The following is a 230,686-nucleotide window of genomic DNA, read 5'->3' as shown; positions in this document are numbered from 1 at the left end:
TCTTCCGCGCTCCAAAAAAGTGTTGGTAATCCCCGTCCATTCTTCTATGATGAAATTACTTTCAATCGACGAAGAGATAAGGATTCGCTTAGGGGGATGCCTATGGGAAGAAAAGCGTGGTTTTACCGTCAGCTTTTGTCGTATATGCCGGTCTTCTTTATCGTAATTTCCTTTGTGTTTTTTGTCTTTTTTCAAATGCTCGGCGAACAGTCGCGGCAGGGTGCGATTCAGGCGAATGAGACGATGATTCAGCAGGCGATGCGGTCGGTGGATAATTCGCTGAAGGCCATCGATCAGATGCTGGTACAGGAGTTGCTGTTCAACCCCGATATGTCGGGATTTTTCAATCAAGAGGATCAGGACAATGTCTATTTGAACATGCAGGCGGTGAAGGCCATGAAGCAGTTCAAGGTGACCAATCCGCTGGTGGATTCCATGGTGCTCGTGCGGACCCAGGATGAGTTCGTCCTGAGTACTTCGTCCTCATCGAACTTGCAGGATTATGCGGATTATGACTTTCTCAAGCCTTACTTGGCCCAGGTCAATAGTGAGGCTAAGTGGAGTACCGTGCGGAATTTCCGGGAATTCAGCTTCAACAGCATGCAGCATGTGGTAACCCTGGTACGAGATGCGCCCTTCGTTACTCATGGTAAAGGTCTTATTGCCGTTAATATCAAGGTGGACGCCATACATAACATGGTTCAGGGCATGGTTAATCCCGATGTGAGTTTCATTCATATGAAGGATACACAGGGGCGATCCATGCTCCCCGGCACCTCAATGGCCGAGAGTGGGGAGCTTGTCTCTCAGGTGGTGTCGCCATATACCGGGTGGGTATATGAGGGAGGCCTTACCCAAGGCAGAGTGGTTGGTATCGTCAGCCAGCTGTACAATGTCTGGTTTATGGTCGGCCTTCTCATGTGCGTTGCCGGAATCGTCTGGATCGTATGGGTTACGCGCCGAAACTATAAACCGATTGAAGCCATCGTGTCCCGGATTCATAACTATTCGCAGACCAAAGCGAGCTCGCTGATCCAAAACAGTAAACAGGATGAGTTCGCATTTATCGAATCGGCCCTGGAGAGTATGCTGGAACAGGCGAGCAGCTTTCAACAGCAGCATCGGGAGGATTTGCTGCTGCGCAAAGCGCATCTGTTTCAACAGCTGATGGAGGGGCAGTACCCGTCCCATATGGAGCAGTGGAACGAGCAGCGCGATGCCATAGGACTGCCGGACTTGTCCCAATCACAGATCGTCAACGTCATCGAAATCGATAAATATCCATTGTTCTGCGAGCAGTACCCGCAGCAGGACCAGTATTTGATCAAATTTGCCCTCAAAAGTGTCGTTCAAGAAATTACAGCCGGGCAGATAACGAGTGTTTGGACGGAATGGATATCTGCTTCGAAGCTGGGAGTGATGACGATGGCAGATGAACAGGACGCAGCACAGCATGTGGTCACGCTGCTTGAGCAGGCCCGCCAATGGGTGGAGCAGCATCTGAAGCTGACCATAACCGTTGGAATGGGAGAGAAAGCGGAGCGATATACGGATATCCCGGAATCCTATAAGCAGGCCCTCACCGCATTGAAATACAAAATGATCCTCGGCGAGAACCGAATCATTCATTACGCCCAAGTATCCGGGGAGGAGAGGGGCCATGCCTTTGATTTCTTGAACCTCATCCGTTCAATGGCTCAATCCTTCCGGCTCGTCAACAGGGATTGGCAGGTGAAATACAATGCCCTCATCCATAACATTGGTCAAAACATGCTGGACCGGGACGGCGTGGTGAACCTGGCGGATTATATGATGTACTCGCTGGGACGCGAAATGTCGTGCATGGCAAAAGAATTTCAGGATTTGTGGATGACAGAGGGACAGCCTGCTTTACGGAATGCGCTCCAATCGTCCGATACGCTGGAGCAGCTGGAACAGGAGTTCGGGGAGGCTTTGTCCGCTCTGTATGACAGCATGCTCGCTCTCAAGGAGGGCCGAAATCATGCGGACACGATTCAGAAGGTGCGCTTGTTTATGGAGCAGAACTCGAGCAACCCGGATCTGTCCCTCAATTATTTAAGCGAACGCTTCAATATGAACTGGAAGACGCTGAGCAAGCTGTTCCGGGAGGAGACCGGCCAGAAATTCGTGGATTATTTAATTGAGCTGCGGATGAACCATGCCCGGAAATTGCTGGAAGAGACCCTGCTGCCCGTACAGGATATCGCGACCGAAGTCGGGTATTCCAATGTCATCTCGTTTGGCCGGATGTTTAAAAAGCTGATGGGAATGTCGCCAGGGGATTACCGTGAGCACGCAACTTATAAGCAGCAGAATTACGGGAACTAACGGATTCTTCTGACAGCTTCATGCACACTGAAACAAGTAGAGAGTCCTTCTGGCTGCTTCATGCACACTGAATCAAGTAGGAGAGTCTTTCTGACGGCTTCATGCATACTTGAAACAAGCAGATAGTCCTGCGGATGCCTTCCCGTGGGCTTTTTTGCTGTGAACGGAGATAGGTTTAGCGGCGGAAAAAGGTTTATCGGCCCTCACGGCCTGCCGGCTCTGAAGTTTCCTCTGCTCGAGGAAATACGTTGATTCGGAGAATCTTGTTTATTGATCGGATGGAGTCGTCCGCACTAGACTTGGGATCAACACAAAGCGAAGGAGGGTGACCCCATTGGCTCGTATGAGCAGCGCAATTACAGTACCTGCAGATGCACAGGCACCAACGAATCTACCGCCGAACAAGTCCATGAACCGAACCAGGAAGAAGCTGATGAAGCACTGGCAGTTCTATCTGCTCGTGTTCTTCCCGTTAGTCTACATCATCCTCTTCAAATACGTTCCCATGTTCGGCGTCTTGATTGCATTCAAGGAATACAACGTCGTACAGGGGATATTCGGCAGTCCTTGGGTAGGGTTCGATTATTTCAAGCAATTGTTCGACGCTCCGTTCTTCTGGCAGTATGTCCGCAACACGCTCGAGATTTCCCTGTACGGCCTGCTGGTCGGTTTCCCTGCACCTATTCTGTTGGCGCTGGCACTGAATGAAATCAGGAACGGCCGCTTCAAGAAAACCGTCCAGATGGTGACATACGCGCCGTACTTCATATCAACGGTGGTCATCGTTTCGATTCTAATCGTGAACCTCTCGCCCAACACGGGGCTGATGAGCAATCTGTTTCGGGCGCTTGGGCTTGAGACCGTTGATTTTCTCGGCGTGCCGGAACTGTTCAAGTCAATCTATGTCTGGTCCGACGTGTGGCAGTTCACCGGTTACGGAGCGATCATCTATATTGCGGCTTTGGCGGGAGTCAATCCCGATCTGTACGAAGCGGCAAGAGTGGACGGAGCAACCCGGCTTCAAAAAATCATCTATATCGATATCCCCAGCTTGTTTCCGGTCATCGTCATTTTGCTCATATTGAATCTGGGCAACCTGATGAGCCTGGGCTTTGAAAAAATTTATCTCATGCAAAACCCGCTCAATCAGAACACGTCCGAAGTCATCTCCACCTATGTGTACAAGGTCGGCCTGCTCGGAGCCAATTTCAGCTTCTCCGCCGCCATAGGCCTGTTCAATTCCATTATCAATTTCATTCTGTTGGTCATCGTCAATTACGTATCCCGAAAAGTCTCATCCACAAGTCTATGGTAGGAGGAATCGCATGAGCAGATCAACCGTACGGGAGTCCACTGCAGACCGGATTTTCCTTGGTATCGTGTATTTGTTTTTATCCGTCGTACTGATCGTCATTCTGTTTCCGCTGCTGCATATTGTAAGCGCATCCTTTAGCTCCCCGGGCGCGGTCTCGTCGGGCAAAGTGTGGCTGTGGCCGGTGGATGTAACGCTGATCGGCTACAAAGCGGTATTCCAGAATTCCAACATTCTGATCGGGTTTGGCAACTCATTGTTTTATGCTGTGGTCGGCACGATCGTGAATGTCGCATTCACCGTGATGCTTGCCTATCCGCTGGCCCGCAAAACATTTTACGTTCGCAACATCATCATGATGCTGCTGGTGTTCACGATGTTTTTTGACGGCGGGCTCATTCCGAACTATTTGCTCGTGAAGTCGCTTGGCATGCTCGACACGCGCTGGGCCATGATCATACCGGGTGCGTTAGCCGTGTTTCAGGTCATTATCGCCAGAACCTTTTTTCAGACGACGATCCCGGAGGAACTGGCCGAAGCGGCGGAGATGGACGGCAGCAGCGACATTACCTTTTTCCTTAAAATCGTCCTTCCGCTATCGAAGCCGATCCTGGCCGTGCTCGCGCTCATGTATGCCGTCGGCCATTGGAATTCCTATTTCAACGCCCTGATTTATTTGAAGGACAGCAGCCTGCTTCCGCTTCAGATCTTCCTGAGGGATATTCTGATCCTGAATTCCGTGAGCGCCGAGATGGTGACAAACGTGAATGAACTGCTTGTCCGTGAAGGGCTGAAGGATTTGCTGAAGTATTCGTTGATCGTGGTGGCAAGCGCCCCGGTATTGATCATTTACCCGTTTGTGCAGAAGTATTTTGTGAAAGGCGTAATGATCGGGTCCTTGAAAGGGTGAATCAAATTCCGTGAAGGAGGTGAGGCCGACACTATAGAATAGGGTAATTCCGATGTTCGGACATATAGGGGGTTTATGCAAACATACGGTTTCGCTTACGAAGTACGGGCAGGTATTCCATATTAGGGAGGAATTGATTTGAAAAGGTTCACTGGATTAGGTTTAAGTCTGGTTCTCGTGGCAGTGCTGGCTCTATCCGCTTGCGGCAAGACGAGTGAAACAGGAACTGATGGTGCGGCAAGTCCTTCGGGGTCAGGGGCACCCGTTGAGCTATCGGTATTCGCTCCTCAGTCCGCCGGCATCGAGAGTCTCGACGTCAATCCGTTCTCCAAGCATATCGAAGAGAAGCTGGGGCTAACATTTAAGTGGAATACGACGCCTGACGCGGTATTCAACGACAAGAAACTGCTGATGTTGGCCAGCGGGGACTACCCGGCGCTTATTATGAATGCCGGCATATCCAAGGCCGATCAGATCAAGTACGGAATGCAGGGGGCCTTTATTCCCTTGAATGATTTAATCGAACAGCATGCACCGAACATTAAAAAGGCATTGGAGGAAGTTTCCTATTTGAAATCCGCCACGACGGCACCGGACGGCAATATATATGCGCTTCCGAAGGTGAACCAGTGCCTGCACTGCACGTATGGCCAGCGGATGTGGATCAATACCACTTGGCTTGAGAAGTTAGGCCTAGAGATGCCAACCACAACCGATGAGTTCTATGAGGTGCTTAAAGCCTTTAAAGAGAAGGACCCGAACGGCAATGGCAAGGCCGACGAGATCCCGATGACCACTTCGCTCGATGTGTGGGGAGGAGGAGTTGACGCCTTTTTGATGAATGCTTTTATATATAACAATGGTACGACCTATTTAAGCGTGAAGGATGGCAAGGTGATATTGTCCGCGGCTGAGCCCGAGTGGAAGGAAGGTTTAAAATATCTCAACAAACTGTACAGTGAAGGACTGATCGACAAAGGAGCGTTTACCCAAAACGGCGATGCCGTCAAGCAGCTCGGGAACAAAGCGGACAATGTGGTCGGCGCCGTGGGTTATGCGCTGATCAGCAGCGTGCTGGAACCAACCGACGCTAAGCCCCGCCATAAGGAATACGACGTCGTTCCCCCGCTGAAAGGACCGAACGGGGTACAGCTTGCAGGTTATAGCGTCGGAGCAGGCGACGGATCGTTTGTCATTACGAACAAAGCGACGGAGGAGCAGCGGATCGCGGCGATCAAACTGGCGGACTACCTATTCTCCGAAGAAGGCACCGTGATGACCTCCTGGGGCTTTGAAGGAGATGGATGGCGGAAGGCGGAGTCCGGGGCGCTTGATTATAATGGCGAACCGGCCGAATACGAAGCGTTGAAACGGGATGTACCGGAGGGATCGCTTGACGTAACCTGGTGGCAGCTCGGCACCATGCTGATGGTGAACTCCCTTCGCGAATCGTTTGTCGCTCCGAAAGATCCGCTCGGCAACGGAGCTTACGAGTATCGCTTGTGGCTGGCTGCAAAGAAATACGAGCCTTTTGCCAAACCGGAGTTGGTGTACCCGACGGATGTATTTATCGATCCGAAAGACGCCACCTTCATCGCGCAGATTCAGAAGACGATTCAGGATTACGTGAAATCGAATCTGGCCCAATTCGTAACCGGCAGCAAGGATATCGAGAAGGACTGGGATGCCTATGTCAGCGGATTTAAGGGACTGCAGTTGGATAAGTATCTGGAGATTCATCAGAAAGCATTAGACAACCAAGGATAGAGGGATGGGAGGTTTATCGCTTGCACAATTTCATTGAATACGCTGCCAATATTAAGCCCTCGGAACGTCAATTAGCCGTCCAGGAGATGGAGTTCTACGCTTTCTTTCATTTTACCATCAATACGTTCACGGATATGGAATGGGGTACGGGAAAAGAAGACCCTGCGCTGTTCAATCCGGAGGAGCTGGACGCGGATCAGTGGGTGAGCGCTTGTGTCAGCGCCGGCATGCGCGGCTTGATTCTCACCTGCAAGCATCATGACGGTTTCTGTTTATGGCCGAGTCAATATACGGAGCATTCCGTGAAGAGCAGCCCTTGGCGAAACGGACTCGGGGATGTGGTGAAGGAGGTTGCCGATGCCTGCAGGAGAGGGGGGATCAAGTTTGGAATCTATTTATCCCCTTGGGACCGGCATGAACCGTCGTACGGCGACTCGCCGAGGTATAATCAATTTTTCCTGAACCAATTAAGAGAATTGCTGACCGGCTACGGCGAGATATTCTGCGTCTGGTTCGATGGTGCCTGCGGCGAAGGCCCGAACGGCAAGCGCCAGGAATACGATTGGGAAGCGTACTATGCTCTGATTCGGGAGCTGCAGCCGAATGCCGCCATCTCGGTATGCGGACCGGATATTCGCTGGTGCGGGAATGAAGCGGGGCATTGCAGGGAGTCGGAGTGGAGCGTCGTTCCCGCTTCGCTGCGCCAGAATGAAGCAATCCAGGAAAAGTCGCAGCAAACGGATGATCGGGCATTTGCACGCCGCTATGAATCGAGCGAAGAGGATCTCGGCAGCCGAAGCGTCATTCAGGGCGAGAAAGAGTTAGTATGGTATCCGGCCGAAGTCAACACGTCGATCCGTCCCGGATGGTTCTACCATGCGTCTGAAGACGATAAGGTCCGATCACTGGAGGAATTGCTGCATATTTACTACGGCTCGGTTGGCGGCAATGCCACATTTCTGCTCAATATTCCTCCGGATACCCGTGGACTCGTTCATGAGGTTGATTTGCAGCGGCTGCAGGAACTGGGTGACGCCATTCGAAATACATTCGAATCCAACCTGGCTGCTGATGCGGATGTTACGGCATCCGAGACGAAGGCAGGGCGGGACGCTCGTAATATGGTGGATGGCAGCAAGGATACGTATTGGAGCCCAGAGGACGGTACGGAATACGCGGTGATTGAGTTGGACTTCGGGCGAGCGATTGATTTCGATCATATCGTATTGGCTGAATACCGGTACGGGCAGCGGATCGAGCGCTTCGAGCTTGAATATATGGAAAATGGGAACTGGCATGCGATCCAATCTGGGACGGTGATCGGGCGCAAACGCATTTGCCGCTTTCCCGCTGTACGGGCTCAATATATCAGGCTTACCATTTTGGAATCGAGACGGTGTCCGCGTCTGTCCGGCTTTGAAGTATACCGTAGCTCGCAGGATTGATGGGAGAATTCTAGCATCTTCGCGGAATTCCTGTATAGAGCCATAATAAGGCGGCCACCGCAAAGGAGCGGTGGCTCCTTTTTTTCGGAAACGCAAAATTCACCTTCCGTTTCATCCAGATTAGTGTAAGATGTACGTGAAAGTATCCCATTTCATTGTAGAGAGGTGTAACCTGCATGAGTCATTCCGTATCATTTGAGACCCGGCTGTTGAGCTCTTTGTCCAAAGTATTTGCCGATGAAGAACTATCCCAAGCCTCGTATGACAGAGGGTCGTCGTTTGGCAATGAGACGTACTCGTTTCAAGTTGCTTACCGTTCCAATCGCTTGTTGAAAAACATCCGCGTTCATCTGCAATCTGAGTTGAGCGAGCGGATTACCGTCCGTTCTGTAGGCCTGGTTCCATCGGAGATGCCTACGTATCATGATCATGACGAGTTTATCTTAAGAGCTGCGCCCGGGCTGTATCCGGACCCTTTGCTGCCTCTGGCATCAGAGCCTGTTATAACCGGATGCCCGAACCAGTGGAGAAGTCTATGGATTACGGTACAGCCTGAGGGTGAGATCAAGGGCGGTACATATGAAATCTGGATCCGTTTTGAAGCGGAGTCAGGGGAGTCGCTTGGAGAAGAGGTGTTCACGCTGGAAGTGATTCCGACAACCTTGCCGGACCAGACGCTGATTCATACGGAATGGTTCCATGCCGATTGCCTGGCGAACTACTACGAGGTGGGGATATTTAGTGAACGGCATTGGACGTTGATTGGTCAATTTATGCGGACCGCCGCTCAGCATGGCATCAATATGATCCTGACCCCATTGTTTACGCCTCCGCTGGATACGGAAGTGGGCGGAGAACGGCCAACGGTGCAGCTGGTTGATGTCGCTGTAACCCAGGCTGGAGCGTATGCGTTTGGGTTTGATAAACTGGACCGCTGGGCAGACCTGTGTGATTCTAATGGAATTCAGTATCTGGAATTCTCGCATCTTTTCACCCAGTGGGGAGCCGGGCATGCGCCGAAGATTATGGCTAACGTGAACGGAAAGCCTGAGAAGCTGTTCGGATGGGAGACGGATGCGACCGGAGAAGAGTATCATGCCTTCATCAGACAATTCATACCGGCGCTGACCGGTTGGATTGAAAGCCGGGGACTTGAACAGCGATGCTATTTTCATGTATCCGATGAGCCGTCCGAGTCCCATCTGGAGGCATACGGTCATGCAAGCCGGTTGATGAACGAGCTGCTGCCGGATTACCCGATCATTGACGCGCTCTCCGATATTTCGTTCTATGAGCAGGGGCTGGTGAAGCGTCCGATTCCGGCCAGCAATCACATTGAGCCTTTTCTGGATCAACAGGTAGCGTCACTGTGGACCTATTATTGCTGTTCCCAGTACAAGGAAGTGTCCAACCGTTTCTTCAATTTGCCTTCGGCAAGAAACCGGATCATCGGGATTCAGCTGTATAAGTTTAACATCGAGGGATTTCTCCACTGGGGATACAATTTTTGGAATTCGCAATACTCAAAACGCGCCATTGATCCGTTCAAGGTGACGGATGCGGATTGCGGCTTTCCTTCCGGGGATGCTTTTGTGGTATACCCTGGTGAAGATGGTCCGATCGAATCCATTCGGCTGAAGGTATTCCTGGAAGCGCTTCAAGATTTGAGAGCGCTTCAGTTGCTGGAGACGCAGATCGGCAGAGAGGCCGTGCTGCAGGCGCTGGAGGAAGGGCTTGCCGAGCCAATCACCTTTAAGACGTATCCGAGGGAGCAGGAATGGCTGCTGTCGAAGCGGCAGTGGATCAACGATAAGATCAAGGAAAGTTTGGTTGTGAAGTAAGCGGGCTGGTGAGTACAAACTAAATCTTGGCGGCATAGAACTCTGTATAAGAAGGTCTCGCATTCCCGTTATAGGAATGTGAGACCTTTATTTTATTTACATAATACGCGCTTGAAGAAACGAATGGTTTCTTTCCATGATTCTACGCTTGCTTGTGCAAGAGCCTGTTGGTTTCCCTGATCGGAGGTGGTCGTTTATCATGGAATTAAGATTGCTGATTACAATTCTTGGAAGGTTCACCATCATAATCTCCTTTGCATTCGTGTCAAGATGGTATAGTTCTGTTAATGGACACTTAAATCCTGTTAAATCCAAAGAATTGGCCAAGGTTGTTTGATATAAAAAGTCGGCCTGTCACCGGCAAACCACGCCCGAGGCGAAAGAGGCCTGCTGTGGTTCTAGTGGTACCGCCGAATTTATGCCATCATAAGAGCAAGGGGGTAAGAACGATGTATTTGGATTTCAAGTTGGCGGATGATCGTCCGGCGTACATTCAAGTTAAAGATTACATGAAGCGCTTGATGACGACCGGGGCGCTGCAAGCCGATCAGAAGCTCCCCTCCACGCGCGAGCTAAGCGCGCTGTTTCGGGTAGGCCGTAATACGGTCCTGAGTGCTTACTCGGATTTGGAGGATGAAGGTTATATCTACGCGGTTAAAGGGCAAGGGCATTTTGTTGTCCCTTCGATCAGCGGGGCATCCATGCAGCCCGAAGGTAAACGGCTGGACTGGGGTCCTCGTCTGAACGAATACGCCAGGCTTGCGGAAGAGAATGATCTGATGAAACACGGCATCCGCGCTGAGAAGGGCTCCATATCTTTTACAAGCATCGCTCCCGACGAGAAGCTGTTCGATCTGCAAAATGTTAAACGGGCATTCCTGGACCGGATGTCGCTTGAAGGTGATGTACTTCTAAACTACGGTTACGCCAAGGGCTATAAACCGCTTATTGATTACCTCCTCCGTTATATGGAGAACAAGGGCGTGAACATTCAGGGTAAGGATATGCTGATCACCAGCGGTTTTACGGAAGGATTAAGTCTGGTGCTATCCGCCTTGAACAAAGGGCATGGCCGCATTCTGTGCGAGAATCCTACCCATCATACAGCTATTAAAAATTTTAAAATGCACGGGTACGCCATTACCGGCGTCGAGATGGAGCAAGACGGCATTAGCCTGACGGGGCTTGCACGCGAGCTGTCGGAGCGGACGTACGACATGGCGTACCTTGTGCCTTCCTATCATAATCCTACAGGAATCGTAATGTCTCACCAGAAGAGGCTGGAAGCGCTCCGGCTGCTGAATGAGTACGAAATTCCCGTTATCGAAGATGGTTTCAACGAAGAGCTGCGCTATTCGGGCTCGCACATCGCGCCTCTCGTTGCATGTGCAGGCGGCGAGAACAACAGCGTGATCTATTTGGGCAGCTTCTCCAAAATCCTATTTCCCGGCTTGCGAGTCGGATGGGTGTTAGCTGACAAGACTCTGATTCATTATCTGGAGAGCGTGAAACGCGCCCGCAGCATTCATACGTCGACCCTGGATCAATCCCTGCTCTTTCAATATCTGTACAACGGCAACTTCGAGAAATATTTAAAGAGGGCGAAGGCCGAGTACAAGCGAAAATATGAGCTGGCGATCCGCTGCTGCGAGGAGTGGATTCCGATGGAGCGGTTGTCCGGCGACGGCGGGCTTCACCTGTTCGTTGAATTCGGTCCCGACTTCCGGACCCGGGAACTGCTAGAAGCCTGCTCGACTCAGGGTGTGGTGTTCACGCCGGGCGACATTTTCTATACCGATGGCGGCGGCCATCACACCATGCGCCTCGGATTCTCCCGCGTCTCCGACGAGAACATCGAGAAGGGAATCCGCATCATCGGCGAGGCGGCCAGAAAGCTGGTGTAATAAAGCTACAACGGAGAAGGCGGAATTATTGTGTAGAAGCGCAGCGTTCTCCTTTGTCGTCGGATTTCAACAAATGAATATTCAATCAGCGGAAATCTGAGGGCAACAGAGATCGGAAGAATAATCCGCATGCGTAGTGGTGATCAGCTTGCAAGGAAGTTGGTCTGAGAAAAAGAACTTTTGACTTCAACGGAGAAGGCGGAATGATTCTGTAGAAGCGCAGCGTTCTCCTTTGCCGTCGGATTTCAACAAAAGAATATTCAATCAGTGGAAATCTGAGGGCAACAGAGATCGGAAGAATAATCCGCATGCGTAGTGATGATCAGCTTGCAAGGAAGTCGGACCTCTGACTGCAACGGTGAAGGCGGAGCATGCGGAGAGGTGTCACAAAACTTTTAGGAGGTCTACATCATGAAGGTTGGCGTCATCATGGGAGGCGTATCATCCGAGCGTGAAGTTTCGCTAATGACTGGCAAAGAGATGATCGCTCATCTGGATAAAAGCCGCTACGAGGTTTATCCGATCGAGATTAACGATAAACGCGAGCTGATCAGCAAAACGAAAGGCATCGATATTGCTTTGCTCGCCCTGCACGGGCAATACGGGGAAGACGGGACGGTGCAAGGCACACTCGACTCCCTGGGCATTCCGTATACAGGCAGCGGCGTTCTCTCCAGCAGCGTCTGCATGGATAAAGACCTGAGCAAGAAGCTACTGCGGTACGAGGGATTGATTACAGCCGATTGGATCATGGTCAGCAGTACGGAGGAGTTGGCCGCCGCTGACGTGGAGGGACTCGGATTTCCTGTCGTGGTGAAGCCGAATGCAGGCGGGTCCAGTGTTGGCACTCGGATCGTGCGTGATACGGCAGCCCTTGCCTCTGCCGTCGAAGAGGCATTGCGGTGGGACCGCTCCGTGATGATCGAGCAAATGATCGAGGGAGAAGAGATTACCTGCCCGGTCTTGAACGGTGAGATGCTCCCGATTGTGTCCATCAAGCCGAACGCCGAGTTTTTCGATTATATCTCCAAATACGAAGAAGGCGAGGCGGATGAGCAAGTGATTGAGCTTCCTGCCGAACTTCAGCAGCGGGTGCGCGCAGCAGCGCTTCAATGCTATAAGGCGCTGAAGTGCAGTGTGTATGCCCGAATCGATATCATCCTGAAGGAAGAGACTCCTTATATTTTGGAGGTCAATACGCTTCCGGGTTTAACCAAGAACAGTCTGCTGCCAAGAAGCGCGGAAGCGGCGGGTTATTCGTTCAGCGGGCTTCTGGATGCCATCATTGAAACTTCATTATCGGAACGAAAAAGCGAAGGCAAGGAGTAGAGGGATATGAATACAACGAGCAGCTTTCTAACATCAACGGTGCAAGTCATGCCGCCTTCCGGCATCCGGCAATTTTTTAATGCGGCGGAAGCGGACGATGATGTCATTTCTCTCGGCGTGGGGGAACCGGATTTTGTGACGCCTTCATGTGCGATTGAGGCCTGTAAACGAGCTCTGGAACATGGCCGCACGATGTATACGCCGAATGAAGGGCTAATGGAGCTAAGGGAAGGGATTGCGGAATATCTGGATACCGGATTCCAGCTGCAATACGAGCCGTCCAGAGAGATACTGGTCACGGTTGGCGGCAGCGAAGCGATTGATCTTACGCTGCGAGCGCTCATTTCGCCGGGAGATGAAATTATTATTCCCGTGCCGGGATATGTCGCTTATGCCCCTCTTGTGCAATTGAACGGAGGAACTGTCGTCGAACTGGAGCTTTCCGCAGAACATAACTTCAAATTGACTGCGGATGCGCTGCAGAAGGCGATTACCCCTCGGACGAAAGCGATCGTTGTTAACTTTCCAAGCAATCCGACAGGCGCCGTGATGACCTATGAGGATTGGCTGCCGATTGCGCACCTTGCGGTTACGCACAATTTGGTGGTGATTTCAGACGAGATGTATGCCGAGCTTACCTATGGCCGCACGCATACCAGTATTGCTTCGCTGCCTCGGATGCGGGAGCGCACCATCGTCATCGGTGGATTTTCCAAAGCCTTTGCCATGACGGGCTGGCGGGTCGGTTACCTCTGCGGCGATTCCCACTTGGTGAGCGCTATGGTCAAGATTCATCAGTATACTGCGCTCTGTGCACCCATCATGGGGCAGATTGCGGCTCTCGAATGTTTAAGGAATGGACTCGGGGATCGGGACGTGATGAAGCAGGCTTATGATGAACGCAGAAGGATGTTTGTGCAAGGTCTGACCGATATCGGCCTAAGCTGCCGCGATCCTCAGGGTGCTTTCTATGCATTCCCCAGCATAAGCGGCACCGGCCTGGGCTCGCAGCAGTTTGCGGAACGATTGCTTCGGGAGGCAAAAGTCGCTGTTGTACCCGGTTATGTGTTCGGTGCCGGGGGCGAAGGCTTTATTCGCTGCTCGTATGCCGCTTCGTCCGATCAATTGAGCGAAGCGCTCGATCGAATGGAGCGCTGGCTTCGAACGCATGCAAGTACTGACCGTGGTCTGCCCACCTTACAGAATTCTTGAGAGTTTACGGTAATCGGTAGCGGTAATTCCCTCCAGTCTGCGGAAGATTCGGCTAAAATAATGAATATCCGGGTATCCGACCCCTTCGCCAACCGCCTCGATCGAGATGTCGGATTCCCGGAGAAGCCGACGTGCTTCTCGGTGACGAACGGATTGCACGAATTCACTTGGCGGCATCCCCGCAAAGCGTTTGAACAATTTGGCGGTATGATCCGGGCTTAACATCAAATGCTCCGCAATCACTTTGTTGCTCCAGTCTTTGGCTGGAGTTTTTTCGATTTGAGACATCAGTTCAATCAGTTTGGCATCGTGCGGTGACGTTTCCGTCAAGGCTTGGGAAGGATGCGTCCGAAGCAATTGAACCAGCGCATCCAGCATCAGCCCTTTGCAGGCAAGCTCATAGCCGGCGGGACGCAGGGTGAATTCCTCCACGATTCGTTCCATCATCTGCACGCAAGGCAATGGTGGCGTGTAGATGACGCGGGAAGATAGCGGGGGAAAAGCGGAGGACACCGCTTCATGCGCGAATTTATCCGTATCCAGCACGGCCTCATTTACGATCATATCCGCTTCGGTCTGTATGTCCAGCTCATCAAAGAAATCAAAATGAATCCCCAGAAACCGCGCGTCAGGATGGGAAACTACCTCATTCTGGTGGTAAATACCGGACGGCAGAAAGATCAGCTGACCCGCTTCGATGTGATAGCGGTTCCCGTACATCGTGGTAGCAGCTTCCCCTTGGTATACATAGAGCAGCTCAAAATCGTATAATCTGCGCTGCGGGAGTGATCCCGTCGCCATGCGTTGAAACTGCGCATAGTGAATGCAGGGTGACCATTCCCTAAAAGGCGCTTCGCGTTTTATCGGAAAATCGAGGTCCATATCGGCCATCGTAAACTCACTCCAAAATGTTATTAAGAGATGATGAATAGAACGGAATTGTCCAAATAATCACTTTTCTATCTAAAGCATTTGGCGGAATATTTATTTATTATATAAGTATTATTACATCCGAATGGTTTATTTACAACTTGACGGAAAAAGTCAAATGATGCGTTTCAGAAAACGAGTGTTACAACATCAACCTATTGATTTTAGGAGGGATTCACGATGAAGAAAGGGATTAATATCTGGTCGTTCCCGGGGGATGCTTCCATCTCCGACTGCATCCAATTGGCAAAAGAAGCTGGGTTTGAAGGAATCGAATTGTCATTAAACGAAACAGGGGAGCTCGGACTTCAGGCTGGTGACAAGGAAGTACAGGCCATAGCGGCACAGCTGAAAGAAGCGGACCTGGATATCGCGGGTTTGGCGACAGGTTTGTATTGGGAATACCCGATGACAAGTGATGACCCGGCTGTCCGTGAGAAGGCCATGGATATTTGCAAGAAGCAGCTGGAACTCGCGTCTGCATTTGGAGTGGATGCCATACTTGTGATCCCAGGGGCGGTCGGGGTCGATTTCGTTCCCGGTTCAGCAGTCATTGACTACGAATATGCCTACGAGCGGGCTCAAGAATCCATTCGTAAGCTGGTTCCTTACGCGGAAAGCGCCGGCGTTGCCATCGCGCTCGAGAATGTATGGAATAAATTCCTGCTGTCACCGCTGGAATTGCGGACCTTCATTGATGAGATCGGTTCCGAATATGTCGGCTCCTATTTCGACGTAGGTAATGTTGTGCATAACGGTTATCCGGAGCACTGGATTCGGATTTTGGGTGAGCGGATCAAAAAAGTCCATTTCAAAGATTACCGCAGACAGGCAGGCGGATTGCACGGTTTTGTCGACCTGTTGGCAGGGGACGTTAATTATCCGGCCGTTGTTGAAGCGCTGCGCTTGATTGGCTATGACAACTATGTCACGGCAGAGATGATCCCGGCGTATACCCACTATTCGGAGCAGATCATATTTAATACATCCAATGCAATGGATGCGATTCTTGGACGTACGCCATCTTTGCGCAAGCCGGATGCACGCCAGCATCAAGGCCAATCATAATAAGGGATACGGAGGGAATGAGAATGCTGAAAATCGGAATATTGGGATTTGGTTTTATGGGCCGCATGCATTTCGACAATTATGTTCGACTAGCCGAAGAGGGTGCGGACATCCAGCTGGTGGCGATTTGCGATCTGCGTATTGATGAGCTTAAGGACAGCAAAGCCAACGGCAATATGGCAACCGAGCGGGATGTATACGACCTGGAGCCTTATCATCTTTATGACCATGTGGACAAAATGCTGGAGAATGAAGAGCTGGATATAGTGGATGTATGCCTGCCGACATATTTGCACGCGGACATGTCCTGCATGCTGCTGGAGAAGGGCATTCACGTCATGTGCGAGAAACCTGTCGCAGGCAGCTCGGAGGAAGCCTGGCGCATGGTGAAAACAGCGGAGCGCACAGGAAAAACGCTCATGATCGGACAATGCCTGCGTTTCTGGCCAGCCTATGAATATTTGAAAGAATGTGTGGAGGACGGCCGTTATGGAAGCATCGTTGCAGGCGAATTCTTCCGGGGATCGGAGCCGCCGCAAGGTTGGTTCCTGGAAGGAGACAAGAGCGGTGGCTGTATCACGGACATGCACGTGCATGACGTGGATATGATCCACTATCTCATGGGCAAGCCGGAGCGGGTATCGACATTTGCTAAAACGATTATTAAAGGAAGCTCGTACGATATCGTATCCACCCACTACAGTTTCCCGGATGGCAAAGTAATTAACGCACATGCGGATTGGACATTGCACGGCGAGCACGGTTTTTATATGGGGTATCGGGTGAATCTGGAAGAGGCTACGCTGGTGTTCGAGAATAATGAACTGACGGTGTACCCTGAAGACGCTCCAGGCTTTACGGCTGAGCTGTCCGAGGATTCCGGCTATTACCGTGAACTCCGGTATTTCATTGGCCATGTTGCGCAAGGAAAGCCGGTAACGGTATGTACGCCAGAAAGCGCTGCCGGATCGCTGGAAATTATTGAAGCCGAGATTCGTTCCGCGAGAGCGAACGGCGCTTTGGAGACGGTATCTGGGAAACAGGTAGTATCCTAATTTACTTACTATATAGATTGAATTAATGAAAAGAGGAACCTCAACGGAGAAGGCGGAATTATTCTGGAGAAGCGGTAGCGGTCGCCTTTGCACCCGGATTTCAACCATTTTTAATGGATTGATAGAAATCTGGGGGCAACAGCGATCGGAAGAATAATCCGTATTCGTAGTGATGCTCGGGCTGAGAATCTTTAGTTCAACTTATATAGGTAGAATAATATAAACAAGGCCAACCAGGGAGTAACCTGATTGGCCTTGTTCAGTTCATAAGTTCATAAGTTCACTGCATCTATCAAAGCAATAAGCATTGACATGCTACAGCAAAAACTCTAAATGAGTGTGTAAATGTTAAGCTCTGAATGTTTTCAAGAAGTCCACGGCGAGCTTGATATCCGCTTCCGGATTGGCTTTCACTTCACGTTCGATTGTCAGATACCCCGTATAGCCAATATCTTTGAGAGCTTGCAAGTAAGCGTTCCAGTTAACGCCGCCTTCACCAAGCGGTACCTCACGGAACTTCTCGCCGGATTCCGCCATATCGGCAATTTTGTCATGGTCAAGCGCAGGTGCTTCGTATCCGAAATCACCGTATACATCACGAGGATCGATATAGTCAGCAAGCTTGATTCCGTCCTTCGCGTGCGTATGAACGATATAATCCTTCAGATTGTACACACCCTGTACCGGATCGTCTCCAGTGACCATGACCATATTGGCTGGATCAAAGTTAACGGACACACCGTTGGAACCGAGACCGTCCAGGAATGATTTCAAATGAGCCGAAGGCTCCGGACCTGTCTCGATGGCAAAGAAGGCGTTCATCGACTTCGCGAATGTGCTAAGCTCCAGACAAGCTTTATGCATCGTTTCATATACGCGGCTGTTATGATCTTGCGGCACGATACCGATATGCGTGGTGATGATATTGGTTCCCAGCTCCAAGCCGAGCTCCATGATTCGTTTGGATTTCTCGATTTTAGCCGCATTTTCGGCAGGGTCCTGGAAGCCGTGTCCGCCAAGGTCACCAACGAGAGCGGAGATTTCAAGTCCCAGTGAATCGATGTAATCCTTCAATTCTTTACGTGCCGAAGCAGAGAGGTTGGCTGGATCCATTTCGCCATGAATGGCATAGATCTGAACGCCGTCTGCACCGACTTCCCGGGCTTTAAGAAGGCCATCTCTTACTCCTACTCGAAAGCTGTCAACAATAACGCCAATTTTGTTAGGCATGATAGGTTTCGACATCCTAATATCCCCCTTGTATCATCCTTGTGTTATCCATCGTCCGTCTGACTTAAACTTCATTCCAGGCTTTACGGACATATTCCAATCCAAACTTGGCACCCGTGCGGCAATCTTCCAGCCCCTCGAATTCAATCGAGATGTAGCCGTCATAACCGGATTCCTTCACGATGCGAACGACTTCCGGCATATCGATATCGCCTTGGCCGACAATCGCGCCACGCAGCCAGTTGCCGCTGGAGGTGTTAAACCAACCGGATCCAGGTGCGCGGTGAGCCGGGCGATAATAGAAGTCCTTGAAGTGAACCATCGAAGCCAAGCCGATGTTGTTCGCGACAGCCACAGTGGATACCTCATCTGCACAGAGGAAGTTTCCGATATCCAGGGTTGTTTTGAAGTTAGGGTGATTTACGGTCTGAACCAGCGCTTTTACACGGTCGCTATGTTGAATGAAATAGCCATGGTTCTCCACGCTTGTGGTAATGCCGCGTTCAGCCGCGTAATCGGCAATGATCCGACATGCATTGGCTAGACGGGGAAGTTCCTCCAGGAAATGCTTGATGGACAAGTCTTTGGAAGAGGCTACGTCATGACGCATCAGCTTAACGCCAAGCGCAGCCGCAATGTCCACTTCACTTTTAACTCGTTCAATCTCCGCTTCATATGCAGCGTCATCCAATTCCGCAAAATTGGCGCCGATGGCATAGTTGGAGATTTCAAGCCCTTTGGAAGCGGCATGGGATTTAATCGTATCGATCAACTCCGGCGTTTCCTTCAGGTTAAAGCCGAGCGGAACGATCTCGATATGCTCTCCGCCGATTTCTGCAACGTAGTCGATGACATCGGTAATGGTCATTTCGCCTTTGTTCATGGCCTGGTACAGGCTGTACGAGCTTATTCCAAGTTTCATAGGAGAACTTCAACTCCTTTTTCGGCGGATTCATAGATCCCGCACAGAATCTTCATGATCTCAACGCCGTCTTCTACTGGGCTGAGAGGTGATGTGCCGTTCTCGATGCTGGAAATGAAATGATCGACTTCGCTTTGGAAAGCCGCGTCGAAAGCGAATCCTGTACTGTCTGTCTGAGGCTGAATGTTGATGATGGTATCGTGTTTCTCCGTGACGATGACCACTTCAGGATCAATCTCAAAGCCGCCCTTGTCTCCATATAATTTAACGGATTGCAGATTTTCCTTAGCGTGCAGCGTGAAGCTGACGTCCACCAGTATAGAGGCGCCGTTTTCAAAACGGATCATCGCATTCGCCATATCCTCAACCGTGTTCTTCTCCGCGTCATAGTCAGCCGCTTTGTAGAAGGAGAGGTTGCGAACGTTAGAGCGATTGCCCAGCTTCCGGTATGTATTGGCGCTGACAGAAACTGGTTTAGGGCGACCCATCATGTACCAGCACAGATCAATGACATGCACGCCGATATCGATGAGAGGTCCGCCGCCGGAACGCTCAATATCAGAGAACCAGCCGCCTGGATTGCCGAGACGACGAACGGAGGAAGCCTTCGCGAAATAGATTTCTCCGAATTCACCCTTGTCTGCAAACTCGCGGAGCATTTGAGCGTTAGGGTCATAACGTCTTACGAAACCGACCTGAAGCAGCTTGCCGGAGGATTTAACGGCTTCCTGTACTTGAAGCGCTTCCTCAACGGTACGGCAGAGAGGTTTCTCAACCAGAACGTGTTTGCCTGCATTCAGTGCCGCAATACTGATTTCGGCATGTGTATTGTTCCAGGTACAGATGCTTACTGCATCAATGTCCGGATCAGCCAGAAGTTCGTTATAATCGGTGTAGACTTTGGTAGCACCGTATTGTTCAGCTGCACGCTGTGCTCTTTCTTCATTTAAATCGCAGACGGCGAGCAAATTCGCGTTCGCATGTTTTTGATAGGATTGCAAATGCATAGCAGAGATCGATCCCGTGCCAATGACGCCAACATTAATAGATTTCATGAGTTCACTCCTCTGAATTTACTGCATTACACTTTCGTATTATAATGCTTTTAGAGGAAGACACCATGATAAACCGTGCTGTTTGTTTGTACAATTGTGCTGTCTTACTGGGAGGAGATCAGAACATTGGACAAAACACTTCAAGAACCGATGACCATGCCGGATCCTCAGTTTCCGATTAAGGTCCATCGTTGCGTGTTTGATGGCCGGGGACAGGTTTTGTTTAACCATCATTGGCATGAACATCTTGAAATTCTATATATTGTATCTGGGGAAGCGAGTCTGGAGTGCGGCTCGTCCACCTTCACGGTCAAGGAAGGCGATATGATCGTCATTAACCGGAATGAGCTGCATTATGGCGTCAGCCTATCGGATCATTTGTTTTATTATGCGTTAATCGCGGACTTTTCGCTGCTTCAGAGCCATTCGCTGGATGCAACCGAGATGAAATTCATCACACCCATCACCCAGAACCGGCTAATCTTCGAGAATCGAATTAGCGGGGATGATGCGCTAGCCTCCATGTTGTCCATCATTCATGAGCTGCAGCAGCGGGAATTCGGTTATGAGTTGGCTGTTAAATCAGAGCTGTATCGGCTGCTTACGCTGCTTGTACGAGGTTATGTAGCGACGGTTCTTACCCTGGATGAATACGTCGAGCGGATGAAGAATGTGGAGCGCTTTGCCCCGATATTCAAGTATATCGAGGAGCATTACCGGGAGGATTTATCAGTGGAGCTCCTATCCGGGATGGCTGGTCTCAGCCGCTTTCATTTCAGCCGCTTGTTCAAGGAGATCAGCGGCCGGACCGTGACGGAGTATGTGAATGAGACGAGGCTCAACCGGGCGGATTATCTCCTTCGTGAAAGTCCGCTTACCGTATCCGAAATCGCGGCTGCAACCGGATTTAATGATATTTATTATTTCAGCCGAACCTTCAAAAAATATAAAAGTATGGCTCCATCGGCTTTACGGAAAAAGTGAGAATGGGCTTTAACGGTTCTGAATAGGCTCCATGTAGACATAAGTATAAAAGCAACCTATAATGAATAATCATATTTATTGCATAAAGTGGCGGAGATAACGGAGAACCCTTTTGCTTAAATGCGTACTGTATTCGGTATGTATTCTAAGCATAAGCGGTTCTTTTTTTGAAGATAAGAAAGTATAAACATCCGAGGCTTAGCATCCTTATCTCGCAAGAAGAACTTCCGCTAAATGCGGTCTGTCTTCAGATAAAGTACGTCGATAGACGTTTTTCTTATTATGGAATAGGTTCTTCATTATATATTTAGAGAGGAGAATGTCAGGTGGACACAAGCTTATCCGCCAAGATGCGGACCCAATATTTGCAGGACATGTCGGCCAAAAAGCTGGATGTGCTGGTGATTGGCGGCGGTATCACGGGTGCGGGAATTGCTTGGGACGCCAGCTGTAGAGGGATGAGCGTCGGATTGGTGGAAATGAATGATTTTGCTTCGGGAACGAGTTGCAGATCAACGAAGCTGATTCATGGCGGTCTTCGGTATTTGAAGCAAGGAGAGATCGGCTTGGTACGCGAGGTGGGTTCTGAACAGGCACTGCTTCACCGGAGCGCTCCGCATCTGGTGGAGCCGATTCCCATGCTGCTCCCTATTTATAAAAAAGGCACTTATGGTTATCTTGCCAGCGCGATCGGGTTGTATCTGTACGACTGGTTGGCGGGGGTCAAACGCAATGAACGGCGGAAGATGTTCCGGCGCGAGAGCACCCTAACCCTTGAACCGCTCTTTCGAAAGGAGGGATTGAAAGGTTCCGGTTATTATTATGAATACCGAACCGATGATGCGCGATTAACGGTTGAAGTGATGAAGTCTGCAAGGGCCAAGGGAGCGCTCATCGCGAATTATGCCAAAGTCCAGGAATTCATGTATCGAGGAGGAAAAGTAGTAGGAGCTCACGTAGAAGACCAAGTAAGTGGTAAGACCTATACGGTATGCGCCAAAAAAATCATCAATGCCGCCGGGCCATGGGTGGATCAGGTCAGGCTCAAGGATAATTCGCTCAAGGGAAAGCGGCTGCTCTTAACGAAAGGCGTTCACCTGGTGGTGGATCACACCAAGCTTCCCATTCAGCAGGCTGCTTACTTCGATGTGCCGGGTGGCAGAATGGTTTTTGTCATTCCAAGAGCGGGCAAGACCTACATCGGAACGACCGATACCGTTTATGAGGGTGCGATTGAGACGCCCGGTATTACCGAGGAGGATCGGCGATATCTTATCGATGCGGTGAATCATGCTTTCCCGGAATCAAGGCTGAGGCCGGAGGATATCGAATCCGGATGGTCGGGGTTACGGCCACTCGTCCGCGAGGAAGGAAAGGGCCCTTCGGAAATATCGAGAAAAGATGAAATGTTTATATCCGATTCCGGATTGATCACCATTGCAGGCGGAAAGCTGACCGGATTTCGGAAAATGGCTGAAAAGGTCGTGAATCTTGCAGCCAGACAGCTTCAAGACGCCGATGGCACTATCTATCCTCCGTGTACGACGGATCGGGTTCCCATTAGCGGAGGCGACCTGAACGGCCTCACCTATGAGGAGGTTCAGAACAAGTTAATCAAGCAGGGTGAATCCCTCGACATCAGGCCCGAAGACATCGTGAGCCTCATGAACAGGTACGGCTCCAATACGGTGGAAATTATGAACCGGATCGGTGCCTCTTCGCAGGAAGCAGACTCGATCGAACTTCGATTATTACTCGCGGAAATCGAGTATTCCATCGAATATGAGATGACGATGACCGCCGTGGATTTTCTGTTAAGAAGAACAGGCTGGATATTATTCGACCGGCAAAAAACCGAGCGGACCCTTGCTTTCGTGATGAGAATCATGCGTGAATATTTAGAATGGAATCATGAAGAAGTCAACAGGCAATGGGAGCTGCTGCAGGATCAATTGCAATTGGCATGGGGAGTGGCGGAAGGCAGCAGGATGGAACGGTTTACGGATCTGCCGGATCGGGAAGCCCTCACAGGACCGCGCTCCGACGAAGAAGCCGAGCATTCCTCCGCCGTGTCGGCGATGAATCGATAGGAATCGTATTTATCAGGAGCATCTTGTCAAATGTAAAATGTGGATGTAGTATAACCATATAAAGTTATAGAGCTGGGCAGAGATGATGAGAAGCCCTTTGCATAACGAGAATCTTTCATTTGTCATGAATGAAGGCTTTTTCAATGCAAAGTGCTTCTCATTTTTTTGTATCCGCGTGGAACCGCTTGTCCAAGGACTAAAGGGCATGACGTTGTCATATGTATACTTTACGGATGGGGACTGTGGGTCCATAACAGAACTGATCTGGCCAGAACATGTCCAATTTACGTTTACGGGCGAAATTACAGATTGAACATGCAGAGGAGAACGAAATTATGGATCATTATTCAGGGTATATTTTTGATTTGGACGGCACGATTTATCTTGGGGCTGAGGCGATTGATGGTGCGGTGGAGACCATTCATTATTTGCAGGGACTGGGTAAGAAGCTATTGTTCTTGACCAACAAAACGATAGATTCCAGGGAAAACTATTTGAAGAAATTAAGGAAGCTTGGCATTCAAGTGGAAATGAATCATATATTGAATCCTGCACTCGTTACGATTCATTATCTTCAAAAACATCATCCGGGCGCAAACGTGTATGTCATTGGCGAAGATATATTGAAGAATGAGCTGCTGGACAATGGAATACGATTCGCCTCATCGCCGGAGGAAACCGATGTTGTGGTTGTATCTTGGGATCGGGATTTTCACTACCGTCATCTGGATTTTGCATATCAGGCGATTAAACGGGGCGCTGAAGTGATTGCCACCCACCCGGATCGAACATGTCCGATGCCTGGCGGCGATGTGCCGGATTGCGGCGGTATGATCGGTGCCATCGAAGGCACTGCCGGTATAACAATCACGACCGTCATGGGCAAACCCTCCGTCTTGACGGCATTGACGGCTCTTGATATTTTGGGAGTGCAGGCTGAAGATTGTCTGATGTCAGGGGATCGGCTGGAGACGGATATCAAGATGGGAAATCAGGCAGGGATGAATACGGCAATGGTGCTGACAGGCGTATCAACCAGGGACGATCTGATGAACAGCAGCGTGAAGCCCACCTATGTACTGAATTCGGTCTACGATATTTATCTCAGCGGTACTGCCGTGAAGCAGGCAGACGAAGCCAAGTCATGAGTATTTACAAAAATAAGCCGGGGCAACGGGAGAATTGGAGATGCTGCTGCGGCAACGAGGTGAAGACATGAAAACCAGTGTTGAAGGTGCACAACGAATTTCGTATTGCTTGAAGCGTAAGCCCATTATTACTTCATTAATGAATGCCGATGAACTCCCCAATGTACTAGCAACTGAGTCGAATATCGTGTTTATTCTTAAGACCGATATTTTTATCATCGAATCGATTGTTGAGCAGATTCGGGAGGCGGGCAAGCTCTCGTTTGTGCATTTTGATCTGATTGAAGGGATCGGCAAAGACAAGACGGGGGTTAAGTATTTAGCAGAAAAGGTTGGCATTGATGGTATTGTCACGACAAAAAACACCGCGATTGTTGAAGCGAAGAAACTGGGCTTGTTAACGGTTCAGCGACTGTTTGTATTCGATTCTGTTTCCCTGGACAACGGGATCAAGATGATTAAGGCCTCCAATCCGGATGCCATTGAAGTGCTGCCGGGCATGGTGTGTCAGCGGATTATGGAACGGATTCGTGCAGAGGTGGACGTGCCCGTCATCGCAGGAGGGCTCATGATCGATTTGGAGGATTTTGATACAGCTTTGAAGAGCGGTGTAATTGGCATATCCACCTCCAGCAAAGAGCTATGGCGCTGGCAGGATGAACATATGGTATAGCGAAGAGCCTCCGTAAATGACAAAGATGGGTGGAGATTAGGGAATGGATGTGTTTCAACTGGATACGGAGACCATGCTGATGCGGCTGCTATTGGCTGCATTGCTTGGCGGTTTAATCGGTTGGGAGCGGGAACGCAGAAACAAGCAGGCCGGTTTAAAAACCCATCTCTTGGTGGCTGTCGGATCAACACTGATTATGCTGACTTCCATTTACGGTTTTGATTCTGCACTGATCAATCATCCGAATGCGAGGTTTGATCCTGCCCGGCTGGCGGCACAAGTTGTAAGCGGTATCGGTTTCCTTGGTGCCGGGGCAATATTGCGGCGTTCCAATCATATCATTTCAGGTCTTACCACGGCGGCAACCCTATGGGTAGCAGCGGCTATCGGTTTAAGTGTCGGCTCCGGATTTTACTGGCCCGCGATCATAACGACGGCGATCGTTCTGGTCAGCACACTGGTGTTGAATAAATTGGAATCAAAATTTCTCTTTATTAAAAAGTCAGGCAGTTTGAAGATCATCATTGAGGCTGGAGATCGTCCAGTTCATGTAAGTACCATTACGGAATTGCTGCAAAAGGCAAATATGACGGTGGAAGGCATGATCGTGAATAATGACACGACGGAAGACGATTCGACCAAGGTGACGATGGAATTCCGGGTGTATTCTTTTAACAGCAAGGGAATTAACGGATTGTTCGAGCAATTGTGGCAGGTAGAGGGGATTAAGCAGGTTCGCATGAACTGGCGGGATTAAGCGTTTATCGGATTTGCTTGATGCCCGAATGGTTATAAGGCCACATCCTATGATTGGACTAAATATGCTGTACAGGGCTGAGCCCGGGTGGATCCCTGGCTCAGCTTTTTTGTCTTCTATGGAGCGGCAGATGTTTTCAAGGACGAGCTTCCTAGAGCCTGTACTCGAGGTCTATCAAAAGCCGAGATACTTCTGGCTATCAGGAATTGGGCCGCGTAATAAGTGGTCATGATCCATATGTCCGAATAGCGGATATCGGCAACAAACATGTTCCAGGACAAGATCGAGTCAGAGATGACAAAGAGGAGGCTTCCAAGCATCGCATATCGATTCCCGGTCATGATGGCTGTCCAGAGCATGAACGAAATGACTGCGATATAGGCGATGACAGGAATAATCAAAGCCTGTTCTCCGTTCGACTTGAGAGAAGACACCAATTGGATGCCCATCCATACCGAATAGGCTGCAATCGGAACGATGCTGAGAAGGCGGGGAGCTGAATAGCGCCACTGCCCCAAGAAGCCGGACGTGTAGAACAGATGCCCGATCAGAAAGGCAGAAAGACCGACAACAAACCAGATGAGCGTCCCGTCACCGATCATACAGAAGAACAGTCCTGTTAACAGCAAATAGTGAATTCTGGATCTATGGGGCGGGAATTGCCGATAGGCAAACAGGATGATGAGCCACATCGGAATGAGCTTGAACAGCAGCTTGACAGCCAAGGGTTCGGATGGAATGAAGAACATATAAAGCAGACTCATGATCAGGATGATCAATGGCAACATGTATCGTTTCAAATACAGTCCTCCTATGCGCATGTAATCTTAATGTAAGAGTATTCTTCTTATAGCATCCCTATCCCTCTTTCCTGTCTTCGCATGAAATAGATGGAAGTGTAAGAATAGATAAAATAACGTTTCGCGCTTGGAATTAAGGGTATAGACCATTTATCAGCGAAAATGGACAGAGAACATAAGAAGGGGTGACAGCTGTTGATGAAGAAGCGCAAAGGGGTTCGAGTGCTGCTGGCAGGGATTACTGCGGCGGTTATAGCCTTAACCGGAAACTTACAGTATGGAGGGGGAGTAGTGGCAGCGGAGGCATCCTCGAACAAACAGATTGAGATTAGAGTGAATGGAGGGAAGCTGATGCTCGATTCTCCGGCAATTATTCAGCATGGCCTAGTCATGGTTCCTTTTCGCGATATTTCGACTGCGATGGGGGCGGAGGTTCACTGGAATCAAGCCAAGCAGACCGCGGTTGTGAGCAACGGTAAACATACGACAAGTTATACAGTGGGAAAGCCCAATGCGATACAAGACGGTAAATGGGTGACGCTGGATGCTTCGCCTAAGCTTAAGGAAGGACGGGTCTATATTCCACTGCGGTTCTCGGCTGAAGGTCTCGGAGGCAAGGTAACCTGGAATAACGCTTCAAAACAAGCCATGATCTTTCCTGTGCTCACACCTAAAGAGGCTGAAACTGCCTTGTCCAAGAGTGCGGATCAAGTGATGACGCTATTGAAAAACAAAGATTTTGAGAAGCTTGCAGAATTCGCTCATTCAAAAGGAGTCACCTTCTCCCCATACGCTTATGTGGACCGTCAGAAGGATATCACGTTAAGCAAACAACAGCTGCGCGATGGGTTTAAAGATGATACCTTATACCGTTGGGGCGAGTTTGATGGCAGCGGTAAACCGATTTCCATGAATTTCGAAAAGTATTATAAGACGTTTATTTATACAAGCGATTTTGCCGCTGCGCCTTGGGTGGGTTACAACCAATCCAAAAGCGAAGGAAATACGTTGAACAATGCGACCAGCCAGTATAAAGGGGCAGTCATCGTTGAGTATTACTTCGATGGGGTTCATCCTGATTATGCTGGCATGGACTGGGAAAGCCTGCGTCTTGTGTTTCAGCAGGAAGGGAATACATGGGTCTTATCCGGAATTATTCATGATCAGTGGACGATCTGATGTTGCCATGAATGGTCGAAATCACGCGGAATATATGGTTTCGACCATTTTTTTAAAAAAATGCTTGCTTTTTAACTATGGGCGTAATATACTCTTAATTACGGTGATCAACACGATACCGACTTTACATAATATGCGGTCGTGGCGGAATTGGCAGACGCGCACGGTTCAGGTCCGTGTGGGCTAACCCCCGTGGAGGTTCGAGTCCTCTCGACCGCACCACTTCAATTATAATAGGTTTCTGATCTGCTGTTTTTGGCAGAGCAGGAACTTTTTTTATTTAAAATATTGAGGCTAGTGCTCATTACTTTCAGTAATTTGTAAGCTGTTTTTTGGTGCTGATGCCGCCAAGCATTTCACACATTTGCTCCACCGTAACGACATCTGGGTAATTCAGAAGCAGAAGGGTATAAGGGTCAGGAATAATAGTCGGCTCTGAGCCGGCTTCTGACATGTTTTATCTCCTCGTAGCCTGGAAGAAACGAAAAAACCCGCGAAAAACCTTGATTTTACAAGGCTTTTCCGGGTTTTATGTTCCTCTTCTTGGACAATAACATGTACGACTCAAAATCGAGTGGGAAACCGTGGAGGTTCGAGTCCTCTCGCCGGTATTACTTTACTAAGAGCAGTTCATTAGATTAAAAATCTAGTGGACTGTTTTTATTTTTATTACTTCATTCATTCGGTTTGCGGAAGTGACCTTGGAACTGAATTCCAAGTGAGTATAGATGTTGGCTGTGGTGGAATAGACACTGTGACCCAGCCATTCTTGTACTTCTTTCATGCTAACGCCAATTGCTATGGCACGAACCCTACTGGTCATAGCCTATAGCATGCTGAAAAACAAAGAAGCTTACCTAGAAGGCCGACCCCAAAAACGAGCAAGTTAATTAGTGCTACCAACCCATAGATCGTCTAGCGCTTCCATTGCTAATTCATCTTCAATGGAATGAAGAACAGGATGGCTGTCTACCAGCACCAAGTCTACAACCTCCAGTCCCTGGCTCCAACAAACGACCAACTGTTTCAACCGCGATCAGTCCTCCCATGTTGCTGCCAGTATTCAGTTGGGGCAGGACTTCGCTCAACGTTCCCCCCATCTCTGTTTCATGCTTCATAGAATCGCCCTTGAAACCGTCAGTTTGGCTAATTGTATTATTTTTTACGTATGAGGCAACAAAATCAGTGAGCTCTGCTACTGTTGGATCGTTCAACATTTGCCGCAGAAAGGCATCAAACGGAATGGACTGACCGTCACAAGCATAATTACTCAATCGCGCAGCTTCCCGTCAACCTGAGCCATGATTAGTGAATTCGCACCATGTTATGCGGAGGGCCCCCTGCCTATTGATAATAAGGGACGGAATCCGCTAAATAATCATGCCCTGTCTTGACGCCGGGCCGGAGCAGCCGTATGGTACAAGTGACAAGAACTGACAATCGTAGGGAGATACATGCTCAAGAAGGGGGAACTATGAATACATTCACAGCCTATGGCCGGCAGCTCCGGCGGCAGATCGCCGGCAGGTATTACCGGATATCCATCAAACAGAGGATTCTGTTCTCGTTCATCGTGCTGATTACGCTGTCCATCAGTGCAATGGGCACCTTCTCGTATTGGATTGCCGCGCAGGAGATCGAGGATAATGCCTACGCCGGCAGCCGGGAGACCGTAAGCAAAACTGCCCAGCTTCTGGATTCCCGCCTGAATGATGTGGCGCTGTCCGTGCAGTCCCTGATGCTGAGCGATGCGTACCGCAAGATGATGCTCGATGTGTTCAGCCATGATGTGTCGAATTACTACGTACATCTGTCCGATCTGCAGTATGTCCTCTCGCAGGCAATGTTCAATCAGCCGATCATTGAGAATGTGCTGATCGTTACCCCGATTGGCGATTTCTATCCCACTACGCAGATCCGGGCGCAGGACAATTCGTTCTACGGCTCGGAATTATATGATCTGAGCAAGGAGCAGCCGGGCGGCTACTGGGCCAAAGGACATTATGACCGGTTGTTCACAGGCAGCCAGCGGGTGGTCTCCTTCGTAGTCCGGGGAATTTATGAATACCCTTACACGCCGATCAGCAATGTATTTATTGTGGTCAATATCAGGGAGAGCCGGATAGATGAGCTGTTGAATACAGGCGGAGAACAAGCAGGGAGAAATTATTATCTGGTGAACGGGGAAGGAGAGGCGGTGGTGGAGTCCCGCTGGCCGTTCCGGGGCAGGTTCCCCTGGAAGCCGGTGCTTGCTGAAGCCGGAAAAGCAGCCGATCCGCAGGTTCACAACTACAGCTATGGCGGCAAGGAGTATCTGGTAAATTATACAAGCTCAGCAGCATCACCCGACTGGATTATCTCCGGGATGCAGTCGCGGGACCAGTTGCTGGGTAAGCTGCAGCGGGTGCAGCGCATTACCCTCTATGTCATCGTTGTCTTCCTGCTGGCGACCTGGCTGATCTCCAATCAGCTGACATCTGTGCTGCTGAAGCCCCTGTTCAAGCTGCGGCGGCTGATGCGCAGAGTCGAAGAGAACCAGCTCAGTGTGGTGTATGAGAGCCGTTATGAGGACGAGGTTGCCCAGGTTGGCTTTCAGTTCAACCGGATGATGTCGGAGATTAAGACGTTGATCGAGGATGTGAAGACCAAGGAGGAGGGCAAGCGTCATGCAGAGATCCGTGCCCTTACGGCGCAGATGGAGCCGCACTTTCTGTACAATACGTTGAACACCATTTATTGCAAATCGGTAATGGGCGAGAATGACGATGTGAATGAGATGATCCTGTCTTTGTCGCAGATGTTCCAGATCGGGCTCAGCGGCGGCAAGGATCTGATTACCCTTGCGGATGAGCTGTCCCACATGCGGCAGTATTTCGCCATTCAGCAGAAATGCTATGAAGGATTGTTTGAATACACGGTGACGGTAGAGGACGAGGCCCTGCTGTCCTGCCTGCTGCCGAAGATTATCCTGCAGCCGGTGGTGGAGAACAGCATTCAGCATGGATTCAGCGACCGGACAATAGGAGGCAGGATAGACATCACGGTCAGCCGGGAGCAGGGGCTCCTGCATATTTGCATTACCGACAACGGACGGGGGCTTGATGCTGAACGGGTCAAGCAGGGGATGGTCAGGGCTCCGCAGTCGAGGAAAGGTTATGCCCTGTTCAACATCAGGCACCGGCTGGCCCTGTATTACGGGGACGAAGCCCGTATGGACGTTGGCGGCGAACCATGTAAGGGATCGCGGACGGATCTGTGGATTCCCGCAGAGGAGGAGAGTTGAAGGATGGACCAAAAGCTGGAGCCGGAAAGGTTCAAATTATGTGTAATCGACGATATCAAAAGTGTGGTGGAGATGGTCTCGCGCAAGCCGCCGTGGCAGGAGCACGGTATTGAGGTCACAGGTACGGCGCTTAACGGCGAAGCGGGCCTGCAGATCATCCGCGAGACCCGGCCGGACATTGTGCTGACGGATATCCGAATGCCAAGAATGGATGGCCTGCAGATGACCCGGGCGATACTGGAGGTGCTGCCGGACTGTAAGATTATTATCCTCAGCGCTTACTCGGAGTTCTCTTATGCCCAGGAAGCCATCCGGCTGGGGGCGCTTGATTTCGTGAAGAAGCCCTTTTCCCTGGAGGAGATTGTGAATGCAGTGCTGAAGGCCAGGGAGCTGTGCCGGGAGGAGCGTCAGGAGACCGCCAGACTTGCTGTAATGGAGGCGAGAATCAGGGAAAGTCTGCCTATTCTCCGCCAGGAATATCTCACCTTCCTGCTGCACCACCAGACGACAGAAGCGGATGCCCGTTCCCGCTGGGCCTATCTCGATATCCCGCTGGACCAGCATGATTTCTTCGTGTTTGTCGCCGAGATCGATCATTTCGCGGAGAAGCTGAGCGGCCAGCCTGTGCAGGAGGTCGAACTGCTGCGGTTCAGCCTGCACAATATTCTCGAAGAGACGATTTCCGCCTGGACCCGCGGCGTTATTATCCGGGAGGCGACAGACCGGTACGTCTGTATCATGAACGGCTCAGACCCGGAGACCGCCGCGCTGATTACGGAGGCCTGCTGCATGAATGTAAGCCGCTTCTCGCGTCATACCATTTCTATTGGCGTGGGCCTAGGCACAGCGGCGATTCAGGAGCTGGGCACGGCGTACAGGCAGGCGCTTAGCGCGCTGGGGTATCATTTCTATACCGGGGGCAACGGGGTATATCATTATAGCAATATCGAGAATAAACCTCTCTCGCTCCACAGCTATTCCGCCGCCGCCGAGCAGGAGCTGCTGTTCGCCCTGCGTTCCGGCAATTCCGCCAAAAGCCTGCAGGTGCTGGACCAGCTGTTCGCGGAGCTGCTGGACAGCGGGCTTTTGCCTGAGCCGCGTTATGTTGAAAGTGTCGGCTATGAGCTGAGCTCCAGGATCTGCCGGGTCCTGCTGGAGCAGTTCCCTTATGGGCAGGTGGAGCCGCTGGAACTCAGAATTGCCGCCATGAAGAACCAGGTGCATCCTTCCCTGCAGGATATCCGCGACCTGCTGTCCTGGCTGTGTCGGGAGGCCTGTGCGCTGGTGGAGCAAGCCCGTTCTTTGGAGTCCACGCGGATAATCCGCCAAGCCGTCGAATATATCCATAGTCATCTGGATACGGGGCTGTCGCTGGAGCAGATGGCGAAACAGATTAACCTTAGCCAGGGGTATTTCTCCAATCTGTTCAAGAAGGTGCAGGGGATTTCGTTTCAGCAGTATGTGATGCATGAGAAGATGGAGAAGGCGAAGGCGATGCTGATCAGCGGCCGGCAGGTTCAGGAGATCGCCCAGGATCTCGGGTATGAGCACAGGCGCTATTTCAGCGAGGTGTTCAAGAAATATACCGGCATGACCCCGTCCGAGTTCAAATTGTATTATATTGGAAAAGAATAGGAATCAGCAGGGGAGGGATTTCCGCAGGGCGGAGATTACCTCCCTTATCTGTATCCAACTCCTGCAGAAATCTGCCCTTAATGTGGGCTTACCCGCCTTATCTGGATGCGCCTATCGAACTATAATCAGGTTGTAAGCGAATACAGCAGGGATACATAAGGGGGCACTACCAATGATGAAGCGTATGCTAATGACATCTCTTAGCCTGGTCCTGGCACTTGGCTTGGCAGCCTGCGGCAACGGTAACAGTGGCGGCGGCAATGCAGTTGAAGGCACGGGAGACGGGGCGAAAGCTGGTTCAGGGGAAAAAACTAAAATCAGCTACTGGACAGGCGACCGCCACGATGCGGATTTCGTGAAGGAGAAGGTAGCCGAGTTCAACTCAACCAATACTGACGGGATTGAAGTGGAGCTGGTCGTTAAGGGCGATGACTTCGATACCGCGCTCGATCTGTCCTTCCAGACCTCCGATGCACCGGATGTGATCCGGGTGAAGGAGAATACCGTCCAGACCTTCTACAAAAAAGGCTTTCTCGCTCCGATTGACGAGTTCCTGAACGATGAGCTGAAGGCGAAATTCCCGGCCATGCCGGATCTGAATGAATTCGACGGCAAGCGTTACAGTCTGCCGAACTATGGAACGACCATGCGTCTGGTGTACAACAAGGATCTGTTCGCCAAAGCGGGCATTGAACATCCGCCGACTACCCTGCAGGAGCTGGTGGATACAGCCAAGAAATTGACAGAAGCCGGCAAAGCGGACGGCGCTTACGGCTTCGCCCTTAACTTCAAGAGCCCCGGCAGTGCGTTCGCACGTTCGGCACGGGTGGTTGCGGAGATGAGCGGCTATGGCGGCTTCGGGTATGATTTCAAGACAGCCCGCTACGACTTCAGCGGCTTCGAGCCGATCATCAATGCCTTTAAGCAGATCAGGGACGACGGCAGCATGCTGCCGGGTGTAGAATCGCTGGATATTGATCCGCTGCGGGCGCAGTTTGCGGAAGGCAAGATCGGAATGTATATGTCCTACTCCTCAGAGCCTGGCGTCTACAAGAATCAGTTCCCGGCCAAGATTGACTGGGCGGCCGCTCCGGTTCCTACCATCGACGGCACCGTGAAGGGGGCTTCCGGCTTCCTCGGGGGCCAATGGCTGGCGCTGAGCTCGAAATCAGAGCATAAAGAAGCAGCCTGGAAGTTCATGGAGTTCATGTACGGCGATCAGGTGCTGACGGATTATCAGGAAAAAGGCTTCGGCATCTCCATGGTTCCATCCATTAGCGCAGCAGCCAAGACACCGGATGTGAACGGCATTGAAGGCTTCCTGCCGAACAAGCACGATGGGGTGTGGCCGGTCTATCCGTCTGTAGCACCGGAAGGAATGAAATCGGATGACGCCTTCTTCAAATATATGCTGAACGGCGGCGACCTGAAGGCGGTTATCGCAGATCTGAACAAACGCTATAATGCTGCACTGGACAGTGTGATTGCGAATGACGGCGTAAAGGCCGAGCCGGATGCCGGCTTCGATCCCGCCGCTCTGGGCGGCAAGTTCGCCAAATAGACAGAAGGTTAGGGATATAGGCCGGGATAGCGGGGGATGAGGGAGCAGCTTCCTCATCCCTCTGCTCTGGCCGCAAGGGAGAGGAGCCGGAAGAAACCAGATGAACAAAACAAAACATGCCTTATTTTCATACAGCTTTATCTTTCCAAGTGCCTTGCTCACGTTGGTCCTCGGGATTTACCCGATTGCCTGGGCGTTCCGCTATATGTTCTATGATTACAAAGGGTTCGGAACGGCCCGGTTTACCGGTCTGGCCAATTTCAGCCGCATCCTGAAGGACACCCAGTTCTGGGATTCGGTGGTGAATACGTTTGTATATGCAGGCGGCAAGCTGCTGATCACCATTCCGCTGGCCCTGCTGCTGGCAGCCATATTGAACCGGGGGCTACGGGGCAGACAGTTGCTGCGGGGGATTTTCTTCATGCCGACCGTCATCAGTACCGCCGTAATGGCCGTAGTCTTCTTCACGATTTTCAACTCGTATAACGGAATTCTCAACCAGTTCCTGATCCGCTCGGGCCTCTCCGATTCCGGTGTGGATTGGCTGGGGCCGAAATATGCCATGCTCACCGTCATCCTGGTTGCGGCCTGGGGAGCGGTCGGCAATTATATGCTGCTCTTCCTTGCCGGTCTGCAGAATATTCCCGAGGATGTGTATGAAGCCTCTTCCCTGGATGGGGCAGGGAAAATTCAGCAGTTCCGCTATGTCACCCTGCCGATGCTCGGGCCTGTCATGCAGATGGTTATTATGCTGGCGATCATTACAGCCCTGAAGGGCTACGAGAGCATCATGGTACTGACTGAAGGCGGTCCTGTAGGCAAGACGGAGGTCATGTTCCTGTATTTGTACAAATTATTTTTCCCTGTCGGCGGGGGCAGCGCGGCGGTTCAGGTCCAGGAGTTCGGATACGGCAGTGCGGTCGCCTTTGTGTCTGCGGTCATTGTAGGGATGATATCACTCATTTATTTCTACGCATCCAGACGCATGAATCAGACCGATTGAGGAGAGAGGCTATTATGAGACTAAGAACCATACTGGGCAATATCATCCTGTGGATTTTTTTGCTGGCTGTTGCTTTTATTACGCTGATTCCGGTCGTTATCACCATCCTGGGCTCCTTCAAGACTAATGCTGAGCTTACTGCGGGAGCGACCTTCCTGCCGGCGAGCTGGCACTTCTCGAACTATGCCGAAGCCTGGGCGCAGGCCAATTTCTCCAGGTATACCCTGAACAGCCTGATTGTCTCCCTGGCGGCTGTGGTCGGCACGCTGCTGGTATCATCCATGGCGGCTTATGTGGTGGACCGGATGGATTTTGCCGGCAAAAAATTGTATATCGGACTGCAATCCTTCACCATGTTCGTGGCTGTAGGGGCGGTCGTGCTGCGTCCGCAGTTCGATCTGATGGTTAAGCTTCATCTGCACAGCAGCCTGTGGGGCGTTATATTGATTCTGATCTCCGCCCATGCTTCGATCTTCTTCATTCTCTCCAGCTTCATGAAGGGGATTCCCCGCGAGCTGGACGAGGCGGCGCTGATGGACGGCAGCTCTCCCGGCCGGACCTTCTGGCGGATAATTCTGCCGCTGCTCGGACCCGGACTTGGCGTAGGTGCCCTGTTCACCTTCCGCGGCGCGTGGAATGAATATCTGCTGCCGCTCGTGTTCACGATGACGAAGCCGGAGCTGCAGACGCTGACCGTCGGGCTGGCGAACCTGAAATACGGGATTTCGGCCGCTTCTCAGACCCACTATATGATGGCAGGCGCCTGCTTGTCCATTCTGCCGATTCTCGTGGCCTATCTGTTCGCCAACAAATCCTTCATGCAGATGACGGCCGGTTCCCTCAAAGGGTAGCGGTCCGGCCCTGCGCAACCCATATTCCATATTTAACATTCAAGGAGGTACACCCCATGACTCAACACGCTCCGGCAATTCTGCAATCTGCCCCGTTCATCCGGCGGTATCCGGGCAATCCGGTGCTGGATGCAACGAAGGTTCCTTACCCCACCGCACTGGTATTCAATGCCGGTGTAACGAAATTTAAAGGCAAGTATGTGATGATCTTCCGTAATGATTACGGCTCACTGGTCGATCAGACGCTTGAGCCGCACCACACCACGGATCTCGGCATTGCTTACAGTGACGACGGGCTGAGCTGGACCGCCGGCCCGAAGCCAGTGTTCAAAATGCATGACGAGGAAATTATCCGCGCCTACGACCCGCGCCTGACCGTGATCGGCGGCCGTTGTTATATGTGTTTTGCCGTGGATACGCACCATGGCATCCGCGGCGGAATTGCCGTTACCGATGATCTGGAACACTTCGAGGTGCTCAGCCTGTCTACACCGGACCTGCGCAATATGGTACTGTTTCCCGAGTTGATCGGCGGCAAGTATGTCCGGCTGGAGCGTCCCTTCACGGTATACAGCCGCGGCGGCCGGGACCGCTTCGATGCCTGGATCTCCGAGTCGCCGGACCTGAAGCATTGGGGCAACTCCAGCCTACTGCTCGCCGTTGAGCAGGTGCCGTTTGCCAATGACAAGGTCGGCCCGGCCGCACCTCCGGTCCGGACGGATAAGGGCTGGCTGACCACCTTCCATGCGGTGGATGTGGACCCGGCCAGAGGCAAGCACGGTTGGGAGGACACCTGGAAGAAGCGTTATACCGCCGGAATTATGCTGCTGGATCTGGAGGACCCCCGCAAGGTGATCGGCATGAGCAGGCAGCCGCTGCTGGCACCGGAGACAGACTATGAGATTGGCGGGGGCTTCCGCAATCATGTGATTTTTCCGGGAGGGATGATTCTGGAGGATGACGGCGAGGTCAAGATCTATTACGGCTCTGCAGATACGGTGGAATGTCTGGCAACGGCCCATGTGGACGATCTGCTCCGGCTCTGTCTGGAGCCGGAGCATAGATAAGATTGGAAGCAGGCTGAGGGCGGAAATGCGGAGTAACAGTGGGGCCATGTGCCATGATTGGAGCGGCTTGCGCGGAGATTGTGCATGAAGTGTAACAATGCTAGATCAATAGCAGCGACCGTGGGGAGATTGTGCATAAAATGCAACAATACAGCTCAGTAGTAGCGACCAACGCAGAAATCCTGCACAAGGTGCAACAAAACCGGGGCTGTACTTTAAAAGGAAACTTTGCTGATGCAGAAAAGGTTAGTATTACTCTGCCACTTCCGAAGCTGAACAGGAATATGTCGACTTTATGAAAAGAGTAATAGAGCATCACTGGTGAAATCATTATTCACTGATGACAGAGTATTTTCTGAAAATATGAAAGGGGTGTTTATTTATGTTAAAAAAGTTAAAATTATTAAGTTTAATTGTTTGTATGCTCGCCAGTCTGTTAGCTGTCGTTCCTTCGACAGCAAGAGCGGCGGCTACAATTGTAAGCTATCCATTACCGCCGATCTATACCACGACCAGTCAATACACGGTAACAGCAGACTCTACCAATATACCGGTAATCGACACTTCGGCGGTATTTGTAAACTATAATTATTGTAATTTCTCTTTTTCAGGTACTACTACAATCACAATAACAGCAAGCGAGCCAATCAATACCTATAATATTTCTCCCAAAGCTTTGGGAATCACTGCAACAAAGAGCGGAAATACACTTACATTTACACTTTCATCACCAACCTATCTTATCGTTAAAATCAATAACCTGAAAGATCTGGTTATTGCGGCAGATGCTCTTGAAACCAATGTTCCGGCTTCATCCGGTACAGGTATATACAATGTTAAAACTCAATACGGTGCCGACAGTACCGGTGCCGCTATGGCTACAACTGCAATACAAAACGCCATAAATGCGGCTAACGCAGCAGGTGGCGGTATCGTATACGTTCCAGCCGGAGTTTACAAGAGCGGAAACCTTGTTTTAAAAAGCAATGTTTCGGTTTATCTGGAGGGTGGTTCTGTTATAAGGGGTTCAGGAAATCCAAGCGATTACACCACCCATTTCCATAAGAATTCTCTGAATAAGGATGGAACATGGTTTATTTATACCGAAACCAATGCAAACAATATTAAGATATACGGCAGAGGGACTATTGACGGCAATGGCCATTACATGAGAAATACAAACAATTATTTGAACAATATTCTTGTACCCTTGCAGTGCAGCAACTTCACAGTTGACGGCATAACCATAAGAGACAGCGGTGGCTGGGCTACAATCGTTACAAGATCTAATAACGTAACATTCCAGAATACAAAGCACTTCAACAACAATGAACTTGATTATGAAAATGATGCAATAGACATTCAAGAGAGCCAGAATGTACTCATAAAGCACACGGTAGCAGTATCGGAGGATGACACATACTCATTTAAGACATGGGATGTAGCAACTACGGATATAGCTGCAAACTGGCCGGGAAGTCCTGAAAACCAGTCAAATGTAGTTGTGGATGATGCTTTGGCTTGGAGCAGATGTGGAGCATTCAAGGTTGGAGATGGAGTGAAACAGCTTCAGGATGGCATAGTTGTTAAAAACTCTTATGTATACAGATGCTGGCGCGCTTTAGCGGTAGGTCATCTTTATGGGACTCCAGCAGCACAAAACATCATATTTGACAATATAGATGTAGAAGGCTTCTGGCCAAGATCCGGTGTTCACTCCAGGTGGTTTGATCTTTCTGCAAAAAGCGGTCCGATAAAAAATGTGGTCTATAATAATATCAATTTACGCGCTTTAGGTGAAGTTTCAATAATGAAGGGTTGGAGTGACACATCTACTGTCTCCGGAGTTACATTAAACAATGTTCGCGTCGGTGGAGTTGCGGCAACTACACTCGCAGAATTGAAAATAACAGATACTAACAGCTATGCTGCAGCTCCCAAATTCAACACATTGAAATTTGAAGCGGAAGGTTATAACCTTAGTTCAGGTGTTATATCCTATGAGGCAAGCACTGATGGTGGGCTGGATGTTGGTGGAGGGAGTAATGGCGACTATATAGCATTTAAAAATGTAGACTTTGGTAGTACAGCTAAAACAAGTATTGATTTGAAGGTTGCATCCGCTAATTCCGGCGGAAGGATAGAATTCCACTTGGACAGTCCTACAGGCACTATGCTGGGTTATTGGACGGCAGAAAGCACAGGCGGATGGCAGACATGGTCAGTAAAGAATATCCCGCTTAATGCCGGGACAGCTGTAGGAACCCATACGGTATATGTTACTTTTGTTAAGTCAGATTCAACCACAGTTGCAAATTTAACTTGGTTCCAGTTCAAATAGAATGGAAACGGTTTGATTTAATTGCAATAAGATGGATAAAGGGGTATATCAAATGATATGCCTCTTCATTCAGCTAAAGTTTTTTTCTACGACTGACCAACTAACACAAAAAAACAGCGAACCATAACGTTCTTCCGGCAAGTCTCGCCATGCCTCACCACTTCGGGCAATCCAAAGAAAGGCGTTAAACATCGTACGATTGCTTAATTTCGACGGTCTTCCTGTTTGATAGGGCGGGAACATGTCCTTTATTTGTTCCCACTGTTCATCGGTTATTTCGTACCGTCTTGGAATCATGCTTGTTTCTCCATTCGTTTTTCTCATATCATACCATAGGATTCTTTAGTTTTCAGACACGACCTAGATAAAGCGTAAGCAAGATTGTATGCAGTGGTCGTTTTGGACATTTCAATTACCCTCCCTGAAGCAGATGCTTCATTATTTTGTCAATGGTAGGGAGCGGGCCGTTCTGTTGTTGTTCTTTCTGAGTTCTTCCCGAGTTCTTCCCGAGTTCTCTCCAACATCCCCAAAAGGCTTCATTTTGCCCAGATGCCGGGAACCCTTACGGGGCTTGGAAAAGACCAGAAAAACCGCTGAAAACCTTGATTCTACAAGGCTTTTAGCGGTTTTTAAATTCCTCTTCTTGGACTTAACTTCTGCTATCTTCTCAATAGCAGTGCGACTCAAAATCGTGAGGGAAACCGTGGAGGTTCGAGTCCCCTCACCGGCACCAAATGCATTTATCAGTAGTTCATTAGATCAATAGATCATGTGTCTAATTCGGCGTTTTTAGCGTTTGAGTGAGCTACCAGGTAATATGTTCGATACTGTAATTACATCCTACACTTTCCGTCCTAAGGTTTTGTAAAATAGATCTAGCCAATGGCTCTTGGGAACAGCAATCTCCTGAGAACTATCATGCATCCTTAAAGTAAGAGGCAGCAGCCGGGTGGCATTCAGGTTTTTATTCCTGATTCCTCCAGGCTTTTTGTTTTACATTAACAATGCGCAATTCCAAACAAATTGCGTAAACGTTTTAACAAAGAATTGGTTAAAAAAGGAGGTTTTAAATAAGGGAAACAACGGGTTAACGTTTCTAGTTTTTTTGAGGAGTGGCTGATAGTTAGATTCTAATAAAAGTCGTGTGATTTTTCCTGAGGCTTACTCGGTAACAATGAAGAGCTTGATTTTATGTGATAATATATGACATATAAACAAGGTTGTATTAAGATTTTAGTTGAATACCGAACAAAGACCTAACATAGATAGGGTAGATATCGTAAATGTAAACGTTTTATTTTTTGGTTTTTATAAAAAAACCTATTGTAATCTGATTGATCATGAACTACAATAAAATCAGAAATTGCGTAAACGTTTACATTTTTAGAGTGGGAAATGAACTCATATCGTTTATTATCAAAGGGAAATATTGAGAAAACGTTATGACTTTAAACTAAAGGAAGGGGGGTGGCTAAAACGAACAAGGAAATTACAATTAAGGACGTAGCCAAGCAAGCAAATGTATCTGTAGCTACGGTATCCCGAGTGATGAATGGACGGGATCGCGTAAGTGAAGCCACTCGCAAGAAAATACTCAAAATAGTCGAAGAGATGAACTTTGTGCCAAATACGATGGCTGCATCGATGGTCAATAAAAAAACCAACATGCTATCCGTCGTAGTGCCGGAGATTCAGAATCCCTTCTACACCGCAGTCATTGGCGGTATGGTAGAGGTAGCCAAGAAGGAGGGCTTCACCACTCTAGTCGTTGCCACGAATAGCGATGAGGCGGAGGAGGAAGAATTTTTTGAAAGCTTCCTAGGGAAAAATGTGGATGGAATCATCTTAATCGGCACGCATAAGGATGCAGAGTTTTACCGGAACATTCGCAAGCCTACCATCCTTGTCGACCGTTATATCAACGATTGCGGCCACGATGGTGTCTTAATCGACAACTTCCGCGGCGCGTACGAAGCGACCAAGCATTTCGTGGACTATGGTCATGAACGCATTGCCATTATAGATGGGGCGCATGATTTTAACGATGGCAAGGACCGTTATTGGGGATATCGTCAAGCTATGCATGAGAGCGGCCTGACACCCGATCCTGCCTATCACAAGCAGGGGAATTGGCTGGAAGAGGACGGCTACCGATTTACGACGGAGCTTATGCAATCCGAGCAACCACCGACAGCTATATTTGCGGCTAACAACGTCATCTGTACGGGTGCGATTAAAGCGATACGCGATTTGAATCTCCGAATCGGAGAGGATATTTCTTTAATTGGCTTTGATGATAACGAGCTTGCCCAGTTCGTGCAGCCAAGAGTGACCGTGGTCAGCAGACCGACAAGAGAGATGGGAATTCAAGCGGCGGAAATGCTCATTCAAAAAATCAAAGGACAGCCTAAAGAACGGACGAAGCTGAAAAAAATGATATTGGATGTTGAATTGAAGAAATTCGGCTCAGTCAAAAGACTGAAGGAGTAATACTGGGGGGGAGAGCTATGGCGAAAATCTTGGTAGTGGGCAGCATGAATATGGACATTGTCACACAGGTTGAGCGTCACCCGGTTCCCGGCGAAACAATACAGGGCAACGAGACCCGTTTCTTTATTGGGGGCAAGGGGGCTAACCAGGCGGTTGCCGCGTCTCGCTCCGGAGCTTCGGTCGCTATGGCGGGTGCACTGGGCTCGGATTCCTTTGGGATCGACATACGCAGGGAATTGGCGGAGGCTAGGATTGATCTTGATCATGTTATCGAGAAGCCGTGTATGACGGGGCTTGCTTTGATTACAATCGATGGAGCAGGCGAGAACAACATTATTTTATCCTCAGGCGCTAATGGAAGGTATGGTGCAGACGAGGTAGATCAATTGGACCTCTCTGGTTTCGACGTCATTTTGCTGCAAAATGAAATATCATCGGCAGCCAATCAAAGGGTGCTGGATAAAGCGGCAGAGCAGCGTATTCCGGTATTTATGAATCCAGCTCCAATTGACGGGTTTGACCAGAGCCAACTGAGCAAGGTCACTTTCCTCATTCTGAATGAGGTCGAGGCGGAGGAGCTGAGCGGCATCCGTATTGAAGGAAGCAGCCAGGCGCTGGAGGCCGGAAAGAAACTGCTAAATGACGGCATTCCTCATCTCATTATTACTTTGGGAAGCAAAGGCTCTATCTATATGGACCAAGCTGGAAGGCAAATCACATATCCCGCATTTTCGGTTGATGTAGTGGATACGACAGCTGCTGGAGATACCTTCATCGGAGCATTCGCAGCTAAATATGTAACGGGAGCGGAGCTGCCCGATTGCCTGCGCTACGCGACAGCGGCATCGGCGCTGGCTGTATCTGAACCAGGCGCCCAGAGCTCGATTCCGGCAGATGATCAGGTACAATCGTTTCTTACAGCGGGAAACAATAGGACGATAAGACTGTTATAAAAAAGGCAATATACGGGGTTTCTTTCCTGGAAAGAGACACCTGTATTCTCAGACTTTGACGATTTAACGCTTAGTCTTGTTAAAGTTATCCAAAAGCAGCCCAGTAAGGTGAATAGGAGGTCGAACGATGAGGCATCCGGTTTTGAAAATGGAAGGCATCAGCAAGGAGTTCCCAGGGGTCAAAGCGTTATCTGATGTTGGCTTTGAACTGTATCCGGGCGAAGTTCATGCGCTTATGGGGGAGAACGGAGCAGGAAAATCCACGCTGATGAAAATTTTGTCCGGCGTATATTCACCGACGCAAGGAACGATCAGACTGAAGGGCAAAGAAGTGACATTCGGCAACCCGCTTGACGCCCAGCGGCAAGGTGTGTCCATTATCCATCAGGAATTCAATTTGTTTTCTAATTTGACGGCCGCGGAAAATATATTTATCGACCGTCCGGAAATGGTGGGCAGATTCGGACGGATACAGTGGTCCAAAATGTATGACGAGGCGCAGCGTTTGGTTGATTCCATAGGAGGAGGTGAAATTGATGTCCGCCAGGAGGTCCGGCATCTGGGAGTCCACAGCCAGCAAGTAATCGAAATTGCGAAAGCGCTATCTTTTCAAGCGGATGTGCTCATTATGGATGAACCGTCAGCGGCGCTTCCGGAAAACGAAGTGAAAAAAATGTTTGATGTGGTGAAGCGGCTTCGAGCGCAAGGCGTAGCCATCGTGTATGTCTCCCACCGCATGAAGGAAATATTTGAAATTGCGGATAAGGTAACGGTGCTGCGGGATGGAGCCAAGATTGACACCCGTGGGATCGATGAGGTGACCGAACAGAGTTTGATTCAAATGATGGTGGGCAAAGAGGTAGGCCAGCTATATCCCGTTAGGGAGCAGAAGCACGGTCAAGAGGTTGTGCTGAAGGTCGAGCAGCTGTCGCTCGATTCTGAACACAGTGTATCTTTTGAGCTGCGAAAGGGAGAGATATTAGGGCTGTTCGGCGTTCCGGGTTCGGGCACGCATACGATTGCCGAGCGTTTATTCGGTCTAAAGCGGGGAACGGGTGAAATCACCATTCGTGGCGCAGCGGTGAAAATCAATAGCCCGAGCCAGGCCAAAGCGAAGAAAATTGCTTATGTTCCGCCGGATCGTCACCGACAAGGCATCATTAAACCGATGTCAATCCGGCAAAATCTGTCGATCCCAATACTGCCCCAGCTTTCAAAGTACACAGTGCTGGACGAGGCGCGGATTAAAGAGATGAGCGGGGAGTATATGGAGAAGCTTCGGATTAAAGCGCCCAGCGACGGACAAAGCGTAGACTTTCTTAGCGGCGGCAATCAGCAAAAGGTCGTGATTGGCAAATGGCTTGCAGCGAATCCGGATATTCTTATTCTGGAAGAGCCAACTCGGGGAGTTGACGTTGGAGCGAAGGCGGAGATCTACAATATTATTCATCAACTGGCCCAGGAAGGTTTGAGCATCCTGCTGATTTCGTCCGAAATGCCGGAGGTGATTGGACTCAGTGATCGAATCCTGGTGCTATACAAAGGCACGATCGTGCATGAATTTGCACATGGCGAGGCTGATCAGGAACAATTGCTGCAGCGTGCTTCACATCCGCTCTCAGAAGGAGGCCGCATATGAAACGCCTACTCAATGTGCATGAAGCGCCTATTATCTTATTTACCATTCTCGTTACGCTGTTGTTTTCCATCCTTTCACCGGACTTCTTGCAATTCGAAAATATAAGGCTGATTCTGGATCAGAACATCTCCATGTTTATCGTGGCGATCGGGATGACGATGGTCATTCTGTTGGGGGGCATGGATTTATCAGTCGGCTCCGTGCTGGCGGTGACAGCTACTTCTGTCGGGTTGTTTCTCAGCCATGGCATTCATCCGTGGATTGCAGCCGCTATGGGGATGTGCATCGGGGTTCTATGCGGCATGGTCAATGGCTATTTCATCGCAGTTAGGAAAATACCGGACATCATCGTCACCTTGGCGACCATGTATATCTTCCGTGGCATTGCGGTAGGGATCAGCGGAGGAACCTGGATGACGAACTTTCCGCAAGGATTTCGCTTCTTCGGACAAGGATATTTGCTCGGTATTTCCTTTCCGCTGCTGATAGCCGTCATTCTCATCGCAATCTTCATCTATTTAATGAAATTCACCCGCGTGGGCCGAAGGATCTACTCCATTGGAGGGAACGGTCCGGCAGCCAAGCTTGCGGGAATCAGCGTAGCCCGAACGAAGTTTAAGGTCTATGTATTAACCGGCTTGCTGGTCGGGATCGCCTCGGTTATTTTTGCAGCAAAGGTAGGCAGTGTGCAAGCCTCGACAGCGGGCAGCGGTTTAGCGTTTGAAGTCATGGCAGCCGTTCTAATCGGCGGGGGAAGCATATTTGGGGGCGTCGGCACCATAGCCGGAACGATGCTGGGCGTGCTCTTTATGGGCATTGTTAAAAACGGGCTCATTATATCCAAGGTTTCTCCGTTCTGGGTTGATGCCGCAACTGGTTTTCTGATTATTCTGGCAATTGTTATTAACACGCTGCAGCGCATACGGCAAAACAAAGGAAAAGAGGGGGATTTGGTATGAGTACATGGACAAGCCGGTTCCCGCTTAAGGGAAATAAGCTGATCGTTCAAATGCTGCTGTTGCTCGTCATTATCGTGCTGTTCAGCTTCTTGTCTCCCTATTTCCTGACCGTCACCAACTTTATGAATGTGCTGAACCAGATGGTTGAAGTAGGGCTGATCGCCATACCGATGACCATGATCATCATATCCGGTGCCATGGATCTTTCGGTAGGCTCAATTCTCGCTTTCTCCGCTGTAAGTATGGGAGTTGCCTTTGAGCGGGGCCTCGATATATGGATCAGCGTGATCATTGGGCTGCTGGCTGGCTTGCTGTGCGGGGCGGTTAACGGCTATCTGATCGCAAGGCACCGAATGCAGGCGATCGTCGTCACCATTGGCATGCTCGTGATGCTGCGGGGTCTGGTCTACGTAATCAATCAGGGCAGACCCATTAGCGGCTTTCCGGATGCATTCTACTTTATGGGCCAGCAGTATGTCGGCGGCATTCCGGTTAATGCGATTTTCCTAGTGGTGATGTTCCTTCTGGCCAGCTTTGTCATGAAGAAAACAAGATTCAGCACTTATGTGTACGGCATTGGCAACAATGAAGAGGTTGTCCGCTACTCAGGTATCTCGGTCGTACGCATCCGGTTTATCCTCTTTATGCTTAGCGGATTGTTTTCGGCCTTGGCGGGTATATTTCTGGTGTCGCGTCTGGCAAGCGCAGAGGCGACATCGGGTACCAATATAGAGCTCGATGTCATTACAGCGACTCTGATAGGGGGCACACATATTTTTGGAGGAAGGGGGAGTCTTTCAGGCACATTTGTCGGGCTGCTAATCATCGTGTTTTTGCGTAATGGATTGAATCTGTTAGGTGTATCCGTGCTTTACCAGGCAGTCATATTAGGGGCATTGCTTCTGCTTGCTGTAGGAAACAAAAAATTCAATGGAGAGTGAAACCTATGAAAAAGCTGGCATTGACGTTACTGACGGGCGTATTGGCTTTGAATTTGGCAGCATGCGGAAGTACAAGCGGGAATCAAACGGATAACGGAGGCAAAACGAACCAGGGAGCTTCGGGATCCAGAACTTACTTTATGAATCCAAAGTCCATCGGTCCTGCTTATTGGGCGGCGGCTGAGAAGGGCGCGAAGAAGGCGGAAGCCGATTTGAAGGTAAAGGTTCTGTTCAATGCGCCGACAGAGGCGGATTCCTCCAAGCAAATTAATATGATTCAGGATATGCTGACCCGCAAAGTAAGCGGAATCGGTGTATCGCCCAATGATGCTAAAGCGGTAGGCCCTGTGTTCAAGAAGGCGGCAGGGCAAGGCGTCAATATTGTGACCTGGGACAGTGACGCGCCGGACACAGACCGCCAATATTATGTAGCTCCAGCTACAGACCAAGAAATTGGGGAGCTTCTGGCCAAAACGATCGGGGAGGAAATCGGCGGCAAAGGACAGGTAGCGTTCATGGTAGCCGGTCTGGGCTCACAAAACCAGATTGCCAAATCCAATGCGGCTAAAGCTTATTTTGCAGCCAACTATCCGGGTATTGAAGTCGTAACGACTGTCGCGAGCGACGACGATCAACAGAAGGCGTATGCCAATGCGCAAAACCTGCTTCAAACTTATCCTGATCTGAAAGGCATTATCGGATTTGCAGGCGGCGAACCACCGGCCGCTGCAGAGGTAGTGGAGCAAGCTGTAAAGGCAGGTACTTTGGAGAAAAACCAAGTAGCCATTACAGGCATTGCCGTGCCGAGCCTCGTGAAAAATTATATCAAAAACGGCACGATCAAAACGGATATTATTTGGGATCCGGGCAAGCTGGCTTACGTAACGGTCTATATTCTGGATCAACTGGCACAAGGCAAGGAAATCAAGGACGGCATGGATGTTCCGACGATAGGGACTGTGAAGGTAGACGGACAAAGTGTCTTTATTGGTACGCTTGAAGTCACGAACGATAATGTGGACAGCTTTGATTTCTAATAACACCCTTAGGAGGCGGCCTTAATGGAGTATAAGGTGCAGATAGAAGATTTAACGGAGGAGGCTTTTGCGCCCTATGGCAAAGTAGTGGATATACCGGCGACTGATCCTTCCAAATCCGGCGACGGGTGGGATTGCTGGAGCTATGTTCAAATGCTGGATGTTTGGGAGCCCATCGGATTTGGCCTTGTGATCACCAAGCGACGTGAATTTGTCGTCACGGCTATGGAGAGGCATGTCAGTCGTGAAGAGATGCTGCTTACCTTTGATCGTGAGATTGTGCAGCCTGTAGCATTGTGCATGGATATTGACAATCCGGATGAAAGCCCTGATGCTTCCACCGTCAAGTGCTTCCGAATCAAGCCCGGACAAGCTATCGTCATCCATCGGGGGGTCTGGCATAGCCCGGCCTACCCGGCTGCGGACGACGCCCGTTATATGTTCGGCATCGAGAAGAAAAAGGATAAATTCGGGGATGAAATGATCAATCCGTGGGTTGATTTTATGAACGGAAGCACTGTTCGATTCGAATAAGGGAGCAGGCACGGCTCCTGATACTCTTGCTTACGGCAGCTGCGGATTCATGCGGTGTCAGGAGAGTGCTGCCACAAAGGAGAGAGAGAGATGAACCAAGAACAAAGAGTGATGGATTGGATCGAGAATCATCAAGATGAAATTATTCATTTTTTACAACAGCTTATTCAAATTCCGAGCGTGAACCCCTGGTTCTTCGAGGAGCCAGGGCCATCGAAAGAGAAGGACCTGCAACAATTTATTGCCGGCAAGCTGGAGAAACTGGGTGCGGACATCGAGATTTGGGAGCCCGTCGCTGATGAACTGAAGCAATATGAAGGCATGGCGGGCTATTATCCGGGAAGAGATTTTACGGGCAGACCCAATCTGGCGGCTACGTTTGGCAAAGGAACGGAAGGCAAGTCCCTGCTCTTATTTGGCCATATCGACGTCGTCATGGCAGGCTCCAAATGGACAGTCGATCCGTTCGAGGGCAAAGTGATCGACGGGAAGATGTACGGTCGCGGCACCGTTGATATGAAGGGCGGAGTTGCAGCCATGATTATGGCCGTCGAAGCGATTCTTCGCAGCGGGTTTAAGCTTAAAGGTCCGGTTGTTGTCGGCACGGTCGTCGATGAAGAAGCGGGAGGCATGGGGGCGCTTGATTTCATCCACCATGGCTATCGGGCGGATGCTTGTATTTTAACAGAACCGACCTCGCTTACGATCGCTCCGCTTTGCCGGGGAATTTTATGGGGCAAAATCAAGATTCAAGGCCGCAGCGGCCATATTGAGATGCCGCAAGCGGATTGGCAGGACGGCGGCGCGGTGGATGCGATTAAGAAAGCGAGATATATTCTGGAGCATTTGGACCGCTTGAATGAGCAATGGGCTGTCAGCAAGACTCATCCCTACTTGGCGATCCCTTGTCAGGTGCATGTCGCGCAATTAAACGCTGGGGAATATCCGACCTCCTTCGCGAATGAGGCGGAAATCGTATTCAACGCGCAATACTTGCCTTCGGAGCGAGACGAGAAGCTTGTAGGCGGCAACGTAAAGAAGGAATTGACGGACTTTCTGCGCGAGGTATCGGAATCAGATCCTTGGCTGCGTGAGCATCTGCCGGAAATCGAATGGCTGGTGGATGCCGATTGTGCGGAAACAGATGTGTCTCATCCCTTTGTTCAGACCTGTGTGCAATCCTTGAAGGCCATCGGAGAGGAAGGGAAGATCGAAGGACTGGGCTTCCATACCGATATGGGCTGGCCGGTGAACGTCGGCATTCCGACTGTTAACTTTGGACCTGGCGACCCAAGCCTTGCCCATCATAGCGATGAATTTACTCCTGTCGACGAAGTGATTCAGGCGGTCAAGATGATTGCCAAAACGATTGTGGACTGGTGTGAAATCGAGGAAGCGTAAAAACGGGATCAAGACGGCTTGTAAGGCCTGGTGATCTAAAATACGGAGGTGCTTGAACTTATGAAAATCTTATTTATTGGTGAATCCTGGGTTGTGCATATGATCCATACGAAAGGTTATGACAGCTTTACCTCGACCAAGTACGAGGAGGGAGCAACCTACTTGCTGTCCTGTCTGCGTCAGGAGGGAATTGACGTCAACTATATGCCTGCGCATGAAGTACAGGTGCGCTTTCCTCAATCGCTAGAAGAGCTAAAGGCCTATGATGCGATTGTGATTAGTGACGTGGGGGCCAATACATTCCTGCTCCAAAATCCAACCTTCTATCAAATGCAAATCATTCCGGACGCCCTTGAGCTAATCAAGCAATATGTCGCTGAAGGAGGCGGCCTGCTGATGGTTGGCGGTTACCTGACCTTCATGGGGATCGAAGGAAAAGCCAATTACAGAAATACGATATTGGCCGATGTGCTGCCGGTTGTCATGATGGACAAAGATGATCGGGTAGAGATGCCGAGCGGTTTCTCGCCTGTCGTATCGCAGCCGCATCCGCTGGTCAATGATTTGGGAGAATGGCCTAGGCTGCTAGGTTATAATAAGTTATCCACCAAGCCGGGGGCAGAGGAACTGCTAAGCCATGAAGGCGATGCCATTCTGACGGTTGGAACTTACGGAGCGGGCAAGACGGCAGCGTTTGCAAGCGATTGTTCGCCGCACTGGGGATCGTTGGAGTTTATGAACTGGGAGCACTATTCGGCCTTTTGGTCCAAGCTAATTAAGTATCTGAAATAATGGAACATTAAACATTCACATACGCCATAACAGGCGCCTGCTGGTCGCGGGTTCTAAATACCTCATCTTTGACTTGATTTCCGATGGGTTCCCAATCACGCGTACGGTTCAGGTCCGTGTGGGCTAACCCCCGTGGAGGTTCGAGTCCTCTCGACCGCATCTATGAAGCAAAGCTGTTTTTCAAGTGGAAATTCAACTTGGAGAACGGCTTTTTTTTCGTTCCTCTTCATGCGGAACTCGCGTTATACTAAACAGGAGGAGCCGTTCAGCTTTAAGGTGAATTCAATGGAATTGGATTTATAATATAAGACCTGTTAGCGGAAGTTACGGGCTGGTTATTTTGAATACAAGGGGTGTGATCCTGTGATGAAACCTCGAATAGGGTTTGGCTTTTTGTTGTTGATGCTCGTTGTCGTGAGTTTGTCTGTTGGATGTCAACCAACGGATGAGGGGGATGTGGCTGAGCTTCCGGTACCTGAGCAATCGGTGATTTCTTCGAATAAGGATACCCCGGAGACAGAGCCCCCTTCCGGCTCAGCTTCAGGTGGAGGTGACATCGCAGGAAGCAGTACTGTTGCAGAACAGGATGATACAGACGTAGCGCCCGATCATCAGGCCGCTGAACCCGATGTGGATTTAGCGGATGTGACGGCGGTCCGGCTCATTAATCATAGCTCGGGCTGGATTGGCGGAGAAGGCTGGATTGCTTTTAGTGATAACGGCGGTACGGAATGGGAGGTCCAGGCTCAGCCGAAAGGCACCGTACGCCAAATCTTTGCGCTCAATGGCAAGCAGGCCTGGACCGTGATGGAGAATAACGATCTGTATCGCACCACGGATGGCGGGGAGACGTGGATTCGGATTGGAAGCACGCCGAATGCCGGATTTCTCCATTTCATCTCGCCTGAAACGGGATTTAGCGGTCAAGCCAAAACCGAGGACGGAGGTAAAACCTGGAGCGACCATTAAGGGAGCTCTTTGAATATCATTCGGGAGCCTAGCCAAAGACCAGCCGCAACTCCGAATAAACCGAAGAGGGCCACCAGGACGATCAAATTAAAGGAGTGCCAGCCGAGCAGGAATCCAATACCGCTTCCCATGGTTGTTCCGGTGAGCAATCCCAGTGCAGCGCCAATTTGTTTATGACGTAACGTCATATGTCTGTCACCTCAAAGTTAAATATTGCGGTCTGAATGTTACTTGTATTCCCTGATCGTCTCGAAATATGCCATGACAGAAAATAAGCCCGGCTTAGCCGGAGCGATCCGACTAGCTGAGCATGGGTTGAAATATAAGTATGGTTATGGTGCAACGGTAACTTCGATTAGGAATTTTGCTTTAATGCGCAATCTGCGAATAGAACAGATTTAGGGATACGGAAGAACTGTTCCGCTTTTTCCTGGAACGCTGGGGATGGTACGGTGCCCTGGTGCAGCCATTTACGGAATGTGCCAGGATGCACGCCGATCCAGCGGCTTACATCGCTTACCGACAAATCATGAACCATGCACAGGCCTGTCAGAATCCGGTTGCTCACCGGTGAGCGTGTCAGGGTGCGTTTCATGAAGCGGGAAGGTGCCGGCTGACAGATTAAAGGTGACTTGTCCAGAAGTTCCTCTCTGAATAGTATGTGGCGGGGATAACCCAAGTAGTCACAGGCCTTCTCCAGGTTGTTTTTTCCGGGAACGCGTCCCTCATATACCCAGGCGCTGACACTACGGGAGGATACTCCCAGTTCCTCGGCCAATTGCGACAATTTGATATCGTTGGCCATAAGTACGGCTAGTAGGACGCGGTTGCGAATTTGGCAGCGGGTCGGCCGGCGAAAGCGCTTGACTCGCACACCTTTCCCCAAATATTTACGATTGATCAGGGACCACGCCTCAATGGAGTGTTTTTCTTGCTGCAGTTGTGTAGGCATAATTCCTCCGATTTTTTTAACACAATACTACAATATTCGACACTCACTTTTCAATAGCCAAGCATAAAACAATTGTTTCCATTTCGTTGTTACATGATTTATAAGTCCGATGTAATGGTCCGATAGACCTAATCATTTATATGATTATTTTAATGTATTGTTCGCCTTTTGGTGATTTGAGTCGGGTGTATCGCGTTGGTTACCAAAATATAAGGGGGTAAATACGAACGATTAATATTATTTATCTTGACTCATCCGTGAATTCGTTTTATATTAACTATGGTTGATAAAGAAAAAAGATGCTTATTCGTATATCCCTGAAAATAAGGTTCAGGGGTTTCTACAAGGGACCTTAAATTCCTGACTACGAATAGGATGCGCAAGCATACCTATTCGGAGCAGGATTTTTTTGTGCCCGGAAGCGGTGTGCGCAAAGTGACAGTCAACACACAGGGGGATATGATGAGCAAATATGATGTTATCGTTGTTGGTGCCGGTCCGGCCGGCATTTTCGCTTGTTATGAACTGACATTGAAGTCACCAGGAAGCAAGGTGCTATTGGTTGACAAGGGACATGATATTTACCGAAGAAGCTGTCCGATCCTGGAGGAGAAGATTAAGCTCTGTCCACCGGCCGTAGGACGTAAGGAATTTGCCGGTTGTTTGCCGGCTTGCTCGATTACAGCCGGGTTTGGTGGGGCGGGAGCATACAGCGACGGCAAATTCAATATCACCACGGAGTTTGGCGGCTGGATGACCGATTATTTGCCTGGCTCCAAAGTCATGGAGCTTATCCAATATGTTGATGCCATCAATCTAGAGCATGGAGCGACATCTGCCATTACGGACCCGACAACCAATGCGATTCGGGAGATTGAACACCGTGGATACGCAGCTGGCCTGAAGCTGCTTCGCGCTCAGGTAAGACATCTTGGAACTGAGCAGAATTTGGAGATTCTGAAGTCGATATATGAATATTTGAAGACAAGAATTGATATGGCTTTCCGGGCGGAAGTCGAGGACATTGTCACCGTCAAAGAAGACGGAACCCACCGTATTACCGGTATCACAATGAAAGGCGGGGAGGTCCATGAGGCGAATTTAGTGATGGTTGCCCCTGGGCGTGACGGCTCTGCCTGGTTGACAGGTATATTAAAAAAACGCAGATTGAAAATGCATAATAACCAAGTGGACGTGGGCGTTCGGGTGGAAACCTCGGATGTGGTCATGCGCGAGATCAACGAGCATTTATATGAAGGCAAATTCATCTTTAACACCTCGGTTGGAACCCGGGTGCGTACGTTCTGCAGCAATCCTTCCGGTCATGTTGTGGTTGAGAACCATAGCGGAGTTATGGCGGCCAATGGCCATTCCTACAAAGATCCGGCACTGGGATCAGCCAATACGAACTTTGCGCTGCTCGTATCCCATAAGTTTACGGAGCCGTTTGACAAGCCTAACGAATATGCGCGTGAAATATGCAAGCGAGCTAACGATCTATCCAGCGGCGGGGTCATTGTACAGAAGTATGGTGACGTGCTCCGCGGCCGGAGATCCACCGAGGGCCGAATTCGCGAAGGGTTTCTCGAGCCGACGCTGAAGGAAGCAGTCCCTGGAGATCTTGGCTTGGTGCTCCCGTACAACACCATGAAAAGCCTGATCGAGATGGTCGAAGCGCTGGATAAAGTCACGCCGGGGATTGCGTCGGAGCACACGCTGTTCTATGGGGTGGAGGCCAAGTTCTACTCCGCAAGACCGAAGCAGTCGGAGTCCTTCGAGACGGAAATCAAGGGTCTTTATTGTGGCGGGGATGGTGCAGGAATTACCAGGGGGCTTGCTCAGGCAGGTGCCGCCGGCGTCTGGATTGCCCAGAACATGCTGAACCAATTAAGTTCTTGATTTTAGCGGTTGTTCCCTTAAATAGAATGTCGATTTCAGGAGCACGTTCTGGCGTAAGTCAGACGGTGCTCCTATTTGGCCAGATCTGGCGCAGCTGATATGTCCGATATGTTGGTGGTAGCGATTTCTTTTTCCGGATGAACGGGGTATGATAGATACGAAAGATTTACATAAATGCTAGAGATGGAGGAACGGACGATGATTAAACATATTGTTTTTTTCAAATTGAAGGATTCATCCGCCGAGAATATTGAGAAAACGGTGCAGGTGCTGCGTGATATGGATGGCAAGATTCCGATGCTAAGATCCCTTGAGGCAGGTGCCGATGTTATTCGCTCCGAGCGCTCTTATGATTTGGCTTTGATCGTTGAAGTAGACAATCTTGAAGATTTACAAGCATATGCCGTTCATCCTGTTCACCAGGAAGTGATCCAATACATCAATACGGTGAAAGATCATACGCTTAGCGTTGATTTTGAAGTGTAGGCAATGATATAGACTTTACAACAACAGGCTGGAGGAGATTTGCGGTGTATTATGTAAATCAAGAACAAATTGAACGGCGTCTGAGCGCGATTCCCGAAATTGCGGAAGGGTTGCGTGCTGCGGCACAATCATGGGACGGAGGCCTGGTGCTGGGCTTGGTTCAGGAGCGTGCGCTTCATCTGGCGATCGAAGTCGTAACGGATGTCGGCAGCTACTTGATTGACGGATTTATTATGCGGGATGCCAGCAGTTATGAAGATATCATGGATATTAATCATGAGGAAAAGGTGTTCCCCGAAGAGGTTCATAAGGTGCTGCTGGAGCTGGTTCGATTGCGTAAACCGCTCGTGCAGGACTACTATGATTGGGACAGGCATACGCTTCATTCTTTAACCCCGATTCTGCCTGATGTACTGGAGCAGTTTGCGGGAAATGTCCGTGAGTATTTAAAGAACGAGATGTACTGAGGCTTGTTAGTTTTAAAAAAGAGATACCATGATGCCATGGGCTCTTCCATACAATTCATCCATAACAGACCGTTCAGGGAATCCCTGAACGGTCTGTTTTTTTGTTGACTTTATCTCAAGCGGCTAGGATGTTCCGAAGTTGTGGGGGATACTCGAGGTTTTTCTCTGCTGGAATAAAAAAATCGCCGATGTTGTGTCAAGACAAGCCCATGCTGCTTATAATGCATCAAGCGACTAGGCATTCGCCCGGTCGGACGAAAGGAGGAGTTCCCGATGACAGAATGGAGTGCGCTGGCCGCTGCTATCGGCATCGTTCTGATCGCGATTGCGGCGGTGATCATGATGGTGTCGGTTAAAAAGCTGATCGGGCGGGCCAAGACCATGCTGGGCCGGCTTGAGGAAGACAGTAGCCGATTGAGTCAAGAAGCCTCGCAGGTGCTGGAGCAGGCATCGGTCTCGTTAGAGATGATTCAGCGTCAGCTGGCAGCGAGCGAAGCTATTGCCGCTTCCATGTCCGATGCTGCGTCAGCGGTAGCCAAGACGGCCGATGCGATTCATGCTGTAGGGAAAAAAGCTTCCATAACCGCCGTTGAGCATCTGGAACGTGCTCGCCTCGATAATGAACGGCAGATCGGGGAGATGTTCCGGTGGGTTGATGCCGGAATGACGCTTTGGCATTCATGGAACAAATACAACTCCAAGTCCGGCGAAGGGCAAGCCAAATAGAAGGAGAGATGGAATATGAAAGAGAAGAGCAAAGGACTCCTCTGGGGAGTATTGATCGGCAGTGTTGCAGGTTCTGTTACCGCACTTCTTCTGGCTCCAAAATCCGGCAAAGAGCTTCGGAATGACATTGCCGACGGCGCCCGCGGCATCGGCACCAAGGTGCAGGAGGCAGCAGAGAAGGTAGGAGAGCAGGGAGTTAACCTGATCGGCATTATGACGGATCGGGCAGAGAGTGTGATCTCCGACATTCAGTCCTGGCGCAACCGGCAAGAAAGCTGGCTGGCAGATGAGGAAATTGCACAGGTCTCCGCGTTTGACGAGGATTTTGAAGAAGAGGCTTATGTGTCCACTGCTGCCGAAGTGAAGGTCAGCGATTAATCCAGGATCAGATGACCGCTTCAGTTCTCATTTACGAGGATAAGGATCACGCCAAAATACATGAAGGCCGGGGCGGCACAGAGCCCCGGCTTTGTTGTGTATAAACGATTCGAATTAAAGCCCTGATTACTGCCCTTTGCTCCTGTAATGGAAATTCGGCGAACGGATGTCGTTATGATAAGAGGTGTGGAAAATATGGGTTGTAGCCGGCGAGACCGGAGGAATCAACCAACTCCAATCCCCTGTGAGCTCCCGCCCGGCTTGCTGTTCGCGCTGTTCAAACAAACCGAATTGGGCTGCTGCCGAATGATGGTCCACAATGCTGACGCCTGCTTTTTTGTAGGAATAAAGCACGGCAGCATTGAGTTCAACCAATGCGCGGTCCCTCCATAAGGTAGTTTCGCTGGAAGTATCCTGCCCCATCAGCTTGGCAATAAGCGGAAGCTTGTTGTAGCGCCCTTCGTCTGCAAGGTTACGTGCTCCGATTTCGGTTCCCATATACCAGCCGTTGAACGGTGCGGCCGTATACATAATGCCGCCGATTTCAAGCAGCATGTCTGATATGAGAGGCACCCCATACCATTTTATTCCTTCCTCTTTAAGAGCGGGAAGTTCGGGATGCTCCAAAGGGACCTCCAGCACGTAGGATTTCGGTATCGCGAGCCATTCCGGCGGCTCATTTCCCTGCTGCACAACCAGCGGAAGCACATCATAATCGGTCAAGTCTCCCCGCCATCCCAGCTCCATGCATTCCTTCGTGAAGGATAGGGAAGCCGGGTCGCCAATCGTCCCGTCCGGCGTATCGTAACCGGCATACCGAATCAATTGGTGGTTTTTGATCATAAGTGGGGCCTCCCCTGGACGAGCAGCCTTGAAAATCGTAATCGTAGGCATGATTTTTCCGCCATTGGTGGCACTCTCGATATGGTGGAGGAGTGCTGAGAAAATGTCAGAGGTCTCCGTTAAGTGCCTGGCATCGAATACCTTGAGGCGATCCCAAAACAGTCTGCCGATACAGCGGTTGCTGTTTCGCCAAGCCATTTTGGCCCCGTGCGTCAGTTCCTCAAGCGTATGCTCATATGTACCTGTCAGCTCGATCTGTGAGCGGATGTTCATCAGCCGGTCTTCGGCTTCTTCCGGAGTGCGGTTTAATTCTGCATAACAAAGCTCGATAAACGGCTTCGCAGCCTCCATAAGGTCGGTATGATGTATGTTGTCTTTCACGTAGAATTCTCCTTTACTATACGCGTGCTTTCTATAGTATAAACTACCTACGGTCAGCGTCCGGCGCAAGAGTCCTACAATTACTTGAACAATTAACCAACGGTCTTTTGGGAGCGGCGCCCTTGTTGAAGATAGGGGGGAATTGGGGTAAGATTTAAGGTACATTTCGATCCGAAATGACATATGGTATCACTGTAAACCATGAATTTGACAAAGAAGGAAGCGGTGGGTTCGTGCAGCAAGCAATCGCAATACTAGACTCGGGTGTCGGCGGGCTGACTGTCGCTAAAGAAGTGATGAGACAGCTCCCGAGAGAGAAAATTATTTACTTCGGAGATACAGCCCGCGCACCCTACGGACCCCGTACGCCGGAAGAAGTCCGTTTATTTACGGAGCAAATTGTAGATTATTTAATTCAGTATGATCCTAAAATGATTGTGATCGCCTGTAATACGGCTACGGCGGCGGCGCTTGATTATATTTCGTCCAAAGTGCCTGTCCCGGTCATCGGTGTCATTCACCCAGGGGCGCGTGCCGCCATAAGCGCAACAAAGACCGGTAACGTCGGCGTGATCGGTACGGTCGGAACCATTGGCAGCGGAGCATATACAGCGGCTCTGAAACAGCTCTCGCCTTACGTCGAGGTGGAAAGTCAAGCCTGTCCCGAACTGGTGCCGCTCGTCGAACACGGATTGTTCCGATCCAAGGATGCCTTGCAGGTGGTGCAAGAATCCTTGAGAGGCATCAAGGATACCTCCATTGATTGTCTGATCCTTGGATGTACTCACTATCCGTTCCTGATGAATACGATCCAAACGGTCATGGGGCCGTCCGTGAAACTGATCAGCTCTGCTGATGAGACGGCTCGCGAGGTCAGCACGATTCTGTACGATAAAGGTCAGCTTGCGAGCAGCATGGAGAGCCCGGTGCATCAATTTTTCTGTACAGGAGATCCGGTCATTTTTCAGAGCATTGCGACCGAATGGCTCGGAGATCATATCAAGCGGACACCTGTTGTCTGGCAAATTACGAAGCTATAATTCACGTTCTTACCTTAGAGATGATCTGGAATGAATATGAGCATGAAAACGCAGGCAGGACAAGGGATAAGACCTTGTTCTGCCTTCATTATTTCCAGTGCCAAGTTTCCGAAAGGGTAGGGATATCGGCGCCTTTTTCGATCTTTTGCATCATACATGTTGGACAATCATATACATGGAATGGACGCTAATTGAAGCGGCTTTGCCGCGGAAAGGAATCCATTATGCAGCAATATGTCGTACAGAAGGGCGACACGCTAAGACGCGTGGCTGCCAGATATAGTCTGGCGTATGAACAGCTGATTACGGCGAATCCATGGGCGGCACAGCAGCCGTATCTCCAGCAGGGGCAAATGCTCTATCTTCCTGCATCGTTGCGCCGAAGGTATGTCATTCAGGAACATGATACCTTTGATAGTATTGCCAGTACGTTCCGGTTTCGGAAGGAAGCCTTGGAAGAACTGAATCCCGGGTTATCGGCTCATCATCTGCCACAGGGAAAAACGATCGTTCTGCCGGGTACCACGCATAAACACATGGTACGATTAACCGGCGAATACGGGCCGGGGGATCTGGAACGCGATATACAAGAGATGCAGCTTCGCTACCCTATTATCGAGTGGAGTGTCATCGGCCGAAGTGTGCTCGGCAAACCGCTATATGCGGCCAAGATCGGTAAAGGCCCTAAGAACCTTCACATTAATGCAGCACTGCATGCCAATGAATGGATCACAACCCCTTGTCTGATGCGATTCATGGAGGAATACGGCAGGGCATTATTGCAAGAGTCACCGGTTTATTTTCAGGAGCCAAATGCCTGGTACAGGAACTATACGTTATGGGTTGTGCCGATGGCAAACCCGGATGGGGTAGAGCTTGTACAGGAAGGCGTTACTCCTTCTCATCCATATTATGAACGTCTGCTCGAGTGGAATGGCGGACGCGAGGATTTCCGGCGCTGGAAGGCGAATATGAACGGCGTGGATTTGGGTGACCAGTTCCCTGCGCATTGGCATGAGGAAGTCGCGCGGAGGGGGAAAATCCGTCCATCCCCTCAGGATTATGCGGGGACTAAGCCGCTGTGCGAGCCGGAAGCCGAAGCCGTCTATCAGCATACGTTATCGATATCTCCGGAACGGGCCATTTCCCTGCACAGTCAAGGCAGGGAAATCTATTGGAATTATAGGGACTACGAACCTCCGGAGAGTGAGGACATGGCCCGAAGATTAGGTCAGGCCGGCGGTTACAGGCCGGTGAAGCTGCAGGGCAGCGATGCAGGATACAAGGATTGGTTCATTCAGCATTACCGGAGGCCGGGCTTTACCGTGGAGATTGGTTATGGGATGAATCCGCTGCCGCTTGAGGATTTCGAGGATCTGTGCGTCGAGGTGGGTTCTATTCTAGCTGCGTTTATGTCTTTGGAATAAGATCGTTTGAAACGAATAGATTTATTCAACGTATAAAATATAGAAGAATACGGCCGCTGCTTTAATGGATCACAAGGCAGTGGCTTCTTTTCGCGCTTTTATTGCTGCAGCCCCGGAATACGATGTTGCCGGGATTTCTTAGAGATTTGCTAATTGGGTAATGATATAGACATGCTGCCTGGAATGGAGGGAACAATATGAAGTGGAGAAGATTATGGTCGCTTCGGCGCTGGTCGCACGTGTTCCAGCGGATATTCGGTTATTTAATCTCTTCCCGGGTTGCACTCGGGGACAAGCTGTTATTCCTAGCTCCGGCTGTGCTGTACTGGGTGCTGCCGGACTTTATGCCTTTGCTGCCGATCGATGACATCGGAGTCACGATGCTGCTGATGAACTGGTTCGTATCTCGGGTTGAACGGAAATATCCAGGTCTGATCGGTGAGGACCCGGGCCCCGCCAAGCGCGTACGGTAAATGAGCTTCGGGCGGTAACAATACGGACAGGACCCTTGCGAAAAAGTCGGCAGGGGTCTACAATAACATATTGAATGAAACATCCGTGAGGAGATGAATATACGTGAAATGTAAAATTACCCGTAATGCCGCCAAGGTGTTAAAGCGAGAGCTGGACAAGGAAGAGAACAAGGATAAGAAACTTCGCGTGCTGGTTACCCATGCGCATGGCGATCATGCCCACTACGGCCTGGACCTGGACATGCCTAAGGAAAATGATGTCATCGTATCCACAGATAAAGAGATCGACGTTATTTTGGAGGCGGGACAACCTTTCCTGGACGGCGTCAAGATCGACTATCTTTATTTTCCTGAGGAAGGCTTTGTGATTACGAATCCGTCCCAGGGCAATCACGGCGACCACTAGGTTACTTCAGATAAAGAAGGTAATGTACAATGGCTAATGATATTCGCGTCTGCGAGAAGTGCAGACATACGAAGTTGAAGACAATGATCCCGAAAATTAAGAAAATGGTACCGGATGCCGACATTAAGATCGGCTGTAAATCCTACTGCGGTCCTTGCGGCAAACGAGCCTTTATTTATATCAATGGCCGTTATGTCAGCGCGCCTACAGAGGATGAAGTGCTGGCAAAGGCGCTGCCGTTTGTGAAGTAATAAACAACAGACTGTTTGATACACCTGCATCGAAGTTTCGTGGAATTCCCATTCTACGGGTATAGTTCCTGGCTCAGCCATCCATGCTAAGAGGGCAACGGGAACAACAACTTTAGAAGGGAGCATTCCGTCATGAACAGTCACGATTCCAGTCTTCACTCCAACAGCCCCAGCAACAGCGCGCTAGATTCCGTGGAGAAGCTGCACCGTGCCGTATCCTCGGCAATGTCCCATCCGACGGAACAGCTGATTCAGCAAGCGGAGAATTCGTTATCCCATACCGAGCAAGCGGTTTCCCAGGTGATTGAGCAGGGAAACCGAAACGCGGTGGAATTGGCGGAAGAGTTGTTAGGCGATGAGAAGGAACGTCTGTCCAAGCTTCGTTCAGCTAAAAAGTAGTTTATGATCCTGTGCAGTCCGTTCAATAGCTTTCGAGCTAATGAACGGGCTTTTTTTGTTAAATTGTTGGCATGGATAGAACAAGTTTAATTAAAGGGCATTTGGAAATGTGCGTTATTGGCCATTCTGAGCCATGGCAAGAGTTATGGTTACGAGATTCTGCTCTTCACGCGTCTGACAAGCTCCCCTTGGAATTCCATACGACTCTTTGCACCTGACATCGCCTATATGACGCTGGGGATTGTAGCTAGCCTGTCATTGATGGGGCTTGTGCTGATGTACGGAACGCTTGTCAATCGGAGAAAACATCTTGAGTCGGTTACCCGCCAGGCTTGATATAAGAAAGGTTACCAGTAAAAAGATGATCCCTTCATAAATGCAGCTTGGCGTGCTTCTTCGGACACGGCCTAGTCCAAAAAAACAAACCAGGCTGATGGATAAGATCAGCCTGGTTTGTTTGGTTTTAAGCAGCCTCAGTCAACAGCGATTAGAGGCTGAATAAAATTTGGAATTTGCTAAGTTAGGCTCGGTTATCGGGCATTCGCTTCGCCCTGTGATTTAAATTGCTTCAGCAGGTCATACATGATCACTTGATCGGAAATCCGCAGCTGCTCCTGTGTCTCATCATAACCTTCGCGGCAGGCCTGAATATCGGTCGGCTGACGCGTCGCAAGATCGTAGCAGGTTCCCCCTTCAAGTCCGGCCGTTTCGGTTGGCAGGTAGAACACCTTCTCATCGGAGAATGCGCCGCTGCGCAGCGGAATCAGACGCGGCTTGTCATCCAACAGATGGTCTCCGATCCAGTAATACGGTTCCTTTGGCACGCCGAGAAGATGAAGAATACTCGGTGTCACGTTCATCATGCCGGCGGCTTCCGGATATACTCCGGCTTGCTTCCCATCAGGCAGGCGGATGAGCAGGGGAACCTGATTCATGATTTGCTCCATGTCGAGTGCATTCAGTTCTCGTCCCAGAAATTTCTCATAGTCCGCTTTTTCTTTGATGGAATTGTCGTGATCCCCATAGATGATCAATATGGTGTTATCCCACAGTCCTTGCTGTTTCATCTGCTCGGCGAACTGGCCGAAAGCTTCATCAACATAGTGGATCGACTGTAAATAGTTCCCGAATATTGAGCCTTCAAAAGCCCCTGTATCCAGCTTAACAACATCCTTAGGGACATAATACGGATGATGGCTCGTTAACGTAATCAGGAAGGAATAGAAGGGCTGCTTGATGCCTTTCATCGCATCCAGCGATTGCGCGAAGAACGCTTTGTCGCTCAATGACCATCCCTGCACATCGCTCATTTCAAAATCCTTCTTGCTGTAAAACCGGTCATAATTCATTTCCCGGTACATCGTGGTACGGTTCCAGAAGCTGCTGTCATAGGCATGGAACACGTTTGCGCCATAGCCCTGTTCTTTCAGAATCTCCGGAAGGGTATCATACTCGCGATCAGCATATCGCGTAAATACGGAACCTGTGGGCAGCGAAAGCAAGGAGCTGTGCGTGACAAAGTCCGCATCGGATGTTCGCCCTTGACCGGTTTGATGATAGAAATTGCTGAAATACATACTGTCCTTCATCAACCGGTTGAAGTTAGGGGTGATTTCCTGCCCCCCGATCGACTGGCCGATGACAAAATTCATAAAGGCCTCCGTCTGGATCATAATGACATTGCTGCCTTTATACTTGCCGAACAAGGCGTCCGTATCGGACGGCTCCATACGTTTAGCATCAAACCATGCTTTGATCTGATTGATTTCCTCTTCCGGCAGCTTGGGCTGCCCCACGAGATGATCTCGTCCATAACGGTAGATATCGTAACCGTGAAAGCCGATCAGTCCCGTCACATTATACAGCGTAATATTCCACCAATTGCCTTCAAAGAGGCCAACGGCCCATGTATTGGACGCTTTCTTGATCGGAATGAAAGTCATGACCATGCCGAGGATGAATACAAGCGTACCAGTTACCAAACGGCGAATGACCCGGTTCCGCCGTTGCTGGCGGTATTCACCCGGGAGAGTGTAGGTTGCAAAGGTGGATCTCCGTTTGCGGAACACCATCACGGCAGTAAATGGGACAATCATAAGCCAATCGATAAAAAAGAACAGATCGGACGCATGAATCAGGGAACGAATGCTATCCCCGAGGGAACCGACTTGTCCGGCCTGCATAAGCACCGGCACTGTAATGAAATCATCGAAGTAGCGATAATAGATCAAATCGGCGTACAGAATCCCCGTCCATAAGAGATTTAATAAAGTTAAGGCCGCAAGCCGGCCTCTTGCCGGAAGCCACAAGGTCCAGAAGGAGACCAGCAGGAGCGAGCCGACAGCGATCACATAGTCTGCCTGATCCAGCTTCATGTTGGTAATATGGAGATGATGATCAAGCATGATCAGCTTGTACATCATAAGGATAAGGAATAATAAATATGCGGTGTATCGGTAATGCAGCCCTTTGGAGACCCGGCTTCGGATATCGCTCCATGATGGGGATGAGAGCACGTGGGTATCCTCCTTTTTTTCAAAAACATCCTTTTATTATAGCTTGGCCTGGATGACCGAGCAAAAAAGCCGCCCAAGGGCGGCGATTGCAGGAAGCCTCATTTCGTTATTCCGCCGATTTGTTACGCGGCGGCAAGGGGCCCAAGTATTGATAATACTGGCATTCGATCCGGCCATTGAACAGCTTGCGGCGCTTGTCCGCCTTGCGGCCGAAGTAATGCTCAAATTGCTTGGTCGGGCTAAGTGCGAAGAAGGACCAGGTCGGAAGTGAATGCGTTACGGATCCGAGCTGGCGAATGAGACGTTCAACCTCCTCTTTCTCGCTTAACCGCTCGCCATAGGGTGGATTGGTGATAATACAACCATATTCACCTTCAGGTATCGCCTTGGCTGCAGGGAGGACTCTAAAGTCGATTTCGCCGGCAAGTCCCGCACTTTTGGCGGCGGCTTTGGCCACTTCAATCGCTTTCGGGTCGATATCGCTTCCGGCGATATGCAGCGGAATATCGTCCTTCACAGCGTCAAAAGCCTCCTCGCGTGCATCTTCCCAGAGGCTGTCTCCGATGATATCCCAATGCTCGGACGGGAACGAGCGGCGCAGGCCGGGCGCAATATTCCAGGCCATCATCGCGGCTTCGATCAGAATGGTGCCTGAACCGCAGCACGGGTCATACAGCGGACGATGTGGGCCCCAGCGGCTTAATTGCAGCAGAGCGGAAGCCATGGTTTCCTTCAGTGGAGCTTCTGTAACCAGCTTGCGGTAGCCGCGTTTATGAAGGGCTGGCCCTGTAGTATCAAGGGTCAGTATGGCTCGATCCTTCAAGAGAGAAACCTCGACCACGTAACGAGGGCCGTCCTCGGGAAACCATTCCGTACGGTGCGAAAGCTTCAGCTTCTCCACGATTGCTTTTTTCACGATGCCCTGACAGGCGGGAACGCTGCTAAGCTGCGATTTATGGGAACGCCCTTCCACAGGAAATTCGCCATCCGCCGGAATCCACTCTTCCCATGGGAGAGCTTTGGTTCCTTCAAAGAGTTCGTCAAAGGTAAAGGCTTTAAACTCACCCATCTTGACGAGAATACGGTCCGACGTCCGGAGCCACAGATTGCAGCGGCAAATATCAATCAGGTCACCTGAAAAGGTAACTCTACCATTCTCTACTTCCATGTCGGTGTACCCGAGCTCTTTCAACTCGCGGGCAACGACGGCTTCCAGCCCCATCGGGGCTGTCGCGATCAATTGTAATCGAGGCATTAACGATGTCAACTCCATTTAACATGTGTACGGCGATAGTCGCCGCCGGTTCAATCTATATAGTATAGGCGATTGCATTGACTAAGACAATTATCATATGATAGTTCTCGTTAGGTTTAACGGGAAACAACGCATCTTATTCAGACAAAGGAGGCGGCTTCATTGCTTACGACCCCTGATGATTATGTTAACCAATTATACCCTGAAGATGAAGAGCTTCAGTTCGTCATAGAGGCCATCCGCGAGTATGGGATGCCGGAGGTTTCGGTGGCACCGGCATATGGCCGACTGCTGACTATGCTGGTACAGACAGCCGGCGCTAGAAATATTCTCGAAATCGGCGCCCTTGGCGGCTATAGCGGCATCTGTCTATGCCGAGGGCTTCCTGAGGACGGCAAACTCACTTCACTCGAGCTGAAGGAAGAATACGCGCAGCTTGCAGGCAGACATCTGGAGAAGGCTGGATTCAAGGATCGGGTGGAGTACCGGATCGGTCCGGCTGCGGACAGTTTGGCAGCGTTGAAGCAGGAAGGACGGACCTTCGATTTTTTCTTTATTGATGCGGATAAGGAGAACTATCCTCTCTACTTGGAATATGCCTTGGAGCTTGCGAATCCGGGTGCGCTTATAGCTGGGGATAACTGCTTTCTGCGCGGCAGAACGCTGAACTCGGAGAAGAACGGTCCTTCGGTTCAAGCGGTACGCCGGTTTAATGAAGTCATCGCGACGGACAAGAGGCTGGTCAGCACCCTGCTGCCGGCTTATGACGGGCTGATCCTTGCACGCGTTAGAGGATGAAACAATCCATAGTGAGATGTGCTGGACGATAAGATAACCATGGGAAGGAGTGCACCCGGGTCATTTCGTAGCTTGCCACCTGATGTAATCCGGCGCATGGCCGCAGGGATGTAGGTGATTTGACGGGCACATGAATATAACAAAGGGCTGTCCTCGGGTCGATGTAGACCACGGGACAGCCCTTTGTTCTTTGGTTTGGGAGATTAGCTCCATCTTAGATGACAGACTCCGGGGATCAACGATATTTGGGCGAAGGCTTTTGCGAGAACAGCTTTCGCCTCACCCACATCATATTGATGATCAACAGGCAGCCGGAAGTAATAAACAATCCTTCAATTCCGATGAAACCGGATAAGAATCCGCCGATCACCGCGCCCAGCATGTTGCCAAGCGCAAGCGAGCTTGTATTGAAACCAAAGGAGCGGCTTTCCATGCCGTCCGGCGTGTAAGAGCGAATCAGCGCGTTGACACTCGGCAGCAGCCCGCCCATGAAGACGCCCATCATGAACCGTACAATAATCAACTGCCACACCGATTGAACGAAGGCTTGCGGGATTAGCGTAAGTCCCGTACCGATCAAGGCGTAGGTCAAGATGCGGTGCGCACCGACCTTGTCGCTGAGCTTGCCGAGAATCGGGGAGGCGATCATGTTCGACAGCCCCGTTACGGCTACAACGAACCCAGCCCATATCGCAATATCCACCGCGGTTCCATGCAGCTTCTGAACGTACAGCGGGAGCAGTGCCATGGGACTAATCATGGCGAATTGCAGCAGGAACGTGACAGCGAATAACGCCGGCAGCTGCGGAATGTGGCTCAGCTCTTTAAGCCCGGCAATAACCGAAGGCTGCGGCGCCTTGGCTGCCTGCTCGCGGTTGAAGTTTTCTTTAACCAGGAACAAGGCAAGCATCGAAGCGGCAAAGATCAGTCCGCCGGTGATATAGAAGATTGGACGGAATCCGACCCAACTGGCCAAGAGTCCGCCGATCAACGGACCGAGAATGGTGCCTGCTACTTGTCCGGACTGCATGATGCCCATCGCAAATCCCATTCGATTCTTGGGCGTCGTGCCCGATACGAGCGATATCGCCGCAGGGTTAAATCCCGATATGGTACCGTTCAGCAAACGCAGAACCAGCAGATGCCATGGATGGGTAGCAAAGCCCATGCAGGCAATAACCAGCGCCATGCCGAAGCCGGAGCGCAGCAGCATGATTTTGCGTCCGTATTTATCTGCGACTTTTCCCCAGATCGGTTGAAAAATGAATGATGTCAGGAAGTTGGCGGCGAATATCAAACCTGCCCATAGTCCTATTTCCCGGTCTCCAACAACATTCAGGTCTTGCGCCAAATATAATGTCAGGAACGGGGTGATCATGGTCATCCCGGAGTTGACCAAAAACTGTCCGAACCAAAGCACAATGAGATTGATTTTCCAATTGGTCAATGTGCCCTTCACTTCCTTTCTAAGCTGTCGAGCCCGGAATGACCGGGCGAATTGTGGGACTACCCTAAAAATGCCGTTCTTTCAGTATAACATATTTAAAAAGTGCCAAAAGCTAACAATGTCATAAGATTGTCATGTGATTTTCATAGGATGTCCATGCAAGACGGTTGTTACTTACTTTTAAAAAGGGCATAATGAAATTTAGGAAACTTTATACACATTGATGGGGGCCTAATCATGACCTATAACGATCAATTCATTCGCGCTTGCCGTAAGCAGGAAGTGAATCACGTTCCTGTATGGTACATGCGTCAAGCGGGACGCTACGACCCGGAGTATCGAAAGATCAAAGAAAAGTACTCCTTACTGGAAATATGCAGTCAACCGGAGCTGGCGGCAGAGGTAACCTTGATGCCCGTACGGAAGCTTGGTGTAGACGCGGCTATTTTATATTCCGATATTATGAATCCCGTTGCCTCAATCGGGGTAGACTTCGATATCGTGAAAAATATCGGCCCGGTGATTGATAATCCGATCCGATCTGCGGCGGATGTAGAGAAACTTCGCCCGATTAATGTCGAGGGGGATCTTGGACATGTCCTGGAGACGATCCGTATCCTGGACAAGGAGCTGGAAGTGCCGCTTATCACGTTTGCCGGCGCTCCGTTCACGATTGCCAGCTATCTGATCGAAGGCAGACCATCCAAAAATTATCTTCGCACGAAAGAGCTCATGTACAGTGAGCCGAAGGTATGGTTCTCGCTGATGGACAAACTTGGGGATATGGTGATCGCTTATTTGCGTGCCCACGTCGCTAACGGAGGGAAAGCGTTTCAATTGTTCGACAGTTGGGTGGGGGCATTGTCTCCACAGGATTTCCAAACGTTTGTCCTACCAACCATTACGCGTATTTTTGCAGAGCTTCGGGATCTGAGTGTTCCGAAAATTTATTTTCCAGGCGTGAGCTCAGGCGAGCTGCTGCCTACGCTTACGGATCTCAGCACGGATGTCATCGGTCTCGACTGGCGAGTGTCCATTGCAGAAGGACGCCGCCGCTTAGAGCATAAATATGCTGTTCAGGGCAATCTGGACCCGACCGTTCTGACCGGACCGATGCCGGTCATCCAGCAGTATGCGAAGGAGATTATCGATCAGGGGATTCAGGAGCCCGGCTTTGTGTTTAATCTAGGGCACGGTTTATTCCCGGAGGCTTCGCTAGAGAAACTGCGTGAGTTGACATCGTATATTCATGAATACTCCGCTCAGGCACTGCAGGCAGGTGCACAACGCTCTTAAATGTTGAATATTTTATTAGTCAGAGGTGAGATGGTATGAAGAACAAGATTGGCGTGTTGGTTATGTCCTACGGTACTCCGGAGAACATGGAAGGAATCGAGAGTTATTATACCCACATCCGCCGCGGGAATAAGCCGTCGGAGGAGCAACTCAAGGAGCTTACTGACCGCTATGAGGCGATTGTTGGGGGTGTCTTTCCACTCCGGGAGAATACGGACCGACAGGTACGTACGCTGCAGGATACATTAAATGCCGATCCTCGCGCGATCGATCTTGAGTTTGTATGCTATCAGGGACTGAAGCACGCAGCTCCGTACATTGAAGATGGTGTCGAGCAAATGGTGCGGGACGGCATTAAGGAAGCTGTCGGCATTGTGCTTGCTCCTCATTACTCCACGATGAGCATCGGATCCTACGTGAAGCGCGCTCAAGCCAAAGCGGATGAGTTGGGACTTGAGATCTCGTTTGTGGAGAGCTATCACATGCATCCGAAGCTGATCGAGGCCTTTGCAGACCGGGTGTCCGCCAAGCTGAACCAGTTCGAGGAAGCCGGGGCTGACCGTGACAGCGTGAGAGTGCTGTTCAGTGCTCACAGCCTCCCGGAACGCATTCTGTCCATCGGAGATCCCTATCAGGAGCAGCTGCTTGAGACATCCAAAGCCGTAGCCGAACAGGCCGGCGTCAAGAAGTGGCAGTTCACATGGCAAAGTGCTGGCCGGACGGCGGAGCCTTGGCTCGGTCCTGACATTCTGGATACGCTGCAAACGCTGAATAAAGAAGAGCAGGTCGAGGATGTGCTGGTTGCGCCGGTCGGTTTCGTCTCGGATCATCTTGAGGTCCTGTACGATCTGGATATTGAAGCCAAAAGCATTGCCAAGGAAATGGATATGCGGCTTGAGCGCATCGACTCCTTGAACAGTGACCCGCTTTACATGGAAGCGCTCAGCGATTCCGTGATCACCTTGATAGGTCTGTAAATCCGTTATTACCGGAAAATCGAATAGAATGCTTAGATATGGAACTCCCCGGTGACGGGGGGTTCTATTCTTTATATGGAAGCTGGTATAATGGGGGAAGCGACTTATAACGCGAGCTCATAAGTGAATAAAGGAGTGACCTATGCATCTGTCACGATCAGAGAAAAGCAAGGCCGAGAAGAAGGCCCGTAAGCAGCGAACCGGACGGGTTTGGATCATGCTTAACTTAGGTTTGATTTTTATGATCGCTGCTTTGCTTGTCTATCATTTTAAATTTAAGGAAGATCCTGTTCAGCAAACGGCTTATCCGCCTGGAATGCCGGACTTTGGCATGGAAGGGGATCAGGCGGATAGCCCCGGCTCGGGACAACAAGCTGACGGGGAGGGGGCGAATTCGAAGCCTCCGAAGACGACGGAGGCTGGTGAACCCCCAGGTTCCGATATAACCGAGCCAGAAGGCAGCGCAACCGATGATCCTTCCGATTCCGCGATGGCAAAGCGGGTGGTTATGCATTTTGCAGGGGATACCTTGTTCTCGGGCAAGGTGGAGGCTGAACTGAAGAAGCACGGATATGATTATCCCTACAAGCATCTGGGCACCGCATTCCTGGAGGACGATCTAACCGTGCTTAATCTGGAAACGCCGGTTACGACCGGAGGCGTTGGCGCTGCCAATAAGAAATTCGTATTCAAGTCCTCACCGGACGTATTGCGGGCTCTCCGAGATGCGGGAGTTGAGGCCGTTAATCTGGCTAACAATCACATCCTGGACCAAGGCCAAGAAGGACTTTTGGATACCTTGAAGCATTTGAAGGACCAGGACATCCGTTATGTGGGAGCAGGACGGAATGAGGAAGAAGCCTTCGCGGCCCAGTATTTCGAGCTTCAGGGCATGAAGGTTGCATTGCTTGGATTCAGCCGTGTGCTCCCGGAAACGACCTGGTATGCGCTGGAGAACAGGCCGGGGGTGGCCGGGGCGTATGATCATGTGCTGCCCAAGGCGGTTGAAGCGATCCAGGCGGCGCGTTCCAAGGCCGATCTGGTGGTCGTGATTGCCCATTGGGGCGAGGAGCTCCATAAGACGCCGAATGTTCATCAGATCAATCTGTCACGCGCGTTCATTGACGGTGGGGCTGACTTGATTATCGGCGGACACCCCCATGTGCTGCAGGGATTGGAGCAGTACAAAGGCAAGTGGATTGCCTATAGTACCGGCAATTTTATATTTACTAAATCATCGAATGAAGATACGTGGAAAACAGCCGTATTCCAGGCGTCATGCAGCAAGCAAGGAGACTGTGACTTGAAGCTGACGCCTTACCGAACGGAGATCGGACAGGTCATCCCGCTTGAAGGCAAGGAAGCTGAAGCCTTGCTGAAAGAGGTGGAGAAGCGATCTGTCGGCGGTGTCAAAATAGCGCTGGATGGTGAAGTTATAGCAGGCAAGGCTGTGGAATAATTCGTTAAACGTTACATCAAGGAGGTCCCACCATGAACAATTTATGTGTCGCTCACCGGGGGTTTTCCGGTAAAGCACCCGAAAATACGCGCGCAGCCATTCAGATGGCGATGGATGAGCCCTTCGTGCATTGGATGGAAATTGATGTGCAATTGACTCAGGACGGGGTCCCTGTAGTGATACATGACTTCAGCGTGGATCGTACGACGACCGGGAAGGGCAAGGTGAAGGATCTGACCTGGCAGCAAATCCGGAGGATGGACGCCGGAGAATGGAAGGGACGCCAATTCAGGGGGGAGCAGGTTCCATCGCTCGATGAAGTCCTGCAGCTTGTCAAGGGCCGATTGAAACTTAATATCGAACTCAAAACGAGCGGAGATATGTATCCCGGCCTTGAGAAGACCGTTCTGGAACGGATTCATGCCCACCGGATGCTTTCGGATGTGGTGCTAACTTCCTTTGAGCCGAAAGCCTTGATGAAAGCGAAGGAATTGGAACCTGATGTAAGAACCGGACTTATTATTGATGCGCATCCTCGTAATTTGGTAGCACGCTTGAAGCAAATGAAATGCTCCTTTTTATCCATCGGCTACTCCCATCTGGATGCGGCCTTCGCCTCGGATTTGGTGAAGAATGACATTACGCCGATGGCCTGGACGGTGGATGATGCGAAGAGCATGAGGTCGCTGGCCAGAATGAATCCTGCCATCATGATCTGTACGAACCGCCCCGATACATGGGGGCAGATTTTTATCCATAAAATTGCGCCCAAAGTTCCATTCTGGCGAAGAAAATGGAGGTTTTAATGTATGTGTGCCCTAGTGAATAACGTTTACTGTGTAGGTCGTAATTATCAATTGCATGCGGCGGAGCTCGGCAATGCCGTACCGGAAGAGCCGATGATTTTTCTTAAACCCTCGCATGCCGTCGTTCCGCTGGACGGCAGCGTGCTGAAGCTGCCGATGGACCGCGGCAGTCTTCATTTTGAAGGTGAGCTTGTTATACAGCTCGCGGAGGATTATGCGCCAGGCAAACGTGTTGACGAGCTTGTAAAAACGATGGCACTTGGCATCGACTTCACGCTGCGTGACGTACAGTCGGTCATTAAGGAGAAGGGACATCCTTGGACGGCGGCAAAAGCGTTTAAATCTTCCGCACCGCTTACGCCATCCATTGCGTTTCCCGGAACCGCGAAGCTGGCGGATATTGATTTTATCGTAAGGAAGAACGGCGAAGAGGTACAGCGTGGGAATGTGAAGGATATGATCTTCTCCCTTCAGCGTATCATCGATTACATCGGCGAACACTATGGCCTTGGCCAAGGCGATTTAATCTTCACAGGTACACCGGCTGGCGTAGGACCGACGGAATCCGGTGACGTATTCGAGTTGTCCTGGGGAGATGTCCGTCTGGGCTCCTGCGAAATCGGGTAATCTGATATGCTTTATCATGGGAGGGGTCACAGATGGATTGGCTAATCGGGGCGGCAGGTGCCCTTATCGTGGCTGGAGCCGCATACAGGAAACGATCGCTATCGGAATCCGGAGCCGCGGCCGCTATTCTGATGGGTACCATATATTACGGAGCAGGGAACGTGTTTTGGTTCGGAACCCTGCTTCTTTTTTTCATAACGTCTACACTGCTCTCCCGGTACGGGAAACAGCGGAAGGCCGACCTGGAGAAATCCTATGCCAAGACAGGCCGGCGGGATGCAGGTCAGGTATTCGCCAATGGCGGCATCGGTATGGTGCTGTGTCTGTTAAACGCATGGTTCCCATCCGATCTGTGGGTATTCCTGTTTATAGGTGTTATGGCTACGGTAACGGCGGATACCTGGGCCACGGAGTTAGGCAGCCTTAGTCGGAAGCCTCCGCGCTCCGTGCTGAACGGCAAGGTGTTGACCGCCGGCGAATCCGGCGGCGTCTCCTGGGTCGGCTCCACGGCTGCAGCGGTAGGGAGCATACTGATTGGGACAGGAGGATGGTTGCTTGCTGGATGGAGCGGCATGGATGCAGAGATATGGCCGTATGTCCTGGCAGCCCTTGCGGGCGGGTTGGTTGGAGCTTTTGCCGATTCGTACCTCGGAGCGACTTTACAAGTGATGTACCGCTGCCGTGCGTGCGGCAAATCAGTGGAAGTATCTCAACACTGCAGTCAAGATACGGTGCGCATGCGCGGATATGCTTGGATGTCCAATGATGCGGTTAATCTGGTCAGTTCACTTCTAGGCGGCGCGGCGGCTTATGGGATTGCCGTGCTGATTGCGTTATAATGTATCCATCTTACCGATGAAACAACGATCAACGAAATCTATAGATGTAAGTAGGGATCATAACAATGAATATTTTGACCGTCGAACAGGTAACAAAAAGCTATGGAGACAAAATTCTGTTTCAAGATGCGTCCTTCGGAATGGAGGATCAGGATAAAGTCGGCATTATCGGTGTAAACGGTACGGGGAAATCCACGTTTATGCGAGTCATCGCAGGGCTCGAGCCGCCCGACTCTGGTAAAATATCGATGGGCAATCGCATCCGGGTGCGTTACCTGGCACAGAACCCGGAGTTTGATCCGGACAAAACCGTCCTGCAGCAGGTGTTTGAGGGCGATCTTCCGGAGATGAAGGCGGTGCGGGAGTACACCGAAACGATGGAGCTGCTGGAGCTGCATCCGAGTCATGAGGAGCTGCAGCAGAAACTACTGAAGCTCAATCAGACGCTGGATACGCTGCAGGCGTGGCAGCTTGAAAGCGATGCGAAAACCATCCTGTCCAAGCTGGGGATTCGGAATTATGAAGCGAAGATGGGTACGCTGTCGGGCGGCCAGCGTAAGCGAGTGGCATTAGCCGCCGCTTTGATTCAGCCTTCCGATTTGCTCATTTTGGACGAGCCGACAAACCATATTGATAATGAATCCGTCGCCTGGCTGGAGCAGTATTTGCAGAAGCGTCGCGGTGCGCTGCTCATGATTACGCATGACCGGTATTTTCTGGACCGGGTGGCGAATGTCATGCTGGAGTTGGATCACGGACGATTGTTCCGATATGAGGCGAATTACAGCCGTTTTCTGGAGCTGAAGGCAGAACGCGAGGAGCGTGAGGCTGCTTCCGAGCAAAAGCGTCAGAATTTGCTGCGGAGCGAGCTTGCCTGGATTCGCAGAGGTGCCAAGGCCCGTACGACCAAGCAGAAGGCGAGAATTGAGCGCTTCGAGAAACTCAAGGATCAGGAAATGATGCACAGCTCTGGTGAACTTGATGTCTCAGTCGCCTCCACCCGCTTAGGACGCAAAATTCTGGAGATCGAAGGACTCCGGAAGAAGATCGACGACAAAACGTTAATTCAGGACCTTTCCTACATCGCTGTTCCCGAAGATCGAATTGGCATCGTAGGCCCCAACGGCAGCGGCAAATCCACGCTGCTGAATCTGATTGCCGGGCGGATTCAGCCAGATGGCGGGGAAGTCGTGCTGGGACCGACGGTTAAGCTCGGTTATTTCACGCAGGAGCATCAGGAAATGGACGGCAGTCAGCGCGTGATTGAGTATATCAAGGATGAGGCAGAGGTTGTCCGCACGGCGGACGGCTCGGCGATTACCGCGGCCCAGATGCTGGAGCGATTCCTGTTCCCGCCCGCGCTGCAGTGGACGCCGATTGCGAAGCTGTCCGGAGGCGAGAAGCGCCGGTTGTATCTGCTGCGGGTACTGATGAGCGCACCGAATGTGCTGCTGCTGGATGAACCGACGAATGATTTGGACATTCAGACATTGTCCGTCTTGGAGCAGTATTTGGATGAGTTTCCGGGCGTCTGTATCGTGGTATCCCATGATCGCTTTTTCCTGGATCGAACCGTGGACAAGATTATGGCGTTTGAGGGGAACGGAGAGATTCGTGTCCATGTCGGCTCTTACAGCGAATATGCGGAATGGATGCAGCGCCATGGTGGTGAAGCTGCCGGGAGTAAGGCGGAAGCATCCAGTTCCAAGTCTGCTTCGGGGAACAATGATGGCACGGATAGCGATTCAGCTAAAGAAGCACCGCGAGAGCGCTTGAAATTCAGTTACAAAGAACAGCGGGAGTATGAGTTGATTGACGGTCTCATTGAAGCAGCAGAGAGCAAGCTGGCATCCATTCAATCGGAGATGGAGACCGCTGGCAGCGATGCAGCCAGACTTCAGGAGCTGATGAAGGCTCAAGAGGAAACGGAGCGTGAGCTGGAGCATCTGATGGAACGTTGGACCTATTTGAACGAGCTCGCGGAGAAGATTGAACAGAGCAAGAAATCGTAATGATTCTAAGCGATCCATATCAATAACAAAGGGGCGTCCCCAGGCATAATGCCTTGGCGGGACGCCCCTTTGTTAGATTAAGGTTTCAGCGATGCTGAGACGGTCCTCTATGAAAGTACGTTAATAGATGTTGTTTATGAATGATTTACCTTACGTAGGCTGCCAACAGCTTAACGGTATTAAGAACGGCTTGTTTATGCGTTCTTTCCATGGCATGGGATGCATGAACGCCGGGACCGATCAGCGCGGCCTTGATGTTGCTGCCCGCGGAAAGCGCCGCAGAAGCGTCAGAGCCGTAATGAGGGTAGACATCCACCGCATAAGCAATGCCTTCACTTTCGGCCAGCTGGATCAAACGGCTGGTCATGTCATAGTCATAGGGACCGGATGAATCCTTCGGGCAGATGGATACATCGGTTTCCTTGCAGCTTAGGTCATCGCCGATGCAGCCCATATCAACCGCAATCATTTCATTGATGTCGGCAGGAATGTAGGCTGCGCCATGTCCCACTTCTTCATAGTTCGAGATGAGAAGCTTCACATTGTGTTTAGGTTTCCAGTTATCCCGCTTCATACTTTCGAGCAAGCCGAAGAGGGCGGCAACGCTGGCTTTGTCATCCAGATGGCGCGATTTGATGTACCCGCTTGGCGTAATGACCGGACGAGCATCAAAGGATACAAAATCTCCAACCCCAATGCCGAGTTTCTTCACATCATCGGCCGACTCCACCAGCTCGTCGATCCGGACCTCCATATGGGCTTCCTGGCGCTTGAAATCACGTGCATCGCTGTACACATGAACGGAAGGATGCGTGGACAGGATGGTGCCTGTATATTTTTTACCGTTGCGAGTGTGGATGATACAGTATTCATTCTCAATGCTGTTCATCATGTATCCGCCAACGGAGGTAAGCCGGAGTGTGCCCTCTGATTTCACGGCACGAACCATCGCGCCAAGCGTGTCCACATGAGCGCTCAGTCCAACTGTACGGCTGCCGTCTTGTCCAGGAACGGACAGGATGGCACCGCCTTTTTCATTCCATTCCAGCGAGACATTCAGCGAAGCGGCTTCCTGTTCGATCCGCTTCATAATGTCTTGGGTATATCCGGTAGGGCTCGGTGTATCGAGCAGTTCTTTTAGCAGGTCCAGCACATAAGTTTCATTCGGTTGTATCGACATGAATTGTTAAGCCTCCTTGTTTCAAACAAACAGCCCTCCCTATTGAGCGGGGGCGTCCTTCTCTTCTTTCTTGCTGTCCTCTTCGGCAGCTTGTACTTCAGGGGTGTATCCCGTTACTTCACGGATATGTATAAGTTGCTCCGCTAACGAACGGATTTCCTTCTGCATTTGATATTGACGGTAAATGCCGAACGTGCCGACAATCAGTCCCCCGATCAGTGAGCACCCGATAATCAGCAGAATCAGCGGTACATTGACTGTGCCGAATAACAGATTCACTTCGACCGGATTGACGTTGATGACGGCGAATACAGCCGTAATCAGGGCAAACAATAAGGCTGCGATTAGCGACCATTGAATTTTCATGGGGAACACCTCCTTCCTCCAAACAGTATAAAATCCCTTGCCTGTAAAGGGCAAGGGATTTTATTCCACTGGTCAATTTAAGAATCGCTCATCCTGCGATAGAGGCTGTTTATTTCGTCAATTGCTCCATTTGGCTGATGATGTCTTCAAACACGCTCATCGCCTCACGAATCGGCTCTGGTGAGGACATATCCACGCCGGCCTTCTTGAGAATGTTAATGGAGTAATCGCTGCCGCCGCTCTTCAGGAAGCCGAGGTAGCGGTCAACGGCAGGCTGGCCTTCTTCAAGGATTTGCTTGGAGAAGCTGGTCGCAGCCGAGAAGCCAGTCGCGTATTTGTACACATAGAAGCTGTTGTAGAAATGAGGAATCCGTGCCCATTCCATGCCGATCTCCTTATCCACCTGCATGCCTTTGCCGTGATATTTCACGTTCAGCTCATAATAGATGTCGGATAGATCTTGAGGAGTCAGGGATTCGCCGCTCTCCGCGCGTTCGTGCACAATCTTCTCGAACTCGGCAAACATCGTTTGACGGAATACCGTGGTCCGGAATTGATCGGCATAGTAGGTGAGCAGGTACATTTTTTGCTTCGGATCCTTGGCGTTTTTCAGCAAGTAATCCATCAACAACGCTTCGTTCGTGGTGGATGCCACCTCAGCCAGGAAGATGGTGTACTGGGCATCACGGTATTTCAGGGCGTTGTCGGAATAGTAAGAGTGAAGCGCATGACCCATCTCATGAGCAAGGGTAAACATGCTGTTCAGGTTATCTTTATGATTCAGCAGCACATAAGGATGGGTGCCGTAAGCGCCCCAGCTGTATGCGCCAGTCCGTTTGTTCTCGTTCTCGTATACATCGATCCAGCCGTTGTCATATCCGGCTTGCAGGCTGCTGAGATAATCTTCACCAAGCGGCGTAAGGCCTTCCTTGGTCATTTGCTTTGCTTCTTCGTAAGTGATGTCCCACTTGTACTCTTCTACGAGCGGTGCGAACAAATCGTACATGTGAAGCTCATCCACGCCCAGCAGCTTCTTGCGGAGCTCCATGTACCGGTGGAGGAGCGGCAGGCTCTCGTGAATGGTGTCGATCAGGTTGGTGTAGACTTCCTTCTGAATGTTATCGCCATAGAGCGCCATCTCCAGAACGGAAGGGTACTTGCGTACGCGGGAATAGAACATATTTTTGTTTACATTGGCATTCAGCGTAGCCGCAATCGTGTTTTTCTGCTTGCCATAGGTTTCGTACACCGCTTTGAAAGCACGCTCGCGAACTTCGCGGTTCGGGCTTTCCAGGAATTGAATATAGTTGCCGTGCGTGAGCTCGACTTCCTTGCCGTCTTCGTTTTTGATTTTCGGGAATTTCATATCCGCATTGTTCAGCATGCCGAAAATGGTCTGTGGCGCAGAGGAGAGGTTGCCGACTTGAGCCAGCAGCGCTTCTTCGGTCTTGGACAGAACATGCGCTTTCTCCCGTTTCATTTCGGACAGCGTAAATTTGAATTCCTTGAGCGAAGGGTCTTCAATCAGTTTGTCAAGCTCCGCTTCGGACAAGGACAGAATTTCCGGCGTGATGAAGGAGAGGGCTTCTCCGGCTTCGACATTCAATTTTTTGGCTTTGGCAGATAGTGCCTGATATGTAGGGTTCGCTGTATCCTCATCATGATGCATATGAGCATATACGTATAAACGTTCGGCGTGATATGAGATTTCATCTTCGAGCTCGAAGCATTCCTTGATGGAAGCCGCGTTGGTTAACTTGCCTTGATAATCAGCTGTGCGTTTCAGAAGATTCTTCAGCTCTGCAAAGCTCGCATCCCATGCCTTCTGGTCAGCGAATAAATCTTCAAGCTTCCATTGATGCTCTTTAGGGACATCAGCGCGTTTTAACAATTGTTCCATGGAAATCCTCCTTGAATGATATGTATTAGTTGGAGTCCGGGTTCCTTCAGATAAGACTTCGTTGCGGGTAGTGGATAGAGCGATCAGGCAGATTGCAATTGTCATGCTGAGCACCTTGGCGCCTCTCATGGCATAATACCTCCTCGAATTGAAGCATCCGAGCGATAGTATGCCGCGTACCCGCCAATTTCATCCTATAAATTTACGAGGAACCCGGATTCAAGAAACTGTATACAATAAGGTAAAAGGCAAACAAGATGAAGGCGACGGCAATCAGGGCCATCCCCTTCCTCAGTCTTGGCGGTATCTTATCCCGGTACATGATCATGACGGCACCGAGACTGAACGCGAGAATAATGAAGATGACAATATTCGTATAATCCATGCGCTACACCTGCTTAAAAGCAGCCATCATTTCTCTCCACTCATCTTCCCGGCCTTCAAAATCTGCTTTGGGGAAACGGTTTTGAGCCCAGTGCATCAAGGCTGGCCGACTCATAAAGGTATGGGTCTCTTCGCCCCACTGGTCAGAAATTTCGCGTAGAACGATGTACCGGCCCTGAACTTCAACCGTCATCATGTTCCACTTGTCTTTTTTGTATATTTCATGTTTTTTGATCATATGCATTCTCCGTTTGCTACTTAGGCTTTTGGGTAAATGATAACGCACTAGCGGGCGTAAAAGCAAATAATCTTCTGTTAAATAGTGGTTCAAAAAAAGCCTCTTAGGGCGAATTGACGGATTGCATTGTCAGAAAACATGGGATATAATATGGATATTCGCCATAGATGGCGGTATTTTTAGGAGGTTGTTCATTTGAAAGGTACAGTTAAATGGTTTAACGCAGAAAAAGGTTACGGCTTCATTTCCGTTGAAGGTGGCGAGGATGTATTCGTACACTTCTCCGCAATTCAAGAAGAAGGCTTCAAGAGTTTGGAAGAAGGTCAAGCGGTTGAGTTCGACATCACTGAAGGTAACCGTGGTCCTCAAGCAGCCAACGTAACAAAACTGTAAGTTAGCTCCCAATACGGAGATCTTATAGAATTACCAAGGCATGAAGCACAGTTCTCGGTTTTGAGAACTGTGCTTTTTTGTATTCTGATGGGTCAAGCTATTGCATCAGCAACAAAGGCAAGTACGGATGGATTTTTGATCCGTACTTGCCTTTGTTGTTTTTTTGGAGCAAGCGAGGAAAGTCCAAGCGGATCCTCTAAGCGCTGATTCCGCCGACATTCATATCCTCCGGCTTGGCAAAGAGGTGCCGGTAAAGAAACCCGAGACCAGCGATAAAGGCCAGGAGGGCTGCAAGCTGGTAGAAGGCCGGTCTTCCTGCCGTTTCGAACAGCAGACCACCGAAGGCTCCGCTGAGAAGTCCTGAAACGCTTGACCAGAAGATAATGAACAGAGCCATACCGGTCGCGCGGTACTGCCAAGGAATGATCCTTGTAATATAACGTACGGCGGTTACATAGAACACGCCGAAGGTAATGCTGTGAAGTGACTGAACCGCTAGCACAGACAACGGATCATCTGCCAGGGCCATGAGCAGGAAACGGAGCGCAAACATCAAGCTTGCAAAGGTCAGCAGCGGCAGCTCCTTCATCTTGTCGCCATACTTGCTCAGCAGGAAGAAAATCGGGATCTCGCTGCCAGCTGAGACCATTAAGGACCAGCCAATGAGTCCTTCGCCCGCACCGAGCTCGGATAAGGTAAGCGTAAGAAAGGCTTCGTTCATACGGTGGGCGACGGCAAGGCAGAACGTGCAGCCGAAGAACCACAATATTTCTTTGGAACGCAATATTTTGAGGAGGGCTCCCAGCTCGACAGGCTCTGACTTGGCAGCAACTCCGTCGCGGAGAAGAAACGAGCAGAGCAGCGTGAACACGCCGATTCCGATGCCGATCGCCAGTGTGGCCGACGCGCCTGCAGCACCGATGGCATATCCAATGGCAAGCGCGAAGAACGCATAGCCAAGTGAGCCGAATACGCGAATGACGGTAAAGCTGCGTCCGTACCTCTGTGCCGTTTGAATGGCCATCGTATCTGCCAGGGGATAGACCGGATAGTAGAAAAAGTAAAACAGACTGATCGTAAACAATACAACGCCGAAGCTGGAAACCTGCCACAACACAAGCATCGTGACAAGCTGTCCGATAATCAGAATGTTCATGATCCGTTTGATAGTCCGGTATTTGTCGCTGGTGTAACTCCAAATCATATTGGAGAACATGGATATAAGCGGGCCGATGGCATACAGATAACCGATCTGCGCACTGCTGAAGCCGATTTCTTTGAAATATAGCGGGAAATAGGAAATGACGAGGGCTGTCGTGCCAAAAATCGTAAACATAAAGGCGCGCAGCCAATTCTGATCCGGTCTGGGCGTAGCGGGAAGTTTCATGCTGGGGATCTCCGTTCTTTTCATGAGCCCATATATTTAACTCTATTTGTGAGGTTCATGGTCTGTTATTTAGCTCCGACTAGTATATAACATATCGCAGGATGGAGATAGATGGATTATAGGACGCGCTCAATTACCATACGCCGTCAATGATTTGTGTTATTTGTGCAAAATGAACGATCATATTATAATAGGTTTGATTTGGATAGGTATAAAAAGACAACCATGTGGAGGCAGAGTTCATTGAATAATCAAGAGCTAAGCCGTAAAGTTCCGCGCAGTCCGGTCGGGCTGATGAGCCGGGTGTATAAATTCATACTTCCGGAAGTGCGGATCGAATTGGAGAAGTGGCGCCGGGAGGCTGAGCAAATTCCGGATGAGGAGCTACGAAAGCAGGCACTGGCCAGTATAGATAATAAAAGATTTCACTGCCAGGGCGGTGCGGTGTATGCCGCAGCTAATTTGCCGGAGAAGCATATTCTCATTCCATTGATTGTAGCTTACCAGACAATTAGCGATTATCTCGATAATTTATGTGACCGCAGTACTTCGCTGGATCCAGCAGATTTCAGACAGCTCCATCAGTCGATGCTGGATGCCGTTACGCCTGAGACTGAGCCGGCCGATTATTACGCTCTCCGGACCGAAAGGGAGGATGGAGGTTACCTTCTCCGTCTTGTGCAGAAATGCCGGGATTGCATCGGTCAATTATCAGGATATGAAGCGGCAAAGCCCTACATAAGGGATTTGGCTGGGCTATATACCGATTTGCAGGTACACAAGCACATCCATCCGGATAAGAGAGAAGCGGCATTGCTTGAATGGTGGTCCCAGCATGCACACCGGACACCGCATCTGCGGTGGAACGAGTTTGCGGCTGCAACGGGATCAACCTTGGGTGTGTTCATGCTATTCTTGGCTGCAACCGATCCGTTTCTGGATGACGAGGATGCATCGTCCATTCATGCGTCTTATTTTCCGAATGTATGCAGTCTCCACATTATGCTGGATTATCTTATTGATCAAGACGAAGACAGGCTGGGTGGCGATCTGAACTTTTGTAATTATTACGAAGATGCCGATACGATGCTGAACCGTATAGCTTCCATAGTTGAGTGGGCCCGGAAGGATGTCAGAACAATTCCCTCGACCCCTTTTCATCGTATGATCATTGAGGGGTTACTGGCGTTATATTTATCCGATCCAAAAGTCAGCGAGCAGCAACTGGTTCGCTCCGTATCCAAACGTTTGATGAAGAAGAGTCCGATGACCCGGATCTTTTTCTACGTCAACAGCCGATGGATTCGTAAGCATAAAGCATGAGTGACATTGAAGGAGGAAACGAAACATGGCAGAGGTTAAAAAAATTGCAGTTCTTACAAGTGGTGGTGATTCCCAAGGGATGAACGCAGCGCTTCGCGCCGTTGTACGCAGCGGTATGTATTATGGTCTTGAAGTATATGGGATTCAGCGCGGTTACCAAGGACTTCTCGAGAACGATATTATTAAAATGGATCTTCGCAGCGTAGGGGATATCATCCAGCGCGGAGGCACAATCCTTCGTTCCGCCCGCTGTGAAGAATTCAAGACGGCGGAAGGGCAGCAGAAGGGTGCCGACATTCTGAATCAGCATGGCATCGACGGATTGGTCGTTATCGGAGGAGATGGCTCTTACCATGGGGCGAACAAGCTCAGTAAACTCGGCATCAAAACGATGGGCCTTCCAGGAACGATTGATAACGATATTTCCTATACGGATTATACGATCGGATTTGATACAGCTGTTAGCGTCGTTGTAGACGCCGTTAATAAACTGCGCGACACCATGTCTTCCCATGCACGCTCATCCGTTGTAGAGGTTATGGGACGCCACTGCGGCGACATTGCGCTCCATGCGGGTCTTGCATCAGGCGCAGAGACCATACTGGTGCCGGAAGTAGAGTATAACCTTGATGAAGTGGCAGCCCGCTTGCGTGAGAATTTTGCAAAAGGCAAACGTCACAGTATCATCATCGTAGCGGAAGGCGTCGGACGCGGCGAGGACATCGTATGTGATCTTAAAGAGTGCCATGCCTCAATCGATGCACGGGTAACGGTGCTTGGACATATCCAGCGCGGTGGTGCTCCGACTCCGTTTGACCGCAACCTGGCCAGCCGTCTTGGCGATTTTGCGGTTCGCTCTCTGATTGACGGACATTCCGATAAAGGATGCGGTATCATCAAGGGCGAGCTGGTCCTCACGGATATTGACAAGGTTGTTAACACGAAGAAAGAATTTAACCGTGAGCTTTACGATTTGGCATTGCGCTTGTCCCAATAAATTAGGCTGCTGCCTCATTTTTGATGAAAAGCAAAAAGACCGTCTCTCATTGCAGAACGCATTTCTGCATGGAGACGGTCTTTTTTTAACGATAAGATTCAGAGGCTTACCACCCATAACACGTAAGAAAAACTCCACGCTAAATGCGGTCTGTCCCTCTGTGAAGGATACTTAGGATGCGGAACGGGATGGAGTTTGCATCTGGCGTGCGTACTTGCGTTGAACTTTGACCAGACGCATAAGCATCAGGGCAGCGCCGACGGCAAGGCCTGTGATTAACCCGATCCAGTAGCCGAAGGCTTGCCAATCGGTGTAGTTGGCGAGCACATATCCTACAGGCAGGCCAATCACCCAGAACGACAGAAAAGCGAGCATGAAAGCGACATTCACGTCTTTATAGCCTCGCAGCGCCCCTTGAGTCGGCGTGGCGATAGCGTCCGAGATCTGGAAGAAAATCGCGAACAGCAGGAACTGCTGGATCAGCGCCACGACCGCAGGCTCGTTAGAATATAATCCGGCGACCTGGCTGCCGGCCATAAACAGGACGACCGCCGTGATCAGCGATAGGATAACGGCTGTGCTGATGCCAAGTTTAGCGTACTTCCAGGCATCCTTCATGCGTCCAGAGCCGGCCTCGAAGCCTACCAGGATCGTCAGACTCATGCATATGCTTAACGGCAGCATGTACAGTGTCGTAGCGAAATTCAGGGCCGCTTGGTGTGCGGCAATGGTCGCCGTATCAAAGCTGCTCATAAGCAGCGTCACCGCTGCGAAGACGGCGGTCTCGAGGAAGATGGAGAACCCGATTGGCACGCCGATTTTTAACAGGCTTTTCCATGCGCTCAAGGAAACACCTTGAAGCTGCCTGAAGATGCCGAATGAAGAGAAGGGCTGATTTTTATGGATGATCACGATCGCGATGATGAGAACGGTCCAGTATGTAATGGCGGAAGCGATGCCGGCACCTACGCCTCCCATTCTTGGAAAGCCCCAGAATCCATAAATGAAGAGAGCGTTCAAGCCTACGTTCACCGGCAGGGTAATCAGCGTGATCAACATGGAAATTTTAGTTTGCCCAAGGGCATCGATAAAGCTGCGAAGCACGGTGTAGGCGAACAACGGGATGATGCCGATCGATATGGCGGCGAGAAACTGGGAAGCAATCCGCCGAACTTCCGGCTCCAAGCTCATGGCTCCAAGAATGCCCGGTACAACCGCATACCCGATCGCAAGTACGACGATGGCGAGTAAGATGGACAGCCAGAGCGCCTGGTTCACTTGGTAAGCGACTTTATTTTCCTGTCGCCCGCCAACGAGCTGCGAAACGATGGGCGTTATCCCCATCAGAATTCCGCTAAGGCCGGTTTGGACCGGGATCCAAATGCTTGTAGCGATAGCTACGCCTGCCAAGTCGGCCGAGCTGAATTTTCCGGACATGTTGGTGTCAAAAAAAGTAATGGCCGATAAGGCGAGCTGTGTAATCAGAATGGGGATTAGAATGATCGCGAATTGCTTCAGCTTTCCCCGTGTTGTTGTGGTCGGTTGCATGTGCGTTTGTGCCTTTCTTATTGTGATTTTTATGAAGGGGTGAAAGCAGCCCTATTCATCATCATAGCATCTGCTGTCAAGAGAATTCACCGAACGGTTTGAAAGCAAAAAGGGCCGGCCCTGTTGTTGGCCGACCCTTTGTGACTGATAATTGAATTATTTATGAGTGACGCCTTCCGTATAACGGTTGGAAGCATTCCAGAGTAAATACTCATCGACATTTGTGTCTTTGAGGGCGCGAATCTGCTCCTCGATTTCCTTTTTACCGTACTTGGCATAATTTCCGCTTCCGAGCCAACTCGCGGTAAAGTCCTGAATCCAAGGTCGAATGATCGGTTTTTGATCTCCCAGCTCATCCAGCTTTTTGTGGGTAGCTTCCATGGAGCCTTTGATGGTCTGGTAAGGAGCCTTATCCGGTACAGGGGAGCCGAACCAGCCTGCCGTGTAATGGCTAGGGTATACCATCGGACTGATGATGTCGACGTTCTTGGAAATTTTGACGAAGTCTTGGCCGATCCCTTCTGCCGCGGGTACCGAAGCAGCATACCCGAAGATGTCAACGGATACGCGTATGCCGAGCGGCGCTAGTTCTTCCCGGGCATATTGTACAAAGTCGGATACCACGTCCACACGCGATTGATCCGTCTTGGTATATTTCAGGGAATCAGCGCGTTTCTCGAAGCCCTCCGGAAAACGGACATAATCAAACTGGATTTCCTTGAATCCAAGTTTTGCAGCTTCCTTGGCGATTTCGATGTTGTAATCCCAAACCTCTTTGTTGTACGGGTTCACGAAGCTGTCGCCCCCGCCATTGGTCCAGACGCTGCCGTCTCCTTTACGGAAGGAAAGCTCCGGGTTTTTCTTGGCAAGAATCGTATCCTTGAACACGACAATTCTGGCGATCGGATAAATATCGTGTTTCTCCAGCCGCTTCATCAATTGCTTGATGTCTTTGATAAAAGGCTGAGATTTACCGAGTTCCTTCAGTTTCGGATTCTCGGTTTTGTACGTTATGTATCCTTCATCGTCCTTGATGTCAATGACCATGGCATTGAGATCGGTCTTGTCCATAAGATCTACGAGTTGATTCATTCTGGAGCCACCTGCGCTATAAGCCGTTACATAAATGCCTTTGACTTTAGGCGCTTCAATCTGCGGATCAATCTCTGTTGTGTTTGGCTTGATGCCGCTGTGGCCCTGACCTTGGTTGTTGTTTTGGTGCATGCCCTGAATCATAGCGGTATTTAATGAAGCCTGAAGTTTGGCGGTAAGGCTGTTATCTTGCGGACTGGAACCGCCGAAGCCCGCGGACGCTAAGATGAATAAAGCCAAGATGATATTCATAATTACTCTCTCCCTTGTGTACATTCACATCATGATTATAAAGGAACGGATGCCTTCAAAAAGAACAGGATTGTTACAATCGACAATAAATTGGAAACGGCGGGTGAGCGTACCTAGTTCATTAAACGGGTCAAGGGTGTTTTAAACGCTAAATAGCGACATTTTTCGGTGTTGGCTGTTAACAACTTGTAAACATGGGGAGTGACTGGCATCCGGAAATATGAACATAAGAAGGTGGATCGCGTTGACTTGCTGCTTTATCTGCATGGTGGGGAATGACGTGCTTATAGAATTTACATTTCTCCATAAAAAAATGCCGTTACTCACCGGTGAATTTTACCGGAGAATAACGGCACTTGTCGTGCGATATTCACGTGTTGCATTAAAATTAATGAAGCAGCGTTTGATTCTGATGCTCGCAAATGCTGAACTGAATGATTTCAAGAGCGTCCTCCTGCTCCAGAATACTCAGCCCGTCCCTTAGAACGATCATGGAATTTAGTTCCTTCTGTCTAAAGAACGGTATCATTTCCGGGAACCACTTCATGACGATTTGTGACAATTTTACCGTTTCCATTTCCATAAAAATCACCCTTTCCTTCCAAATTGGTTAGGCAGGACGTTCTTTTGTAAAACGGAAAAACAATTAAAATTGGGCCAAAGCGATGCCCGGGAAACAGATCTCATGAATATTGTAGGAACCGCGCACAAATATTATACCACAAATTTACCATCCCCTCACAGATGGTAAATATTTAGTTCTTGCGGAATTGACCCATGACAGCCGTGGTTTCCACGATATTAACAAAGGCCAGGGGGTCTGTTTCTGTAATAATTTGTTTTAGCTCGGCCAGCTCATATCGCGTCGTGACGGTCATAAGCATATCCTTTTCTTTATGACTGAAGGCTCCCTCGGTTTTGATCTTGGTTATGCCTCGGGGGCGCTTGAGCAGCTTCTCCAGCAGAGCCTCCGTCTGGTTCGTGACAATAAAGACGGTAACCTTGATATGACTGACGTGGAGCATATCCACCATTTTTCCGGCAACATAGATGGAAGCCATCGAGGCGAGGGCCAGGTTCCAGTCGTCTCCCAAATAAGCAACCGCCATAATGACGATGGCGTTCAGCGTCACGAGTACACTTCCAACGGGGAAGTCCCGATATTTCGTAACGAGAGAGCCGATGATATCAAAGCCCCCGGTGGAACCGCCAACCCGAAAGGAGAGGCCGGTGCCGAATCCGACAAGCACGCCGCCGAAAACGGAGGAGAGCAGCATATCGGTTGCAACCGGAGCAACCGGAATGAGCTCAAGGAACAGGGTAGTAACGATAACCGAGAGCACGCTGAGACCAACAAACCTTTTGCCGAGCTTGAACCAACCGGTTATAAGAATCGGGATATTAAGCACAAAATACATGATGCTGATATTTAGCGGCGTGAAATAGCCGATAATCAGAGCCACGCCGGAAACGCCACCGCTAAGCAGATGATGGGGAATCAGAAACAAATTAAATCCGGCGGCAATAATGATGCCGCCGAACACGATCGCGAAATAGGTCCATAGACGCTTCAACATAGGAATCACCTCCCGGTTATTATGACTTCTTTAAGCTTGCTGGTATTCCAGAAATGTTTTGTGATATAATGTATTGGATATTCTTGAGTAGTCCGTTACATTGATAACTTTGCAAGCTTATCAGGATGATTATACATTAACCAGTCAACATGCTGGTGATAAGAGAAATATACCGGTTCACCTCGTGCAGAAAATCCTGCTGGCCGGGAAAGCCTATAAACGTTACCACTACTTAAGAATACAGAGAAGAAAGTGGAAGTCCACAGATAGAAGGAGTATGAACCTATTGAAAAATTTCGCAGATTTTGGCTTGGAGCCGCGCGTGCTGCAAGCAATTACTGAACTTGGCTTTGAGGAAGCCACACCGATCCAATCCCAATCGATTCCGATTGCTCTTACCGGCAAGGACATGATTGGACAAGCACAGACGGGTACGGGTAAGACAGCAGCATTCGGTCTTCCTCTTATACACAAAATCGCCAAGGAAGAGGAGCGTATCGTCGCTCTCATTATGACACCGACCCGTGAACTTGCCATCCAGGTTGCTGAAGAAATCGGTAAACTGTCCCGCTTTAAAGGAATCCGTTCCTTGGCTATTTATGGTGGACAAGATATCGGGCGTCAGATCCGCGCTTTGAAAAAGAAGCCTCAAATTATTATCGGCACACCAGGTCGACTACTTGACCACATCAACAGAAAAACCATCCGACTTGATGATGTCCAAACCGTTGTATTGGATGAAGCGGATGAAATGCTGGACATGGGCTTTATGGAAGACATCCAGTCGATCCTTAAGCTTGTTCCTGAAGAGCGTCAAACCTTGCTGTTCTCCGCAACTATGCCGGCTAACATTCAGAAGCTGGCATCCCAGTTCCTTAAAGAACCTGAGCATGTATCCGTTATTCCTAAGCACGTTAGTGCACCTCTGATCGATCAAGCATATATCGAAGTTCCTGAGCGTCAAAAATTCGAAGCCCTGAGCCGCCTTCTGGATATGGAGTCGCCTGAGCTTGCGATTGTCTTCGGACGTACCAAGCGCCGTGTTGACGAATTGGCAGAAGCATTGCAAAAACGCGGATACTCGGCAGATGGCCTTCATGGTGACCTGTCCCAGCACCAACGGGATACCGTTATGCGTAAATTCCGTGACGGAAGCATCGATGTCCTCGTGGCAACCGATGTGGCAGCACGCGGTCTCGACGTTTCGGGCGTTACCCATGTTGTAAACTTTGACTTGCCGCAAGATCCGGAAAGTTATGTACACCGTATCGGACGTACAGGCCGTGCCGGTAAGGAAGGTACGGCTTGGTCCTTCGTGACGCCGCGTGAAATGGATCATCTGTATTTCATCGAGCGTGTGACTCGTCACCGTATTCCACGCAAGCCGTTGCCAACGATTGCCGAAGCGATTGAAGGCAAACAACGTATCATCGCTGAGCGTGTGCTTGAAATCATTGATCAAGGTGAATTGACCGAATACAAAGGTCTCGCGATTCAATTGCTGGAGCAGTACGATTCCGTACAGTTGCTGGCAGCTGCAATGAAAATCCTAACAGGCGACAAGAAGGAAGCATCCGATATTCATCTGACGCCTGAAGATCCGATCCGTGCAAAACGCCGGAAGCCGGACATCCGTAATGGCCGCAAGCCAAGCGGCGGCTATGGTGGCCGCAGCAGCGGCGGCGGATATCGCCGTGATGGTGGAAGCGGAAGTGGCAGCGGTGGTAACCGTGGCGGCTACTCCAAAGGCGGATACAACCGTGATGGCGGCGGCAGCAGTTATGGCAACCGCGATGGCGGTGGCTACAACCGTGACCGCAACAATAGCGGTGACCGTAAACCTCGTTCTTACAGCGGCGGCGAACGTCGTCCTAACCGGAGCGGAGACGAATAGTATTGACGGTTAACTTTATCTGACTGAAGTAACCGAACACAAAAGACGAAGCAGCTGCCCACGCTAAGTGGAGCCGCGCTTCGTCTTTTGTTTATGTTTAAAGGGGATGCACCCAGGGTGCATCCCCTTTAAACTTGCAGTTTTAGATCAATAACAGCTGATCTGTTTCACTGAATGATTCAAGGAGTCATTAGATATAGAATGTGCCGAGAATGATTACAAGGAGAATGAACAGAACCAGGACAATTCCAACATTTGATCCGTAGCCGTACCCGCCGCCTTCACAAGACATACATAATCCCTCCTCTTTAAATTTGGAAATTCAAGCTTGTTGAATGGATTACGTGATATCGTATGGAGAAACGGGGGCAATGGATTGGATAAACACCTAGGGGCATATAAATTAGGCTCTGGCAATGCATGTACAAAATAAGGTATATTAATAGATACATGCATGATTTGAGTGAGGAGGAAACGGATTTGGAAATGAAAGGAGCCATGGGTGGCTTATACAAGCTCACCGAGTGGATTACCCGTATTGCTTTTTCGAACATCTTGTGGGTTATTTGTACATCGCCTTTCCTGTTTATTGTTCTAACCAAATTCCTGATGGCCGTTCAGACACCGGATGCGCATAATGAGCAGTTGCTGTCTAACTGGGTTCTCGGAATATTATCACCGTTTGTTCTGTTTCCGGCTACGGCAGCTTTATTTACTGTTGTACGTAAATGGGTCATGGGCAATCCGGACGTGTCCGTATTCAAAACGTTCTTCAAGGGTTATAAGGAAAATTACAAGCAGAGCATGATCGGCGGCATATTTTATACGCTGTTGTTCGTGATTATGTATGTGGATTACACGGTTTATATGACGCAGCTTGAAGGTTTCCAGCTTGTCGGCATTGTGATGCTCGTACTGCTTATCGTGCTGTTTGTCTCCCTGTTTAATTTCTTCTCCATGACTGTTCATTATGAGATGAAAACGTTGCAGCTGTTGAAAAATGCGGTGCTGCTGACATTGATTCGCCCGTTCCGGGTATTTTCGACATTGATCGGAAGCGCTGTCTTGGCATATATCGGCACCCAGATGCCAGTGCTGTTCGTATTCTTCCTGTTCTGCCTGATGGCATTGTTCGCGTTCTTTAACTTCTATGCTACCTTCACCAAAATGCAGGAACAGCAGGAGAAGATGAAGAAAGCCGAGGAAGAGGAGTCTGAAACCGAACAAGCTCTTCTGGAAAGCATGGATGCTGCCCAAAAGGGAAAGAATGGATCGAAACCTTAATATTACGAGGTTTACTTTTCCGGCAAAACCCCCTATAATAAGACTACATCCTGCGATGTTCGTTTCGGTTTTCCGTTGTTTTGAACCAATGACGATGTCTAGGGAGATCTATACGTAATCGTGGCTGAAATGCCCTGTCTATATGACAAGGGGAATTCATAAGCGGTTCTGCGGTCACCCACCTGCTAATGCAGGTTCGAAGACAATGTTTACCGGACGGCATAGGCGGGTTTCGTTAAACCAATGAATGGGCACCTCTTTCATTTCGAATTCGAAGTGAAAGAGGTGCCTTTTTGCTATATATAAAGGTTTGCTGAAAGCATAAACAATGTTAAACTAGAGTATGGATGGAACGGTCATTTATAAAGGAGGAACGGTCTTTGTCATTAAAACGAGTTCTAATTGGTATCGTGCGCAGCTATGACGGCACAAGCGACCGTGCTAAAGATCCCAAGCTGAAGACGCGTTATTACAATCTTTCAAAAGAAAAGTGTTTTGAAGAGGTTTCCTCGACACTAAAAAAAATTCCGGGTTACAAAGTTCTGCATGAGGTTAAATCCGTGGGAGAAATCACACTCGAGAAAAGAACCTCGTTTGGACGTACACTGGACATTACCGTATCCGTGCTTGGCATCAGTCCGGTTCGCAGCGCCGTTGATATGTATTCGGCGTCCCGCGGTTCCCTAGGGGATCTGGGAGCGAACTATCGGGTTATCTTGAACCTGTACGCTGTTCTGGATAAGAAACTGAGCAAGTATAAAGTGGATGCTTAGTAGAATAAGAAAAAGCGGGAGAGCTGCTCTCCCGCTTTTTAAAAGTGTGCAGTGTATGTAGCCTTTGGCGTGTTACCGCAAAGATTTTACTGCATCGATCGCGGCTTCGTAATTCGGGTGCTCCGTCATCTCACCAAGGTATTCTACATAGGTGATGGTATCGTTAGTATCCACGACGAAGATCGAACGCATGTCGAGCTGGAATTCCTTGATGAGCACGCCATACGCTTCACCGAAAGAACGCGATTTATAGTCGGACAGCGTAATGACCCGGTCAACGCCTGCAGCTCCGCACCAGCGAGCTTGGGCGAACGGAAGGTCGGCACTGATCGTAAGGATCACCACATCATCGCCTAGACCGGCGGCTTCTTCATTGAAACGGCGCGTCTGTGCGTCGCATACCCCGGTGTCGAGGGAAGGAACGACACTGATTAGCTTGATTTTACCGGCATAATCCTTAAGAGAAACGTCTTCGAGCAGGTTTTTGCTCACTGTAAAATCCGGCGCGGCATCACCAGCCTTGAGCTGTGGTCCGATGAGTGTAATAGGATTGCCTTTGAAAGTGGCAGCTCCTGAACGTTCTTGAGCCATGAGAAATCTCCTCCTTGGATATCAAAGTTTGGTGATCAGGTTCATGGTACATTATAATCTTTTTAAAAAGGGAATGTCCACTAAGGGGCATCCCTGGCCTGATTTAGGATGAGGAGGATGCTATGATATTCGTACGTTATGAAAATTGGAAAAGTTATTTGCGTTATTATCCCGTTACATCGCTGCTGCTCGTGATCAACCTGGTGATGTTCGCGATCACTTCCTTTGACGGCGGTTCCAGAAATCCGGTTACGCTGCTGAAATATGGAGCTTTATCGGATTTGCCGCAATTCGTTGACCAGGCATGGAGATACTTTACGGCGATGTTCCTGCATAACGGATTTGATCATTTATTGTTCAACAGCTTCGCACTGCTGGTATTTGTTCCCCCGTTGGAGAGAATCATGGGGAGCTGGAAGTTTGCCATCCTGTATCTGCTCAGCGGTGTTCTCGGTAATGTAATCGGATTGGCTTATTATGAGCGCATGGAACACTACACATTCCTTGTAGGCGCATCAGGAGCCATCTACGGAGCTTATGGCGCTTATCTGTACATCGCCCTGTTCCAGCGGCATGTCATTGATGAGTCGTCCCGCAAGACGCTGTTCACCCTGCTTATTTTGGGGATTCTGTTCTCGTTTACCCCAGGGGTCAGCCTTGTGGCACATGTCGGCGGATTGGTAGGCGGATTTTTCCTCTACGGTCTCATGATTCGATTGTTTAAACGTCGAACATAATCGGACCTAAGAGGGGTCTGTTATAATAGAATTGGATGATTTGATAAAGTCTTCAAGTCTTCTAGGGAATAAGAATGGAGCGATAAAAGGCGTGGAATTACGACAGTTGCAATACTTTGTAAAGGTTGCGCAAAAGGAACACGTTACCCAAGCGGCAGAAGAACTTCATGTGGCTCAGTCAGCCGTCAGCCGTCAAATACATCAGTTGGAAGAAGAGCTTGGTGTTAATTTGTTCATGCAAAAAGGACGGAATCTGCAGTTAACCCCGGTAGGTCAGCTTTTTTGCAAACGGGTGGAGAGCATTATGAAGGACTTGGACCGTGCGGTCGTCGAGATACATGAATTTCTGGACCCAGAGCAGGGGGAGATCCGCATCGGATTCCCACACAGCCTGGGTATCCATTTGATTCCGTCCATTGTGGCTGAATTCCGGAAGAAATACCCGAACGTGAAGTTCCGGTTCAAGCAGGGCATGTTCCCGACATTGATCCGAGACGTGGTTGGGGCTGAAGTGGATTTGGCATTTGTGTCGCCGTTTCCGGATCGTCATGATCAAGTGGATGGAGATATCGTCTTGACAGAGGAGCTGTTTGCGATCCTGCCGCCGAATCACCCGCTTGCGGGGGAGCAGTCCATCAAGCTGGAGCAGTTGAAAGAGGAGCGCTTTGTGCTGTTCAGCAAAGGTTACTCCTTGCGTCCGATTGTGTGGCATGCCTGTCTGGAAGCCGGGTTCACGCCGAAAATTGCTTTTGAAGGCGAGGAAACGGATACGATCCGCGGGCTGGTTGCGGCCGGTATGGGGGTTAGCCTGCTTCCTGAAATGGCGCTATTCCAGACGAATCCGCTGCAGCCGGCACGCGTCCGGATCTCGGAGCCGAAGGTAACGCGTTCCATCGGTCTGATTCACCGCGCGGACGAGAAGCTGCCACCGGTTGCGCAAGCCTTCCGTGCGTTTCTGCTTCAATATTTTGGTATTGACCCGTCGCCGAAAAAGGAAGGGAAAGCAGACTCCGCACCAACTCCCTAACCTGGCTTCATTCATCAAGAATAACCAATATAAAAAGAGGGCTTTCCTTCTCCACCAAACCATGGTAGAGAGGAAAGCCCTTTGTTGTTACGGTTGATTGAATTATTCCCGGTTGCTTGTAAAGATCATGATATAACGGATCAGCTCAAGCAGAGAGATCAAGGCGGCAGCGACATAGGTCAGGGCTGCAGCGTTCAATACTTTAGCGACTCCTCGCTCTTCGTCATTGGCGATATAACCTTCTTGAACCATCAACTGACGAGCACGGTTACTAGCGTTAAACTCGACCGGCAAGGTGACGAGCTGGAAGGCAACGGCGCAAGAGAAGAAGAGAATGCCGAGACCGACCAGGTTCATGGCTTGGAACAGGAATCCGGCAATCAAGAGAAATGGAGCGATACCCGATGCGAAGTTTACGACCGGGAACATCTTGTGACGGGCGACAAGCATCGGATAGTGCTCCGCATGCTGGATCGCATGGCCGACCTCGTGACAAGCGACGGAGACAGCTGAGATGCTACGTTCATAATAAACGGGCTCTGACAAACGCACAACGCGTTTGGTCGGATCATAGTGGTCGGAGAGCGTGCCTGGCACCGGTTCAATTGGCACATCGTGGAGTCCGTTGGCATCCAGCATATGCCGGGCTGCATCGTATCCGGTCATGCCGGTGCTGTTCTCAACCTTGGCCCATTTGTTAAAGGTGCCTTTGACTCGGAACTGAGCCCAGAGCGAGAATATAAAAGCGATAATAATGAGAATAAACATCCAGTCAGAATACATATATCATACCCCCATACAAAGTTGTCTTTTGGTTCTTCACCATTACATCGAAGTGAACTGGTTCAACAAAATTTGAATCGACTCGATACAGGCAGCTCCTTTAGGAAGGATGTTAGCAAGTACCTCCCGGGCTTGACTTGGTTTTAATTCACTCAAAAGCGGGTTGATTTCCTTCACATCCCGTTCCAACTGCTTCAACTGTATTTCGAGCTTGGTTAGCTTCTCCGTCATTTCGGAATCATCGGGTACCGACTTCCAGCGATCCAGTCTCTCCTTAATCTCATCGAGAGTATATTTCTCCTGCTTTAACTGATTAATACGTTCGAGAGTGCTTAAGGTTTCAGAACTGTACAACCGGTAGTTTTTTAACGTCCGTTTCTCAGGGGAGATTAAACCCAGCTTCGTATAATAGTCAATGGTTCTTTCGCTGATTCCGGCAACCTTGGCCAGCTCACCGATCCGGAAAAGGTTTCCTCTCGTGATCCCCATCATTCATCACCTCACAAGCTTTCATTGAATTGGACATTAATGAATGCATTTATATTTTCATTTTAATAGAAATATGATACATGATCATGAACCATACAGTCAAACGTCATAGTTGTGACAAAAAAATATGGATGTTTAGTCGTCCTTTTTAACTCTACATGATAGTAGACGATTTGCACTGAATGCACTTAATGTTAGATTATATTACATAAATGGTGTTTCCCATTCGTTTTTTTTGAAAAAAACCGTTGCGGATATTCATTCACCCCCCTATAATGACAATATGAATTCAAGTTGATGTTAGATTAGTTTACATTAAGGGGAGTGTAAAACATGAACAAAAGATGGCTAGGTTTAATGGCGGGAGCAATCGCATTGCTTGCATTCCCGGCGAGCGCGTTCGCCGCTGATGGGGGAGCCACGAACGTTGAATTAACCGCTGGTTTGAACTCCGTGTTCGTATTCTTGGCAGCATTGCTCGTATTTTTCATGCAAGCAGGGTTCGCGCTGCTGGAAGCCGGATCGGTTCGTATGAAGAATGCAGGCCACGTTGCCGGTAAAACATTCCTGACCTTCGGCATTTCGATCGTCGCCTTCTGGGCGCTAGGATTTGGCCTGGCATTCGGTAACGGAAACAGCTTTTTCGGATTTGAAGGTTTTTTCTTAAGCGGTGACAATGCATCAGGCTCATTTGATTCCTTGTCCGCTTACGATGTGCCTACGACCATTATGTTTCTGTTCCATTTATCCTTTGCAGCCGTCTCCTTGGCTATCGCTTGCGGCGGTATGGCCGAACGTGCGAAGCTTAGCGTTTATATCGTGTTCGGATTGCTGTTCACCATCGTGATTTACCCGATTGTTGCTCACTGGGTGTGGGGAGGCGGCTGGCTCGGGGCTCTGGGTATGCAGGACTTTGCTGGATCGACGGTCGTTCACTTGACAGGTGCTACAGCGGCGCTGGTGGCCACCGTTCTTCTGAAACCCCGGCTTGGCAAATATAATAAGGACGGGAAGCCTAACAGCATCCCGGGTCATAACCAAGTTTTATCGGTACTTGGCGTGTTCATCATATGGATCGGTTGGTTTGGATTTAATCCGGGGAGCACCATCTCTGCACTCACGGACGGCTTCTTCGGGTTTGTGGCTTTAAATACGAATATCGCAGCGGCGGCTGGCGCGCTTGCGGCGTTGCTGATCTCTTGGGCGGTTCTGGGCAAAGCGGATATACCCAGCATGCTGAACGGTATTCTCGCTGCATTCGTTGCCATCACAGGGGCTTGTGCATTCGTGGAACCTTGGGCGGCTGTCGTTATCGGTGCAGTAGCCGGTACGATTACCTTCTTTACAGCTCAGTGGTTTGACCGCAAAGGCATTGATGATCCTGTATATGCATTCTCCGTACATGGTATTGCCGGTATGTGGGGTGCCGTATCCACCGGTTTGTTCGCAGCGCCGAGACTTGTTGAAATTACAGGCGTAGGCAAAGAAGGTTTGTTCTACGGCGGAGGTTTCGGTCAGCTTGGCGTTCAGCTTCTGGGTCTGGTCGGAACGTTTGCATTTGTTCTCGTGATCTCATTCATCATTCTGTATATCATGAAAGTCACGATGGGTATTCGCGTAACGGAGGAAGAAGAATTGATGGGCCTTGATATTAGTGAACACGGAACTTACGGATATCCGGAGCAAATGAAACTTCTGGCGGAAGCGGAAGGGAAGTCCTCTGAGTTTCGTTCCGGAGGCAAAGCGGTACCTGGAAGCGACACCGCATTATAAATACTAGACTCGAAATGGTTAGTGAATATGTAATAAGGAGGCCGCGGCATGAAACCTCTGAAATCTGTCAATCTGCTTCCGGTATTCTCGGAAATTCAGACAGCAGCAACAGCCCAGCAGTTACGAGATGAACGGATCGCTTGTCATAACCATCTGATCGAGATGCGTCAAGACATGGAGCTGAGAGAGTGGATCGCATCCGTCAATACGATGCACGATCTGATTGGACAGCGTGCCGCGGCAATCTGTGAGCAGGACATGTGGGAGGCTGGCTTGGGCCGGCCTCCTGCGCGTTATGCGTTTGTTGCTTTTGGCAGCAGCGGAAGGCAGGAAGCTACGCTGTGGAGCGATCAGGACAATGGTCTGATCATTGGTGATGAGCTGGAGGAGGATCAGCTCCCTTTTTTTCGGGAATTTGGCCTTCGGCTGGCGAATCTGCTGGAGGAAGCAGGGTATCCCAAATGTTCGGGAAAGGTAATGTGTTCGGAACCCTTATGGAGCAAAAAGCTTGGCGATTGGAAAAATCAGATTAGCGAGTGGTGTGGAGACCAGCAGTGGGAGCCGATTCGCAATTTCATTATCGCTTCGGATCTCCGTCATGTTGCGGGAGATGGCAAACTATCGGAGGCATGGGTTGACCATTTCCGAAGCTCGGTCGAGCTGCACCCGAGCATCGGCAATGCCGTGCTGCGAAACACGGTCAAGCACAAGGCAACGCTGAATGTTATGGGGCGAATTGTGACGGAGCGGTTTGGTGAGCATGCCGGTGAATTTGACGTAAAGTATGGCGTCTATATTCCGCTTGTGAACAGCATTCGCACGTTGGCGCTGCAAAGAGGCATCATCGAAACCTCAACGCAAAAGCGCATGGAGAAGGTGATGCTGCTTGAGGGCGGCAACTTGCTGCTGGAAAGCGTGCAGCGTGCTTTCTTGACGGCGCTTCGGCTGAGAAATAACACGCCCCATAGGCTGGAGAACGGGCTGATCACGAGCAGCGGGTATATCCCGCAGGAGCAGCTCAAGAACAAAACCATGCAGTACGAGCTTCGCGATACGCTGGGTGTTGTCAGACGGATACACCGGTCATTGCAGCGAGAGCACCGTTTTGCGGAGAGGAGGAACCCATGACGGAACCGGGACAATCAAACGGGGGCTTCTGGAGATCACTCCGCTTGGGTAACTTTAATTCCGCCATCGCTTCCATGCGCGGGGCGCAGACGGCGCAGCAGTTGGCCTTCATCCGATCCCAGATGAAGGATAACCGGAGGCCGGAGGTTCTGGGTACCCCGCTGGACGAGCTGGAGGTTGTCGTATTTGATCTGGAGTCGACGGGGTTCAACCACCAGCACGGTGATGAAATTTTGTCATTCGGTGCAATCAAGGTCATCGGGGAGCAAGTGATCGAGAACGAAACTTTTCATATGATCGTTAACAGCGGTGCCCCTGTTCCTCCATTCATTGCGGAGCTTACAGGAATTACGCAGCTTATGGTTGATGCAGCCCCGCCTTTAATGGAGGGGCTGCATGATTTCATGGCTTTTATAGGCGGCAGGGTGCTTGTTGCCCATGCCGCTGCCCATGACCGCGGATTCCTGAACGCAGCCTTGTGGAAGACATCGAAGGTCCGATTAACCCATCGGCTCCTCGATACAATGATGCTCGCACAGCGATTATATCCTGAGCAGAAGGACTACAGTTTGGATGAGCTGCTGCGGAGCAGCGGTATTCCGGTGGAGGGCCGGCATCATGCTCTATCCGATGCGTGCATGACCGCCCGGCTGTGGGCGGACTATATGAAAGAAATTCAGGCGCGCGGCCATGCAACCACACTGGGAGATTTGTATGTCTATCTAAGCGAGGGATAACCTCGAACATGATGGATGCAGCGATAGTTATGACCCTATTTGATCCGGCAAGGAATCGGGGCTAGGGAATAGAACTCCGCTCCTGGACGAACCCAGGAATTTGACGGTAGATCGCAGTCTAATTCGGAGGTTCCTTTTCCCCGAATAATTTTGTAGGCATGAAGCTGCAAGGGTCTCAAGCCGGGAGCGTTTGGAGCTGCGGGAGATCCGATGGCATATACCTGAAGCAATCCGCCGAAGGATGGAAGCTGCAGCAGATCCTCGCCGGACGGCTCAGGGGATGTGTGCGGGTGACTGTGAAACAAACCGACGATTCCTTTTTCAGTTAACACCAAGCGGGTCCATTGAGTAGGGTCGAGATGAAAAGAATGCAGCGGAAACTCCGCTGTATTGGTTACGGGGATAAATTGCGTAACGGTTATCGATCGGCTTGTTGCGCTAGAGTGCCCGGTAAGGACGCCACAGGCTTCCTCAGGCAGACAATCATACGTATAGTCCGATATATGCTGTTGTACTGCCGCGTGCAGCAGAAGCTGCTCCAGGGCCATGTCAGACGGGTTCATCTTTTTCCCTCCGGGCTATAATTGAAGTTGATCGCGTGTTTGAAAGATCAGGGTTTCAGGGTACAATAGGGACTATAACTAAGTTTAGCAAAGGAACCTATACCTATGAAACGAAATATCTTCATTCTCGTCCTGCTTGTTGTTGCGGCAGGCGCTGTAATCTATAACCAAGCCGGCGACAATATCCAAGCCGTCTTCACGCAGGAGAAGCCGCTCCCGACGGAGACTGGCGCCAAGGCCGGACTCCTTGCCCCCACCTTCACATTGAAGGGGATGGACGACAAGACCTATGCCGGCGGTGGTGCTCGCGATAAAGCGATGGTCGTCAATTTCTGGGCATCATGGTGTGAACCGTGCAAGCAAGAAGCCCCGGAGCTCGATAAGTTGGCAGCGGAATATGCAGATGAGCTGGAAATCTACGGCGTGAACGTGTCCAAGTATGACAATGAGAAGAAAGCGCGTCAATTCGTTAAGGATTTTGAACTCCGGTATCCGATCCTTCTCGATCCCAAAGGAGAAGTGTTCGAGGAGTTGTATAAAGGCCAGGTCTTCCCGACGAATGTGCTGATTGATCGAAACGGCGTGATCCAGGAAATCATTCTTGGCGCTCCGGATCCCAAGGATCTTCGTAAAAAGGTAACCAAGCTGTTGAATTAGTTGTGAAGCGAAAAGCGGCGGAAATACCAAAAAAAGCGCGGCCACCATGTTCATGACATGGCGGATACGCGCTTTTTATATTTGGATACAGTCTTAGTGATTAACCAACCCTTGTCTAGTCGCGGACTCATGCACCTGTTCCGGTGAGATTTGGCCGAGCAGCGCATAGCGCATACTGTCCACCAGCGCTTCCCAGCTCGCCTCAATGACGTTGCTGGAGACCCCGACGGTGTTCCAGGAATTCTCAAAGTTCTTGGACTCGATCAGCACCCGTACTTTGGCTGCCGTCGCATCCTTGTCATCGAGCACCCGTACCTTATAGTCAGCGAGATGCATTTCCTTGAGTGTCGGGAAGTATTGGACCAGCGCTTTACGCAGCGCGTTGTCAAGCGCATTGACCGGACCGTTGCCTTCTGCCGCAGTGTAGATGCTCTCACCGGCAACGTTGACTTTAACGAAGGCTTCGGAGACAACCGGTTGCCCGGCTGATTTCTCTACCAGCATTTTGAAGGATTCGAAGGTAAACAGCTCCTTAAGCTCTCCGTTCGCTTCCCGAAGAAGCAGCTCCAGGGAGGCGTCCGCGCCTTCGAATTGATATCCTTCATGTTCAAGATCCTTGATTTTTCCGATAATATGCTTGGATTGTTCACTAGCCGGATCAAAGTCAAGACCCATGTCTTGCGCCTTCGATACGATGTTGCTCTGTCCTGCAAGCTCGGAAACAAGCACGCGCTGCTTGTTTCCGACTTTCTCCGGTTCGATATGCTCGTACGTTCTGGAATCGCGCAGGATCGCCGAAACATGGATGCCTCCCTTATGGGCAAAGGCAGCGTTACCCACATACGGCTGGTTAACCGGCATATTGACGTTGGCGATTTCACTGATATACCGTGCGGTATTTGTCAGCGTGCGTAGGTTATCGTCTCCGATGCACTCATAGCCCAGCTTCAACTGCAGATTCGGGATGATGGAGCACAGGTTGGCATTCCCGCAACGTTCCCCATAACCGTTCATCGTTCCCTGCACATGCTGGACACCAGCCTGTACGGCACTCAGGGTGTTGGCAACGGCAAGCTCGCAATCGTTGTGGGTGTGAATGCCGAGTGGAGCGCCGGGCAATGGACCCGCTAAAGATGTCACAATGTCCGAGATCTCGTGCGGGAGACTGCCGCCGTTCGTATCGCACATGACAAGCCAATCAGCGCCTGCCTCTCGTGCTTTGGACAATACGGCAACAGCATATTCGGGATTGTTCTTATAGCCGTCAAAAAAGTGCTCGGCATCAAAAATCACTTCGAGGCCTTTTTGCTTCAGGAAAGCGATGGAATCATAGATCATCGCCAGATTCTCTTCGAGTGTCGTCTGAAGCGCGGTATGGACGTGGAAATCCCATGACTTCCCGACCAAAGTGGCCGCAGAAACGCCGGATTCCAAAATCCGAAGCAGATTGGCATCCTGGTCGGCGATGGAGCCTTTGCGGCGAGTGCTGCCAAACGCGGTTACTTTTGAGGTTAAGCCGAGATCCTGGACTCTTTTGAAAAATTCGATGTCCTTGCTGTTGCTTCCCGGGATACCGCCTTCAATATAATGAACACCAAGAGCATCGAGTTTCTTGGCGATTTTGACCTTGTCGTCCGCCGACAAGCTGATTCCTTCGCCTTGGGTTCCGTCGCGAAGTGTCGTATCAAAGATGGAAATGGACTTAGACATGATGTCCTCCTTTGGGTGTCCGGGATTGGACCGTATTGTTTATAATTTTGTATTATAGCATTTCTTTGCGGGAAAGTAACAGAGTAAAACAAACTTTTCCCCAAGGGGCCATTCTTGACCATCGTCGGGCCCGAACGTTATGCTGAAGGCGTTGGTCCAGCTTCGTGATTCCTCATGGATAATGAGATGATGACACTGCATTGACTAAAGAATATATAATGGAATGGAGTTTATGACATGATTCAATATTCTAATGATCAGGTGACGATTTTTCAAAGTGCGTTATTTCAGACCACTTCAACGGTCATCCAGCTGGATGAGAGTATTATTATCATCGATCCGAATTGGCTTCCACACGAAATCGATGAGATTCGAGAACATGTTAACGCGGTTCGGGGAAACAGGGAATGTTATCTCATCTTCACGCATGGGGACTACGACCACATTATCGGATATAAGGCTTTCCCGGACGCCAAGACGATTGGGAGTGCCGGACTTAGAGATGACCCGGAAAAAGAGCGCAAACTGAAATCAATTCGTGATTTTGATGCTTCCCACTATATTACTCGCGATTATCCCATAGAATTCCCGGTACTTGATATCGTTATCGAGGAAGATGGACAACAGCTCGCAATGGGCTCCACAACGCTTACGTTCTATAGAGCACCGGGACATACGGCCGACGGCTTGTTTACCGTAATTGACTCTGTGGGCGTATTTGCAGCCGGTGACTACTTATCCGATTTTGAGCTTCCATTTATCTTCCAAAGTGCGAGGGACTATGAAGGAACGATTCGCCAAGCTGCAAGGATTCTGAAGGAGCATCCGGTTGCTTTGCTCATCCCTGGGCATGGCCGGCATACGACAAGCCGACCTGAGATGAATCGAAGAGTGGAGGCAGCCCGGAGCTATCTGGAACGACTGCGTCAGGCTGTTATAGATGGCGATGATACGGCCCTTGACCAGCTGCGGCAGGAGCACGGATTTGTCTCCGAATTCACGGCGAAGTGCCATAAGGAAAACGTGAGAATCATTCAAAATGAACTTCAAGAAGAGGGCAGCAATAAGACTTAAGTAGAACCGTACCATAAGAAAGAAGGAATTCTGCGTGGGACATATCGACGATTATTATCCGGCCAGCGGCCGCGTTATTCTACATGTGGATATGAATGCTTTTTACTGTTCCGTGCATGAGGCGGAGGAGCCGGAGCTCTATCGGGGCAAGCCCACGGCTGTCGCAGGCAGCATCGAGCTGCGAAAAGGCGTTATCGTTACCTGCTCCTACGCAGCGCGGTCACTGGGGATCCGTACTGGAATGAACGTGAGACAGGCGCTGCGGATCTACCCTGACCTGATGATCATACAGCCGGATTTTCATCTGTACCGCAAGTATTCCAATGCATTCATGAATATAGCTTATGCCTATACGCCGCAGTTGGAAGCGACTTCGATCGATGAATGTTACCTGGATATAACGGGATCAAAGCAGTTTGGTACCCCCCTGGATATCGCCCGGGAGATCCAGGAGCGCATTCGCGAGGAATTGTCGCTGCCTTGCTCCGTCGGCATTGCTCCGAATAAATTGCTGGCCAAGATGGCCTCGGACATGAAAAAGCCAAACGGTTTATCCGTGCTGCGGATACGGGATGTCCCGCAGGTACTCTGGAACAGACCCTGTGCAGAGCTGTTCGGCATCGGGAGCAAGACGGCCGACAAGCTGCGTAAGCTGAACATCCAGACCATCGGACAGCTGGCCGCTGCCGATGAAGGCCTGCTGACCTCGACTTTTGGCGTAATGGGGTCATGGATGAAACGGGCAGCCAGCGGCATCGACCATGCTCCTGTCGTTGCGGAGCGGGAACAGAGCAAATCGATCGGACACACAACCACGCTCCCGCAGGATGTTACTTCGGCGGAGGAGGCGCGAAGGGTGCTGCTGAATCTGAGCGATCAGGTAGCGCGCCGGCTTCGCAGGCAGGGTCTAATGACCAGCGGCATTCAGATCACGCTGCGTACACCGGATATGAAGACCATCACTCGGTCGAGGCATCTGGCCATTCCGACGGAAAATACCGAGGATATCTACCGGGAAGCGTGCGAGCTGTATCACCGGCACTGGAAGCAGGACAAGCCGCTCCGTCTGCTTGGCGTTACGCTACAGCAGCTTATCGCGAAGGAGGAATCCGCCATTCAGCTGGATTTGTTCGATTACGAGAAACAGCCGAAGAAGGAATCGCTGACCCGGGTCATGGACGAGCTGCGCAATAAATTCGGCGAGAGTGCGGTGCTGACCGCAGGCATGCTGGGAGATGATCCGTCGTCCTTAATCCGCAATCATAAGCGGAGAGGTACATCTTTACAGATGGATTTTGTAAGGGATCTGGGGAACGATAATAAAAATGCCGTTCAGCCGCCCGCAAAGGACCCGGACCGCGAGTAGCCGTTTTTTTGATAGTTGAAGTTCCTTCATTTCCTTTGAAAGTAACAAATTATTGTCGGAAAATGTTAGGAAATATATTTGTATTCCTAAAAAAATTGTATTAATATATGTAGATGGTGGCGGGAGACCGTCAGCTTATACTATGTTTATAGAGATGTTTATAGATATACAGGAGGAAGAGAGACTATGGCGAAGTTTACTTGGGTAGATAAAGATACCTGCATCGCATGTGGCGCATGCGGAGCAACGGCACCCGATATTTACGATTACGACGACGAAGGCCTGGCAGAAGTTATTTTTGACGGAGACAACAACCGCGGGGTGACCGAAATTCCGGAAGATATGCATGATGATATGCTGGATGCCTGCGATGGCTGCCCAACAGATTCAATTCGGATTGCAGACGAGCCGTTTAACGCAGAATAACCAATACCGCTTTAAGCCCTGATATTCTATCTTGAACTTATACCGACGTCCTCTGCCCGACAAAGGCAGGGGGCGTTTTTTCGTACCCGACAATTCATACATAATTGGAGCGTTTATACCGATATACAGGATAATAGAGGTAAAAATGTCATAAAAGGAGGCTCCCGAATGAACAATTCGCTGTACCTCAAAAGGTATGTGGAGACGCATCCTGATAATAAAATGGCCTGGTACCTGCTGGGGAAGGAATATGAGCAGGCCGGCGAACAGGGCAAGGCAAATTACTGCTACAACAAGGCAGAAGGGGTCTATGAAGCCTTCGAGCTGAGTCAGGTCCCGTCCGATATATGGAAAAATTACGAACAGCGTTTATTGGAGATGGAGAGGGACAAGGACCGCAGGCGAAAAAGAACCCGGCGTTTGCTTGCTGCGCTGGTGTTATTGCTGCTGGTATTCCTTCCTCCAGCCCAGGCGCCGGGCTCCGTTCCGGGGGATTTTGCATCAGATGTATTTCCGCCGAATGAGCCGGTATCCGCCTCGGCCGTTAACAAAGAGAAGCGGGATTCGCGTAAAGAACCGCTGTACACCGCCATTGCTTCCGGTCAGGGGAAGGATTCCGCCGGAGCTCTGTCCTCATTGCTGCGGCATCCGCAGGCATTGCCGAATTGGTCGGTTGCGCTGGGGATGAAGCAATCGGGCAAGTGGCAGTTATGGAGCAAGGACATGGAACGTTTATACGGATTGCATCGGGATGCTAAAGGCGCCATTGCGATCCAGCCATATGAAGGAGCTGCATTGGAGTGTGATTGCGAGCCTGCGGATAGTTCGCGGCTTAAGCGGAGCGCGGTGCAATGGGCGGATCTGCAAGTCGAGACGGCCGTGCTGCAGGAAGCGCTCAACCAGTATAAGGCTCGGCATGGACGCCTGCCTAAAGGCTTGAATGAACTGGCGCAGCCGTATCCGAACAATTGGCTGTCCGGCCGTTCGAAAGCAATGGAGGCGATGTTCGGAGCATTAATGAAACATAAGTCCCAAGGAACTGGCGGCTACGAGGACCAGCCGGGGCAGCAGCCTGGGAAGGACCCGGAGGAGATTGGATATTGGGGGACTTCGCCGAACGGGGATCCTTTTTTTGAGCAGCCGCTTCAGGTCATCATTGACCGGAAACATCATCGGCTTGCCGTTGTCAGCGGCACCGTCATGCTGCGCAATTATGCGGTCGGGCTCGGAGGTGTGAAAACGCCGCTGGGTGATTTTCATATTAATGACAAGGTTGTTAATCCGAACGGGACCACGAAGGGCCCCTATGGGACGCGGGGAATGCAGCTATCCGATACGCAATACGCGATACACGGTACGCTAGAGGTGGACAGTATCGGAGCGAATGAATCTGAGGGCTGCATCCGTATGCTTAAGGAGGATGTGGAGGAGCTATTTGATCTGGTTCCGATGGGAACCGTCGTGAAAATTAGGGAAGGGGTTCTGCCCGAGGACCTGTGGACGCCGAAAGAACGTTTTAAGCTCAAGCTTGCCCAGGGGCAGACCAACCCCAACAAGGTGTATCACTGGCTGGATTAAGGCTGGGCAATCACAATTAGAACGATAATCAGGATAATAAGAAGAGCGATGCCGGAGCTGATCCATAGTATGGCCTTCTTATTAACCTCTTCTTTTTTCTGCTGCAAGGTCGGAGGCTTACGTTTGGCTGACATGTCTTTCCCCTCTTTCTCTCATGATCATGAAAATGATTGGTACAATCCTCCTTTATTGTAAGGGGTTTGTCCCGAAATTGCCATATCGCTTTCTAGTCAGGACGATCGCCCGGTTTATGCTGAAGAACTTTCTTTTTGAGGCAGAAACGGATAAACTGAAGGATAGAGAAATAACTGGATGAGAGGAAGAGTGGATGTGCTGTACCGCAACATAGGCAAACCTATATTTTTTAGACTCGATCCCGAGAAAGCTCACCACCTTGTGGTTGGCGGCCTTGGACGTGCCTCCGGCGTGGTTGGCGCAGACGCTGTCATGCGAGGGATGTACGGTGTTAGCGAAACACCGGATTTGGCAGTGGACCTGTTCGGGCTTCATTTCCCGACACCGGTCGGACTTGCCGCCGGGTTAGATAAAAATGCTCAGGCCGTCAAAGGTTTCTCCTCCATCGGCTTCGGATTTATGGAAGTAGGCACGGTGACCCCGAAGGGACAACCGGGCAACGAACAGCCGCGATTGTTCCGGCTTCCTCCGGATGAGGCACTTATCAACCGGATGGGCTTCAACAACGAAGGGGCCGAGGCGATGGCAAAAAGGCTGTCCGCACTCAAGGAACGCCGTATTCCGGTTGCCGTCAACATCGGAAAGAACAAGGCGACTCCGAACGAGAAAGCCAACGGTGATTACGAAGCTTGCATTCAAGCTTTGTTTCCGTATGGCGACTTTTTTGTTGTCAACATCAGTTCCCCGAACACGCCGGACTTGCGCAGCCTTCAGCATGGGAGCGAATTGTCATCCTTGCTGGAAGCCGTGAAGAACGAAATGTCCCGCCAAGCGAAGATCCATGGGGGCGAGAAGGCTGTCCTGGTGAAGATTGCGCCGGATGTGAGTGATGAGGAACTGGAATTCATGGTGGATACGATTCGTGCAAGCGGCGTTTCCGGCATTATCGCTACGAACACGACGCTTTCCCGGGATGGCCTGACACATGGTAACGCCAAAGAAACCGGCGGCCTTAGCGGGAAACCGCTGCGTAACCGATCAACGGAGATCGTATCCCGGATTTACAAGCAGACCGGCGGTGCGCTACCGATTATCGGGTCTGGCGGAATTTTTACGGCAAGTGATGCTTATGACAAAATACGCGCGGGCGCAAGCCTGGTGGAAATTTATACAGCACTTATCTATGAAGGGCCTGAGGTGAACCGCAAGCTTCATTCCGGTCTCCGGGAGCTGCTTGCACGGGATGGCTTCAGCCATATTTCCGAAGCCGTCGGGGCTAATCATCGGTAAAGGGTAAAGACAGGAGGCAAGGCGATGGACGTTAGAGACTGGGGGACATTTTTGCTTCCGTATGAGCAGACCGTTGAGGAATTGAAGGTTAAATTCAAGACGATGCGTTCCGAACTGAAAAAACGGGAGGAATACGCACCTATCGAATTCGTAACGGGTCGGGTCAAACGGATCTCGAGCATACTGGACAAGGCGAAACGCCTCGATGTGCCGATGGACGAGTTGGAAACCGGGATTGAGGATATCGCAGGCATTCGGATTATGTGTCAGTTCGTGGAGGATATCCGGCGGGTAGCCGAATATATCCGGGCACGGAAAGACCTGACTGTATTATACGAGAAGGATTACATTACCAATTTCAAAGAGAGCGGCTATCGGAGCTTTCATATGATTATCGAATATCCGGTGCAAACGGCTTTGGGGCAAAAGAAGGTGCTTGCCGAAATTCAGATCCGCACGCTGGCCATGAATTTCTGGGCTACGATTGAGCATTCCCTTAGCTACAAGTACCGGGAAAGCCTCCCGGATGACATTCGGGCACGGCTGAAGAAGGCTGGAGAAGCGGCGAATACGCTGGATACGGAAATGTCGAGCATCCGGGAGGATATATTGGAGGCGCAGCGGCAGTTCGAGGACGATTCCAATATTACGACACAGGTGCTGAACGCGATTCACAAGCTGTATTTTTTCCATCTGGTCAATGAGGCGATTGCTTTTCAGAGCCGGTTTAACGCGATATTCCAAGATCATGACATGGATGCGATGAAGGTGCTTCTGGACGAGGTGAAGGAGCTGCTGGCCGCAGCTAAGAAGAAAGTTAACGAGCATGAGTTATGAACCGCTGTATGTCGCTTACCTCGTTTACTTTAACCGTGATCGGGACTACTTCGAATGTCATGAAGTGTTAGAGGAACTGTGGCTCGCGCGGGATCGTGATCCAAGGTATAAAGGACTTCTGCAAGTGGCTGTCGGGCTTTTTCATTTCCGGAACAACAACGTAAGAGGAGCATATAAAATGTTCACAAGCGCTGTATCCCGACTCGGGAGTTATCCCGGCGATGAACTGGGGATCTCGATGGGGAAGCTGGTAAGCGAAGTACGTGAATATGCCAAGCAGCTGGCGTCGTACGACGATTGTCCATTTCCCTATAGGGATTTGACGATCGAAATTGGGGATACTGAGCTTAAGCAGGCAGTTCAGTTGGCATCGGAGCGCATCATGCCGAACATTCCGCAGCGGCGAAAGCCGGAGCGGGCACATTCCAAGCAACCCTAGAAACAAGTGAAAAAAGAGCTGCCCGTCCGTAGAGGGATCTACTTTTGGGCAGCTCTTTTTTAGATTATAGAATGAATAAGATTTCAGCGAAGCGTAAGCCATTCTGTATTAGCATTTATATGTTTTGGGGTCCCCGCCAAGTATTTGGAAAAAGCATCGAAGCATAGGCTCCACTTTGTGGGGCTATTTTAATCAGGATTCGGTACCTTTGTATTTATCATCGATGAACTGTTTGATTTCCTCGACGGATTTTCCTTCGTCATGAAGCCGTTTGGCATCCTGCAGCTCGGTCAGGCAGATGCCGCATTGAGCGCCATGGTCCGTCCATTTAACTTCGCCGTCCTTGTTCTCGGCAATGAAGCAGCGATGAAGGGAATCGTGATAGCCGTTCTCCTCGTCCATGCAGCCGCAATAACATTTGATTTCCTTTATGATGTCCTCTAATTCTCCGACCGTTGCATAGGTTGCTTGCGTATTGTCGGTATAGCTCGACAAGAACTTCGGCATAACCGTCATGCTGGCTGTTGTCTCATATCGTTCGGAATCGGCGCCGTGCTGATGCCCGGCAGCGGATTCTTTACCGCCGCATGCGGTCAGCAGCATGCCCGAAATGACGAAGGTAAAGAGGATGGCGCGAGTGCGGTTCATTTCGTCACGCTCCCTTTATATTTATCCAGGATTTGCTTGAAGTCATCGATGGAGTAGCCTTCACTGGAACCTTCCGGTTTCAATCCGCCGACCATGCGTTCTTTCTCTACCCCGTTCTCGAAGTAGACCAGCGTCGGGGTGAACTCAATGTTGTACTCTCTCCAGCCTTCCTGATACTCGCGAAGGTTGTACTGGTGCATGGTAATTCCAGCATCATCCGCCAAAGGCATCAGTTCCGGGGTCGTCGCACGGCAGTGCGGACAGTCGGATGCAAAGAAGTACACGAAGAAGTTCTCTTTGTTATCGACCTTGCTCTTCAGCTGATCCGGCAAAATGATTTGCTGGTAGTTCGGATCATTAAGGAGTTCTTGCGTAGCCGGGTTCAGGCTGGAGACCTTCTTGCCCCCGTACAATTCGCTTGCTTCTCCTTGACCGTTCAAGAAAATGAGTGCAGCAATCAATAAGACGAAGACTCCGCCGAAGGCGTATAATGCGGTGTATTTATTCTTTTTTTTGCGGTTCATGGATCCACCCCCTAATGATTAATAATAAATAAGGACTTGTCCTTTTTAATGTAGTTTATTATACAATATTAAAAGTCGGAGCGGAACATGCGAATGTTTGCTTCAGCACGGTGAAAATATACTTTAAACGATACGATACAGAACAGGTAGGTACCATGTGTGGCATTACGACTGCCCTCGCCGTTTCTGGCGAAGATGAAATCGCTGCTTGGCGAAAACTATGACAATTTTATGAAGTCTTATGAACAAACCCCGAATGCTGGCATTCGGGTGAATACGCTGAAGATCAGCAGAGAGGAATTCATGAAGTTGTCCCCCTTTGTACTGGAACCCATCCCCTGGTGTTCCACTCGTTATTATACTCAGGCTGGAGAGCGTCCGGGACGGCATCCTTACTATCATGCGGGGTTATATTATATCCAGGAGCCAAGCGCGATGGCTCCGGTCGAACTGCTCGGCGTAACGCCGGGGGATCTGGTGCTGGACCTGTGCGCGGCTCCCGGCGGCAAATCTACGCAGATTGCAGCGAAGCTGAATGGGCAGGGGGTGTTGGTCAGCAATGATCTTCATCCGGACCGCACCAAAGCGCTTGCCAAAAACTTGGAGATGTACGGCGTGCGGAACGCCGTGGTGCTCAATGAGGATCCGGAGCGGATCGCGGGTGCTTTCCCCGGATTTTTCTCCAAAATATTGATCGATGCCCCCTGCTCCGGCGAAGGGATGTTCCGCAAAGACGAATCCATGCTCAAGTACTGGGAAGTGTCGTCTCCGCTGAAGTTTGCGGAGATGCAGCGGGATATTTTGAAATCGGCAGCAGCCATGCTCCGTCCGGGAGGCCGGCTGGTGTATTCTACCTGTACCTTCTCTCCGGAGGAGAACGAAGGGATGATTGCGGAATTTTTGAATGAGCATCCGGATTTTTACGTGGTTCCGGTGGATCATTCGGAATCTTTTTCGCCGGGGGAAACGGCCTGGACGTCGGGACAGGAAAAGGTGAAGGACGATGTGCTGAAGCAGCTTTCCGGGACCGCCAGACTGTGGCCGCATAGGGTCAGAGGCGAAGGACATTTCATGGCCGTGCTTCAGCGGGAGGGCGAGCTGGACATGCGTGAGGCTGAACGGGAACATGCTCCATTATTCAAGCCAGGCGGCTTGGTCAACGAGCCGCTTGCTATATCCTCCCGGAAAGAGCAACTCCGTGAACGTAAAGGTAAAACTGCTCTTCGGGAGGAGCGATCGGGTAAACCAGGGAAATACGGTAACGGTGCAACGCGCCAACAGGCATCCCGCCGGAGCGTTGCAGATTCTCAATCGGGTTCGATTTCGATCCATCTGTTCCATGCCTTTATTCGCGAGCAGTTGGATATGAAGCTGACGGGATATCCCGTAATCTACGGGAACCATGTGTATGTATCGCTCCTGCCAGAAGAGCGGCTGAAGCAGCTCAAAGTGATTCGTCCCGGCTGGTATATGGGACAGTTGAAGAATGAACGGTTTATACCTGGACATCCCTTGGCTACAGCTCTTCGAGCGGATGAGGCTGTTAGATATGTCAGCTTGTCCTCCGAGGACGGGGAAGCGGTCCGGTATTTGAAAGGGGAAACCTTATCGATTCCGGAAGAGCGCGTGATCTGTCGATCGGGTGCTGAAGCGAAGGGTTATGTGTTAGTGTGTATAGACGGATACTCAGCTGGTTGGGGCAAATGGCAGGCAGGAATATTGAAGAACGAGTATCCGGCAGGGTGGAGGTGGACATCGATATGAGTGCTAAAGGAAGAGCAACGCAAAGATTGGACAAGGTGTTATCCAATCTGGGATTCGGCTCGCGGGCCGAATTGAAGAAAAAGGCCAAACAAGGGAGCATCGTGGTCAACGGAACGGTGATGAAGGACTCAGGTAAACATGTTGATCCTTATACGGATATCATTGAGTTTGAGGGGGAGACCGTTCAATACCGGGAATTTGTGTATCTCATGCTGCACAAACCTCCGGGCGTCATTTCGGCGACCGAGGATCATCGTGACCGTACGGTGCTGGATCTCCTGGATGAGGAATATCTCATCTTCGAGCCGTTTCCGGTGGGCCGATTAGATAAGGACACGGAAGGACTGCTGCTGCTTACAAATGACGGTAAATTGGCCCATGAGCTGCTGTCGCCCCGGAAGCATATCCCGAAAACCTATGAAGCGATTGTAGAGGGCATGGTGGACGATGAGGATGTACGGTTGTTTGGTGCAGGAGTTACCTTGGATGACGGGTACGTAACCTTACCCGGAGAGCTGGTGATCCATTCCCATGAGGAACGAGGTGACGGAGCCCACCTGTCCCGCATTTCGCTGACGATCCATGAAGGTAAATTTCATCAGGTCAAGCGGATGTTTGAGGCGGTAGGCAAAAAAGTCATTTATCTCAAAAGAGTCAGCATGGGCGAACTTCGATTGGATGAAAATCTCGAGATCGGGGCGTACCGGGAACTGACGAAGCAAGAATTGTCTTTGATCGGAAGGGCATAATCACGATAGAGAAATAGAGACTAAAGGATGGATGGAGAATGGCATACAAATTGGTAGCACTTGATGTTGATGGAACGCTGCTGAATGATCATCATGAAATCACGGAGAAAACGAGGAACACCGTGATGGAAGCCGCAAAACAAGGGGTGGAAATTGTACTGTGCACAGGCAGAGGACCGCTAAATTCGATTCCTTTTATGAAAAGCATGGGGCTTGGCGGATATGTCATCAGTCATAACGGTGCGGCAACGGTAGAAGTGGAGACTCATAACATCGTGCATCAGTTCGGCATGGACCCGCTTCAGCTTGAACCTTTCATGAAATACTGCCGTGAGCACGGGGTGCATTTTGACGTGAACACCGCCTTTGAGATGTATGTGGACCAAGTGGAGGAGCTTGCCGGTCCGGTGCGTTCGATGTACGAGAACTATTTGATGCTGCCAAGCAACTTGCCGTCATGGGAGGAGCTGTCAGAACCGCTCGTCAAATTCACAACCTTTGGCGAATCCGCCGATATCGACCGCGTCTACGCAGATTGGAGCCAGTGGACCCTTCCTTTTAACATGCTGCGAAGCGGAGAGTACTTCATCGATCTTATGCATAGTGAAGCATCCAAGGGAAGTGCGCTTCAGCAGCTGGCAGCAAGAAGAGGTTATGAACCGGGCGAGGTGCTGGCCATCGGCAATTATTTCAACGATATTACGATGCTGACCTATGCAGGGATGGGGATTGCGATGGATAACTCTCCGGTCGAGGTCAAGGCTGCAGCCAATGCGGTGACAACTTCGAATAATGAGGACGGCGTACACGAGGCATTGGTGAAATACTGTTTGTCGTAAATCGACTATTTTATAAAAGAGAACCCGCCACAGGACACTTGGTAAAAGTGCCTGATGACGGGTTTTTTGCGTAGTTTGAAACCTGTTAACAGGTTCATACAGAGCCTGGGGATAAGCATTTTCTTCCAAATTTGGATTGACACGTTGTTAATGGCATGATATTTTTATCAATGAAAATGATAATCATTATCAATTGTTAAGGCTGATAAACATGCCTGCATAGCCTGCATCTCGTTTTATTCTGAAAAAGGAGGCAACTCATGCGTACGGAAGAAGAACTGAAAATAGATAGCCTATCGGATTCGGATCGTAGCGGGAGAACCAGTCTGGTTGAGATTAAGGAGTTTATCGATTGCCATTATAAAGAGGCGTTATCCATTGGCCAATTGGCCAGAATGGCTAATATTTGCCCTAAGTATTTTGTGGACTTGTTCAAAAAGACATTCGGTCAGACTACGATTGACTACCTGACTCATGTTCGTCTGAATCACGCGAAGCGTTATTTGACCGAATCGGACGATCGACTTCGAGACATCGCACAGCGAGTCGGCTATAAGGATGAGTTCTACTTCAGCCGCATCTTTAAAAAGAAGGTGGGCATGTCTCCGTCTGAATATGCCCGAAATTCAAGGCAGCTTATTGCGGCCTGCTCTTCTTCTATTATCGGACAGCTGGTGGCATTGAATGTCATCCCTGCCGCTGCGCCTCTTGACGCGAAGTGGACCCCGTATTACTACAATGCCTATCACTCGGAGATCAAGTCGCGTTTGAAACTGACGTCTCCTTATCCGGACAGCCGCTTCGAGGAGAATATCGAGCAGCTGTTCCGCGCCAAACCTGACGTTATTATCGGCATGGACCATCTCGGTCCAGAGGAAGTCACCAAGCTGGAGCATATTGCCCCTACCTTGATTGTTCCATCCCATGCAGGGTGGAGGAAGCAGTTGGAGAGTATCGCAACGTTTTTGAATAAAGAAGAGCAGGCACAATTCTGGATAGAACAGTATGAACGAAGAGTGCAGTACGCGCGCTTACGAATGCGACAAGTAGTGGGAAGCGAGAGCGTTATTGCACTGCGAATATATGGACAGAGCCTATATGCATACGGTAACCGGGGGCTAGAGGAGGTGCTATATCAGGATTTACAGCTCAAGGAAGCTTGCAGTCTGGATACCACGCGTAATCAACAGATCACGCTGGATGATTTGCAACGGATTAATCCGGACCGGATCCTGATCGCGGTATGCCCTGAAGCCACATCTCGCCGCTATTGGCTTGCACTTCAGCATTCTGCGAATTGGCAGACACTCCGAGCTGTCGCTCGCGGCAGCGTCTATATGATCTCGTCCGATCCGTGGTTCGAATATTCCGCTCTTGCCGTGACGAGAATGCTGGACGAAGCATTGCTGCTGTTTACAGGAGATAGTCCAAACGGAGTTCTGGATAAAAGCCATGGTGAATCGTTTGCTACGTAATATATACTCGACTTAATTGAGAATCATTATCACAGGAGGAGATATATTGTGGCAGAATGTTTTAACCGTGGAAAAAGAAGTTGGAGGATCAAAATATCAGCACTTGTGTGCTGTGTTATCGTCATAGGCTTGTTGTCAGGCTGTGGAGACAAGGCGGATTCCGAAGCAGCGGGCGGCAATCAGCAGGCAGCGAAGAACGTAGCAGTCGAGACGACCGGCACCGTGGAGGACGGTCAAGAATCAACGGAGGAAACAGGGACGAACCGTGGAGGGACATCGACGAAGGAGGAGCGAACGGTAACGGATGAGCTTGGGCATGAAGTGAAGATTCCGGCTGACGTAAAAAACGTGTTCGCACCGAACATGGAGGATTCTTTGCTGAAGCTAGGCGTGAAGCCTGTTGCACAATGGGCCAACGGCAAGATGGGACACACCTATTTGCAGCAGGAGCTGGACGGCATCCCCCTGATTGATTTTTCAGGAGGCTTACCTTCACCAGAAGCCCTGATGTCCTATGAACCAGATCTCATCGTGCTCCATACCGAAACCTATGCCGCGGACGGTACATATGAAAAATACGCCAAAATCGCGCCAACATACGTGTTCAAAAATGCTTCCGGTAGTGTTGAGAAATCGCTGACCACCCTGGGGGATCTGCTTGGGAAAGCGCCCGTGGCCGAGGCCGCTCTGAAGGATTACGAGCAAAAAGCAAGCGAAGCGAAGGCTAAGCTGAGTTCCATGGTGGGAGACAAGAACGTTGCCATCATTCGTTTTGCACCTAGAGGTGTCAGTTTGATGGGCGGAAATTATCTCTGTGGCTTTGTTCTCCATCAAGACCTAGGACTGGGCAAGTCCAAGCTGGTCGAGAACGAGAATGCAGCTAACATCTCGCTGGAGATACTACCGCAGCTGGATGCGGACTATATTTTTGTCATTAACGCCTATGATCAGGGAACCGAGCGTTTGAAGGAAATCACGGAAAGCCCAATTTGGAAGGGCATGCCGGCTGTCAAGAACGGGCAGGTCTATGAAGCGAATAACGAATACTGGCTGGGAAGCGGCCTGATCGCCTACGAGAAAATCGTGGATGATGTCGTTCGCTCCATTACGGGTCAATAGGGAGGCACGACATGAGTAATCATACGCCTCCCGTTGATATGATACGGCGCAGCGTGGAGCTGCCCCATGCGGAGCATTGGGTGATGCGCTCGAGGGCAGGGCAGCGCCGCTACCGAATCATTGCCGCACAGCCGACGGGGCAGGCTCCGCCGTCAGGATATCCGGTCATCTATCTGTTAGACGGCAACAGCGTATTTCATACGATGGTCGAAACGCTGCGCCTGCAGTGCCATAGGCCGGATAAAACAGGGATATTGCCGGCGGTCATAGTCGGTATCGGTTACGAGACGGAGGGGTTATATGCCCCGGATCGGTTTTATGATTATACGCCCTACCCCAATACGAACTTCAAGAACAAGTGGGATAGCACCTTCGTCCCGGAACAGGGGGGAGCGAGTGAATTCCTACAATTCATCGAGGAGGAACTGAAACCGCAGATCGAGAGCGAATTTAACATCGACCGCCGTCGTCAGACGATCTTCGGTCATTCCCTTGGCGGACTGTTCACGCTCTATGCCATGTTCAGCAAACCGCAGGCATTCTCGTGTTATATCGCGGGCAGCCCATCTATTCACTGGAATCAGGAATATTTACATGAGCTGGAGCAGCGCTTTGTCGAACGCATCAAGGAAGAGCCTTGCCATGTTCGGCTGCTGCTTGGTGCAGGAGAGCACGAGAGGTCCCATGTTACCGGCAATTGCATCAGCGCATCCCAACTCGCCGAGCGTCTGGCTGCTGTGTCTAAGTATGGCATCTCAGCCGAATTCAAAGAGTTTGAGGACGAGGGGCATCTTTCCGTGCTGCCTGTCCTCATCAGCAGAGCATTACGTTATGCACTTTATCCTCAAGACTTAGGAGGTTAATCGCCTTGGAGATTACAGGTATTAGCGGGAAAGTAGCCCTCGTGACCGGTGCCGCCCAAGGGATAGGCGAAGCGGTGGCACGAGCCCTCGCCCGGGAAGGAGCTGTCGTCGCGGCTTGCGATCAGAAGGAGGCTGAGCTGATCAGCCTTACAGCCGATCTATGCAGCTCAGGTGTACAGGCTGCGGCTTACAGGACGGATGTCAGCAGCAGTGACGAGGTTGAAGCGATGATTGAGCGGATTGAGGAGGAACTCGGTCCGATCGAGATTCTCGTTAACGTTGCCGGAGTGCTGCGCATCGGAGGGGTTGAGTCGCTTCGCGACGAGGATTGGCAGGCTCATTTCAACGTCAACACCAACGGGGTATTCTACACGTCACGCTCCGTCGTCCGAAGGATGGCGAGCCGTAATTCCGGAGCCATCGTGACGGTGAGCTCGAATGCATCCAAAGTTCCGCGGGCCCAGATGTCGGCTTATGCTGCTTCCAAGGCAGCGTCTACGATGTTCACGAAGTGTTTGGGGCTGGAATACGCCCGTCATCACATTCGCTGCAATGTAGTTTCCCCCGGTTCGACGGATACCGGGATGCAGCGCTTGCTATGGAAGGATGATCAAGGCCCAGGGCCCATCATCGAAGGGGCGCTGGACTCTTACCGTGTCGGCATACCGCTTGGTCGAATCGCGCATCCTTCCGATATTGCGGATGCGGTCATTTTTCTCGTATCCGATCGGGCCCGGCATATGACCATGCAGGATGTATGCGTGGATGGCGGTGCGACGTTGGGCTGCTGAGGATTCGCTTGTTTTACTCTTTTTACAATTTCGATAAATGGTAGGCTCATAAGCAGAGAGGAGACTGAAATGTTACAGTATGATGCTCCAACCGCAGCCGAGGCTGCGCAACTTATGGAACAATACCGGGTCGGTTCGTCCTTCTTCTTCTCATCCCCGCGCAAGACATTGTTAACGCATGGAGAGTATTCGAGACTTTCGATTCCCTCAGGGAACGAACATAGATCACTGCCGGAACGCGCCTGGGAACTGCTGGACCTCGCCAAGCAAGCGGGACGGCCGGACACCGTTGTTGTAGGCGCCATCCCTTTTGACATATTGAAACCGGCGAGTCTGTTTATTCCGCTTACGGCTCAATGGTATGATTCCCTTTTATTCTCTTCAGGTGAAGCCCCGGAAAGGTCCCGGATTTCCAGTTACAACGTGCTGTCCGTTCCCGAACCGGCGGCGTTCAAGGAAGGCGTGAACCGGCTGCTGGATCTGATTCGTCAAAAGAAACTCCATAAAGCGGTGCTATCCCGAACACTGGATATCACGCTTCCTCATGCCTTGTCCATTCCTCATATATTGAATCACTTAGCTTACCATCACTCCCATGGCTATACATTTGCCGTTCCGTTGGCACCCGAGTTATCCCACGCTTCCAGTCCGGATGCCGTTGCATCCACAAGGACTTTGTTTGGCGCAAGCCCAGAGCTGCTCGTAACGAAGAAGGGGCTTCGGATCAAGGGGAATCCTTTGGCTGGTTCTGCCGCGCGGAGTGCTGATCCCATTGAAGATAAGCGGCGGGCGGCAGCGCTGCTGTCATCCGCCAAGGACCGATATGAGCATGCCATCGTGATTGATGCTGTGGCGTCGGCCTTGCAGCCTTATTGCAGCAAGCTGGAGGTTCCCGCCGAACCTTCCCTCATCCACACGAATGCCATGTGGCATCTGTCTACCGAAATCAACGGCGTCCTGAAGGATGATTCCGTAACATCGTTGGATCTTGCTCTGGCGATGCACCCGACACCGGCGATCTGCGGTACGCCGACCGATACGGCCAGGGATGCCATACGAGCGATCGAGCCGTTTGATCGAGGCTTCTATTCGGGGGCTGTTGGTTGGTCGGATGCTAACGGAGACGGCGAGTGGGCCGTAACGATTCGCTGCGCGGAAACGGAAGGAACCTTACTGCGGGTGTTTGCGGGAGCCGGAATCGTATCAGGCTCCAATGCGGAAGCCGAGCTGGCCGAGACGTCGGCCAAATTCCGTACCATTCTGGCAGCCATGGGCTTGAATGAACAACAGACAACGCTTTTGGAGGAGGAATGAGGGATGTTGAAATTGGCAGGTTGTAAGGCTTGGCCGGAGGCGTTTGCTGCCCGTTATCGGGAGGAAGGATGCTGGCAGGGCGAAACGTTTGGAGCGCTGCTGCGAAAACGTGCGGCGGCGCATGGGGAGCGGATTGCGATCGTGTACGGCGATCAGCGTACAAGCTATGCCGAGCTGGACAACCGGGTGGACCGCTTGGCAGCGGGATTTCTTAAGCTCGGGATTAAAGCGCAGGAACGGGTAATCGTTCAGCTGCCGAATATCGCGGCATTCTTCGATACGATATTTGCGCTGTTCCGCATCGGGGCAATTCCTGTCTTCGCCCTGCCCGTTCACCGCCGGAGCGAAATCGTATATCTATGCGGATTCAGCGAAGCTGCCGCTTATATTATTCCGGATCAGGATTCGGGATATGATTACCGGGACTTGGCAGCTCAAGTTCAGGCATCGGTTCCTTCGCTGCGCCATGTCATCGTTGCAGGCGTCCCGGGCTCGGGTTCATTTCTATCCCTGGATGACCTGTATCTCGATGATTCGGGGAGTCCTTCAAGCGAATTAGGCGAGGATGGCCCCGATCCCGGCGATGTTGCGTTCCTGCAGCTGTCCGGCGGGACAACCGGACTGCCAAAGCTCATTCCGCGCACGCATGACGACTATATTTACAGCTTGCGCATGAGCGCCGAAATCTGCTCGCTGGATAAGGATAGCGTTTATTTGGCGGTACTTCCCGCTGCCCATAACTTCCCGCTTAGCTCGCCGGGCGTACTGGGGACGCTGTATGCGGGAGGGAGAGTTGTCCTTGCCCGGTCCGCGAGTCCGGAAGTAGCGTTTCCGCTGATCTCCTCCGAGGGCGTAACAATAACGGCGGTCGTCCCGCCTCTGGCCTTAATCTGGCTAGAGGCCGCACAATCCCGCTCGGATGACCTATCCCATCTACAGGTGCTGCAGGTGGGCGGGGCCAAGTTTAGTGCAGAGGCAGCCAAGCGGGTAAAAAGGGTGCTGGGATGTAAGCTGCAGCAAGTATACGGGATGGCGGAAGGTTTGGTGAACTATACCAGGCTGGATGATCCGGAAGAGATAACGGTGCATACGCAGGGGCGTCCGATGTCCCCGTATGATGAAGTGCGGCTGGTCGATGAGGATGACGTGGAGGTGGCTCCCGGTGAAGTGGGGGAATTGCTGACAAGGGGACCTTACACGATTCGCGGCTACTATAAAGCGGACAAGTTTAACGAAAAGGCTTTTACCACAGACGGCTTCTATCGAACGGGGGATCTGGCGAGCATGACGCCCTCAGGATACCTGGTGATCGAAGGCCGTTCCAAGGATCAGATTAACCGTGGGGGCGACAAAATCGCGGCTGAGGAGGTCGAGAATCATCTGCTTGCCCATCCGAGCGTGCACGATGCAGCTGTGGTCGCCATGCCGGACGAGTATCTGGGCGAGCGGACCTGTGCCTTCGTTATCGTCCATGATGCTGCGGTTAGCGGCAATGAGCTGAGAGCTTTTCTCAGAAATAGGGGGCTCGCTGCATACAAAATCCCGGATCGAGTGGAGTTTCTGGATTCCTTCCCGCACACGGGTGTCGGTAAAGTAAGCAAAAAGAGTCTGCGCGAACTAGCGATACAGAATCATGACGCTCGGGTGAATCTATCAAATTAATTTAGAAATGAGGAGATATGATGGCACTTCCTAAGATTTTACCTTATCCCATGCCTGGGGAGGCGGATCTGCCCAAGAATAAGGTGGCATGGACGGCGGATCCCAGCCGTGCCGTGCTGCTCATCCACGATATGCAGCAATATTTCATCGACGCGTTCACTCCGGATCAATCGCCTGTCGTGGAGCTGATCGCCCATATTCAGAAGCTTCGCTCCTGTTGTGCTGAGCTTGGCATTCCCGTGATCTATTCGGCACAGCCTGGCGGACAAGCACCGGAGCAGCGCGGTCTGCTGCAGGATTTCTGGGGGGCCGGCATCAACGACGGTCCTTACCAGAAAAGGTTCGTAGATGCGGTGGCGCCGACGGAACGGGATCTGCTGTTAACCAAATGGAGATACAGCGCCTTCCAGAAAACCAGTTTACATGAAATGATGCGCGAGCAAGGCCGCGACCAGCTGATGATCTGCGGGATTTACGCTCATATCGGTTGTTTGCTGACCGCAACCGAAGCTTTTATGAAAGACATACAGCCATTTTTCATCGCGGATGCCCTTGCCGACTTCTCGGAGGAGAAGCATCGTCTGGCACTGACTTATGCTGCCGAACGCTGCGCTGTTACGCTGACCACGGAACGTTTGGTTGCTTCGTTAACTCAAGAGCAGCATACGGTCTCGGAGCATTCTGTAGCTCCAAGCGGAGAGGGGAATATGAAGAGTTCTCCGGACGCGCTACCGCTGCTGACGCTGCAAATGTTGCGAGAGAACGTAGCAGATTTGCTGCAGGAGCGGTCGTCTAATATTGGCGAAGATGACCATCTGATTGAGTACTGGGGGCTGGATTCGATTCGGATCATGAGTTTGGCCGAGCGTTTGCGGCGTGAAGGCATCGATATCAGCTTTGTGGAATTGGCCGAGCAGCCGACACTGGCGGGCTGGTGGGAATTGCTGTCGGATAAGCTGAGCTTGTCGCTGCCTAATTATGATTATTATACGGTGTAAGGAGGGATGGATATGCTTGAGCGGGAGAAGGAGCGCTGGTCTCTGTCCGGAGCGCAGCTTGGGATTTGGTACGCCCAGCAGCTTGACCCGGTCAATCCGATATTCAACACGGCGGAATGCATTGAAATACGAGGACCTATAGACCCGGTTCTGTTCGAGAGGGCTTTACGTCAGGTGGTCGTGGAGGCGGAAGCCTTGCATGTTCGCTTCGGCGAAGATATGGACGGCCCTTGGCAGTCTATCGATCCATCTCCGAACTGGCTCCTTCATGTGTTGGATGTCAGCGGGGAGGAGAATCCTCATCATGCTGCTCAAAGCTGGATGGAACATGATCTTGCCCAAGCAGTCGATTTGAGCCGAGGGCAGCTGTTTACGGAGGCGCTGTTCAAGATCGCTGCTGATCGCTACTATTGGTACCAACGCATTCATCATATCCTAATCGATGGGTTCGGCGTATCGCTTCTGCTGCAAAAAGTTTCCCAAGTCTACACGGAATTAACAGGCGGAGTATCTTCCGGCATAGGAGCGTTCGGCAGGTTTCGTACGATCTTGGAAGAAGATACGTCATACCGCATGTCGCAGCAGCTCGACTTGGATCGCGAATTCTGGCTGCGGCGCTTTGCCGATGAGCCAGAGGTTGTCAGCTTAGGGGGGCAGGCACAGCGTTCGGCGCGGAGCTTCCTGCGCCGATCGGTGCAGCTTCCCGAATCTTCGATCCATCGCTTACAGGAGGTCGCACAAGCATCAGGGACAAGTTGGCCGGATGTAATTGCGGCTGCAACGGCTCTATATATACACCGTATAACAGGCGCTGAGGATGTTGTGCTTGGATTGCCGGTGATGTGTCGCCTAGGTTCGGCCTCCATTCGTATTCCAGGCATGGTCATGAATGTGCTGCCGCTTCGGGTGCACATAAGACCCGATATGAGTCTGATCGATCTACTGCAACAGGTCGCACGGGAGATTCGCGTGATCAAGCGGCATCAGCGCTACAGGCATCAGGACATCCGGCGCGATCTCAAGCTGCTCGCCGATAACCGTAGGTTATTTGGACCGCTCGTGAATGTGATGCCCTTTGCTCCGGAATTGAACTTTGGAGGTTTCGGCGGCAGCGTCCGTAACCTGGCTTCCGGTCCGGTGGATGATCTGACCTTGAACGTGTATGGAAGTTCGGGGAACGGGCTGAGAGTCGATATGGATGCCAATCCGTTGATCTATAGCCTGGAGGAGTTAGAGTCCCATTTACATCGCTATATGTATTTGCTGGACAGCCTGGCCGAAGCGGAGCCGGCCCATTCCGTAGGAAGCGTGGCCTTCATCTTGCCGGAAGAACGCGACAAGGTGCTTTTTCAGTGGAATGATACGGCTCGTCCCTTACCACAGTTAAGCATACCGGAATTATTCGAGGAGCAGGTGACACGTATCCCGCAGGCGGAGGCGGTGGTATGCGAAGGGTTAACCCTTCGTTACGAGGAGCTAAACAGACGAGCGAACCGCCTGGCCCGCTTACTTATGGCCCGTGAAGTAGGTCCTGAACGAATCGTTGCTCTTTCCCTGCCCCGTTCGGCGGACATGATCGTTGCGATCCTGGCCGTGCATAAGGCTGGAGCTGCTTACTTGCCGCTAGATCCGGATTATCCGGACGAACGGATCGCTTATATGCTTGAAGATGCGAAGCCGGCGTGTTTGATCACAACACAGGAGCTGGCTGGAAATTTTGCAGCTGTCATGAAAGACAAGGACGTGATCGTGCTGGATGAGCCGGTTACCCGCCAGCGATTGGAGCAGCAGCCGTTTCATAATCCGGTCGATGCGGATCGCATACGCCCGCTGCTGCCGCTTCACCCGTCCTACGTTATCTATACTTCCGGATCAACGGGACGGCCTAAGGGCGTCCTGCTCACGTTCGAAGGGCTTGCCAATCTGCTGTCCGATATGCGCGAGCGATTGGAGATTGGGGAGGGGGATCGCTGGCTGTCGGTTACGACGATGTCTTTCGATATCTCGGTCATGGAGGTGCTGCTGCCGCTAGCATGCGGTTCGACGCTCGACATCGTGATGCGGGATACCATTCTCGATGCAGCGGCGCTCATAGGCAGAATTCGGGAAACCGAGACGACCATCATGCAGGCGACCCCGACGTTATGGCAGTCCATTGTCGCTTGCCGTCCAGAAAAGTTTGAGCGTCTGAAAGTCATCACCGGGGGGGAGGCGCTGCCGGTCGGTCTTAAGCTTGCGCTGCAAGATCTAAACTGTGAAGTGAATAATCAATATGGACCGACGGAGACAACGATTTATTCGACGGCGGCGAAGCTTGATCATGAACGGGACAAGCCATCCATTGGGGGTCCAGTCTGGAATACAAGGTTATATGTGCTTGATCCGTCACTGTCTCCGGTTCCGCCAGGCGTAACAGGCGAGCTGTACATTGCAGGTTCGGGGCTTGGCCGGGGGTATCTGGGAAGACCCGACTTGACGGCGGAACGATTTGTAGCGGATCCCTTTGGTCCGTCGGGATCCCGGATGTACCGAACAGGCGACCTTGCCCGCTGGCTGGAGAATGGTTGGATTGATTATTTGGGGCGTGCCGATCATCAGATCAAGCTGCGCGGCTTCCGTATCGAGACGGGAGAGATTGAGTCCGTGCTTGTGACTCATCCCGAGGTGGAGCAGGCCTGTGTCATCATCCGTGAGGATCGGGCCGGTGATCGACGCCTCGTTGCTTATATTGTACCGTCCCCATCTGCTTTAGACCTCATCAATATGGCAGAATTACGGGATTATGCCGCTGAGAAACTGGCCGAGTACATGGTGCCGTCCGTTATCGTGGCACTCGACGCGCTGCCGTTAACGCCGAACAAAAAGGTGGATCGCAAGTCGCTGCCTGCGCCGGACACTCCGTTGACAGTCGGCCGCATGCCGCGGACACCGCAGGAGGAAATGCTCTGCACGATTTTTGCCGAGGTGCTCGGGTTACCGCGGGTTACCATTGATGATGATTTCTTTGCTCTCGGCGGCCATTCCCTGCTTGCGGGCAGGGTGATGGTACGTGTCAGGGAGGCCTTCGGCGTGGAGCTTAGCATGGGAAGTCTGTTTGAAGCAGCGACGGCCGCGAGTCTCGTCAAGCGGCTTGATTATGCGCAAGCGGCCAGACAGGCTGTGCGTCCCGTAATGAGGACCGAGCATCTGCCATTATCTTTTGCCCAGCAGCGGTTATGGTTTTTATATCGTCTGGAGGGTCCGAGCCCGACTTATAATATTCCGCTTGTGGCCCGCTTGTCAGGTGAGCTTGATGTGGACGCATTGCGAATGGCGCTGGGGGATGTGGCGGCTCGTCATGAATCGCTGCGCACGGTTTACCCGGATCGAGATGGGACTTCCTATCAACGCATCCTGGATGCCGAGGAGGCACGACCGAAACTGATGGTGACCGAAATCAGCGAGTCGGAGCTGCCCGATCGATTGGCCGAAGCTGTTAGGCACCCTTATGAGCTTGCAACCGAAACCTCGCTGCGGGTAGAGTTGTTCAAGCTGGGTAACGAAGAGTTTGTTCTGCTGTTGCTTCTGCATCATATAGCGGGAGATGGCTGGTCGCTTTCCCCCCTGACACGAGATCTATCGGATGCCTATACCGCACGGCGCCTGGGGAGTGAACCGGAATGGTCTCCGTTACCGGTCCAATATGCAGATTATGCCGTTTGGCAGGAGAAGCTCCTTGGCAGCTCAGGCGATAAGAGCAGTTTGATCGCCCGCCAGCTGGACTATTGGACCGAGGCGCTTTGCGATTTACCGGAGCAATTGGAGCTTCCCACCGATTATCCGAGGCCGGCTGTCGCCAGCTATCAGGGCGGAAGCGCGTCGTTTCCGATTTCGCGTGAACTGCATCGGCAGTTGAATACGCTCGCGCAGAGCAATCGAGCGACATTATTTATGGTGTTTCAGTCTGCGATGGCGGCGCTGTTTACGAATCTGGGTGCAGGTACCGACATTCCAATCGGCAGTCCGGTCTCGGGCCGGAACGACGACAGTCTGGATCAATTGATTGGTTTCTTCATCAATACACTTGTGTTTCGTGTCGACACGTCGGATGACCCGCCGTTCGACGAGCTGTTGCAACGGGTACGGGAGAGGAGCCTGGCCGCCTTCGAACACCAGGATGTCCCGTTCGAGCGGCTTGTCGAGACATTGAACCCGCCGCGTTCCCGGGCGAGACATCCACTCTTCCAAGTGATGCTGGTGCTGCAAAATACGCCGGAAACTTTGCTTGAGCTGCCGGGAGTCAGCTCGAAGCTGCAGCTGCAAAGCGTAGGTACGGCGAAATTTGACCTAACCTTCGAGCTGACAGAGCGGCGGGATATGAACGGCGAACCTGACGGAGTGGACGGTTTGATCGAATTCAGTACAGATTTGTTCGAGCGCAAAACGGTAGAAGCGATGGCGGAGCGATATGTGCACGTGTTGGAGAGTGCAGCTATTGAACCGAGTAAAACCATCAGTCAACTTGATATATTAACCATTCATGAGCGTGCGGAAATCCGTCGACAGTGGAGCGCTCCGCTGCCTCTCGCCAAGCCGGCGACCTTGCCTCAGCAGTTTGAGGCGCAGGTCAGCCTCTCGCCTCAAGCGGTCGCGCTTGTCCATGATGGCTTATCTCTGAGTTATAAGGAGCTGAACGAGCGTGCCAATCGGCTTGCTCACTGGTTGATTGCAGCAGGCGTCGGTACGGATCAGATCGTAGCGCTCGCCTTGCCGCGTTCGATGGACATGGTCATCGGCATATTGGCTGTACTTAAAGCAGGGGCCGCTTACCTGCCGCTGGATCCGGAGTACCCGGAGGAACGACTGGCATACATGATGGAGAACGCTTGTCCGGTATGTCTCATTACGAGTGCTCATGTGTTGGATCGGCTACCGGGATCGGCAAACATCAGATGCATTGTGATCGATGAGTCCGAGCAAGATTTGCGATTGCAGCGTTATTCTAAGGAGAATCCAAGCGACCATGAGCGTCACAGGCCGCTTACGTCGCAGAGTGCTGCTTATATCATCTATACCTCCGGGTCTACCGGCAAACCGAAGGGCGTGCTTGTGCCGCATCAGAATGTCATCCGGTTGTTTGACTCTACCGCACATTGGTTTCAATTTGATGAGACCGATGTATGGACATTATTCCACTCGTATGCCTTTGATTTCTCGGTATGGGAATTATGGGGACCGCTCTTGTACGGCGGCCGGCTCGTCGTTGTTCCGCATACGATCAGCAGATCGCCGGACGACATGTTGAGCTTGTTGATCCGGGAAGGCGTGACGGTGCTGAATCAGACGCCTTCGGCATTCTATCCGTTGATTCAGGCGGATCGGGAGCAGGCGGAGATGGGGCAGAAACTGTCGCTGCGGTACGTTGTGTTCGGCGGAGAAGCCTTGGAGCTCGGACGGCTTGCGGATTGGTATGAGCGTCATGCCGACGATGCCCCGCGTCTGATCAACATGTACGGCATTACGGAGACGACCGTTCATGTCAGCTATATGGAATTGAACCGGAACCTTGCGCTGCCGGGAACCGGCAGCATGATCGGAGAAGCCATCCCGGATCTCAGGATATATGTCCTGGATGCCAAGCTTCGGCCCGTTCCGTATGGCGTAACCGGAGAGATGTATGTCGCCGGCGCAGGACTTGCGCGGGGGTATTGGGGACGCCCCGACCTGACGGCCGACCGGTTTGTGGCAGATCCGTATGGTCCGCCTGGGACAAGAATGTACCGAACCGGCGATTTGGCGAAGCGGCTGGCTGACGGCACGCTGGATTATTTGGGACGGTCCGATCATCAGGTGAAAATACGGGGTTTCCGGATCGAGCTTGGTGAAATCGAATCGGTCCTCATACGCCATGAGGCACTCGCGCAGGCGGCTGTCATTGTGCGCGAGGATCAGCCAGGAGATCGACGGATTGCGGCTTATGTCGTGAGCAAGCCCAGTTGTGAGCTGTCTTCAGGTGCAGAGCTGCGCCGTTATGCCGCCTCGATGCTTCCTGATTACATGGTTCCCGGGGCGTTCGTATTTATGGACAAGCTGCCGCTTACGCCTAACGGAAAGCTCGATCGCAAAGCGCTGCCGGCTCCCGATATGGCGTTCGATGCAGGCGGACGTCATCCACGAACCCCGCAGGAAGAAGTGTTATGCGAGTTGTTTGCCGAGATATTGGGAGTCAAAAGGGTGGGTATCGATGACAGCTTCTTCGAGCTCGGCGGCCATTCGTTATTGGCCGTCCGACTTATCAGCCGGGTTCGGGAAGCGCTTGGAAAAGAATTAAGCATAGCGGCTTTATTCGAGTCCCCTACGGTAGCGGGCCTTGTCGACAAGCTTGAGATGGGCGGCGGTACCAGTGCGCTGCAGGTTGTGCTTCCGCTCCGGACGCACGGAAGTCAAATCCCGATGTTCTGCGTGCATCCGGCTGGAGGACTAAGCTGGTGCTATGCCGGCTTGATGAAGCATCTCGGCATGGATTATCCGATTTACGGCTTACAGGCGAGGGGGATAGCGCAAGTAGAGGAGCTGCCGAAATCACTGGAAGAGATGACGACAGACTATATCGACCACATACGTTCCCTTCAACCAAGAGGGCCATACCGGCTGCTCGGATGGTCTCTAGGCGGCAATGTCGCTCAGTCGATTGCGGTACAGCTGCAGGAGGCGGGTGAAGACATTGAATTGCTAGCCATACTGGATGCTTACCCAAGTCATTATTTGCCGATCAAGGAAAACCCCGACGAAGACGAAGCTTTGACCGCGCTGCTGGCGCTTGGCGGCTTTGACAGGGTGAGCATTGAAGAGGGGCTTGGAGACACGCCGTTAACCATAGCCACAGCGCTGGAATTGCTGCGTAATGAGAGCAGTGCGCTGGCGTCCCTTGAGGAAGAAACGATGATGAATCTGAAGGCGACTTATGAGAACTCGGTTCAGCTGTTGAAGGCGTTCGTTCCGAAGAAGTTTGAGGGGGATATACTATTCTTCCACTCGACTATCATCCCCGATTGGTTCGAGCCCATCGAACCGGAGATGTGGAGCCCTTATATCGGAGGGCGAATTGAACGGCATGATATCGAATGCCGACATAAAGATCTATGCCAGCCGGGTCCTCTGGACTATATCGGCAAGTGTATTCTAAGCAAGCTGGAGGCAGCTGTACCCCGAGGGCAGACCACATTGGAGAGGAGGGAACTTATCCATGACCAATCCTTTTGAGCAAGTCGACGGCAAGTTTCTTGTACTGGTGAACCACGAGGGTCAATATTCGCTCTGGCCGGGTTTCGCGGCTGTTCCGCACGGCTGGACGCAGGCTTTTGGACTTAGCACGCGGGAGGAATGCGTGGCCTTTATCAACGAGAACTGGGTTGATCTGCGGCCGCGAAGCTTGTATGCCAACACAGGGCCGTCAGTCAGCAGAACATAGGCTATGAGCACCTGGCTGCTGAGCCCTAACCCGAACAAGATATTGTGCATCGTTTATGTGCCGCGATGTTTATTTTGGTGACTTGGGAATTGAGATGGTAAAGAAATACATGGGGAATGCTTTGTTAAGGATTGAAGTGCCTTATAATTGTAAAGGGCTTTTTATTGCTGATTACGCACTTGTCCTGGAAGAAAAACACTTAAACGAAAGAGGGGCAACGCCCCTTAATCTAGGTTACGATTGTAGTACGGGTAGAGAGATTACTCAAGCATATGTTAATTCATATGTATCTGCAAACCAATATAGAAACACTCATATTGCTCCTGAAATGGAGGAAATATATGGGTTTGCAATTAGTGCCTTATTATTTTTGGAATATTCCTAGTCTTATGCGGCATATATGGAATGAAAACGGAGGCTGCCTTCGTAGGTATGGGCAAAAAAGGAGCTAAGCTGAAGAGTTTAGCTCCTTTTATATTCTTGAATATCGGCGTTGCTGTTACAGGGTTGAGCTGAACATTTTAGTGCCGCGAGGCAGATTGCCGCGGTCATCAGGCTCGAGCGTGATGCCAATACCGTCGAAGACGAGGCTCTCCTCGGAAGCAACCGGCATTGACAGAATGCCTACCCCCTTGTCGTCGACGCGAAACGTACCCGCGCTCTTACGCTTGTTATCCCGGATAAGCCAGACCTGATATGCTTCGTTGCCGATTGTGGCCTTTGCCTTGAAAACATAGACGACGAATTGCTTGGATTGCCCGTTTTCGACCACGCCAGCGATTCCGTAAGCATCACTAGGGGCGGCGGTTTGCGGATTAAGCGTAATCAGTCGTTCGATTTTGGCAGCTGGAACAGTCAGTGCCTGCTCCAGGGAAGCGGGACTTGTCGTGATTCGTTTTTGATACAGAAGGTAATTCCAGACGGAGCTGGTGAGGACAATGGCCAGTAAGACAGCCGCGGTAACACTCGCTGGAATCCGGTGAATCGGTATGCGTCTTTTGCGGGCGGATACGCTATCATGGTTCTGTGAAGGCTCTGCCGCCAATACGGCATCCATCACTTGTTGTTTTAAATCACTTGGGGGCTCCAATCGTTCCATATCGGACGGAAGCGCCTCCCAAACCGTACGAAGTTCAGCAATTTCCGAACGGCAGCTATCACAGTAGGGCAGATGATGCTCGAAGACCAGTTTGTCCTCATTTTTACAACTCCCGGCAACATAGTCCAGAATCAGGCCGCAAATGGTTGTTGGCTGTTCTTCCTCATGCATACATCATTCCTCCCTTTCCGAGGCCAAATACCTGCGTAATACTTTCAATGTTTGATGGAGACGGCTCTTGATTGTTCCAAGCGGCTGGTTATAGATTGCAGCCAACTCGCTTAAGCTGTAGCCTTGCCAGTAAAAATGCTCAATCAGTTGAATTTGCTGCTCCGACAAATGCTGGTAAGCGGCGAGGAGTTGCTCCTTCTCCGATTCACGAATCGCGTTGTCTTCCGGTGAGGCCGCAACTTCGTCGGGAATCCGCTTCAACTTTTCCAAATCGAAAAAAACGACTTCTGCCCCATCTCTTCTTCTCTTACGAAGATAATCTATCGTTATATTGCGCGTAATGGTTAACAGCCAGCTAGTAAATCGGCCTTTATCCGGATCGTAAGCGGATTGGGTGGTCCACAGACGAAGGAAGACGGCCTGAACGATTTCCCTCGCAGCCGATTCGTCCCCGATCGCTTTCTGCGCAAAGGAATAGACGAGCGATGAATACCGGTCGTACAAGTTGGATAATGCATTGTGTTGCCTGCATTTTATTAGAAGCATGAGTTCATAATCGGAAAGATTCTGCATACCGTGCCTCCAGGTGATTTCATTTAAAGCTCTATTTTTATCCTATCAAAAAAAAATGGCAACCGGGAAACGATTGCCATTTGAGACAATTATGATCCAGCCTCGAGCTGTGCGCACTGTTTCGCACTGTGCCTGACCAGGTTGTCAGCACGCCTTACCGAGACCAATCACTGTTTTCAATCCTGAATGGGGCCAATCGTTGCGTTAACAAGAAAATTTCCATTCCCGTTAATGGAAGGTTCAAATTTTTTTTGTAAATTACTTGATCCCGGTGCTGCTGGCGTTCCGGAAGCTTTTGCGGCCGTTGTCCCGTCGAATTTGGCCGGATCGATTACGAACCAAAGCTGGTTGAAATCATGTCCGGAGGTTGCGCCGTGCTCTTGATCCTTGGCGAAGTAGTATAACGGATACCCTTTGTACGTCAATTGCTTGCGTCCGTCCGAACGGGTGATCGTGCTGAAGTCGGAGCTAGCGATTCCTGTAGGCGCACTGTTTCCGGTAGCCATATAAGCCGGCCAATTGTCGATGCACTTGCCTTCGCATGTACTTGTTTGCGGTACGTCCTTATCGAAGTAATAAAGTGTACGCCCATGGTCGTCAGTCAAATAGTTGCCCAGCTTGGAAGAAGTCCCGAGCATAACGGTATAATCGGGCTTGGCGACGAACCAGACGCCTCCAAATGCTTCTCCTTTTACATCGCCACCTGCCATATCTTTTGCAAAATAATAGAGGGGCCAGTCTTTGTATGCCAGCTGTTTGGTGCCGTCCGTACGGGTCAATACGGAGAAGTCAGCGGTATTCAGCTCTGCGGGAACCTGCAGATCCTCCGAGTAGAAAAGCGGCCAGTTTTCGATGCATTTACCTTGGCAGGCATTCGTGTTTTCGGCGTCTTTGGTGAAGAAATAAAGCGTGCGTCCTGTCTTATCGGCAAAATATGTACCCAGCTTGGCGTCACTACGCAGCGTAATCCGTTCGCCCGAAGGGAGCTTAGCGTCGGCTGGGAGCACTTTACGCTCCTGAAGCTCAGAAAACAGCGTATTGTTTCTGGCTGACGTCGCTGACAATCCTTCCACAAGCGCCGTTGCAATATCGGTGTTCGTCAGAGTGGCTGCGTTGGCAATTTGCATAAGGCCTTTAGAGGCTGCAAACGATAGAGTATCCGCATAATTAAAATCTTTCCCAATCCCGTATCCAAGGACCTCCAGTAGTACTTTATAAAATTGCTGGGCGCTGATTTCGGCTAATGGGTCGAACATGTTTCCCGTTGTGCCTGCCCATCCACGCTCCGGGTGGTTTTTGAGGTAAGATAGGATAGCCTGGTTTTCAGTGTCGACAAGGGCAGCATCTTTAAAATTGCCGTTTTCTTTGTAAGAAAGGGCTTCCTCCAAGTAGCCCTGAAGAAGGAGTGAGGTGATTGCAGCCTGCAGTCTCGTTGGTTTTTTAGCTAAATAATCGGCATTGTCACTGTTTCCGTCTGCTTGGAGCAAACCGAGCTCTCTGGCTGTATCCACATCGGATTTCACTGTGAACTTCCCTTCTGCGGCGGATGCACTGCTTACTGGCAGAACAAATCCTGCGCAAATAACCAGACTGAATAGCACGGTGATGAATCGATTTTTTATTATCATCAAACAACCTCCTATAGGATAAAAATACATCTCATATCAGCTAACGAACGAAATGTCTTAGCGGTTCGAAAAAAATATATAATGATTTTGTCTAATAAACGTGAGCAAGTGATGAGCTTCTTCTTTATTTATGTTTAAATGGCAGGACCCCTATTTGTGGATAATTTGTTAATTCAGCGAATGTACCTTTATTTATTCTTCACCAGACTAATTTTAATAGATTTATGAAACTTTCGAACTGTTTTGCAATTATAATCAAACCGTATACAGCCTCCCTTCGTTTCCTTTAATAATACCGGTAAATATCATGTATGAAATGGAGGAAGAATCATGAAGAAGACCGTGTTCCTATCAGCTCTACTGCTCTTTGTCATTACGGCTGCGGGATTGTCAGCCTATGCAGAAATGGATCCTAAGCCGGCGTCCCAGGCGACACCAAATTCCAGCCAAAGTGATCATGTCATCCGGGTGTACGGACCGGGCGGACCACTTGGACCGATCAAGGAAGCTGCTGAACATTTTTCAGCTGAAACGGGAATCAAAGTGGAAGTAACAGCGGGACCAGAGGGGAATTGGATCGGCAAGGCAAAGCAAGATGCAGATATTATTTTCGGTGGTTCCGAGTACATGATGCAGGACTTCATCTTCAACCACCCCGAAATGATCGACACTAAATCACGAACGGAGCTTTACCCGCGCGCTGCAGGAATATTGGTGAGGAAAGGAAATCCTAAGAAGATTGAAAGCCTGGAGGATTTAACGAAAAAGGGAGTAAAAATAATCGATGTGAATGGGGCTGGCCAGCTTGGCCTGTGGGAAGACCTGGCAGGCAGAAAAGGGCTGATCGAAGGCATTTCCCAAAATATTAACCTTTCTGTAAAGTCGAGTGCCGAAGCCATTGAACGATGGAAATCGAATTCCAGCCTGGATGCCTGGATTACCTATGAATCGTGGCATTACCGGCTCAAGGATGTGACCTACCTAGTCGAACTACCCGAAGAAGAAAAGCTCTATCGTGGAACGCCGATCTCCCTGACGAAAATCACCGATCAGAAAAAAGAGGCACAGCAATTTATTGATTATTTAAGAACGGAAGAATCTCATCAAATCTTTCAAAAATGGGGCTGGAAGTAAGGGAGAGCCTTAAATCTAAAAAGGCCATTGGGATTTTTTAATTCCCGTTAAAAAGACCGTTTCCGGAATGAAATCATGGATGCCGATGATGAGTGCAACGGATGGGGAAACCACCCTGCTGATTAAAAAAACAGGCTTTAAACCAGGTACGGGTACGCTGGATGTGGAATTGGAATACAGGCGGCCGTGTGCACTCTGATGTATGCGGACAGGAGGTCCGCTATTTGCCAACAACTGTACCAAATTCAAGGATTCGTGGACACAGAATCCGTTATTCTCGGTTTTCCCCTGATTTTGCGGTGATATACCGGCAATTGCGGAACCTGTGTCCGCTTAACCTTATGTTTAGCACCTTTGTTTACAAATAGCGGAATCACAGTCCGCACGGCGTTGGTTTAATGGCTTTTTCCTCATAAAATCCCCTTAAAGAATCATTGGTTTCCCATATGGGTTTCCAACAATATCTACCTTAAGGGGGTTCACTTAATTAAAATGTATCTTCAGCCTCTGCCTCTATATGTTCCCCGTCAGCAGTATCGCCTTGGCCGCTAATCCCCTGACCTTTTCCATTTCGAGTACCAACGGCGATGAATTATACGCTGATAGCTGCTCGCGATAAATATCCGGATGCCGAGATGATCTTGCTGGATTTAGCTGAACACAACCTTGTTTTTGGCGATGGCCGGAATTATCGGGAATATGAGGGGGATACCCGCTATGTAGCCGAAACAATTATGGCGGCAGATGCCCTCATCATCGGTACGCCTACCTTCCAGGCTTCCATCCCGGCGACGCTCAAGAACGTTTTCGACTTATTGCCGGTGAACGCTTTCGCGGCGTGTCGTCAGTATGCTGGCAACGGCGGGGTCCGCGAGACATTTTCTGATGATCGAGCAGCAGTTAAAGCCGATTCTGTCCTATATGAAGGCGCATATCGTTCCAACGTACGTGTTTATTGAAGAAAAGGACTTTCACCGCAATGAAATCGTGAATGACGATATCCTCTTTCGCATTGAGCGTCTGGTCGAGGACACGGTAATGCATTTGAATGTGGTGCCCGCGATCCAGGAGGCCAAAGACGCAGCCTATGATTTTTGATCAGTTGATCAGATTTAGATGGCCAGATAAAGTTTTATAAATAAAGGGGCTATACTCCCTGCATGTTGTTGCAGAGAGATGGCCCCTTTGTACATATTTAATCAGACTGCTGAATTCGGAAGCTTATCCGTTTTAACGATGGTTTCGATCTATACGGTTCTGTATGGGTTTTAGAAATGGGCGTTACTTGGGATTACGCAAGCCTTTGGGCAGGTGATTCTTGAGCTGTCCGCCGCTGGCTTTGCCCCAACCCAGAGGTAATCCATCCGAGGTTACAAGCGTCCATCCCCGGTATTTGGAAGGAATGGAGAGTACTTCTCCCCGCAAATAAGCAGCTGTCTCGGCAGAATCTGAAGGCAGATCCCAGCTGCGGGCAGCTTGGCCAGGATGCAAGGACATAGCAAGGGCATGCGCCGGTTCGACGCGATTCTTCTTCAGATGAGCCAGATGCAGACCTGCGCGCGGCAACTTCAATCCCTTTAGCTGCTTGTCATTCCATGCCAAGCTCTCGCTGGCCGGAAGCCAGTACAGCTCCTCACCGAACAATATCGGAGTACCGCCGTTAAGCTCAAATCCTGGGATGTCCTGCTTCGCCCAAGCCTGATATTCAGCCATAGCGGATGGCGCAGGCGTTTGTTTGCTGCCTCGATTTGATTTTGCCGGGGATTTACTTCTGACCGCGGAGTAATCGAGGTCTTCATGTAAAGCTTCGGCAGCCGCCGTTTTGACCAAGATGGCAACAAAATGCCCCTCCCCCCGTTCCAAGTGGGGCCACAACCGCTTCATTTCACGCAGTTCCATATCGGGATACTGCGAAAGAATGCGCTCCATCATCTCTTCATTCTCGGCCGTGTTGAATGTACAGGTGGAATAAGCCAGAGTTCCTCCCGGTTTAAGCATCCGGTACGCCTCCTGGACAATGTCCCACTGCCGGGCAACGCATAGATCCACATGTTCAGGCGACCATTCCTCAATTGCTGCGGCATCCTTTCGAAACATGCCTTCACCGGAGCATGGTGCATCGAGCATGATCCGGTCAAAGCAGGCAACGAAACGGCGGGATAGCTGATCCGGCGCCGCACTCGTAACGACTGTATTCATGATTCCCATACGTTCCACGTTCTCGGCCAGAATCCGCGCCCGTTCGGGATGGATCTCATTGGAGACGAGCAGTCCCCGGCCCATCATCTTGGAGGCAATATGGCTGGTCTTGCCGCCGGGAGCTGCCGCAAGATCCAGGATGGTCTCTCCCGGCTGAGGATTCAACAGCTCGACTGCGGACATTGCCGAGGGCTCCTGAATATAATATAGTCCAGCGGCATGATAGGGGTGTTTGCCTGGACGCAGTCTTTCATCATAATAGTATCCGGTATCACACCAGGGCACTGGCGTCAGCTCAAATTGCCGGATGAGTTTTTTTACGCTGTCTGCGGCATGAACCGCTTTCAGCCGGTTAAGACGCAGCCCGTGGGTTCGGGGGAAATCATAGCTGTCCCAAAAATCGCACGAGGCATCCCCAAGAATATCATTCATGCTGGTGACAAAGCCAACAGGCAATAGTTCCTTTCTCATTTGTTATACTGCTCCTTCTTTAGATTAGGGTACATGATTCAATGGATAGGTGAAAAATCCCAGTTATATAAGTTGAACTAAAGATTCTTAGCCCGAGCATCACTACGAATACGGATTATTCTTCCGATCGCTGTTGCCCCCAGATATCTATCAATCCATTATAAATGGTTGAAATCCGGGTGCAAAGGCGACCGCTACCGCTTCTCCAGAATAATTCCGCCTTCTCCGTTGAGGTTCTTCTCTTCATTAGTTCAATCTATATAGTCATTTCTTCTCCGGCTTTAAGGAATCGGTCATTAGTTTATCATGTTGCCGAGGGCGTAGTAAAGAAATGTCAAGCAAAAAAAAGACCGCCCACTTCATATAGTGGGCAGCCTGCGCCAGTGTTATCCGGCGGATTCCGTTGATTCGGTAGATGAGGTTTTTAAGGAGCGGTAATCGGATACCTTGTTTTTGCCGGTCGTTTTGGAATGATACATCGCTTTGTCGGCCTGTTTCATGAGTTCATCACCGCGAACGCCTTTGCGCAGTACGCTGTAACCGATACTGATGGTGACGATGCTCTCGCTTGCCACTCTGGCTCGGATGTTCTCGGCGACCTGCGCGGGTTTGACTTTACGGTCAACCACCAGGGCGACTAATTCCTCGCCACCATACCGCCCGGTAATCCCGATACCATCAAGCTCTTCCTCCATAATGGCGGCGACCTGCTTCAGCACTTCATCGGCTCTGGCATGGCCCTGGGTATCATTCAGCTTCTTGAAATTGTCGATGTCGCAAAAGATAGCGGATATCTTCAATTCCTGAGACGCGTAATGGTCCAGATACTTCATAAAATGCCTGCGGTTGTAGAGTCCTGTCAATCCGTCCGTAATGGCTGACCGGTAGATGGACTGCATCAGCTCGACAATGCGTCTGAACAGGATGAAGAACACGATGCTATAGAAGAACACCGGCAGGGCGAGTGCGAGTCCCTGAAGCGCAGGCGACAGACTGCCAGAATAGGTATGTATGGATAGCAGGATAGCCGAGATGGCGTAGATGGCAAGTCCAATCGCATATTTGATCGGTTGTCCGATCCGCGGGGTGACTTTGGTATAAGCCAGATAGAGCGCAACGAGCTGAAAACCATCAAAATATATGCTTTGCCATATCGGGTCCAGGGTGTAAGGAAGAAATGAGGGAAGAATGAGCGGAAGCATAAGAAGTAGGGCTGACAACAAGGGAAGCCAATAATGCATGGTCTTGACTCTACGGTACAGCATGACAATCGAGACGTTCAGCAGGACAAACGAAAAAAGCTGAATGAAACGAAGGACGTCCGATTCCGGTGAAAAAACAGATTTTCCACTCCAAGCCGAATGGATGTTCAGACCCTCGTATGTCATAATGAAGAGGAAGGCTGCCGCCATATATATGTAAGCATTCTTGCGTTGCTTGCTGTACATAAAGAGACACATGATCAGCATCATAAGCGCGATATAAGCTCCGCATACAGCAAATATGGTAGGTAGTGGAGAAGTGGACCAGTAACTCAATTCATAGGACAAATCGATTCACTCCTGAGTAGGGATAGGTTTCCTTTGTATGAAACATATGTTCTAATATATCATATCGAAAAAGAATGAATCTGAAAAGAGATTTAGAGAAAGGGGGACCCCCATGAAACTTCTTCAAGCGTTATTCTTCCCTCCTGAACAGCCAGGCGGCGTCTCGTCCATGATTCCTTATTTGCAGGAGCGTTTTCATTCATCCCGTTGGGAGATGGAGATGTTCTGGCTGCCCAAGCGGATCCGCAACAAAGGCCAGGAGGATCCGATATTCCACACCTTTGATTGGAAAGAGTTCAAAGGGAGTGCGATTGTAGCCAAATACCTTCAAACCTACCGGGATTATCTGTGGTGGACACGTCTGCGTCTGCAAAAGCCTTATGATCTTATCCATAGTCATCATCCGATTGCAGGCATGTCGATGAAAGCCGTATTCCCTGAGGTTCCGCTCATCCAGACCGTGCATTCCAGTTACGAGCGCGAGCTCATCCTGAACGGAAGAATCAAAGAGGGAGGGCTGGAGCACAGATTCCTGGTCTCTCTATATAAGGAGCTTGAGTATATCAGCGACCGTCTGTTGACAGTGTCGAGCTCCTTCAAGGATTACATGGCTCCCTACGTGAATACGCCCGAATCCATCGGGGTTATCCATAACGGATTTGATGATAAAAGATTTAAACCGGTGCCTCATGAAAATGCGGTGCCGCAGTTGATTACGGTATGCCGTCTGGTGCCTGCAAAAGGATTGGACATTCTGCTCCAAGCCTGCGCGGAACTGAAACGCAAAGGCTATGATTACGTCCTTCATATTATCGGCGACGGACCTTCCCGTCAGGAGCTCGAGGAGATGGCCAAAACGCTCGGCATCTACCAGGAGACGATTTTTTACGGATATACGCTGCATCCCGAGGAGTTTATGCCGTTCTTTGATATCTTTGTCCTGCCTTCGAGAGCGGAGGCGTTTGGCTCGGTGTTCGCGGAAGCGGCGCTTAGTTGCCTTGCGCTGGTAGGCACCGATGTCGGCGGCATCGCGGAGCAGATCGAGGATGGGGTAAACGGCTTGCTTGTACCTCCGGAGGATCCGATAGCACTCAGCGTTGCGCTCGAGAAGGTCATCAGTGATCCACTCTACCGTTATGAGCTTGCCCGGACCGCTTCGGATAAGGCGAAGAGTCAATACTCCCTGTCCAGATCCGTAAATGAACTGAAAAAAATGTATTTGAAATTTCAACCTAAGATAGAGAGTTAGGGATCGGTTATGGCTTCTTTTCGATTTATTCATGCTGCGGATTTACATCTGGACAGTCCGTTTATCGGGATCAGCGGTCTCGATGACAACCTGCGGTCTTTCGTTCAGGAATCGACCTTCCGTGCGCTGGAGCGGCTCGTGCAACTCGCCATCGACCAGCATGTTGATTTTATCGTCATCAGCGGGGACATATATGATAGCTCCAACATCTCGCTGCGCGCGCAGCTTCGCTTCCTGGAGTCCCTTAACCGTCTGGGAATGGAAGGGATTGCGCTATACGTGATCCATGGAAATCATGATCCGCTGGACAGCACCAAGCTTACTATGACGCTGCCTCCCCATGTCCATGTGTTTGGGGCGGAGCCTGCAAGCGTAACGGCCGTTCGCCGCTCGGATCATCAAGAAGTGGCGGTCATTACCGGGATGTCGTATCCGACCTCGAAGGTCACCGATAATATTGCGATACGTTATCCTGCTCCGTCATCCGGACTCTACCATATCGGACTTCTGCATGCGAACGTGGATGGGGATCCCCAGCACGAAACCTATGCACCCTGTACAAAAAGGGATCTAATCCAGGCCGGATTTCATTACTGGGCGCTTGGGCATATTCACTCCCGTCGAATCTTGCAGGAATCTCCTTATATTGTGTATCCGGGCAATATCCAGGGACGTCATGTCCGGGAGACGGGACCCAAAGGATGTTATATCGTCGATGTGGATGGGAGCTTGAATTCGAAGCTGAGCTTCCATGAGCTTGATTCCATGCGCTGGCACATCGTTGAAGCGCCACTTGATTCTTATCAGGATGTCGATGAATGGAGACGCGCTTTGGAATCCATGCTCACCCAAATAGCCACAGCGTACGCGGATGGGCTTAGCATGATCCGCGTTCGGATTACGGGACGAGGTCCGGTTCATCGTCAGCTTGAAGGCGGATATGTGCTCGATGAGCTGCTGACCGATCTGCGGAGAAGAGAAGCCGCGAAGGGGCGGTCATGCGGCTATCGGGGATGCGTCTGGATCGAGAGCTTCTCCCTTCAATCTGGGGACGCGATCGATACCGAGAGGCTGCTTGCGGAAGACAGCTTTGCAGGGGACTTGCTACGTCTTGTTCGAGGGGAACAGGGACGGGTTCAAGACCCTGACGGGGTTGTTGCGAAGAGCTTGGAGCCTCTGCTGGAGCATGCGGAGCTCCGTTCCTTGCTGGACGAGATCCATCCGGAGGAACTGCTGGAATGGGTTCGCAGAGCGGAGGAACTGACCTTAGGCTTATTGCTGCGCGACCGTTCACAAGGGGAAGGTGTCGGAACATGAGACTAGAGCGGATGAACATTCAAGGCTTCGGAGCTGTCCGGGACAAGAGCCTTGCGATAGATGCACCTGTGACCGTGCTGTATGGGCCGAATGAAGCGGGAAAGAGCAGTGTCCTTTATTTTATCCGAGCCATGCTGTACGGATTCCCGGGGAAGGGCTCGCCGGCAGAACGCGGCGAGCCTTCGGGGGAAGGCGTTCATGGTGGCGAGCTGCGCTTTCTGGATAAGGAGGGAGTACCTTGGGTGGTCCGGCGCTACAATCGGCCCAGAGAAGGAAATTCAGCCACCAGCAGGGGCGAGCGTGTACATATTCATAAACTAGCGGATAACGGGATCGTGATCGAGCTTGGTCAGCAGGAACTGGAGCAATATGCATTGGGCGGCGTGTCCAGGGATATGTTTCGTCAGCTGTTTGCCATCTCGTTAAGCGAGCTACAGGAAATCCGCAGTCTGCAATCTGCCGAGATGAGCGGTTACCTGTTTCATGCCGGAATCGGCGGCGGGGCCAATATACTGGAAGCGGAACGTAAGTTGTCCCAGGAGATGGACAAGCTGTATAAGCCGCGCGGAAAGGTTCAGCATACCGCCAAGCTGCTGCAATCCATCGAGCATTTAAGAACCCAGGTTGTGGAGAGCAAGACGTACGTTTCCCGCTATAACGAGACCGTTACATCCATTCTGGAAATACAGGAACGGTTGAATCTACTGGAACAGGATCGCACCAGGGACGCGGAGGATTTGTCGCTGCTTCGAAAAGCGCAGGACATTCGTCCGGCCTGGCTGGAATGGCGTGAGGCCAGGTTGGAACTCAAGGATCTGATGGACAGTGACAACTTTCCTCCGGATGGTATCCCCCGTTACGAAAAGATGCAGGAGGAAGAGCGTCTTCTCCTCGCCCAGTCCATCCGCGTCGAGCGGGCAATCGATGACGTGGAGGACAAGCTGAGAGCCCTCCCCCTGAATGCGTTCATGGAACAGTATGGCGAACGGATTGAGGAGCTTTGGGCGAAACGAAGTATGCATGAAGCCGCAAACCGGGAGCTTGCCGAACTGACGGCCGAATACAAATCTCAGGAGATCCGGCTGGAACAGCTGCTCCGGGATATCGATCCAGCATGGACCCGGCAAGAGCTGCTGGCTCTATCGGTATCCGCTTCGGAGCGCGAGGAGGTCCGGCGAATCAGTGCGGCCTTTGCCGGGTATGATCGCCGGATGGAGGCGCTGTTCATTGAACTGCGCGGGGCCCAGCGTTCGGCGGCGGCAGCCGAATCGGCGCTGCGGGAAGCCAGGCGGCAGCAACGCGAGGAAATGGATCGGGGACAAGAGGCATTTGCCATGATTCAGCCGGCAGCGCCTCAGGAGACCGCTGCACTGTGGAATCAGCTGCAGCTGGAGATCGAGCGTTGGCGTGAGCGGCGATTGACCCGGACTCAGCCAGAGCCTGTTTCCACGCGCAAATCGGGGAGGGGCCGATTACCTCGGATGTACGGGGGTCTGCTGGCGGGAATGGCTGTTATGACATTCCTGTTGGTAGCCGTATTGTTATGGACGTCAACCACGGAAGCTGCCGTGATCTCAGGCTTCGTGATGCTGCTCGGCATGGGCTACGTATTCTGGAGCGGTCAACGTGGTCGGGAGGTTCATGGTTCTGTTTCAAATGAGACCCATAATCTAGATGGGCAGGGAATGGAACATATTGATCATCTCTATTCCAGGCTGGTCTCAGCCCCTTACGCGGCAGCAGCAGTGAGCACGATTCCGGGCAGTCGAAGGGACAAAAGCGTTGTACTGGCTCGCGACCCCTTCATGGTGGAGGCCCAGATGCGCGAGCTCCGATCTGTGATGGAAGGCTGGCAAGCATGGCGGCAGCGGCTCGATCGATTGACGTCCGATGGTGCGGCGGCTGAGGAGAAGGCTGCGCTGCAACAGGCTGAATTACAAACGGTTCAGGGCGCCATCGATCAGGAAGAGAAGCGATATTTGGAGCTGGAGCGGCAGTGGGAGGCTTGGCTTATGTCCCGATCACTCCCGCAGAGTCTGTCGCCTGACGTGATGCTGGACGTATTCGTCAAAGTTGAGCAGGGGCAGGAGCTGATCCGGCAGCAAAAATCGCTTGGCCTGAAAATGGATGTTCTGTTAAAAGAGGCGGAGGGTTATATCATCCAATGCCATGAGATCTTTGCGGCGGATCCCCAAGGAGACGCTAACGGCAGCCGAATCCCAGCCATCGCTGAGCTCGGCAACGTCCATTCCAGATGGAAGATCTATCAAGAGGATTCGAGACAGAAGAAGGTCCTTGCAGAGCGTATTCAAGAGCTTCGCAAAGAGGGGGCTGCGATAGAAGAAGAGCGGGAAGGGCTGCAGCTGCGTAAAGCGGCTCTGATTGCATCGTCCCAATCGGCAGACGAAGAAACCTTTCTTCGTATGGGAGCTGCTGCGAAACGCCGGGAGGAGCTTGTTCGCACGATCCGCCATCACGAAATTACCATGTTCAGCGGCTGGGATGATGCGGGTCGCCGGCAGCTTGAACAGCTGCTGGAGCTGACGGATGCTGCGGAACTTGAAGCGCAATGTTTCAAGAAGGAAGAAGACGTATCCGCCGCGCTCCACCTGCGGGACGAGCTTCAGGAACGGCGGGGGCGGCTGCTTCAGGAGAGAGAGTCACTGGAAGCTGCGGGAAACCAGGATTCCGCCCTGCAGCAGCTGGAGGAGCAGCGATCCGCCCTGCGGGAAGTAGTCTCCCAATATGCGGTACGTTCGATGGCCTCCGAATTTATCAAACGTACACGCCGCATGTACGAGGAAGAGAAACAGCCGCAGGTGCTGCAGCTGGCTTCCGGCTACTTCTCCATGCTGACCGGCGGCATGTACAGCCGAATGGTTATGCGGATGGGAGATCAGAGCCTGCTGGCAGAGCGCCCGACTGGTGAATTGGTGGAGAGCAGCAGACTAAGCCGCGGCACGGCGGAGCAGTTATATCTGGCGATGCGGCTCGGTCTGATCCAATCGATGCCACATGCGGCGGGGTTGCCGTTATTGCTTGATGATCTGTTTGTTAATTTTGACGGGGAACGGCTCGGACATGCGCTCGAGCTTCTCGCGGAGTTGTCGCAAGACCGACAAGTCGTGATGATGACGTGTCATCGACATGTAGCGGAGCAAACCATGAAACGCATACCCAATGCACAATTGATCACGATGTAGCCATAAGAAGGGGCTTCCCATGGGCAGGTTTATCATACCTTTGGGAAAGCCCCTTTATTTCCCCCTGATATCGGGGATTCCGAACAAAGTCAGTCGGAGCACCCAGAGCAGACACAGTCCCCCAAACATCGGGTAGAGGAGAGAGAGCAGGGAACTGAACCCGAACTGGCTGAAGAAATAACAGAACACCATAATGCCAAGGGTAATGACTCTGGGCGAGAGCGAGGTTCGCTGCTGAGCCTGCAGGGTAATCCCGTAAATATTGGCCACGAAGGTGCTGAAAATTTCAAGGAAGATCAGAATGAGATAGATGATCTGTACCAGCCAGCCCAGTTGGTTGGCGATGCTGCCCATCGGGATTTCGAATTGGGCGATGCCGGGCATGTGGGCGGACAACGCAAAATGCGCTGCCATCAGCATAAACCCTACGCCTGTTCCTCCAATGATGCCTCCCCAGGTTACCGTGCGCGCACTTTCGGTCTGGCTGCCGAGCGGGACCAGCACCGGCATCGCCATGACCAGGTTAAAGGCGGTGTAGAGCAGTGGCGCCAGCCAAACCGCAGGCAGGCTATGGTCCGTAGTCAAGGTTAAGAATCGGGTGGCACCCGGTGTCTGAATCGTCTGAGAAATAATCGCAAGCGATAAGGTCAGCATCATGGGCACGACAAGACTATTCATCGTCATGATGGACTGGATGCCTTTTCTGAGAATGAAATAGGTTCCGATCATCGTGACAAACAACCCGGTCTGATAGCTCATGTTCAGATGCTCCACAAAAACAGAGCCAGCGCCGGCAAGCATGATGCTGTTCACCCCGAGCAGAATGACAAACATAAAGAGGCTGATCCAGACGCCGGCTTTCTCTCCAAACAGAAATTTATTCAAGTCCTCAAATGATTTGGCCCCGATCCGTCTGGATATTGTCATGATTTTCGTGCCGAGCCAAATGAATAATCCTGTCGTAAGCAGAATGGTCAGTGTAGCCCAGTGTCCATATTGGGTAAAGAATTGAAGGATTTCCCGTCCGGTCGCAAAGCCAGCGCCGACGATGGTTCCGATATATGTAAAGGCGATCTGTAAAACACGAATAGATTTACGCAAGCCCCGCATCCCCCTTGAAAGTTAATCGTTCTGCATAGTACAAGGTATGCTTGGCTCAGCTGGGACATGACTCCTACCTGTCCAGGTCCTTTGCCGTAGGCATGACAAGGGTTAGTGCCAGGTAACGGAGATCCATGTCAGGAATTGTGACGGAAACCGTACAGTTAAATGACGGAGTCCCCGTTTGTACTTGCCGTATAGGGTGGAATATGTTACTTTTACGACAAAGGAATCGTGGGAGGTCTTTTGGATGGATTGGTTGAAGGAGCGGATCATCAAAGAAGGTGTCGTGTTGTCGGATCAGGTGCTGAAGCTGGATGCTTTGCTGACGCATCAAGTAGATCCGGCTTTAATTATGGGTATGGGTCGGGAATTCGCGGTGAGATTTAAAGAAAGCGGTGTGACCAAGGTTATAACGTTGGAATCCTCCGGCATTTCTGTTGCTTTTGCCGCGGCGCTGGAATTGGGAGTTCCAATGGTATTCGCCCGGCGCAAAAAAACGCTGCTTGCCGATCCAGACGCCTTGTGTGAGCGGGTTCCGTCTTTTACCAAGGGCATTGTCACGGACATTATGGTATCGCGCCAGTTTATCGGTGAAGAGGATAAGTTACTCTTCATTGATGACATTATCGCGAACGGGGACGCTGCAAGAGGCCTGATCAAGATTATTGAACGAGCAGGGGCGGAATTAATCGGGCTTGGCGTTGTGATTGAAAAGAGCTTCCAGGCCGGTGCACGAACGCTGCGCGAACAGAATGTTCATGTGGAATCGCTTGTTACCATCTCGTCACTTGAGGACGGGAAGATTACGTTCAGCTAAAACTTAGCATCTTCTTTGGCATGTTAGCGATAGAGCAACTACGGATTAGGCCTTAAGTCATGAACGATTCCACCTAGCTTTGGGGAAGTGGAAAAATGGCAATTCGTAGTCGATGTTCATTGGATTCCTGCCTAAAATCACAACAAAATCTTTTCGCCTCCGTGATTTTCGCTTATAATAAAGAGGTAGGCAAGAGAGAGGAGGCAGCACCATGGGGAAACAACCTGTAACCGAGCCGTTTTTGATCGAGAAGCTGAATGAAGCAAAGGTACATTTTGAACGTGCTTTGGATTGTAAACATACGGAGTTTGATGATCTATATCCCTATATGATTGAACATCCTCAGTTTTTCTGGTACAAACGCTATGTTGCCTGGTCAGAACTGCTGACGATTGCCGGATTGTGTGAGGAGGTTTCCTTCGAATGGAAGGAACAGTTTACGCCTCAGCAGGTAGAATATATCGAGAAGCGTGTCATGTCTTCAACCGTTCTGGATTTTTGGTACGAGAAGAATGACAGCATCGAGCCGGCACAGCGTTAATGGGTATATAGAACATCTCTTAGTCGGGATGTTTGTCGATATCGCAACGCATTCAAAAGACCTAAATGATCTCATTTAGGTCTTTTTTTGCAGAGTACGTTTATGGAGGAGGTATGGTGATGATTAGCGATGAAAGACTCGATGAGCTGCGGCTCTCCGGCGAATTGGTTCGGGTTGTGCGAGATGGCTTGGAGTCCAATGATATTATAGGCTTTGTTGTCGCCTGGGACCCGGAGCAGGTCATTATACGCCGCAGAAACCGGCGGGTCGTTAAATTGGATCGCCGCTACAGCTACCAGCTTAAAAAAGATCCAAGAGTAAGCCCGATCGAAGAGTAGGAGTAGGCATAGATCTCGAACTTGTCGGACAACTTAACCTCGCATCAAATTTTTGTGGAAGAGGTGCTTTGGGTTATGGAAATGTCCAATGACAAGGTCTCGGCTTATAAGAATGAAATTCTGAATTTGAAGCAGAGCATGCCGGAGATGGCAGAGGCGTATCATCAGTTCACCGGCGTGTGCTTTCAGGATGGCGAGCTGGATGAGCGAACGAAGCAGCTGATCGCGCTCGGGATCGGACTGTTTGCCAATAATGAGCTGTGCACCTTCTATCATATGGAGGAAGCCCGTGCGAAGGGAGCCTCGGATGCTCAGATTATGGAGGCTGTAGCCGTGGCGTCTGCCGCCAGTGCAGGACATGCTCTCTCGCAGGGACTGACCCGCATACAGCATAATCTTCATTGATTCACGTGTTACCAATAACCGTCTCAACCGGAGCATTCTTGTTCAGTGGGGGAGACGGTTATTCTCTGTTTAAAGGGCGGCGATTTAGCGGGCGGAAACAGCGGCAGGAGGATGGGCTTGCTCGGAGGACTCGGTCTCGGGCGAGACTAGGCCAAGATAGGCTCGCATGCGGTCCATCATCTCCTCACGGAAGGATGGCCATAGAATGTTCATCGAACCAATGTAACCCCGGCATGCATATCGCGCCTGGATTCCATCCTGGTTTTGCCCAATATCATACACCTTGATCGCCCGCTTGGTGAATTCCTGCTTCACCTCACGAAGAAGCACAGCAGCACGCTTGGCTCCGTTCCCCACAACTTCTACATACAATTGTGGGCTCTTGAAGACACCGCTCTCCTGAATGATTCGGCAATCCCTTTCAAACACCTTATGGATGAACATCAGCAGCAGGTAACTCTTGATCAATGCTCGTTCTTCTGTCGTAACAGCCGGTATGGCCATCAACATCACCGCCTTTATATAGAAAATGGTTATTGAATGAGAACTTATGTTCTTATTTTAACCGAAAAACAGGTTTTTAATCAAGTTCTAAAAAAGTGTTGACTCGATTTACCTGGCGTGATATTATATATCTTGTCGCCGCTGATAAGAGTTTGTCTCCTAGAAGCGATGAACATGATACGCGGTCGTGGCGGAATTGGCAGACGCGCACGGTTCAGGTCCGTGTGGGCTAACCCCCGTGGAGGTTCGAGTCCTCTCGACCGCATCCTTATGAAGAAGCTCGTAAACTTGCTTTTTAGCAGTTTACGAGCTTTTTTGTGTTGAGATTTGGACGGCAAACCGGCAACATTTACTTTCTGACTTACATATTTGATTCACTTTTCTCAAACAATACGGTTAGGTATGTATGAATAGGAGTGGAAAGGGGCGTCAAGATGCGGAAGGTATATAAAAATTCGGTGATCCTGCTGTGTATGGCATGGGGGATCGTGAATGGGCCACAGATCGGCTATGGGGCAGGGATGGTTGATTGGACTGATCTGTCACGTCAGGAGCCAAACCAAGTGCACGAAGAATCCGGTCGCAACAGGCCCGGCCAGGAAAAGAAAACGAATAAGCTAGCCGTCATCATCGATGATTTTGGCAATAATCAGAAAGGAACTCAGGAAATGCTCAGTCTGCCTGTCAAAATCACGGTCGCTGTCATGCCTTTTTTGCCGACAAGCGTGAAGGACGCCGAAGCCGCGCATCGGAAAGGCCATGACGTCATTATCCATATGCCCATGGAGCCTAAGCAGGGGCGAGCTTCCTGGCTTGGACCGGGTGCCATCTTAAGCTCGCTTACCGATGAGGAAATTCGTAAACGCTTGGAAGAGGCCATTGATTCAATTCCTTATGCTGTAGGGATTAATAATCATATGGGCTCCAAGGTTACCGGGGATGAACGAGTCATGTCCATCGTACTCGACGTATGCAAGGAGAGAGGGCTGTTCTTTATCGACAGCAAGACGAATTACTACAGCGTGGTTGGCAAACTGGCAGCGGAGAAAGGGATGCCATCCATCGCCAACGATATCTTCCTGGATAACGTTCATACCGTTCAGCACGTGAGCAAGCAGCTGCAGACCGCAGCGCAGCATGCGGAAGAGAGAACTTCCTGCATTGCAATAGGCCATGTTGGCGCGTATGGAATCCGCACGGCAGAAGCGCTAAAAGGAAGCATTCCTAAACTGCAGACGAGGGTGGAGTTTGTAGGTATCAGCGATCTGGTTAGGGAACGATCAAGCTGGCGGCCGAATCCGCTGCCTGCGTATTAGTGGAATAGCAACTGATGGCGATTTTTTGACATGTTCTGAGTAACTGGTGGTATAAGGTTATCCGACGTCAGTCCACATCTTGTATAGTCATAAAAAATCAATAGCCTTCCAGACAAGGACCCGGTGATTCCGATCCCTGTATGGAAGGCTGTACTTTTGTTGAGGCGGCTGGTGGCATGCTGGGCATGCTGTGAATTATCTCGCCAATGTTGTCGCTGACGCGCTGTGCGGAAGTTACGGTGCTGCGAAGTCGATCCACAATACGCCCGATTTCATTGTGGCCTCGATCAGTTGATTTCCGTTCCGAATCGTGTTGGCTACTGAGCCGGGTAGGATGAAAACAAAAAACAGCCCCAACCTACAGGGCCGTTAAATAACTGATAATCCCGTCGGCAATGGCCTCGGCTATCTGCATTTGACCATTACGGCTGGTCAATAAGTTCCGGTCCTCCATGTTGCTGAGGAAACCCGTTTCAACGATGACGGCGGGTACTTGGGTTTGATTGAGCAGATAATACGGCTTGCCTATCATGATGCCATTGTTGCTTCGATAAACCAGATTCAATTGTTCTTGAATGGTTTCCGCAAGCAAGGTGCTGCGACCCTCAGATTGGTGGAGCACGATTCCCCCACGTCGGGTGGAATTCTTTCCCCAATTCACATGAACACTGACCACCAGCTTGGTCGGGATTTCGCTGCTGAGCTGTTTACGCTGCGACAAATCCCGACGATGTCTGGAGGAGCTTCGATGCCATCGGTTGTCGTCGCTAAGGGCGTAATCGGCATCGCGATTCAGCACGGCAGGATAGCCCTCCTTGCGAAGCAGCATGAACAGTCTGCGTGAAATGGCCAGGTTGATATCTTTTTCGAGAATGTCCCCATACGATGTACCGCCGTCAATGCCGCCATGGCCCACATCGATCAGAATGACATCATGTGCAAAAGGGTGCAGGTGCCGGAGCTTGGATTGGTCGATTTTCTGACCCGAGGAGTGGGTGGATTCCGGCGTTTCGGACGTAAGACCATCTGTCTGTATCGATGTCTGATGAACGGTTCTTGGGGGATGCGTCATGGCATGCTTCTTCACTGGACAGGCTTCGGTGACAGAACCCGGGAATGCCAGCGTAAAGAGAAGCATCCACACCCCTGCTGCCTTAACCATGATGGATTCCTTCTTTCACGTAAATTTCTGCTTTATTAGAATGTGCATATAGCGGAAAAATCATGCCGTTCAAATACGTGCGTCTAGAATCGATCGAAATGGAGCAAACTGATACTGGGATGTGGATAAACCATAAGGAGTTGATTCATATGGCTAGCGGCGATGATTTGATCAAGTACATTACCGAGCGCGTGGTTCATTATATAGATACGCCCAAGGACGTTCGACGCAAGGCGAAGGTGAAGGAATCCTGGACCACAAGGTGGTTCGGCATGATACCGTTCTCGATGTCGCTATGGAAAGAGGATGTAACCACCAAACGCAGAAAAAGGCAAAAGTAAAAGCTAGTGCATGTTCATTTATAAAGTCGCGTTTTGTACATCGTGTGCGTTGCTCCCTATACGAACGATTTCAGGCTTATGCTTCTCGATGGCGTAGACCTTTTGAGTGCTAAGTGCACAACTATAAACCGTTTTGAAAATATAAAGGACGCTGCCCGTTAAAGGGCCGCGTCCTTTAGTCAGTTATGGCCTATTGCATGGATGAGGGAGGATTGCTAACCCGTTTTAATTCGGCTGAGCATAAAATTGACCTTGTCCGATTAACCGGGATGCCGGCAGGAAACGGAGGGTCTCTGTATTCCGCAAAGGAACCGAAACATAAAGCGCAGCCGGGTTCTCCTGATTCGCCGAGGACCAGCGATGCCAGCCGGTTAAGTTAAAAGGTGCGCCGTAAGCGGCATTTTCTTTTTTAGACTTGAATATCAGGGTGGAGTGCTCCTGCAGTAAATTCCGCAGATCGGCGCTGCTTCGGGCCCTTAGATTGCCAGTGGTTAGCCACAGCAGATTATCGTAAGGATCAATGGAGTCGCCGGTTGCGATGGAGGGCGTTCCGGCATACCAATGATTGGACGTGGATGAAGCCACGAGTCCTTTGGCTGCGTCAGGCAGAGATACGGATACCGGCTTAGTTGTTGGATACGTCTGCTGGGGCTCCTCCGGCAGAGCTTCACTATTCAGTGCACTAAAATAGATTGGCTTCTTGCCGGGCAGCTGGACCTGCCAGACGGGGGACACGTCATACAGCTTGCGTACGATGCTTCCTTGAGGCAATGATCCTCCGGCCTTTACAAGTCCTTCCGCAGTGAGCCGCTCGTTCAGCGGCGCTTGGCTGTAGGGAAGAGTCGAGCCGATCCCGTATTCACTCAGGATATATCCACCGTCTTCTTCTGCACTGATAATCATGTATCCTTGCGGCAGCCCTTCAGCGGAAATCGTGACCAACCAGCCGTGCGTGCCCGGACCGAGCGGGGTGAATTCGAGCTTGGCTTCATCCCAGGTCGTAAATGGCGCATGGGCCGATAATTGAGCGACAGTCTCCTCAGCAAAGTCCATCAAACTCCCGGGCACCTGAGCCACGGCGTTGTTCTGATTAACACCTGAAACGCCTAATATATGAAGATCCGCTGTAAGCTGAGTGTCTGTCAGATTAAGGCTGTTCGCAGAAATGGAAACGTCGGCTTGGCTAGCGGCAGCCATGCTTGCTTGCGGCTGGACCGTGTTGAACCACAGGATAGTTGTTACGATCATAGAGACAGACAATATTCGATATCGGCTGGTCTGGTTGTTATCGGGTGATTTTGGCTGGGGATTCTTGCAATCCTTGTCATTATGGTCATGAAGTTTCATGTTCCACCTTTTCAAATCATTAACCGCCTTTCCTTGGCCCTACGCGCCGTGGATGTGTTGGAATCATCATATCGGACAAGCTCTGCAAAGGCTGTTGCAAGCTGTCGCGGTAGGAGAAGGGAGAATGGTTCTTTTTTTGCCTGCTTTTGTAGAGGGGCGTCATGATGACGCACCCACAGGCGAACACAGATGAAATAGACCGCAGGTTATGACGGACAAGCTCACTTTCGGCTCGTACTGCCACTGCATTTCGGACCGGCGGTTTTTATATTGCTCCTCGATGAGCGCTTTTTTCTCTTCGTCCTGCTCCTTGAGCAGGTCCTCGTAATAGCTGTCGATCACCAACAGTTCTTCTTCAAGACGTTCTCTTGCTTTGGTGGCCCAGTCATAGTCGAGCTTGCTTATTTTGTCGATAAGATGATTCTCCAGCGCATCTACGGCCTGCTCGAGCGTCAGAGCCGCCGGTCGTACGTGAACGCTCTCCGGCAAGCGGGGGGTTAGTTCGCGTCCATTCAGGGTCGCCGGGAAGTCTTGGGCAATCGCACGGCTAGATAGTGAGATTCCGAGAAAAAACAATTCCTCCCGCTTCAGATCACAGCTGAACTCCACCTTGAAGCAGACGCCCAGCCACTGCTCATATGGAGTGGAACGGGCTCTCGGACGCGGCTCGGTATCGCGCTGCTGGAACAGATAGACGCATTTGCCCTCCTCTCGGGAAGCATTCCAGATTTGGGCGAGCCGGCTGCTGCCGTAGCCAATGTTCTCCCGCTGAATGCGGCCGGGACCAAGGATAGGCAGAACCGGAGCATTCCCGTAAAAACGGGCCAGAAGCGGATCCTGTGCCGGTGCAGCGAGTTGCGCCTTGGTTTCGGCTTCTTGGGTCTTTGCAAGCCGTTCGTCGTATTTTTCGGGATCAAACACGAAATTGAACGACAACGTTTCGGCGGGAGCGCCGGTACGTTCCACGAAGCCCCAGTAATACGGGCGGTTGGTGAGCATTTTGTCGGCTTGCGGCGACAGTTTCACGGTGACATGCTCAGGCGATTTTTCAATGACGGTGCATTCGGTGGCTTCCAAATAGGCCATGAAGTGCTGCTGCACCTCCTGCGGCGTCATGGTCATATTAGGCTTCTTCCTCTCTTAGATTTTCTTCGACGGTGCTTCCCTGCTCGATATCCTGTTTAATATGGTGAATCGAGTCGCCCAATGTGCTGATGCGCTGGCGGATTTCATCATCGTTGCCGGACTCCAGCATGATTTTGTACAGGCTCTTCTCGATGGATTCCTTCTTCTCGAACCGCTCCAGAATGACATCCAGTCCGCCGATGACCATCTCGAACATGTTGATCTTCTCGTGCAGCAGGTTCAGGATGTGCTCTTCGATGGTTCCCGAAGTGGATAGGTTGTAGATCTTCACGTCATTGGTTTGGCCGAGACGATGCACGCGTCCGATCCGCTGCTCAACCCGCATGGGATTCCAGGGCAGATCAAAGTTGATCATATGGTGACAGAATTGCAGATTGATGCCTTCGCCGCCGGCTTCGGTCGCGATCATGACCTGCGCCTTGCCGCGGAAGAGATCCATCATCCAGTCCTTCTTGCCGCGGTTCATTCCGCCTCGGTAAGGTACGGAAATCAGTCCGTGGTCGCGGAAATAATTGAGCAAGTATTCCTGCGTGGCGCGGTATTCCGTAAATACAATGACCTTCTCGTTCATTTGCTTGATCAGCTCGATGGTTTTTTCCGCCTTGGTGTTGGCTTTGATGGCCTTGATGAGATAGACGAGCTCCCAGATTTTATCGCGCAGCGGAGAGTCCTCGGGCAGCTTCTTGGACAGATTAACAAGAGTCACGAAGACGGCATCGCGGCTGCTGCACACTTCACGCTGGAGGGTAACGAGGGACAGCATACTGCTTAAATTTCCCCCTGCTGCCTGATACTGATCTTTGACGAAGGACGTAACGCCGTCGTATAATGACTGTTCTTCGGGCGAAAGGCTAAGCCCTACATTGCGGACGGATCGCTTGGTGAATTTCACTTCGCCCTCGCCGCGGCGGTTACGGATCATGACCTTGGACAGCTCATCCTTGAGCTGATCCTGGTTCTTGGGTCTTCGTTTATCGACAACAAAATTAGCGGCAAACTGCCCCTGGCCACCGAGCTGGCCCGGCTTCAGGAGGGTGATCAGATTGAAGAGCTCGCTGAGATCGTTCTGCACCGGCGTGGCCGTCAGCAAGAGGCAGTATTTTTTGCGCAGCTTTTGAATGAATTGATAATTGGATGTTTTCTTGTTCTTGAGCTTGTGCGCTTCATCGATAATGAGCATGTCGTATTCCTCGTTCAACAGAATCTCCTGATGCGGATCGCGTTTGGCCGTGTCCATGGAGGCAACGACGATATCATTGCCCCAGGAGTACGCTTTTTTCTGCGCAATCGCGGGAATGCCGAACTTGGAGTTCAGCTCGCGAACCCATTGCAGCACAAGGGAAGCCGGAACGAGAATCAACACTTTGGATACCAGGCCGCGCACGATGTATTCTTTTAAAATAAGGCCGGCTTCAATCGTCTTTCCTAGTCCCACCTCATCGGCCAGAATTGCTCTGCCTGACATCTCGAACAATACGCGTCTTGCGGTATCGGTCTGATGGGGGAGCGGGGATAAGCCGCCAAGGTGCTTGAGGCATTGTAATTCTTCAAAGCTTGTAACCAAGCGGGATTTCTCGCCTTCAACGGCAAGCTGGGCCAGACGATAGTCACCCCAAGGTCCACCCTTCTCCAGTCGACCGGCGAGATCGTCAAACCAGGAACGGTCGATCTGCAGTGGAACGGGAAGGCGCGGGTCGGTAATCATGCCTGATTCGGCAGATGGCTGATGGTTCATGTCGATCTCCTCCTGTTGTGAAAGATTCCGGGCCAGCGGTGTATATGTAGTATGGACGAAAAAAGAAGTCTTCATAACCTTGCACGAATTCGGGAGGCGTGGAATACCCTATAGGGCGCACGGCTGCTGGAATTGGATATTTTCATCTTTTTTTTCATAGGGAAGGGCGAAAAAGAGAGCGAGAGGAAGAAAGCGGAAGCTTGCGAGTGGGAGCTTGGATCTGTTGGCTTAATTTTCACATTATCGGCATAGTTAACCTATATATAGTGTAGTATAATGAATTGATAGCACTATATATGGTGTATATAGTGGTTTAGAATGTTTGACCGGCTACATAACAGGTTATGTTGTTGGTGAGCGCATGACTGCGGAACTTTTTAATTTTATATCTTATATAGGAGGTAGTTGCTCTTGAGTACGATGCAGAATCAGCGGCTGGAAGGTTTAAGCGAGAAGATCTTTTTGGACCGGTATGCTTGGAAGGATGCGGACACCAACAACGCGAAGGTAGGCGATGTGGTGCTCGTTTTGACGAAGGATGATCCTAAATTTCCGACCAAGGAAGTTGGCGAAATCGTGAACCGCGAAGGCCGCAAGGTCACGGTGAAGACACGGAAGGGCGAGCTTGTGGAATCGGATGTGGAGAAACTGACGTTAACTATCGAGAAAACGCCGGAAGAAATGTGGGATCGACTCGCGGCTGCCATGTCATCGGTTGAGGCAACGCCGGAACTGCAGGAGGAGTGGCGCGGAAAGTTCCGCGAGATTCTGGATGATTGGAAGCTGGTACCGGGCGGACGGATTGCAGCTGGAGCGGGTGCGAGCGATGAATTGACGCTGTTCAACTGTTACGTGATTCCTTCACCAAAGGACAGCCGGGGCGGTATCATGGAAACCCTGAGCGAGATGACCGAGATCATGGCGCGTGGTGGCGGTGTCGGCATTAACTTGTCTTCTCTGCGTCCACGGCGCGCGATCGTAAGAGGCGTGAACGGTTCTTCCAGCGGTGCGGTATCATGGGGCGGATTGTTCAGTTATACGACGGGATTGATCGAGCAGGGCGGAAGCCGCCGGGGTGCGCTCATGCTGATGATTAACGATTGGCATCCGGACGTGGAGGATTTCATTACCGTGAAGCAGACGATGGGACAAGTTACGAATGCCAACCTGTCGGTATGCGTCAGCAATGATTTCATGAAGGCTGTGAAGGAAGATCTGGACTGGGAGTTGGTGTTCCCGGATACTACTGATCCTGATTATGATGAGCTGTGGGACGGGGATCTGGATAAATGGAAGAAAGCCGGACACAGTATCATTCCATATAAAACCGTAAAAGCACGCAAGGTCTGGCACACGATTATCGAATCCGCATGGAAATCGGCAGAGCCTGGCGTCGTATTCATGGAATACTATAACCAGATGTCCAACAGCTGGTATTTCAATCCAATTATCTGCACGAACCCTTGCGGTGAGCAGGGACTTCCAGGCTGGGGCGTATGTAATCTGTCCGCGATGAACCTGTCGAAGTTCTATGATGAAGCGAATCATGACGTTGCCTGGGATGAGCTGGCGACAACGACGCGTTACTCTGTGCGTTTCCTGGATAATGTCATTGACCGGACGCCGTACCATTTTGAAGAAAACGAATTGAACCAGAAAAAAGAGCGCCGCGTGGGTCTCGGAACGATGGGTCTGGCCGAGCTGATGATCAAGCTGAACATCCGTTACGGCAGCCCGGAATCGCTGGAGTTCCTGGATAAGCTGTATGGCTTCATCGCTCGCGAAGCGTATCTTGCTTCTGCGGATATTGCCGAGGAGAAAGGTTCGTTCCAAGCATTCGATGCCGAACTGTACCTGCAAAGCGGCTTCATGAAAAATATGGCCGAAGTGTATCCTGAAGTTGCTGAAGCGGTTCGTGAAAAAGGCGCGCGCAACGTTACCGTCATTACCCAGGCGCCGACAGGCAGTACGGGAACCATGGTCGGAACGTCGACGGGCATCGAGCCGTATTTCGCCTTCAAATACTTCCGTCAGAGCCGTCTTGGCTTCGATGAGCAGTTCGTGCCCATTGCGCAGGATTGGTTGGACAGCCATCCGGGCGAAGAGCTTCCGGATTATTACGTCACGGCAATGAGTCTCTCCGCCGAGGACCACATCCGCGTGCAGGCGGCGATTCAGCGCTGGGTCGACAGCTCGATCTCGAAGACGGCCAACTGCCCGTCGGATTTCACGGTTGAAGATACAAAGCGCCTGTATGAACTGGCATTCGACCTCGGATGCAAAGGCGTAACGATCTACCGCGACGGCAGCCGCGACGTGCAGGTGCTGCAGACGGAGAAAAAAGAAGATAAGGCCGCCGAAACGACAACAGCTTCTACTGCGGAAACAGCGCTGGAACAAAGCGCGGTAGGCCAAGCCGCAGAGGATGCGGCGAGCGTGGAGCCTGCTGCTGCAAGCGTGGCCGTGACAGCCTCACCGAGCAAGAGCGGGCTGGATAAACAATACAAGAAGCGTCCGCAAGTGCTGCGCGGCGCAACCTATAAAATGAACACGCCGTTTGGCATGGCGTACATTACGATCAACGATCTGGACGGCATTCCAAGCGAAATCTTCCTGAACGTCGGCAAGGCCGGATCCGATGTATTCGCGATGGCGGAAGCCTTGGGCCGCGTCTGCTCCTTGTTCCTGCGTTACGGGGACCATGGCAACAAGGTGGAGCTGCTGATCAAGCACCTCAAAGGCATCGGCGGCACCGGCGCGATCGGCTTCGGCGCGAACCGCGTGGAATCCATCGCCGACGCCGTGGCGAAGGCGCTCGAAACGCACGTGGCCAACAACGCCGGGGCGGATCATGACCATGATCCGGCACCGGTCGCAGCCACGATGGCGCCTGTCGATGCAGGCGAGTCTGGGGCGACTGCATCTGCTGGGTATGGCGGACACGGCTCGCACGCAGGCGGCAGCTCGATGTCGCTGGATCTGTGCCCATCCTGTGGTGGAGCATCCTTGATTAACATCGAGGGATGCAAGACTTGCGGGAATTGCGGGTATAGTAAGTGTTCTTGAGGAAGTTGAACTCGTTTAGAAACATTAAATAAATAATGAATGATCATTTCAAAAACATTGGAGATTTCCGCGAAGGCGGGGATCTCTTTTTTATTTACCATGAGACGATGCCGATAATATGCAGTACGTTACAAACCATTCCAGTGAGAATGGCGGGAATGGTCATTTGTACTTGGAACACATGTTATATCAATTTAAAAACAGTGAATGCTATAGCATTCATTAAAAAAGTCAGCCAATAAAGGCTGACTTCTATGTCTTTCAATTAATTAAAATGCTGTATCCCAAGTTTTCGCTTATTACTCTATTCGAATGAGTTTAACCTCTTTCTTTTGCTTTGTTTTTTCTGATGTAGCCGTAGCTGCGATATCTAAGATAGCTTCCATTTTCTGAATATACTGCTCCGGGATTTCATCTAGCAGGGAAAAGATTTTCTTGAAGGATTTTTCATAAGCGTATTGTACGTATTGATCATATACTTCTTTGCCTGTTTGGGTAGCCTTAATAATAATGTTTTTCTTATTATCAGAGGTATGGTATTTTTCGAGAAACCCTTTCTCCACCATTTTTGTAACATTTTTCGAGAATGCGCTCTTAGATATTCCCAGCCGATTCGAAATTTCAAGCATGTTGTGGTTTTTATCTTCATTTTCCAATATATATTCTAGTACTTGAATTTGAGCAGCCGAAAACAAAAAAGGAGTATTATAGCGATACTCTTTTTTGTATGAGTGCGCATAGGCATTACCAAATTTCACAAGCCTTTCAACAAATAATCTATTTTTCCCCATCCATTCCAGTGACATCGACATCACTCTTTTCCTGTTCATTTAATTCTTAAAATTATATCAAAAAAAATAAATTCAACAAAGGATATATTCTATATTGCTTTCATCCATAATGTGTAGTATAAAAACAATATAGTTTACACAGGAAACTATATTGTTTTTATTTTGAGGAGGAGTTTTATGGAGAAGAAGAGCACACGAAGGTTATTTGTTGTGTCTGTTGTTATGATTATTGTAAGCGTTTGTTTATCTGGTTTTTTGCAAACTTCCTTTGGAAAGACGGAAATCATTAATTTTAAGGTTCCAACTGAAAATGGACAGTGGTTGTCTGGACAAATATATAAACCTAAACAATCGAGCGCAGAGAACAAGGTTCCTTTGGTTATTACCGAGCATGGTTATCTAAACAATAAACATATGCAAAATGTAAATGCCATTGAATTATCACGAAGAGGAATTGCCGTCATGACATTCGATGCATACTATCATGGAAAATCAAGCTCGGCGAGTGAACCGGTAATGGAGGCAGTTGTTGCAAATGGGGAGGGAATGATACCTCTAGTGGAATTTGCCTACCATAATCTAGAATACATTGATAACAACCAGATCGGTGTTATGGGACATTCTATGGGGGGGATGTCAACATGGATGACGTTAATGTATTATGGATCACAGTATTATACTGCAATAGAAAAAGCGAAGACTCCGGATTCAGAAGGCGGAGAAGAAATTACGGATCGTGAACTGGAATATGCAAATTCTTTAAATAAAGTATCAGCAGGACTGCCAATAGGAAATATCCGTTTATCAAGTAAAGAAGTTTTTAGCCAAATTCACGCTAACTTAGGAATTATTTATGGTCAATTTGATGAGGGGAATTATGATTTGTCCCAAGGAAACGGTGATCTATCAAATAATGCCCTTGAGGGCTTAGTCGCAATTAACTCGATTTTTCCAGAAGATGAACAGCAGTCAAGCTTTGCTGTAGGTAAATATTATGGAGATGCAGAAAGCCAAACGTTGAGAGTAGTTCACAATCCAAAGCAAACGCATGAATGGGCACATTTTTCCCAAAAGACAGTTGCTGAAACGGTCGATTTTTTCAATCATTCGTTTGGGCTCTCGACAAAAATAAAAAATACCGATCAGCTATGGATCTGGAAAGAGCTTTTTAGTTTTATCGGATTATTGGGTATCTTTCTATTGATTTACCCGGTATCCTATTACTTATTAGAAATTCCGTACTTTCGGCAGTTAAAATTAACAAAAGAACAAAAGAATTCGTTAACCAGTACGATGCCAACGGGAAAAAGTAATAAGAAAACCAGACTTTTTTGGATGAGCTGGATGCTTAGTTGGCTGTTTTCTGCAGTTGGAGTAATTGTTGCCTTAAAACTAGATCGGTTTATTTTTAAGAGCACGTCCAATTTCATGTCTGTAAAATGGTTTCCGCAGCCGATTACAAACTATATTATGATTTGGGCGATCTTTAATAGTCTTGTTGGATTGGCGCTATTTATATGGAAATACAGACTGGAAAAAAGAAATAGCGCTGAGCTTTCTATTCATCATCTAGGATTAAAAATCAGTCTGAAAAACTTGATGAAGACCTTTATTTTTGCTCTATGTATCTTTGGAATTTTCTTTGCTGTTGTATTTTTGGCAGAATACATCTTAAATGCTAATTTTAAATTATGGATACTGGGGGTACTTACATTCCATTCAGATAAGTTAATGGTATGGATGAACTATCTACCATTCTTCTTTATTTTCTATCTAACGAACTCCTTGTTTATAAACAAATTGAGTTTCAGTAATATCAAGTCTGAAAAAGTAAACATGATTGTCGCTGGATTCGGAAACGTGCTTGGAATCATGATGATCAATGGAATCCAGTATGCTGTTTTATTTATGACGGGCAACTCATTCTGGCAAGAGACGAGACTTTATCCCATGGTTTTACTTCCCTTTATTTTCTTATTATTTGCAGCGGCAATGATTAGTCGAAGCCTATACAAATTGACAGGAAACATTTGGCTCGGTGCAATGGTGAATACATTGATCATAACGATGATTGGAGTTGCGAACACGGCTACCTTGGTTCCTTTTCAGACCTAAAAGCAAACAGGGTATTTATGGTAATGCAGAATCGAACACCTAAAATTTAGAAGTACCAGTTCATCTGCACTGCAGATGGAGTTGGTGCTTTTTTTGCAATATATCAACCGTACCACCAATGCCAAACGTTTTTTGTTCATAATTTTAATATATATGCATATAATCTTTATTTTGATATAATAGTTAAAATATTACTTTTTTATCTAACCATTACGTATATTTTCTCTACTGACGTTCTATATCAAGAAGGAAAGAAGGGAGGTGAATGAATGAAAAAAGTAGTACTGATTTTATTATTAGCGTGCTTCTCTTTCTCTACTAGTGCATTTGCTGCCTATACTGCAACATCTCATGATTTGACAGTTAGCCAACCAGCTCAACATAAATTAAGTGTTGGCCTATGGAGCACTACGAATGAAACCGTTGAGCTATCGCTTTATGCTAAAGGTCCCTCCGGTCAACTTAATAAAGTCTTCTCGACCACCGTGAATATTGGGCCAACCTCTACAAGTCCTGTCGAGTATTCAGTAGGATATCTTAGCGCAGGAACTTATGTCCTCAAAGGACAATTCCAAGGGTCTTATGGTAGTCTAGGACCTGTTAGTTTGAATCAAGCCAATTAATAAAAGGCATAGAGAGTAAAACGGCGAAGCTCAATCGTATGGCCGTTTTATTTTTTTAAATTGAAAAAGGCTCGGTTCAAAAAAAATTGACAATGGAGATAATTTGATGAACTTGGCACATTCACAAGCAATTAAGCTGACATTACTATATTTGTCGCAGGCCATGAGCGGGCGGTCAAAAAAGAAGGAGAGGTAAACATGTTGAGCAAAAAAACGAATCATGCGGATGTGATTGGTTACTGCTGCTTGAGATTTCCAGTCGCGGATTTGAAAAAGTCGGTAGATTTTTATTGCAACGTGTTGGGCTATGAATTGAATTCGGCAGATTATTCATTTGGAGAGGCACATGTCTCATTGAAAAATGGAAACGGTCCAAGCATATTTTTGATGGAAACCAAGCCGGAAGATGTCACACAATTGAAGTTCGTATTTCCTCGTTCATTCTGGATCACTAACAGCATGAGGCATGTAACGATGGTTGAAATGTTAACGAATGATTTGCTTGCTTTGCATGAACGGATCAAACAAGCAGACGCCCATATTGATAAAGAACCCGTATTTACTAATGAATTCGGCTATTTTACCTTTTATGATTCGGATGGGCATTATTTTCGGGTGGTAGAAGAAAGAGGTTAGTGGGCGCTGATAGCATGGATTGCCTAGTCTTATTCAAGTAATCCCTTTACTTATTTTCTTAATGAAATACCTGCTTATTTCTACCCAAAGCCAGCTGTAGAAAAGCGAGAACACATAAATGATGACGATCGTACTCAGGCTAAATGTAGATGAAACTGCCGGGCTCAGAACAGGAAATCGAAAAACGTATAGCAACAAAAGGATTCCCGCCCACAAAGAAAACGCCCCGGTAATCACGGCCGGCAAACGTATTTTCAAATATAACAGCGAACCGCCAATCCCAAGCCCCAATAAGCCTGTCGTGAAAGGAAAAACGATCAGTTCGCTTGGTTGAATAAAAAAGAGAAGTACAATCGTGAGCGAATAAGCGACAAGACCGGAACCGACGGAAAGGATCGTACATAACACAATGGGGGCTGTGGCGAGGGGACTAATCAAGTAGCCTATCCCTGGCAATAACCCTCCCATGGATTGAAAGATGGCGGATAGCACGGCAAGAAAAGCGACCGTAATCATTTTTCTTGTGGCAAATTGGGCCGCTCCAAAACGGGTGTGAATCTCTGAAACTTCTGCACATACAGGCTTTAACCAGTAATTTTTCATGGGATTCATCGTTCAAAAACTTCTCCTTTCAACAGCACATGGATCAGAAGCAGAGCCAGCGCAGAAAAAATCGTCACCCTATCACGCCAACTAAACTGTAAACGGCGTGCCCGGATTTTATTACCCGGTAAGTAACAACGAGCGTCCATCGCGAGAGCCAGTTGGTTCGCACGGCGAAGCACGGCAACGAACAGAGCAACGAGAAGCTGAAGAAGAGATTGTAATGTGGTTCGAAGGCCTTCGCCTTTATAACGCGCGTGTTTCACTTTTTGCGATTTCAACATGGAGTCGGCTTCATCAATAAAGAGAGGAATAAACCGGAAGGCCACCGAGATCATAAATACGAAATTCTGAACCGGAAATCGAAGGATAGTAAGGGGGCGTAGGATGGCCTCTAGACCGTCTGCCAGCTTGGTCTGGGGGGTCGTTGCACTGAGCACTATAGCCGTTGTGATAAAAAAAATGAGCTTGCAAGGCAGGAGAATTGCATTTTTAAGATCGCCTAACAGCATGTGGAAACAAAACAGCGTGAGCAGAAGGGGGAGCAAACTCTGCAGGCCGTTCCAAAAATAAGCTAGCGGCAATCGGGAGGCGAGAACCAACAACAATCCAACGATTGCATAGAAAACCATGCTGGCTAGATCATTTGAAATGGTAACCAAAGATAAATATGTCGCTGTAAAGATAAGTTTTGAACGAGGATCCAAGTCCTGCAAAAAAGAGCGCGTGTTCATAGAAGGCCCGAAAGACAACAACTTCAACCATTGCACGTCACAGTTCCTCCCTAGAGAGATTTGTGATGAATGACATCAATTGGGCCTCTTTATATACACTTTCGGGCAGTTTTTTGGCGAGCCGTTCTTCGAGTGAATCTATAAAACGGAGCAGGGGCGTTTTCACAAAACCGATTCGCTCCAGCTGCCGCCAGTGATCCCGAATTTTACAAGGGTGGAAATCCGCGTACAATTGCCCATGGTCTAACACGAGAATCCGATCAGCGTGTTCGAGGGCTTCTTCAAGCCGATGAGTCATGTAGAGAACCGTCATTTTTTTCTCATCATGAATTTGCTTTAAATGCGATAACACTCTGCTCCGTTCCCAGCTATCCAGGCCTGCTGTCGGTTCGTCCAGAATGAGAATTTTCGGCTCCGTAACGAGCACTCCTGCCAGTGCGATCCGCCGCAATTCACCGCTGCTGATTTGAAAAGGCGACCGGTCTTTGAACTGCGAAAAACACAGCCCTACGGCTTCCATCGTTTGTTTCACTTGCTCGGCAACCCATTCCCGCCTCGTGCCTAGTCGATTTAGTCCGGCGCCGATATGGTTGAAAACCGTATCCTCTATGACTTGGTGCTCGGGGAATTGGAACAAGAATCCGATTGTTTTCCAAAGGCGGAGGCGGTCGGATTTTTTATGGACTCGGTAAGGTCCGATCCGTATTACCCCTGATTGAGGCAGGATCAGCCCTCCAATCAACTGTCCCAAGGTGGTTTTTCCGCTCCCGGTCGGTCCCATAATCGCCACGAACTGCCCTGTAGGAACGTGCAGCGAGATTCGATCAATGGCTTTTTTATTAAAAGGGGTTCTGGCGGCAAGCAGGCAATTGACGTTCTCCAAAACAATATCCATCACTCATCCCCGAATTCGAATTCATTCGTAGTAGGTAAATTCAGACCTATTTGCTTGGCAAAATCACGCATTCGAACAGAAAACGGAGGGAGAAGGCCAGAGTCCGAAAAAACGCACGAATTTACCATCGCTTCTTGGGGCGTCCCATCGAACCGGATCTTGCCTTTCTGCATCACGACAAGACGATCGGCAGTGAAAATCTCTTCGACCTCATGGGTCACCTGGATAAGCGTGAATCGGTTACGATGCAGTTCGGACATGATCTCATGAATATGCCGGGCGCTTTGGGTATCGAGCATGGAAGTGGACTCGTCAACAATGATCACTTTGGGCTCCATGGCCAGAACTCCGGCAATCGCGAGCTTTTGTTTTTCCCCGCCGGATAGAAAATAGGGAGGACGATCTTTCAGTTCATCGAGCCCAAGCAATTGCAAAACAGATCGGCACCGGAATTCTGCTTGTTTCGGGGAAAAGCCGATATTATACAAGCCAAAAGACGTATCTTCCCAAACGGTCATGCCAACAATCTGGTTTTCCGCGTTGGGAAACACCATACCTACATTTCGGCGAATATTCCATAAGTTCCGATGGTTGCATGTGTTCTTTCCATAAACGGAGACTTCTCCCAATGTAGGTTGGAGCAGGCCGTTAATCAACTGAACTAACGTTGATTTTCCGGAACCGTTACCACCCACGATCGTAAGCCATTCTCCTTCACAAAGGGTTAAATTGATTTCCCGAAGTGTCCAATCCTGACGGGAATCGTACCGGAACCATACGTTTTTGAACGTTATAACGGTTTCCATCTTTCCCTCCGGCTTAGGTTCGTTATAAATCATGGAACAATTTCAAAAACGGTACCTTGGTTAGCATCAGCCACTTTCGTTGAGCCATAAACCCCTAAATAGAGTCTGGTTTGATTCAGATTCGTTCCCAGACTAACATAATATGCGGATTGAGACCCAAACGGATAATCGGTTTCAATAACATTAAAATCATTTAGCTTACCATCCGTTCTTACCCTGGTATAAGCTAAGACCCCTCTAACGGGAAGTTGAGATTCATTCCGGCGAGCCAGATCGGTAAACACAACATTTCCTGATAAAGAGGGGATTTCACATCCCATATAGGGCTGTACTCCTGTAAGTGCAGTTGCTCTAAACTTATCGGTTCGGGAATCTTCATGAAAATAACTTGTCAGAGGCTGAAGACGCCGTACGGAAGTTTTTACGGCTTCATCGTAATAAGCAATGGTTTTCTCGTTCAAAGCCGGATTTGCAGAGCAGCCGGTTATGATCGAAGTCGGAAAAGCACCTTCCCACCCGCGCCAGCCGAAGTTAATAAATCCTTCTTGGTCCAGTTCCGTTCTTACTAAAGAAGCTTGAATAAGCTGAGTAACCGGTATCGGTTTATAATGAACGAATGAAAAAATCGACTCTACAAGATCCTGTCCGACATTTCCAACGTATTTGATATACTGATTATAAAACCTTTGAAATGAAATGCCGGGTATATTGCGAACGCCTTTGGCGATTACTGTAAGCGTTTCCTGAATGGGTACGGGCAGTTCATTAAAACGCGTAACCACGGGCGGATTATCGATAAACGTCGTATTCTTAACGACATCAATTTCGATGATTTTACCTGCGATTTCCATATCGTCTTGGCTTAAATTAAACGGATCATAACCTGATCCGCCATCACCGGTTGTCAAAACAAGTTTTCCTGTTTCAGGGGAAAAGTTTAAGCTATTGACACCGTTATGGTTTAAAAATGGCCTTCTGATGTTAAGTAATGTCCGCCTTTTTTGAGGTTGACCATTCGATTGCAGAATCCATTCTTCGACTGTATCGATATGATCGTATTGATGTTCTCTATTTGCCCACTTTAGGTTTAAGGTGCTAGCATCGCACGGGTTAGGCTTAAAAGATTCAGGAGGAGCCCCTGGAAGAGCCCCTGGACCTTGGGTTCCAGCTACTGAATAATGGAGATAAAACAGACGATTATAATAAAATTGGGGATGAAATGCTAGCCCTACCAAACCCCGTTCATCATATCCGCCGCTAGAACCACCTAGTTTCAGGATTCGCGGGCGAATATCTAAGAAAGTCTCTATAACTCCGTTTCCTATGTAAAAGATCTCTCCTACCTGAGTTGCAATAAATAATCTTTCGATGGAGTCGCCCGGAAGAATCGTTGTTTTCAACACCGTCGGTAAATTTAGCTTGCTAACAATGGGCCGCAAACTAACTTTAACTTTCGTCAATTCACTTAACCCTCCTCTTTTGGCTTTCTTTTATAAGCTTATGATTAGAAGCGTTTATTATTCCGAGGGGCCGGCGAGTAGAATTATAATTGTGTACAATGGCCCATGGAAAAAAAAACGAGCAATGATAAAAATCCTCGGAGAAATATGAACACAAAACTACAGTCACACTGCTGTATCGCGCATCCTCACGGAAACGTTAGGCGAAACGGCGGAAATTCTTTTATAAACATATCTATGATTGGAGAGGTGACATATGAGTAATATTCTCGCTCCTGACGGACTTTCAGGAACATTTTTCAGAGATCATCGAAATCGTATCGAATCAATGCGTAAATGATGGAGTAGATCGAATTAGATTGATTAGGTCCATTCTGTTTCTATCTGAAGGAAACATTGAAAAGTTTTTTAACTACCTGTATACAGCTTCATCAACCTTGTGAAATGAAATACAAATTGATTGTGGAGAATCTCTTTAAAGTAAATCGCATTAATGTTAATATGGGAGCAGACTATAATGAACGTTCTATATAGAGGAGGGTGTCTCAATGAGTACAAAAAAAGAAGACCTGCTCCAATCTGCCGAAAAATTGTTTTACGAACATGGTTTTCATTCCATTGGTTTAAAACGTGTGATCGAGGAAGCAAATGTGGCAATCATGACGCTGTATAATCATTTCAGTTCTAAAGATGAACTGATCATGGAAGTATTAAAACGCCGCGAGAAAAAGTATTTTGCCCTCCTACAGCTTCAGGGAAGTCAAGACCTGTCTTCTGCATGTTTGCTGCTGGCTGAGGCTCATGCACGATGGCTTGTGCAGAATGAGACGAGAGGATGCTTGTTTTTGCGGGCAAAGGAAGAGTTTGGGGCCGATCCTGGTCACCCGATCGTCCAAGTTGTCAATCAACATAAGCGCGGCTTGTTACAGCTTTTTCAACAGAAAGGTCTGACTGAGTCACAAGCGATGCAACTGGCGCTTTTGTTTGAAGGGACAACAGCAATGGCAGAAACCGAAGACGCGGAAAAGGTGGGCAAAGAGCTTTTTTATCTTACGCAGCGTATATTTTAATCGATTACGGATGTGAGTTAAGGGTTTCATCGAGCTTGCATCTATTTTTTCACAATAAATATAATGATCGTTCTATATAGGAGGGTTGTAGATGAAACGAATCGTTTTTCCTGGAATCGCAATGATTGGCGTTTCTTATGCGTTGGCCCGTTTTAGTTTTGGCATGTTTTTACCGGATATAGCTGAAAGTCTCAACTTAATGGAAGCTGCTTTGGGAGCTGTCAGTTCCCTGGCTTACTTGGCATATTGTGTGGCTTTATTGACCTCTTCTGTATTCATTTATAGAGCTGGAGAACATACCGTTGTGCAAATGGCCGGGCTCAGTGCCGTCTTAGGAATGATAGGAATCGCTATTGCACCGAATCTCTATATACTGGCTGTGGGGGTATTCGTCGCAGGTCTGAGCAGTGGATGGGCATCACCGGCACTAAGCCAAGTGGCAACCCTCACCTTGAAGCCAGCCGATCGTGATCGGGGGAATACATGGATCAACACAGGCACCAGCTTTGGGCTTATTCTCTCAGGGCCTGTTGTGCTGTTATTCACCGAGCATTGGCGATTGTCCTATAGCTTGTTTGCTTTGATAGGAATAGGCGTTATGTTGTGGAATTGGAAGACAGCTCCGGCGGGGAAATCACGAAAAAATGAAAAGCCCGTTTCGGGGCACAGGCTGTTTAACCAGTGGAAGAGGAGCGGCGATTTATTAATCGCCTCTTTCTTGGTGGGTACAAGTTCTGCGATCTATTGGACGTTCTCCAGAAGTTATTTGACGGCTGAATATGACATGAGCTATATCGAAAGTGCTGCTTTTTGGATCATGATGGGGATTTCAGGAATTCTAGGCGGTATTGCAGGGGGAACCATTAAACAGTTTGGTTTAGCCATGGCTTATCGGTTTACTCTTGTCATCTTGGTCTTGTCTATCGCTATGATTACAGTACCCTTTGTTCTGATGATCTATGTCTCCGGGATATTGTTTGGTATCGCTTATATCTTCATGACAGGTGTTTTTATCGTATGGGGGACCCGTCTTTTTGCCAACAATCCTTCTGTTGCCGTCAGTCTCTCCTTTCTATTACTTGGGATCGGCCAATCTCTTGGTTCGGTGATCGCAGGTGCAATCATTGAAAGGGCTTCTTACACAGCGGGTTTCCTTCTATTCGCAGGAATTGGCTTAGTTGGCTTGGTTGTACCCGTAAAAATCAATGAAAATGAAATTGAACTCAAGTCAAAATAAGATTCTGCCTGCAGGGTAAGAGAAAAACGCAGAATTTCTGTGAATCGTGAGCGGATTTCCAGCCTAGACATTAGCGGTTATTAATAAGGGATAGGGCATGGGCCAGGTCCTCTTCTGTCATGGCAGCAACATCATGCCCTTTGGGGAAGAGCTCCCGAGGGAGCTTTATCTTCCTATTCATTTAATCCGGCACAAGTCATATTACTCTCTCTATATTTACCGGGAGTAATGCCTTCGATCTTCTTAAAAACCCGAATGAAAACGGTATCGCTTGTATAACCGACCATCTTGGCAATTTGTGCGTTGGTTAGCCCAGAATCCGACATCAGTTTCTTAGCGTGATCCATGCGTACGACAGTCAGATAGTCGTTGAAGTTCTGTCCACTCACTCTTTTGAAAAATTGTGAAATATATTGCGGCGTGATCTGCAAATGCTCAGACACTAAATTCAAGCTCATATTGGGATCGGCGTAATTCGCTTGAATGCAGGTTTGAATTTGCAGAAGGAGCTGTTCATTGTGATCGCTTCGTTCCAGTTTGAACGATTCGGCGGCCGATACATACAGGTCCTTCGCTTTTTCAAACATTTCGTCGGTTGTTTTACATGAAAGCAGGAAACGCACAGGGTGGATGTCACCTTCTGTAAGCCTCCGGTAGGCCAAAGTATCCGAATCCGATGTCATGATACGCAACAGGGTACCGGCAAGACTGAATAATAAGCATCTCCCAAGCTCCGGAGTGATGGATTCGTCGCGAAAATTTCGATCGAACAACTGCGTAAGCAGCCGGATAACTTGCTCTGTATCGCCGCTTCGAATACAGTTGATTAACTGCAGCTCGGTTTCGACGGGGTAATAATATTGCAGCTTTTTCTGGCGAATATCATGATAGTAAAAGGTCGACAGCTGCCCATTGACCATCCTGTACTCCAAGGCGGCAGCCGCTTCCAAATAGGCTTCTCCAATCTGATGCTGGCCCTTATGAACGCCGCTTATGGCTATGCTGATCTCCAGCTTGAACCTAGTCTCCAGCATGCGATGCAATTCGGATACGATGTCCTTAACCCGGCAAGCCGGATGATCCACCTGATCCGGCATTAGATTAACGAGCAGGGCCAGCCGGTCTTTCTCCAAGTCGATCGTATGTATCGTATGCCATTCGTAGATTGAATCTTCAGCCAGATTGGAGATGATAAATCGCACCAATGCCCATTGTTTTTCACTTTGGTTCGGTGCAAACCGGGTCATGTCATCCACTTGAACGAGAATGACGACAAAATGAGGAAATGGAAAATGGATGCCCATAAATTCCAGCGACTGTTTCATTTGCTCTGGAGGCTCAAAGTAGCCTTGAAGCACACGATGTAAATAGTTAGAACGAAGTATGGGCAGTTGTTGAGTCAGTTTGTTTTTAATATGCCTTTCCTCGTCCCAGGAGATCTTCATCATTTCCAGGATGTAGTCAAATTCATTCACAGCAGGTTTACGTGGATGAGACTTTCCGGCCTGAATCGCCTCTATCATTCTTTTGATTGGAAAATAGTTTCTATACGCGATTCCATATGCCGCTGCGCTCCCCGCAAGGATACATAGCAAGAGAAGCCACAACGCAAGATGCTCCATTTGTTTCACTTTCTGTAGATATACATTCAAAGGCATCACAGCAATATAGTACCATCCGACTTGTCCCGAGGTTGTGAATGATACCGTCACATCTTGACCGTTGAGATTGTAATTGCGTAAACCGGAGTTTGACTTCAGTTCATTCAATATCGAGTTTGATAATGGACTTGCACCAGGGGTACTGCTGATGAGTTCATGATTTTGGTTCACGATATAAACGGAACTCCCGTTTGCGGACTCGATTTGTCGTGTCATTTCGTGAATCTTGGTTTCATCAATCAGAACCGTAAGATTCCCTTTCATATTGGATGTTTCTTCGACCGGCAACGATTGCATAAAGGTAATCACTTGCATGGGGTCATCCTTCTGGTAGCCGTTTCGTTGTAAGGTGGAGGACGGCAGGTATGTTTGACTATGATAGCTAGTCATCTGCTTACGCCATTCTTCATAGGTCAGATGTTCAAAGCGATAATATTTATCATAAAAGTTGTGAGAATCGGTTACGAGATTCGGTTTGATCACAGAATCGCTTCGGTCCAAAAAAATATAGAAATCGTACACAAAATCCTTGGTAATTCTCGAATGCATTTTTAAATAATCTCTTGCAAACTGGACCAAATGATACCGTTCTGACAAGTCTTTGTTTTCCGTATCCAATAAATAACGCAGCTTCGGATTGAGTATAATTTGATGGGATAATTGTTCAATTTCTTTGAAATTGCTGTCTATATTGAGACGCATCTGCTCCAGCATGCCGAGATTGGACCTTTCCGCATTGGATTTCATGATATGTTCAATATTGGTATAGAACACAAACCAAATCAGAATGGGAACCAGGAGCAGAAGACAATTGGATACGAGCATCCTGATGAATAGGCTCCTTCTTTTGCTTCCGGCATTCTTTCTTCGAATGATTGAAAACATGGCGATCCTCCTAGTATAGAAAAGCTTGCTCAATCCCTATAATTCGGGAAGAGCAAGCTTACTCCCTTCGTTGGATGACCGATTCGTGTGATGATCATTCTTTTAACGCACCAATCAGGACACCGTGCACAAAATACTTTTGCAGAAACGGGTACAGGCATAATATTGGAAGTGTAGATATGATAATCGTCGCATATTTGATCGTGATCCCGATGTCCAACCGATCTGTGGCTGCTGCATCGGTCGTCATACTGTCCGTACTGTTCGAGATCAGAATTTCACGGAGCACTAGCTGTAGAGGAAATAATTCCCGATCACGCAAATAAATCAATGCGCTAAAGTATGAATTCCAATGTCCCACTGCATACCACAAAACCATGACGGCAATAACGGGCATCGAAAGAGGAACAATGATTCTGCTCATAATGATCCAATCATTGGCCCCGTCGATCCGCGCGGATTCCTCCAAACTAACGGGTACCGCTTGAAAGGCGGTTCGCATAATGATCAAGTTAAATGAACTGATAGCCCCCGGCAAGAGAAGAGCCCAAGGCGTATCCAGCATGCCGAGACTGTTCACCAGCAGAAAGGTTGGAATGAGCCCCCCATTGAACACCATCGTGATCACGATGATGAACATGATGAAATTGTTGAAATAGACGTTGCGGCGAGAAAGGGCATAGGCACCGAGCGTTGTCATGAATAGGTTGATGATTGTGCCGCCAGCGACATAGAAGAGGGTGTTCCGGTAACCGGTCAGAATCATGGGATTATCCATGACGGCTTTATACGCATCCAGATTAAATCCGGTAGGAAAAAACAGCATGCCGCGAAATCGGGCGATTTCTGCAGGATCGCTTAAAGATGCGAATAATACGTAAAGGAACGGATAAAGCGTGACGAAGCAAAGCAGGAGCATGAAGCATGTATTGACGACAGAAAATATCGATTCACCAAGGCTGCGTTTGTGAAACATACCGTTCCTCCCTTACCACAATTTATGTTCACTCACTCGTTTGCTAATGGAATTGGCGAGTACGATCAGAATGAAGCTGATGACCGAATTGAATAGTCCAACGGCAGCGGTATAACCGAAATCGGCTCCCAGGATACCTTTCCTGAATACATAGGTAGAGATGACATCGGCCGTCTCATAGGTCATCGGATTGTACATCAAAATAATTTTCTCGCTCCCGACGGAAAGCATGGATCCCATGTTGAGAATGAGCAATATCACAATGGTCGGCATGATCCCGGGCAGGGTAATATGCAAGGTCTGTTTCCATCGTCCCGCTCCGTCAATCCGGGCCGCATCATAGAGAGTCGGATCAATGTTGGCTATGGCGGCGAGATAGATAATAGAGCCCCATCCGATTCCCTGCCAGACGCCGGAAGATACGTACATGAACCGAAACCACCCCGGCTCCTGCATGAATGCAATCGGTTCAAGTCCGATCATGCCAAGAAGTTGATTGACCAAACCGTCGCGGGCAAAGAAATCGATCATCATCCCGACCACAACGACAATGGAGATAAAGTGCGGGAGATAGCTTATCGTCTGTACGATCCGTTTAAAAAAGCTCCTGCGAATCTCATTAAGCAATAAGGCAAGTATGATCGAAGCGGGGAACGCAAACAGCAATTCATAGATGTTGATCAGCAAGGTGTTCCGAATCAGTCTCCAAAAGTAGTAGTTTCCAAAAAAACTTTCAAAATGATCGAAACCCATCCATGGACTTCCCCAAATTCCGTCTGCAAGTCCGTAATCTTTAAAAGCGATTTGCAGACCATACATGGGTCCGTAATGAAAAACGATGTAGTAGGCAACGACGGGCAGCAGGATAAGATAAATGTAGCGGTTCCGAATAATGTCCTTTTTTATCATGCTCCATTTCTTCTCTGCCCGGTTCCCCGTTGCCGTCTTCACAATGTTTCTCTGTACATTAGTAGGCATGGTTTACTCCTTCTTTGAATACCGGAGAACGGCAAGCCGCAAGCTTTCCGTCTCCAGTGTAGTAGGCATGTTATCGGTTGTTATAGCGTTCCAATCCGGATTGCTGCATTTGAATTGCCTCGTCGATACCCATGCTTTTCATGGTAGCGACATACTCATCGAACTTATCCAGCGATTCTGCGCCCATAATGAATTTAACGATCATTTCATTTTTATACGTATCGATATCGTTCATGATCGAGGCATATCGGCTATTATTTTCCCGGGCGATGGTGATCGGAGGCATTCTTTTTTCATTCGAAGGTTCTGCCCAGACCGTCAAAGCTTCTTGCTGCTCCGGTCTGGCCGCATATTGCTCCATATAGCGTACATCCTGCAAGAAAGGACCCGCATCAGCGGACAAGACATGCTGTTTCAGGGATTGGGCAAGCGGCAATCCTTCCGGATTGTTCATGACGGAATCCATATATTTCGGATAACCGTCAACCATCGTATAGGATGTGCCTTCTTTACCGAAGTTCATGATCATTCGTCCTTCTTCACTATAGAAATAATCGAAAAATTTTACGGTTTCAGCGATGTGCTTGTTGCTTTCAGTTATAGCAGTGAATATGCCGACAATCTGATTGTCCATTTGACCGAATATCGGTTTACCGCCAGATTGTGACGTCGGATAGGGTGTGGCAATAAGCTTGAATTGCGGTTCCTTGGACTCCATTAAATCCATAAACCTGCCCATGCCTCCGCCTACAGCCATAACAGCCGCACCGACCTGATTGCCGGTTATTTTGGCATCGTACATTTTGCTGTCATTGGCTGCAAAGTCTTTGTCCAGCAAGCCTTCATTGTACCAACGGTTCATAGTTGTAAGGTATTGCTTATATTCGGGTTGAACGGGGCCATATTTAACCGTATTTCCTTCGTGATAGAAGCCGTTCGGGATGCCAAAAGCGCCAGTAAAGGCAAGTTCGCCTGCTCCCATCATGATCGGAATTTCATCCGCCTTTCCGTTGCCGTTGGGATCTTGTTCCTTAAACGCTTTCAAAACGGTATACCATTCGTCGATGGTTCTGGGAATAGGCAAATCCAACTTGTCCAACCAATCTTTACGTATAACCGGGCCGGAGTGGGTTTGCAGTTTTCTCACGGGGCGGATGAACGGAAAACCGATAAGATCGCCATCGTCCGTTGACGCCTGTCTTCTCCATTCCGGGTTTTCGTCCAGCAGCTTTTTGAAGTTAGGCGCTTGGTCCAAATAGTCATTTAATGGAATGATCTTTCCATCCTTAATCGCTTTTTGAGCGCCTCCAGGATAATTATTCCACGAATATTCAACGACATCGGGCAGCGATTTCGAGGCCATCATCAAGTTGAATTGTTCGCCAGCTTGGCCTTGGGCCGGGTGTTGGTAATCGATTTTGACACCGGTTTTATTTTCGATTTCTTGAATAGCGGTAATCTCACCATAGCTTTTCATAATAGCGGCTGCGTCGGGATGCATCTGTTTCCAATACGATAAGTTGCTCAAAGGTTCAGTTGACTCTGTGGATTCCGTACTCCCCTTTGGCATCTTCTCACTGCTGCAGCCGGCCATCGCTGTGGCAGCCAGTCCCAGACATGTTATAACAGGTATAAGCTTATTGATGATTTTCCTGCTCATCTGCATAAACCGTAGTTCCTCCTCCATATTTGATGTGCTTTTGACATATTCAGCATAAAGGATGGTTGTTTTTTCCGGAATCATATAAAATCAGGAAAGGGTTGCCATTATTAAGATCAAGCACTGGCGAATATAAAACTGAATCGACCATATTAAAGAATGGCCCTTTTACAGAAGGGGAGATTTCAAATCATTGGGGAGGGATGGAGGGATGGAATTCATGGATGATTTTACGAAGAAACGGATCATAAAAATTATGGATGAATACGTTCAACATGCAATACCTGAACATGTGAAAAACCAGATTAGATGCAGTTATAAGATCAGAGGAAACCATGTGACATTAATTGAAGAAAGGCAAGCTTTTCAAAGCGATCAATGGGTACAGATGCCAATCGCTCAGTTCCGATTAGACAAGAAAGAATGGAAGATCTATTGGAGAGACAGTAAAGAGAAGTGGCATTTCATAGAGGAGATCAAACCGAGAGAAGATTTTGAAACCCAGTTAAAGATCGTAGATGAAGACCCTAACGGAGTGTTTTGGGGTTAACTCGAAGAAGCCAATGGCATCTCATAACATGATATTCACGCTTCGGGCATACGCCCTCGGTTCGGCAGAAGGGCTTCGGGAAAGCAGAGACAGCCCGAACACACTTGGCATTCCCTAAATACTGGAATGTTAGATGAAATCGCTGAAAATCTATTTAGATAAGTATGATCATGACTATAAACAATAATGGAATTATTAAGTTTGGACTTTAAGGTTCTCGGGTTCGTGAATACAAGAACGTTAGACGGAATTATTTGAAGCAGGAAAGGATGGGAGACAATGAAATTAGAGGTTTTAAATGTTCCCTCGTTTTGGAAAACGGAAATGAAACAAAAATATGTTCAACTTTATGAGGAAAATAGTAAGTTAGTTGTTCTGTTTCCCGGGAAAAACTATCCTTGTGATAAACCAAGTCTACATTTTGCTGGAACTTCTGCAATTCAAAGTGGTTTTGACTTATTGGTACTTGAATATGGATATCAAGCTGCAAGAACGAATTTGGATATTAATGATCTGCAAAGAGTAATAGAAGATAGCCAAGAATCGGTTCAACGAATCATTGGCAAGTATAATCAAGTTGTTTTTATTAGTAAGAGCTTAGGAACAATAATTGCTGGAGAAGTTCATGAAAAACTTGATATTCCGGTAAAGCATTTATTTTTGACACCAATTAAAGACACCATTCACTATATCAACAAATTTAATGGACTTGTGGTTTATGGTACAAAGGATGAAGTGTTTAATAATGAACTTGCAAACCAAATTAACATAGACAAAGTCAGAAAGGTCATTGAAATTCCTAATGCAAATCATGGTTTAGAGACCAATAATGTTGAGGAAAGTATTGAGATTCTAAGTAAACTTGTAAGGATATATATGGATTTTCTAAGTAAGTAATCAGTAGGTATAACAAGGTGACTTCGTCTAACTCCATATTAAGAAAAAGGGGCATCCCACAAGATCTAAGATCTGTTGGGATGCCCCTTTTGAGTCAAAAATACGCTTTACATGCGTCAGTTGATATTTTGTATCTTCACAGGCGATGGAGCCGCACCGGCTGACTTCCGCTTGGCCAGATCCATCTTACGTTGCAGCATACCGAGCACGATATCCGCAACGATTGCCAGCACCGCGGCAGGAATGGCGCCTGCAAAGATCCGGAGGGAGTTATTGCTGTTCAGTCCAGCGTAGATTTCCCGTCCAAGCCCGCCACCTCCCACTAGGGGAGCGATCGTGACCACGCCAATGGCGATGACGGCGGCAATGCGCAGACCTGACATGATATACGTCAGCGCCAGCGGAAAACGCACTTTCACGAGCATTTGGAAGGGGCTCATCCCAATTCCTTTTCCAGATTCAAGATAGCTGGGATCCACCTGTTTTAATCCCACGTACGTATTCCGTGCGATTGGATTCAGTGAATACAGGAAGAGTCCCACCATGACCGTTGTCGTTCCGAGTCCCATCCATAACATGAGAACAACCAGCATGGCCAAGCTCGGTACCACCTGAAGGATGTTGGTGATAAACAAAATGATCTTGGCAGCCCATTTGCTTTTCGAGCAGAGGATACCAAGCGGCACGCCGACGATGAATGCCAGCCCCAGACCGATAATCACCATCGTAATATGCTGGATGAAATACTCCCAGAGCAACCCCTGATTTCGTGATATATACGACAAAAAGTCGGCAAATGTTAATTGTTCACTCTCCATGATTACCCTCCTTTAGCTTTTCAAGAGGCCCTGCTCTTTTAAGTACGCGATCGCGACCTCCCGCTCGCTTTTCTTCTCAATGTCCACCTGATAATTAAGCGATATCATCGTATCTGCATCCAAATGACCGATTAATGGCGCTATCGTATCCTGAATTTCGGGATGCTCCTTCAAAAGGTCCGAACGCAATACCGGACTTGCATCATAGGGAGGGAAGAATTGCTTATCATCCTGAAGCGTCTGCAATTGGTAGGCTTTCAGCCGGGAATCCGTAGAATAGGCCAACACGATATCCACCTGCTCATTGGCTACTGCGCTGTATACCAGACTGATTTCCATGGGGAACACCTGACCGAATTTAATGCCATATGCTTTGGAAAACGCCGGATATCCATCCGTGCTTCTCTCCAGCCACGTCGTATCTACCCCAAGCTTCATACGGTCCATGTCTTTTTTGACATCGGAAATTTTGGTATACCCGTTGGCTTCGGCGAGATCCTTTCTTACCGTGAACGCATAGGTGTTCTCAAAACCCAGAGGGTTCATCCAGGTGAACCCGAAGTGTTCCTGGAATCCATCTTGCGCTTCCTTCAAAACTTTGGCACGATCTTTGGTACCGCTGATCGGGAAATGGTTGTTGAAAATCTCACCGGTATATAATGTCGCCATTTGAACGTCGTTTCTTTTCATCGCATTGATGACCAATGAACTCGATGCCAGATCGGGGATTATATCCACCTTCAGATCGGTTTGGTCTTCAATCAGCGCTTTATACATTTCAGCCATAATCTTGGTTTCGGTATAGGTTTGAGTCCCGATCGTAATCTCGCTTTGAATTCCGCATGCGGAGGTTAAAGCGGCAAGAGCCATCATGCAGATTAACATCGGAGCCCATTTAAGCTTTTTCAGTTTCATCACGCCTTCCTTGTTCCGTCCGGCTCGCTGTCTACGGTAGATGTGACTCATATCGCAGCGTCCCGGGTCTGAGTCTGATGGTAGTGTTTGCTTAGCCAGCCCTCAAGCATCCCAAGCAAACCGTCAGCTACAAGTGCCAGGAGAATGGCACCAATGCCACCGATGAAGATCATCTCGGGCTTGTTGACACCAAGTCCAGATACAATAAGCTGGCCTAAGCCGCCAGCACCAATCAGGGAAGCCAGTGTTGCCCAACTGATGATGTACACGGTCGTAATGCGGATACCGGACATGATATAAGGAAGCGATAAGGGAAGCTGAATCCTCAAAATCGTTTGGGCGGTGCTGTATCCCATCCCCCTGGCCGAATTGAGCACCCCTTTATCCACGGAGTGAAAACCGTCATAGGTATTCCGCAGGATGGGCATGAGGGAGTACAGAAACAGCGCCAATATGGCCGGCTTCATGCCGATGCCAAGCAGCGGAATCAGAATAGCCAGAAGCGCCAGGCTTGGAACCGTCTGAAACAGGTTCGTAATGAAAAATACGATGCTGTTCATCCAGCCTATCCGGTTGTATACCAACAGGATTCCGATCGGTACGGCAACAACAGTCCCTAAAAGCACGGCAGAGAATGAGAGGACCAGATGCTCCTGCAATGCATTTAGAATATCCGGATAACGATCTGTGATAAAACTCCAGAATGCGTTCATATCACTCACCCTCTCCGTTCAGCACCGGAGGAACCATCGTTGGATAGACTTCGGCCAAATGTTTAACCACACTGCCTCTTGTGATTAATCCGAGGAACCGGTTATTACTGTCTATGACAGGGAGATTGCTGAGCTGATGGCTGTCCATGATCTCGATAGCCTGTGGAAGCGTGCTTCCCGAAGCCACGGAAAAACGGACCGGGTGCATAACGTCCGCCACGGTTTTTCCTTCCTCGCCGTATTGGTCGAGTACCCGGTAGATTGAAACCGCTCCTTGAAGCTGACGGTTACGGTCCACAATCAGCAGTGAATCGACCCGCTTCATTTCCATCATTTTGATGGCTTCAGCTAATCCCCGGCTCGGGAATGCCGTGACCGGATTCGTAATCATCACTTCATCTACAAGCGGAATTTCATAGGCGCTTTCATTTTCATTTTGCAGACGTTTGGAACCGATAAAGTCACGTACAAATTCGTTTGCGGGATGCCGTAAAATGGTGTCCGGTCTACCCGTTTGAATCACTTCTCCATCTTTCATCAGAACGATGGTGTCCGCAATTTTAATAGCTTCATCCATATCATGCGTAACAAAGATAATGGTTTTATTGAGCTCCTGCTGGAGCCGGATCAGCTCATCTTGAAGCTGCTCGCGACTAATGGGATCCAGTGCGGAGAACGGCTCGTCCATCAGGATGATATCGGGTTCAGCTGCCAGCGCTCGCACGACGCCTACACGCTGCTGTTGTCCGCCACTAAGCTCGGATGGATAGCGCGTACCATAAATGGTGTGGTCCAGTCCGACCATGTCCAACAATTCATTTACTTTTTGATCTGTTTTGTCTTTATCCCACTTCTTTAAACGCGGAACCACGCCCGCGTTCTTGGAGATATTCATATGCGGAAATAAACCAACGCTTTGAATGACATAGCCGATATTGCGCCGCAGTTCAACCGGATTCAATCTCGAGATATCCTTACCGTCAATCAGAACTTTGCCCGATGATGGCGTATTGAGCGCGTTGATCAGCTTCATGGTTGTTGATTTGCCACAACCGCTCGGACCGATGAGGACGGTGATTTCCCCTTTTTTGAATTCGAGATTAATGTCTTTCAGCGCGTGAAAGCCATTATCATAAACCTTGTTCACATGCTCCAGTACTATCATTCAATCGCCCCTTTGCAAGCAGTATCCATATTATGCGGAGCATTTGGCATATCATCCATCGGGGCCCAAAAAACTGTTGAGGGAGAAGTGTGGTGCCAGAGATAAGGGAAGGCGTCAGCCTTGTTATGTAGAAATGGACAATGACGCTAAGCAAGTTAGCATTAAAAGAAATCAAAATGGAAAAGGATTAAGCGCATGATGAAGGGGTGGAGAAGATCTAAGAGGAAGCCCTGAAGGTACTAACAATATAAGTTAAAAAACTTCGTTATGGCATTGACTTACATACCCAAAATTCCACCTTTATAAGCATTGTAGCTTTCCAAAACTGTGCAATCCCTTGTTACATCCATCCGAAGAAGTATTCCAAGCCTGTATGCCCCTGTTCGTATTCGGGAAAATATGCGTTCTCATACATGAATCCCTGTTATACCTGCGAGAATCAAGCAGCTATGTCATGGTGCCACTGCTTCCCTCGGCCCAAATGGATATATGCAAAATGCGTAAGCAGGCAACGAGCCCCTTTCGAGTAGGACTGTATGACTGCCAAATGCATTAATATGTTTAATACAATTACCCAGTTAGCATTAGTTTGAAACATGTATGCAGAACGATATTGAATTTTTAGTACTTCGGGTCCAGAACTGTCCATGAAGCAAACCCGCTCTGTAACGACATTGCTCAATCGGAAAGTATGGGTGATCCAAGTTTTGAGATTTTCGATTATTGTACTATGATAAACTTGATTCCGTTTGATTCGAACGATGGTATGGGACAATCCCCTTTAAGGAGTGGTAGATATGGCGCGTGTGTTATTTATTAATGGTGGATCTGAGGGACATATCAATCCAACGATTGGCGTGGTGCAAGAGCTTATTTCGCGTGGAGAAGAGGTCGTGTACTTTTGTATAGAAGCTTTTCGGGAGCGTATCGAGAAGACGGGGGCAACCGTTCGAACGTTTGATGATCAAAAATTTATTAGCGCCTTTATCTCAGGTGGGAGAGATTATATGCTCGAAAGAGTCAACGGTCTTTTACTTACGGCTGATATCGTCATACCAAGCGTTCTTGAACAGATTAAAGGAGAGCATTTTGATTATATCATCCATGATTCCATGTTCGGTTGCGGTCGTTTACTTGCTCAAATTCTTAAGCTTCCTGCAATCAACTCTTGTACTACTTTTGCGCAGACAAAAGAATTATTCGATAAAATGCTGGAACCATTTTATTTAAATGCCCCTGCTGACATCGTTAAACCTATAAACGATAAATTCCAAAGCCTGGCGACAATGGTGAAGGAAAAATATGATGTGGAAATCGATTCGCCTTATGAAGTGATTTGCAATCCTGCCCCGCTGACGATTGTTTATACAACAAGGGAGTTTCAGCCTGATGAAGAAGCATTCGACCCATCGTATAAATTTGTAGGTCCATCCATCTCTACACGAGTAACGCAAGAAAACTTCGACTTTACTGCAATCGAGGGAGAAAACCCCATTTACATATCACTGGGTACCGTGTTTAATCATGCGATGGATTTTTATAAGCTTTGTTTTGAGGCATTTGGGAAAACGGATCACACGATTGTCATGTCGATTGGGAGTAAAGTCCAAATTTCTGATTTAGGTGAAATTCCTCCAAACTTCATCGTGAAAAATTATGTTCCACAAACCGATATACTGCAATACGTTAAATTATTTATTACACATGGTGGAATGAACAGTACCCATGAAGGTCTTTATTACGGGGTTCCGCTCATTGTAATTCCACAAAGCGCGGATCAGCCGATCATTGCGGGGCAAGTCGCCCATATCGGAGCAGGCATTACATTACAAATGCAAGGATTGACTGCAAATCAACTACGTGAAGCTGCAGATCATGTGTTAAGCGACTCAACTTATAAGAAAGCTGCTATTAATATTGGGAAATCTTTTCGACAATCGGGTGGGTACCATCAAGCTGTTGATGAGATTTTTGAATTTAAAAGTCAATAAAGATTGTGTACTGGAAAAAAACACGAGACCGACAGGATCAAGAGCAGATAACAATAGCACCGTTACAAACAGTCAATAACTGTTCACACGGTGCTATTCATATTCATGTCAATCCTTGACCCGACGGGTTCTAACGTTATGATAAGTATATGTAGATTTTGAAGCGTAGTTCTCTTCTAAACGCGAATGTCAATACCAATACTCCTTTGTGTATGTAGATTATTATCCTTTTTCTTGTCGGTATCCTGATTCTGCCTTAGCGTATCCGCAGCGTTTACAGTTTGAGCAGATACGGATACACCCTCCTTATCAACATCCTCTCTGGTGACGATCTTCTTGTTATCGCTTTGAATCTCTTCTTTAGTGGCTTCGATCTTTTCACTCATCTTACGATCCAATTCAGTAATTTTCTTCTCGATGTTTAGCGCTTCATCGGTTTTCGATTTATTAACTGTCAATTCTAGATTCTTTCTCATTTCCGATTTGCCTGGGTCGCCGGGTTCATTCTCACCTCCAAGAAGAGCTCTTCCCTTTCTTACTTCATGCCTAAGAGTGTCAGTTTCCACTTTCAGTGATCTACGTACACTTGCCATTTTGGTCAATTGGTCATGTAGATTACTAGCTTGTAAAAACTTTTCCACTGATATGCCTGATACATCTTGCTTACTTGTATCCATTTCGATTTTATTACTCAAATTCTCCTTTTGAGAAGAAGCACTATTGTTATTTTTATTCTCCTCAGTCTTCTCCATTCTCTTCTGCATAATTTGAGATTCAAGTAATTGCATATCCGTGGTTAAAAGTTTAATTCTTTCATCTTTTTGTTTAGAGTCCAGCTTTTCGTCTGATTTAATACTCGCGATTTTTTCATTAATAATTCCTTTTTGATTGATTAGTTGCTCAATCTCCCGGTCAATAGGAGACATAATATTTGTTCTGGACTTTACAGGCGGCGTAGACTGTGGTCTGCTTGATACGTTTGAAATTTGAGGCATTTAAACACGTCCCTTATAACGAAATGGTGAATATTTCCTTATGGTTATTATCGGTTGTTAACCATATGAATATTAACAAGTATTTTATATGATATTAAAAAAAAGGAGACTGTCATCTCCACATTGTAGTGAAAATCCTTTATGTAGATAATTTAGATGAAAGAAGATGTTAGAGTGTATATTTGCTGAATGATTGAATATCGAGGAATGATAGTTGGTTAGTGGATGGATTGAAATCAGATAACACAGTATTCAAACTATTGGACTACCAGCCCTTGATTGTCATATGTATAATGATGGAAGAAAGGTTATCTGAATCTTATGTGAAACACCTGAAAATAGTAATATTAACAATCGATTTAAGGGACAATGATCCGTAATTTAGTTTTTAGTTTAAGGGGGCTAATAACCTTAGATGCCGTTAAATTACAAAATTCAGAATAACTATGTAAAAGATAAGGAGACGTTTCGATGACTGCAAGGCCCCAACTGGTATTGGATTTAGCCGGTGTATTAATCAGTAATTTTTCATCTGCGGTTTGGCTCCAATTATCTGAGGGTTCAGAAATTTCATTTCACGACATTCGAGAACAATTTGATGAGGTTCGAAAGGATTTATGGACTGGAAAGATCAAAGAAGATGAATTTTGGGAATGGATGAGCCTGCGAATGAAGCAGATCAACAAAGAGCAAGGCAGAACGTTGTTGATGCAATCACTGGAACCGCTCCCTGGATTAAATTACTTGGCTGAGTGGAGTGAAATCGCAGATATTCATATATTAAGTAATCATTGTAGGGAATGGTTGGAACCGATTTTAGAAAGAGTAGAACCTTATACAAGGAGCATAACGATTTCAAATCAAGTAGGGTTAAGAAAACCTGATATACGAATTTATCAACATGTCGGCAAACAATTTGAATCAGGCCAAACGGTTGTTTATATTGATGATCAAGAAAAGAACCTAAACCCGGTTATCGAACTTGGATGGAAAACGCTATTAGCAGATAAAGAGCATAAATGGATAGAAAAAGTCGAATCCATGATGGGAGAGGGGAAAGAACTTGATCAGAAAAGAGATTCAATTGATTTTAGATAGCTTACCGGAAAGAGAATTGCAAAAAATATATTGGTCAATAAAATTATTTCAAGAGAACTATTTATACAGGGAAAAACTAATTGAAAAAGCCGTAATCATCTCAGATGTATTTGATGGAGCAACAGAAATTATTAATAAATGGGACAAAACATTTACATTGAACATTAGCGACGATATAAAAGAAAGCATTTATTACAATCAATATAGGTGGCATATTTTTAGTTATGAAGTACAAGATTGTTTGAAAGCACATGAAGCAAGAAATGCTTTTAATACTGAAATAAAAGATGAATTATATGTAATGTACCAAAACTCTCCCGATGTATTTCTATACAGTAAAGCAAATGCAGTAGTCGCGGAGGATTTTGATTCTCAACAAGATATATATATTTTTGATAAAAACTTTACTTGGACGTATGTGAATACCCATGAAGATATGTGTGGGCCGTACTTTTACAAAGTGAAATAATTTCGACAGTAACCGGGCGAATCTATATTTGGGAGGGATTCAGAAAGTGTATAGAAAACCAGTATTTATCATTTCCGTCATCTTGTGCTTACTAATTAGCGTAAGTTGTAGTAATAACAATGAAGTTACTACTGACGACATTGACAATATAAGTTTAGAATTAGTTGAACAAAAAGAAGAATTAAATGGAAAAATATTCACATTAAAATTACATAACAAGTCTGGTCATATTATAGTACAAAATAATGTATATTTAAGTTTTCCCATAAAAATTGAAAACGGTTCTAAAGGGAATGATTTTAAGATCGAAGCTAGAAATAATAAACTCAATATTGATCCAGGAGAAGAAATACTTCTTACCGTATTTGCTCCGAAGGAAATGTATGAAGGGAACCATAATATTGACTTAGAAGCTCCTCATATCGAGATTAAAGGTTTCTTTAATGAAGTAACCGAAAGCAATCAATTCAATATGATTGGAGGGCATCGTACTACGGACTCGTAGATACAAAAATTGTTATATGCAATCATTGTAACGAGTTTCAAGGAGGAGAAATGAATACTGATCTCAGACAAACAATTCAAAGTACCATTGAACGATACATATCGCCAACCGCTGAAATTTTAAGTATTAATGATCTTGAGTTAGCCTACGGTTTATCAGCCGTTGCCCTAAAGAGACATGAAATACGATTGAGAGATAATAATGATGAAAGAACTATTAATCTTATTTCAAAGCAAGCAACTCTGATTGAAAGGCGAGTGCTCTCTCATCTTTTAGAACAATCAGCAAATGTACCTTTTAGTTTTACACTCGATTTAATAAGTAGCAATAGAGCGTATCTTTGCATGCAAGATGTTGACTATGAGACAGATTACAGCAATTTGAATTATCATTTGCTTCAATCGAATGAACTATTGGCATTATCTCATATTCATGCAGTCAATTATCAAAAGTCGGATGAATTGAATTGGCTCCCTTTTGCAAACTCCAATCATATTGAATATGCATTAAACGAAAAGTGGAGACCAAGTTGGGACGAGGCAAAGCTGGATGCAGATTTTATAAGTACATTTGGTCATTATATTTCTGAAGTTGAACAATCAGCAGAATATATTGTTAAAGACATCGAGGAAGTTCTTTTGGACCAAAGTTCCCATACCCTCATACATAATGATTTACATCCTGGAAATACATTAATTTATAACAATAAAGAAGTATATTTTATTGATTGGGAAGAAGCGAGATATGGATCATTGTACTTAGATATTTCACTTAGATTTAGAGAAGCTTCACAAGCGGAAAATTATAGGCAATTGATAAATTCTCGGGGGCTGAATTTATCAGAGGATATTTTTACGAGACGTTTTACTGTAGCATCACGATATATGGGATTACGTTATATGTCATGGTTCCTGCAGGTATGGAAAGAAGAAGAGAGATGGCTGAATGAACTAAATAAGTATCTGAAGATGGCGATATCGTAGATAAGATGATGAATGCGATTCACAGTAGGGAATTTAGTATGAAGAATAAACGAAACACATTGAGAATGCTCGACTCTTAGTATGATAAAATTATGATAGAAAGAAGAATTAGAACGAAGTTGTAGGAGGTAGAACGAATAAAATGGCAAGAAGTAAGAGAACTGTGTCCTAACCAATTTGTTCTGATTTCCATAGGTTGTTTCTTGTTCCGTATCAGGAGTAAATATAACTATCTCGGGATATATAGCAGATGAAGTTTCATCTGTGGGGATCCAAATACTGTGTATATGTTTTTTGTTGTTCTATTATTAAGTAGTTAGCTGAGCCTGAAGTAAATTAACCTGAGAACTGTGGGGACATGAAGATGACGAAGAAGCTATATTACGAATCCGCTTATATTCGGGAGTGGGAGACACAAATCACACGCAAACTGGAGCGGGAGGACGGGACCTATCTGGTAATGGAGGAAACGGCCTTTTATCCGCACGGTGGAGGGCAGCCCTGTGACCTGGGGTGGATCGATAACATTCCCGTTCTTGATGTCGTTCAGGAAGAAGGAGAAATTCTGCATAGAGTCGAGCGTTTGCCTGAGAAGGAAGAGGTTAGCTGCCGTTTGGATTGGAATAGAAGGTTCGATCATATGCAGCATCATAGCGGCCAGCATCTCCTGTCGGCCATGTGTCTGGAAGTATGCCAGGCGGAAACACTCAGTTTCCACCTGGGTCAAGATTACGCTACGATTGATATCGCCCGATCTGACCTGTCTCAGGCCCAACTGATGATGCTGGAATTGGAAGTTAACGATCAGATTTACCTTAATCGAAAAGTGACGAATTATTTTGTGAGCCGGGAGCAGGCTGCTGCCCTGCCGCTGGTGAAGCAGCCGAAGGTAAGCGACGATATTCGGATCGTAGAAATCGATGGTATCGAATATAACGCCTGTGGAGGTACACATATCTCCGCAACAGGTGAGATCGGAATGATCAAACTGCTGAGAGCCGAGAAGCAGAAGGGGCATATGCGCATCTATTTTAAATGCGGATATCGAGCGTTGAGAGAGTTTAATGCCGGAATGGAGATTCTCGGCAGCCTATCGGCTAGGTTTAATACCGCAAAGGAAGAGATTTTAGATCGGATTGCAAAATGGGATCAAGAACAGAAACAACTCCAGGCTGAATTGAATACTCTGAAGGCCGAGAATGATGCTTACCTGGTAGGAAAGCTATTGGCAGACCGTCAGGGCAACCTGATCAGACACGCATTTGGGGACAAGGCACTTAAGGATATGCAGAACCTGGCGGCCAAGATCACCGGAGAAGCTGACATTATCGTGCTCTTCGTATCCAACGCGGACCATAAGGTAGTCCTCGCTCAAGGAGGAGCGAGCGGACTCGCTTGCGGTGCGTTCTTCAAGCAGCACCTGGCTGATTATCGCGGTAAAGGCGGAGGCAACGACAAGATAGCCCAGGCCGGTTTTGCCACCGGGGAGGATGCCATGGCGTTTTACCATTTTGCGGCGCAGTCATTAAGTCAGCTTGAAGAGGAGTAAGCGATCTATAAGTAGAAAGTATCCAAGCGGCTTAAGCAGATTTTTTTGTTTTATAACTAAGTGGCGTAAGTCCATTAAGTGTGAATAAGACTGAAACCTCACGCATGCGGTTACATGAAGATTCAATCCACAGAGTAAAGAGTTGTAAATGTGTCGGGGATATTGACATCAATGGCAACTAGCCCTGAATATATTGAAGTCTACGCATAAGCTCGACATCACGCCTCAGCCTAAGATAAGTACTATCTAAGCTGGGGCGTTTCATTAATATACAGAACGGTATGTGAAATCTTGTAGTTATGAGTTCCCGTTCAGGGAGTATGAAAAAAACAATTATTTTATTATTGGGTATCTGGAGTACCAGGAGAATCATTTAAAGTTGATGATGACCTATTAATTTATTTAGTTAAGAATTTAAAGAGCAACTTGTAAGTGTCAAAAGAAATGACGACTCCATTTAGAATCATTGTAAACATACAATTTAGAGAGAAGGAAGTGAAATGAAGTGAAATCTCCAGGCGGTTCAATATTTCCTTATTATTATAAGGGCGGTGAAATTCATTGTCTAAAGTATGGGAACAAATATAAAGATGAAGAAAAGCTTTTTGAATTGATGAAACAAGAAGAGGATTTCATAATCAAAACAAACAAGAAATTAAAAATATGGGTGGATATGTATACAACATCGGTGACAAGTAAGGTTCTTCAAGAATTAATAAATAATCTAAAGAATTTAGATAACTATATTGAGAGACTATCGTTTGTCGGGTTATCTGGAATAAACGAATGGAGGTTAAAAAGAAGTATCAAAAAAGCAGGGATTACCCTTAAAATTTCTTATTATTCTGACCCTGAAGATGCCAAGACATGGTTAGTAAGTGAAAAATAAATGAGGGTTTGACTATGAATCTGGAATATAAAATCAATGATGACTGTATTGTCAGTGAGGTTGAAGAAGTGTTTATTCGATCAGGGATCAGGAGACCGGTAGGCGATTCAGATCGAATTCAGAGGATGATAGATAATGCAGATGAGATTATAACGGTAAGAGAAGGAAGTAAACTGGTGGGATTTTTGAGGGCAATTACAGATTATTCATATTGCTGCTATATTTCAGATATTGCAGTGGATACGGACTATCAAGGATTAGGAATTGGCAAAGAACTAATAAGAATTTTGAAGGACAAATTAGGAGAAGACGAAATTCAATATGTGCTCACTTCAGCACCGAAAGCCGTAGGATTCTATGAGAGGATCGGATTTGAACGTGCAGAAAAAGCATTTGTAATAAAAAGAAAACGGAATTGACGATATGGATCAAAAATCTCTCTGGTTCGTAATATAAGAAAACCTATAAGCTACTTAATGCAATATAATCAATAAATCATAGAATCGGGGATGTAACAGTGATAACAGAACTGAATAAATCAGAATTTTATAAGATAAAACACATTACGGATAAGTATGAAAATATCGAGGTTAGGGCTGTAGTTAACGGGAATAACCCGGGTGGGGTCTATGTAGATCATCCAACAGAACCCACAGCAGCATTAATTTGGATTGAAGGACAAAAAGGTTTTCAAATTATTGGAGATGCTCAGAGTAAACCATTTTTAACAGGATTAGAAGAATACATGAGAAATCATATAGAACCCAAACTACAGAAGCAAAATATTAATTGGGTCGAGATTGGCCTAGATCCTGATCCTTGGAATAAAACGATACAAAACATTTTTAAAAAGCGCGATATTTCGAGTGATACTCAACATGTGTTCACATTAAGCGGGAAACCTCAACCGATTAAATTTCAAGATCAAGAGGTGAATATTCAACGGATAAGTCGTGAGTTATTGAAGTCAAGACGATTGGAAAACCATTCGTTTTTAGAAAACAAAATATTACGGTTTTGGGATTCTACAGACTCTTTCTTAGAGCAAGGCTTCGGATACTTTGTTGAGGATAATAACAACGTGGTGAGTTTATGTTTCTCAGCATTTATTGTGGATAAAACGCATGCAATTGATATAGAAACTCTTGAAGAGCATAAAAGAAGAAATTATGGTGCTTCAGTAGCCCGGGCATTTGTGCAGGAATGCGTACAAAAAGGGATTCATCCATACTGGGACTGTACTCCGGATAATACAGGGTCTATTCGACTTGCACAGAAAGTTGGAATGTCCCTTGATTTTGACTACCAAATATCATGGTATGGTTTATCATAATGGCATTTTAGAGAAACATCTCAGTTGATGAAAGTATATAAAGTTAATTTTGAGGAAGTGATTGGATTGGAATATCAAGCACCTAAACAATGTATTTCGGTTTCAGCTCTAGTCACTAATGATCGTGGGGAGGTATTGTTGCTTAGAACACATTGGCGTTCAGATACATGGGAAATGCCAGGTGGAAATGTTGAATTGGGGGAACCCCTTGATAAAGCAATTTGCAGAGAGTTTCTCGAGGAGACGGGCATCGTTATTAAGCCAATTGGTATAACCGGTGTTTATATGAACACAACAAAACAAGTTTTGTCTATATGTTTTAGAGCTCAATACATAAGTGGAGAAATTAAAATACAAGAAGACGAGATACTCGAAGCTAGATACATAAAAATTGATCAATCTAACATCGAGGAATACATAACGAGACCGCAGCAAAGATCTAGATTATTAGATGCGATGAATGCAGCATGTTTTGTGCCCTTTGAAGCTTGGGAAGCAAACCCCGATTATATGTTATTACATAGATTGGAAGGGAATATGAACAACAATGATTATTAACCGCCCCCTCAAAGTATGCAGTAGAACCATTGAGGGAAGGTGAATGCCGAACGTACCACGAAACCAAACCACCACCAAAAGTATTTAAACCAAAAATATGCTGAAGGCAAAAGCCCGATTGAAAGGAGACGTTATGGATATCGAACTTATCCCTGTCACAGTTCAAGAGAAAGAAACATTATCGAACATGTATCAATTTTATCATTATGATTTTAGTCAATATACGAATCAAGATTTAAATCAGGATGGAAGATACGAGGGGAATATTGATTTTTATTGGGAAGGTGACCCTAGATGGAACCCGTATTTCATAGTATCGTCAGGAGTAATTGTAGGGTTCTTGGTTGTGCTTTTTGAAAACTTAGATACGGATCCAGACCCAACGCATGTAATTTATGATTTTATGATTTTGAAGAAATATAGAAGAAATGGAATCGGTCGCACCGCAGCTAAACAGGCATTTGGGTTATTCAACGCAAATTGGAAAGTAACTCAGATGGAGAGTAATATATCTGCCATATCTTTTTGGAGAAAAGTAATCAGTGAATTTTCCAAGAATAATTACACGGAGAGATACAGGGAAGATTCAAAGAAATACATTCAAGAATTCAGTACAAAGAAGTATGGATCAACTTATTCGAATGAGATGGGATTTTACCCTTGAGGACGATCTAGATGGAAAATTACAAAATGAAATCTATAGTGACTTCTACGAGGAGTGTTATGAATTTTTATTGAATGCTTTTCAAAGTGATATTTGGAAAATATGGGTTGCTGAAGAAGACGGCATGGTCGTATCCAACATCTATATAGAACTCATTCACAAGGTACCGAGACCAGGCAGAATCACACATCCATTTGCATATATGACGAATGTATATACAAAACCTGATCATCGAGGTAAAGGAATAGGAAGTAAATTAATATCAATAAATCAACGAATGGGCAAAACAAAACAAATATGAATTTATTATAGTATGGCCCAGTGATGAAGGTGTTCATTTTTACAAAAAGAATGGATACCAGCTTTGCAAAGAACCAATGGAAAACATGTTATGTGAGTAAAACAGCTGGTATGAGTTCTAGAAAGAAGAAGCGTGAAGGTAATTCAAGAAATACATATTGCATTTAACAACAGCTTCACGCATTCACCTGTAAAAGTAAACAATTCAACGAAAACGACATCAGGGACCTAATTATGAAATTAGGAATACATATGAAAAGCTACATCACTGGATACTAGAAAATAACCATGAACGATTGCTGAGATCCTGGCATTTGGAGATTACGGATGAATGGGGACATGGGGAAGTAAATCATATTGAAGCAGACTTGTATGACACCATTAAATAGATTTTTAGTTTGAGATAGACTGTGTTTCATTCCAACGGAATAAATTGCGCCATCTGGCACTTGCTGTTATAATTTTGCGTATGATATGTGATTGGGGGTTATACTGATGGCAATACCGAATTGCTCATTAGCTAGGAAGTACTCATGCAAAGCCTGATCTGGGGCGATACTTTGCGTGGGGTGCGATAGGATGAATTCGATCGCCCAACCTTAATTTTATCGTTTCTAATAACAGGCTTTGCACCTTCATTTTTAATAAAAATAAGGGGCTGAAAGCTATGAGTACAACATTTATTAGAAACCACCAGTTTAATGTGATTAAAAAACAATCGGAGTTCCTTCTGAAAACATTGCGAACGATCGCGGATCGAAAGGTTCTGGAAACGGTTAGATATCGTGCCGTAACGAACGCTATGGAAGCCTTTCCGTCTTTGACAGAGGAACAGAAGCGGATGCTGGGCGAAATGTCAACCATCGAGAAGGCCGAGGATTTTCAGAAATATCTTAACGCATTAGAACCCTATCTGGAGCCTTATCCGACGATTACGCTGAAACAGATTCAGAAGCTATTTCCTAAAAATAAGAAACTGAAAGTTCCGGATCTGCAATCGATCGACTTTCGATATGTAACGTATTTGGGCTGGGTGGATATTGCCACTAACAAGTTATTTATCGTATATCCGTTCGAAGGAAGATTCATCGGGATCGAGGGAAGGATTACCCCGACCAACAAGAAAGGGTACTGTCTGTTCTGCAACCGGCATCAAGAACTTGCCTTGTTCTCGGTCAAGACCAAGCCAGCCGTTGCTTCACCGGATAATCTTTCTTTCATTGGCCAATACGTATGTTTGGACAGCCAAGCATGTAATCACAGTATTACCGATACAGGGGCACTTGAGAAGTTCCTTCTCTCCGCCAGCAAGTAAACAGTAACTAGAATAGGCTGCCTTCAAGGGCAGCCTATTTGTACTATATTCCCATTTGAAGGACGTAAAGGCCATGAAAGGACGGTGTAACATATGAACCATGTAAGATTAGTTAAGCCTCAGCTAGAGTTTGAGGAAGAATATGTATCATTTTATCAAGAATGGAAAGAATCCGGTGAGAATATGATTCCTTGGGTCATAGGTAAGGATCCAAGTGATTTTCGAGGAATGTTGAAGGAACTCTCTAATCAAGAGGAGGGTATTGGTATAAAGGAAGGCTGGGTCTCCGATTCAACCTTTTGGCTGGTCGATAATCATCATAGAGTATTAGGTGCGGCTAATATTAGACATCAATTAACCGAACATTTATACCATGCTGGCGGGCATATTGGCTATGGTATCCGCCCGTTGGAAAGATTGAAAGGCTATGCGACTAAGCTATTGGAATTATCCTTGATTGAAGCCAAGAAATTGGGGATAAAGGATGTATTAGTTGTCTGTGATGCCGGTAATGTGGGATCGGAAAGAACCATTATCAAGAACGGTGGGAGGCCGGATACAGATTACATAGAGGAAGATGGAAACGTAATTAAAAGATATTGGATTAAGAATACGTGACAGTAACGATCAAAATCAGTTGCTACAAGCAAACAGGATATGCTATCAGGGCTCAGTTTTTTCATTTGATGAATGCTGAGCCTCGCCATGTATCTAACTCTTTTACTCTAGGGAGGAAAACACGATGTAGTAAAGGACTCAAGAGTGTCCGTATCTTATGTTGTCATCTTCTTTGGGGCCTTAGTCAAGAATACGATGCAAGTGACCAAAACAACAGCTAATGCGATCCACTGCGAAGTAGCGAGAGCACCCAACTGGCCTCGGATGATATCGCCTCTGAAAAATTCGATAATAAACCTCCCTGAACTATAAAAAATGAGATATAGACCTGCTATTAGGCCGTTAGGTCTTTTTCTTCTTGCCATATAGATCAGTATGAAAAAAATGGAAAAGCTAAAGACGCTTTCTAATATTTGCGTAGGGATGAGTTTGACATCATTTGGGGCAAGCTCGGATTCGTGAAACGTAATTCCAAACCAACCATCCGTTTCTTCACCATAACAGCAGCCAGCGAGAAGGCAGCCAATTCTTCCAAAGCCTTGCGCTAATGCAAGGGAGGGTACAAAAAGGTCAAGGTACTTTAGAAAGTTTATCTTTTTCTTCTTACAATAGACATAACCAACCCCAATCCCCCCGATAATTCCACCGTATACCACAAATCCTTCCGAAAAATTCAGAACCAGTGAAGGATCATGGATGATATTGTTCATTTGGGTTATCCAAAACAAAAGCTTAGCTCCGATCAATCCGCCTAATAAGCTCCAGAAGGTTAGAGAGGAAACGTGAGAAAGTTCTAGTTGCCTATATGTGGTTCTATCAACAACGACCTTGTAAGCGATAAGGATTCCGATCGCGATCATCAATCCGTATCCGTAAATGGTCACAGGTCCGATACGAATGAGTTCATTGTGCATATGTTACCTCCATCATCGATTTTCGGATAAAATCTTCCGTTTATACGCAATGCCATCAAACTACATATTGTAGTATGAAAGTCCAAAAAAAAGGGATTACGAATCCCCGCCCAACATAAATAGCAGCAAAATGGAACAGGATCTCAGAAAAGGCTTCAACAGAGTTAACGGGACATTCACCCCTCGATCAGGCTCAAGAACCTGCATGACGCGGTATTGCAATGTCGTATCCGTAAAATGAACGGCCGCCTCATACCGCTGAAGCTTTCCGAGCTTCGCTAATTGCAATAAGACGCTGCCTAAGTACAGCTCCGTGCCCATTTGCCGGATGGCGAATCGATCAGCAAACAGCTCTTGCCACGTCTGATAGTAGCGAAGAATCGGTTTAACAATTGGCAAATATCCAAAGGCATCTGCCAGCAGGGTCGAAAAGAACGTTTTTAAACCATCATAATTGCGGCAATGATATCGTTCATGCAGTAAAATCGCCTTTACTTCCTTGTCATTAAACATCTCTAAAACCGTAGTGGACACGACAATTTTCGGTCGCAGAAGACCAATCGTCAGAGCCACAAAGGCATTGTCCTGTACAACGATGATTTCCGTGCCCCAGTCGCAGTATTTGTAATTGAGGCGTTTGGTTAATTTATCGTGTCTGTTGGCACGGAAGTGCTTTAACCATTTATGCGATAAAGCCAATTGTCGGGTACTTCGCCAAATGATCTGACCAAGTGTATACGCAATGACAATGTCGATTAAGACGTAATTCAGAACGGGACCTTGAAATATTCCGCTTCGGACCTGGTAGGTTATGAACATTCCCATATGTACGATGACAACAGCCACGAATACGATCACCAGCGCATAGGTACATCTTAGCCGTGTGGTCGGATTCATTGCTTTTTCCCGCGTTTGATATCGTTTAATTTACGCTCCAGCCTTGCGATCACCTCAGGATCGACATCATCCAGCGCATCGATCATGTGGTTCACGACTAAGCTCCCATACTCTTGAATGAGTCCCTGTGACACTTCCTTCGTCTGTGCAGAGAGAAATTGCTCCCTCGACTGCAGCGGGCTGAACTTGGCTGCCCGTGTCCGGCCGGTTCCCGTCAAGGCCTTTGTCAGCAGGCCTTTATCCAGAAGACGATTCATGACGGTCATTACCGTATTGATCGAGATTGGGCTCTCCTGATTTAGGATCGACTGCACTTCCTTGATACTGAGTGCTTCCGAAGACCAGAGTATATCCATAATTCGAGACTCCAGTGGTCCAAAAAATCGATTCAGGCCTTCACTATCGATATTCATTTTCTTAATCTTCATTTCTATCTCACCTCATACTACACATCGTAGTATGGTTATGGATAAAAGTCAACTTCCTTTAGCAGTGCCTAGCCTGGGGGGGGATCAGGGAGTGTCCCGGTACATGCGAAGCGCCAGTGGCAAAAGGTTTTTTGCCGTGCAGTCGAGAATAGAAGAATATAGCAATTGAAGTTTAAATCAAGAATAGACGGATTATTCGGGAGGAAGATAGCGTGAGCGAAAGATTTGAGTTAAAACACGTAGGAATAGAAGATCCTTCAGAGGAAACCGGCATATCTGGGTTTGGGTATCTTACGTTGTTCGAATGTGAAGTTGAATATCGTTTTAGCACGGAAGACATGAGTGTGGAAGAAGCGAAAATCTACATACAAGATCTGTTGAATCAGCTGCCGGAAGAAACCATAAATGAAATATGCAAGAAAGCATGCACGTGGAAAAATCTCAAAATGTCTAGCGATACGGCTGATTATCCTCCCGGCTTAGATGAAGTGCATGGAGAGGATATTTTGAAGTTTATGTCCGTAGGGGAAGTTGACCTTTATCGAAATCCTTATGATCGAAACGATAATACATTGGGAGCAATCTTGGGTGGAGGTACAGCGTGGGACTCCGAAAATGGTATGGAAATTCTGATACGAGGCAGTAAGGTTCTTGAGGTGCGCGAGTATTTAGGCTACGGCGCATATGCCATTTGGAGCGAAACCGACGAAATTGAGTGAGAAAGCGATATGAATCGGGCAATCAGTGATGTTTAAATCGTCCGACTCTCGGAGGAACCGATCGGGTTGTTTTGCCCGGTGAATTTGAGCTTTTTCCACAAGTACAGAATTCGATTCATTCACTCAGAGCCGCAGGCAAGCTTGTTTGTTCATTTACGAATCAACCTGGAATTGCGCGTGGCGAAGTAACAAAGGACGAATTCGAATCGGAATTATTAGCGTTTGGTTTTGACAAGATTTATCTTTGTGCTCATGAGCATGGAGCGGGTTGTCCATGTAGAAAGCCATCCGCAGGGATGCTGTTGAGAGCCGCTGAAGAAAATAATCTGGACTTAGGGGAGTGTTTTGTCATAGGGGATAGATGGACGGATATGGTTGCCGCCAAAGAAGCCGGTTGCAAGAAAGTGCTAGTGAAGACGGGAGCTGGCGCCAAGGAATTGGAAAAATATAACAACAACGAGTACTTCGGCATATGGAAAGAAGCGTATCCTGATTTTATCGCGACAGACTTTAATGAAGCCGTTACATGGATATTAGGGAGCCGCTAGAAAAGGAGGGTTCTCCATGGATTTGAGTGAAAGAAAACAGTGGAATGAAAATCACAAAAAGCTAACCCAGATGATTCTGGATCCGGCTAAGCATCAGAGTGCGGTTGACCTATTCTTGCAGCAGCATCGCTTGTTACATTCATCAAGAATGAGCCAGTCACCGATTGCGACCCTTGAGGATGAATTAGTGAAAGATCTACAAGAGGAATCATTCCGCCAATATCCAGTTAAGTCTCCTGATACAAAGAACTCGATAATATGGCATATGTGGCATATCACCCGCATTGAAGACATGACGATGAGCGTACTCGTAAATAACGATGTTCAAGTATTGCATTCAGGCCAATGGAACAAGAAACTCCACATTGATGATGTTCATTCCGGAAATGAAATGACGGAAGCTGAAATTGCTAACTTGAGTTCGACTCTTGATATTGATTCATTATTAGCTTATCGGAGTGAAGTTGGGCGAAACACTCGTGAAGTCATATCCCGTTTATTGCCAGGCGACTTTAAGCAAAAAGTTGAAGCGGCAAGAATTCATGAACTTAAAGTGCAGCATGCGGTTAAGGAAGACGCATCGTGGTTGCTTGAATACTGGGGAAACAAAACGATTGCGGGACTAGTGCTCATGCCGGCGACAAGGCATATTTTTCTACACTTGAATAAATCGATACGACTGAAACAAAGAATCCAAAAGTCCAAATAGTGAGGCTGGGATGCTATTTTTACAAGGAAGGTTGTGCTAGGATGTTGTACGATTTGCAAGGCGAAGAGAATATGTCAATGATCGTGGGAATGTTATATAGCGCTGTCAGAGAGAACAGCCAACGGCTAAAGTCCATATCAGAGGGCATGTCGCAAGAGGAAATTGACTACAAGGGACCTTGTGGCAATTTCAATAGTGCCGCTCAGTTAATAAAACATATTACGTATGTCGACCTGAACTGGGTTTATAGGATGAAAGGGGAGACGCTTCCCCAGTCATTCATAGATGAATACGGCCCCATGATCGATGAACATAACAGGCTGCCGATGGTCAAAGGGATGCCTCTGGACACGCTTATATCTAAATATGAAGTTGTATTAAATATGTTAAAAGAAACATGTACGAAATTAACGGATGCTGATCTGGATAGCATTGTCACATTTGGTCACGAAAATGAAAAGCAAGCCACCATACGGTGGGGATTATGGCATATGGCTGATCATAATCGTTATCATCAAGCCCATATTAATCAGCTTAGAAAGTGGTACTCTGAGCTAAGGAGGGCCATGGACAATGAATAAAAGGATATTATCTATAACTACAATTGAATCTTGGGTTTCATTTCGGTCCAATCATTTTTTTTAGGTTTATATCGCCAAACGTGTCGTTTGTGCTATAATGATGTCGAATGGGCAACCATTCGCGTCATGTACAATAGAAAAAGTTATAGGCAATGGAAGTTTGGTGCAAATCCAACACGGTCCCGCCACTGTGATAGACCGAATGATCGGTCTTAAGTCAGGTCTTTTGTCTAATAACTTTGGAGGACCAGTCATTTCGAGGCGAAAATGGCTGGTTTACGAGTCTAGTGACGTTTCCCGCCTCGCTAGGCTTTTTTTAATTGCAGCAGAGGCTGCCGACGATGTTGTCGGCCACAGCCGGGTGTTCGCCGCCGAATATATACAATGAGGTATAGCTCGCAAACGGGGAGATTCTTCAAGGACGAAGAAGCACGTGCACTATGGGGTGCATATCCCTTTTTTTTATTTATAGAGGTTGTTCCGTTAATGTGTCTGATCTAAGGACAAGTTCCGGAAGCGGTTGACGAAAATCAGAATGACGGTGTACAGTATATATGCAAAACTAAATGATAAGAAGCTGCACAATGGCGTGCACACATGATAACAAGCAAAGAGGCTTTTGAAGGGATTTTTCCTTTGAAAGACCTCTTTTTTTGTTGTAATTATTTCTTGGAGGTGCTTTACATGGATAAACTTTCGATTAAAGCCGACCTCTACATGGGGCAAGGCGCGATGGATCGTCTAACAGAGTGGCAAAACAAACGTATGTTCATCGTCACGGATCCATTTATGGTGAAGTCGGGAATGATTAACATGGTGTTTGATCGCCTGCACAGCAGTAACGAGCAATATGTTTTCAGCAATATTGTCCCTGATCCGCCGATTGAAGTCGTCACGGAAGGTGTTGAGGCGCTTTGCTCGTTCAACACCGATCTGATCATTGCCATTGGCGGCGGTTCTGCCATTGATGCCGCTAAAGCGATGAAGCTGTTTGCGCAAAAGCTGCTTGACAAGCGAGATATCCCGTTCATTGCAATCCCGACGACAAGCGGGACGGGTTCGGAAGTTACGTCGTTTTCCGTGATCAGCAACAAAGAAAAAAACATCAAATATCCGCTTGTATCCGATGACATGCTGCCGCAAGAAGCGATTCTCGATCCAGAGCTCGTCAAAAGCGTGCCGAACTTCATTACGGCCGATACCGGGCTGGATGTTTTGACGCATGCCATTGAAGCGTATGTATCCACCAAATCCAATGATATCTCCGATGCGCTGGCGGAGAAGGCGATGAAGCTGGTCTTTGCTTATTTGCCGCGAGCTTATAAGGACGGAAATGATCTTGAGGCACGCGAAAAAATGCATATAGCATCCTGCATCGCGGGGATGGCGTTTAATATTGCGTCTCTGGGATTGAATCATGGGATCGCGCATGTGGCGGGAGCCAAATTCAAAATTGCCCACGGACGTATGAATGCGATTCTTCTTCCGCATGTCATCGAATTTAATGCCGATTACAAGCCGGGTTACGGCAAGGAAGAAAGCAATAGAGCGGCGGTGCGGTATGCCGAAATATCCAAAAGCTTGGGATTATCCGCACCAAATGCCAAGAGCGGCGTCCGTAGTCTCGTACAGGCAATCAAACAGCTGCAAAAGCAATTAAATATGCCACAAACGCTGCGCGAATGCGGCGTGGATCAATCGCTGTTTGGAGAGATGAGAGTGTCGATCGCCGAAGGCGCGCTGAAAGACGGATGTACGGCAACAAATCCACGCGTTCCTACGGCAGAGGATGTGCTTCAAATTTTGAACAAAATGTTTCAATTCTAAGATCGAGTCGAAATTTGACGGATTTCGTATTGACATCGCTTGCAATATTCAAATATAGTGAAAGTAACACAATGGCGTGTTGCATACAAATCAAAGCAAAGTGGCTTCTTAAAAATTCCGCATGGACTTTTAAGGGGCTTTTATTGTTTTCTGTAGTGAATTTTAGTGTTTTCGATACGAGAGTGAGATGAGGAGTATGGAACAAGTAGCCGAGAAACAACGTATGATTCAGGAGTATGTGCCTGGCAAACAGGTCACGCTCGCTCACATTATCGCAAACCCGAACCCGGACATTTACAAGAAGCTGGGACTCGGAAACGAAGCGCATCAGTCCATCGGCGTTATGACGATCACGCCAAGTGAAGCCTCCATCATTGCAGCGGATATCGCTACAAAGGCGGCAGGCGTACAAATCGGTTTTGTTGACCGTTTCAGCGGTTCACTCGTCATTACGGGCGATGTATCATCAGTAGAATCTGCGATCAGCGCAGTGCTGCATGGATTGCAGAATATATTGGGCTTCTCGGCTAATACGACGAACATTACGAGAACGTAGGAGAAGCTTATGATGAAGAAAATTATTTTTGCCGGAAGTACAGGATCGGGCAAAACCACGCTGTGCCAATGGCTGCACGGTGAGGAGATTGCCTATAAAAAAACGCAAGCCGTTGAAAATTTCGATCAGGCGATCGATACGCCGGGCGAATGCATCGAGAACCGGTATTTATACAAAATGCTGTTAGTATCCAGTGTCGATGCCGATGTCATTGGGCTGGTTCAGGATTGTACGAAAGAAGACAGCTATTTCCCGCCGGCCTTTGCAACGGTATTCGCCAAGCCGGTTATCGGAGTGGTAACGAAGGTGGAACTGGCCAAGTCGCAAGAAGAAATCGCGCAGGCCAGAGCGCATTTAATGGCGGCCGGCGTGGAGCGGATTTTTGAAGTCTCGACGATCGAGAATGTGGGAGTAGATGCTCTTCGGGATTATTTGAGGGCGTAAACGACTTGGATTCTAGTTCAAATGCAAGCGGGGCTTATCGATAGACAAGCGACAAGCAAATAACGACAGACAATGAGGTGCATGACGCATGAATGGAAAAATTGTAATAGTCGATGACGAACCTATTACAAGAATGGATATTCGTGAGATGCTAGAAGAGGCTAACTACAATGTAGTAGGCGAAGCTTCGGATGGCTTTGAAGCTATCGAATTATGCAAGAAGCATCTGCCTGACCTCGTCATCATGGATGTTCAAATGCCCATTTTGGATGGGCTCAAGGCGAGTAAGAGAATTCTTTCAGAACAGCTGGCGGGCGGGATCATCCTTTTGACCGCCTACAGCGACAAACAGACGATTGAAAAAGCATCTTCTGTCGGTGCGCTTGGTTACTTGGTAAAGCCGCTTGATGAAAAGTCGTTCATTCCTATGGTGGAAGTCACGATTGCCAAAGGCAAGGAATTCCGAAAGCTGGAACAAGATCTCTCAAAGCTGACGCAGAAGATGGAAGAACGCAAAGCGGTCGAGAAAGCGAAAGGCATTTTGATGAGAGAAAATGGTTACACGGAAGAGGAAGCCTATCAAATCTTGCGCAAACTCAGCATGGATCGGCGATGTCCTCTGATTGAAATTGCTAGTACCATCGTCATTTCCTATGATTGATTTCAAAGAACGGATCAGTCAGCTGTGCAGCCTTCACACCGGATTGTCGAATGAGGATATAGCCCGGATCTGCGAAATAGCGGAGTCTTTTGAAATGACCGAGGTAGAGGATGATGTGTTCATCGACGTATTGTCGAGCGTGGCAAGCGAAGCCATTGTGGTCTATCATCGTCGTCCATGCAGAGGCAAATCGGTGTATTATTTTCCGGTTACGGGGGAGAAGGCGCTGCGCGAGAATGAACCTGGGGTCCTGCGGACGCTGGAAACAGGCATTATGTCGCAGGGACTTGTCGCCAGGACGCAGGAGAATCATCTGGTTCGGCAAACGGTATATCCTATTAAAAATCAAAGTGGCGTCATTGCCGTTCTGATCTATGAAAAAGATATCAGCGACAATATACAAGCCCACTTCAACAGGCAGCGAACGTCATGCGAGGATGGGGAAATGTCCTCGATGCTGGGGGCTATGCTGCAGTTCAAGGATTCGATTATCAATCAATTGGAAGAAGCCGTTTTGGTGTTCGATAAATATGGGTTTTTGAAGCTGAAAAATGAACAGGCGGACGTATATTACAGACAGCTTGGTTATTTGGAAGATATCCAAGGATTGCATTATGATAATTTGTCGCTTGATCAGACGATGTTCTCCGAGGTCATGAGCCAGCATTCATCCTCGCTATGTTGTCCGCTTACGGTGGAAGTGAAAGCCGCTGGACGTTACTATCAGGTGAAACGTTTGTTCATTGAGGAAAAGGATTTATGCGTAGGTGTTATTTTGCATGATATAACCGAGATTAAAAACAAGGAAGCTGAGATCGTTTCGAAATCGGTTGCCATCCGCGAAATTCATCACCGGGTAAAAAACAATTTGCAGATGGTAGCGTCTCTGCTGCGCATTCAGGGGCGGCAGTGCAAAAGCCCTGAGGCCAAGAAATGCCTTGATGACAGTGTCAGTCGCGTGCTCGCGATCGCCGCAACCCATGAATTGCTGTCGACGGAGATCGAAGCCGAAGTGGATCTTATGGATGTTATACGATTGATTGCATCCAATATCGAACGCTGCTTTGTTGATTGCCGCGCCGTCAAGGTGGAGATTGTTTCAGAGCAAAACATTTGTTTGGACAGTGATCGGACCGTAACCGTCGCGCTGATTGTAAGCGAACTGCTGCATAATAGTTATGAACATGCGTTCGGAGATTGTTCGGAGGGAAAAATTTCTGTCAAGACAAAAGTAGAAGGCGGGCTGGTGACGGTCGTCGTGGCAGACGACGGTGCCGGGTTCGTTGTCGGGGAAACTTCGCATAAAAGCTTAGGGCTGACGATTGTCCGCAGCTATGTTAAAGACAAGCTGAAAGGCAAGCTTTCGATCGTATCCGGCGATACGGGCACAACAGTGACTTTTACGTTCAAAAAATAATATCATCGGACTACAAGGGCGTAGTCTTCGAAGCAATGAGGCTTAAAGTAAACCATTCGGGTATATCCGGAAGGTTATCACTTTAAGCCTTTTGCATTCTTCAAGTGGTAGTCCGGGTGATAAGAAATCAAGCCAGGGGGTGAACAAAGTGGAAGAACAATTGCTCAGCGTTGGCATCGATATGGGAACTTCTACGACCCAGCTGGTGCTGTCTAAGCTCCATATTCAAAACATGGCTTCTTCGTTTTCGGTGCCCCGCTTGGTTATTACGGACAAAGAAGTGGTCTATCGAAGCGACATTTGTTTTACACCCATGTTGGAAGATAACCGGATCGATATGTTGAAGATTCAGTCCTTCGTGCAGGAGCAATACGAGAAGGCAGGCATCCGCAAGGACGAGATTCAGACAGGAGCGGTCATCATCACGGGTGAGACGGCACGCAAAGAGAATGCCAATGAAGTCGTGCTCTCGTTAAGCGGCTTTGCCGGCGATTTCGTAGTCGCAACCGCAGGACCGGATTTGGAGAGCATTATTGCCGCCAAAGGCGCGGGTGCACATTCGTATTCCAAAGAGCATTCTACCTGCATCGCCAACATCGATATTGGCGGCGGCACAAGCAATTTGGCATTATTCGCCGATGGCGAACTGTTGGATACGGGCTGCCTCGATATTGGGGGGCGCCTGATCAAGGTTGATCAAAGTTCGCATGAAATCACGTATATCGCGCCTAAAATCAAGCAGCTTTCCGAGCGAAGGGGATTCCGTCTTGCTATAGGCCAGCGGGTCACTCCGGATGAGCTTCAGCCGATTATCGGGGAAATGGTCAAGCTGCTCGAAGAAAGCGTCGGCCTCAGGCCACCGGGAGACTTCTATGACACCATCGTCACCAACAAAGGGTTGAAGCTGGACCTTGCGATTCCGTGTATTTCCTTCTCCGGAGGGGTTGCAGACTACATTTATCATGAATCCACAGGAGACGTATTCGAGTTCGGAGACATCGGTATATTGCTTGGAAGAGCAATCGCAGCTTCTCCGCTAACGCAGCAGCTGACCGTTGCCCGTTCAGCCGAGACCCTCCGGGCTACCGTTGTCGGAGCAGGATCCCATACGACGGAGATCAGTGGGAGCACGATTACCTATACGGATGAAAGTTTCCCAATCAAGAATATACCGATCTTGAAGCTTTCTGTGGTCGACGAGTCCGGAAGCAGTGAGCAGTTGGCAAAGGCCATCACCGATAAGCTGGATTGGTTCAAACTGAACAATGATTTGCAGCGGGTGGCCATTGCGATTGAAGGAAAGAAAAATGCAAGCTTTCAAGAGGTTCAGAAATATGCCCAAGGTTTGTACAAAGGGATGTCTGAACTGCTGGAGCGGGAGCATCCGCTCGTCGTGATTGTTCATCACGATCTGGCAAAGGTGCTGGGGCAAACACTGTACGCGCTGCTGGATTACAAAAAAGATGTCATCTGCATCGACAGCGTACAGGTAGACAATGGCGACTATATCGACATCGGCAAGCCGATTGCGGGGGGCAAGGTACTGCCCGTCGTTATTAAAACGCTTGTTTTTCACTAAGAGTCGCACATTAACGATTCGAGGTTTATCTATTCGAGCTGCAATTGGAAGGAGGAGCTTTCGTGATTTTAAAAACGAAATTGTTTGGGCGAGTCTATCAATTCAAGACGCTCATGGAAGTCATGGCAAAAGCCAATGAAGAAAAGTCGGGGGATACGCTGGCCGGATTGGGAGCTACTTCGGCAGAAGAACGCGTAGCCGCCAAGGTAGTTCTTTCCCAGATCAAATTGTTGGACCTACGCAATAATCCGGCGGTTCCTTACGAAGAGGACGAAGTAACACGTATCATTCAGGATGCGGTAAATGAGCGTATTTACAGTGAAATTCAAAACTGGACCGTAGAAGAGCTGCGAGAGTGGATTTTGAATGAAAACACAACGGAAGGCGACATCAAGCGCATCTCCCGTGGACTGACAGCGGAAATGATCGCTGCGGTTGCGAAAATCATGACGAACCTTGACCTGATTTACGGGGCCAAGAAAATCCGGGTTACGGCGCATGCCAACACGACGATCGGGCGTCCGGGCACGTTGTCGGCACGGCTGCAGCCGAATCACCCGACAGATGATCCCGACGGTATCATGGCTTCCCTGATGGAAGGCCTGACTTTCGGAATCGGGGATGCGGTGCTTGGCCTCAATCCGGTCGACGATTCCGTAGAAAGCGTGACGCGTGTCCTGAAACGGTTCGAGGAGTTCCGGCAGAAGTGGGAAATTCCTACGCAAACCTGCGTGCTCGCTCACGTTACGACCCAGATGGAAGCTGTAAAGCGCGGCGCGCCGACAGGACTTATTTTCCAATCGATCGCAGGTTCGCAGAAAGGGAATGAGGCGTTCGGCTTCAATGCGGCCACGATTGAGGAAGCGCAGCAGCTTGTGCTGCGTCAAGGCCAGGTGGTTGGGCCAAACGTAATGTATTTCGAGACGGGGCAAGGCTCCGAACTTTCTTCCGAAGCTCATCACGGCATCGACCAGGTGACGATGGAAGCACGCTGCTACGGTTTCGCGAAGCGGTATAACCCATTCCTTGTCAATACTGTCGTCGGATTCATCGGACCCGAATATTTGTACGACGCGAAGCAGGTTATCCGTGCCGGCCTGGAAGATCACTTCATGGGCAAGTTGACAGGCATTTCGATGGGTTGCGACGCTTGTTATACGAACCATATGAAGGCGGATCAGAACGACTTGGAAAACCTGGCGGTTCTCCTGTCTACAGCAGGCTGTAACTTCTTCATGGGTATCCCGCACGGCGACGATGTCATGCTCAACTACCAGACGACCGGATATCATGAAACGGCAACGCTGCGTGAATTGCTCGGTTTGCGTCCAATTCGGGAGTTCGAACAGTGGATGGAGAAAATGGGCTTTATCGAGAACGGCAAACTGACCAAAAAAGCCGGGGATGCGTCGGTATTTCTCAAGTAAGGAAAGGAGGAAGCTCACATGAACGAAAAAGATCTGAAATCGATGATTGAATCGATGTTGAACGAGATGGTAGGAAACAAGGTAGAGCAAGAAGCATCGAAACCCGTTGAAACAGCGACAGTTGCGGCACCGATTGCGCATAACGCGGAGCCGAACGAAGGTGGACTTGTACAGAAAACTGTACCTGAGGAAGAACAAGAGGACGACGGCGAATGCTTGGATGATATCACGGAAATTAACCTTCGCAATCTGCTGCTCGTGCCTGATCCGGCGGATCGAGAAGGATACATGAGAATGAAGGCAAAGACACCGGCTCGTCTGGGCGTTTGGCGCGCAGGTCCCCGGTACAAGACGATTACATCGCTGCGTTTCCGCGCTGACCATGCCGCTGCTCAAGACGCCGTGTTCTCCTATGTATCCGAAGATTTCGTCAAGGAGATGCACCTTGTGCCGATCGCGACCAAGTGCCAGGACAAGGATGAATATATTACACGTCCGGACTTGGGACGTCAATTCTCGGATGAAACCATCGAGTACATCAAGCAGCACACGACCAAGCAGGCCAAAGTGCAGATCATGGTAGGAGACGGCTTAAGTTCGGCAGCGATCGAAGCCAACTTGCGGGATATCATTCCATCCATTACGCAAGGTCTTAAGATGTATGGCATCGACGCAGGCAGTATCCTGTTCGTCAAGCATTGCCGTGTTCCTTCCATGGACGTCATTGGTGATGTAACGGAAGCAGATGTGGTTTGCCTGCTGGTCGGCGAACGTCCGGGGCTTGTGACGGCAGAATCCATGAGTGCCTACATTGCTTATAAACCAACGGTGGGCATGCCTGAAGCAAGACGTACCGTTATTTCCAACATTCATTCCGGCGGTACCCCTGCGGTAGAAGCAGGGGCTCATATTGCCGAATTGATTAAAACAATGATTGATCGCAAAGCATCAGGTATTGATTTGAAACTATAGGAAAGGCTGGAGGCACGTATGAGAAACGAACCGATTCATGCACAAGTGCTCGGCATGAAGCTCATTTCCAACGTAAGCCTGGATATGGCAAACAAGCTGGAGCTGAAGCCGCACCATAAAAGTTTGGGTATCATTACTGCTGACATTGATGACGTAACTTACGCAGCACTGGATGAAGCAACGAAAGCAGCCGCTGTGGATGTTGTGTATGCAAGAAGCATGTATGCCGGATCGGCTAATGCTTCAACGAAGCTGGCAGGTGAAGTCATTGGGATTCTGGCTGGGCCAAATCCCGAGGAAGTACGAAGCGGCATGAACGCCGTTGTTGATTTCATCGAAAGCGGCGCTCATTTCGTTAGCGCCAATGAGGATGACAGCATCACCTATTTCGCCCATTGCGTATCCCGAACCGGCTCCTATTTATCCGAGACTGCGGGGATCCCAGAAGGTGAGGCGCTCGCGTATTTGATCGCTCCGCCGCTGGAAGCGATGTATGCGCTCGATGCAGCACTGAAAGCCGCCGATGTTACAATTGCAACCTTCTTTGGCCCACCGTCCGAGACCAACTTCGCTGGCGCACTGCTGACAGGCAGTCAATCGGCCTGCAAGGCAGCATGCGACGCTTTCGCGGACGCTGTCCAATTCGTTGCAGATAACCCGACGAGTTATTAAGGTAGCGGATCATGGGATATAGCGCGTTAGGGCTAATTGAAGTCAAAGGGTATCTGGGTGCAGTCGCGGCAGCGGATGCCGCATTAAAGGCGGCAAGCATTACCTGCATCGGCATGGAGATCATCGGGGGTGGATTGGTGACCGTCAAGCTAGATGGAGATGTCGGAGCGGTGCAAGCTGCCGTAGAAGCGGGAGCGGAGATGGCGAAGCAATTAAATGTGCTGCTGACCCGCCATGTGATTGCCAGAATGCATGAAGAAACGGCAGTTTTGGTAGAAGAACAGGATGATACTGGCGAAAGTCCGCTTCAGGCAGTCGCAACCATGGATGAACAGGAGCGAAAACAAACGGCAGAAGCAGCTGAAGACGGTGCTGAACAAATCGCTGCACCAAACGACGCTGCTGATGAAGCCATACACCTTGCCATCAAAGAAACTGCCGCTTCTAAAGATTTGGCGGAAGAAGGGGCAGGTTCAAAAGACCTCAAAGCAGCAGATACGACTTGGCCGCAGGCACTAAAGACAAATGAAGCGAATGCCGCTGGTCACCAGCCGGAGTGGAAACCTTCACCGATCAAGAACATTCAAACCCAAGCAGAGGAGAAATCCACATCCGACGTCAAGGAAACAGAAGATGCAAAAGCCGCAGTAAAGCTTGTCCCTGAGCAGAAGGATGCCGATGATAAGGCAGCAACACCGGATAAGAAGCAGGCCGATGCGCCAAAGAGTAAGTTAAATGACGGTAAGCCCCGTGAGCAACCGAAGCAAAAATCGGCTGCTAAATCCGGCAAGAAGTCAAAAAAAGCAAGTTCATAAGGGAAACATAAAACGCAGTGGAGAGAAGGAATATTGATGGAAACATTGGATAAAGACCTGAGATCCATTCAAGAAGTCCGTGATCTGATCAACAAAGCCAAGGAAGCGCAAGTTAAGCTCGCCGCCATGACGCAAGAGCAAATCGACGCGATCGTCAAAGCGGTTGCCGATGCCGGATACAACCATCGTGAGAAGCTGGCGAAGATGGCCAATGAGGAAACTGGCTTCGGCCGTTGGCAGGACAAGGTCATCAAGAATGCTTTTGCTTCGCAGCATGTCTACGAGTCCATCAAGGACATGAAAACCGTTGGCATCTTGAAAGATGACCAAGAGAATAAGTTGATGGAGGTAGCTGTCCCAGTCGGTGTCATTGCCGGTCTAATTCCATCCACCAACCCGACTTCGACGGTTATCTACAAAACGCTCATTGCGCTTAAAGCAGGAAACAGTATCGTGTTCTCCCCGCATCCGAATGCGCTTAAGAGTATTCTGGAAACGGTGAAGGTCATTAACGAGGCAGCTGTGCAAGCAGGGTGCCCGGAAGATGCCATTGGCGTCATGACGGTTCCGACAATTCAAGGAACAGATCAATTGATGAAGCATAACGATGTCGCCTTGATTTTAGCAACTGGCGGAACGGCGATGGTCAAAGCCGCATATTCATCCGGTACGCCGGCAATCGGCGTTGGTCCAGGCAACGGCCCTGCTTTTATCGAGAAGAGTGCGAATATTTCGCTTGCAGTCAAACGCATCATGGACTCCAAAACTTTCGATAACGGTACGATTTGCGCTTCGGAGCAATCCGTCATCGTTGAAGCATGCAGCAAGGAAGCGGTTGTGGCTGAATTCAAAAAGCAAGGTGCTTATTTCCTTTCCGCAGAGGAAGCCGATCAGCTTGGCAAGTTCATTATGCGGGCCAATGGCACCATGAACCCGCAAATCGTTGGACGCAGCGTGGATCATATCGCAAAACTGGCGAACCTGAACATTCCTGCAGAAGCGCGCGTGCTGATTGCCGAAGAAACCCGCGTGGGACGCAATGTTCCATATTCACGAGAGAAATTGGCTCCAATTCTGGCTTTTTACACAGAGGACAGCTGGGAAGCAGCATGTGAACGCTGCATCGAAATTCTGAATGGAGAAGGCGCAGGCCATACGATGTGCATTCACTCTGAAAATGAAGAGATTGTACGCCAGTTCGCTTTGAAAAAGCCGGTATCCCGTTTGTTAGTCAATACGCCGGGTACGCTTGGCGGCATCGGCGCAACGACAGCACTTGCACCAGCGCTTACGCTTGGTTGTGGTGCGGTTGGCGGAAGCTCCACATCCGACAATATCAATCCGCTAAATCTGCTTAACATTCGCAGAATCGCCTATGGACTAATAGAAATGGAAGACTTGGCGGACCGAAAGGAAGAGCCGAAAGCCGCATGCAGCCTTCCGGAAGACAAAGAACAACTTATCGACATGATTGTGGCTCGTATTCTTGAAAAAATGTAAGTTTTCGTAGAGTTCATTGGCAAGACGAACAACCCATTCTAGGTAACCCTAAAATTCATTATAAATACAAATTATTAGGAGGAATTTTATCATGGCAAACGCAAACGCATTGGGAATGGTAGAAACTAAAGGTTTGGTAGGCGCGATCGAGGCAGCAGACGCAATGGTAAAAGCAGCGAATGTTACACTGATCGGCAAAGAACAAATCGGAGCAGGTCTCGTAACGGTTATGGTTCGCGGTGATGTGGGCGCTGTTAAGGCAGCTACCGACGCAGGCGCAGCTGCGGCAGAACGTGTTGGCGAATTGCTTTCGGTACACGTTATTCCAAGACCACATGCTGAAGTGGACGCAATCCTGCCTAAAACAAAAGCAGAATAAAACTGCACTGACAACCAGATGAGAAAGACAGCAGAATGCGGGTGAGTGCCCGCATTCCGCTTCTTACTATGGCGACTTAACCCTGATTGCAACGGTTCGGACGATCGTGTAAGGAAATATGAACACGCATTCGCCTTAGAAGGATGTGAAAACATGGCTGTGATTACGGAAAGCGAGCTGCGCAAGTATTTTCGAAATCGGAGTTTGAAGGACGTTGCCGTTTATGAGACGGCTGCGGGAACGATACTGACGCCATCGGCCAAAAGCTTTTTGAGTGATCATCAGATTGAACTGCGGTATGTGACAGCTTCTGAGACGGATAAGGATACGGTAAAGGAACCGGGACCGGCACCAGCACCAGCGCAAGAATCGACGCCGCAAAAGGAAGTTAAGCTTCAACTGACGACCAACCTTGATGCTGAACCAGCAACCGGCGGGAAAAAGCGATTTCGGACGCTGTACGGCGGATTTTTGGAAACGAAGCCTGAGCATATGACCCATTTGTATGGAAATATGCTCGTTTTTAAGGATCATCCACGGATATTATTCCGCGGCAAGCTGGACTCATTGGAAACAAAAATATTGGAAGCGCAAATCAGCTGCTTCAAGCTGAATAGACCCAAGCTGGTCAACGATTTGGAAGAGATTTTGCAATTCGTTAGGCGGATCGTACGGTGCGAAGTGCTTAGCGAAAGCATTGAAGAATTTCATTTGCTTGGGCTGAGCCCCAAGGAATTGCGGGAGCAATCCCATTTTCCCAAGAAATACTTTGGACTGGAACATTTTCAACCCAGCTATGATATGGGCGAAGCGGTTGTTGTCATAAATGCGTTACGCACATTGACGAGGGAGACGGAACTGCTGGCTTTTCAAGCCTTCAAGAAGGAACACGGGGATGTAGAGCGTGAAGATATCATTCGATCACTGAACAGGCTGTCTTCCTTGTTCTGGATTATCATGTTCCGCATTCGTGTTGGAGAGTACAACTGATGAGGTGAGTAAGGTGGATAACCAACTGGTAGAGAGCATCATAAACGAAGTGGTCAAGCGGGTGCAGGATGAAACCTGTTTCGAAATCGAAGCATCCGGCAAGCATGTGCATTTGAATCGGGAAACGATCGATGCCTTGTTCGGCAAGGGATATCAGCTGACGAAAGCCAAGGATCTTTCCCAGCCGGGGCAATATGCTTGCAAAGAACGCGTGACGCTGATCGGGCCCAAGGGCTCTTTGCATAATGTCGTCGTGCTTGGTCCGGAACGTAAAGAATCGCAAGTAGAGGTATCGCTCACAGATTCGGTCGTGCTCGGAATATCCGCTCCGGTAAAAGAAAGCGGTAAGTTGGAAGGAACCCCGGGAATCGTCATCGCTTCGGGCAGCAATATGATTCGGCTCGATCGAGGATTAATCGCAGCGCAACGCCATATCCACGTGAAAGCGGAGGATGCGGAGAAATACAACGTAAAAAACGGCGAAATCGTACAGGTAAAAGTGTATGGTAAACGTCCGCTTATTTTTGACGATGTGCTGGTTCGAGTGAGCCCGAACTTTGAGACCTACATGCATATTGACTATGACGAAGCAAATGCATGCGGTTTTACGAAAGGTACGAAGGGGAAAATTTTGAAGTAGGGCATCCAGGTTTAGGAGCGTGAAAAAATGAACATAGAAGCTCTGGATCGGGCTGCGATTATCGAAGCTGTAACGGCTGAGGTGATGAAACGGCTGGAACGGGCACAGACGGAAAAGCCGGATGTATCCAAAAAGCAAGCGGTTCTTCTGTCTGTGGAACCGCTGCCGGAACTGGAGAATAAGCTGAAGCCATATTATAAGGTGCGTTATTACGATGAGGCGCTCAGAGATTGTGATGTGCTGATTATTCCTACAATATGTATTCAGCTGTTATCCCACCTTGCGAACGGCATAAGCGCAGGCCCGCGTGAACGGTTCGTGCTCACGATGCTGCTGAAGGGACGAAAGGTGATTGCGTTCGAGGAAGGAATGCTTTACCGCAAATACAAGTCAACGGCCCCAGTTTTGCTGTACAAAATGTACGATGAATTTACAGACAAGCTGAGCGATTACGGAATCCGGATGGTCAAAGAAACGGAAATGCTTGCAGCTTGTATGGAGGAAGAGCGGCTTAAGGATAGGATTCTGGTTGAGGCTCATACCGAATCCGTTTATGCACCGCATGATGCGGAAGTATTGAACCGCAAAGTCATAACCGAAGCGGAAGTGAAAAAGCACCGTCTGCAGAACCGGACAGAGATCGTGATAGACCGGCATAGTATCATTACGCCGCTTGCTCAGGATTACTTACGCATGCAGCAGATGCAGGTACGTAGAAGATAACGGGCGAGGTGAACTTATGATCATGGGACAAGTTATGGGAAGTCTGTGGGCTACCCGCAAGGATAATAAGCTGAACGGGATGGCCTTCCTCGTGGTCAAACCGTTAACATACGCCAAAGAACCCGTCACACGTGAATATTTTGTCGCTGCGGATAATGCCGGGGCGGGCATCGGGGACACGGTGTTGGTAACGACCGGAAGTGCAGCCCGAATATCGTTTGCCAATTCAGACGTACCCGTTGATGCGGTCATCGTAGGGATCGTCGATTCGATTGAGGTGACACATGACTAGTGCAATAGGTGTCGTTGAGATGCGCAGCATTAGTAAAGGTTACGAAACAGCGGACCAAATGTTGAAGACTTCGCCTGTTGAAGTGCATCATATGAAGCCGATCTGTCCGGGCAAGTTTCTGATCGTCATGAGCGGGGATACTGCAGACGTACAGGCAGCGATGGAGACAGCCAAGGTGGAAGCCGGCGAATTTCGGATCAGCGACTTTGAACTGTTTGGCGTACATCCCGATATCATCGATGGATTGAAACGCCGTCCTTCCTCCCTGCCTGTGAATGCTCTTGGAATTGTGGAGACGGCTACGGTGTCTCCCGGCATTTTTGCATTAAATGAAGCTTTGAAGCAATGCGACATTCATGTAAAAAAAATGAATCTTGGCATGGCGATTGGGGGCAAATTTCTCGCCGTGTTCACAGGAAGTGTCAGCGATGTGGAGCAGGGGATGAAGGTGTTTGTATCCTCCATGGATCCAAAGCGGATCATTCATCATACGGTGCTTCGTTCCCCGTCCGAGGAAATCATACAACACTTCCGGTAGGGAGTTTTCAGGGCACGATGGTCAATGAAAACCATTTGCTTTGGATCATATAGCGATAGAATGGGGGAGCATGTACGTGGAGATTAATGAAATTATCATATACGGCATGGTTATTTTCATGATTCTCGGTGCCATCGATAAGTGCATTGGGTACAAGTTCGGATTGGGACATCAATTCGATGAAGGGATTATGGCCATGGGTTCGCTTACGCTCGCCATGGTGGGGATCATCTGCCTGTCTCCGGTCCTGGCGAAAGTTCTAGGTCCGGTCGTCGTTCCGGTATACGGCGCATTGGGAGCAGACCCCGCCATGTTTGCGACTACATTGCTGGCGAACGACATGGGCGGCTTCTCGCTGGCACAGGAACTCGCGCAGAGTCCGGAAGCGGGATTATTCGCAGGAACGATTCTGGGGGCTATGCTTGGCCCTACGATTGTATTCATCATTCCGGTTGCGCTAGGCATTATTAAAAAAGAAGACCAGAAGTTTTTGGCTACCGGCGTGCTGGCCGGTATCGTAACCATCCCGCTCGGTTGTTTGATTGGCGGATTGGTTGCCGGTTACTCGATCACCATGATTTTGTCCAACCTGGTACCAATTATTTTGTTTGCTGTACTTATCGTGCTGGGATTGTGGAAATTTCCGCAGGGTATGATCAAAGGGTTCACGGTTTTTGGGCAATTCATCGTCATTGTAGCGACATTGGGACTCGCAGCGGGCATCACGCAGCAACTGACAGGGATTACCATCATTCCAGGGCTTGCTCCGGTTGAAGACGGAATCAAGATCGTTGGCGATATTGCCATTGTACTCGCCGGCGCATTTGCAATGGTATTTGTGATTACGAAAGTGTTTAATAAACCGCTGATGAAGCTGGGCAAGCTGCTCGGCATGAATGAGATTGCGGCAGCCGGTCTGGTTGCTACGCTTGCCAACGTCATTCCGATGTTTGGCATGATGAAAGACATGGATGCGCGGGGCAAGGTCATCAATGTCGCCTTTGCCGTGTCGGCCGCGTTTGTATTCGGCGATCATCTTGGTTTTACGGCAGGGGTCGCGAAGGAAATGATTTTCCCAATGATTGTCGGGAAGCTGGTCGGCGGAATTACGGCGGTTATTGTAGCCTTGTTTTTGGCTAAGAAGATGGCTGCGGAACCGAAGGAAGAACTCCAGGAGTCATAATAGCGTTTTTTTTCAGAATATTATTTTTGCGTATGCAGGTTTCTATCTACTCCTCTCGTTTGAGCCCATCTTGAAAAAAGGTGGGTTTTTTTATGATCTCAGACTGTTTATTATTAAACTAAATGACGCCGCAAAAACTCCAGAACCTGCGCAAATGCCTGCCGAACATTTTCTTTGTCCAACTGCATGTCAAACAAGTGATCCTCATCAGGAAGGGTCAGAAGCGTATGCTCAACTCCCGCACGTTGCAACCGCCGCGCCATACCGATAGATTGCTCACAAGGCACATCTTGATCATCCTCCCCATGGAGCAGCATAGTAGGCGGAAAAGAGTCGTCCACAACTTGTGCCGGACAAAGCAAGTCCAGCTCCTCCTTATCCTGAACAAGGTCTAACCCCGTAATCTCCCGAGACCAGATTCCCTGTTGACGATAATATAAATAGAGACCGAATCTTTGCTGAATGGAGCTTTCAGCAAGCGTCCGCCTTGTGATCAACTGATCTGCCAGTTCTTCAGGCACCGTAGGTTTTTGCAGATAGAACGGGCTAGGACTCGAAGACCAGCTGGCTTGAATATCCCCATAGCCATAAAAGGACACGACCGCTTGCAAAGACGGCTCTCTGGATCCGGCAAGAAGAGCAAGGTATCCGCCTGCCGAACTGCCTACAACGGCTATAGCGGATGGCTGAAAGCCAAGCTCGGTGAATGCTTGTTCTCGTAGCCAGCGAAGAGCATCCTGAATATCTTCAATAATCGCTGGGAGCCGCGTTTCAGGGGCTAGTCGATAATCAATGGATAGGACATGCAAACCAGCCTGATTATACTGCTTCACTTGTTCTTGCAAAATATCTTTTCTGGAACCCCATATTAGTCCGCCCCCATGAATATAGACAATCACGGCGGAACTAGTCTGACTAGTGCTGTAAAAGTCTCCAAGCAACTCAATGCCTTCAACTGTTTTATAACAAATCGTTCTCATCGTTATTCCCCCTAATTTTGACTTCAATTTCTACATTGTTTATCCTTTATACATACATATAAAGGAGCTGATCCGCGTGCGTCAACTTCAAAGGTAACCCACCCGGCATGAGTGAAAGCGGATACACCATTACGAATACACCATTATGCTATACTCCACCCTTACTCCGACGCAATACAATGAAGAAGAAATCAGACTTGCAATCATAAGGAGTTAAAGACATGGAATTCAGAGTAGAACATGTATTGAAGATGGCTCGACTGCAACATGCAAAAGTGCTAGGGGGCAGCAAAGGGCTTACGAATATAATAAAAGGCATCACAATTATGGAGGCTCCTGACATTGCAGATTGGCTGAAAGGCGGGGAGATGCTGCTGACCAGTCTATATCCGATCCTCAATTATACAGAAGCAGAGCAGCGCGAATTTATGTTCCGCTTGGCTGACAAAAGCGTCAGCGCCATATTGATCAAAAACCACCGTTTTGTCAAGAAGATTCCCGAGGCAATCATAGAAATAGGCGAACAGACGGGGCTGCCAATTATCCAAATCCCACAGGACATCCCTTATGTAGATGTGCTCTATCCGGTTATGGAAGAACTGTTTAATAACCAGGTAATGAAGCTCAAATATTTTAAAGAGGTGCATGATCGCTTCACTACACTCTCCTTAACAGATAGCGGTATGGAACCAATAATCACTACATTGGAACAATTAATCGGAAACCCTGTTGCCATCTATGACCGAAATTTTGTCTGTATGACTCATTCTTCCTTGTACATGCTTCCCACACACCAACAGGAGCACATTGTAGAACGCGAGAAAATATTCGAAACCAAATTTCCTTATTATTGGATAACTACGCAATTTACCGAACCGGAGATGAAATCGCTTTACCATGTAGTCGTGCCTATTCGTACAGTAAACCGTATTAAGGTGCATCTCGTTATCACCGAGATCCATAAACCATTAGAAGAATTAGATTTCATTGCAATAGAGAATGCGGCTACTGCTCTGTCTCTAGAACTGGTCAAGCAATTTGCGGTGGCCGAAGTCGAGCGGAAATATAAAAATGACATCATTGATGATCTGCTTGCGGGTAAAGGTCAGATGTTGGAGACGGTGTATCAACGAGCTAACCTGATCGGCTGGGATTTAGATCGATCCTATGCTGTGCTTTTGTTTCATGTGAAAGAAGAGTTCATTTCGTTCAATCAACAAGAGATGTTTAAACCTAAAAACTTGCGCAGACTGCAGAGTAAAACGTTTACTTACTTACACGAAGCAATTGATGCTCAATTTGCAGATGCTATTATGCGCAGCCGAAGCGATACCATCATTCTGCTGCTGCCTGTTGATTCGCAGGAAGGGAAAGAGAAAATCTGGTTGCCAGCAGTTAAAGACAAAATCCGCGGGATTCAAGACAACATCCGCACGAAAACGAAAGATATTGTAGTACAGGTCGGCATCGGCAATGTGGCAGCAACTGTCTTGGATATTTCGAGAAGCCATCAAGAGGCGCAAGAAGCCCTGAACCTCGGCGGTACACTCTACGGTAGCGAATCGATTACCGCCTTCGCCGAGCTTGGTTTATTCCGCCTGCTCTGTCAGTATCCAGATCCTGCCGTATTGAACTCGTTTATTCCCGCTTCTTTAAACAGGCTCGTTCAAAGCAAAAGCGCCATCAAAAAAGATTTGCTGCATACGCTTGAAGTCTTTTTGCAGCATAACCAAAATGCTGCAAAAGCAGCTCAGGATTTGTTTGTCCATTACAAAACGGTCATGTACCGACTGGAACGGATCAAAGAAATTTGCGACATGGATTTCGATAATTCTGAAGAGATGCTGGAAACCCGGGTTGGTCTAAAAATTCTGAATTTAATAAATAACGAAGAAGAACACTAAAAATTCTAACTAAATAGACCCTGTTTTTAGCCAAGGTGGATAAAGAAGCTGTTAATCTTTTATCCACCTCTGTTAATGACGCCCACATCGGAAAGCGCTTACAATTAAGATGTAAGAAAGTTAATCAGCACTTTTGAAGCACTTTTATCATCGTAGAAAGGAACGGTAAGTATGGGAGAACTAAGTAAAGATATCACGCAGATGTTAGAATGGCTCGGATATTTCGGAAATGACCCTGAAGGAGGTATTACCAGACTTCTCTATTCCAAAGAATGGCTCAACGCTCAGAAAGCTCTAGAAGATTGGATGAACAAAGAAGGCTTCCGTGCTCACTTTGATGAGGTGGGCAACCTGTTTGGAGGTCTGCAAGGAACGAAGTATCCGGATGAAACGATTTTGACCGGTTCTCACGTGGATACAGTAAGCAATGGCGGTTTATACGATGGACAATACGGTATTGTCGCAGGTCTGCTTGCGGTTAAATATTTACAAGAAACCTATGGTCAACCGTTGCGCAATCTTCAGGTTGTATCGATGGCTGAAGAAGAAGGCAGCCGTTTCCCATATACATTCTGGGGGTCCAAAAACATCGTAGGCACAGCAGAACGTAACGAAGTAGAGAGTATTGTTGATTTTGATGGTGTAGCTTTCGTGGATGCGATGAGAGAATGCAACTTTAATTTCCGCGAGGAATCTAGAGAACTTCGCAAAGACTTGAAAGCGTTTGTAGAAATCCATATCGAGCAAGGCAGTGTTCTGGAAACAGAGCAAAAACCCGTTGGTGTAGTCCACAGCATTGTAGGTCAGCGCAGATTTACCGTAGAAGTGATAGGCGAAGCTAACCATGCAGGTACAACTCCGATGAGTTACCGCAAAGATGCTGTTCAAGCTGCAAGCGCTATGATCTTTGACGTCATAAGCCGAGCGGACAAACACGGAGATCCGTTAGTGGCAACGATCGGCAAAATCGAAGTGAAGCCAAATGTAGTTAACGTCGTTCCAGGATATGCCTTATTCACGATGGACATTCGTCATACCGAGAAAGACGCACTTGTTCAGTTTACGGAAGAAATTACGAATTCCCTTAAGAACATTGCAGAAGAACGGAAAGTAGAACTGAAAATCGATATGTGGATGGATGCAGATCCGGTTCCTATGGATAAACATGTCGTAGAAGTCATTGAACGCGAGTGTCGGGAACAAGGCTTGAATTATAAGCTGATGCATAGTGGGGCAGGGCACGATGCCCAGATTCTGGCTCCTTTTGTACCATCGGCCATGATCTTTGTACCAAGCAGGCAAGGAATTAGCCACAATCCGGCTGAATATACCGAGCCTTATGATTTAGCCGAAGGTGTGAAGGTTCTGATCGGAACTCTGTATAATCTGGCCTACAAGGAATAAACGACGTCTTGGCAAATAACTTGCCCACAACCTTATCATAAGGAGCAGAAAGAGATGAAGGTACAAACACCTACTACACCTAAACAAGGTGGACTTGAATATTGGAAAAAGGTCGTCATTTTATTTTGCCTTGGTTGGACTGTCATCTGGATATACAGAACCATACTGAATCCGATTTTACCGGAAATCAAAATACAACTTGGCGTTGAATCGGATGCCAGCATGGGTCTGATCTCTAGTTTGTTTTTTCTAGCATACACTTCAATGCAGATTCCATCCGGCTTCATGGCTGATAAATTCGGAAGAAAAATAATGTTGATTCCGGGTTTCCTTCTCTTTGCTTTCGGAGTCTTTACCGTCGGAATCGCACCGTCTCTGATTTTCCTCCTGGTAGGCAGCTTCCTGGCAGGACTTGGACAAGGAACGTACTACGGACCTGCTTATTCGATCTCATCGTCCACAATCCCGGCTGAGAAGCGGGGTTTCTCTACCGCCATTATCAACAGCGGTTCAGCGCTCGGAATGGCTATCGGGTATATCGGTTCCTCTTACTTGGTGAAAGGGCTAGGCTGGGACTGGAGACCGCTGCTCGTTGTCACAACTGTTCTGATTATTATTATGGCAATCGCCTTTGCCAAAGTCATTAAGGAAAAACCGGTTTCGAATAACGTTGCAGCTAACAAGGAAAAAGATGCAGATGATAAAGCAACGATGAAGACGCTCTTTGGCGATATCCGAATGATCTCGGCTTACGTGATTTACTTTGCAATATGTTACGGGTATTACATGATTGTGACTTGGCTGCCAAGTTACCTGCAAATGGAGCGCGGATTCCAAGGTGCTGCTATCGGTTTTGCCTCAGCTCTGGTTGCCTTTGCATCTGTGCCAGGTGCGCTGTTGTTCAGTCGGTTATCCGACAAGTTCAAGAACAAGAAGATTATGGTTGTCATTATTTTGCAAGTGATTGCCGCAGTTACCTTGTATCTAACCGTGGCTATTCAGAGCAACGAACTGCTGATGTTGTTTCTGATTATGTACGGTTTCTTCGGTAAACTGGCTGTTGACCCGATCATGATCTCCTACGTAGCAGATATTGCGCCTAAGCAAGGGTATAGTACAACATTCGGCGTATTTAACTTCTTCGGAATGATGTCCTCGGTCATCGCTCCGTTCGTAACTGGCTTGATTTCAGATGCTACAGGCAGCAAGGTTTTGGGCTTTTACCTAGCTATCGGCATCATTATTGTAGGTACTGTATTCCTGTTCTTCGCAAATTTAAGGAAGCGCCCTGCGCTGTAAAAGAACAATAGCATTTATTTCACACACAAACTTAAGAGAAAAAGGAGATACACGAAAATGGGTTATCCAACTGATCTGCTGTCCAGCCGTTCTATCATTAAACATGGCAAATATGCTTTAATCACTCCGGAAGGCCTGGTTAATAACGTAGTACCGGGCTTTGACAACTGCACGATATCGATTCTGGCAACCCCAAAACTTGGGGCAAGCTTTGTCGATTATATGGTTACCATGCACAAAGGCGGCGCAAATACAGATGGTTTTGGCGGACAAGAACAGATCGAAACGTTCGTTTATGTGCTGGAAGGTGAAGTCGAGGCATCTGCTGCTGACAAGTCGTATAGGCTGACAAGCGGTGGATATCTGTACTGTCCGCCAGGAACGAAGATGTATCTGAACAATTTGGTAGACGGCGACAGCAAACTGTTCTTGTATAAACAAAAGCATAAACCGTTAAAAGACTTGAAACCATGGGTCGTCTCTGGCCACTCAGGCAACATTCCTGAAGAAGATTATGACGGAATGACAAATATGAGAATTCAGGATTTACTTCCTAAAGATCTCGCTTTCGATATGAATTTTCACATATTAACCTTCGATCCGGGCGCATGTCATCCATTCATCGAAACGCATGTACAGGAGCATGGAGCTTACCTGCTGTCTGGTGAAGGTCTGTACAATCTGGATAACAAGTGGATTCCGGTAAAACAAGGCGACTATATCTTCATGGGTCCATATGTGCAGCAAGCTTGCTATGCCGTTGGTCGCGAGAAACTAGCTTATGTTTACTCTAAAGATTGCAATCGGGATGCGGATCTCTAAGCTCGTGCCATGTAGCAAATCGAATGAACAGAGGTGTTAGCATTGAAAATATTCAGACAACAGTTACACGAGTTAATCACAACAAAGCTGCACATGGCGGGTTTAACAGAAGAACATGCCGCCGGTGTAGCAGATGTTCTGGTCCATGCCGACATAAGGGGCATTCATTCTCACGGCGCTATGCGAGTGGAATACTATGCGGAACGAATCGCTAAAGGCGGATTAAATACAAATCCCGAGTTTAAATTTAACAAAACGGGCCCCAGCACAGCGATATTTGATGGGGACAATGGAGTAGGTCATGTCGCTGCCAAACTAGCTATGGATGAGGCCGTCGAGATGGCAAGAGAACACGGGATAGCAGCTGTTGGCGTCAGAAGAATCGGACACAGCGGAGCCCTCTCTTATTTTGTACGGCAAGCAGCCAAATCCGGAATGATCGGTATTTCGATGTGTCAATCCGATCCGATGGTCGTGCCTTTCGGCGGCTCAGAACCTTATTACGGGACGAATCCGATTGCATTTGCCGCTCCTAGCCATGATGGACGGATCATGACGCTGGACATGGCGACGACGATACAAGCTTGGGGCAAAATTCTTCATGCCAGATCAAGACATGAGTCGATCCCGGATTCATGGGCAGTCGATAAAGAAGGCCATTCGACAACAGATCCTTTTAAGGTGAATGCCTTACTCCCAATTGCCGGTCCAAAAGGATATGGTCTGATGATGATGGTGGATGTGCTCTCAGGCATTCTGCTCGGCCTGCCATTTGGGAATAAAGTTTCATCGATGTACCATGATCTAACCGAATATCGAAATCTTGGTCAGTTTCATCTTGTAATTAACCCTGCATTTTTTACGGACCCTGACATGTTTAAACAGCATATTTCGAATACCATGGACGATTTGAATCATATCAAACCGGCGCCTGGCTTTGAGCAAGTGCTGTTCCCCGGACAAAATAATGATCTGATTCAAGAACAATACGAGAAAAACGGTATTGAAATGGTAGACGATATTTATGAATACCTGGTATCCGACGTCGTTCATAGAAATCAGTATGACAACAAAGATCCATTTGCCAAGTAACTTCACCAATGGTCTATTCTGATCGAAGAGGAGCTTGTACTTATGTTATATTCCATCATTAAAGAAAATTCCTATCAAGATTCTGTTAACCTCATGCTCTTAACGAATAAAATTTCCACGCTGGATGGAGTAGAGCAGGCCTCTATTATGATGGGCACGCCTGCGAATAAAGATATTTTCCATAATACCGACATGTACACGGATGAACTCGACAAAGCAGGTCCTAACGATATGTGTATCGTAATCAAGACGAATAGTAAAGAACACGTATCCGAGGTGTTAGCTACCATTGAATCGGAACTGAAGAATCAGGCGGTAGGCAGCAGCAAGCAGGAATTCCAATCCGTGCGGACTTGGGACAAAGCACTGCAAGCGCTCCCTAATGCCAATCTTGCTCTTATTTCTGTCCCTGGCCAATACGCAGCGGAAGAAGCGGAACAAGCACTTGACCGTGGGTTGCACGTTTTTATCTTTAGCGATAACGTTGACGCCCAGGACGAACTGCGTCTAAAACAAAAAGCGCATGATAAAGGCTTGCTGGTCATGGGTCCAGACTGCGGAACCGGTATTGTATCCGGTGTTCCGATAGCCTTTGCCAACGTAGTACAACAAGGCAACATCGGCGTTATCGGTGCTTCAGGCACAGGCATTCAAGAAGTTACCACCCTCATTGACCGGCTGGGCAGCGGCGTGAGCCAGGCAATCGGGACAGGCGGACGCGATCTGTCTGAACCGATCGGAGCGACTACGATGCTGGATGCGATTCAAGGGCTAGAGCATCACAAAGCTACTGAAGTGATCGTCGTTATTTCCAAACCACCGGCCATCGAAGTACGGAATCAGGTCGTTCGGCTTTTACACCGTATATCCAAACCGGTAGTCGCTATCTTCGTCGGTGAAGAGCCAGAAACACATGAAGGCACGGTACATTTTGCCTATACGCTGGAAGAGACGGCCATGATAGCCGTAGATTTGTCTAAAGGCAGAGAAGTTAGGGCGAACTACAATAAACGGAACGTTACGGCTCCACAGACGAAGCTGACACCGGAGCAGACAACAATTAAAGGTCTATATTCCGGTGGTACACTCGCTTACGAAGCTGCGGTTCTTATGTCCAAAGGTTTGGGACTGGGACAGTTGATTCATGAAGATGGATACATGTTAAAAGCTAAAGGTCATGAAGTGATTGATCTGGGAGATGACAAATATACACAAGGGAAACCACACCCGATGATTGATCCGGAAACGAGAATCCATTACATCGAGCAGGCAGCCCGGGATAAATCCACAGCGATTATTATGCTGGATGTCGTTCTAGGGTACGGTTCTCATGAAGATATGGCTGGCGCACTGTTGCCTGTCATTGAGCAAACACAGAGTGAAGCTGCAGCTCAGGGCAAAAGCTTGTATTTCATAGCAACGGTGTGTGGCACCGAACAAGACCCGCAGAATTATCAAGAGCAAAAGGCCAAACTTGAACGAGCAGGCGTTATTGTTAAAGACAGTAACAATCAGGCTGTGCGGACCGCTCTAGCGATGATGGGCATCCAGCTTCAGGATAAGGATAAATCATTCATTCCTGCAGTGCAGACCGAACAAGGAAACATCAACGTATCTGAATCCATGGTTAAACTGCTGAGCGGAAAGCCGGAAGTTGTGAATGTGGGGCTCAAAAAATTTGTAAATGCAGTAACCAGCCACGGAGGAAATGCCGTTCACTTTGACTGGCGCCCGATAGCTGGAGGCAATGAGAAGATGCGGAAAATTCTGAGCCTGCTCAAATAAATTAAGTTCGAGTTCACAATCTCTTAAATAGACAATAAGGAGAAATGCAGCATGTATGGACCTTATCAAACGATCGATGAAGCCAATCAGGCAGTGATTCAAAAAATTGTAGCCGGTGCCCCTTTCTTGGTGGATGTCGTTCCTGCCAAATCAGTAGTGGACCAGTTAAATGGACAGGTGCTTCTGCATGCCGGTCCACCCATTTCATTCGCAGACATGACAGGCCCCATGCAGGGCGCTTGTATCGGGGCGGTCTTGTTCGAAGGGTGGGCAGCCAACGAAGAACAAGCGATGACCATGCTGGAGCAAGGAGAAGTTACCTTCATTCCGTGTCATCATGTCAAAGCTGTGGGGCCTATGGGCGGAATCACTTCCGCTAACATGCCGCTTCTCGTGGTAGAGAATCAGACGGATGGTAACCGCGCCTTCTGCACCATGAATGAAGGGATCGGGAAAGTGCTGCGCTTCGGAGCCTATTCCGAAGAGGTCATTCAGCGTCTGCAATGGATGAGAGATGTACTGGGCCCTACCCTTTCTAAAGCTCTACGCCAGACTGAGCAAGGTCTGAATATTAATGTGATGATCGCGAAGGCAATCACAATGGGTGACGAATTCCATCAGCGGAATATCGCAGCTTCTCTCGTATTTCTAAAAGAAATAAGTCCATATATTTTACAAACCGATGCAACCGAAACAGACAAATTGGCCGTAGTGAAGTTTCTGGCTGATACCGATCAGTTCTTCCTGAATGTTGCCATGGCAACCTCTAAAGCGGTACTGGATGCTGCAAGAATGATTGAGCACGGTACTGTCGTAACGGCGATGTCGAGAAATGGCCAAAACTTCGGAATCCGAATCAGCGGCATGGGAGACGAATGGTTTACCGCTCCAGTTAATACGCCGCAAGGTTTATTCTTCACCGGTTATTCCCAAGACATGGCGAATCCTGATATCGGTGATAGCGCCATTACGGAAGCATTCGGTATAGGAGGCATGGCCATGGTGGCTGCTCCGGGTGTGACCCGCTTCGTAGGTGCGGGCGGTTTTGACGATGCACTGGCAACCAGCAATGAAATGGCTGAAATTTGCATTGGGCATAACCCTAACTTTACGATTCCAACGTGGAACTTTCAGGGAATCTGTCTCGGTATTGATGCAAGAAAGGTCGTTGAAACAGGCATCACACCGGTCATTAATACCGGGATAGCCCACAAAGAGGCTGGAGTAGGTCAAATCGGGGCAGGTACAGTACGCGCACCTCTAGCTTGCTTTGAAAAAGCGCTTGAAGCGTACGCCCAAAAACTGGGTCTAATTTAAACAACACGGAGGAACAGAGGAGAGTGGCCGTCGCATGAAATATTTAATCCAAGTAGATGGAGTATACAGCGCAGCTGTTCTCCCTCTCCTTCATGGCGGTAAGCCAGGATGTGTGCATAGTATATTTCACAACGGATGGAATATCCGAATGGGAGATGGGCTTGTTTTTATAGGGACCACAAAGAACGGGCAGCTTCCTTTCGGCATCCATCTGGAAGAGAAACAAGTGCCAAAGCTCATTTCTATGCTCCAGCAAGATGAAGAAGATCAGGTGATTCATTATGACAACGATACATCGTCTCTTCTCTTTTCTTCCTTCTGTATTAAATTAGATCCTCAGGCAACTTATCAAACTGGGATAGGACCGAGAACGGAGCAACCGGAGTCGCTGCTTCCTCTTCTGAATGCGTTTGCAAGCGAGCTGCTAATTCATAATCAACCGACAGGTACAGGCATTTGGATAGATCATTTTATCGAATGTTTCATAAAGGAAGTTCATGAATCTTGTTCGGATAGCGAACAAAAAATGATGCAGTTAATGAATACGGCACGAGCCCGGAACTTGTCACAGATAGATGAAATCCTCAGATATTGGATTGGACGTGGAAAAGGCCTAACCCCTGCCGGAGATGACATGCTGGCGGGAATGCTCGCGGTCGATGCAACAGCAGGGATATTCACGGATACGTTCCGCTTACATTTATCTGAACTGGTGGAGAAAGAAGCACTAACTACCGACATCAGCCGGGAATACCTAAAGTATGCGCTGAAGCGAAACTTCAGTTCAACAGTGACAGAGGTCATGAATGCTCTTCTGCAACAAGATGCAGACAGCTTGATTAAGCGGACCAGGGAATTGCTGCGTGTAGGGCACAGCTCAGGTCTGGATACAGCATTCGGCATACTGATCGGTATGTTGATCATAAGGAGGAATGCAAATTGGCACAAAAAGTTGTGATTGCTCTTGGCGGCAATGCTATTCTACAACCTAAACAACAGGCAACCTATGAGAATCAAATAGCAAATATCCAGAAAAGCTGTGAAGTGATCGCCCGCATTGTGAGGCAAGGTTATGAAGTCATTATTACGCATGGGAACGGTCCTCAAGTAGGGAATATATTGCGTCAGCAGGACGAAGCCAAAGAAGTGGTTCCGCCGTTTCCGCTGCATGTGTGCAGTGCGGAATCCCAAGGCTTTATCGGGTACATGATGGACCAATGCTTGAAAAATGAACTGCAAAAACTGGGACTAAATCAGGCTGTTACAAGCATCCTGACACAAACGGAAGTATCGTTGAAAGATCCTGCATTTTTAAACCCAACTAAACCTATTGGTGTTTTCTACAGCGAAGAAGAGGCCAAACGTCTTGCTGAAGACAAAGGCTGGGTTGTCAAAGAAGATGCAGGCAGAGGGTGGCGTCGCGTTGTTCCATCTCCCATGCCTCAATCCATTGTTGGCGCTGATGTAATCAAGTCCTTGGCTAGTCAGGGAGCCATTGTCATTGCAGCAGGTGGAGGAGGTATTCCTGTATCCCGGCAGACAGACGGCACCCTTGTCGGTGTTGAAGCCGTCATCGATAAAGATCGCAGCGGATATCAGCTGGCTCAGGATGTGCAGGCGGATATCTTTATGATTCTGACCGATGTTCAGAATGTATATGTGAACTACGGAAAGCCGAATCAAAAATCACTGGAAACGATATCTCTGGAAGAAGCCAAGCGATATGCGGATGAGGGCCAGTTTAGTGTCGGAAGTATGGGACCTAAGATGGAATCAGCCATAGGTTTTGCAGAAAAGGGCGGCATGGCTATCATTTGTTCCCTGGATCAGGCTGATCTCGCTCTGGAAGGAGCAGCGGGTACCCGCATCGTCCAGGATAAACTGTTGCGCTGTATATACGCTAACTTTCGGAACGAGAACAAATGTTCCAGGAAATGATTGACATATCATTCGATCAAATATATACTATTATCAAATCGAAAGAAGTGCGGGAGAAGCACCTCGCAGGACAGGCTATGAAGCCTTTCTTGTGGGGTGCTTTTTGCTTCTTTTAAGGATGATATGGATAAAGGAGATGATTGTTTTGCTGCAACGAAGAAGAAAAAACCGATATATAAGCGGACTAGTCGTTCTAATCATGTGTTTCCTGTTTGTGGCCAGACCGCTTTATGCAGAGGCTTCAAATACTGGGTGGGATGCTGCGTTAACTAGCATTGACGAGTTGTATGACAACTTTACCGCATTGGAGTTAGCTAATAAACAGGATAAGCAGCAAATACAGGTGCTGCGCAAGCAAAACAATGACAAACTTAAAGAAATTAATTCGAAAGTACAGCTCATTGACAAGGTAAAGCTCGACAAGTTAAAGACGGAAGCAGACCAGACTCAGAAAAAATACGCTCCTTTGCTTGCGGAATATACTGATCTCGGCAAGAAAGTGACAGAAGCAAGGAAACGCAAAGATCGAAAGTCTGTTCTTCTGTATGATCTCAAGCGAAACCGTATAAAGGCTTCTGCTAATGCGGCGCGACAGGAGATCAAATTGAAAAAGGATGCTCTAACAGCTGCGAAGAAGCAGGCTGCCGCAAAAGCCAAAATCGTAAAAGATGCTTTATTGCCTGTGCAACCGCTAAAGAAACAAATCACAGCCGAGAACAAAAAAATAACAGACTTCAATAAAAATAAAAATGAAGTGAATAAACGTTATAAAGCAGCTGTCAAGGAGGGGGATGCTGTAAAGGCTGCTGCAGAATTGAAACGGATCGTTGATGATGCTAACCAGATTCATGCTATACAGAAGAAAACATTGGATTGGGAGAGGGATATTCGTAGTCTACTTCAAGCTGCAGAGAACAAGCTGCCTAGCCAATGACATGCCAACTAGTATGTTTTAACGTAAATATACATGTCGAGCCTCCTGTTTGAGAGCAACAGCAAGAGCAAGCAGGATTGGCTTCGGCAGGGTATTCACCTTGCTTCTCTTGCTTGCCCTTGTTAATTATTCAGCCATTGTTCCTTTATAGCAGTGTTTTTTCTCTCCTTTTTCTCTGAGATTCGGGTTTTACCGGATCGTTTGATCTCTTCCAAAAGCACGGTTGCGCCAGCAATATATTGCCTCAAAAATCCCGAATACGCCGACGACTGCGGCGACCAGAATAACCGCCCAAATGCCGAAAACGGTCATCGTCACTGTAGTTCCTTTATCCGCTAGCAGAAGCGCACTGCCGACAACCCAGAGGAAGTCGAGGACTGTAATAACAAGCACGGCCGCTGGAGAAACAATGCTCCTGGATGCGGTCCATACAAGAAATGCGACGAATACTAGTAGGAAAACACCAGTTGAGATCAAGCCGGTTCTACTGTCTAATCCAGTCCATTCAGCAACATACCCGGGAAATAATAACAACAGCAACCCGCATGCACCGGACGAAACGGAATTTATCATCAGAACTTTGCGGATGAAAGTTTCTCCTGTAGGCGTTATAGCTCCATTTGGTTTCATATTTATCTCCTTTCATTTGATCACGCTTAATTGTCCACTTGTACAGTTTTCACAAGCGAAGAAATGATCCCCAAGTGCATTGCTTCGTGGATGAATGCGAAGTTAAACAGCTCGCCTGCCGTTTCGAACCTCAGCGGCCCCATTTCAAACGGTGGATTCAAAGGCATTATCAACGACTCGGAGTCTACCTTGGACAGATCGTCGTACTGCGCGGATAAATATTGAATCAGTTCCTCCTTCGATGGAGGCGTGACGGTCCAGTCCGACGGTTTCGTTCCGGTCATGAATAAGTTGGAATAGTAATCCGGCAGCTTCGTATTTAATGCCGGTCCTGCGGAGAGAAACCAATTCAGCATAGTCACAATATGACCGGTGTTCCAACGAATCGTGTTCTTAAATCCTGCTGGAGTAATATCGTAGATTTCTTCCGGAATCGCTTGAATGGATCCGATCACCAATTGATGCACCGTTTTTGCGGTTTGAATGCTTGCTTGGGACATTGTTCATTCCTCCTAATGGTTTGGTTATGCTCTAACAACCCGAGATTAGCCCACAAACCACTGCCAAAACCATACTTTTCACTGCCATTTGGTGCCAATAGGGCTTATTTTTCGGCCAGCAATAAAAAGCGGTTGTTTTTTTGGGTGGACATACCCAAGAAAACAACCGCCATCTAAGTCATCGTTATTGCGCTTTGATTAGTGCGTTTTTCTCCTTCAGACTTGTTGCTATAAGACGCGCGCCAGCATTCTGCCAATTGTAGCAGGTGCGCTCGGGTACGCAGGATCGGAACCACGCCAAAGCATCTTGGGAAGGGGCATCCAGCTGATTACCCGAATAACGTACGCTATATGGCTTAATTCCGACAACGTAAGGGAAGTACAAAGCATTGTAAAACTTCCATTCGTCCGTCGTGCCAAACGGTTCATCCTGGCGCGGCTTTATTTGCAGTATACTTTCGATAAGCAGAGATTTAAGCTCGTTAGCTCGTTCCATTACACCATCAACCGCTCCACGCTTCCGTAACCTTTCGTCAATCAGTTTCAACTGCGTGAGCGGGCTTGACGCCAAACGCTCCAGGTTGCCCAAGTTGCTAGTCGCGCGCCGGATATGACGGTAGAGCTCCTCATCGTCCATCTCCTCCGGTTTCGCATCCTCATCAATACGAGCCTGGACGCTTTCGACCAAACGCAGTTTGGAGCGTTCCAGGCGCAGCTTCGGGAACATCATTAAAGCGAAGTTGTCAAGCAAAGCCCGAATCGGATACACAAACACTTGGAATGCAATGGAAACCATCATGCTGATCATCAATAACAACAGTGTAATAAAATCGAAACCCATCCCCGTTCCAAGCCAAATAACAAGCGCAACCTGACCGGAAAAAATGAGCGTAAAAAAGACAGAGTAATCGAGGGACCGAAACAAATCGGGCAGCCAGGATTCCCCTTGCTCCCTGATTTCTTTGATCATCGTATACGCGCTAAACACCAGCATTCCCGTACCTTGTGCCATTATGATTCCCTTGTTCCATGTGTCGTTCGGATAAAAGAAGGTCAAAGCCGTCATGCATGCAAATATAAGAAGCGGAACATAACGGAA

The 230,686-nt window shown here is 48.8% G+C and carries 214 protein-coding genes, 2 tRNA genes, 1 other RNA gene, 4 pseudogenes and 2 riboswitches (1 of these 223 cut by a window edge); of the genes and pseudogenes, 155 read left to right on the top strand and 66 right to left on the bottom strand.

What is annotated here, in order from left to right:
* Positions 1-102 precede the first annotated feature (102 nt).
* The 9 genes from ABEW73_RS02260 (at position 103) to ABEW73_RS02220 (ending at position 14,069) form a co-directional block, all read left to right on the top strand.
* A complete protein-coding gene (locus tag ABEW73_RS02260; protein WP_430171878.1) occupies positions 103-2,349 on the top strand; it encodes a helix-turn-helix domain-containing protein in 2,247 nt (748 codons plus the stop codon).
* Positions 2,350-2,692: 343 nt separating this feature from the next.
* Positions 2,693-3,664: an ABC transporter permease gene (locus ABEW73_RS02255; protein ID WP_430172235.1), complete on the top strand. Its 972-nt coding sequence runs from the start codon at positions 2,693-2,695 to the stop codon at positions 3,662-3,664.
* A 10-nt stretch (positions 3,665-3,674) separates the two neighbouring features.
* The gene (locus ABEW73_RS02250; protein ID WP_430171876.1) at positions 3,675-4,571 is read left to right on the top strand and encodes a carbohydrate ABC transporter permease; all 897 of its coding nucleotides are present in this window, start codon (positions 3,675-3,677) and stop codon (positions 4,569-4,571) included.
* Positions 4,572-4,709: 138 nt separating this feature from the next.
* Positions 4,710-6,338 (top strand): ABC transporter substrate-binding protein, encoded by a 1,629-nt coding sequence (locus tag ABEW73_RS02245; protein WP_430171874.1) that lies wholly within the window; start codon positions 4,710-4,712, stop codon positions 6,336-6,338.
* 20 nt (positions 6,339-6,358) lie between these two features.
* Complete coding sequence (locus tag ABEW73_RS02240) at positions 6,359-7,783, top strand: alpha-L-fucosidase (RefSeq protein WP_430171872.1); 1,425 nt, start codon at positions 6,359-6,361, stop codon at positions 7,781-7,783.
* Between the two features lie 176 nt (positions 7,784-7,959).
* Positions 7,960-9,624, top strand: coding sequence for a DUF4091 domain-containing protein (locus tag ABEW73_RS02235; protein WP_430171870.1), 1,665 nt, complete (start codon positions 7,960-7,962; stop codon positions 9,622-9,624).
* 449 nt (positions 9,625-10,073) lie between these two features.
* The gene (locus tag ABEW73_RS02230; RefSeq protein ID WP_430171868.1) at positions 10,074-11,528 is read left to right on the top strand and encodes a PLP-dependent aminotransferase family protein; all 1,455 of its coding nucleotides are present in this window, start codon (positions 10,074-10,076) and stop codon (positions 11,526-11,528) included.
* A 411-nt stretch (positions 11,529-11,939) separates the two neighbouring features.
* The gene (locus tag ABEW73_RS02225; RefSeq protein ID WP_430171866.1) at positions 11,940-12,857 is read left to right on the top strand and encodes a D-alanine--D-alanine ligase; all 918 of its coding nucleotides are present in this window, start codon (positions 11,940-11,942) and stop codon (positions 12,855-12,857) included.
* Positions 12,858-12,863: 6 nt separating this feature from the next.
* Positions 12,864-14,069, top strand: a complete 1,206-nt coding sequence (locus ABEW73_RS02220; protein WP_430171864.1) for an aminotransferase class I/II-fold pyridoxal phosphate-dependent enzyme — start codon at positions 12,864-12,866, stop codon at positions 14,067-14,069.
* Here ABEW73_RS02220 and ABEW73_RS02215 read toward each other — a convergent pair.
* On the bottom strand, positions 14,055-14,960 hold the full coding sequence (locus tag ABEW73_RS02215) for an AraC family transcriptional regulator (RefSeq protein WP_430171862.1): 906 nt from the start codon (positions 14,958-14,960) through the stop codon (positions 14,055-14,057). The genes ABEW73_RS02220 and ABEW73_RS02215 overlap by 15 nt on opposite strands.
* A 219-nt stretch (positions 14,961-15,179) precedes the next feature.
* Between ABEW73_RS02215 and ABEW73_RS02210 the strand changes: the two genes are divergently transcribed.
* Positions 15,180-16,067 carry a sugar phosphate isomerase/epimerase family protein gene (locus ABEW73_RS02210; RefSeq protein WP_430171860.1) on the top strand — a complete coding sequence of 296 codons (888 nt, stop codon included), beginning with the start codon at positions 15,180-15,182 and terminating at the stop codon, positions 16,065-16,067.
* A gap of 23 nt (positions 16,068-16,090) precedes the next feature.
* Positions 16,091-17,122 carry a Gfo/Idh/MocA family protein gene (locus ABEW73_RS02205; RefSeq protein ID WP_430171857.1) on the top strand — a complete coding sequence of 344 codons (1,032 nt, stop codon included), beginning with the start codon at positions 16,091-16,093 and terminating at the stop codon, positions 17,120-17,122.
* 348 nt (positions 17,123-17,470) lie between these two features.
* Here ABEW73_RS02205 and ABEW73_RS02200 read toward each other — a convergent pair whose 3' ends face one another.
* From ABEW73_RS02200 to ABEW73_RS02190, 3 genes are read right to left on the bottom strand one after another with little or no spacing between them, the layout of a single operon-like run.
* Positions 17,471-18,367: a sugar phosphate isomerase/epimerase family protein gene (locus tag ABEW73_RS02200; protein WP_430171855.1), complete on the bottom strand. Its 897-nt coding sequence runs from the start codon at positions 18,365-18,367 to the stop codon at positions 17,471-17,473.
* Between the two features lie 49 nt (positions 18,368-18,416).
* Positions 18,417-19,274 (bottom strand): sugar phosphate isomerase/epimerase family protein, encoded by an 858-nt coding sequence (locus ABEW73_RS02195; RefSeq protein ID WP_430171854.1) that lies wholly within the window; start codon positions 19,272-19,274, stop codon positions 18,417-18,419.
* Positions 19,271-20,329, bottom strand: a complete 1,059-nt coding sequence (locus ABEW73_RS02190) for a Gfo/Idh/MocA family protein (protein WP_430171852.1) — start codon at positions 20,327-20,329, stop codon at positions 19,271-19,273. The genes ABEW73_RS02195 and ABEW73_RS02190 overlap by 4 nt, the downstream gene beginning before the upstream one ends.
* A 126-nt stretch (positions 20,330-20,455) precedes the next feature.
* Here ABEW73_RS02190 and ABEW73_RS02185 point away from each other — a divergent pair, with 126 nt between their 5' ends.
* The 5 genes from ABEW73_RS02185 to ABEW73_RS02165 all read left to right on the top strand — a co-directional run bounded on the left by ABEW73_RS02185 (position 20,456) and on the right by ABEW73_RS02165 (position 25,981).
* Positions 20,456-21,313: a helix-turn-helix domain-containing protein gene (locus tag ABEW73_RS02185; RefSeq protein ID WP_430171850.1), complete on the top strand. Its 858-nt coding sequence runs from the start codon at positions 20,456-20,458 to the stop codon at positions 21,311-21,313.
* A 326-nt stretch (positions 21,314-21,639) separates the two neighbouring features.
* The gene (locus ABEW73_RS02180; protein WP_430171848.1) at positions 21,640-23,403 is read left to right on the top strand and encodes a glycerol-3-phosphate dehydrogenase/oxidase; all 1,764 of its coding nucleotides are present in this window, start codon (positions 21,640-21,642) and stop codon (positions 23,401-23,403) included.
* A 335-nt stretch (positions 23,404-23,738) separates the two neighbouring features.
* Positions 23,739-24,551 (top strand): HAD-IIA family hydrolase, encoded by an 813-nt coding sequence (locus ABEW73_RS02175; protein WP_430171846.1) that lies wholly within the window; start codon positions 23,739-23,741, stop codon positions 24,549-24,551.
* A 67-nt stretch (positions 24,552-24,618) separates the two neighbouring features.
* The gene (locus ABEW73_RS02170; protein WP_076325856.1) at positions 24,619-25,224 is read left to right on the top strand and encodes a glycerol-3-phosphate responsive antiterminator; all 606 of its coding nucleotides are present in this window, start codon (positions 24,619-24,621) and stop codon (positions 25,222-25,224) included.
* A gap of 43 nt (positions 25,225-25,267) precedes the next feature.
* The gene (locus tag ABEW73_RS02165; RefSeq protein ID WP_213643831.1) at positions 25,268-25,981 is read left to right on the top strand and encodes an MgtC/SapB family protein; all 714 of its coding nucleotides are present in this window, start codon (positions 25,268-25,270) and stop codon (positions 25,979-25,981) included.
* A gap of 116 nt (positions 25,982-26,097) precedes the next feature.
* On the opposite strand, the gene ABEW73_RS02160 is transcribed toward ABEW73_RS02165, so the two are convergent.
* The gene (locus ABEW73_RS02160; RefSeq protein ID WP_430171844.1) at positions 26,098-26,781 is read right to left on the bottom strand and encodes a lysoplasmalogenase; all 684 of its coding nucleotides are present in this window, start codon (positions 26,779-26,781) and stop codon (positions 26,098-26,100) included.
* A gap of 198 nt (positions 26,782-26,979) precedes the next feature.
* Here ABEW73_RS02160 and ABEW73_RS02155 point away from each other — a divergent pair, with 198 nt between their 5' ends.
* Both ABEW73_RS02155 and ABEW73_RS02150 read left to right on the top strand, forming a co-directional pair.
* Positions 26,980-27,960: a copper amine oxidase N-terminal domain-containing protein gene (locus ABEW73_RS02155; protein WP_076325671.1), complete on the top strand. Its 981-nt coding sequence runs from the start codon at positions 26,980-26,982 to the stop codon at positions 27,958-27,960.
* Between the two features lie 135 nt (positions 27,961-28,095).
* Positions 28,096-28,182, top strand: a tRNA-Leu gene (locus ABEW73_RS02150).
* 88 nt (positions 28,183-28,270) lie between these two features.
* Here ABEW73_RS02150 and ABEW73_RS02145 read toward each other — a convergent pair.
* Together ABEW73_RS02145 and ABEW73_RS02140 are read right to left on the bottom strand one after the other, a co-directional pair.
* Positions 28,271-28,414: a hypothetical protein gene (locus ABEW73_RS02145; RefSeq protein WP_213643833.1), complete on the bottom strand. Its 144-nt coding sequence runs from the start codon at positions 28,412-28,414 to the stop codon at positions 28,271-28,273.
* Positions 28,415-28,901: 487 nt separating this feature from the next.
* Positions 28,902-29,234, bottom strand: a complete 333-nt coding sequence (locus ABEW73_RS02140) for a hypothetical protein (protein ID WP_430171842.1) — start codon at positions 29,232-29,234, stop codon at positions 28,902-28,904.
* Between the two features lie 200 nt (positions 29,235-29,434).
* Here ABEW73_RS02140 and ABEW73_RS02135 point away from each other — a divergent pair, with 200 nt between their 5' ends.
* The 7 genes from ABEW73_RS02135 to ABEW73_RS02105 all read left to right on the top strand — a co-directional run bounded on the left by ABEW73_RS02135 (position 29,435) and on the right by ABEW73_RS02105 (position 39,701).
* A complete protein-coding gene (locus ABEW73_RS02135) occupies positions 29,435-31,243 on the top strand; it encodes a cache domain-containing sensor histidine kinase (protein WP_430171840.1) in 1,809 nt (602 codons plus the stop codon).
* Positions 31,244-31,246: 3 nt separating this feature from the next.
* Complete coding sequence (locus tag ABEW73_RS02130) at positions 31,247-32,878, top strand: response regulator (protein ID WP_430171838.1); 1,632 nt, start codon at positions 31,247-31,249, stop codon at positions 32,876-32,878.
* Positions 32,879-33,050: 172 nt separating this feature from the next.
* Positions 33,051-34,439: an ABC transporter substrate-binding protein gene (locus ABEW73_RS02125; protein ID WP_430171836.1), complete on the top strand. Its 1,389-nt coding sequence runs from the start codon at positions 33,051-33,053 to the stop codon at positions 34,437-34,439.
* 100 nt (positions 34,440-34,539) lie between these two features.
* Positions 34,540-35,442, top strand: coding sequence for a carbohydrate ABC transporter permease (locus tag ABEW73_RS02120; RefSeq protein WP_036725649.1), 903 nt, complete (start codon positions 34,540-34,542; stop codon positions 35,440-35,442).
* A 14-nt stretch (positions 35,443-35,456) separates the two neighbouring features.
* Positions 35,457-36,293: a carbohydrate ABC transporter permease gene (locus ABEW73_RS02115; RefSeq protein ID WP_018751893.1), complete on the top strand. Its 837-nt coding sequence runs from the start codon at positions 35,457-35,459 to the stop codon at positions 36,291-36,293.
* A gap of 56 nt (positions 36,294-36,349) precedes the next feature.
* Positions 36,350-37,360, top strand: a complete 1,011-nt coding sequence (locus ABEW73_RS02110) for a glycoside hydrolase family 130 protein (protein ID WP_430171834.1) — start codon at positions 36,350-36,352, stop codon at positions 37,358-37,360.
* Between the two features lie 382 nt (positions 37,361-37,742).
* On the top strand, positions 37,743-39,701 hold the full coding sequence (locus tag ABEW73_RS02105) for a carbohydrate-binding protein (RefSeq protein ID WP_430171832.1): 1,959 nt from the start codon (positions 37,743-37,745) through the stop codon (positions 39,699-39,701).
* 75 nt (positions 39,702-39,776) lie between these two features.
* On the opposite strand, the pseudogene ABEW73_RS02100 reads toward ABEW73_RS02105, so the two are convergent.
* Positions 39,777-39,998, bottom strand: a pseudogene (locus ABEW73_RS02100) (transposase); the annotation flags it as partial.
* A 1,170-nt stretch (positions 39,999-41,168) separates the two neighbouring features.
* On the opposite strand from ABEW73_RS02100, the gene ABEW73_RS02095 reads away from it, so the two are divergent.
* The 10 genes from ABEW73_RS02095 (at position 41,169) to ABEW73_RS02050 (ending at position 51,416) form a co-directional block, all read left to right on the top strand.
* A complete protein-coding gene (locus tag ABEW73_RS02095; protein WP_430171830.1) occupies positions 41,169-42,191 on the top strand; it encodes a LacI family DNA-binding transcriptional regulator in 1,023 nt (340 codons plus the stop codon).
* A gap of 17 nt (positions 42,192-42,208) precedes the next feature.
* Positions 42,209-43,144, top strand: coding sequence for a ribokinase (locus ABEW73_RS02090; RefSeq protein ID WP_430171828.1), 936 nt, complete (start codon positions 42,209-42,211; stop codon positions 43,142-43,144).
* 127 nt (positions 43,145-43,271) lie between these two features.
* Positions 43,272-44,783 carry a sugar ABC transporter ATP-binding protein gene (locus ABEW73_RS02085; RefSeq protein WP_430171826.1) on the top strand — a complete coding sequence of 504 codons (1,512 nt, stop codon included), beginning with the start codon at positions 43,272-43,274 and terminating at the stop codon, positions 44,781-44,783.
* The gene (locus ABEW73_RS02080) at positions 44,780-45,742 is read left to right on the top strand and encodes an ABC transporter permease (RefSeq protein ID WP_430171824.1); all 963 of its coding nucleotides are present in this window, start codon (positions 44,780-44,782) and stop codon (positions 45,740-45,742) included. Before ABEW73_RS02085 ends, ABEW73_RS02080 begins: the two co-directional genes overlap by 4 nt.
* Complete coding sequence (locus tag ABEW73_RS02075; RefSeq protein ID WP_430171822.1) at positions 45,739-46,683, top strand: ABC transporter permease; 945 nt, start codon at positions 45,739-45,741, stop codon at positions 46,681-46,683. The genes ABEW73_RS02080 and ABEW73_RS02075 overlap by 4 nt, the downstream gene beginning before the upstream one ends.
* Before the next feature lie 5 nt (positions 46,684-46,688).
* Positions 46,689-47,720, top strand: a complete 1,032-nt coding sequence (locus ABEW73_RS02070) for an autoinducer 2 ABC transporter substrate-binding protein (RefSeq protein WP_430171820.1) — start codon at positions 46,689-46,691, stop codon at positions 47,718-47,720.
* 24 nt (positions 47,721-47,744) lie between these two features.
* The gene (locus ABEW73_RS02065; RefSeq protein WP_430171818.1) at positions 47,745-48,254 is read left to right on the top strand and encodes an ureidoglycolate lyase; all 510 of its coding nucleotides are present in this window, start codon (positions 47,745-47,747) and stop codon (positions 48,252-48,254) included.
* Positions 48,255-48,344: 90 nt separating this feature from the next.
* Positions 48,345-49,655: an ArgE/DapE family deacylase gene (locus ABEW73_RS02060; RefSeq protein ID WP_430171816.1), complete on the top strand. Its 1,311-nt coding sequence runs from the start codon at positions 48,345-48,347 to the stop codon at positions 49,653-49,655.
* Positions 49,656-49,715: 60 nt separating this feature from the next.
* On the top strand, positions 49,716-50,447 hold the full coding sequence (locus ABEW73_RS02055; RefSeq protein WP_430171814.1) for a glutamine amidotransferase: 732 nt from the start codon (positions 49,716-49,718) through the stop codon (positions 50,445-50,447).
* 366 nt (positions 50,448-50,813) lie between these two features.
* Positions 50,814-51,416 (top strand): WD40/YVTN/BNR-like repeat-containing protein, encoded by a 603-nt coding sequence (locus ABEW73_RS02050; protein ID WP_430173571.1) that lies wholly within the window; start codon positions 50,814-50,816, stop codon positions 51,414-51,416.
* On the opposite strand, the gene ABEW73_RS02045 is transcribed toward ABEW73_RS02050, so the two are convergent.
* The gene (locus ABEW73_RS02045) at positions 51,413-51,604 is read right to left on the bottom strand and encodes a hypothetical protein (protein WP_098748076.1); all 192 of its coding nucleotides are present in this window, start codon (positions 51,602-51,604) and stop codon (positions 51,413-51,415) included. The two genes, ABEW73_RS02050 and ABEW73_RS02045, sit on opposite strands and share 4 nt — an antisense overlap.
* Positions 51,605-51,771: 167 nt before the next feature.
* Positions 51,772-52,368 carry a helix-turn-helix domain-containing protein gene (locus tag ABEW73_RS02040; RefSeq protein ID WP_076325695.1) on the bottom strand — a complete coding sequence of 199 codons (597 nt, stop codon included), beginning with the start codon at positions 52,366-52,368 and terminating at the stop codon, positions 51,772-51,774.
* 287 nt (positions 52,369-52,655) lie between these two features.
* Positions 52,656-52,755: riboswitch (purine riboswitch) on the top strand.
* 75 nt (positions 52,756-52,830) lie between these two features.
* Between ABEW73_RS02040 and ABEW73_RS02035 the strand changes: the two genes are divergently transcribed.
* From ABEW73_RS02035 to ABEW73_RS02015, 5 genes are all read left to right on the top strand, one after another.
* Complete coding sequence (locus ABEW73_RS02035; RefSeq protein WP_430173568.1) at positions 52,831-54,267, top strand: NAD(P)/FAD-dependent oxidoreductase; 1,437 nt, start codon at positions 52,831-52,833, stop codon at positions 54,265-54,267.
* 198 nt (positions 54,268-54,465) lie between these two features.
* Positions 54,466-54,753: a Dabb family protein gene (locus ABEW73_RS02030; protein WP_076325696.1), complete on the top strand. Its 288-nt coding sequence runs from the start codon at positions 54,466-54,468 to the stop codon at positions 54,751-54,753.
* 44 nt (positions 54,754-54,797) lie between these two features.
* Positions 54,798-55,220, top strand: coding sequence for a DUF86 domain-containing protein (locus tag ABEW73_RS02025; RefSeq protein WP_076325697.1), 423 nt, complete (start codon positions 54,798-54,800; stop codon positions 55,218-55,220).
* A gap of 273 nt (positions 55,221-55,493) precedes the next feature.
* A complete protein-coding gene (locus tag ABEW73_RS02020; protein WP_430173566.1) occupies positions 55,494-55,946 on the top strand; it encodes a DUF948 domain-containing protein in 453 nt (150 codons plus the stop codon).
* 15 nt (positions 55,947-55,961) lie between these two features.
* Positions 55,962-56,324, top strand: a complete 363-nt coding sequence (locus ABEW73_RS02015) for a YtxH domain-containing protein (RefSeq protein ID WP_430173565.1) — start codon at positions 55,962-55,964, stop codon at positions 56,322-56,324.
* A 126-nt stretch (positions 56,325-56,450) separates the two neighbouring features.
* Here ABEW73_RS02015 and ABEW73_RS02010 read toward each other — a convergent pair whose 3' ends face one another.
* On the bottom strand, positions 56,451-57,548 hold the full coding sequence (locus ABEW73_RS02010; RefSeq protein ID WP_430173563.1) for a nitric oxide synthase oxygenase: 1,098 nt from the start codon (positions 57,546-57,548) through the stop codon (positions 56,451-56,453).
* 233 nt (positions 57,549-57,781) lie between these two features.
* On the opposite strand from ABEW73_RS02010, the gene racE reads away from it, so the two are divergent.
* From racE to ABEW73_RS01975, 7 genes and pseudogenes are all read left to right on the top strand, one after another.
* The gene (gene racE / locus ABEW73_RS02005; RefSeq protein WP_213643854.1) at positions 57,782-58,588 is read left to right on the top strand and encodes a glutamate racemase; all 807 of its coding nucleotides are present in this window, start codon (positions 57,782-57,784) and stop codon (positions 58,586-58,588) included.
* 224 nt (positions 58,589-58,812) lie between these two features.
* Positions 58,813-60,015, top strand: a complete 1,203-nt coding sequence (locus tag ABEW73_RS02000) for a M14 family metallopeptidase (RefSeq protein WP_430173562.1) — start codon at positions 58,813-58,815, stop codon at positions 60,013-60,015.
* A 197-nt stretch (positions 60,016-60,212) separates the two neighbouring features.
* Entirely contained in the window at positions 60,213-60,488 is a 276-nt protein-coding gene (locus ABEW73_RS01995; protein WP_430173560.1) for a hypothetical protein, read from the top strand.
* A gap of 103 nt (positions 60,489-60,591) precedes the next feature.
* Positions 60,592-60,894, top strand: a complete 303-nt coding sequence (locus ABEW73_RS01990; RefSeq protein WP_430173559.1) for an iron-sulfur cluster assembly accessory protein — start codon at positions 60,592-60,594, stop codon at positions 60,892-60,894.
* Positions 60,895-60,923: 29 nt separating this feature from the next.
* Positions 60,924-61,145 carry a DUF1450 domain-containing protein gene (locus tag ABEW73_RS01985; RefSeq protein ID WP_100538515.1) on the top strand — a complete coding sequence of 74 codons (222 nt, stop codon included), beginning with the start codon at positions 60,924-60,926 and terminating at the stop codon, positions 61,143-61,145.
* A 132-nt stretch (positions 61,146-61,277) separates the two neighbouring features.
* Entirely contained in the window at positions 61,278-61,544 is a 267-nt protein-coding gene (locus ABEW73_RS01980) for a hypothetical protein (RefSeq protein WP_076325705.1), read from the top strand.
* A 71-nt stretch (positions 61,545-61,615) separates the two neighbouring features.
* A pseudogene (locus tag ABEW73_RS01975) lies at positions 61,616-61,706 on the top strand (PadR family transcriptional regulator); the annotation flags it as partial.
* 368 nt (positions 61,707-62,074) lie between these two features.
* Here ABEW73_RS01975 and ABEW73_RS01970 read toward each other — a convergent pair.
* Positions 62,075-64,060 carry an LTA synthase family protein gene (locus ABEW73_RS01970; RefSeq protein ID WP_430206371.1) on the bottom strand — a complete coding sequence of 662 codons (1,986 nt, stop codon included), beginning with the start codon at positions 64,058-64,060 and terminating at the stop codon, positions 62,075-62,077.
* 106 nt (positions 64,061-64,166) lie between these two features.
* Positions 64,167-65,315, bottom strand: a complete 1,149-nt coding sequence (locus tag ABEW73_RS01965) for a THUMP domain-containing class I SAM-dependent RNA methyltransferase (RefSeq protein ID WP_430173543.1) — start codon at positions 65,313-65,315, stop codon at positions 64,167-64,169.
* Between the two features lie 162 nt (positions 65,316-65,477).
* Between ABEW73_RS01965 and ABEW73_RS01960 the strand changes: the two genes are divergently transcribed.
* Complete coding sequence (locus ABEW73_RS01960; protein WP_430173544.1) at positions 65,478-66,113, top strand: O-methyltransferase; 636 nt, start codon at positions 65,478-65,480, stop codon at positions 66,111-66,113.
* A 235-nt stretch (positions 66,114-66,348) separates the two neighbouring features.
* On the opposite strand, the gene ABEW73_RS01955 is transcribed toward ABEW73_RS01960, so the two are convergent.
* Positions 66,349-67,560 carry an MFS transporter gene (locus tag ABEW73_RS01955; protein WP_430173546.1) on the bottom strand — a complete coding sequence of 404 codons (1,212 nt, stop codon included), beginning with the start codon at positions 67,558-67,560 and terminating at the stop codon, positions 66,349-66,351.
* Positions 67,561-67,797: 237 nt separating this feature from the next.
* Here ABEW73_RS01955 and hemE point away from each other — a divergent pair, with 237 nt between their 5' ends.
* From hemE to taeA, 7 genes are all read left to right on the top strand, one after another.
* Positions 67,798-68,856, top strand: coding sequence for a uroporphyrinogen decarboxylase (gene hemE, locus ABEW73_RS01950; protein WP_430173547.1), 1,059 nt, complete (start codon positions 67,798-67,800; stop codon positions 68,854-68,856).
* 35 nt (positions 68,857-68,891) lie between these two features.
* Positions 68,892-69,833 (top strand): ferrochelatase, encoded by a 942-nt coding sequence (hemH, locus tag ABEW73_RS01945; protein WP_076325714.1) that lies wholly within the window; start codon positions 68,892-68,894, stop codon positions 69,831-69,833.
* 142 nt (positions 69,834-69,975) lie between these two features.
* The gene (locus tag ABEW73_RS01940) at positions 69,976-71,292 is read left to right on the top strand and encodes a CapA family protein (protein WP_430173549.1); all 1,317 of its coding nucleotides are present in this window, start codon (positions 69,976-69,978) and stop codon (positions 71,290-71,292) included.
* A gap of 32 nt (positions 71,293-71,324) precedes the next feature.
* Entirely contained in the window at positions 71,325-72,098 is a 774-nt protein-coding gene (locus tag ABEW73_RS01935) for a glycerophosphodiester phosphodiesterase (protein WP_430173550.1), read from the top strand.
* Positions 72,099-72,101: 3 nt separating this feature from the next.
* On the top strand, positions 72,102-72,725 hold the full coding sequence (locus tag ABEW73_RS01930) for a fumarylacetoacetate hydrolase family protein (RefSeq protein WP_430173552.1): 624 nt from the start codon (positions 72,102-72,104) through the stop codon (positions 72,723-72,725).
* Between the two features lie 32 nt (positions 72,726-72,757).
* A complete protein-coding gene (locus tag ABEW73_RS01925; RefSeq protein ID WP_430173554.1) occupies positions 72,758-73,564 on the top strand; it encodes a DUF92 domain-containing protein in 807 nt (268 codons plus the stop codon).
* Between the two features lie 65 nt (positions 73,565-73,629).
* The gene (gene taeA, locus ABEW73_RS01920; RefSeq protein ID WP_430206370.1) at positions 73,630-75,576 is read left to right on the top strand and encodes an ABC-F type ribosomal protection protein TaeA; all 1,947 of its coding nucleotides are present in this window, start codon (positions 73,630-73,632) and stop codon (positions 75,574-75,576) included.
* 145 nt (positions 75,577-75,721) lie between these two features.
* Here taeA and ABEW73_RS01915 read toward each other — a convergent pair whose 3' ends face one another.
* From ABEW73_RS01915 to ABEW73_RS01895, 5 genes are all read right to left on the bottom strand, one after another.
* Positions 75,722-76,756 (bottom strand): M42 family metallopeptidase, encoded by a 1,035-nt coding sequence (locus tag ABEW73_RS01915; protein WP_430173854.1) that lies wholly within the window; start codon positions 76,754-76,756, stop codon positions 75,722-75,724.
* Positions 76,757-76,795: 39 nt separating this feature from the next.
* Complete coding sequence (locus ABEW73_RS01910) at positions 76,796-77,122, bottom strand: LapA family protein (RefSeq protein WP_430173856.1); 327 nt, start codon at positions 77,120-77,122, stop codon at positions 76,796-76,798.
* Between the two features lie 109 nt (positions 77,123-77,231).
* Positions 77,232-79,022 (bottom strand): oligoendopeptidase F, encoded by a 1,791-nt coding sequence (gene pepF, locus ABEW73_RS01905; RefSeq protein ID WP_430173857.1) that lies wholly within the window; start codon positions 79,020-79,022, stop codon positions 77,232-77,234.
* A 202-nt stretch (positions 79,023-79,224) separates the two neighbouring features.
* Entirely contained in the window at positions 79,225-79,407 is a 183-nt protein-coding gene (locus ABEW73_RS01900) for a hypothetical protein (RefSeq protein ID WP_076325723.1), read from the bottom strand.
* A gap of 3 nt (positions 79,408-79,410) precedes the next feature.
* Positions 79,411-79,644: a hypothetical protein gene (locus ABEW73_RS01895; protein WP_076325724.1), complete on the bottom strand. Its 234-nt coding sequence runs from the start codon at positions 79,642-79,644 to the stop codon at positions 79,411-79,413.
* A gap of 195 nt (positions 79,645-79,839) precedes the next feature.
* On the opposite strand from ABEW73_RS01895, the gene ABEW73_RS01890 reads away from it, so the two are divergent.
* A complete protein-coding gene (locus ABEW73_RS01890) occupies positions 79,840-80,037 on the top strand; it encodes a cold shock domain-containing protein (RefSeq protein ID WP_006211711.1) in 198 nt (65 codons plus the stop codon).
* A gap of 196 nt (positions 80,038-80,233) precedes the next feature.
* Here the strand turns inward: ABEW73_RS01890 and ABEW73_RS01885 are convergent, their stop codons facing one another.
* Positions 80,234-81,424 (bottom strand): MFS transporter, encoded by a 1,191-nt coding sequence (locus ABEW73_RS01885; RefSeq protein WP_430206369.1) that lies wholly within the window; start codon positions 81,422-81,424, stop codon positions 80,234-80,236.
* A gap of 243 nt (positions 81,425-81,667) precedes the next feature.
* Here ABEW73_RS01885 and ABEW73_RS01880 point away from each other — a divergent pair, with 243 nt between their 5' ends.
* Positions 81,668-82,747 carry a tetraprenyl-beta-curcumene synthase family protein gene (locus tag ABEW73_RS01880; RefSeq protein WP_076325726.1) on the top strand — a complete coding sequence of 360 codons (1,080 nt, stop codon included), beginning with the start codon at positions 81,668-81,670 and terminating at the stop codon, positions 82,745-82,747.
* Between the two features lie 25 nt (positions 82,748-82,772).
* Positions 82,773-83,744: a 6-phosphofructokinase gene (gene pfkA / locus ABEW73_RS01875; RefSeq protein WP_430173752.1), complete on the top strand. Its 972-nt coding sequence runs from the start codon at positions 82,773-82,775 to the stop codon at positions 83,742-83,744.
* A 171-nt stretch (positions 83,745-83,915) separates the two neighbouring features.
* Here the strand turns inward: pfkA and ABEW73_RS01870 are convergent, their stop codons facing one another.
* The 4 genes from ABEW73_RS01870 to ABEW73_RS01855 form a co-directional block, all read right to left on the bottom strand.
* Positions 83,916-85,292 carry an MATE family efflux transporter gene (locus ABEW73_RS01870; protein WP_430173750.1) on the bottom strand — a complete coding sequence of 459 codons (1,377 nt, stop codon included), beginning with the start codon at positions 85,290-85,292 and terminating at the stop codon, positions 83,916-83,918.
* Between the two features lie 156 nt (positions 85,293-85,448).
* Positions 85,449-86,636: a putative glycoside hydrolase gene (locus ABEW73_RS01865; protein ID WP_430173749.1), complete on the bottom strand. Its 1,188-nt coding sequence runs from the start codon at positions 86,634-86,636 to the stop codon at positions 85,449-85,451.
* Between the two features lie 388 nt (positions 86,637-87,024).
* Positions 87,025-87,219 carry a hypothetical protein gene (locus ABEW73_RS01860; protein ID WP_430173747.1) on the bottom strand — a complete coding sequence of 65 codons (195 nt, stop codon included), beginning with the start codon at positions 87,217-87,219 and terminating at the stop codon, positions 87,025-87,027.
* Positions 87,220-87,391: 172 nt separating this feature from the next.
* Positions 87,392-88,213: a YitT family protein gene (locus ABEW73_RS01855; RefSeq protein WP_430173745.1), complete on the bottom strand. Its 822-nt coding sequence runs from the start codon at positions 88,211-88,213 to the stop codon at positions 87,392-87,394.
* A 286-nt stretch (positions 88,214-88,499) separates the two neighbouring features.
* Here ABEW73_RS01855 and ABEW73_RS01850 point away from each other — a divergent pair, with 286 nt between their 5' ends.
* Positions 88,500-90,107 carry a DEAD/DEAH box helicase gene (locus tag ABEW73_RS01850; protein ID WP_076325732.1) on the top strand — a complete coding sequence of 536 codons (1,608 nt, stop codon included), beginning with the start codon at positions 88,500-88,502 and terminating at the stop codon, positions 90,105-90,107.
* A 190-nt stretch (positions 90,108-90,297) separates the two neighbouring features.
* On the opposite strand, the gene ABEW73_RS01845 is transcribed toward ABEW73_RS01850, so the two are convergent.
* The gene (locus ABEW73_RS01845) at positions 90,298-90,399 is read right to left on the bottom strand and encodes a YjcZ family sporulation protein (RefSeq protein ID WP_213643868.1); all 102 of its coding nucleotides are present in this window, start codon (positions 90,397-90,399) and stop codon (positions 90,298-90,300) included.
* A 188-nt stretch (positions 90,400-90,587) separates the two neighbouring features.
* On the opposite strand from ABEW73_RS01845, the gene ABEW73_RS01840 reads away from it, so the two are divergent.
* The 3 genes from ABEW73_RS01840 to ABEW73_RS01830 all read left to right on the top strand — a co-directional run bounded on the left by ABEW73_RS01840 (position 90,588) and on the right by ABEW73_RS01830 (position 92,164).
* Positions 90,588-91,391 carry a YesL family protein gene (locus ABEW73_RS01840; RefSeq protein ID WP_430173743.1) on the top strand — a complete coding sequence of 268 codons (804 nt, stop codon included), beginning with the start codon at positions 90,588-90,590 and terminating at the stop codon, positions 91,389-91,391.
* Between the two features lie 44 nt (positions 91,392-91,435).
* Positions 91,436-91,627: non-coding RNA, 6S RNA (ssrS, locus tag ABEW73_RS01835), on the top strand.
* Between the two features lie 144 nt (positions 91,628-91,771).
* Positions 91,772-92,164 (top strand): DUF1499 domain-containing protein, encoded by a 393-nt coding sequence (locus ABEW73_RS01830; protein ID WP_006211699.1) that lies wholly within the window; start codon positions 91,772-91,774, stop codon positions 92,162-92,164.
* A gap of 72 nt (positions 92,165-92,236) precedes the next feature.
* Here the strand turns inward: ABEW73_RS01830 and tpx are convergent, their stop codons facing one another.
* Complete coding sequence (gene tpx, locus ABEW73_RS01825) at positions 92,237-92,755, bottom strand: thiol peroxidase (RefSeq protein ID WP_071223106.1); 519 nt, start codon at positions 92,753-92,755, stop codon at positions 92,237-92,239.
* Positions 92,756-92,877: 122 nt separating this feature from the next.
* Between tpx and ABEW73_RS01820 the strand changes: the two genes are divergently transcribed.
* Together ABEW73_RS01820 and ABEW73_RS01815 are read left to right on the top strand one after the other, a co-directional pair.
* Positions 92,878-93,492, top strand: coding sequence for a rhomboid family intramembrane serine protease (locus ABEW73_RS01820; protein ID WP_430173741.1), 615 nt, complete (start codon positions 92,878-92,880; stop codon positions 93,490-93,492).
* A 91-nt stretch (positions 93,493-93,583) separates the two neighbouring features.
* Positions 93,584-94,519 carry a LysR family transcriptional regulator gene (locus ABEW73_RS01815; RefSeq protein WP_430173739.1) on the top strand — a complete coding sequence of 312 codons (936 nt, stop codon included), beginning with the start codon at positions 93,584-93,586 and terminating at the stop codon, positions 94,517-94,519.
* A gap of 102 nt (positions 94,520-94,621) precedes the next feature.
* On the opposite strand, the gene ABEW73_RS01810 is transcribed toward ABEW73_RS01815, so the two are convergent.
* Positions 94,622-95,302, bottom strand: coding sequence for a zinc metallopeptidase (locus ABEW73_RS01810; RefSeq protein WP_215158628.1), 681 nt, complete (start codon positions 95,300-95,302; stop codon positions 94,622-94,624).
* Positions 95,303-95,344: 42 nt separating this feature from the next.
* Complete coding sequence (locus tag ABEW73_RS01805) at positions 95,345-95,794, bottom strand: MerR family transcriptional regulator (protein ID WP_430173737.1); 450 nt, start codon at positions 95,792-95,794, stop codon at positions 95,345-95,347.
* A 330-nt stretch (positions 95,795-96,124) separates the two neighbouring features.
* Between ABEW73_RS01805 and ABEW73_RS01800 the strand changes: the two genes are divergently transcribed.
* From ABEW73_RS01800 to ABEW73_RS01790, 3 genes are read left to right on the top strand one after another with little or no spacing between them, the layout of a single operon-like run.
* Positions 96,125-97,564 carry an ammonium transporter gene (locus tag ABEW73_RS01800; RefSeq protein ID WP_430173735.1) on the top strand — a complete coding sequence of 480 codons (1,440 nt, stop codon included), beginning with the start codon at positions 96,125-96,127 and terminating at the stop codon, positions 97,562-97,564.
* A 48-nt stretch (positions 97,565-97,612) separates the two neighbouring features.
* Complete coding sequence (locus tag ABEW73_RS01795; protein WP_430173734.1) at positions 97,613-98,692, top strand: DUF294 nucleotidyltransferase-like domain-containing protein; 1,080 nt, start codon at positions 97,613-97,615, stop codon at positions 98,690-98,692.
* Positions 98,689-99,429, top strand: coding sequence for a 3'-5' exonuclease (locus tag ABEW73_RS01790; RefSeq protein ID WP_430173732.1), 741 nt, complete (start codon positions 98,689-98,691; stop codon positions 99,427-99,429). Before ABEW73_RS01795 ends, ABEW73_RS01790 begins: the two co-directional genes overlap by 4 nt.
* Before the next feature lie 35 nt (positions 99,430-99,464).
* Here the strand turns inward: ABEW73_RS01790 and ABEW73_RS01785 are convergent, their stop codons facing one another.
* Positions 99,465-99,992 (bottom strand): M67 family metallopeptidase, encoded by a 528-nt coding sequence (locus ABEW73_RS01785; RefSeq protein WP_430173730.1) that lies wholly within the window; start codon positions 99,990-99,992, stop codon positions 99,465-99,467.
* A 105-nt stretch (positions 99,993-100,097) separates the two neighbouring features.
* On the opposite strand from ABEW73_RS01785, the gene ABEW73_RS01780 reads away from it, so the two are divergent.
* Positions 100,098-100,649: a TlpA family protein disulfide reductase gene (locus tag ABEW73_RS01780; RefSeq protein ID WP_430173728.1), complete on the top strand. Its 552-nt coding sequence runs from the start codon at positions 100,098-100,100 to the stop codon at positions 100,647-100,649.
* A gap of 93 nt (positions 100,650-100,742) precedes the next feature.
* On the opposite strand, the gene cimA is transcribed toward ABEW73_RS01780, so the two are convergent.
* Complete coding sequence (gene cimA, locus ABEW73_RS01775) at positions 100,743-102,359, bottom strand: citramalate synthase (RefSeq protein ID WP_430206368.1); 1,617 nt, start codon at positions 102,357-102,359, stop codon at positions 100,743-100,745.
* 237 nt (positions 102,360-102,596) lie between these two features.
* Here cimA and ABEW73_RS01770 point away from each other — a divergent pair, with 237 nt between their 5' ends.
* The 4 genes from ABEW73_RS01770 to ABEW73_RS01755 all read left to right on the top strand — a co-directional run bounded on the left by ABEW73_RS01770 (position 102,597) and on the right by ABEW73_RS01755 (position 106,803).
* Positions 102,597-103,433 (top strand): MBL fold metallo-hydrolase, encoded by an 837-nt coding sequence (locus ABEW73_RS01770; RefSeq protein WP_430173885.1) that lies wholly within the window; start codon positions 102,597-102,599, stop codon positions 103,431-103,433.
* 34 nt (positions 103,434-103,467) lie between these two features.
* Positions 103,468-104,799: a DNA polymerase IV gene (locus ABEW73_RS01765; RefSeq protein WP_430173883.1), complete on the top strand. Its 1,332-nt coding sequence runs from the start codon at positions 103,468-103,470 to the stop codon at positions 104,797-104,799.
* Positions 104,800-104,985: 186 nt separating this feature from the next.
* Positions 104,986-105,225 (top strand): ferredoxin, encoded by a 240-nt coding sequence (locus tag ABEW73_RS01760; protein WP_009594795.1) that lies wholly within the window; start codon positions 104,986-104,988, stop codon positions 105,223-105,225.
* 168 nt (positions 105,226-105,393) lie between these two features.
* Positions 105,394-106,803 carry a L,D-transpeptidase gene (locus tag ABEW73_RS01755; protein ID WP_430206367.1) on the top strand — a complete coding sequence of 470 codons (1,410 nt, stop codon included), beginning with the start codon at positions 105,394-105,396 and terminating at the stop codon, positions 106,801-106,803.
* Here ABEW73_RS01755 and ABEW73_RS01750 read toward each other — a convergent pair.
* A complete protein-coding gene (locus ABEW73_RS01750) occupies positions 106,800-106,937 on the bottom strand; it encodes a hypothetical protein (RefSeq protein WP_015736685.1) in 138 nt (45 codons plus the stop codon). The two genes, ABEW73_RS01755 and ABEW73_RS01750, sit on opposite strands and share 4 nt — an antisense overlap.
* A gap of 196 nt (positions 106,938-107,133) precedes the next feature.
* Here ABEW73_RS01750 and ABEW73_RS01745 point away from each other — a divergent pair, with 196 nt between their 5' ends.
* Genes ABEW73_RS01745 through ABEW73_RS01735 form a run of 3 tightly spaced genes read left to right on the top strand, consistent with a single transcriptional unit; the run spans position 107,134 to position 109,504 of the window.
* Complete coding sequence (locus ABEW73_RS01745) at positions 107,134-108,228, top strand: quinone-dependent dihydroorotate dehydrogenase (protein ID WP_430173862.1); 1,095 nt, start codon at positions 107,134-107,136, stop codon at positions 108,226-108,228.
* A gap of 24 nt (positions 108,229-108,252) precedes the next feature.
* On the top strand, positions 108,253-109,065 hold the full coding sequence (locus ABEW73_RS01740) for a GTP pyrophosphokinase (protein ID WP_430173860.1): 813 nt from the start codon (positions 108,253-108,255) through the stop codon (positions 109,063-109,065).
* Positions 109,055-109,504 (top strand): DUF309 domain-containing protein, encoded by a 450-nt coding sequence (locus ABEW73_RS01735; protein ID WP_430173861.1) that lies wholly within the window; start codon positions 109,055-109,057, stop codon positions 109,502-109,504. The genes ABEW73_RS01740 and ABEW73_RS01735 overlap by 11 nt, the downstream gene beginning before the upstream one ends.
* Before the next feature lie 192 nt (positions 109,505-109,696).
* Here the strand turns inward: ABEW73_RS01735 and ABEW73_RS01730 are convergent, their stop codons facing one another.
* Both ABEW73_RS01730 and ABEW73_RS01725 read right to left on the bottom strand, forming a co-directional pair.
* Positions 109,697-110,152, bottom strand: coding sequence for a PCYCGC motif-containing (lipo)protein (locus ABEW73_RS01730; protein ID WP_098747967.1), 456 nt, complete (start codon positions 110,150-110,152; stop codon positions 109,697-109,699).
* Entirely contained in the window at positions 110,149-110,676 is a 528-nt protein-coding gene (locus ABEW73_RS01725; protein WP_076325752.1) for a thioredoxin family protein, read from the bottom strand. The genes ABEW73_RS01730 and ABEW73_RS01725 overlap by 4 nt, the downstream gene beginning before the upstream one ends.
* A gap of 159 nt (positions 110,677-110,835) precedes the next feature.
* Between ABEW73_RS01725 and ABEW73_RS01720 the strand changes: the two genes are divergently transcribed.
* From ABEW73_RS01720 to ABEW73_RS01660, 13 genes are all read left to right on the top strand, one after another.
* Complete coding sequence (locus tag ABEW73_RS01720; protein WP_430173863.1) at positions 110,836-112,440, top strand: RsmB/NOP family class I SAM-dependent RNA methyltransferase; 1,605 nt, start codon at positions 110,836-110,838, stop codon at positions 112,438-112,440.
* A complete protein-coding gene (locus tag ABEW73_RS01715) occupies positions 112,437-113,189 on the top strand; it encodes a pseudouridine synthase (protein WP_430173864.1) in 753 nt (250 codons plus the stop codon). Before ABEW73_RS01720 ends, ABEW73_RS01715 begins: the two co-directional genes overlap by 4 nt.
* A 38-nt stretch (positions 113,190-113,227) precedes the next feature.
* Complete coding sequence (locus ABEW73_RS01710) at positions 113,228-114,028, top strand: HAD family hydrolase (RefSeq protein ID WP_430173865.1); 801 nt, start codon at positions 113,228-113,230, stop codon at positions 114,026-114,028.
* A gap of 260 nt (positions 114,029-114,288) precedes the next feature.
* Positions 114,289-115,503 carry a helix-turn-helix domain-containing protein gene (locus ABEW73_RS01705; protein ID WP_430173462.1) on the top strand — a complete coding sequence of 405 codons (1,215 nt, stop codon included), beginning with the start codon at positions 114,289-114,291 and terminating at the stop codon, positions 115,501-115,503.
* Positions 115,504-115,551: 48 nt separating this feature from the next.
* Positions 115,552-116,622, top strand: coding sequence for an ABC transporter substrate-binding protein (locus ABEW73_RS01700; protein WP_430173460.1), 1,071 nt, complete (start codon positions 115,552-115,554; stop codon positions 116,620-116,622).
* Between the two features lie 11 nt (positions 116,623-116,633).
* Positions 116,634-117,485: an alpha/beta hydrolase gene (locus ABEW73_RS01695; protein ID WP_430173458.1), complete on the top strand. Its 852-nt coding sequence runs from the start codon at positions 116,634-116,636 to the stop codon at positions 117,483-117,485.
* A gap of 5 nt (positions 117,486-117,490) precedes the next feature.
* Positions 117,491-118,276 carry a 2,3-dihydro-2,3-dihydroxybenzoate dehydrogenase gene (locus ABEW73_RS01690; RefSeq protein WP_430173457.1) on the top strand — a complete coding sequence of 262 codons (786 nt, stop codon included), beginning with the start codon at positions 117,491-117,493 and terminating at the stop codon, positions 118,274-118,276.
* 69 nt (positions 118,277-118,345) lie between these two features.
* Positions 118,346-119,590 (top strand): isochorismate synthase DhbC, encoded by a 1,245-nt coding sequence (gene dhbC / locus ABEW73_RS01685; RefSeq protein WP_430173455.1) that lies wholly within the window; start codon positions 118,346-118,348, stop codon positions 119,588-119,590.
* A gap of 3 nt (positions 119,591-119,593) precedes the next feature.
* A complete protein-coding gene (locus ABEW73_RS01680; protein WP_430173453.1) occupies positions 119,594-121,252 on the top strand; it encodes a (2,3-dihydroxybenzoyl)adenylate synthase in 1,659 nt (552 codons plus the stop codon).
* A 20-nt stretch (positions 121,253-121,272) separates the two neighbouring features.
* Positions 121,273-122,250, top strand: a complete 978-nt coding sequence (locus ABEW73_RS01675) for an isochorismatase family protein (RefSeq protein ID WP_430173451.1) — start codon at positions 121,273-121,275, stop codon at positions 122,248-122,250.
* A 12-nt stretch (positions 122,251-122,262) separates the two neighbouring features.
* Positions 122,263-129,492 (top strand): amino acid adenylation domain-containing protein, encoded by a 7,230-nt coding sequence (locus tag ABEW73_RS01670; RefSeq protein WP_430173449.1) that lies wholly within the window; start codon positions 122,263-122,265, stop codon positions 129,490-129,492.
* The gene (locus tag ABEW73_RS01665; RefSeq protein WP_430173448.1) at positions 129,476-129,700 is read left to right on the top strand and encodes an MbtH family protein; all 225 of its coding nucleotides are present in this window, start codon (positions 129,476-129,478) and stop codon (positions 129,698-129,700) included. Before ABEW73_RS01670 ends, ABEW73_RS01665 begins: the two co-directional genes overlap by 17 nt.
* A 94-nt stretch (positions 129,701-129,794) precedes the next feature.
* Positions 129,795-130,085, top strand: coding sequence for a hypothetical protein (locus tag ABEW73_RS01660; RefSeq protein ID WP_430173447.1), 291 nt, complete (start codon positions 129,795-129,797; stop codon positions 130,083-130,085).
* Between the two features lie 114 nt (positions 130,086-130,199).
* Here ABEW73_RS01660 and ABEW73_RS01655 read toward each other — a convergent pair whose 3' ends face one another.
* The 3 genes from ABEW73_RS01655 to ABEW73_RS01645 form a co-directional block, all read right to left on the bottom strand.
* A complete protein-coding gene (locus ABEW73_RS01655; RefSeq protein ID WP_430173445.1) occupies positions 130,200-130,970 on the bottom strand; it encodes an anti-sigma factor domain-containing protein in 771 nt (256 codons plus the stop codon).
* Positions 130,971-130,973: 3 nt separating this feature from the next.
* Entirely contained in the window at positions 130,974-131,543 is a 570-nt protein-coding gene (locus tag ABEW73_RS01650; RefSeq protein WP_430173443.1) for an RNA polymerase sigma factor, read from the bottom strand.
* Positions 131,544-131,719: 176 nt separating this feature from the next.
* On the bottom strand, positions 131,720-133,171 hold the full coding sequence (locus ABEW73_RS01645; protein ID WP_430173442.1) for a hypothetical protein: 1,452 nt from the start codon (positions 133,169-133,171) through the stop codon (positions 131,720-131,722).
* Positions 133,172-133,501: 330 nt separating this feature from the next.
* On the opposite strand from ABEW73_RS01645, the gene ABEW73_RS01640 reads away from it, so the two are divergent.
* The 3 genes and pseudogenes from ABEW73_RS01640 to ABEW73_RS01630 all read left to right on the top strand — a co-directional run bounded on the left by ABEW73_RS01640 (position 133,502) and on the right by ABEW73_RS01630 (position 135,403).
* The gene (locus ABEW73_RS01640) at positions 133,502-134,305 is read left to right on the top strand and encodes an extracellular solute-binding protein (protein WP_430173441.1); all 804 of its coding nucleotides are present in this window, start codon (positions 133,502-133,504) and stop codon (positions 134,303-134,305) included.
* A 67-nt stretch (positions 134,306-134,372) separates the two neighbouring features.
* Positions 134,373-134,504, top strand: a complete 132-nt coding sequence (locus ABEW73_RS01635; RefSeq protein WP_430206366.1) for a hypothetical protein — start codon at positions 134,373-134,375, stop codon at positions 134,502-134,504.
* Positions 134,505-134,892: 388 nt separating this feature from the next.
* Positions 134,893-135,403 (top strand): annotated as a pseudogene (locus ABEW73_RS01630) (NADPH-dependent FMN reductase).
* 183 nt (positions 135,404-135,586) lie between these two features.
* On the opposite strand, the gene ABEW73_RS01625 reads toward ABEW73_RS01630, so the two are convergent.
* Together ABEW73_RS01625 and ABEW73_RS01620 are read right to left on the bottom strand one after the other, a co-directional pair.
* Positions 135,587-136,975: an RsmF rRNA methyltransferase first C-terminal domain-containing protein gene (locus ABEW73_RS01625; protein WP_430173437.1), complete on the bottom strand. Its 1,389-nt coding sequence runs from the start codon at positions 136,973-136,975 to the stop codon at positions 135,587-135,589.
* Between the two features lie 386 nt (positions 136,976-137,361).
* Positions 137,362-138,525: a GGDEF domain-containing protein gene (locus ABEW73_RS01620; protein WP_430172385.1), complete on the bottom strand. Its 1,164-nt coding sequence runs from the start codon at positions 138,523-138,525 to the stop codon at positions 137,362-137,364.
* Between the two features lie 112 nt (positions 138,526-138,637).
* Between ABEW73_RS01620 and ABEW73_RS01615 the strand changes: the two genes are divergently transcribed.
* Genes ABEW73_RS01615 through ABEW73_RS01605 form a run of 3 tightly spaced genes read left to right on the top strand, consistent with a single transcriptional unit; the run spans position 138,638 to position 144,294 of the window.
* The gene (locus tag ABEW73_RS01615; RefSeq protein WP_430172387.1) at positions 138,638-139,774 is read left to right on the top strand and encodes a glycosyltransferase family 4 protein; all 1,137 of its coding nucleotides are present in this window, start codon (positions 138,638-138,640) and stop codon (positions 139,772-139,774) included.
* 9 nt (positions 139,775-139,783) lie between these two features.
* Positions 139,784-141,091 carry a metallophosphoesterase family protein gene (locus tag ABEW73_RS01610; RefSeq protein WP_430172388.1) on the top strand — a complete coding sequence of 436 codons (1,308 nt, stop codon included), beginning with the start codon at positions 139,784-139,786 and terminating at the stop codon, positions 141,089-141,091.
* Positions 141,088-144,294, top strand: coding sequence for an AAA family ATPase (locus ABEW73_RS01605; protein ID WP_430172390.1), 3,207 nt, complete (start codon positions 141,088-141,090; stop codon positions 144,292-144,294). Before ABEW73_RS01610 ends, ABEW73_RS01605 begins: the two co-directional genes overlap by 4 nt.
* Before the next feature lie 54 nt (positions 144,295-144,348).
* On the opposite strand, the gene ABEW73_RS01600 is transcribed toward ABEW73_RS01605, so the two are convergent.
* Complete coding sequence (locus ABEW73_RS01600; RefSeq protein ID WP_430172392.1) at positions 144,349-145,395, bottom strand: YkvI family membrane protein; 1,047 nt, start codon at positions 145,393-145,395, stop codon at positions 144,349-144,351.
* A gap of 250 nt (positions 145,396-145,645) precedes the next feature.
* On the opposite strand from ABEW73_RS01600, the gene ABEW73_RS01595 reads away from it, so the two are divergent.
* The 4 genes from ABEW73_RS01595 (at position 145,646) to ABEW73_RS01580 (ending at position 147,499) form a co-directional block, all read left to right on the top strand.
* On the top strand, positions 145,646-146,215 hold the full coding sequence (locus ABEW73_RS01595; RefSeq protein ID WP_430172394.1) for a xanthine phosphoribosyltransferase: 570 nt from the start codon (positions 145,646-145,648) through the stop codon (positions 146,213-146,215).
* 211 nt (positions 146,216-146,426) lie between these two features.
* Positions 146,427-146,756 carry a hypothetical protein gene (locus ABEW73_RS01590; protein ID WP_071221736.1) on the top strand — a complete coding sequence of 110 codons (330 nt, stop codon included), beginning with the start codon at positions 146,427-146,429 and terminating at the stop codon, positions 146,754-146,756.
* 119 nt (positions 146,757-146,875) lie between these two features.
* Positions 146,876-147,094 carry a hypothetical protein gene (locus ABEW73_RS01585; RefSeq protein ID WP_430172396.1) on the top strand — a complete coding sequence of 73 codons (219 nt, stop codon included), beginning with the start codon at positions 146,876-146,878 and terminating at the stop codon, positions 147,092-147,094.
* A 75-nt stretch (positions 147,095-147,169) separates the two neighbouring features.
* Positions 147,170-147,499, top strand: coding sequence for a carboxymuconolactone decarboxylase family protein (locus ABEW73_RS01580; RefSeq protein ID WP_430105541.1), 330 nt, complete (start codon positions 147,170-147,172; stop codon positions 147,497-147,499).
* 84 nt (positions 147,500-147,583) lie between these two features.
* Here ABEW73_RS01580 and ABEW73_RS01575 read toward each other — a convergent pair whose 3' ends face one another.
* On the bottom strand, positions 147,584-148,003 hold the full coding sequence (locus ABEW73_RS01575; protein WP_098747900.1) for a hypothetical protein: 420 nt from the start codon (positions 148,001-148,003) through the stop codon (positions 147,584-147,586).
* A gap of 181 nt (positions 148,004-148,184) precedes the next feature.
* Between ABEW73_RS01575 and ABEW73_RS01570 the strand changes: the two genes are divergently transcribed.
* Positions 148,185-148,268 (top strand) — tRNA-Leu (locus ABEW73_RS01570).
* A gap of 169 nt (positions 148,269-148,437) precedes the next feature.
* Positions 148,438-149,319, top strand: coding sequence for a divergent polysaccharide deacetylase family protein (locus tag ABEW73_RS01565; RefSeq protein ID WP_430172398.1), 882 nt, complete (start codon positions 148,438-148,440; stop codon positions 149,317-149,319).
* Between the two features lie 358 nt (positions 149,320-149,677).
* On the opposite strand, the gene ABEW73_RS01560 is transcribed toward ABEW73_RS01565, so the two are convergent.
* Positions 149,678-150,481, bottom strand: coding sequence for an N-acetylmuramoyl-L-alanine amidase (locus ABEW73_RS01560; RefSeq protein WP_430172400.1), 804 nt, complete (start codon positions 150,479-150,481; stop codon positions 149,678-149,680).
* A gap of 149 nt (positions 150,482-150,630) precedes the next feature.
* On the opposite strand from ABEW73_RS01560, the gene ABEW73_RS01555 reads away from it, so the two are divergent.
* A complete protein-coding gene (locus tag ABEW73_RS01555; RefSeq protein ID WP_430172402.1) occupies positions 150,631-150,822 on the top strand; it encodes a YqzE family protein in 192 nt (63 codons plus the stop codon).
* A 225-nt stretch (positions 150,823-151,047) separates the two neighbouring features.
* Here the strand turns inward: ABEW73_RS01555 and ABEW73_RS01550 are convergent, their stop codons facing one another.
* The 3 genes from ABEW73_RS01550 to ABEW73_RS01540 form a co-directional block, all read right to left on the bottom strand.
* Positions 151,048-152,184, bottom strand: a complete 1,137-nt coding sequence (locus ABEW73_RS01550; RefSeq protein ID WP_430172405.1) for a hypothetical protein — start codon at positions 152,182-152,184, stop codon at positions 151,048-151,050.
* 144 nt (positions 152,185-152,328) lie between these two features.
* The gene (locus tag ABEW73_RS01545; protein WP_430172407.1) at positions 152,329-153,291 is read right to left on the bottom strand and encodes a YqhG family protein; all 963 of its coding nucleotides are present in this window, start codon (positions 153,289-153,291) and stop codon (positions 152,329-152,331) included.
* Position 153,292: 1 nt separating this feature from the next.
* Positions 153,293-155,050 (bottom strand): DEAD/DEAH box helicase, encoded by a 1,758-nt coding sequence (locus ABEW73_RS01540; RefSeq protein ID WP_430172408.1) that lies wholly within the window; start codon positions 155,048-155,050, stop codon positions 153,293-153,295.
* Between the two features lie 420 nt (positions 155,051-155,470).
* Between ABEW73_RS01540 and ABEW73_RS01535 the strand changes: the two genes are divergently transcribed.
* A complete protein-coding gene (locus ABEW73_RS01535; RefSeq protein WP_430172924.1) occupies positions 155,471-158,116 on the top strand; it encodes an adenosylcobalamin-dependent ribonucleoside-diphosphate reductase in 2,646 nt (881 codons plus the stop codon).
* 299 nt (positions 158,117-158,415) lie between these two features.
* On the opposite strand, the gene ABEW73_RS01530 is transcribed toward ABEW73_RS01535, so the two are convergent.
* The gene (locus ABEW73_RS01530) at positions 158,416-158,922 is read right to left on the bottom strand and encodes a MarR family winged helix-turn-helix transcriptional regulator (RefSeq protein WP_430172410.1); all 507 of its coding nucleotides are present in this window, start codon (positions 158,920-158,922) and stop codon (positions 158,416-158,418) included.
* Positions 158,923-159,084: 162 nt separating this feature from the next.
* On the opposite strand from ABEW73_RS01530, the gene ABEW73_RS01525 reads away from it, so the two are divergent.
* From ABEW73_RS01525 to ABEW73_RS01515, 3 genes are all read left to right on the top strand, one after another.
* Positions 159,085-161,022 (top strand): alpha/beta hydrolase family protein, encoded by a 1,938-nt coding sequence (locus tag ABEW73_RS01525; RefSeq protein WP_430172411.1) that lies wholly within the window; start codon positions 159,085-159,087, stop codon positions 161,020-161,022.
* A 269-nt stretch (positions 161,023-161,291) separates the two neighbouring features.
* A complete protein-coding gene (locus tag ABEW73_RS01520) occupies positions 161,292-161,645 on the top strand; it encodes a hypothetical protein (RefSeq protein ID WP_430172413.1) in 354 nt (117 codons plus the stop codon).
* A 198-nt stretch (positions 161,646-161,843) separates the two neighbouring features.
* Positions 161,844-162,281 (top strand): VOC family protein, encoded by a 438-nt coding sequence (locus ABEW73_RS01515; protein ID WP_430172415.1) that lies wholly within the window; start codon positions 161,844-161,846, stop codon positions 162,279-162,281.
* A 33-nt stretch (positions 162,282-162,314) separates the two neighbouring features.
* On the opposite strand, the gene ABEW73_RS01510 is transcribed toward ABEW73_RS01515, so the two are convergent.
* Genes ABEW73_RS01510 through ABEW73_RS01490 form a run of 5 tightly spaced genes read right to left on the bottom strand, consistent with a single transcriptional unit; the run spans position 162,315 to position 166,779 of the window.
* Complete coding sequence (locus ABEW73_RS01510; protein ID WP_430172417.1) at positions 162,315-162,893, bottom strand: hypothetical protein; 579 nt, start codon at positions 162,891-162,893, stop codon at positions 162,315-162,317.
* The gene (locus ABEW73_RS01505; RefSeq protein WP_430172418.1) at positions 162,890-163,654 is read right to left on the bottom strand and encodes an energy-coupling factor transporter transmembrane component T family protein; all 765 of its coding nucleotides are present in this window, start codon (positions 163,652-163,654) and stop codon (positions 162,890-162,892) included. Before ABEW73_RS01505 ends, ABEW73_RS01510 begins: the two co-directional genes overlap by 4 nt.
* A 1-nt stretch (position 163,655) precedes the next feature.
* The gene (locus ABEW73_RS01500; RefSeq protein WP_430172420.1) at positions 163,656-164,513 is read right to left on the bottom strand and encodes an ATP-binding cassette domain-containing protein; all 858 of its coding nucleotides are present in this window, start codon (positions 164,511-164,513) and stop codon (positions 163,656-163,658) included.
* Positions 164,513-165,319, bottom strand: a complete 807-nt coding sequence (locus ABEW73_RS01495) for an ATP-binding cassette domain-containing protein (protein WP_430172421.1) — start codon at positions 165,317-165,319, stop codon at positions 164,513-164,515. The genes ABEW73_RS01500 and ABEW73_RS01495 overlap by 1 nt, the downstream gene beginning before the upstream one ends.
* A gap of 29 nt (positions 165,320-165,348) precedes the next feature.
* Positions 165,349-166,779: a PQQ-dependent sugar dehydrogenase gene (locus tag ABEW73_RS01490; protein ID WP_430172423.1), complete on the bottom strand. Its 1,431-nt coding sequence runs from the start codon at positions 166,777-166,779 to the stop codon at positions 165,349-165,351.
* A 548-nt stretch (positions 166,780-167,327) separates the two neighbouring features.
* On the opposite strand from ABEW73_RS01490, the gene ABEW73_RS01485 reads away from it, so the two are divergent.
* Complete coding sequence (locus ABEW73_RS01485; RefSeq protein WP_430172425.1) at positions 167,328-167,849, top strand: TetR/AcrR family transcriptional regulator; 522 nt, start codon at positions 167,328-167,330, stop codon at positions 167,847-167,849.
* 91 nt (positions 167,850-167,940) lie between these two features.
* Complete coding sequence (locus ABEW73_RS01480; protein ID WP_430172427.1) at positions 167,941-169,086, top strand: MFS transporter; 1,146 nt, start codon at positions 167,941-167,943, stop codon at positions 169,084-169,086.
* A 173-nt stretch (positions 169,087-169,259) separates the two neighbouring features.
* Here ABEW73_RS01480 and ABEW73_RS01475 read toward each other — a convergent pair whose 3' ends face one another.
* From ABEW73_RS01475 to ABEW73_RS01460, 4 genes are all read right to left on the bottom strand, one after another.
* Positions 169,260-171,632 (bottom strand): AraC family transcriptional regulator, encoded by a 2,373-nt coding sequence (locus ABEW73_RS01475; RefSeq protein WP_430172429.1) that lies wholly within the window; start codon positions 171,630-171,632, stop codon positions 169,260-169,262.
* A 94-nt stretch (positions 171,633-171,726) separates the two neighbouring features.
* Positions 171,727-172,608: a carbohydrate ABC transporter permease gene (locus ABEW73_RS01470; protein ID WP_430172431.1), complete on the bottom strand. Its 882-nt coding sequence runs from the start codon at positions 172,606-172,608 to the stop codon at positions 171,727-171,729.
* 12 nt (positions 172,609-172,620) lie between these two features.
* Complete coding sequence (locus tag ABEW73_RS01465) at positions 172,621-173,586, bottom strand: ABC transporter permease (RefSeq protein WP_430172433.1); 966 nt, start codon at positions 173,584-173,586, stop codon at positions 172,621-172,623.
* A gap of 70 nt (positions 173,587-173,656) precedes the next feature.
* The gene (locus ABEW73_RS01460) at positions 173,657-175,252 is read right to left on the bottom strand and encodes an extracellular solute-binding protein (RefSeq protein ID WP_430172435.1); all 1,596 of its coding nucleotides are present in this window, start codon (positions 175,250-175,252) and stop codon (positions 173,657-173,659) included.
* Between the two features lie 214 nt (positions 175,253-175,466).
* On the opposite strand from ABEW73_RS01460, the gene ABEW73_RS01455 reads away from it, so the two are divergent.
* A complete protein-coding gene (locus tag ABEW73_RS01455; protein WP_430172437.1) occupies positions 175,467-175,796 on the top strand; it encodes a DUF3024 domain-containing protein in 330 nt (109 codons plus the stop codon).
* Between the two features lie 279 nt (positions 175,797-176,075).
* Positions 176,076-176,693 (top strand): alpha/beta hydrolase, encoded by a 618-nt coding sequence (locus ABEW73_RS01450; RefSeq protein ID WP_430172439.1) that lies wholly within the window; start codon positions 176,076-176,078, stop codon positions 176,691-176,693.
* 116 nt (positions 176,694-176,809) lie between these two features.
* Here ABEW73_RS01450 and ABEW73_RS01445 read toward each other — a convergent pair whose 3' ends face one another.
* Genes ABEW73_RS01445 through ABEW73_RS01430 form a run of 4 tightly spaced genes read right to left on the bottom strand, consistent with a single transcriptional unit; the run spans position 176,810 to position 180,304 of the window.
* Positions 176,810-177,511, bottom strand: a complete 702-nt coding sequence (locus tag ABEW73_RS01445) for an ABC transporter permease (RefSeq protein WP_430172441.1) — start codon at positions 177,509-177,511, stop codon at positions 176,810-176,812.
* A 12-nt stretch (positions 177,512-177,523) separates the two neighbouring features.
* On the bottom strand, positions 177,524-178,477 hold the full coding sequence (locus tag ABEW73_RS01440; RefSeq protein WP_430172443.1) for an osmoprotectant ABC transporter substrate-binding protein: 954 nt from the start codon (positions 178,475-178,477) through the stop codon (positions 177,524-177,526).
* Positions 178,474-179,139: an ABC transporter permease gene (locus ABEW73_RS01435; RefSeq protein WP_430172445.1), complete on the bottom strand. Its 666-nt coding sequence runs from the start codon at positions 179,137-179,139 to the stop codon at positions 178,474-178,476. Before ABEW73_RS01435 ends, ABEW73_RS01440 begins: the two co-directional genes overlap by 4 nt.
* Before the next feature lies 1 nt (position 179,140).
* Positions 179,141-180,304, bottom strand: coding sequence for an ABC transporter ATP-binding protein (locus ABEW73_RS01430; protein ID WP_430172447.1), 1,164 nt, complete (start codon positions 180,302-180,304; stop codon positions 179,141-179,143).
* Positions 180,305-181,101: 797 nt separating this feature from the next.
* Here ABEW73_RS01430 and ABEW73_RS01425 point away from each other — a divergent pair.
* Positions 181,102-182,295, top strand: a complete 1,194-nt coding sequence (locus ABEW73_RS01425; protein WP_430172449.1) for a macrolide family glycosyltransferase — start codon at positions 181,102-181,104, stop codon at positions 182,293-182,295.
* 176 nt (positions 182,296-182,471) lie between these two features.
* Here ABEW73_RS01425 and ABEW73_RS01420 read toward each other — a convergent pair whose 3' ends face one another.
* Positions 182,472-183,290, bottom strand: coding sequence for a hypothetical protein (locus tag ABEW73_RS01420; RefSeq protein ID WP_430172451.1), 819 nt, complete (start codon positions 183,288-183,290; stop codon positions 182,472-182,474).
* A gap of 471 nt (positions 183,291-183,761) precedes the next feature.
* Between ABEW73_RS01420 and ABEW73_RS01415 the strand changes: the two genes are divergently transcribed.
* The 13 genes from ABEW73_RS01415 to ABEW73_RS01355 all read left to right on the top strand — a co-directional run bounded on the left by ABEW73_RS01415 (position 183,762) and on the right by ABEW73_RS01355 (position 193,571).
* On the top strand, positions 183,762-184,388 hold the full coding sequence (locus ABEW73_RS01415) for an HAD-IA family hydrolase (protein WP_430172453.1): 627 nt from the start codon (positions 183,762-183,764) through the stop codon (positions 184,386-184,388).
* Positions 184,354-184,857, top strand: a complete 504-nt coding sequence (locus ABEW73_RS01410) for a DUF4275 family protein (RefSeq protein WP_430172455.1) — start codon at positions 184,354-184,356, stop codon at positions 184,855-184,857. The genes ABEW73_RS01415 and ABEW73_RS01410 overlap by 35 nt, the downstream gene beginning before the upstream one ends.
* Positions 184,858-184,903: 46 nt before the next feature.
* Complete coding sequence (locus ABEW73_RS01405) at positions 184,904-185,362, top strand: hypothetical protein (RefSeq protein ID WP_430172457.1); 459 nt, start codon at positions 184,904-184,906, stop codon at positions 185,360-185,362.
* A gap of 50 nt (positions 185,363-185,412) precedes the next feature.
* Complete coding sequence (locus ABEW73_RS01400; protein ID WP_430172459.1) at positions 185,413-186,345, top strand: phosphotransferase; 933 nt, start codon at positions 185,413-185,415, stop codon at positions 186,343-186,345.
* Positions 186,346-186,709: 364 nt separating this feature from the next.
* Complete coding sequence (locus tag ABEW73_RS01395) at positions 186,710-187,894, top strand: alanyl-tRNA editing protein (RefSeq protein ID WP_430172461.1); 1,185 nt, start codon at positions 186,710-186,712, stop codon at positions 187,892-187,894.
* A 505-nt stretch (positions 187,895-188,399) separates the two neighbouring features.
* Positions 188,400-188,783 (top strand): hypothetical protein, encoded by a 384-nt coding sequence (locus tag ABEW73_RS01390; RefSeq protein ID WP_430172463.1) that lies wholly within the window; start codon positions 188,400-188,402, stop codon positions 188,781-188,783.
* A 14-nt stretch (positions 188,784-188,797) separates the two neighbouring features.
* Complete coding sequence (locus tag ABEW73_RS01385) at positions 188,798-189,202, top strand: GNAT family N-acetyltransferase (protein WP_430172465.1); 405 nt, start codon at positions 188,798-188,800, stop codon at positions 189,200-189,202.
* Positions 189,203-189,300: 98 nt separating this feature from the next.
* Positions 189,301-190,116, top strand: coding sequence for a GNAT family N-acetyltransferase (locus ABEW73_RS01380; RefSeq protein WP_430172467.1), 816 nt, complete (start codon positions 189,301-189,303; stop codon positions 190,114-190,116).
* Positions 190,117-190,143: 27 nt separating this feature from the next.
* Complete coding sequence (locus ABEW73_RS01375; protein WP_430172926.1) at positions 190,144-190,674, top strand: NUDIX hydrolase; 531 nt, start codon at positions 190,144-190,146, stop codon at positions 190,672-190,674.
* A 133-nt stretch (positions 190,675-190,807) separates the two neighbouring features.
* Entirely contained in the window at positions 190,808-191,338 is a 531-nt protein-coding gene (locus ABEW73_RS01370; RefSeq protein ID WP_430172469.1) for a GNAT family N-acetyltransferase, read from the top strand.
* Positions 191,298-191,639, top strand: coding sequence for a GNAT family N-acetyltransferase (locus ABEW73_RS01365; RefSeq protein ID WP_430206365.1), 342 nt, complete (start codon positions 191,298-191,300; stop codon positions 191,637-191,639). The genes ABEW73_RS01370 and ABEW73_RS01365 overlap by 41 nt, the downstream gene beginning before the upstream one ends.
* 666 nt (positions 191,640-192,305) lie before the next feature.
* Positions 192,306-192,953 (top strand): FusB/FusC family EF-G-binding protein, encoded by a 648-nt coding sequence (locus ABEW73_RS01360; protein ID WP_430172473.1) that lies wholly within the window; start codon positions 192,306-192,308, stop codon positions 192,951-192,953.
* A 93-nt stretch (positions 192,954-193,046) separates the two neighbouring features.
* Positions 193,047-193,571, top strand: coding sequence for a GNAT family N-acetyltransferase (locus tag ABEW73_RS01355; protein WP_430172475.1), 525 nt, complete (start codon positions 193,047-193,049; stop codon positions 193,569-193,571).
* Between the two features lie 155 nt (positions 193,572-193,726).
* Here the strand turns inward: ABEW73_RS01355 and ABEW73_RS01350 are convergent, their stop codons facing one another.
* The 3 genes from ABEW73_RS01350 to ABEW73_RS01340 all read right to left on the bottom strand — a co-directional run bounded on the left by ABEW73_RS01350 (position 193,727) and on the right by ABEW73_RS01340 (position 195,810).
* Positions 193,727-194,485, bottom strand: coding sequence for a prolipoprotein diacylglyceryl transferase (locus ABEW73_RS01350; protein ID WP_430172476.1), 759 nt, complete (start codon positions 194,483-194,485; stop codon positions 193,727-193,729).
* 96 nt (positions 194,486-194,581) lie between these two features.
* Positions 194,582-195,382: a M56 family metallopeptidase gene (locus ABEW73_RS01345; protein WP_430172478.1), complete on the bottom strand. Its 801-nt coding sequence runs from the start codon at positions 195,380-195,382 to the stop codon at positions 194,582-194,584.
* Positions 195,379-195,810 carry a BlaI/MecI/CopY family transcriptional regulator gene (locus ABEW73_RS01340; RefSeq protein ID WP_430172479.1) on the bottom strand — a complete coding sequence of 144 codons (432 nt, stop codon included), beginning with the start codon at positions 195,808-195,810 and terminating at the stop codon, positions 195,379-195,381. Before ABEW73_RS01340 ends, ABEW73_RS01345 begins: the two co-directional genes overlap by 4 nt.
* Before the next feature lie 212 nt (positions 195,811-196,022).
* Between ABEW73_RS01340 and ABEW73_RS01335 the strand changes: the two genes are divergently transcribed.
* From ABEW73_RS01335 to eutH, 22 genes and pseudogenes are all read left to right on the top strand, one after another.
* Positions 196,023-196,529, top strand: a complete 507-nt coding sequence (locus ABEW73_RS01335; RefSeq protein ID WP_430172480.1) for a DUF6985 domain-containing protein — start codon at positions 196,023-196,025, stop codon at positions 196,527-196,529.
* A 44-nt stretch (positions 196,530-196,573) separates the two neighbouring features.
* Positions 196,574-197,077: pseudogene (locus tag ABEW73_RS01330) on the top strand (HAD-IIIA family hydrolase); the annotation flags it as partial.
* A gap of 16 nt (positions 197,078-197,093) precedes the next feature.
* Positions 197,094-197,786, top strand: a complete 693-nt coding sequence (locus tag ABEW73_RS01325) for a DinB family protein (protein WP_430172482.1) — start codon at positions 197,094-197,096, stop codon at positions 197,784-197,786.
* 41 nt (positions 197,787-197,827) lie between these two features.
* Complete coding sequence (locus ABEW73_RS01320) at positions 197,828-198,367, top strand: DinB family protein (protein WP_430172484.1); 540 nt, start codon at positions 197,828-197,830, stop codon at positions 198,365-198,367.
* A gap of 127 nt (positions 198,368-198,494) precedes the next feature.
* Positions 198,495-198,648: riboswitch (adenosylcobalamin (AdoCbl) riboswitch) on the top strand.
* Positions 198,649-199,051: 403 nt separating this feature from the next.
* Positions 199,052-200,194, top strand: a complete 1,143-nt coding sequence (locus ABEW73_RS01315) for a 1-propanol dehydrogenase PduQ (RefSeq protein ID WP_430172486.1) — start codon at positions 199,052-199,054, stop codon at positions 200,192-200,194.
* A gap of 196 nt (positions 200,195-200,390) precedes the next feature.
* Positions 200,391-200,750: a BMC domain-containing protein gene (locus tag ABEW73_RS01310; RefSeq protein WP_430172488.1), complete on the top strand. Its 360-nt coding sequence runs from the start codon at positions 200,391-200,393 to the stop codon at positions 200,748-200,750.
* A gap of 12 nt (positions 200,751-200,762) precedes the next feature.
* A complete protein-coding gene (locus ABEW73_RS01305) occupies positions 200,763-201,194 on the top strand; it encodes a EutP/PduV family microcompartment system protein (RefSeq protein WP_076325820.1) in 432 nt (143 codons plus the stop codon).
* 88 nt (positions 201,195-201,282) lie between these two features.
* The gene (locus tag ABEW73_RS01300) at positions 201,283-201,855 is read left to right on the top strand and encodes an ANTAR domain-containing response regulator (protein ID WP_430172490.1); all 573 of its coding nucleotides are present in this window, start codon (positions 201,283-201,285) and stop codon (positions 201,853-201,855) included.
* Complete coding sequence (locus ABEW73_RS01295) at positions 201,848-203,272, top strand: histidine kinase N-terminal domain-containing protein (protein WP_430172928.1); 1,425 nt, start codon at positions 201,848-201,850, stop codon at positions 203,270-203,272. Before ABEW73_RS01300 ends, ABEW73_RS01295 begins: the two co-directional genes overlap by 8 nt.
* 148 nt (positions 203,273-203,420) lie before the next feature.
* Positions 203,421-204,851, top strand: a complete 1,431-nt coding sequence (eutA, locus tag ABEW73_RS01290) for an ethanolamine ammonia-lyase reactivating factor EutA (RefSeq protein ID WP_430172492.1) — start codon at positions 203,421-203,423, stop codon at positions 204,849-204,851.
* A gap of 62 nt (positions 204,852-204,913) precedes the next feature.
* On the top strand, positions 204,914-206,278 hold the full coding sequence (locus ABEW73_RS01285) for an ethanolamine ammonia-lyase subunit EutB (RefSeq protein WP_430172494.1): 1,365 nt from the start codon (positions 204,914-204,916) through the stop codon (positions 206,276-206,278).
* An 18-nt stretch (positions 206,279-206,296) separates the two neighbouring features.
* Positions 206,297-207,250, top strand: a complete 954-nt coding sequence (gene eutC, locus ABEW73_RS01280; protein WP_430172496.1) for an ethanolamine ammonia-lyase subunit EutC — start codon at positions 206,297-206,299, stop codon at positions 207,248-207,250.
* Between the two features lie 18 nt (positions 207,251-207,268).
* Positions 207,269-207,922: an ethanolamine utilization microcompartment protein EutL gene (eutL, locus tag ABEW73_RS01275; protein ID WP_430172499.1), complete on the top strand. Its 654-nt coding sequence runs from the start codon at positions 207,269-207,271 to the stop codon at positions 207,920-207,922.
* An 11-nt stretch (positions 207,923-207,933) separates the two neighbouring features.
* A complete protein-coding gene (locus ABEW73_RS01270; protein ID WP_430172502.1) occupies positions 207,934-208,737 on the top strand; it encodes a BMC domain-containing protein in 804 nt (267 codons plus the stop codon).
* 36 nt (positions 208,738-208,773) lie between these two features.
* A complete protein-coding gene (locus tag ABEW73_RS01265; protein ID WP_430172504.1) occupies positions 208,774-210,237 on the top strand; it encodes an acetaldehyde dehydrogenase (acetylating) in 1,464 nt (487 codons plus the stop codon).
* A gap of 91 nt (positions 210,238-210,328) precedes the next feature.
* Positions 210,329-210,616 carry a BMC domain-containing protein gene (locus ABEW73_RS01260; protein ID WP_098747751.1) on the top strand — a complete coding sequence of 96 codons (288 nt, stop codon included), beginning with the start codon at positions 210,329-210,331 and terminating at the stop codon, positions 210,614-210,616.
* Positions 210,617-210,769: 153 nt separating this feature from the next.
* Entirely contained in the window at positions 210,770-211,606 is an 837-nt protein-coding gene (locus ABEW73_RS01255; RefSeq protein ID WP_430172506.1) for a cobalamin adenosyltransferase, read from the top strand.
* 13 nt (positions 211,607-211,619) lie between these two features.
* Complete coding sequence (gene eutD / locus ABEW73_RS01250) at positions 211,620-212,246, top strand: ethanolamine utilization phosphate acetyltransferase EutD (protein WP_098747745.1); 627 nt, start codon at positions 211,620-211,622, stop codon at positions 212,244-212,246.
* Between the two features lie 27 nt (positions 212,247-212,273).
* Positions 212,274-212,969, top strand: a complete 696-nt coding sequence (locus ABEW73_RS01245) for an ethanolamine utilization protein (protein ID WP_430172509.1) — start codon at positions 212,274-212,276, stop codon at positions 212,967-212,969.
* Positions 212,970-212,985: 16 nt separating this feature from the next.
* The gene (locus ABEW73_RS01240) at positions 212,986-213,261 is read left to right on the top strand and encodes a EutN/CcmL family microcompartment protein (RefSeq protein ID WP_430172512.1); all 276 of its coding nucleotides are present in this window, start codon (positions 212,986-212,988) and stop codon (positions 213,259-213,261) included.
* Positions 213,254-213,799 carry a BMC domain-containing protein gene (locus tag ABEW73_RS01235; protein ID WP_430172515.1) on the top strand — a complete coding sequence of 182 codons (546 nt, stop codon included), beginning with the start codon at positions 213,254-213,256 and terminating at the stop codon, positions 213,797-213,799. The genes ABEW73_RS01240 and ABEW73_RS01235 overlap by 8 nt, the downstream gene beginning before the upstream one ends.
* A 76-nt stretch (positions 213,800-213,875) precedes the next feature.
* Entirely contained in the window at positions 213,876-214,982 is a 1,107-nt protein-coding gene (gene eutH / locus ABEW73_RS01230) for an ethanolamine utilization protein EutH (protein ID WP_430172518.1), read from the top strand.
* 113 nt (positions 214,983-215,095) lie between these two features.
* Here eutH and ABEW73_RS01225 read toward each other — a convergent pair whose 3' ends face one another.
* The gene (locus tag ABEW73_RS01225; RefSeq protein ID WP_430172521.1) at positions 215,096-215,962 is read right to left on the bottom strand and encodes an alpha/beta hydrolase; all 867 of its coding nucleotides are present in this window, start codon (positions 215,960-215,962) and stop codon (positions 215,096-215,098) included.
* A 221-nt stretch (positions 215,963-216,183) separates the two neighbouring features.
* Between ABEW73_RS01225 and ABEW73_RS01220 the strand changes: the two genes are divergently transcribed.
* From ABEW73_RS01220 to ABEW73_RS01175, 10 genes are all read left to right on the top strand, one after another.
* The gene (locus tag ABEW73_RS01220) at positions 216,184-217,866 is read left to right on the top strand and encodes a PucR family transcriptional regulator (RefSeq protein WP_430172524.1); all 1,683 of its coding nucleotides are present in this window, start codon (positions 216,184-216,186) and stop codon (positions 217,864-217,866) included.
* Positions 217,867-218,037: 171 nt separating this feature from the next.
* The gene (gene allC, locus ABEW73_RS01215) at positions 218,038-219,270 is read left to right on the top strand and encodes an allantoate deiminase (RefSeq protein WP_430172527.1); all 1,233 of its coding nucleotides are present in this window, start codon (positions 218,038-218,040) and stop codon (positions 219,268-219,270) included.
* Positions 219,271-219,324: 54 nt separating this feature from the next.
* The gene (locus ABEW73_RS01210; protein ID WP_430172530.1) at positions 219,325-220,569 is read left to right on the top strand and encodes an MFS transporter; all 1,245 of its coding nucleotides are present in this window, start codon (positions 219,325-219,327) and stop codon (positions 220,567-220,569) included.
* A gap of 57 nt (positions 220,570-220,626) precedes the next feature.
* Positions 220,627-221,391 (top strand): (S)-ureidoglycine aminohydrolase, encoded by a 765-nt coding sequence (gene allE / locus ABEW73_RS01205; protein ID WP_430172533.1) that lies wholly within the window; start codon positions 220,627-220,629, stop codon positions 221,389-221,391.
* 42 nt (positions 221,392-221,433) lie between these two features.
* Positions 221,434-222,483 carry an ureidoglycolate dehydrogenase gene (allD, locus tag ABEW73_RS01200; protein ID WP_430172536.1) on the top strand — a complete coding sequence of 350 codons (1,050 nt, stop codon included), beginning with the start codon at positions 221,434-221,436 and terminating at the stop codon, positions 222,481-222,483.
* Positions 222,484-222,525: 42 nt separating this feature from the next.
* The gene (gene fdrA / locus ABEW73_RS01195) at positions 222,526-224,268 is read left to right on the top strand and encodes an acyl-CoA synthetase FdrA (RefSeq protein WP_430172539.1); all 1,743 of its coding nucleotides are present in this window, start codon (positions 222,526-222,528) and stop codon (positions 224,266-224,268) included.
* A 51-nt stretch (positions 224,269-224,319) separates the two neighbouring features.
* The gene (locus ABEW73_RS01190; RefSeq protein WP_430172542.1) at positions 224,320-225,585 is read left to right on the top strand and encodes a DUF1116 domain-containing protein; all 1,266 of its coding nucleotides are present in this window, start codon (positions 224,320-224,322) and stop codon (positions 225,583-225,585) included.
* A 226-nt stretch (positions 225,586-225,811) separates the two neighbouring features.
* Positions 225,812-226,543: a DUF2877 domain-containing protein gene (locus ABEW73_RS01185; RefSeq protein WP_430172545.1), complete on the top strand. Its 732-nt coding sequence runs from the start codon at positions 225,812-225,814 to the stop codon at positions 226,541-226,543.
* The gene (gene arcC / locus ABEW73_RS01180) at positions 226,525-227,523 is read left to right on the top strand and encodes a carbamate kinase (RefSeq protein ID WP_430172547.1); all 999 of its coding nucleotides are present in this window, start codon (positions 226,525-226,527) and stop codon (positions 227,521-227,523) included. The genes ABEW73_RS01185 and arcC overlap by 19 nt, the downstream gene beginning before the upstream one ends.
* 145 nt (positions 227,524-227,668) lie before the next feature.
* Positions 227,669-228,457, top strand: a complete 789-nt coding sequence (locus tag ABEW73_RS01175; protein ID WP_430172549.1) for a hypothetical protein — start codon at positions 227,669-227,671, stop codon at positions 228,455-228,457.
* A gap of 189 nt (positions 228,458-228,646) precedes the next feature.
* On the opposite strand, the gene ABEW73_RS01170 is transcribed toward ABEW73_RS01175, so the two are convergent.
* The 3 genes from ABEW73_RS01170 to ABEW73_RS01160 all read right to left on the bottom strand — a co-directional run.
* Positions 228,647-229,087: a hypothetical protein gene (locus ABEW73_RS01170; protein ID WP_430172551.1), complete on the bottom strand. Its 441-nt coding sequence runs from the start codon at positions 229,085-229,087 to the stop codon at positions 228,647-228,649.
* A 26-nt stretch (positions 229,088-229,113) separates the two neighbouring features.
* Complete coding sequence (locus ABEW73_RS01165; protein WP_430172553.1) at positions 229,114-229,587, bottom strand: DinB family protein; 474 nt, start codon at positions 229,585-229,587, stop codon at positions 229,114-229,116.
* A gap of 184 nt (positions 229,588-229,771) precedes the next feature.
* On the bottom strand, positions 229,772-230,686 hold the 3' portion of the coding sequence (locus tag ABEW73_RS01160; protein WP_430172555.1) for a hypothetical protein. The gene runs 477 nt beyond the window's last position; the window shows 915 of its 1,392 coding nt (coding positions 478-1,392); the start codon falls outside the window, past its right edge; the stop codon is at positions 229,772-229,774.

It is taken from the genome of Paenibacillus lautus, from assembly GCF_050482385.1.
Lineage (GTDB): Bacteria > Bacillota > Bacilli > Paenibacillales > Paenibacillaceae > Paenibacillus_AQ > Paenibacillus_AQ lautus_B.
This window is presented reverse-complemented; position numbering and strand designations above follow the sequence as displayed.

Excerpts from the sequence above, each read along its gene's own strand:
- ABEW73_RS02260 (WP_430171878.1), top strand. The coding sequence starts at position 103 with ATGGGAAGAAAAGCGTGGTTTTACCGTCAGCTTTTGTCGTATATGCCG.
- ABEW73_RS02255 (WP_430172235.1), top strand. The coding sequence starts at position 2,693 with ATGAGCAGCGCAATTACAGTACCTGCAGATGCACAGGCACCAACGAAT.
- ABEW73_RS02250 (WP_430171876.1), top strand. The coding sequence starts at position 3,675 with ATGAGCAGATCAACCGTACGGGAGTCCACTGCAGACCGGATTTTCCTT.
- ABEW73_RS02235 (WP_430171870.1), top strand. The coding sequence starts at position 7,960 with ATGAGTCATTCCGTATCATTTGAGACCCGGCTGTTGAGCTCTTTGTCC.
- ABEW73_RS02230 (WP_430171868.1), top strand. The coding sequence starts at position 10,074 with ATGTATTTGGATTTCAAGTTGGCGGATGATCGTCCGGCGTACATTCAA.
- ABEW73_RS02225 (WP_430171866.1), top strand. The coding sequence starts at position 11,940 with ATGAAGGTTGGCGTCATCATGGGAGGCGTATCATCCGAGCGTGAAGTT.
- ABEW73_RS02220 (WP_430171864.1), top strand. The coding sequence starts at position 12,864 with ATGAATACAACGAGCAGCTTTCTAACATCAACGGTGCAAGTCATGCCG.
- ABEW73_RS02215 (WP_430171862.1), bottom strand. The coding sequence starts at position 14,960 with ATGGCCGATATGGACCTCGATTTTCCGATAAAACGCGAAGCGCCTTTT.
- ABEW73_RS02210 (WP_430171860.1), top strand. The coding sequence starts at position 15,180 with ATGAAGAAAGGGATTAATATCTGGTCGTTCCCGGGGGATGCTTCCATC.
- ABEW73_RS02205 (WP_430171857.1), top strand. The coding sequence starts at position 16,091 with ATGCTGAAAATCGGAATATTGGGATTTGGTTTTATGGGCCGCATGCAT.
- ABEW73_RS02200 (WP_430171855.1), bottom strand. The coding sequence starts at position 18,367 with ATGTCGAAACCTATCATGCCTAACAAAATTGGCGTTATTGTTGACAGC.
- ABEW73_RS02195 (WP_430171854.1), bottom strand. The coding sequence starts at position 19,274 with ATGAAACTTGGAATAAGCTCGTACAGCCTGTACCAGGCCATGAACAAA.
- ABEW73_RS02190 (WP_430171852.1), bottom strand. The coding sequence starts at position 20,329 with ATGAAATCTATTAATGTTGGCGTCATTGGCACGGGATCGATCTCTGCT.
- ABEW73_RS02175 (WP_430171846.1), top strand. The coding sequence starts at position 23,739 with ATGGATCATTATTCAGGGTATATTTTTGATTTGGACGGCACGATTTAT.
- ABEW73_RS02170 (WP_076325856.1), top strand. The coding sequence starts at position 24,619 with ATGAAAACCAGTGTTGAAGGTGCACAACGAATTTCGTATTGCTTGAAG.
- ABEW73_RS02165 (WP_213643831.1), top strand. The coding sequence starts at position 25,268 with ATGGATGTGTTTCAACTGGATACGGAGACCATGCTGATGCGGCTGCTA.
- ABEW73_RS02155 (WP_076325671.1), top strand. The coding sequence starts at position 26,980 with ATGAAGAAGCGCAAAGGGGTTCGAGTGCTGCTGGCAGGGATTACTGCG.
- ABEW73_RS02145 (WP_213643833.1), bottom strand. The coding sequence starts at position 28,414 with ATGTCAGAAGCCGGCTCAGAGCCGACTATTATTCCTGACCCTTATACC.
- ABEW73_RS02135 (WP_430171840.1), top strand. The coding sequence starts at position 29,435 with ATGAATACATTCACAGCCTATGGCCGGCAGCTCCGGCGGCAGATCGCC.
- ABEW73_RS02130 (WP_430171838.1), top strand. The coding sequence starts at position 31,247 with ATGGACCAAAAGCTGGAGCCGGAAAGGTTCAAATTATGTGTAATCGAC.
- ABEW73_RS02125 (WP_430171836.1), top strand. The coding sequence starts at position 33,051 with ATGATGAAGCGTATGCTAATGACATCTCTTAGCCTGGTCCTGGCACTT.
- ABEW73_RS02120 (WP_036725649.1), top strand. The coding sequence starts at position 34,540 with ATGAACAAAACAAAACATGCCTTATTTTCATACAGCTTTATCTTTCCA.
- ABEW73_RS02115 (WP_018751893.1), top strand. The coding sequence starts at position 35,457 with ATGAGACTAAGAACCATACTGGGCAATATCATCCTGTGGATTTTTTTG.
- ABEW73_RS02110 (WP_430171834.1), top strand. The coding sequence starts at position 36,350 with ATGACTCAACACGCTCCGGCAATTCTGCAATCTGCCCCGTTCATCCGG.
- ABEW73_RS02105 (WP_430171832.1), top strand. The coding sequence starts at position 37,743 with ATGTTAAAAAAGTTAAAATTATTAAGTTTAATTGTTTGTATGCTCGCC.
- ABEW73_RS02090 (WP_430171828.1), top strand. The coding sequence starts at position 42,209 with ATGGCGAAAATCTTGGTAGTGGGCAGCATGAATATGGACATTGTCACA.
- ABEW73_RS02085 (WP_430171826.1), top strand. The coding sequence starts at position 43,272 with ATGAGGCATCCGGTTTTGAAAATGGAAGGCATCAGCAAGGAGTTCCCA.
- ABEW73_RS02080 (WP_430171824.1), top strand. The coding sequence starts at position 44,780 with ATGAAACGCCTACTCAATGTGCATGAAGCGCCTATTATCTTATTTACC.
- ABEW73_RS02075 (WP_430171822.1), top strand. The coding sequence starts at position 45,739 with ATGAGTACATGGACAAGCCGGTTCCCGCTTAAGGGAAATAAGCTGATC.
- ABEW73_RS02070 (WP_430171820.1), top strand. The coding sequence starts at position 46,689 with ATGAAAAAGCTGGCATTGACGTTACTGACGGGCGTATTGGCTTTGAAT.
- ABEW73_RS02065 (WP_430171818.1), top strand. The coding sequence starts at position 47,745 with ATGGAGTATAAGGTGCAGATAGAAGATTTAACGGAGGAGGCTTTTGCG.
- ABEW73_RS02060 (WP_430171816.1), top strand. The coding sequence starts at position 48,345 with ATGAACCAAGAACAAAGAGTGATGGATTGGATCGAGAATCATCAAGAT.
- ABEW73_RS02055 (WP_430171814.1), top strand. The coding sequence starts at position 49,716 with ATGAAAATCTTATTTATTGGTGAATCCTGGGTTGTGCATATGATCCAT.
- ABEW73_RS02050 (WP_430173571.1), top strand. The coding sequence starts at position 50,814 with ATGAAACCTCGAATAGGGTTTGGCTTTTTGTTGTTGATGCTCGTTGTC.
- ABEW73_RS02045 (WP_098748076.1), bottom strand. The coding sequence starts at position 51,604 with ATGACGTTACGTCATAAACAAATTGGCGCTGCACTGGGATTGCTCACC.
- ABEW73_RS02040 (WP_076325695.1), bottom strand. The coding sequence starts at position 52,368 with ATGCCTACACAACTGCAGCAAGAAAAACACTCCATTGAGGCGTGGTCC.
- ABEW73_RS02035 (WP_430173568.1), top strand. The coding sequence starts at position 52,831 with ATGAGCAAATATGATGTTATCGTTGTTGGTGCCGGTCCGGCCGGCATT.
- ABEW73_RS02030 (WP_076325696.1), top strand. The coding sequence starts at position 54,466 with ATGATTAAACATATTGTTTTTTTCAAATTGAAGGATTCATCCGCCGAG.
- ABEW73_RS02020 (WP_430173566.1), top strand. The coding sequence starts at position 55,494 with ATGACAGAATGGAGTGCGCTGGCCGCTGCTATCGGCATCGTTCTGATC.
- ABEW73_RS02015 (WP_430173565.1), top strand. The coding sequence starts at position 55,962 with ATGAAAGAGAAGAGCAAAGGACTCCTCTGGGGAGTATTGATCGGCAGT.
- ABEW73_RS02000 (WP_430173562.1), top strand. The coding sequence starts at position 58,813 with ATGCAGCAATATGTCGTACAGAAGGGCGACACGCTAAGACGCGTGGCT.
- ABEW73_RS01995 (WP_430173560.1), top strand. The coding sequence starts at position 60,213 with ATGAAGTGGAGAAGATTATGGTCGCTTCGGCGCTGGTCGCACGTGTTC.
- ABEW73_RS01985 (WP_100538515.1), top strand. The coding sequence starts at position 60,924 with ATGGCTAATGATATTCGCGTCTGCGAGAAGTGCAGACATACGAAGTTG.
- ABEW73_RS01980 (WP_076325705.1), top strand. The coding sequence starts at position 61,278 with ATGAACAGTCACGATTCCAGTCTTCACTCCAACAGCCCCAGCAACAGC.
- ABEW73_RS01965 (WP_430173543.1), bottom strand. The coding sequence starts at position 65,315 with ATGCCTCGATTACAATTGATCGCGACAGCCCCGATGGGGCTGGAAGCC.
- hemE (WP_430173547.1), top strand. The coding sequence starts at position 67,798 with ATGACCTATAACGATCAATTCATTCGCGCTTGCCGTAAGCAGGAAGTG.
- hemH (WP_076325714.1), top strand. The coding sequence starts at position 68,892 with ATGAAGAACAAGATTGGCGTGTTGGTTATGTCCTACGGTACTCCGGAG.
- ABEW73_RS01940 (WP_430173549.1), top strand. The coding sequence starts at position 69,976 with ATGCATCTGTCACGATCAGAGAAAAGCAAGGCCGAGAAGAAGGCCCGT.
- ABEW73_RS01935 (WP_430173550.1), top strand. The coding sequence starts at position 71,325 with ATGAACAATTTATGTGTCGCTCACCGGGGGTTTTCCGGTAAAGCACCC.
- ABEW73_RS01930 (WP_430173552.1), top strand. The coding sequence starts at position 72,102 with ATGTGTGCCCTAGTGAATAACGTTTACTGTGTAGGTCGTAATTATCAA.
- ABEW73_RS01925 (WP_430173554.1), top strand. The coding sequence starts at position 72,758 with ATGGATTGGCTAATCGGGGCGGCAGGTGCCCTTATCGTGGCTGGAGCC.
- taeA (WP_430206370.1), top strand. The coding sequence starts at position 73,630 with ATGAATATTTTGACCGTCGAACAGGTAACAAAAAGCTATGGAGACAAA.
- ABEW73_RS01915 (WP_430173854.1), bottom strand. The coding sequence starts at position 76,756 with ATGTCGATACAACCGAATGAAACTTATGTGCTGGACCTGCTAAAAGAA.
- ABEW73_RS01910 (WP_430173856.1), bottom strand. The coding sequence starts at position 77,122 with ATGAAAATTCAATGGTCGCTAATCGCAGCCTTATTGTTTGCCCTGATT.
- pepF (WP_430173857.1), bottom strand. The coding sequence starts at position 79,022 with ATGGAACAATTGTTAAAACGCGCTGATGTCCCTAAAGAGCATCAATGG.
- ABEW73_RS01900 (WP_076325723.1), bottom strand. The coding sequence starts at position 79,407 with ATGGATTATACGAATATTGTCATCTTCATTATTCTCGCGTTCAGTCTC.
- ABEW73_RS01895 (WP_076325724.1), bottom strand. The coding sequence starts at position 79,644 with ATGATCAAAAAACATGAAATATACAAAAAAGACAAGTGGAACATGATG.
- ABEW73_RS01885 (WP_430206369.1), bottom strand. The coding sequence starts at position 81,424 with ATGAAACTTCCCGCTACGCCCAGACCGGATCAGAATTGGCTGCGCGCC.
- pfkA (WP_430173752.1), top strand. The coding sequence starts at position 82,773 with ATGGCAGAGGTTAAAAAAATTGCAGTTCTTACAAGTGGTGGTGATTCC.
- ABEW73_RS01870 (WP_430173750.1), bottom strand. The coding sequence starts at position 85,292 with ATGCAACCGACCACAACAACACGGGGAAAGCTGAAGCAATTCGCGATC.
- ABEW73_RS01865 (WP_430173749.1), bottom strand. The coding sequence starts at position 86,636 with ATGAATATCATCTTGGCTTTATTCATCTTAGCGTCCGCGGGCTTCGGC.
- ABEW73_RS01860 (WP_430173747.1), bottom strand. The coding sequence starts at position 87,219 with ATGGAAATGGAAACGGTAAAATTGTCACAAATCGTCATGAAGTGGTTC.
- ABEW73_RS01855 (WP_430173745.1), bottom strand. The coding sequence starts at position 88,213 with ATGTTGAAGCGTCTATGGACCTATTTCGCGATCGTGTTCGGCGGCATC.
- ABEW73_RS01845 (WP_213643868.1), bottom strand. The coding sequence starts at position 90,399 with ATGTCTTGTGAAGGCGGCGGGTACGGCTACGGATCAAATGTTGGAATT.
- tpx (WP_071223106.1), bottom strand. The coding sequence starts at position 92,755 with ATGGCTCAAGAACGTTCAGGAGCTGCCACTTTCAAAGGCAATCCTATT.
- ABEW73_RS01820 (WP_430173741.1), top strand. The coding sequence starts at position 92,878 with ATGATATTCGTACGTTATGAAAATTGGAAAAGTTATTTGCGTTATTAT.
- ABEW73_RS01810 (WP_215158628.1), bottom strand. The coding sequence starts at position 95,302 with ATGTATTCTGACTGGATGTTTATTCTCATTATTATCGCTTTTATATTC.
- ABEW73_RS01805 (WP_430173737.1), bottom strand. The coding sequence starts at position 95,794 with ATGATGGGGATCACGAGAGGAAACCTTTTCCGGATCGGTGAGCTGGCC.
- ABEW73_RS01800 (WP_430173735.1), top strand. The coding sequence starts at position 96,125 with ATGAACAAAAGATGGCTAGGTTTAATGGCGGGAGCAATCGCATTGCTT.
- ABEW73_RS01795 (WP_430173734.1), top strand. The coding sequence starts at position 97,613 with ATGAAACCTCTGAAATCTGTCAATCTGCTTCCGGTATTCTCGGAAATT.
- ABEW73_RS01790 (WP_430173732.1), top strand. The coding sequence starts at position 98,689 with ATGACGGAACCGGGACAATCAAACGGGGGCTTCTGGAGATCACTCCGC.
- ABEW73_RS01785 (WP_430173730.1), bottom strand. The coding sequence starts at position 99,992 with ATGAACCCGTCTGACATGGCCCTGGAGCAGCTTCTGCTGCACGCGGCA.
- ABEW73_RS01780 (WP_430173728.1), top strand. The coding sequence starts at position 100,098 with ATGAAACGAAATATCTTCATTCTCGTCCTGCTTGTTGTTGCGGCAGGC.
- cimA (WP_430206368.1), bottom strand. The coding sequence starts at position 102,359 with ATGTCTAAGTCCATTTCCATCTTTGATACGACACTTCGCGACGGAACC.
- ABEW73_RS01770 (WP_430173885.1), top strand. The coding sequence starts at position 102,597 with ATGATTCAATATTCTAATGATCAGGTGACGATTTTTCAAAGTGCGTTA.
- ABEW73_RS01760 (WP_009594795.1), top strand. The coding sequence starts at position 104,986 with ATGGCGAAGTTTACTTGGGTAGATAAAGATACCTGCATCGCATGTGGC.
- ABEW73_RS01755 (WP_430206367.1), top strand. The coding sequence starts at position 105,394 with ATGAACAATTCGCTGTACCTCAAAAGGTATGTGGAGACGCATCCTGAT.
- ABEW73_RS01750 (WP_015736685.1), bottom strand. The coding sequence starts at position 106,937 with ATGTCAGCCAAACGTAAGCCTCCGACCTTGCAGCAGAAAAAAGAAGAG.
- ABEW73_RS01740 (WP_430173860.1), top strand. The coding sequence starts at position 108,253 with ATGGACGTTAGAGACTGGGGGACATTTTTGCTTCCGTATGAGCAGACC.
- ABEW73_RS01735 (WP_430173861.1), top strand. The coding sequence starts at position 109,055 with ATGAGTTATGAACCGCTGTATGTCGCTTACCTCGTTTACTTTAACCGT.
- ABEW73_RS01730 (WP_098747967.1), bottom strand. The coding sequence starts at position 110,152 with ATGAACCGCACTCGCGCCATCCTCTTTACCTTCGTCATTTCGGGCATG.
- ABEW73_RS01725 (WP_076325752.1), bottom strand. The coding sequence starts at position 110,676 with ATGAACCGCAAAAAAAAGAATAAATACACCGCATTATACGCCTTCGGC.
- ABEW73_RS01715 (WP_430173864.1), top strand. The coding sequence starts at position 112,437 with ATGAGTGCTAAAGGAAGAGCAACGCAAAGATTGGACAAGGTGTTATCC.
- ABEW73_RS01710 (WP_430173865.1), top strand. The coding sequence starts at position 113,228 with ATGGCATACAAATTGGTAGCACTTGATGTTGATGGAACGCTGCTGAAT.
- ABEW73_RS01705 (WP_430173462.1), top strand. The coding sequence starts at position 114,289 with ATGCGTACGGAAGAAGAACTGAAAATAGATAGCCTATCGGATTCGGAT.
- ABEW73_RS01695 (WP_430173458.1), top strand. The coding sequence starts at position 116,634 with ATGAGTAATCATACGCCTCCCGTTGATATGATACGGCGCAGCGTGGAG.
- dhbC (WP_430173455.1), top strand. The coding sequence starts at position 118,346 with ATGTTACAGTATGATGCTCCAACCGCAGCCGAGGCTGCGCAACTTATG.
- ABEW73_RS01680 (WP_430173453.1), top strand. The coding sequence starts at position 119,594 with ATGTTGAAATTGGCAGGTTGTAAGGCTTGGCCGGAGGCGTTTGCTGCC.
- ABEW73_RS01675 (WP_430173451.1), top strand. The coding sequence starts at position 121,273 with ATGGCACTTCCTAAGATTTTACCTTATCCCATGCCTGGGGAGGCGGAT.
- ABEW73_RS01670 (WP_430173449.1), top strand. The coding sequence starts at position 122,263 with ATGCTTGAGCGGGAGAAGGAGCGCTGGTCTCTGTCCGGAGCGCAGCTT.
- ABEW73_RS01665 (WP_430173448.1), top strand. The coding sequence starts at position 129,476 with ATGACCAATCCTTTTGAGCAAGTCGACGGCAAGTTTCTTGTACTGGTG.
- ABEW73_RS01660 (WP_430173447.1), top strand. The coding sequence starts at position 129,795 with ATGGTAAAGAAATACATGGGGAATGCTTTGTTAAGGATTGAAGTGCCT.
- ABEW73_RS01655 (WP_430173445.1), bottom strand. The coding sequence starts at position 130,970 with ATGCATGAGGAAGAACAGCCAACAACCATTTGCGGCCTGATTCTGGAC.
- ABEW73_RS01650 (WP_430173443.1), bottom strand. The coding sequence starts at position 131,543 with ATGCAGAATCTTTCCGATTATGAACTCATGCTTCTAATAAAATGCAGG.
- ABEW73_RS01645 (WP_430173442.1), bottom strand. The coding sequence starts at position 133,171 with ATGATAATAAAAAATCGATTCATCACCGTGCTATTCAGTCTGGTTATT.
- ABEW73_RS01640 (WP_430173441.1), top strand. The coding sequence starts at position 133,502 with ATGAAGAAGACCGTGTTCCTATCAGCTCTACTGCTCTTTGTCATTACG.
- ABEW73_RS01635 (WP_430206366.1), top strand. The coding sequence starts at position 134,373 with ATGAAATCATGGATGCCGATGATGAGTGCAACGGATGGGGAAACCACC.
- ABEW73_RS01625 (WP_430173437.1), bottom strand. The coding sequence starts at position 136,975 with ATGAGAAAGGAACTATTGCCTGTTGGCTTTGTCACCAGCATGAATGAT.
- ABEW73_RS01615 (WP_430172387.1), top strand. The coding sequence starts at position 138,638 with ATGAAACTTCTTCAAGCGTTATTCTTCCCTCCTGAACAGCCAGGCGGC.
- ABEW73_RS01610 (WP_430172388.1), top strand. The coding sequence starts at position 139,784 with ATGGCTTCTTTTCGATTTATTCATGCTGCGGATTTACATCTGGACAGT.
- ABEW73_RS01605 (WP_430172390.1), top strand. The coding sequence starts at position 141,088 with ATGAGACTAGAGCGGATGAACATTCAAGGCTTCGGAGCTGTCCGGGAC.
- ABEW73_RS01595 (WP_430172394.1), top strand. The coding sequence starts at position 145,646 with ATGGATTGGTTGAAGGAGCGGATCATCAAAGAAGGTGTCGTGTTGTCG.
- ABEW73_RS01590 (WP_071221736.1), top strand. The coding sequence starts at position 146,427 with ATGGGGAAACAACCTGTAACCGAGCCGTTTTTGATCGAGAAGCTGAAT.
- ABEW73_RS01585 (WP_430172396.1), top strand. The coding sequence starts at position 146,876 with ATGATTAGCGATGAAAGACTCGATGAGCTGCGGCTCTCCGGCGAATTG.
- ABEW73_RS01580 (WP_430105541.1), top strand. The coding sequence starts at position 147,170 with ATGGAAATGTCCAATGACAAGGTCTCGGCTTATAAGAATGAAATTCTG.
- ABEW73_RS01575 (WP_098747900.1), bottom strand. The coding sequence starts at position 148,003 with ATGGCCATACCGGCTGTTACGACAGAAGAACGAGCATTGATCAAGAGT.
- ABEW73_RS01565 (WP_430172398.1), top strand. The coding sequence starts at position 148,438 with ATGCGGAAGGTATATAAAAATTCGGTGATCCTGCTGTGTATGGCATGG.
- ABEW73_RS01560 (WP_430172400.1), bottom strand. The coding sequence starts at position 150,481 with ATGGTTAAGGCAGCAGGGGTGTGGATGCTTCTCTTTACGCTGGCATTC.
- ABEW73_RS01555 (WP_430172402.1), top strand. The coding sequence starts at position 150,631 with ATGGCTAGCGGCGATGATTTGATCAAGTACATTACCGAGCGCGTGGTT.
- ABEW73_RS01545 (WP_430172407.1), bottom strand. The coding sequence starts at position 153,291 with ATGACCATGACGCCGCAGGAGGTGCAGCAGCACTTCATGGCCTATTTG.
- ABEW73_RS01540 (WP_430172408.1), bottom strand. The coding sequence starts at position 155,050 with ATGAACCATCAGCCATCTGCCGAATCAGGCATGATTACCGACCCGCGC.
- ABEW73_RS01535 (WP_430172924.1), top strand. The coding sequence starts at position 155,471 with ATGCAGAATCAGCGGCTGGAAGGTTTAAGCGAGAAGATCTTTTTGGAC.
- ABEW73_RS01530 (WP_430172410.1), bottom strand. The coding sequence starts at position 158,922 with ATGTCACTGGAATGGATGGGGAAAAATAGATTATTTGTTGAAAGGCTT.
- ABEW73_RS01525 (WP_430172411.1), top strand. The coding sequence starts at position 159,085 with ATGGAGAAGAAGAGCACACGAAGGTTATTTGTTGTGTCTGTTGTTATG.
- ABEW73_RS01520 (WP_430172413.1), top strand. The coding sequence starts at position 161,292 with ATGAAAAAAGTAGTACTGATTTTATTATTAGCGTGCTTCTCTTTCTCT.
- ABEW73_RS01515 (WP_430172415.1), top strand. The coding sequence starts at position 161,844 with ATGTTGAGCAAAAAAACGAATCATGCGGATGTGATTGGTTACTGCTGC.
- ABEW73_RS01510 (WP_430172417.1), bottom strand. The coding sequence starts at position 162,893 with ATGAATCCCATGAAAAATTACTGGTTAAAGCCTGTATGTGCAGAAGTT.
- ABEW73_RS01500 (WP_430172420.1), bottom strand. The coding sequence starts at position 164,513 with ATGGATATTGTTTTGGAGAACGTCAATTGCCTGCTTGCCGCCAGAACC.
- ABEW73_RS01495 (WP_430172421.1), bottom strand. The coding sequence starts at position 165,319 with ATGGAAACCGTTATAACGTTCAAAAACGTATGGTTCCGGTACGATTCC.
- ABEW73_RS01485 (WP_430172425.1), top strand. The coding sequence starts at position 167,328 with ATGAGTACAAAAAAAGAAGACCTGCTCCAATCTGCCGAAAAATTGTTT.
- ABEW73_RS01480 (WP_430172427.1), top strand. The coding sequence starts at position 167,941 with ATGAAACGAATCGTTTTTCCTGGAATCGCAATGATTGGCGTTTCTTAT.
- ABEW73_RS01475 (WP_430172429.1), bottom strand. The coding sequence starts at position 171,632 with ATGTTTTCAATCATTCGAAGAAAGAATGCCGGAAGCAAAAGAAGGAGC.
- ABEW73_RS01470 (WP_430172431.1), bottom strand. The coding sequence starts at position 172,608 with ATGTTTCACAAACGCAGCCTTGGTGAATCGATATTTTCTGTCGTCAAT.
- ABEW73_RS01465 (WP_430172433.1), bottom strand. The coding sequence starts at position 173,586 with ATGCCTACTAATGTACAGAGAAACATTGTGAAGACGGCAACGGGGAAC.
- ABEW73_RS01460 (WP_430172435.1), bottom strand. The coding sequence starts at position 175,252 with ATGCAGATGAGCAGGAAAATCATCAATAAGCTTATACCTGTTATAACA.
- ABEW73_RS01455 (WP_430172437.1), top strand. The coding sequence starts at position 175,467 with ATGGATGATTTTACGAAGAAACGGATCATAAAAATTATGGATGAATAC.
- ABEW73_RS01450 (WP_430172439.1), top strand. The coding sequence starts at position 176,076 with ATGAAATTAGAGGTTTTAAATGTTCCCTCGTTTTGGAAAACGGAAATG.
- ABEW73_RS01445 (WP_430172441.1), bottom strand. The coding sequence starts at position 177,511 with ATGGAGAGTGAACAATTAACATTTGCCGACTTTTTGTCGTATATATCA.
- ABEW73_RS01440 (WP_430172443.1), bottom strand. The coding sequence starts at position 178,477 with ATGAGTCACATCTACCGTAGACAGCGAGCCGGACGGAACAAGGAAGGC.
- ABEW73_RS01435 (WP_430172445.1), bottom strand. The coding sequence starts at position 179,139 with ATGAACGCATTCTGGAGTTTTATCACAGATCGTTATCCGGATATTCTA.
- ABEW73_RS01430 (WP_430172447.1), bottom strand. The coding sequence starts at position 180,304 with ATGATAGTACTGGAGCATGTGAACAAGGTTTATGATAATGGCTTTCAC.
- ABEW73_RS01425 (WP_430172449.1), top strand. The coding sequence starts at position 181,102 with ATGGCGCGTGTGTTATTTATTAATGGTGGATCTGAGGGACATATCAAT.
- ABEW73_RS01420 (WP_430172451.1), bottom strand. The coding sequence starts at position 183,290 with ATGCCTCAAATTTCAAACGTATCAAGCAGACCACAGTCTACGCCGCCT.
- ABEW73_RS01415 (WP_430172453.1), top strand. The coding sequence starts at position 183,762 with ATGACTGCAAGGCCCCAACTGGTATTGGATTTAGCCGGTGTATTAATC.
- ABEW73_RS01400 (WP_430172459.1), top strand. The coding sequence starts at position 185,413 with ATGAATACTGATCTCAGACAAACAATTCAAAGTACCATTGAACGATAC.
- ABEW73_RS01395 (WP_430172461.1), top strand. The coding sequence starts at position 186,710 with ATGACGAAGAAGCTATATTACGAATCCGCTTATATTCGGGAGTGGGAG.
- ABEW73_RS01385 (WP_430172465.1), top strand. The coding sequence starts at position 188,798 with ATGAATCTGGAATATAAAATCAATGATGACTGTATTGTCAGTGAGGTT.
- ABEW73_RS01375 (WP_430172926.1), top strand. The coding sequence starts at position 190,144 with ATGAAAGTATATAAAGTTAATTTTGAGGAAGTGATTGGATTGGAATAT.
- ABEW73_RS01370 (WP_430172469.1), top strand. The coding sequence starts at position 190,808 with ATGGATATCGAACTTATCCCTGTCACAGTTCAAGAGAAAGAAACATTA.
- ABEW73_RS01365 (WP_430206365.1), top strand. The coding sequence starts at position 191,298 with ATGGATCAACTTATTCGAATGAGATGGGATTTTACCCTTGAGGACGAT.
- ABEW73_RS01360 (WP_430172473.1), top strand. The coding sequence starts at position 192,306 with ATGAGTACAACATTTATTAGAAACCACCAGTTTAATGTGATTAAAAAA.
- ABEW73_RS01355 (WP_430172475.1), top strand. The coding sequence starts at position 193,047 with ATGAACCATGTAAGATTAGTTAAGCCTCAGCTAGAGTTTGAGGAAGAA.
- ABEW73_RS01350 (WP_430172476.1), bottom strand. The coding sequence starts at position 194,485 with ATGCACAATGAACTCATTCGTATCGGACCTGTGACCATTTACGGATAC.
- ABEW73_RS01345 (WP_430172478.1), bottom strand. The coding sequence starts at position 195,382 with ATGAATCCGACCACACGGCTAAGATGTACCTATGCGCTGGTGATCGTA.
- ABEW73_RS01340 (WP_430172479.1), bottom strand. The coding sequence starts at position 195,810 with ATGAAGATTAAGAAAATGAATATCGATAGTGAAGGCCTGAATCGATTT.
- ABEW73_RS01325 (WP_430172482.1), top strand. The coding sequence starts at position 197,094 with ATGGATTTGAGTGAAAGAAAACAGTGGAATGAAAATCACAAAAAGCTA.
- ABEW73_RS01320 (WP_430172484.1), top strand. The coding sequence starts at position 197,828 with ATGTTGTACGATTTGCAAGGCGAAGAGAATATGTCAATGATCGTGGGA.
- ABEW73_RS01315 (WP_430172486.1), top strand. The coding sequence starts at position 199,052 with ATGGATAAACTTTCGATTAAAGCCGACCTCTACATGGGGCAAGGCGCG.
- ABEW73_RS01310 (WP_430172488.1), top strand. The coding sequence starts at position 200,391 with ATGGAACAAGTAGCCGAGAAACAACGTATGATTCAGGAGTATGTGCCT.
- ABEW73_RS01305 (WP_076325820.1), top strand. The coding sequence starts at position 200,763 with ATGAAGAAAATTATTTTTGCCGGAAGTACAGGATCGGGCAAAACCACG.
- ABEW73_RS01300 (WP_430172490.1), top strand. The coding sequence starts at position 201,283 with ATGAATGGAAAAATTGTAATAGTCGATGACGAACCTATTACAAGAATG.
- ABEW73_RS01295 (WP_430172928.1), top strand. The coding sequence starts at position 201,848 with ATGATTGATTTCAAAGAACGGATCAGTCAGCTGTGCAGCCTTCACACC.
- eutC (WP_430172496.1), top strand. The coding sequence starts at position 206,297 with ATGAACGAAAAAGATCTGAAATCGATGATTGAATCGATGTTGAACGAG.
- eutL (WP_430172499.1), top strand. The coding sequence starts at position 207,269 with ATGAGAAACGAACCGATTCATGCACAAGTGCTCGGCATGAAGCTCATT.
- ABEW73_RS01270 (WP_430172502.1), top strand. The coding sequence starts at position 207,934 with ATGGGATATAGCGCGTTAGGGCTAATTGAAGTCAAAGGGTATCTGGGT.
- ABEW73_RS01265 (WP_430172504.1), top strand. The coding sequence starts at position 208,774 with ATGGAAACATTGGATAAAGACCTGAGATCCATTCAAGAAGTCCGTGAT.
- ABEW73_RS01260 (WP_098747751.1), top strand. The coding sequence starts at position 210,329 with ATGGCAAACGCAAACGCATTGGGAATGGTAGAAACTAAAGGTTTGGTA.
- ABEW73_RS01255 (WP_430172506.1), top strand. The coding sequence starts at position 210,770 with ATGGCTGTGATTACGGAAAGCGAGCTGCGCAAGTATTTTCGAAATCGG.
- ABEW73_RS01245 (WP_430172509.1), top strand. The coding sequence starts at position 212,274 with ATGAACATAGAAGCTCTGGATCGGGCTGCGATTATCGAAGCTGTAACG.
- ABEW73_RS01240 (WP_430172512.1), top strand. The coding sequence starts at position 212,986 with ATGATCATGGGACAAGTTATGGGAAGTCTGTGGGCTACCCGCAAGGAT.
- ABEW73_RS01235 (WP_430172515.1), top strand. The coding sequence starts at position 213,254 with ATGACTAGTGCAATAGGTGTCGTTGAGATGCGCAGCATTAGTAAAGGT.
- ABEW73_RS01225 (WP_430172521.1), bottom strand. The coding sequence starts at position 215,962 with ATGAGAACGATTTGTTATAAAACAGTTGAAGGCATTGAGTTGCTTGGA.
- ABEW73_RS01220 (WP_430172524.1), top strand. The coding sequence starts at position 216,184 with ATGGAATTCAGAGTAGAACATGTATTGAAGATGGCTCGACTGCAACAT.
- allC (WP_430172527.1), top strand. The coding sequence starts at position 218,038 with ATGGGAGAACTAAGTAAAGATATCACGCAGATGTTAGAATGGCTCGGA.
- ABEW73_RS01210 (WP_430172530.1), top strand. The coding sequence starts at position 219,325 with ATGAAGGTACAAACACCTACTACACCTAAACAAGGTGGACTTGAATAT.
- allE (WP_430172533.1), top strand. The coding sequence starts at position 220,627 with ATGGGTTATCCAACTGATCTGCTGTCCAGCCGTTCTATCATTAAACAT.
- fdrA (WP_430172539.1), top strand. The coding sequence starts at position 222,526 with ATGTTATATTCCATCATTAAAGAAAATTCCTATCAAGATTCTGTTAAC.
- ABEW73_RS01190 (WP_430172542.1), top strand. The coding sequence starts at position 224,320 with ATGTATGGACCTTATCAAACGATCGATGAAGCCAATCAGGCAGTGATT.
- ABEW73_RS01170 (WP_430172551.1), bottom strand. The coding sequence starts at position 229,087 with ATGAAACCAAATGGAGCTATAACGCCTACAGGAGAAACTTTCATCCGC.
- ABEW73_RS01165 (WP_430172553.1), bottom strand. The coding sequence starts at position 229,587 with ATGTCCCAAGCAAGCATTCAAACCGCAAAAACGGTGCATCAATTGGTG.